The sequence below is a fragment of the Lactococcus allomyrinae genome (assembly GCF_003627095.1).
Lineage (GTDB): Bacteria > Bacillota > Bacilli > Lactobacillales > Streptococcaceae > Lactococcus > Lactococcus allomyrinae.
This window is the reverse complement of record NZ_CP032627.1, coordinates 2,305,753-2,536,438: the sequence shown is the minus strand read 5'-3', so window position 1 is coordinate 2,536,438 and position 230,686 is coordinate 2,305,753. Positions and strand designations below refer to the sequence as shown.

240 protein-coding genes, 4 tRNA genes, 6 pseudogenes and 1 riboswitch (2 of these 251 running past the window's edge) are annotated in these 230,686 nt (G+C 37.2%); of the genes and pseudogenes, 58 read left to right on the top strand and 192 right to left on the bottom strand.

Features of this window, described 5'->3' with window-relative positions; translation table 11 throughout:
• On the top strand, window positions 1-641 hold the 3' portion of the coding sequence (locus tag D7I46_RS12155; RefSeq protein WP_120773111.1) for an aldo/keto reductase. The gene continues 178 nt to the left of window position 1, outside the view; only the last 641 of its 819 coding nucleotides appear in the window; its start codon lies off the left edge, out of view; it ends in the stop codon at window positions 639-641.
• Window positions 642-653: 12 nt separating this feature from the next.
• On the top strand, window positions 654-1,835 hold the full coding sequence (locus D7I46_RS12150; RefSeq protein ID WP_120773110.1) for an MFS transporter: 1,182 nt from the start codon (window positions 654-656) through the stop codon (window positions 1,833-1,835).
• Between the two features lie 57 nt (window positions 1,836-1,892).
• On the opposite strand, the gene D7I46_RS12145 is transcribed toward D7I46_RS12150, so the two are convergent.
• The 13 genes from D7I46_RS12145 to D7I46_RS12085 all read right to left on the bottom strand — a co-directional run bounded on the left by D7I46_RS12145 (window position 1,893) and on the right by D7I46_RS12085 (window position 15,192).
• Entirely contained in the window at window positions 1,893-2,798 is a 906-nt protein-coding gene (locus D7I46_RS12145; protein WP_120773109.1) for a LysR family transcriptional regulator, read from the bottom strand.
• A 69-nt stretch (window positions 2,799-2,867) separates the two neighbouring features.
• Window positions 2,868-3,809, bottom strand: coding sequence for an iron-hydroxamate ABC transporter substrate-binding protein (locus D7I46_RS12140; protein ID WP_120773108.1), 942 nt, complete (start codon window positions 3,807-3,809; stop codon window positions 2,868-2,870).
• A 289-nt stretch (window positions 3,810-4,098) separates the two neighbouring features.
• Window positions 4,099-5,037: a FecCD family ABC transporter permease gene (locus D7I46_RS12135; RefSeq protein WP_120773107.1), complete on the bottom strand. Its 939-nt coding sequence runs from the start codon at window positions 5,035-5,037 to the stop codon at window positions 4,099-4,101.
• Window positions 5,034-5,984 (bottom strand): FecCD family ABC transporter permease, encoded by a 951-nt coding sequence (locus D7I46_RS12130; protein ID WP_120773106.1) that lies wholly within the window; start codon window positions 5,982-5,984, stop codon window positions 5,034-5,036. The genes D7I46_RS12135 and D7I46_RS12130 overlap by 4 nt, the downstream gene beginning before the upstream one ends.
• The gene (locus D7I46_RS12125; RefSeq protein ID WP_120773105.1) at window positions 5,977-6,756 is read right to left on the bottom strand and encodes an ABC transporter ATP-binding protein; all 780 of its coding nucleotides are present in this window, start codon (window positions 6,754-6,756) and stop codon (window positions 5,977-5,979) included. Before D7I46_RS12125 ends, D7I46_RS12130 begins: the two co-directional genes overlap by 8 nt.
• Window positions 6,680-6,973 carry a helix-turn-helix transcriptional regulator gene (locus D7I46_RS12120; protein ID WP_120773104.1) on the bottom strand — a complete coding sequence of 98 codons (294 nt, stop codon included), beginning with the start codon at window positions 6,971-6,973 and terminating at the stop codon, window positions 6,680-6,682. The genes D7I46_RS12125 and D7I46_RS12120 overlap by 77 nt, the downstream gene beginning before the upstream one ends.
• Before the next feature lie 581 nt (window positions 6,974-7,554).
• Window positions 7,555-8,376 (bottom strand): energy-coupling factor transporter transmembrane component T family protein, encoded by an 822-nt coding sequence (locus D7I46_RS12115; protein WP_120773103.1) that lies wholly within the window; start codon window positions 8,374-8,376, stop codon window positions 7,555-7,557.
• A gap of 380 nt (window positions 8,377-8,756) precedes the next feature.
• Window positions 8,757-10,457 (bottom strand): ABC transporter ATP-binding protein, encoded by a 1,701-nt coding sequence (locus tag D7I46_RS12110; RefSeq protein WP_120773102.1) that lies wholly within the window; start codon window positions 10,455-10,457, stop codon window positions 8,757-8,759.
• Window positions 10,458-10,588: 131 nt separating this feature from the next.
• Window positions 10,589-11,137 (bottom strand): ECF-type riboflavin transporter substrate-binding protein, encoded by a 549-nt coding sequence (locus tag D7I46_RS12105; RefSeq protein ID WP_120773101.1) that lies wholly within the window; start codon window positions 11,135-11,137, stop codon window positions 10,589-10,591.
• Window positions 11,138-11,213: 76 nt separating this feature from the next.
• Window positions 11,214-11,909: a methionine ABC transporter permease gene (locus D7I46_RS12100; RefSeq protein ID WP_120773100.1), complete on the bottom strand. Its 696-nt coding sequence runs from the start codon at window positions 11,907-11,909 to the stop codon at window positions 11,214-11,216.
• The gene (locus D7I46_RS12095; RefSeq protein WP_120773099.1) at window positions 11,909-13,015 is read right to left on the bottom strand and encodes a methionine ABC transporter ATP-binding protein; all 1,107 of its coding nucleotides are present in this window, start codon (window positions 13,013-13,015) and stop codon (window positions 11,909-11,911) included. The genes D7I46_RS12100 and D7I46_RS12095 overlap by 1 nt, the downstream gene beginning before the upstream one ends.
• A gap of 373 nt (window positions 13,016-13,388) precedes the next feature.
• The gene (locus tag D7I46_RS12090; protein WP_120773098.1) at window positions 13,389-14,258 is read right to left on the bottom strand and encodes a MetQ/NlpA family ABC transporter substrate-binding protein; all 870 of its coding nucleotides are present in this window, start codon (window positions 14,256-14,258) and stop codon (window positions 13,389-13,391) included.
• A 73-nt stretch (window positions 14,259-14,331) separates the two neighbouring features.
• Window positions 14,332-15,192, bottom strand: coding sequence for a MetQ/NlpA family ABC transporter substrate-binding protein (locus tag D7I46_RS12085; RefSeq protein WP_120773097.1), 861 nt, complete (start codon window positions 15,190-15,192; stop codon window positions 14,332-14,334).
• 545 nt (window positions 15,193-15,737) lie between these two features.
• Between D7I46_RS12085 and D7I46_RS12080 the strand changes: the two genes are divergently transcribed.
• The 7 genes from D7I46_RS12080 to D7I46_RS12050 all read left to right on the top strand — a co-directional run bounded on the left by D7I46_RS12080 (window position 15,738) and on the right by D7I46_RS12050 (window position 21,473).
• Complete coding sequence (locus tag D7I46_RS12080) at window positions 15,738-17,483, top strand: hypothetical protein (protein ID WP_120773096.1); 1,746 nt, start codon at window positions 15,738-15,740, stop codon at window positions 17,481-17,483.
• A complete protein-coding gene (locus D7I46_RS12075) occupies window positions 17,477-18,382 on the top strand; it encodes a hypothetical protein (RefSeq protein WP_120773095.1) in 906 nt (301 codons plus the stop codon). The genes D7I46_RS12080 and D7I46_RS12075 overlap by 7 nt, the downstream gene beginning before the upstream one ends.
• Window positions 18,370-19,029 (top strand): LPXTG cell wall anchor domain-containing protein, encoded by a 660-nt coding sequence (locus D7I46_RS12070; RefSeq protein WP_120773094.1) that lies wholly within the window; start codon window positions 18,370-18,372, stop codon window positions 19,027-19,029. Before D7I46_RS12075 ends, D7I46_RS12070 begins: the two co-directional genes overlap by 13 nt.
• A gap of 107 nt (window positions 19,030-19,136) precedes the next feature.
• Window positions 19,137-19,228, top strand: a riboswitch (TPP riboswitch).
• Between the two features lie 52 nt (window positions 19,229-19,280).
• Window positions 19,281-19,829, top strand: coding sequence for an energy-coupled thiamine transporter ThiT (gene thiT / locus D7I46_RS12065; protein WP_162930907.1), 549 nt, complete (start codon window positions 19,281-19,283; stop codon window positions 19,827-19,829).
• 115 nt (window positions 19,830-19,944) lie between these two features.
• Window positions 19,945-20,424 carry an aminoacyl-tRNA deacylase gene (locus tag D7I46_RS12060; RefSeq protein ID WP_120773093.1) on the top strand — a complete coding sequence of 160 codons (480 nt, stop codon included), beginning with the start codon at window positions 19,945-19,947 and terminating at the stop codon, window positions 20,422-20,424.
• A 120-nt stretch (window positions 20,425-20,544) separates the two neighbouring features.
• On the top strand, window positions 20,545-21,093 hold the full coding sequence (locus D7I46_RS12055) for a biotin transporter BioY (protein ID WP_120773092.1): 549 nt from the start codon (window positions 20,545-20,547) through the stop codon (window positions 21,091-21,093).
• A 23-nt stretch (window positions 21,094-21,116) separates the two neighbouring features.
• On the top strand, window positions 21,117-21,473 hold the full coding sequence (locus D7I46_RS12050; RefSeq protein ID WP_162930906.1) for a DUF3397 domain-containing protein: 357 nt from the start codon (window positions 21,117-21,119) through the stop codon (window positions 21,471-21,473).
• 38 nt (window positions 21,474-21,511) lie between these two features.
• Here the strand turns inward: D7I46_RS12050 and D7I46_RS12045 are convergent, their stop codons facing one another.
• From D7I46_RS12045 to D7I46_RS11830, 48 genes are all read right to left on the bottom strand, one after another.
• Window positions 21,512-21,730, bottom strand: a complete 219-nt coding sequence (locus D7I46_RS12045) for a YdbC family protein (RefSeq protein ID WP_120773091.1) — start codon at window positions 21,728-21,730, stop codon at window positions 21,512-21,514.
• Window positions 21,731-21,773: 43 nt separating this feature from the next.
• Entirely contained in the window at window positions 21,774-23,039 is a 1,266-nt protein-coding gene (locus D7I46_RS12040) for a UDP-N-acetylglucosamine 1-carboxyvinyltransferase (RefSeq protein ID WP_120773090.1), read from the bottom strand.
• 475 nt (window positions 23,040-23,514) lie between these two features.
• Window positions 23,515-24,591: a GH25 family lysozyme gene (locus tag D7I46_RS12035; protein ID WP_120773089.1), complete on the bottom strand. Its 1,077-nt coding sequence runs from the start codon at window positions 24,589-24,591 to the stop codon at window positions 23,515-23,517.
• Window positions 24,588-24,797, bottom strand: a complete 210-nt coding sequence (locus D7I46_RS12030; protein ID WP_120773088.1) for a phage holin — start codon at window positions 24,795-24,797, stop codon at window positions 24,588-24,590. Before D7I46_RS12030 ends, D7I46_RS12035 begins: the two co-directional genes overlap by 4 nt.
• Window positions 24,787-25,230 (bottom strand): hypothetical protein, encoded by a 444-nt coding sequence (locus D7I46_RS12025; protein WP_120773087.1) that lies wholly within the window; start codon window positions 25,228-25,230, stop codon window positions 24,787-24,789. Before D7I46_RS12025 ends, D7I46_RS12030 begins: the two co-directional genes overlap by 11 nt.
• A 10-nt stretch (window positions 25,231-25,240) precedes the next feature.
• Window positions 25,241-26,014 carry a hypothetical protein gene (locus D7I46_RS12020; protein ID WP_120773086.1) on the bottom strand — a complete coding sequence of 258 codons (774 nt, stop codon included), beginning with the start codon at window positions 26,012-26,014 and terminating at the stop codon, window positions 25,241-25,243.
• A gap of 14 nt (window positions 26,015-26,028) precedes the next feature.
• Window positions 26,029-26,433 carry a hypothetical protein gene (locus D7I46_RS12015; protein ID WP_120773085.1) on the bottom strand — a complete coding sequence of 135 codons (405 nt, stop codon included), beginning with the start codon at window positions 26,431-26,433 and terminating at the stop codon, window positions 26,029-26,031.
• Window positions 26,434-26,436: 3 nt separating this feature from the next.
• Window positions 26,437-26,583 (bottom strand): hypothetical protein, encoded by a 147-nt coding sequence (locus tag D7I46_RS13390; protein WP_162930905.1) that lies wholly within the window; start codon window positions 26,581-26,583, stop codon window positions 26,437-26,439.
• Complete coding sequence (locus tag D7I46_RS12010) at window positions 26,564-26,881, bottom strand: matrixin family metalloprotease (RefSeq protein WP_120773084.1); 318 nt, start codon at window positions 26,879-26,881, stop codon at window positions 26,564-26,566. The genes D7I46_RS13390 and D7I46_RS12010 overlap by 20 nt, the downstream gene beginning before the upstream one ends.
• Window positions 26,871-27,209, bottom strand: coding sequence for a hypothetical protein (locus D7I46_RS12005; RefSeq protein WP_120773083.1), 339 nt, complete (start codon window positions 27,207-27,209; stop codon window positions 26,871-26,873). The genes D7I46_RS12010 and D7I46_RS12005 overlap by 11 nt, the downstream gene beginning before the upstream one ends.
• A gap of 2 nt (window positions 27,210-27,211) precedes the next feature.
• A complete protein-coding gene (locus D7I46_RS12000) occupies window positions 27,212-28,270 on the bottom strand; it encodes a hypothetical protein (protein ID WP_120773082.1) in 1,059 nt (352 codons plus the stop codon).
• Window positions 28,270-29,775 (bottom strand): hypothetical protein, encoded by a 1,506-nt coding sequence (locus D7I46_RS11995; protein ID WP_120773081.1) that lies wholly within the window; start codon window positions 29,773-29,775, stop codon window positions 28,270-28,272. The genes D7I46_RS12000 and D7I46_RS11995 overlap by 1 nt, the downstream gene beginning before the upstream one ends.
• A 2-nt stretch (window positions 29,776-29,777) precedes the next feature.
• Entirely contained in the window at window positions 29,778-32,666 is a 2,889-nt protein-coding gene (locus D7I46_RS11990; protein WP_120773080.1) for a phage tail family protein, read from the bottom strand.
• Between the two features lie 17 nt (window positions 32,667-32,683).
• Complete coding sequence (locus D7I46_RS11985) at window positions 32,684-33,004, bottom strand: hypothetical protein (RefSeq protein WP_120773079.1); 321 nt, start codon at window positions 33,002-33,004, stop codon at window positions 32,684-32,686.
• Entirely contained in the window at window positions 33,004-33,327 is a 324-nt protein-coding gene (locus D7I46_RS11980; protein ID WP_120773078.1) for a hypothetical protein, read from the bottom strand. Before D7I46_RS11980 ends, D7I46_RS11985 begins: the two co-directional genes overlap by 1 nt.
• Before the next feature lie 32 nt (window positions 33,328-33,359).
• Window positions 33,360-34,331, bottom strand: a complete 972-nt coding sequence (locus tag D7I46_RS11975; protein ID WP_120773077.1) for a hypothetical protein — start codon at window positions 34,329-34,331, stop codon at window positions 33,360-33,362.
• 24 nt (window positions 34,332-34,355) lie between these two features.
• On the bottom strand, window positions 34,356-35,237 hold the full coding sequence (locus tag D7I46_RS11970) for a hypothetical protein (protein ID WP_120773076.1): 882 nt from the start codon (window positions 35,235-35,237) through the stop codon (window positions 34,356-34,358).
• A gap of 105 nt (window positions 35,238-35,342) precedes the next feature.
• Entirely contained in the window at window positions 35,343-36,035 is a 693-nt protein-coding gene (locus D7I46_RS11965; protein ID WP_120773075.1) for a hypothetical protein, read from the bottom strand.
• Between the two features lie 58 nt (window positions 36,036-36,093).
• Window positions 36,094-37,104 carry a hypothetical protein gene (locus tag D7I46_RS11960; RefSeq protein WP_120773074.1) on the bottom strand — a complete coding sequence of 337 codons (1,011 nt, stop codon included), beginning with the start codon at window positions 37,102-37,104 and terminating at the stop codon, window positions 36,094-36,096.
• A gap of 186 nt (window positions 37,105-37,290) precedes the next feature.
• Window positions 37,291-37,710 carry a hypothetical protein gene (locus D7I46_RS11955; RefSeq protein ID WP_120773073.1) on the bottom strand — a complete coding sequence of 140 codons (420 nt, stop codon included), beginning with the start codon at window positions 37,708-37,710 and terminating at the stop codon, window positions 37,291-37,293.
• 17 nt (window positions 37,711-37,727) lie between these two features.
• Entirely contained in the window at window positions 37,728-38,129 is a 402-nt protein-coding gene (locus tag D7I46_RS11950; protein ID WP_120773072.1) for a hypothetical protein, read from the bottom strand.
• A 13-nt stretch (window positions 38,130-38,142) separates the two neighbouring features.
• A complete protein-coding gene (locus D7I46_RS11945; protein ID WP_120773071.1) occupies window positions 38,143-38,553 on the bottom strand; it encodes a hypothetical protein in 411 nt (136 codons plus the stop codon).
• Entirely contained in the window at window positions 38,550-39,035 is a 486-nt protein-coding gene (locus D7I46_RS11940; protein WP_120773070.1) for a phage head-tail connector protein, read from the bottom strand. The genes D7I46_RS11945 and D7I46_RS11940 overlap by 4 nt, the downstream gene beginning before the upstream one ends.
• A gap of 3 nt (window positions 39,036-39,038) precedes the next feature.
• Window positions 39,039-39,644 carry a hypothetical protein gene (locus D7I46_RS11935; RefSeq protein ID WP_120773069.1) on the bottom strand — a complete coding sequence of 202 codons (606 nt, stop codon included), beginning with the start codon at window positions 39,642-39,644 and terminating at the stop codon, window positions 39,039-39,041.
• The gene (locus D7I46_RS11930; RefSeq protein WP_120773068.1) at window positions 39,550-40,713 is read right to left on the bottom strand and encodes a hypothetical protein; all 1,164 of its coding nucleotides are present in this window, start codon (window positions 40,711-40,713) and stop codon (window positions 39,550-39,552) included. The genes D7I46_RS11935 and D7I46_RS11930 overlap by 95 nt, the downstream gene beginning before the upstream one ends.
• Window positions 40,703-42,076 carry a phage portal protein gene (locus D7I46_RS11925; protein WP_120773067.1) on the bottom strand — a complete coding sequence of 458 codons (1,374 nt, stop codon included), beginning with the start codon at window positions 42,074-42,076 and terminating at the stop codon, window positions 40,703-40,705. The genes D7I46_RS11930 and D7I46_RS11925 overlap by 11 nt, the downstream gene beginning before the upstream one ends.
• Complete coding sequence (locus D7I46_RS11920; RefSeq protein WP_120773066.1) at window positions 42,073-42,258, bottom strand: hypothetical protein; 186 nt, start codon at window positions 42,256-42,258, stop codon at window positions 42,073-42,075. The genes D7I46_RS11925 and D7I46_RS11920 overlap by 4 nt, the downstream gene beginning before the upstream one ends.
• A complete protein-coding gene (locus tag D7I46_RS13695; RefSeq protein ID WP_276116963.1) occupies window positions 42,251-42,382 on the bottom strand; it encodes a hypothetical protein in 132 nt (43 codons plus the stop codon). The genes D7I46_RS11920 and D7I46_RS13695 overlap by 8 nt, the downstream gene beginning before the upstream one ends.
• Window positions 42,383-42,526: 144 nt before the next feature.
• The gene (locus D7I46_RS11915) at window positions 42,527-43,711 is read right to left on the bottom strand and encodes a PBSX family phage terminase large subunit (protein WP_120773065.1); all 1,185 of its coding nucleotides are present in this window, start codon (window positions 43,709-43,711) and stop codon (window positions 42,527-42,529) included.
• Window positions 43,701-44,132: a terminase small subunit gene (locus D7I46_RS11910; RefSeq protein WP_162930904.1), complete on the bottom strand. Its 432-nt coding sequence runs from the start codon at window positions 44,130-44,132 to the stop codon at window positions 43,701-43,703. Before D7I46_RS11910 ends, D7I46_RS11915 begins: the two co-directional genes overlap by 11 nt.
• Before the next feature lie 55 nt (window positions 44,133-44,187).
• A complete protein-coding gene (locus D7I46_RS11905; RefSeq protein WP_120773063.1) occupies window positions 44,188-44,799 on the bottom strand; it encodes a hypothetical protein in 612 nt (203 codons plus the stop codon).
• A gap of 149 nt (window positions 44,800-44,948) precedes the next feature.
• On the bottom strand, window positions 44,949-45,905 hold the full coding sequence (locus D7I46_RS11900; RefSeq protein WP_240424445.1) for a DnaD domain-containing protein: 957 nt from the start codon (window positions 45,903-45,905) through the stop codon (window positions 44,949-44,951).
• Between the two features lie 12 nt (window positions 45,906-45,917).
• Window positions 45,918-46,382, bottom strand: a complete 465-nt coding sequence (locus D7I46_RS11895; RefSeq protein WP_120773375.1) for a class I SAM-dependent methyltransferase — start codon at window positions 46,380-46,382, stop codon at window positions 45,918-45,920.
• Complete coding sequence (locus tag D7I46_RS11890; RefSeq protein ID WP_120773062.1) at window positions 46,382-47,110, bottom strand: hypothetical protein; 729 nt, start codon at window positions 47,108-47,110, stop codon at window positions 46,382-46,384. Before D7I46_RS11890 ends, D7I46_RS11895 begins: the two co-directional genes overlap by 1 nt.
• 10 nt (window positions 47,111-47,120) lie before the next feature.
• Window positions 47,121-47,537 carry a replication terminator protein gene (locus tag D7I46_RS11885; protein ID WP_120773061.1) on the bottom strand — a complete coding sequence of 139 codons (417 nt, stop codon included), beginning with the start codon at window positions 47,535-47,537 and terminating at the stop codon, window positions 47,121-47,123.
• Entirely contained in the window at window positions 47,521-47,763 is a 243-nt protein-coding gene (locus tag D7I46_RS11880; RefSeq protein WP_120773060.1) for a hypothetical protein, read from the bottom strand. Before D7I46_RS11880 ends, D7I46_RS11885 begins: the two co-directional genes overlap by 17 nt.
• Before the next feature lie 3 nt (window positions 47,764-47,766).
• On the bottom strand, window positions 47,767-47,910 hold the full coding sequence (locus tag D7I46_RS13385) for a hypothetical protein (protein WP_162930903.1): 144 nt from the start codon (window positions 47,908-47,910) through the stop codon (window positions 47,767-47,769).
• Window position 47,911: 1 nt separating this feature from the next.
• Entirely contained in the window at window positions 47,912-48,136 is a 225-nt protein-coding gene (locus tag D7I46_RS11875) for a helix-turn-helix domain-containing protein (protein ID WP_162930902.1), read from the bottom strand.
• 118 nt (window positions 48,137-48,254) lie between these two features.
• On the bottom strand, window positions 48,255-48,527 hold the full coding sequence (locus D7I46_RS11870) for a single-stranded DNA-binding protein (RefSeq protein ID WP_240424443.1): 273 nt from the start codon (window positions 48,525-48,527) through the stop codon (window positions 48,255-48,257).
• Between the two features lie 109 nt (window positions 48,528-48,636).
• The gene (locus tag D7I46_RS11865; protein WP_120773057.1) at window positions 48,637-49,152 is read right to left on the bottom strand and encodes a hypothetical protein; all 516 of its coding nucleotides are present in this window, start codon (window positions 49,150-49,152) and stop codon (window positions 48,637-48,639) included.
• A 156-nt stretch (window positions 49,153-49,308) separates the two neighbouring features.
• A complete protein-coding gene (locus tag D7I46_RS11860; RefSeq protein WP_120773056.1) occupies window positions 49,309-49,503 on the bottom strand; it encodes a hypothetical protein in 195 nt (64 codons plus the stop codon).
• Entirely contained in the window at window positions 49,500-49,718 is a 219-nt protein-coding gene (locus tag D7I46_RS11855) for a hypothetical protein (RefSeq protein WP_120773055.1), read from the bottom strand. Before D7I46_RS11855 ends, D7I46_RS11860 begins: the two co-directional genes overlap by 4 nt.
• Window positions 49,719-49,874, bottom strand: a complete 156-nt coding sequence (locus tag D7I46_RS13380; protein ID WP_162930901.1) for a hypothetical protein — start codon at window positions 49,872-49,874, stop codon at window positions 49,719-49,721.
• Window positions 49,875-49,885: 11 nt separating this feature from the next.
• Window positions 49,886-50,479, bottom strand: a complete 594-nt coding sequence (locus D7I46_RS11850; RefSeq protein ID WP_120773054.1) for a DUF1642 domain-containing protein — start codon at window positions 50,477-50,479, stop codon at window positions 49,886-49,888.
• Window positions 50,472-51,386 (bottom strand): DUF1351 domain-containing protein, encoded by a 915-nt coding sequence (locus D7I46_RS11845; RefSeq protein ID WP_162930900.1) that lies wholly within the window; start codon window positions 51,384-51,386, stop codon window positions 50,472-50,474. Before D7I46_RS11845 ends, D7I46_RS11850 begins: the two co-directional genes overlap by 8 nt.
• Window positions 51,379-52,437, bottom strand: a complete 1,059-nt coding sequence (locus D7I46_RS11840) for a RecT family recombinase (protein ID WP_120773052.1) — start codon at window positions 52,435-52,437, stop codon at window positions 51,379-51,381. The genes D7I46_RS11845 and D7I46_RS11840 overlap by 8 nt, the downstream gene beginning before the upstream one ends.
• A gap of 63 nt (window positions 52,438-52,500) precedes the next feature.
• A complete protein-coding gene (locus tag D7I46_RS11835) occupies window positions 52,501-52,782 on the bottom strand; it encodes a hypothetical protein (RefSeq protein ID WP_120773051.1) in 282 nt (93 codons plus the stop codon).
• Window positions 52,783-52,792: 10 nt separating this feature from the next.
• The gene (locus tag D7I46_RS11830) at window positions 52,793-53,026 is read right to left on the bottom strand and encodes a hypothetical protein (protein WP_120773050.1); all 234 of its coding nucleotides are present in this window, start codon (window positions 53,024-53,026) and stop codon (window positions 52,793-52,795) included.
• A gap of 181 nt (window positions 53,027-53,207) precedes the next feature.
• Between D7I46_RS11830 and D7I46_RS13375 the strand changes: the two genes are divergently transcribed.
• Window positions 53,208-53,369: a hypothetical protein gene (locus D7I46_RS13375; protein ID WP_162930899.1), complete on the top strand. Its 162-nt coding sequence runs from the start codon at window positions 53,208-53,210 to the stop codon at window positions 53,367-53,369.
• Here the strand turns inward: D7I46_RS13375 and D7I46_RS11825 are convergent.
• Both D7I46_RS11825 and D7I46_RS11820 read right to left on the bottom strand, forming a co-directional pair.
• Window positions 53,355-53,687, bottom strand: a complete 333-nt coding sequence (locus tag D7I46_RS11825; protein ID WP_120773049.1) for a hypothetical protein — start codon at window positions 53,685-53,687, stop codon at window positions 53,355-53,357. The genes D7I46_RS13375 and D7I46_RS11825 overlap by 15 nt on opposite strands.
• A 13-nt stretch (window positions 53,688-53,700) precedes the next feature.
• On the bottom strand, window positions 53,701-53,946 hold the full coding sequence (locus D7I46_RS11820) for a helix-turn-helix transcriptional regulator (protein WP_240424441.1): 246 nt from the start codon (window positions 53,944-53,946) through the stop codon (window positions 53,701-53,703).
• 129 nt (window positions 53,947-54,075) lie between these two features.
• Between D7I46_RS11820 and D7I46_RS11815 the strand changes: the two genes are divergently transcribed.
• The 5 genes from D7I46_RS11815 to D7I46_RS11795 all read left to right on the top strand — a co-directional run bounded on the left by D7I46_RS11815 (window position 54,076) and on the right by D7I46_RS11795 (window position 57,294).
• Entirely contained in the window at window positions 54,076-54,822 is a 747-nt protein-coding gene (locus D7I46_RS11815; protein ID WP_120773048.1) for an XRE family transcriptional regulator, read from the top strand.
• Window positions 54,823-54,836: 14 nt separating this feature from the next.
• Window positions 54,837-55,217, top strand: coding sequence for a hypothetical protein (locus tag D7I46_RS11810; RefSeq protein WP_120773047.1), 381 nt, complete (start codon window positions 54,837-54,839; stop codon window positions 55,215-55,217).
• A gap of 83 nt (window positions 55,218-55,300) precedes the next feature.
• Window positions 55,301-55,714 carry a hypothetical protein gene (locus D7I46_RS11805; RefSeq protein WP_120773046.1) on the top strand — a complete coding sequence of 138 codons (414 nt, stop codon included), beginning with the start codon at window positions 55,301-55,303 and terminating at the stop codon, window positions 55,712-55,714.
• Window positions 55,708-56,001: a hypothetical protein gene (locus D7I46_RS11800; protein ID WP_120773045.1), complete on the top strand. Its 294-nt coding sequence runs from the start codon at window positions 55,708-55,710 to the stop codon at window positions 55,999-56,001. The genes D7I46_RS11805 and D7I46_RS11800 overlap by 7 nt, the downstream gene beginning before the upstream one ends.
• 132 nt (window positions 56,002-56,133) lie before the next feature.
• Complete coding sequence (locus tag D7I46_RS11795; protein ID WP_120773044.1) at window positions 56,134-57,294, top strand: tyrosine-type recombinase/integrase; 1,161 nt, start codon at window positions 56,134-56,136, stop codon at window positions 57,292-57,294.
• A 95-nt stretch (window positions 57,295-57,389) separates the two neighbouring features.
• On the opposite strand, the gene D7I46_RS11790 is transcribed toward D7I46_RS11795, so the two are convergent.
• From D7I46_RS11790 to D7I46_RS11775, 4 genes are all read right to left on the bottom strand, one after another.
• Window positions 57,390-59,516 (bottom strand): ABC transporter ATP-binding protein, encoded by a 2,127-nt coding sequence (locus tag D7I46_RS11790; RefSeq protein ID WP_120773043.1) that lies wholly within the window; start codon window positions 59,514-59,516, stop codon window positions 57,390-57,392.
• A gap of 3 nt (window positions 59,517-59,519) precedes the next feature.
• The gene (locus D7I46_RS11785) at window positions 59,520-61,241 is read right to left on the bottom strand and encodes an ABC transporter ATP-binding protein (RefSeq protein ID WP_120773373.1); all 1,722 of its coding nucleotides are present in this window, start codon (window positions 61,239-61,241) and stop codon (window positions 59,520-59,522) included.
• Window positions 61,242-61,522: 281 nt separating this feature from the next.
• Window positions 61,523-62,704: a DUF4097 family beta strand repeat-containing protein gene (locus D7I46_RS11780; protein ID WP_120773042.1), complete on the bottom strand. Its 1,182-nt coding sequence runs from the start codon at window positions 62,702-62,704 to the stop codon at window positions 61,523-61,525.
• 98 nt (window positions 62,705-62,802) lie between these two features.
• Complete coding sequence (locus D7I46_RS11775; RefSeq protein ID WP_120773041.1) at window positions 62,803-63,138, bottom strand: PadR family transcriptional regulator; 336 nt, start codon at window positions 63,136-63,138, stop codon at window positions 62,803-62,805.
• A gap of 528 nt (window positions 63,139-63,666) precedes the next feature.
• Here D7I46_RS11775 and D7I46_RS11770 point away from each other — a divergent pair.
• Complete coding sequence (locus D7I46_RS11770; protein WP_120773040.1) at window positions 63,667-64,887, top strand: cation diffusion facilitator family transporter; 1,221 nt, start codon at window positions 63,667-63,669, stop codon at window positions 64,885-64,887.
• Between the two features lie 68 nt (window positions 64,888-64,955).
• Here D7I46_RS11770 and gdhA read toward each other — a convergent pair whose 3' ends face one another.
• From gdhA to D7I46_RS11720, 11 genes are all read right to left on the bottom strand, one after another.
• Window positions 64,956-66,287, bottom strand: coding sequence for an NADP-specific glutamate dehydrogenase (gdhA, locus tag D7I46_RS11765; protein ID WP_120773039.1), 1,332 nt, complete (start codon window positions 66,285-66,287; stop codon window positions 64,956-64,958).
• Between the two features lie 315 nt (window positions 66,288-66,602).
• Entirely contained in the window at window positions 66,603-69,143 is a 2,541-nt protein-coding gene (locus D7I46_RS11760; protein WP_120773038.1) for a M1 family metallopeptidase, read from the bottom strand.
• 254 nt (window positions 69,144-69,397) lie between these two features.
• The gene (locus D7I46_RS11755; protein WP_120773372.1) at window positions 69,398-70,951 is read right to left on the bottom strand and encodes a bifunctional metallophosphatase/5'-nucleotidase; all 1,554 of its coding nucleotides are present in this window, start codon (window positions 70,949-70,951) and stop codon (window positions 69,398-69,400) included.
• Window positions 70,952-71,383: 432 nt separating this feature from the next.
• The gene (locus D7I46_RS11750; RefSeq protein WP_120773037.1) at window positions 71,384-72,661 is read right to left on the bottom strand and encodes an extracellular solute-binding protein; all 1,278 of its coding nucleotides are present in this window, start codon (window positions 72,659-72,661) and stop codon (window positions 71,384-71,386) included.
• A 199-nt stretch (window positions 72,662-72,860) separates the two neighbouring features.
• A complete protein-coding gene (locus D7I46_RS11745; protein ID WP_120773036.1) occupies window positions 72,861-74,153 on the bottom strand; it encodes an MBL fold metallo-hydrolase in 1,293 nt (430 codons plus the stop codon).
• A complete protein-coding gene (locus D7I46_RS11740; RefSeq protein ID WP_120773035.1) occupies window positions 74,137-74,955 on the bottom strand; it encodes a carbohydrate ABC transporter permease in 819 nt (272 codons plus the stop codon). The genes D7I46_RS11745 and D7I46_RS11740 overlap by 17 nt, the downstream gene beginning before the upstream one ends.
• Complete coding sequence (locus D7I46_RS11735) at window positions 74,952-75,833, bottom strand: carbohydrate ABC transporter permease (protein ID WP_120773034.1); 882 nt, start codon at window positions 75,831-75,833, stop codon at window positions 74,952-74,954. The genes D7I46_RS11740 and D7I46_RS11735 overlap by 4 nt, the downstream gene beginning before the upstream one ends.
• Window positions 75,833-76,903 carry an ABC transporter ATP-binding protein gene (locus tag D7I46_RS11730; RefSeq protein ID WP_120773033.1) on the bottom strand — a complete coding sequence of 357 codons (1,071 nt, stop codon included), beginning with the start codon at window positions 76,901-76,903 and terminating at the stop codon, window positions 75,833-75,835. The genes D7I46_RS11735 and D7I46_RS11730 overlap by 1 nt, the downstream gene beginning before the upstream one ends.
• 281 nt (window positions 76,904-77,184) lie before the next feature.
• Window positions 77,185-77,667, bottom strand: coding sequence for a thiol peroxidase (locus tag D7I46_RS11725; protein ID WP_120773032.1), 483 nt, complete (start codon window positions 77,665-77,667; stop codon window positions 77,185-77,187).
• Between the two features lie 482 nt (window positions 77,668-78,149).
• A complete protein-coding gene (locus D7I46_RS13690; RefSeq protein WP_276116958.1) occupies window positions 78,150-78,278 on the bottom strand; it encodes a hypothetical protein in 129 nt (42 codons plus the stop codon).
• A 71-nt stretch (window positions 78,279-78,349) separates the two neighbouring features.
• Window positions 78,350-79,318, bottom strand: a complete 969-nt coding sequence (locus tag D7I46_RS11720) for a helix-turn-helix transcriptional regulator (RefSeq protein WP_205570818.1) — start codon at window positions 79,316-79,318, stop codon at window positions 78,350-78,352.
• A 137-nt stretch (window positions 79,319-79,455) separates the two neighbouring features.
• On the opposite strand from D7I46_RS11720, the gene D7I46_RS11715 reads away from it, so the two are divergent.
• The 3 genes from D7I46_RS11715 (at window position 79,456) to D7I46_RS11705 (ending at window position 81,334) form a co-directional block, all read left to right on the top strand.
• Window positions 79,456-79,908 (top strand): hypothetical protein, encoded by a 453-nt coding sequence (locus D7I46_RS11715; protein ID WP_205570817.1) that lies wholly within the window; start codon window positions 79,456-79,458, stop codon window positions 79,906-79,908.
• Window positions 79,909-80,004: 96 nt separating this feature from the next.
• A complete protein-coding gene (locus D7I46_RS11710) occupies window positions 80,005-80,808 on the top strand; it encodes a hypothetical protein (protein ID WP_120773031.1) in 804 nt (267 codons plus the stop codon).
• Between the two features lie 49 nt (window positions 80,809-80,857).
• Complete coding sequence (locus D7I46_RS11705) at window positions 80,858-81,334, top strand: GyrI-like domain-containing protein (RefSeq protein WP_120773030.1); 477 nt, start codon at window positions 80,858-80,860, stop codon at window positions 81,332-81,334.
• 106 nt (window positions 81,335-81,440) lie between these two features.
• Here D7I46_RS11705 and D7I46_RS11700 read toward each other — a convergent pair whose 3' ends face one another.
• The 5 genes from D7I46_RS11700 to tsaB form a co-directional block, all read right to left on the bottom strand.
• Window positions 81,441-81,644, bottom strand: coding sequence for a DUF4649 domain-containing protein (locus D7I46_RS11700; protein WP_120773029.1), 204 nt, complete (start codon window positions 81,642-81,644; stop codon window positions 81,441-81,443).
• A 176-nt stretch (window positions 81,645-81,820) separates the two neighbouring features.
• A complete protein-coding gene (gene tsaD, locus D7I46_RS11695; protein ID WP_120773028.1) occupies window positions 81,821-82,840 on the bottom strand; it encodes a tRNA (adenosine(37)-N6)-threonylcarbamoyltransferase complex transferase subunit TsaD in 1,020 nt (339 codons plus the stop codon).
• Window positions 82,841-82,975: 135 nt separating this feature from the next.
• Window positions 82,976-83,431 carry a ribosomal protein S18-alanine N-acetyltransferase gene (gene rimI / locus D7I46_RS11690; protein WP_120773027.1) on the bottom strand — a complete coding sequence of 152 codons (456 nt, stop codon included), beginning with the start codon at window positions 83,429-83,431 and terminating at the stop codon, window positions 82,976-82,978.
• Window positions 83,421-83,996: a ribosomal protein S18-alanine N-acetyltransferase gene (rimI, locus tag D7I46_RS11685; RefSeq protein ID WP_120773026.1), complete on the bottom strand. Its 576-nt coding sequence runs from the start codon at window positions 83,994-83,996 to the stop codon at window positions 83,421-83,423. The genes rimI (D7I46_RS11690) and rimI (D7I46_RS11685) overlap by 11 nt, the downstream gene beginning before the upstream one ends.
• A complete protein-coding gene (tsaB, locus tag D7I46_RS11680; RefSeq protein WP_120773025.1) occupies window positions 83,950-84,678 on the bottom strand; it encodes a tRNA (adenosine(37)-N6)-threonylcarbamoyltransferase complex dimerization subunit type 1 TsaB in 729 nt (242 codons plus the stop codon). The genes rimI (D7I46_RS11685) and tsaB overlap by 47 nt, the downstream gene beginning before the upstream one ends.
• Window positions 84,679-85,045: 367 nt before the next feature.
• Between tsaB and D7I46_RS11675 the strand changes: the two genes are divergently transcribed.
• The 4 genes from D7I46_RS11675 to D7I46_RS11655 all read left to right on the top strand — a co-directional run bounded on the left by D7I46_RS11675 (window position 85,046) and on the right by D7I46_RS11655 (window position 88,705).
• On the top strand, window positions 85,046-85,276 hold the full coding sequence (locus tag D7I46_RS11675; protein ID WP_120773024.1) for a DNA-directed RNA polymerase subunit epsilon: 231 nt from the start codon (window positions 85,046-85,048) through the stop codon (window positions 85,274-85,276).
• Between the two features lie 491 nt (window positions 85,277-85,767).
• Window positions 85,768-87,453: a ribonuclease J1 gene (rnjA, locus tag D7I46_RS11670; RefSeq protein WP_120773023.1), complete on the top strand. Its 1,686-nt coding sequence runs from the start codon at window positions 85,768-85,770 to the stop codon at window positions 87,451-87,453.
• A 453-nt stretch (window positions 87,454-87,906) separates the two neighbouring features.
• Window positions 87,907-88,302, top strand: a complete 396-nt coding sequence (locus D7I46_RS11660; RefSeq protein ID WP_120773021.1) for a MerR family transcriptional regulator — start codon at window positions 87,907-87,909, stop codon at window positions 88,300-88,302.
• Window positions 88,268-88,705, top strand: coding sequence for a nuclear transport factor 2 family protein (locus tag D7I46_RS11655; protein WP_120773020.1), 438 nt, complete (start codon window positions 88,268-88,270; stop codon window positions 88,703-88,705). The genes D7I46_RS11660 and D7I46_RS11655 overlap by 35 nt, the downstream gene beginning before the upstream one ends.
• 25 nt (window positions 88,706-88,730) lie before the next feature.
• Here D7I46_RS11655 and add read toward each other — a convergent pair whose 3' ends face one another.
• From add to D7I46_RS11630, 5 genes are all read right to left on the bottom strand, one after another.
• A complete protein-coding gene (gene add / locus D7I46_RS11650; RefSeq protein ID WP_120773019.1) occupies window positions 88,731-89,762 on the bottom strand; it encodes an adenosine deaminase in 1,032 nt (343 codons plus the stop codon).
• A gap of 382 nt (window positions 89,763-90,144) precedes the next feature.
• The gene (locus tag D7I46_RS11645) at window positions 90,145-90,588 is read right to left on the bottom strand and encodes a SprT family protein (RefSeq protein WP_120773018.1); all 444 of its coding nucleotides are present in this window, start codon (window positions 90,586-90,588) and stop codon (window positions 90,145-90,147) included.
• 250 nt (window positions 90,589-90,838) lie between these two features.
• Window positions 90,839-92,974 (bottom strand): Tex family protein, encoded by a 2,136-nt coding sequence (locus D7I46_RS11640; RefSeq protein ID WP_120773369.1) that lies wholly within the window; start codon window positions 92,972-92,974, stop codon window positions 90,839-90,841.
• A gap of 214 nt (window positions 92,975-93,188) precedes the next feature.
• A complete protein-coding gene (rpsD, locus tag D7I46_RS11635; protein WP_120773017.1) occupies window positions 93,189-93,800 on the bottom strand; it encodes a 30S ribosomal protein S4 in 612 nt (203 codons plus the stop codon).
• A 478-nt stretch (window positions 93,801-94,278) separates the two neighbouring features.
• Complete coding sequence (locus tag D7I46_RS11630; RefSeq protein ID WP_120773016.1) at window positions 94,279-95,133, bottom strand: SDR family oxidoreductase; 855 nt, start codon at window positions 95,131-95,133, stop codon at window positions 94,279-94,281.
• 129 nt (window positions 95,134-95,262) lie between these two features.
• On the opposite strand from D7I46_RS11630, the gene D7I46_RS11625 reads away from it, so the two are divergent.
• Window positions 95,263-95,829 (top strand): TetR/AcrR family transcriptional regulator, encoded by a 567-nt coding sequence (locus D7I46_RS11625; RefSeq protein ID WP_120773015.1) that lies wholly within the window; start codon window positions 95,263-95,265, stop codon window positions 95,827-95,829.
• 332 nt (window positions 95,830-96,161) lie between these two features.
• On the opposite strand, the gene D7I46_RS11620 is transcribed toward D7I46_RS11625, so the two are convergent.
• The 11 genes from D7I46_RS11620 to D7I46_RS11570 all read right to left on the bottom strand — a co-directional run bounded on the left by D7I46_RS11620 (window position 96,162) and on the right by D7I46_RS11570 (window position 102,966).
• A tRNA-Pro gene (locus D7I46_RS11620) sits at window positions 96,162-96,235 on the bottom strand.
• A 58-nt stretch (window positions 96,236-96,293) separates the two neighbouring features.
• Window positions 96,294-96,367, bottom strand: a tRNA-Arg gene (locus D7I46_RS11615).
• A 165-nt stretch (window positions 96,368-96,532) separates the two neighbouring features.
• On the bottom strand, window positions 96,533-96,928 hold the full coding sequence (locus D7I46_RS11610; RefSeq protein WP_120773014.1) for a hypothetical protein: 396 nt from the start codon (window positions 96,926-96,928) through the stop codon (window positions 96,533-96,535).
• Window positions 96,929-96,952: 24 nt separating this feature from the next.
• Complete coding sequence (locus D7I46_RS11605) at window positions 96,953-98,080, bottom strand: N-acetyldiaminopimelate deacetylase (RefSeq protein ID WP_120773013.1); 1,128 nt, start codon at window positions 98,078-98,080, stop codon at window positions 96,953-96,955.
• A gap of 16 nt (window positions 98,081-98,096) precedes the next feature.
• Complete coding sequence (locus D7I46_RS11600; RefSeq protein WP_120773012.1) at window positions 98,097-98,345, bottom strand: hypothetical protein; 249 nt, start codon at window positions 98,343-98,345, stop codon at window positions 98,097-98,099.
• Between the two features lie 35 nt (window positions 98,346-98,380).
• Window positions 98,381-98,614 (bottom strand): hypothetical protein, encoded by a 234-nt coding sequence (locus D7I46_RS11595; protein WP_120773011.1) that lies wholly within the window; start codon window positions 98,612-98,614, stop codon window positions 98,381-98,383.
• A gap of 9 nt (window positions 98,615-98,623) precedes the next feature.
• Window positions 98,624-99,322 (bottom strand): 2,3,4,5-tetrahydropyridine-2,6-dicarboxylate N-acetyltransferase, encoded by a 699-nt coding sequence (gene dapD, locus D7I46_RS11590; RefSeq protein ID WP_120773010.1) that lies wholly within the window; start codon window positions 99,320-99,322, stop codon window positions 98,624-98,626.
• A gap of 72 nt (window positions 99,323-99,394) precedes the next feature.
• Complete coding sequence (locus D7I46_RS11585; RefSeq protein ID WP_120773009.1) at window positions 99,395-100,006, bottom strand: VOC family protein; 612 nt, start codon at window positions 100,004-100,006, stop codon at window positions 99,395-99,397.
• 108 nt (window positions 100,007-100,114) lie between these two features.
• On the bottom strand, window positions 100,115-100,915 hold the full coding sequence (locus D7I46_RS11580; protein ID WP_120773368.1) for an energy-coupling factor transporter transmembrane component T family protein: 801 nt from the start codon (window positions 100,913-100,915) through the stop codon (window positions 100,115-100,117).
• Window positions 100,911-101,816: an energy-coupling factor ABC transporter ATP-binding protein gene (locus tag D7I46_RS11575; protein WP_120773008.1), complete on the bottom strand. Its 906-nt coding sequence runs from the start codon at window positions 101,814-101,816 to the stop codon at window positions 100,911-100,913. The genes D7I46_RS11580 and D7I46_RS11575 overlap by 5 nt, the downstream gene beginning before the upstream one ends.
• A 313-nt stretch (window positions 101,817-102,129) precedes the next feature.
• Window positions 102,130-102,966 carry an energy-coupling factor ABC transporter ATP-binding protein gene (locus tag D7I46_RS11570; protein WP_120773007.1) on the bottom strand — a complete coding sequence of 279 codons (837 nt, stop codon included), beginning with the start codon at window positions 102,964-102,966 and terminating at the stop codon, window positions 102,130-102,132.
• Between the two features lie 167 nt (window positions 102,967-103,133).
• Here D7I46_RS11570 and D7I46_RS11565 point away from each other — a divergent pair.
• Window positions 103,134-103,221, top strand: a tRNA-Ser gene (locus tag D7I46_RS11565).
• 49 nt (window positions 103,222-103,270) lie between these two features.
• Window positions 103,271-103,774 (top strand): DUF2325 domain-containing protein, encoded by a 504-nt coding sequence (locus D7I46_RS11560; RefSeq protein WP_120773006.1) that lies wholly within the window; start codon window positions 103,271-103,273, stop codon window positions 103,772-103,774.
• Between the two features lie 320 nt (window positions 103,775-104,094).
• Here the strand turns inward: D7I46_RS11560 and nrdG are convergent, their stop codons facing one another.
• The 5 genes from nrdG to D7I46_RS11535 all read right to left on the bottom strand — a co-directional run bounded on the left by nrdG (window position 104,095) and on the right by D7I46_RS11535 (window position 111,672).
• A complete protein-coding gene (gene nrdG, locus D7I46_RS11555) occupies window positions 104,095-104,694 on the bottom strand; it encodes an anaerobic ribonucleoside-triphosphate reductase activating protein (RefSeq protein ID WP_120773005.1) in 600 nt (199 codons plus the stop codon).
• 57 nt (window positions 104,695-104,751) lie between these two features.
• Window positions 104,752-105,729, bottom strand: coding sequence for a D-2-hydroxyacid dehydrogenase (locus tag D7I46_RS11550; RefSeq protein ID WP_120773004.1), 978 nt, complete (start codon window positions 105,727-105,729; stop codon window positions 104,752-104,754).
• Between the two features lie 101 nt (window positions 105,730-105,830).
• The gene (locus tag D7I46_RS11545) at window positions 105,831-106,388 is read right to left on the bottom strand and encodes a hypothetical protein (RefSeq protein WP_120773003.1); all 558 of its coding nucleotides are present in this window, start codon (window positions 106,386-106,388) and stop codon (window positions 105,831-105,833) included.
• 2 nt (window positions 106,389-106,390) lie between these two features.
• A complete protein-coding gene (gene nrdD / locus D7I46_RS11540; protein WP_120773002.1) occupies window positions 106,391-108,715 on the bottom strand; it encodes an anaerobic ribonucleoside-triphosphate reductase in 2,325 nt (774 codons plus the stop codon).
• 272 nt (window positions 108,716-108,987) lie between these two features.
• Window positions 108,988-111,672 carry a cation-translocating P-type ATPase gene (locus D7I46_RS11535; protein WP_420844020.1) on the bottom strand — a complete coding sequence of 895 codons (2,685 nt, stop codon included), beginning with the start codon at window positions 111,670-111,672 and terminating at the stop codon, window positions 108,988-108,990.
• A 730-nt stretch (window positions 111,673-112,402) separates the two neighbouring features.
• On the opposite strand from D7I46_RS11535, the gene D7I46_RS11530 reads away from it, so the two are divergent.
• Complete coding sequence (locus D7I46_RS11530; protein WP_120773000.1) at window positions 112,403-113,677, top strand: LysM peptidoglycan-binding domain-containing protein; 1,275 nt, start codon at window positions 112,403-112,405, stop codon at window positions 113,675-113,677.
• A gap of 50 nt (window positions 113,678-113,727) precedes the next feature.
• On the opposite strand, the gene D7I46_RS11525 is transcribed toward D7I46_RS11530, so the two are convergent.
• From D7I46_RS11525 to D7I46_RS11515, 3 genes and pseudogenes are all read right to left on the bottom strand, one after another.
• Window positions 113,728-114,240 carry a cysteine hydrolase family protein gene (locus D7I46_RS11525; RefSeq protein ID WP_120772999.1) on the bottom strand — a complete coding sequence of 171 codons (513 nt, stop codon included), beginning with the start codon at window positions 114,238-114,240 and terminating at the stop codon, window positions 113,728-113,730.
• Between the two features lie 603 nt (window positions 114,241-114,843).
• Window positions 114,844-115,689: an aldo/keto reductase gene (locus D7I46_RS11520; protein WP_120772998.1), complete on the bottom strand. Its 846-nt coding sequence runs from the start codon at window positions 115,687-115,689 to the stop codon at window positions 114,844-114,846.
• 1,077 nt (window positions 115,690-116,766) lie between these two features.
• A pseudogene (locus D7I46_RS11515) lies at window positions 116,767-116,955 on the bottom strand (hypothetical protein); the annotation flags it as partial.
• 105 nt (window positions 116,956-117,060) lie between these two features.
• On the opposite strand from D7I46_RS11515, the gene D7I46_RS11510 reads away from it, so the two are divergent.
• From D7I46_RS11510 to D7I46_RS11500, 3 genes and pseudogenes are all read left to right on the top strand, one after another.
• Entirely contained in the window at window positions 117,061-117,282 is a 222-nt protein-coding gene (locus D7I46_RS11510) for a helix-turn-helix domain-containing protein (protein ID WP_120772997.1), read from the top strand.
• Window positions 117,272-118,383 (top strand): annotated as a pseudogene (locus D7I46_RS11505) (DNA cytosine methyltransferase). The gene D7I46_RS11510 and the pseudogene D7I46_RS11505 overlap by 11 nt, the downstream one beginning before the upstream one ends.
• Window positions 118,380-119,606, top strand: coding sequence for a DNA cytosine methyltransferase (locus D7I46_RS11500; protein WP_120772996.1), 1,227 nt, complete (start codon window positions 118,380-118,382; stop codon window positions 119,604-119,606). The pseudogene D7I46_RS11505 and the gene D7I46_RS11500 overlap by 4 nt, the downstream one beginning before the upstream one ends.
• Window positions 119,607-119,633: 27 nt before the next feature.
• On the opposite strand, the gene D7I46_RS11495 is transcribed toward D7I46_RS11500, so the two are convergent.
• Together D7I46_RS11495 and D7I46_RS11490 are read right to left on the bottom strand one after the other, a co-directional pair.
• Window positions 119,634-120,689, bottom strand: a complete 1,056-nt coding sequence (locus tag D7I46_RS11495) for a restriction endonuclease PLD domain-containing protein (protein WP_120772995.1) — start codon at window positions 120,687-120,689, stop codon at window positions 119,634-119,636.
• 280 nt (window positions 120,690-120,969) lie between these two features.
• Window positions 120,970-121,284, bottom strand: a complete 315-nt coding sequence (locus D7I46_RS11490) for a helix-turn-helix domain-containing protein (RefSeq protein ID WP_120772994.1) — start codon at window positions 121,282-121,284, stop codon at window positions 120,970-120,972.
• Window positions 121,285-121,424: 140 nt separating this feature from the next.
• Between D7I46_RS11490 and D7I46_RS11485 the strand changes: the two genes are divergently transcribed.
• The gene (locus tag D7I46_RS11485; RefSeq protein ID WP_120772993.1) at window positions 121,425-122,423 is read left to right on the top strand and encodes a hypothetical protein; all 999 of its coding nucleotides are present in this window, start codon (window positions 121,425-121,427) and stop codon (window positions 122,421-122,423) included.
• Window positions 122,424-122,936: 513 nt separating this feature from the next.
• On the opposite strand, the gene D7I46_RS11480 is transcribed toward D7I46_RS11485, so the two are convergent.
• A complete protein-coding gene (locus D7I46_RS11480) occupies window positions 122,937-124,556 on the bottom strand; it encodes a hypothetical protein (protein ID WP_120772992.1) in 1,620 nt (539 codons plus the stop codon).
• A gap of 378 nt (window positions 124,557-124,934) precedes the next feature.
• On the opposite strand from D7I46_RS11480, the gene D7I46_RS11470 reads away from it, so the two are divergent.
• From D7I46_RS11470 to D7I46_RS11425, 11 genes are all read left to right on the top strand, one after another.
• Window positions 124,935-125,396 carry a hypothetical protein gene (locus tag D7I46_RS11470; RefSeq protein WP_120772990.1) on the top strand — a complete coding sequence of 154 codons (462 nt, stop codon included), beginning with the start codon at window positions 124,935-124,937 and terminating at the stop codon, window positions 125,394-125,396.
• Window positions 125,397-125,640: 244 nt separating this feature from the next.
• Window positions 125,641-125,958 (top strand): hypothetical protein, encoded by a 318-nt coding sequence (locus D7I46_RS11465; RefSeq protein ID WP_120772989.1) that lies wholly within the window; start codon window positions 125,641-125,643, stop codon window positions 125,956-125,958.
• A complete protein-coding gene (locus tag D7I46_RS11460; RefSeq protein ID WP_120772988.1) occupies window positions 125,958-127,034 on the top strand; it encodes an ATP-binding protein in 1,077 nt (358 codons plus the stop codon). Before D7I46_RS11465 ends, D7I46_RS11460 begins: the two co-directional genes overlap by 1 nt.
• A 104-nt stretch (window positions 127,035-127,138) precedes the next feature.
• Window positions 127,139-127,633: a hypothetical protein gene (locus tag D7I46_RS11455; protein ID WP_240424437.1), complete on the top strand. Its 495-nt coding sequence runs from the start codon at window positions 127,139-127,141 to the stop codon at window positions 127,631-127,633.
• A 194-nt stretch (window positions 127,634-127,827) separates the two neighbouring features.
• A complete protein-coding gene (locus tag D7I46_RS11450; protein ID WP_120773367.1) occupies window positions 127,828-128,421 on the top strand; it encodes a replication protein in 594 nt (197 codons plus the stop codon).
• Between the two features lie 10 nt (window positions 128,422-128,431).
• A complete protein-coding gene (locus D7I46_RS11445; RefSeq protein ID WP_120772986.1) occupies window positions 128,432-128,629 on the top strand; it encodes a DNA-binding protein in 198 nt (65 codons plus the stop codon).
• 72 nt (window positions 128,630-128,701) lie between these two features.
• Window positions 128,702-129,856: a tyrosine-type recombinase/integrase gene (locus D7I46_RS11440; RefSeq protein WP_120772985.1), complete on the top strand. Its 1,155-nt coding sequence runs from the start codon at window positions 128,702-128,704 to the stop codon at window positions 129,854-129,856.
• A 149-nt stretch (window positions 129,857-130,005) separates the two neighbouring features.
• The gene (locus D7I46_RS11435; RefSeq protein ID WP_120772984.1) at window positions 130,006-130,482 is read left to right on the top strand and encodes an S-ribosylhomocysteine lyase; all 477 of its coding nucleotides are present in this window, start codon (window positions 130,006-130,008) and stop codon (window positions 130,480-130,482) included.
• 375 nt (window positions 130,483-130,857) lie between these two features.
• Window positions 130,858-131,019: a hypothetical protein gene (locus D7I46_RS13370; RefSeq protein ID WP_162930897.1), complete on the top strand. Its 162-nt coding sequence runs from the start codon at window positions 130,858-130,860 to the stop codon at window positions 131,017-131,019.
• 277 nt (window positions 131,020-131,296) lie between these two features.
• The gene (locus tag D7I46_RS11430) at window positions 131,297-132,358 is read left to right on the top strand and encodes a Gfo/Idh/MocA family oxidoreductase (protein WP_120772983.1); all 1,062 of its coding nucleotides are present in this window, start codon (window positions 131,297-131,299) and stop codon (window positions 132,356-132,358) included.
• 125 nt (window positions 132,359-132,483) lie between these two features.
• Window positions 132,484-134,436 carry an NlpC/P60 family protein gene (locus D7I46_RS11425; RefSeq protein WP_120772982.1) on the top strand — a complete coding sequence of 651 codons (1,953 nt, stop codon included), beginning with the start codon at window positions 132,484-132,486 and terminating at the stop codon, window positions 134,434-134,436.
• Between the two features lie 72 nt (window positions 134,437-134,508).
• On the opposite strand, the gene D7I46_RS11420 is transcribed toward D7I46_RS11425, so the two are convergent.
• The 5 genes and pseudogenes from D7I46_RS11420 to D7I46_RS11400 all read right to left on the bottom strand — a co-directional run bounded on the left by D7I46_RS11420 (window position 134,509) and on the right by D7I46_RS11400 (window position 141,012).
• Complete coding sequence (locus D7I46_RS11420) at window positions 134,509-135,015, bottom strand: hypothetical protein (protein ID WP_120772981.1); 507 nt, start codon at window positions 135,013-135,015, stop codon at window positions 134,509-134,511.
• A gap of 229 nt (window positions 135,016-135,244) precedes the next feature.
• Entirely contained in the window at window positions 135,245-137,155 is a 1,911-nt protein-coding gene (locus D7I46_RS11415; protein ID WP_120772980.1) for an ABC transporter ATP-binding protein, read from the bottom strand.
• Window positions 137,152-138,956 (bottom strand): annotated as a pseudogene (locus D7I46_RS11410) (ABC transporter ATP-binding protein). The gene D7I46_RS11415 and the pseudogene D7I46_RS11410 overlap by 4 nt, the downstream one beginning before the upstream one ends.
• A 754-nt stretch (window positions 138,957-139,710) precedes the next feature.
• Window positions 139,711-140,124: a DUF1398 family protein gene (locus D7I46_RS11405; RefSeq protein WP_120772979.1), complete on the bottom strand. Its 414-nt coding sequence runs from the start codon at window positions 140,122-140,124 to the stop codon at window positions 139,711-139,713.
• Window positions 140,125-140,184: 60 nt separating this feature from the next.
• On the bottom strand, window positions 140,185-141,012 hold the full coding sequence (locus tag D7I46_RS11400) for an NAD(P)H-hydrate dehydratase (RefSeq protein WP_120772978.1): 828 nt from the start codon (window positions 141,010-141,012) through the stop codon (window positions 140,185-140,187).
• A 322-nt stretch (window positions 141,013-141,334) separates the two neighbouring features.
• Between D7I46_RS11400 and D7I46_RS11395 the strand changes: the two genes are divergently transcribed.
• Together D7I46_RS11395 and D7I46_RS11390 are read left to right on the top strand one after the other, a co-directional pair.
• Complete coding sequence (locus D7I46_RS11395; protein WP_120772977.1) at window positions 141,335-142,588, top strand: BaiN/RdsA family NAD(P)/FAD-dependent oxidoreductase; 1,254 nt, start codon at window positions 141,335-141,337, stop codon at window positions 142,586-142,588.
• 125 nt (window positions 142,589-142,713) lie between these two features.
• Window positions 142,714-142,799 (top strand) — tRNA-Leu (locus D7I46_RS11390).
• 285 nt (window positions 142,800-143,084) lie between these two features.
• Here D7I46_RS11390 and D7I46_RS11385 read toward each other — a convergent pair.
• The 30 genes from D7I46_RS11385 to guaB all read right to left on the bottom strand — a co-directional run bounded on the left by D7I46_RS11385 (window position 143,085) and on the right by guaB (window position 169,830).
• The gene (locus tag D7I46_RS11385) at window positions 143,085-143,396 is read right to left on the bottom strand and encodes a hypothetical protein (RefSeq protein ID WP_120772976.1); all 312 of its coding nucleotides are present in this window, start codon (window positions 143,394-143,396) and stop codon (window positions 143,085-143,087) included.
• 47 nt (window positions 143,397-143,443) lie between these two features.
• The gene (locus D7I46_RS11380; RefSeq protein ID WP_120772975.1) at window positions 143,444-143,818 is read right to left on the bottom strand and encodes a tail assembly chaperone; all 375 of its coding nucleotides are present in this window, start codon (window positions 143,816-143,818) and stop codon (window positions 143,444-143,446) included.
• A 78-nt stretch (window positions 143,819-143,896) separates the two neighbouring features.
• Window positions 143,897-144,415: a phage major tail protein, TP901-1 family gene (locus D7I46_RS11375; RefSeq protein WP_120772974.1), complete on the bottom strand. Its 519-nt coding sequence runs from the start codon at window positions 144,413-144,415 to the stop codon at window positions 143,897-143,899.
• Window positions 144,416-144,739: 324 nt separating this feature from the next.
• Entirely contained in the window at window positions 144,740-145,147 is a 408-nt protein-coding gene (locus D7I46_RS11370; protein WP_120772973.1) for an ImmA/IrrE family metallo-endopeptidase, read from the bottom strand.
• Window positions 145,148-145,159: 12 nt separating this feature from the next.
• Complete coding sequence (locus tag D7I46_RS11365; protein WP_120772972.1) at window positions 145,160-145,483, bottom strand: helix-turn-helix domain-containing protein; 324 nt, start codon at window positions 145,481-145,483, stop codon at window positions 145,160-145,162.
• Window positions 145,484-145,563: 80 nt separating this feature from the next.
• Window positions 145,564-147,486 (bottom strand): fructose-1,6-bisphosphatase, encoded by a 1,923-nt coding sequence (locus tag D7I46_RS11360; RefSeq protein WP_120772971.1) that lies wholly within the window; start codon window positions 147,484-147,486, stop codon window positions 145,564-145,566.
• 367 nt (window positions 147,487-147,853) lie between these two features.
• Window positions 147,854-149,038 (bottom strand): class I SAM-dependent rRNA methyltransferase, encoded by a 1,185-nt coding sequence (locus D7I46_RS11355; RefSeq protein WP_120772970.1) that lies wholly within the window; start codon window positions 149,036-149,038, stop codon window positions 147,854-147,856.
• Window positions 149,039-149,415: 377 nt separating this feature from the next.
• A complete protein-coding gene (locus tag D7I46_RS11350) occupies window positions 149,416-150,612 on the bottom strand; it encodes a phosphoglycerate kinase (RefSeq protein WP_120772969.1) in 1,197 nt (398 codons plus the stop codon).
• Window positions 150,613-150,917: 305 nt separating this feature from the next.
• Complete coding sequence (locus D7I46_RS11345) at window positions 150,918-151,712, bottom strand: HAD family hydrolase (RefSeq protein WP_120772968.1); 795 nt, start codon at window positions 151,710-151,712, stop codon at window positions 150,918-150,920.
• A 106-nt stretch (window positions 151,713-151,818) separates the two neighbouring features.
• Window positions 151,819-151,995, bottom strand: coding sequence for a 30S ribosomal protein S21 (gene rpsU / locus D7I46_RS11340; RefSeq protein WP_075525234.1), 177 nt, complete (start codon window positions 151,993-151,995; stop codon window positions 151,819-151,821).
• 253 nt (window positions 151,996-152,248) lie between these two features.
• A complete protein-coding gene (locus D7I46_RS11335; protein ID WP_120772967.1) occupies window positions 152,249-153,076 on the bottom strand; it encodes an alpha/beta fold hydrolase in 828 nt (275 codons plus the stop codon).
• 219 nt (window positions 153,077-153,295) lie between these two features.
• Window positions 153,296-153,955: a uracil-DNA glycosylase gene (locus D7I46_RS11330; protein WP_120772966.1), complete on the bottom strand. Its 660-nt coding sequence runs from the start codon at window positions 153,953-153,955 to the stop codon at window positions 153,296-153,298.
• Between the two features lie 281 nt (window positions 153,956-154,236).
• The gene (locus tag D7I46_RS11325; RefSeq protein WP_240424436.1) at window positions 154,237-154,788 is read right to left on the bottom strand and encodes a GyrI-like domain-containing protein; all 552 of its coding nucleotides are present in this window, start codon (window positions 154,786-154,788) and stop codon (window positions 154,237-154,239) included.
• A gap of 213 nt (window positions 154,789-155,001) precedes the next feature.
• Window positions 155,002-155,721 (bottom strand): YebC/PmpR family DNA-binding transcriptional regulator, encoded by a 720-nt coding sequence (locus D7I46_RS11320; protein WP_120772965.1) that lies wholly within the window; start codon window positions 155,719-155,721, stop codon window positions 155,002-155,004.
• Window positions 155,722-155,860: 139 nt separating this feature from the next.
• Complete coding sequence (locus tag D7I46_RS11315; RefSeq protein WP_120772964.1) at window positions 155,861-158,500, bottom strand: lectin like domain-containing protein; 2,640 nt, start codon at window positions 158,498-158,500, stop codon at window positions 155,861-155,863.
• Between the two features lie 130 nt (window positions 158,501-158,630).
• Window positions 158,631-159,719, bottom strand: a complete 1,089-nt coding sequence (locus D7I46_RS11310) for a nucleotidyltransferase (protein ID WP_120772963.1) — start codon at window positions 159,717-159,719, stop codon at window positions 158,631-158,633.
• Complete coding sequence (locus D7I46_RS11305) at window positions 159,716-160,450, bottom strand: class I SAM-dependent DNA methyltransferase (RefSeq protein ID WP_120772962.1); 735 nt, start codon at window positions 160,448-160,450, stop codon at window positions 159,716-159,718. The genes D7I46_RS11310 and D7I46_RS11305 overlap by 4 nt, the downstream gene beginning before the upstream one ends.
• A gap of 273 nt (window positions 160,451-160,723) precedes the next feature.
• Window positions 160,724-161,083, bottom strand: a complete 360-nt coding sequence (gene rsfS, locus D7I46_RS11300; RefSeq protein WP_120773366.1) for a ribosome silencing factor — start codon at window positions 161,081-161,083, stop codon at window positions 160,724-160,726.
• A 337-nt stretch (window positions 161,084-161,420) separates the two neighbouring features.
• Entirely contained in the window at window positions 161,421-161,846 is a 426-nt protein-coding gene (locus D7I46_RS11295; protein ID WP_120772961.1) for a GNAT family N-acetyltransferase, read from the bottom strand.
• Between the two features lie 46 nt (window positions 161,847-161,892).
• Window positions 161,893-162,483: a bis(5'-nucleosyl)-tetraphosphatase (symmetrical) YqeK gene (gene yqeK, locus D7I46_RS11290; RefSeq protein ID WP_120772960.1), complete on the bottom strand. Its 591-nt coding sequence runs from the start codon at window positions 162,481-162,483 to the stop codon at window positions 161,893-161,895.
• Window positions 162,476-163,075, bottom strand: a complete 600-nt coding sequence (locus tag D7I46_RS11285; RefSeq protein ID WP_120772959.1) for a nicotinate-nicotinamide nucleotide adenylyltransferase — start codon at window positions 163,073-163,075, stop codon at window positions 162,476-162,478. The genes yqeK and D7I46_RS11285 overlap by 8 nt, the downstream gene beginning before the upstream one ends.
• 150 nt (window positions 163,076-163,225) lie before the next feature.
• Entirely contained in the window at window positions 163,226-163,540 is a 315-nt protein-coding gene (locus D7I46_RS11280) for a YhbY family RNA-binding protein (RefSeq protein WP_120772958.1), read from the bottom strand.
• Between the two features lie 24 nt (window positions 163,541-163,564).
• Window positions 163,565-164,809 carry a GTPase HflX gene (hflX, locus tag D7I46_RS11275; protein WP_120772957.1) on the bottom strand — a complete coding sequence of 415 codons (1,245 nt, stop codon included), beginning with the start codon at window positions 164,807-164,809 and terminating at the stop codon, window positions 163,565-163,567.
• Between the two features lie 63 nt (window positions 164,810-164,872).
• A complete protein-coding gene (locus D7I46_RS11270; RefSeq protein ID WP_240424434.1) occupies window positions 164,873-165,514 on the bottom strand; it encodes an NUDIX hydrolase in 642 nt (213 codons plus the stop codon).
• The gene (locus D7I46_RS11265) at window positions 165,478-165,765 is read right to left on the bottom strand and encodes a YciI family protein (protein WP_162930896.1); all 288 of its coding nucleotides are present in this window, start codon (window positions 165,763-165,765) and stop codon (window positions 165,478-165,480) included. Before D7I46_RS11265 ends, D7I46_RS11270 begins: the two co-directional genes overlap by 37 nt.
• A gap of 52 nt (window positions 165,766-165,817) precedes the next feature.
• The gene (locus tag D7I46_RS11260; protein WP_120772954.1) at window positions 165,818-166,393 is read right to left on the bottom strand and encodes a DUF998 domain-containing protein; all 576 of its coding nucleotides are present in this window, start codon (window positions 166,391-166,393) and stop codon (window positions 165,818-165,820) included.
• Window positions 166,390-166,827 (bottom strand): RpiB/LacA/LacB family sugar-phosphate isomerase, encoded by a 438-nt coding sequence (locus D7I46_RS13585; protein ID WP_240424432.1) that lies wholly within the window; start codon window positions 166,825-166,827, stop codon window positions 166,390-166,392. The genes D7I46_RS11260 and D7I46_RS13585 overlap by 4 nt, the downstream gene beginning before the upstream one ends.
• Before the next feature lie 3 nt (window positions 166,828-166,830).
• Entirely contained in the window at window positions 166,831-167,079 is a 249-nt protein-coding gene (locus tag D7I46_RS13580) for an RpiB/LacA/LacB family sugar-phosphate isomerase (RefSeq protein ID WP_240424430.1), read from the bottom strand.
• 34 nt (window positions 167,080-167,113) lie between these two features.
• A complete protein-coding gene (yqeH, locus tag D7I46_RS11250; RefSeq protein ID WP_162930941.1) occupies window positions 167,114-168,211 on the bottom strand; it encodes a ribosome biogenesis GTPase YqeH in 1,098 nt (365 codons plus the stop codon).
• Window positions 168,212-168,348: 137 nt separating this feature from the next.
• Entirely contained in the window at window positions 168,349-169,830 is a 1,482-nt protein-coding gene (guaB, locus tag D7I46_RS11245; protein ID WP_120772953.1) for an IMP dehydrogenase, read from the bottom strand.
• 319 nt (window positions 169,831-170,149) lie between these two features.
• Between guaB and D7I46_RS11240 the strand changes: the two genes are divergently transcribed.
• Entirely contained in the window at window positions 170,150-171,925 is a 1,776-nt protein-coding gene (locus D7I46_RS11240) for a GH25 family lysozyme (RefSeq protein WP_240424428.1), read from the top strand.
• 69 nt (window positions 171,926-171,994) lie between these two features.
• Here the strand turns inward: D7I46_RS11240 and D7I46_RS11235 are convergent, their stop codons facing one another.
• From D7I46_RS11235 to D7I46_RS11105, 28 genes and pseudogenes are all read right to left on the bottom strand, one after another.
• Window positions 171,995-173,410, bottom strand: coding sequence for a hypothetical protein (locus tag D7I46_RS11235; protein ID WP_162930895.1), 1,416 nt, complete (start codon window positions 173,408-173,410; stop codon window positions 171,995-171,997).
• An 89-nt stretch (window positions 173,411-173,499) separates the two neighbouring features.
• Complete coding sequence (locus tag D7I46_RS13365) at window positions 173,500-173,673, bottom strand: hypothetical protein (protein ID WP_162930894.1); 174 nt, start codon at window positions 173,671-173,673, stop codon at window positions 173,500-173,502.
• 40 nt (window positions 173,674-173,713) lie between these two features.
• Window positions 173,714-174,843: pseudogene (gene glf / locus D7I46_RS11230) on the bottom strand (UDP-galactopyranose mutase).
• Between the two features lie 15 nt (window positions 174,844-174,858).
• Window positions 174,859-176,265, bottom strand: a complete 1,407-nt coding sequence (locus tag D7I46_RS11225; RefSeq protein WP_162930893.1) for a DUF2142 domain-containing protein — start codon at window positions 176,263-176,265, stop codon at window positions 174,859-174,861.
• Window positions 176,266-176,343: 78 nt separating this feature from the next.
• Window positions 176,344-176,763, bottom strand: a complete 420-nt coding sequence (tagD, locus tag D7I46_RS11220; protein WP_120772949.1) for a glycerol-3-phosphate cytidylyltransferase — start codon at window positions 176,761-176,763, stop codon at window positions 176,344-176,346.
• 6 nt (window positions 176,764-176,769) lie between these two features.
• A complete protein-coding gene (locus D7I46_RS11215; RefSeq protein WP_120772948.1) occupies window positions 176,770-178,206 on the bottom strand; it encodes a flippase in 1,437 nt (478 codons plus the stop codon).
• A gap of 51 nt (window positions 178,207-178,257) precedes the next feature.
• A complete protein-coding gene (locus D7I46_RS11210) occupies window positions 178,258-179,199 on the bottom strand; it encodes a glycosyltransferase (RefSeq protein WP_120772947.1) in 942 nt (313 codons plus the stop codon).
• A gap of 11 nt (window positions 179,200-179,210) precedes the next feature.
• Complete coding sequence (locus D7I46_RS11205) at window positions 179,211-180,092, bottom strand: LicD family protein (RefSeq protein WP_120772946.1); 882 nt, start codon at window positions 180,090-180,092, stop codon at window positions 179,211-179,213.
• A gap of 35 nt (window positions 180,093-180,127) precedes the next feature.
• Window positions 180,128-181,135 (bottom strand): glycosyl transferase, encoded by a 1,008-nt coding sequence (locus D7I46_RS11200; protein WP_120772945.1) that lies wholly within the window; start codon window positions 181,133-181,135, stop codon window positions 180,128-180,130.
• Window positions 181,122-182,096, bottom strand: coding sequence for a glycosyltransferase family 2 protein (locus D7I46_RS11195; protein ID WP_240424542.1), 975 nt, complete (start codon window positions 182,094-182,096; stop codon window positions 181,122-181,124). Before D7I46_RS11195 ends, D7I46_RS11200 begins: the two co-directional genes overlap by 14 nt.
• Window positions 182,097-182,122: 26 nt before the next feature.
• On the bottom strand, window positions 182,123-183,175 hold the full coding sequence (locus tag D7I46_RS11190) for a glycosyltransferase family 2 protein (RefSeq protein WP_240424427.1): 1,053 nt from the start codon (window positions 183,173-183,175) through the stop codon (window positions 182,123-182,125).
• Window positions 183,172-183,528, bottom strand: a complete 357-nt coding sequence (locus tag D7I46_RS11185; protein WP_120772943.1) for a DUF2304 domain-containing protein — start codon at window positions 183,526-183,528, stop codon at window positions 183,172-183,174. Before D7I46_RS11185 ends, D7I46_RS11190 begins: the two co-directional genes overlap by 4 nt.
• Window positions 183,528-184,256 (bottom strand): glycosyltransferase family 2 protein, encoded by a 729-nt coding sequence (locus tag D7I46_RS11180; protein WP_120772942.1) that lies wholly within the window; start codon window positions 184,254-184,256, stop codon window positions 183,528-183,530. The genes D7I46_RS11185 and D7I46_RS11180 overlap by 1 nt, the downstream gene beginning before the upstream one ends.
• 1 nt (window position 184,257) lies before the next feature.
• Window positions 184,258-185,076, bottom strand: a complete 819-nt coding sequence (locus D7I46_RS11175) for a glycosyltransferase (RefSeq protein ID WP_120772941.1) — start codon at window positions 185,074-185,076, stop codon at window positions 184,258-184,260.
• A complete protein-coding gene (locus tag D7I46_RS11170; RefSeq protein ID WP_240424426.1) occupies window positions 185,073-186,314 on the bottom strand; it encodes a glycosyltransferase family 4 protein in 1,242 nt (413 codons plus the stop codon). The genes D7I46_RS11175 and D7I46_RS11170 overlap by 4 nt, the downstream gene beginning before the upstream one ends.
• Entirely contained in the window at window positions 186,311-187,903 is a 1,593-nt protein-coding gene (locus D7I46_RS11165; protein WP_120772940.1) for a DUF2142 domain-containing protein, read from the bottom strand. Before D7I46_RS11165 ends, D7I46_RS11170 begins: the two co-directional genes overlap by 4 nt.
• Window positions 187,890-189,938 (bottom strand): rhamnan synthesis F family protein, encoded by a 2,049-nt coding sequence (locus D7I46_RS11160; RefSeq protein WP_240424425.1) that lies wholly within the window; start codon window positions 189,936-189,938, stop codon window positions 187,890-187,892. The genes D7I46_RS11165 and D7I46_RS11160 overlap by 14 nt, the downstream gene beginning before the upstream one ends.
• 28 nt (window positions 189,939-189,966) lie before the next feature.
• Window positions 189,967-191,148 (bottom strand): ABC transporter ATP-binding protein, encoded by a 1,182-nt coding sequence (locus D7I46_RS11155; RefSeq protein WP_120772938.1) that lies wholly within the window; start codon window positions 191,146-191,148, stop codon window positions 189,967-189,969.
• 13 nt (window positions 191,149-191,161) lie between these two features.
• Complete coding sequence (locus D7I46_RS11150; RefSeq protein WP_120772937.1) at window positions 191,162-191,971, bottom strand: ABC transporter permease; 810 nt, start codon at window positions 191,969-191,971, stop codon at window positions 191,162-191,164.
• Window positions 191,968-192,905 (bottom strand): annotated as a pseudogene (locus D7I46_RS11145) (glycosyltransferase family 2 protein). Before D7I46_RS11145 ends, D7I46_RS11150 begins: the two are co-directional and overlap by 4 nt.
• Window positions 192,895-194,039, bottom strand: a pseudogene (cps2T, locus tag D7I46_RS11140) (beta 1-4 rhamnosyltransferase Cps2T). Before cps2T ends, D7I46_RS11145 begins: the two co-directional pseudogenes overlap by 11 nt.
• A gap of 394 nt (window positions 194,040-194,433) precedes the next feature.
• Entirely contained in the window at window positions 194,434-195,333 is a 900-nt protein-coding gene (gene rfbD / locus D7I46_RS11135) for a dTDP-4-dehydrorhamnose reductase (protein WP_120772936.1), read from the bottom strand.
• A 104-nt stretch (window positions 195,334-195,437) separates the two neighbouring features.
• Window positions 195,438-196,481 carry a dTDP-glucose 4,6-dehydratase gene (rfbB, locus tag D7I46_RS11130; protein ID WP_120772935.1) on the bottom strand — a complete coding sequence of 348 codons (1,044 nt, stop codon included), beginning with the start codon at window positions 196,479-196,481 and terminating at the stop codon, window positions 195,438-195,440.
• Between the two features lie 67 nt (window positions 196,482-196,548).
• A complete protein-coding gene (locus D7I46_RS11125) occupies window positions 196,549-196,812 on the bottom strand; it encodes a hypothetical protein (RefSeq protein ID WP_120772934.1) in 264 nt (87 codons plus the stop codon).
• 4 nt (window positions 196,813-196,816) lie between these two features.
• Entirely contained in the window at window positions 196,817-197,410 is a 594-nt protein-coding gene (locus D7I46_RS11120; protein ID WP_120772933.1) for a dTDP-4-dehydrorhamnose 3,5-epimerase family protein, read from the bottom strand.
• Window position 197,411: 1 nt separating this feature from the next.
• Window positions 197,412-198,281 carry a glucose-1-phosphate thymidylyltransferase RfbA gene (rfbA, locus tag D7I46_RS11115; RefSeq protein ID WP_120772932.1) on the bottom strand — a complete coding sequence of 290 codons (870 nt, stop codon included), beginning with the start codon at window positions 198,279-198,281 and terminating at the stop codon, window positions 197,412-197,414.
• A 135-nt stretch (window positions 198,282-198,416) separates the two neighbouring features.
• On the bottom strand, window positions 198,417-199,370 hold the full coding sequence (locus D7I46_RS11110; protein WP_120772931.1) for a hypothetical protein: 954 nt from the start codon (window positions 199,368-199,370) through the stop codon (window positions 198,417-198,419).
• Between the two features lie 123 nt (window positions 199,371-199,493).
• Entirely contained in the window at window positions 199,494-200,153 is a 660-nt protein-coding gene (locus tag D7I46_RS11105) for a DUF1129 domain-containing protein (RefSeq protein WP_120772930.1), read from the bottom strand.
• A 136-nt stretch (window positions 200,154-200,289) separates the two neighbouring features.
• Between D7I46_RS11105 and rpmB the strand changes: the two genes are divergently transcribed.
• The 3 genes from rpmB (at window position 200,290) to D7I46_RS11090 (ending at window position 202,783) form a co-directional block, all read left to right on the top strand.
• Complete coding sequence (gene rpmB / locus D7I46_RS11100; protein WP_120772929.1) at window positions 200,290-200,484, top strand: 50S ribosomal protein L28; 195 nt, start codon at window positions 200,290-200,292, stop codon at window positions 200,482-200,484.
• Between the two features lie 272 nt (window positions 200,485-200,756).
• Window positions 200,757-201,119 (top strand): Asp23/Gls24 family envelope stress response protein, encoded by a 363-nt coding sequence (locus tag D7I46_RS11095; protein WP_162930940.1) that lies wholly within the window; start codon window positions 200,757-200,759, stop codon window positions 201,117-201,119.
• Window positions 201,119-202,783 (top strand): DAK2 domain-containing protein, encoded by a 1,665-nt coding sequence (locus tag D7I46_RS11090; RefSeq protein WP_120772928.1) that lies wholly within the window; start codon window positions 201,119-201,121, stop codon window positions 202,781-202,783. The genes D7I46_RS11095 and D7I46_RS11090 overlap by 1 nt, the downstream gene beginning before the upstream one ends.
• 96 nt (window positions 202,784-202,879) lie before the next feature.
• Here the strand turns inward: D7I46_RS11090 and D7I46_RS11085 are convergent, their stop codons facing one another.
• The 8 genes from D7I46_RS11085 to D7I46_RS11050 form a co-directional block, all read right to left on the bottom strand.
• On the bottom strand, window positions 202,880-203,674 hold the full coding sequence (locus D7I46_RS11085) for an HAD-IIB family hydrolase (protein ID WP_120772927.1): 795 nt from the start codon (window positions 203,672-203,674) through the stop codon (window positions 202,880-202,882).
• A gap of 232 nt (window positions 203,675-203,906) precedes the next feature.
• Window positions 203,907-205,127 (bottom strand): nitrate/nitrite transporter, encoded by a 1,221-nt coding sequence (locus D7I46_RS11080; protein WP_120772926.1) that lies wholly within the window; start codon window positions 205,125-205,127, stop codon window positions 203,907-203,909.
• A 295-nt stretch (window positions 205,128-205,422) separates the two neighbouring features.
• Complete coding sequence (moaA, locus tag D7I46_RS11075) at window positions 205,423-206,454, bottom strand: GTP 3',8-cyclase MoaA (RefSeq protein ID WP_240424424.1); 1,032 nt, start codon at window positions 206,452-206,454, stop codon at window positions 205,423-205,425.
• A gap of 201 nt (window positions 206,455-206,655) precedes the next feature.
• Complete coding sequence (locus D7I46_RS11070; protein ID WP_120772925.1) at window positions 206,656-206,904, bottom strand: MoaD/ThiS family protein; 249 nt, start codon at window positions 206,902-206,904, stop codon at window positions 206,656-206,658.
• A complete protein-coding gene (locus D7I46_RS11065; protein WP_120772924.1) occupies window positions 206,901-207,332 on the bottom strand; it encodes a molybdenum cofactor biosynthesis protein MoaE in 432 nt (143 codons plus the stop codon). The genes D7I46_RS11070 and D7I46_RS11065 overlap by 4 nt, the downstream gene beginning before the upstream one ends.
• Before the next feature lie 298 nt (window positions 207,333-207,630).
• Window positions 207,631-208,110 (bottom strand): cyclic pyranopterin monophosphate synthase MoaC, encoded by a 480-nt coding sequence (gene moaC / locus D7I46_RS11060; protein ID WP_120773360.1) that lies wholly within the window; start codon window positions 208,108-208,110, stop codon window positions 207,631-207,633.
• Window positions 208,095-208,583 (bottom strand): molybdopterin-guanine dinucleotide biosynthesis protein B, encoded by a 489-nt coding sequence (mobB, locus tag D7I46_RS11055; RefSeq protein ID WP_120772923.1) that lies wholly within the window; start codon window positions 208,581-208,583, stop codon window positions 208,095-208,097. The genes moaC and mobB overlap by 16 nt, the downstream gene beginning before the upstream one ends.
• On the bottom strand, window positions 208,562-209,776 hold the full coding sequence (locus D7I46_RS11050) for a molybdopterin molybdotransferase MoeA (RefSeq protein ID WP_120772922.1): 1,215 nt from the start codon (window positions 209,774-209,776) through the stop codon (window positions 208,562-208,564). The genes mobB and D7I46_RS11050 overlap by 22 nt, the downstream gene beginning before the upstream one ends.
• A 473-nt stretch (window positions 209,777-210,249) precedes the next feature.
• Between D7I46_RS11050 and D7I46_RS11045 the strand changes: the two genes are divergently transcribed.
• Window positions 210,250-210,777 (top strand): NTP transferase domain-containing protein, encoded by a 528-nt coding sequence (locus tag D7I46_RS11045; RefSeq protein ID WP_120772921.1) that lies wholly within the window; start codon window positions 210,250-210,252, stop codon window positions 210,775-210,777.
• Between the two features lie 115 nt (window positions 210,778-210,892).
• Here D7I46_RS11045 and narI read toward each other — a convergent pair whose 3' ends face one another.
• From narI to D7I46_RS11025, 4 genes are read right to left on the bottom strand one after another with little or no spacing between them, the layout of a single operon-like run.
• Window positions 210,893-211,582, bottom strand: coding sequence for a respiratory nitrate reductase subunit gamma (gene narI / locus D7I46_RS11040; RefSeq protein ID WP_120772920.1), 690 nt, complete (start codon window positions 211,580-211,582; stop codon window positions 210,893-210,895).
• Entirely contained in the window at window positions 211,583-212,191 is a 609-nt protein-coding gene (gene narJ, locus D7I46_RS11035; RefSeq protein WP_162930892.1) for a nitrate reductase molybdenum cofactor assembly chaperone, read from the bottom strand.
• Complete coding sequence (narH, locus tag D7I46_RS11030; protein WP_120772918.1) at window positions 212,184-213,746, bottom strand: nitrate reductase subunit beta; 1,563 nt, start codon at window positions 213,744-213,746, stop codon at window positions 212,184-212,186. Before narH ends, narJ begins: the two co-directional genes overlap by 8 nt.
• A complete protein-coding gene (locus D7I46_RS11025; protein WP_120773359.1) occupies window positions 213,743-217,426 on the bottom strand; it encodes a nitrate reductase subunit alpha in 3,684 nt (1,227 codons plus the stop codon). Before D7I46_RS11025 ends, narH begins: the two co-directional genes overlap by 4 nt.
• A 261-nt stretch (window positions 217,427-217,687) precedes the next feature.
• Here D7I46_RS11025 and D7I46_RS11020 point away from each other — a divergent pair, with 261 nt between their 5' ends.
• The 3 genes from D7I46_RS11020 to D7I46_RS11010 all read left to right on the top strand — a co-directional run bounded on the left by D7I46_RS11020 (window position 217,688) and on the right by D7I46_RS11010 (window position 220,543).
• Window positions 217,688-218,152 (top strand): ferrous iron transport protein A, encoded by a 465-nt coding sequence (locus tag D7I46_RS11020; RefSeq protein WP_120772917.1) that lies wholly within the window; start codon window positions 217,688-217,690, stop codon window positions 218,150-218,152.
• Between the two features lie 111 nt (window positions 218,153-218,263).
• Window positions 218,264-220,339, top strand: coding sequence for a ferrous iron transport protein B (gene feoB / locus D7I46_RS11015; protein WP_120773358.1), 2,076 nt, complete (start codon window positions 218,264-218,266; stop codon window positions 220,337-220,339).
• Window positions 220,340-220,354: 15 nt separating this feature from the next.
• Window positions 220,355-220,543, top strand: coding sequence for a hypothetical protein (locus D7I46_RS11010; RefSeq protein WP_120772916.1), 189 nt, complete (start codon window positions 220,355-220,357; stop codon window positions 220,541-220,543).
• A gap of 65 nt (window positions 220,544-220,608) precedes the next feature.
• Here D7I46_RS11010 and D7I46_RS11005 read toward each other — a convergent pair whose 3' ends face one another.
• From D7I46_RS11005 to D7I46_RS10990, 5 genes are all read right to left on the bottom strand, one after another.
• Window positions 220,609-220,797 (bottom strand): hypothetical protein, encoded by a 189-nt coding sequence (locus tag D7I46_RS11005; protein WP_120772915.1) that lies wholly within the window; start codon window positions 220,795-220,797, stop codon window positions 220,609-220,611.
• A gap of 301 nt (window positions 220,798-221,098) precedes the next feature.
• Window positions 221,099-221,272 carry a hypothetical protein gene (locus D7I46_RS13360; protein WP_162930891.1) on the bottom strand — a complete coding sequence of 58 codons (174 nt, stop codon included), beginning with the start codon at window positions 221,270-221,272 and terminating at the stop codon, window positions 221,099-221,101.
• On the bottom strand, window positions 221,263-222,051 hold the full coding sequence (locus D7I46_RS11000) for a hypothetical protein (protein ID WP_120772914.1): 789 nt from the start codon (window positions 222,049-222,051) through the stop codon (window positions 221,263-221,265). Before D7I46_RS11000 ends, D7I46_RS13360 begins: the two co-directional genes overlap by 10 nt.
• A gap of 221 nt (window positions 222,052-222,272) precedes the next feature.
• Window positions 222,273-223,103: an Rgg/GadR/MutR family transcriptional regulator gene (locus D7I46_RS10995; RefSeq protein WP_120772913.1), complete on the bottom strand. Its 831-nt coding sequence runs from the start codon at window positions 223,101-223,103 to the stop codon at window positions 222,273-222,275.
• 17 nt (window positions 223,104-223,120) lie between these two features.
• Window positions 223,121-224,023, bottom strand: a complete 903-nt coding sequence (locus D7I46_RS10990; RefSeq protein WP_120772912.1) for a prenyltransferase — start codon at window positions 224,021-224,023, stop codon at window positions 223,121-223,123.
• A 533-nt stretch (window positions 224,024-224,556) separates the two neighbouring features.
• Between D7I46_RS10990 and D7I46_RS10985 the strand changes: the two genes are divergently transcribed.
• From D7I46_RS10985 to D7I46_RS10960, 6 genes are all read left to right on the top strand, one after another.
• Window positions 224,557-225,558, top strand: a complete 1,002-nt coding sequence (locus D7I46_RS10985) for a HesA/MoeB/ThiF family protein (RefSeq protein WP_162930890.1) — start codon at window positions 224,557-224,559, stop codon at window positions 225,556-225,558.
• Entirely contained in the window at window positions 225,555-226,031 is a 477-nt protein-coding gene (locus tag D7I46_RS10980) for a MogA/MoaB family molybdenum cofactor biosynthesis protein (RefSeq protein WP_120772910.1), read from the top strand. Before D7I46_RS10985 ends, D7I46_RS10980 begins: the two co-directional genes overlap by 4 nt.
• Window positions 226,032-226,108: 77 nt before the next feature.
• Window positions 226,109-226,357, top strand: coding sequence for a hypothetical protein (locus D7I46_RS10975; protein ID WP_120772909.1), 249 nt, complete (start codon window positions 226,109-226,111; stop codon window positions 226,355-226,357).
• Window positions 226,358-226,471: 114 nt separating this feature from the next.
• Window positions 226,472-227,266, top strand: a complete 795-nt coding sequence (modA, locus tag D7I46_RS10970) for a molybdate ABC transporter substrate-binding protein (protein ID WP_162930889.1) — start codon at window positions 226,472-226,474, stop codon at window positions 227,264-227,266.
• A gap of 138 nt (window positions 227,267-227,404) precedes the next feature.
• A complete protein-coding gene (gene modB / locus D7I46_RS10965) occupies window positions 227,405-228,073 on the top strand; it encodes a molybdate ABC transporter permease subunit (RefSeq protein ID WP_120772907.1) in 669 nt (222 codons plus the stop codon).
• Window positions 228,074-228,256: 183 nt separating this feature from the next.
• The gene (locus D7I46_RS10960; RefSeq protein ID WP_120772906.1) at window positions 228,257-228,886 is read left to right on the top strand and encodes an ATP-binding cassette domain-containing protein; all 630 of its coding nucleotides are present in this window, start codon (window positions 228,257-228,259) and stop codon (window positions 228,884-228,886) included.
• A gap of 154 nt (window positions 228,887-229,040) precedes the next feature.
• Here the strand turns inward: D7I46_RS10960 and D7I46_RS10955 are convergent, their stop codons facing one another.
• On the bottom strand, window positions 229,041-230,021 hold the full coding sequence (locus tag D7I46_RS10955; RefSeq protein ID WP_120772905.1) for a polyprenyl synthetase family protein: 981 nt from the start codon (window positions 230,019-230,021) through the stop codon (window positions 229,041-229,043).
• A 178-nt stretch (window positions 230,022-230,199) separates the two neighbouring features.
• On the bottom strand, window positions 230,200-230,686 hold the 3' portion of the coding sequence (locus tag D7I46_RS10950; RefSeq protein WP_120772904.1) for a nitroreductase family protein. 125 nt of this gene lie beyond the right edge of the window; only the last 487 of its 612 coding nucleotides appear in the window; the start codon falls outside the window, past its right edge; it ends in the stop codon at window positions 230,200-230,202.

The window sequence follows — 230,686 nt, the reverse complement described above, 5'->3', positions numbered from 1 at the left end:
CTATGACAGGACTTTCTCGTGACGATCTTTTCATCACTTCAAAACTTTGGGGAGATGATCATTCTTATGCAGAAACAATTCAAAACTTTGAAGAAAGTTTGAAAAAATTAGATTTAGATTATCTTGATTTATATCTTATCCACTGGCCCGGCACACATTATGCTTACAAAGAAGCTTGGAAAGCAATGGAAGATTTATATAAAGCAGGCAAAATAAAAGCGATTGGCGTCAGTAATTTCCAAAAGTCTCATTTAGAAGAACTTCTTAGCTATGCTGAAATCACCCCTGTTTTAAATCAAATTGAACTCCATCCAAAATTATCACAAGAAGAACTTCGTAATTTCTTGGAACTTCATGATATCAAGGTTCAAGCTTGGTCACCTTTGATGCAAGGTCAATTATTAGACAATGAAGTGCTCAAAAAAATTGCTGATAAACACGGAAAATCTGTAGCTCAAATCATTCTTCGTTGGGATATTCAGCAAAATATTTTAGTAAATGTAAAATCTATTAAAAGTGAACGAATGATAGCTAATCGTCAAATTTTTGATTTTTCACTTGACCCTGAAGATATGAAAGCTATCAACTCACTCAACGAAGAACTTCGTGTCGGTCCAGATCCAGAACATTTTAATTTTTAAGAAAGAAGTATAATGAAAAAAATATCCCCCAGTCTCACTCTTCTAGCTTTAGCAATCAATGCTTTTGCTATTGGTTCAACCGAATTCATTAGCGTTGGATTAATGCCAATGATTGTCAACACCTTTAATATTAGTTTATCTCAAGCTGGTTTAACGGTTTCTCTCTATGCTTTAGGGGTAACGGTTGGTGCTCCCTTATTAACCATTCTTACAGGAACTTGGAATCGAAAAACTTTGATGGTTTCGATTATGGGTCTCTTCATTCTTGGTAATTTACTGTCAGCTTTCGCTCCAACTTTCCTTTTACTTTTAGTAGGACGGGTTCTTGCCTCACTTGCTCATGGTATTTTCATGTCAATTTCCACAGTCATTGCTGCTGATGTTGTCCGACCTGAAAAAAGGGCCTCAGCGATCGCTCTCATGTTCACAGGACTGACCGTTGCTACGGTCATTGGTGTTCCTTTAGGGACTTTCATTGGTCAGCACTCTAACTGGCATATGTCATTTATTTTCATTGTTGTTATTGGCTTAATTGGACTGATTGCTACTAGTATCCTTGTTCCAAAAGGGCTTCCAATCCCCGGAAAAATTAATTTAAGTGGGCTTGCTAGAATTTTTACTAATAAATCAATTTTGATGTCTCTCTTTATTACCGCTTTTGGTTATGGAGGAACTTTCGCGGCTTATACTTATCTTACGCCAATCCTTGAAGGAACTTTTAGATTTTCAGCAAGTACAGTCGTTATTATTCTGGTTGCTTATGGTGTGATGGTTGCCATTGGTAATTCACTAGGTGGACATCTAGCAAATAAAAATATCCTACCTGCCCTTCAAAAAATGTTTGCGGCTTTAGCATTGAGTTTACTTTTTCTTTTTATCAGTGCAAGTTTAGCTTCGCAACCTTTGGGATTAATTGCAACTTTACTTTTGGGCTTGTTTGCCTTTATGAATGTCCCTGGTCTACAACTATATGTTGTTCAACTAGCAGAGAAATTTACGCCAAAAGATATTACTTTAGTTTCAGCTTTTAACATTGCAGCTTTCAATGTCGGAATCACTTTAGGTTCATTTGTTGGAGGACAAATTTCTAAGGGCTCAAGTGTTGTCTTTACTCCACTTGGAGGAATCATTATCATGCTCCTTGCAATGTTTCTCATTCGTTTGGCTCAAAAAGCCCAAGCAAGTAAATTATAATAAGTTATAAAAATACTCTCTGATAATTATTCAGAGAGTATTTATTTTAGCTATTGTTTAAAATTCATAGTTTTCAAAGTAAACCTCAAGGCTACGTTTATAAGAAGTCGCTGCATTTGATAATAAATGTCCACGATGCTTGACCAAAATCAAACTATTTCCATTGTCTCCCTCCATAGGGACAACTGTTACATTATGGACGCTCTCTTTATCAATAAAACCAAGACCTGTTGCGTAGGCATCTGTCCGTTCTAAAATTCCATTTAAACTTGCACGGTCAGTGACGTTATAGATAAATGTATTCTCAAAAGTTTCAACTAAATCTTCTGAATAATAGAGAAATTGTTCATTTTCCTGAGTGAATCGTACTCTATCTAGTGGTTTTAAGTCATTTGCATTAATGGATGTTCGCCCCGCCAAAGGATGCCCCTTGCGAATATAAATATGTGTTTGAGATAAGAAAATTTCCTCGTACTCCAACTCTAATTTGTCCAACATCCGAACAATTCCTGAGCGATTGTGCTTGTTGAGATACACTACACCCAGCTCGCTGTGTCCTTGGGCGACTTCCTGCAAAATATTGTAAGTCGTGGATTCAAACACACGAAAGTTTTTGATTTCAGGATTTTTCTTTGCAAAATCCACTGCCACTGGTGCCAGAAAATCATAGTGCTGACTTGCCACAGAAAAAATCTTATCTGACTCTTTCGGCTTGGAATATTTTGACTCAAATGATTCAAAATTGCGCAAAACCGTCTGCGCTTGTTCGTAAAAGCGCTCACCCTCAATGGTCAGCGTCGCACCTGTATTTGTCCGGTCAAAAATCTGGAAGCCCAGTTCTTGCTCCAAATCCTTGACGGCAATTGACATTGACGGTTGGCTTACAAAAAGTTGTTCCGAAGCCTCTCGAAAAGTTCCAGTATTGGCGATAGCCACCACATATCTAAGTTGTTTAATGTTCATCTTAATAAGTCCTATAAATAATTATTACATATAAAAAAGCGTATAAAATGATTATACACTTTTCCAAACTTATTTTGTAGCCTTGATGATAGCATCCGTATAAAGTGGAAGCTCTTTTTTAGTCGCTGTTGGACCAGCAAAGAAATAAACTTTGTTATAATCCATTGTCACAACGTGACCTTCTTTAACCGCTTTAAGATTTTTCCAACTTGGATTATTTTCCAATGCTGTAAATTGTGCTTTATCTACCGCTGCGAAATCAACAAAGATATAATCTGCATCAAAGTCCTTCAAGCTTTCTGCATTGACCTCAGCATAGCCTATTCCCTTTGAAAGTTCTGCCATTTTGGCTGACTGCTTAAATCCTAAACCTGTCGTCAAGGTTTGCCCTCCACGTGCAAAGTTATCACCAAAAGCATAGATTTTATCCCCTTGAAGTTCAAGAAGGGAAATAGTATTTTTAGATGGCGTAACGCCTGCTTTTTCCAATTTTGATTTCTGTATATCCGCTGCTTTTTTGAAATTTTTGAGGAAAGTTTTTTCTTCATCTTTGCGGTTGAGCAATTTAGCAAAATAGTCCAAAGACTCATTCATACTTGAAAGTTTTTGATAATTCACAAGCACAGTGGGTGCAATCTTTTGATAATCCGCAACTTGGTCTTTATCCACAGTGATGATAAGGTCTGGTTTTTGCTCAATCAATTTTTCAAGATTGAACTTTGGAGCACCTAAATCAACCATATTTTTCTTTTGATTCTTTGTCAAATATGGATTTGGAAAAGCCCAAGAGTCTGTACCTACAACATTCCCTCCAAGAGATGCAACTTCATCTGGGTAATTTTGAACAGCAACACGTTTCGGATTTGCTGGGACTTTAATATCACCATTTAAGGCATGAAAAGTAACTGTCTTATCAGCCGATTTTGAGTTTTTAGCTGATGAATTGGTTGAGCAAGCAGCCAAAGTAAGCAAGGCTCCTGCAGCGACTATCGTTGTGAGTAATTTCTTCAAAATTACCTCCTAAATATAAGATGTGAGGGGTGCTCGCCCTGAAATTATGAAAATTAGAAAATTTCAGGTTTGTGCGGAAACACAGTTCTGGCATTTATCTATTTTCACTAATTTTAAGCGCACCGAACTCAGTTATAAGATATAAGTCCGACTGCTCTGAAAGGTTGAAAAATAGGAAAGCTAGAGGTTCTGTCGAAGACAGGTTCACAGCTTTATCTTTTTTCATACCTTTCAGGGAGGACGAACTCAGTTATTTTTTATAAGAAATTTGCGTTTACAAATTAATTTCTTAAACTTTTTGGATGAGATAAATATAGTAAGGCGCTCCGATGAAGGCAACAACGAAGCCCAAAGGAAGACTTGATGGCGCAATTACAAGTTGCGAAATAATATCAGCAAATACTAAGATAATCATTCCACTTAGAGCCGTTGCAGCAAGCCTGCGACGTGATTTGAAACCAACGATTTCACGTGCAATATGTGGTGCAATTAGACCAACAAATGCAAGTCCACCGACAAGTAAGACACCCACAGCAGCAAATAAAAGCGCAATAAAATAAAGTTGTGTCTTCGTCTTTTGAATATCTATTCCCAAAGTTGTCGCCATTTCTTCGCCAAGCGATATAATTTCGAGTTTATTCATTGAAAAAGGTAAAAAAACAAGTGCAATGACCAGTAAAACTAGACAAACTAAGAGATAGCTCGTATCTGTTTGCCAGACATCACCTGATAACCAGACCGCAACTTTTTGGAAATCAAAACTATTAACAGATAATTGCGCAAGCGTAATCATTGCTTGAAAAAATGCTGTAATCGCAATCCCTGTCAATAGTACACGAACCGAACTTACATTTTTCTTGAGTGCAAAAAAGTAAATTAGACCAAACGCAATGATTGCGCCCAACAATGCAAAAATAGGATAAGAAAAATTCCAAAAACCCGTGAGATTAAAATGGTCTGCAACGAGTAAAAATGCGACGCTACCCGCACTTGCACCTGATGTAATCCCTATCGTTCCACTGTCTGCAAGTGGATTTTCAGCAACAGTTTGGATAATAAATCCAGCGATTGAGAGTGCCATTCCTGCAGCTAAAACGATAATCAGGCGTGGCAGACGAAAATTGGGAATCAAAATCGAGAGCATTTGCATATTCGTGGAAAACTGTGTCAGGTCAACGATTGCAATGATAAAAAGGATTGAAAATAAAAGAATAAATTTCTTTTTCATTTTGCCTCCTTTGCGATAATCCAGAGGAAAAATGGTGCACCAAGCAACATCGTCAAGCTTCCCGCAGGAAATTCATAGGGCTTGAACAAATTTCTTGCTGCAAGGTCAGCTAAAACTAATAATATCATTCCTGTCAGCACTGACAGAATCACATTTTGCCAAAAATTCGTTCGTGCAAAAGGTTTGACAATATGCGGTGCAATCAATCCAACGAAGCTAATCACACCTACTGATGCAATCGTAGCACCAGCTGCTAGAGCAACCAAAATCATAATTGCAAAGCGGACTTGATTGACCGATACGCCCAAAGAGGTCGCCATCTCGTCTCCAAAAGAGAGGAGCTTGATCCGATTTGAAAAAAGAAAAAGAACAATAAGAAAAATACAACTGACAACTGTCATCAAAATCACTTTCGTGTCAGTAATGCCAGAAAAAGAACCTACAATCCATAAAAAATAGGCTTGCGTATTATGGCTTGCGAAGGTCATTGAACTTGCCAAACTCGTCGCAAATAATCCAACTGATGTCCCAACTAAAACGACTTTTAAAGGCTGAAAATGAGTTCTCGCTGTCAGCAGCATGACAACTGACAAAGCAAGAAAAGCACCAACAGATGAAATAATAACTGAAATCCCATCATTCGTTGACAATCCGAAGGTCAACAATAGCGACAAGGCAAAACTTGCACCTCCTGAAATCCCTAGGGTTGACATTTCAGCAAGCGGGTTTCGTGTCATGATTTGGACTAGAAAACCACTCGTGGAGAGTAGAAATCCGACGAGATAGAGGCTCAAAAGTCTTGGCAGACGGAGCTGTAAGACAATTTTATTTTGTAACACCGCTGACAAAGGATAATTTTTTGCACCTAACATTAGATAAAGTACAGATAAGATAAGCAAGAAAAAAACAAGGGTAAAAAAAAGCATTGCAAAGCGTCTCCTAGGCATTTTTCACCCCTGTAATCATCAAACTTTTAGTAAATGTATCACACCCTAATGTCACATCCAGACCAAAACAATCTTTAAGCGAACTTTCTGTGAAAAGTTCTTCAACAGACCCCTCGGCAACGACTTTTCCTTCTTTAACAAGCACTAGATTATCAGCAAAACGTGCGGCATGGTTCAAGTCATGAATCACATAGACCACCGTTTTTTTTCGCTTTGTCGCAAATTCTTTGAGCAAACGCAAAATATCAAGTTGATGAACCAAATCAAGATAAGTTGTTGGTTCATCGAGCAAAATAATTTCACTGTCTTGCACCAAAATCATCGTAATAAATACCCGCTGACGTTGCCCTCCTGATAGGCTTGACACCTTACTATTACGCATTTCCCATACATTTGTTTCTCGCATAATTTGCTCAACAAAAGCTTCATCATCTTTTGATAAGTGCTGTTGCATCAGTCTTTGATGGGGAAATCGTCCCAAACTGACCAGCTCATAAACGGTAATATCTGCTGGCGCCATTGCTGACTGAGGTAAAAGTGATAAAATTCGCGCAATTTCAAGATTTGTCAGTGCTGACAGAGGTCTGTCATTAAAAATAACTTCTCCGTCAGACTTAATTAAACGTCCTAAAGCTTTTAAAAGTGTTGATTTTCCAGAACCATTGATTCCGATAATCGCCGTTGTTTTCCCCTTTTCAATCGACAACGTGATGTTTTTCAACACCTGCTCTTTTCCATAGCACACATTGATATTTTTCGCACCAAAATACATCGTTTTCTTTCCTTTTTACTATAGCTGGTTTGTAATTGAAAAGCTCATCAACCGTTGTTCCCAACGTATCGGCAAGCTTAAAAGCCAGCATTAACTCAGGATCGTATTTATCATTCTCAATCGCATTAATCGTCTGACGCGAGACGTGTGCAATATGCGCAATATCTTCTTGTGAAAGATGGTGCAAACGACGTAATTCACGTATTTTATTTTCCATTACTATTTCCTTTCAAAATAAGATGTGAGGAGCGCTCGTCCTGAAATTATGAAAATTAGAAAATTTCAGGTTCGTGCGAAAGCACGGTTCTGGAAGTTGTCTATTTTCACTAATTTCAAGCGCTCCGAACTCAATTGTAAGAGGTAAGGAGTACTCGTCCAAAAGCACAGTGACTTAGGAAAATGTGGTTCTGTACGAAACACAAGCTCCATTTTATCTAATCGCCTAGCTTTTAGCGCCCCAAACTCAATTTAAGATGTGAGGAAGGTTTGCTCAGAAACTGTGAAAAATAGGGAAATTTTTGGTTCTGCGCCAGCGTAGGTTCAAAATTTCATCTTTTTCACAAGTTTCTAGCCTTCCGAACTCGGTTGATTAAGATGTGAGAGTCACTCGATCTAATTACAGCCAACACATGAAGTCACGGCTTCATTTCAAACTTCTTTATTTTTTGCAAATGATTTGTTTGTCAAAAGTATTTTACAAGTCTATTATGCCATAAAACTTGTTCGTTTACAAGATTTCTGTAAAAATCTTTATCCAAATTTACTGACAAACTAGTAAAAAACACTGACAGAAAATTGTCAGTGAAATGGATTAAAAAATCGACCTTGATTAACAAAAAATAGTGCAATAACAGTTATAACGCACAAAATTGCCAAGGCAATGACCGAAAAATCTTGTCCCCTCAACTTCTGATAAGTGTACCACGTTCTTTTTTTCTTCTTCCCAAAACGCCGCAACTCCATCGCAGTAGAAATCGTATCAATCTGCTCCAAACTCGAAAAAATTAGAGGCAAAAGAAGTTGGACATTAAGTTTGATTTTCCCAAAAAAGTTCCCTTTTTTCGATAATTCCATCCCGCGCGCCTCCTGAGCATTGCGAATCGTGATGAATTTTTCCTGCATATCAGGAATATAACGAAGCGCAAGCGACACCGAGTAAGACGAACGATAGGGAAGACCAATTTTATTCAAACTACTCGCAAATTGGCTAGGATTAGTCGTCAAAAGGAACAAAAGTGCCAGCGGAATCGTACAAAAATATTTCAACACTAGATTGAACAAATAAAATAATTCCTCCGCAGAAAACGGTCCAAAAATCATTGTCTGTGACCCATACAAACGTGCGCCATAGTTTGGATCAAAAATAAAAACAAAAATGATATTAAGCACAGCAAATAAAGCCGCAAACTGCGCCACCCGTTTCACTGAAGCAAATGGAATTTTCGAAAAACGAAAAAGTAAAGTTGAAAAAATAGCGACAAAAGCCAAATATCTCGTGTCATAAGTCACCATGCAACTTATAGATACGAGAATGAAAAAGAGCAGCTTACTCGTTGCATTAAGCCTGTAGACAAAGCCATCGCCTGCCGTAAAGCCAAGAATTTTAAGTTGATTATTCATGATAAGATATAAACCCAACTATTAAGAAGTGATGAAAATTGTCAATGGTTCTTTTACTACTTCTAGCTTCTCACAACTGTTGAGTGCAGAACACCAAAGTCAAATTAAAGTCAGAACATAGCACCAATTCATTGCTGATTTTTACTACATCAGATTATCCTTAGTAAAATGTACCTAGCTGATAGGATAAGTATTACCAGTTATCGTTTCGACTAGCAGTCCTTTCCCGCGTAGCGAGAGCCGTCTCGCCTTACACCTTTATAGGATGAAGCAGCAACGGATAGTAATTCCTTTGGAGCGAATGGACACCCGCGGTATAGACAATCGAACTATATTTTCACTGACTTCAAAGTGGGCAAACTCAGTTCCCTTCTATAATTTTAAACCTCTTTGTCAGCACTGACAGTTTTTTGTCTACTTATGAAAGCCTCGGTCAGCGCTACTGGGTCAAGTTCCACTCTGTCAGCAAGCTCATAAAGGCTCGTCTGTGTCAGATTTCCAAGCGAAAGCAATTCTTCTGATGCCAAAACCTCAGAAGGTGCTCGGTCAGCCACGATTTTTCCATCAGCAAATACCAGTGTTCTGTCAGTATATTCAGTGATAAGATACATATCATGCGTAATCATAATCATCGTCAAATTTAATCGCTGATTAAGCTCCTCAAGAAACTCCATAATCTCCCGATATGAACGTAAATCCTGCGCTGCCGTTGGCTCATCAAGCAATAAAATCTCTGGCTCAAGCACCAAAATACTTGCAATCGTCACTCGCTTTTTCTGCCCATAAGAAAGGGAACTAATCGGCCAATTCCTAAACGGAAACAAACCACAAACTTTCAAGATTTTTTCCACTCTATCAGTAATGACAGCCTCATCAACCTGACGTAAACGCAAACCAAAAGCAACCTCATCCACCACAATGTTTTGAGAAATCATCAGATTCGGATTCTGCATAATATAGCCAATCCGCCCAGCACGCTCAGCAATCGTGTCAGTACTGACAGACTTTCCACGATAAAAAACCTCACCAGAAGAACGCACAAATTGGCACAGGCTATTTGCAAATGTTGACTTTCCAACCCCATTTTTCCCAACAATCGAAATACGCTCTCCCTCGAAAACATCAAGGTTTATCCCACGCAAAACCTCATGCTCATCAAACGCAACAGACAAATCACGCACTGACAGGATTTTGTCAGTACTGACAAGTTTGTCAACACGCTTATTTTCACTGACAAAAGTTGTCAGAGCCTCTTTTGAAGGCTCCTTATCAAGATTTTCTAGCTTTGAAAAATCAGGAAGTAGTGATGAGACATGAGCAGACTTTAGAGCTGTTAGATAAAGCGGTTCACGCAAACCGTTTTTCTCAAAAACTGCCGTTCGCAACAGTTCATCTGGACGCCCAACTGCCACAATCTCACCATCATTTACCACAACCACCTTATCAATTCCTAGCGGCAACACTTCGTCAATCCGATGTTCAATCACGATTGTTGTCACCTGATTTTCCTCATGTATCCGTCTAATCAATGACATCGTATCCCGACAGGCTTGTGGGTCAAGGTTTGCAAGTGGCTCATCAAACAGCAAAATCGGTGATTCATCCACCAACACACCCGCAAGTGTTACTCGCTGTTTTTGACCACCCGATAAATCTTGCGGATGCTTCGTCAAAAGTGTTGACAATTCTGTCACCTCTGACCAATGCTCCACCGTCTCACGCATGACTGATAATTCACATTCATCATTTTCAAGCGCAAAAGCCACATCTTCAGCCACTGTCAATCCAATAAATTGACCATCCGTATCCTGCAAAATCGTTGAGACCTGACTAGATAACTCTGCAATAGATGCACCAAAAGGCAAGCCAGAAATAGCCAGCTCGCCTGTCGAAGTTCCTTTATAAAGATGAGGCAAAATTCCATTCAAACACTGCCCAATCGTTGATTTTCCAGAGCCAGAAGGCCCCACAATCAGCACCTTTTCACCAGGAAAAATCTCCAAATTAATATTTTTCAATGTTGGATTTTTTTGCAAATCATACTTAAATGTAAAATTCTTAAAAGAAATTAATGGTTTCATATTCTTCTTTTTATAACTAATAATTATTTCAATACGCTATGATTCATTCATCGCCATATCTACAACAAACACTATAAAAAAACAAAATCAAGCAGCAAAAATTTGCTGCTCCTTATTTTATCACAATTCGTTTATTCCTTGTCAAGCGACCCTGACTTCGTGCGCGTCGCAGCATAAAGCTTCAAAAGCAAAGTCCCTGCAACAGCAACCGTCACAGCATTTGCAAGACCAGCCACAACACCTTGTGTAAAGACCTTGTTCGCAGGCTCATTATAAACCAAAATATCACCAATCGGTGCAATCACGCCCCATACCACAACATTTGTCAGCAACTGCACAAGGTTAAAACGAACAATTTCCTTACCACCAAAAATCCCTTGTACCAATTGGTCACGTTTCACCGCAAAAGCAAAGAACAAACCTGACAAACCTGAGCCCAAGACCCAAGTCCACCAAGGAGAACCATACAAAAATGAATCTTTAAGCGCGTGTCCAATGAATCCAATCAAAAATCCAGCTAAAGGTCCAAACAAAGCAGAGAACAAAGCCAAAACCGCATATTGCAACTGAATACTCGTATTTGGTACAGGCGTAGGAATATTAATCAACCAACCAATAATAACAAAGAGGGCTGCACCAATACCAGTCGCCACAACAATTTTTACAGAATTATTTTTCATTTTACTACCCTTTTCTATCTTTCATCAAAGTAAGTTTAATCACACAAATAAAAGCCACCTCTCCTATGAAATCTTTCTAGCGGTGTGAAGCCTTCTTCGCCAAAAAATCACCAATCAGCTGCACCAATAACACAAAAATCAAAATCAAAATCGTTGCAAACCAAGTCACATCATTCGCAAAACGATTATAACCATAAGAAATTGCCGTATTACCCAGCCCACCAGCACCAATCGCACCAGCCATTGCAGTAAGACCAATTAAAGAAATCAGAGTAACAGTCGAAACCCGAATCAATCCAGATAACTCCTCACGCAGATAAACTGTAAAAACAATATCAAGAAAATCTGCACCAACCGTCTGTGCCGCCTCGACTTTACCTCTATCAACGGACTCCAAAGAAGCCTGCACCTGCCGTGCATAAAAAGGGGCAACACCAAGCGCCAAAGGAACCAAAGCCGCAGTCATACCGATTTGCGTTCCCACTAGAATTTTTGTAAAAGGAGCGATTGCGGCAAGTAAGATGATAAAAGGAAAAGCTCGACCAATTGACACAACCTTATCCAAAATCCAGAAAAGAGGACGATTCGGTGTAATCCCATCTTCTGCCGTCACAACAACCCCAATCCCAAAAATCAAACCAAGCAAACCACCAATAATTGCCGAAATAAAAGTCATATACAAAGTCTGAACAATTGATGTCCACCACCCAGTCTCTCCAGTCCATCCAAGGTAAACCACATTAGGAAAGGTGTGTGCAAACCATTCTGCCATTATTTTCCTCCTTCATTTGAAGCACTTAATACTTCGAACTCAATACTTGTTCCAGCCAAATATTTCTTAACCTTCTCACGTTCCTCATCAGCCCCTTTTAGCGTGATGATTAATGAACCAAGTGAACTTCCTTGAAGTAACTCAACATTACCATAGAAAATGCTTGTCGTCACATCAAAATTCTTATTAATCAAAGAAATAATTGGTTCTTCCACCGTTCCAGAACCAAAGTCCAAATGAATTAATTCTTCATCAGCAGAAATATTTTGCAAAATATCCGTCTTAGAAAGTCCGGCGATAAAGCGATTAACCGAACTTGTCGTTTCAATAAACTGCTTTGTTAGCGTCTGTTGTGGCTTCGCAAAAATATCAATCAAACTATTTTGCTCGATAATATCACCATTTTGCATGACAGCCACCTTATTTGCAATCTCCTTGACCACCGCCATCTCATGCGTAATCAATACAATAGTTAAACCGAGCCTGTCATGCAAATCTTTCAACAAATCCAAAATTTGATTCGTTGTTTTAGGGTCAAGTGCTGAAGTCCCCTCATCAGAAATCAAGATTTCTGGGTCATTCGCAAGCGCACGCGCAATCGCGACCCGTTGTTTTTGTCCGCCCGAAAGCTGCGCAGGATATTTATCAGAAAGCTCCGCCAAATCAACCAATTCAAGCAGATGATTAACCTTATCTGCTTTTTCATTTTTTGTCAAATAACGCTTCTTCCCTTTTTCATCTGTAATCTGCGTATGTTGTAGAGCAAAAGAAACATTTGCAAATACGGTCTTTTCAGAGAGAAGATTAAAATGCTGAAAAATCATTCCGACTTTTTGACGAAACTCACGTAATTTCAACCCAGTAAATTTTACTGGGTTTTCACTATCAAAAATCACCTCACCATTAACGACAATCTGCCCTGCTGTAGGTTTTTGCAACAAATTAATCGTACGGACAAGCGTTGATTTTCCCGCACCAGAATAGCCAATCACACCATAGATATCACCTTTTTCAATATGCAAATTTGCCTCATTTACCGCCGTAATCAAGCGCCCTTTTTGATGAAATTGCACAGAAACATTATTTAACTCAATAATCGCTGTCATAATTAAAATATAAGTTTGACCTATTGTTACCCTGACTTCAAATCAGTAGTCAAACTTAGTCCTTCCATTTTTTTATCAAAGCAAGTACGTGCTAACCCCTCTTTTCACCTCTTAGACGGAGGACAAAACAGTACTAAGCTTTGATTTTCGTCCGACTAAATTCAGCGCGCTGAATAAGCCTTGACTTCATTCCCTGCCAAATGACCGACAAAACTGTCAGATGAGTGCGACCAGTCTAAGCGCCCCCAATCAGCAGACTGAAATCATCCTTCATCCACCATCTGACAGTTTATTTATCCGTCAATCCAAGCCATCCTGTTCATCGCATTGAATTGACAAAGAACTTCTGCTTTTCAAAGCAAGAATCCTCTTTTTACAATTTTAAATTCCAAGCTGGTAGCTCGCCACCATCTGGATATTGTGTCTTAATTGCTTTCTTTGTTTCCTCTGAAGCATAGGCTTTCGCAACTTCTTTGTAAACTTTATTGTTCTTCTCTTTTTTTGTCGTAGCAATAAAGTTGATATATTGCGCAGAAGTTTTGTCCAAAGGTTCCATGTAGATAGACTCACTCTTTGGCAGACTTGCCGCAGTCGCATAGTTATAGTTTACCACAGAAATCGTAACTGAGCTAAGTGCACGTGGTGTTTGACTCGCATCTACTTCTTTGATTTGCAGATTTTTCGGATTACTTGTAATATCAGGCAAGCCCACAAGCTTCGTTGCATCAGTCGTATTCAACTTTATCAACCCAGCACTTTGTAAGACAAAGAGCGCACGACTTTCATTCGCCGCATCATTTGGAATCGCAACAGAATCTCTATCTTTCACATCTGAAATATCTTTAATTTTTTGAGAATAGATATGCATTGGAGTGATATAAGTATTTCCAACAGAAACAATATCAGTATGATGCGCCTTATTCCAGTTATCTACATAGTTATAAGACTGAAAAGCATTTACATCAATATCTCCCGAAAGCAAAGCTTCATTAGGTTGATTATAATCCGTAAAATACACAAACTTCAAGTTCAGATTATACTTATCTTTCGCTGTTTTAGCAACAGACTTCCAGACCGCTTGGTCTTGCTTATCTCCACTCATGATACCGACTTTGACCGTTTTAGTACCATTTTTACTTGCATTCGCCGTATTAGACTTATGACTTAAACCAATAAACGCAGCAACAGCGATTATCACAACAACGACAACAGCAATAATAATATTTCTATTTCTTGGATTCATCATTTACTCCCTAACTTTAAACTACCTTCTCCCTAAATACGCAACTCTTGCGCAAGTAGGCACCTCCGTATTTCTATTTCAACTTCAAGCCCCAAGCAGGAATTGTGCTCTTGTCTGGATAAGCTTTTTCAATAGCTTTCTTCGTTGCAGGAGATTCATAAGCTTTCACAACATCTTTATAAAGCGTGTTATTTTTATCTTTCTTGTTTGCAACAATAATATTAATCCATTGTTGACTATCTTTATTAACTGGCTCAGTATAGATCGCATCAGACTGTTTAAGACCAGCAGTTACCGCATAGTTATTATTAATCACAGCAGCATCTACAGAGTCCAAAGCACGAGCAGTTTGTGACGCATCAAGTTCTTTAACCACCAACTTCTTAGGATTTGATGTGATGTCTTTTACTGTAGCCAGAGAAGTTCCTGAAACGTCAAGCTTGATAAGCCCTGCAGACTTCAAAACATAAAGGGCACGACTTTCATTTGAAGCATCATTTGGTACTGCAATCGTTCCACCCTCTTTAATATCACTAAGATTTTTAAGCGTCTTAGAATACACACCAATCGGAGAAATCACTGTATCCCCAATCGCAACTAAAGTTCCATTATTCGCTTTATTCCAATCATTAAGAAAAGCATAGTGTTGGAAAGCATTCAAATCAATATCGCCATTTTTTAGCGCTGTATTTGGCTGTGTATAGTCCGTAAAGTGTGTAAATTTTAGTGTAATACCATATTTGTCTTTTGCTGTCTTAGAAACAGCCTTCCAGATTGAGTCATCTTGCTTTGTTCCCGTCATAATCCCAATATTTACAGTTTTATTCGCTGTTTTAGAAGCACCAGCTTTGTGATTCAAGCCGAAAAAGGCGGCTATTGCGATGATGACTACGACAACAACCGCAATCAAAATATTTCTGTTTCTTGGATTCATTATCAAATCTCCTATAATTTCTATCTATTTCAAACAAATTCTTATAATCAAAAAATAGCCCATTTCACAAAAGAAACGAGCTAAATCGTGGTACCATTCTTAATTCAAGCCTACTGATACCCTCACACTCAAACCGAGCCAAAGCTATCAAAAGCAACTTTCAAGTCCAATAACGAGAACCACACCGTTGTTAGCTCGAAAACTCACTAACACACGCTCATCAAGCCATTTTCACCACTTCCGCTACGCTTGTTCTCACCACCACAAGCTCTCTGTGCTAACTTTCATAGTTACTTACTCGACCGCTTTTTGCTATCCGAATTTGTCTATGAAATCATTCTAACAAACATTTGTCCATTCTGAACTTATCATTTTTTTATGTTGACTTAAAAATATTTTATGCAAGCCAAAAATCCCTCTCTATCCTTTCTTATTTTTTAACCAAATTAGAATTTTATTAGAAAATTTCAAATCACTTGATATATATATATATATATATATAATGGAATTAAGGCCTAAAAAATAAAAAAACAGGAGAATAATTCATGAATGAAAATAAAAATTACAAAAGAAATTCATTAAAAATTTTGACAATCGCAATGACGATGCTCATGGGCGGACAACCCGCACTTGCTGCTTACCGCTCCTATCGGCGCAAAGATGAGGAAGATGCCATTCATTTCCTGCAAAGCCTCGCCGAAGATGAGGCAGGTATGAACTCGTTTGCACATGAGATTTTGGAGGATATTGAGCTTTTTGATACAAACTTTGGTGTCTCTCTAGGGATTGATGGACCTTTTCAGCTGGGCACGGAAGACCTCGCACCACCTACACTTACTGGCGGACGCTGGCTCGTTTTGCTCAATCCTGACTTTGATCCAGAGGAAGATGAAAACGAAACTAATCTCAGGTTGATTTGGGCTTATGCCGCACGGGACGAGGAAAGTCAGAAGTTTCTCCTTTTGTCGCCAAGCTGGGAAGCCCCAGAAACACCACGGCAATTTGAAGAACTTTTTCAGATGGCAAACCCTGACTGGGATAGAGACGTACACGGCTGGAATCCAGTATTTGACGAGGACAACCCCACAGCAGGATTAGCAAATCCTCAGACGATTTATACTACAGTATCAAATGTGTCGTGGTCACCGCCTGTTTGGAATACTGTTTGGGATATTGAGCAATCTGATGACATTGACCTTGACAATCTCGGACTTGACGGTACGACGACAGATCCTGGCTATTTTGATGAGGAAGAAGATAGGAACTATGAAAATTCAAATGACGCTTGGAAGATGGTTTGGGATGCAAAGGCTTTGAGCCAAAACGGCAATTTCCGCGAGCTACTCGTTCATTTGTTTGGGACAATCGCTGCCGAAGCTAACTTGGACGTAACCTCCGGAGATAGAGAAGAAGCACTAAACAGTTGGGCTACAGACCCAAATAATGAACAAGCTATTGTTGACTTCGTGCTTTCTCACTTTATTATTAATGCAGAAATTGACGATGAAACTGGAGAGTCAAGACCTGTTATGAGAAGTATTCCTGCTACAGTAGAAGATAAAATCACCCACTATGTCGCAAATGAGCGATCCGATGATGGTACTCGTCAGCGACTTACTGTTGAAGAATTTAATGCTCTAAGTCCTACTGAACAATCTAATTTTACAGCGATGACACAAGTTCCCGTTATCATTTATTATGATGTCAATGACTCGCCTTTCGATGATGAGGGCATTTTTTCTCCAGAGGGCGAGCCTATAGATGGTGTTCCTAATAACTGGGATCCTGAAAATTGGCCAGGAGCGACTTGGTCTTTCCATCAGATTTATGATGAAGATGGAGCACCTACTTTACTAGGAGAACATCCGCTTTATCACACTGAGCAGAGATTAAACATTACCTTTAAAAATAATCCTGAAGCACGCAACGGCGCACTAACCCAAAGTCAAATTGATAACCTTGATGAACGGTTAGACTATATGGATGCCTATGAGGGCTTTCGTTTTGGAAACAAGGAGCGTATTGGTAATATTGATCGAGGAGATGTCTCTGTACATAGTTTTCGCACATCAGGTAGTTTAGAAAATCTACATAATACTGAGTATCAAGAAGAACACAACGCACTCTATGCACCATCACGCTCAACTTTATTGGAGGCAATTGAAAAAGCACATGGTGCGGATGTTGCTAATATCTTCGGAGATAATGCACGCCGTTACTACGCTCACTTAAGAAGTCCTGGGTATAGCCTAGGTCCAAGTCTTGATATTATGGGGGATTTGGAATGGTAGGAGAACGAGTAACCAATGTCGATGAAGCACACTACACGCGTTATATCAAGATGATGATTGACCCAGCAGCGATTAATGTTGACGAAGTGGGCAATGTTACAATAACTTATCTGACGAAAGCCGATGTAGGAGAGTTGTCCGATGAAGATATAGCAAACGGCTACTTCCTTGATGTGGATGGAAACCTGTGGTATACGATGGCAGACGGTGAGGAAATACAAGTCCCACGTCAAGTGCCCTTACAGTTAACAACAAGCCAAATTATAGGTGCTTATATTGCTGAACATGGAGGTGAACTCGGAGATGATGAAGTTGAAGCTCTGAGGGAGGAATTGCTTAGGCTTGCTACCGAAACTAATGGTTCTTCTTATTTACCCAATTTTAGATTTGGAGAGGCATCAATCGAATTTTTGAAATCTCAAGATATTCATTTTACCCCGCTTTGGGAGAAAATTATTTTGGGAGAAGGTGAGACCACTGGACTTGATACAGCTGGGATATACTTGAACGAGAAAACCGAGCGTAAGGTAAGTGGACCATATGGTCGAGGAATGTTTGGTTCGATGAGTGGGACATCAACTAATATAGCTGAGGGTCTGATTGGTCTTGGAGCATGGATTGCTACAGGTCAAGGTTCATCGGGTGCATGGCGTTTTGTAGATAAAAATGTTGATTATGAGGACCTTGTTGCGGTAACCTGGGATAGTTTGAGCAATCAAACAGCCACTTGGGGAGGAACAGGCACATACAATATGGAAGATAGACTTAATAAACTGGAAGCTAATGATACTTTAACTATCGCTTTACCTCGTACAAACTATAATAGCGGATTTGCAAGTAATAATCCTGCGAATGATTTTTATATTCCTTACGTCGGGGGAACAATTTGTTATTCCTGACTATTCGTAGAAATACTCCCGAAAATCGTACAGCAATGGTTAATGCAGGTTTATTAAACCGTAATTATCATAATACTTCTACTCATCAGCAACAAGATTTCATCTGGCAAAAATATACGGTTAGTGTCACTCAACAGGAAGAAGATTTGTTTACATTCGTGTCTTACTCTACAGCTGTTCTAGATGAGTGGGTTTATGATATTAGCTTTGCCACCATGACATTCATGGAAGGTGCAACTTTTGGCGAGGAAGGCGACTTTGAGTTGTTAGAGCAAGAGCCACCTCCGCCAGAGGAAGACAATGGCAACGGCGATAATGGAAATGGAACCCCACCAAATGGCGATAATGGGCAAAACAATAATGGCGACACTCCACCGAACAGAGATAATGAACAAAATGGTAGTGGAAAAGACAATGAAAATGAAAACATCAATGATGGTGCTGAAGACAATAACGATAGTAGTGCTAATGGTGGTAACGATACTAACGTCAATGATCTTATCACAGGCGCCGAAAATGTTGACCTCCCTCAGACAGGGACTGCTACCTCTGCTTTAGGTCTAGCAGGTCTTGCCACTCTAGGAATTGCTGCTACCACATTAGTAGGTAAAAAGCGAAATAAAGATAGAAAGAATACGAAAAAATAGCTTGTATGATTGTAAAAACGAAGTTTATAAGCTTCGTTTTCTTTTACTTTTAATCCCCCTAAAATGACTTTCTACCAAAATTATGCTAAACTTAAAGCTGTAAAATATTTTTGCACAATGGGTCTCGTAACAGCGAGTGAGAAATACCATCTGACCTGATCTGGATAATGCCAGCGTAGGAATGTGTTATAAGGCAAATAATGCCACCTCTCAAAACCCTCCTTTTGTGCTTATCAAAAAGGAGATTTTTTATGTCTAATTCTAAATTCAACATCCGTTTGTTGACTGAGATAGCCTTCATGGCTGCGCTCGCTTTCATCATCAGCCTTATTCCTAATACTGTCTATGGCTGGATTATTATTGAACTAGCCTGTATTCCAATCTTGCTACTAAGTTTACGTCGTGGATTTGTTGCAGGAGTTATTGGCGGGCTCATTTGGGGAATCCTTGCAATTATCACTGGGCACGCTTATATCCTCACACTCAGCCAAGCCTCTCTAGAATATATCTTAGCGCCACTCTCTCTGGGTCTTGCTGGTCTTTTCCGCCAAAAGACGCTCCAGCTCAAATTTTCCCCTGTTCTATTAGGGATTTTCATAGCTGTTCTTGTTAAATACTTCTTCCACTTTATTGCAGGTATCATCTTTTGGAGTCAGTACGCATGGAAAGGGTGGGGAGCCGTGGCCTACTCACTCGCCGTAAACGGCATTAGCGGAATCCTTACTGCCATAGCAGCAATGGTTATCCTCTCCATTTTCATCAAAAAATTCCCTCAGATATTTGTTCCCAAAACAAACTAATTTTCACCAAAACTAAGTTAAACTGTAGCTCATTTATTCTAAAGCAAAAACAGCTTTTACATACATACCATATAAAGGACTTGAAGTTTTATCTCCAAGTCCTTATAATGAAATCATGGCTAAAAAGCAAAAATTAAAGAAAACACTTGTTGAGCAAATTCTTGACAAAGCAAAGATAAAGCATATCGGTCTTGCTATCAACGCACTTGAAAGCGACACACTCCCTGACAACATCACGCGTAGCGACATCTATAAAACCCTTGCCCTCATCGGAGATAGGACAGGTCCAATCATCGGTATCCTTCCTTTGACCGAACACCTCTCAGAGAAAAAGCTCGCAAAAGTCAGTGGCAACAAAAAAGTCACTATGATTCCACAAAAAGAGCTGCAAAAAACAACAGGCTATATCCACGGTGCAAATAACCCTATCGGAATCTGGCAAAACAAGAAATTTCCGATTTTTATAGACACAATCGCCCAAGATAAAGACTTTATCATCTGTTCGGCAGGTGAACTTGGACGTAGTATTCAGATTGAACCAAAAACTTTAGCAAATTTTGTTCATGCTCAATTTGCTGAAATACGCGAAATTTAACCAATACTAAAAAATCAAAGCTTGCAAAAGTTTTGATTTTTTAGTATATTTTATTTTATCTATAAAACAACTATCTATCTTCTACTTTTACACAAAATTTAATGCTTAAAAGGATTTTATATGCAAAATACAAAGCTTTATTCACTCACATTGATTGCAATAGGTGCCGCAATCATTGCAGTGCTTTCACCATTAGCTATTCCAATAGGAATCGTCCCTATCACTTTACAAACACTTGCCGTAGGTCTTGTCGCGACCGTTCTCAAAGCTCGTGAAACTTTTTTTGCTATTTTAATTTATTTAATTCTTGGTTTTATTGGTATTCCTGTATTCACAGGAGGAACTTCTGGTATTGCCGTTCTTTTTGGAGCAACAGGTGGTTTTCTCGTTGCCTTTTTGTTTATAGGTACTTTGATTTCTTGGGCACTCCACAAAATAGAGTACCGACTATTCCCAGCACTCACAGTTAATATTATTGGTCATATCCTCATGCTCCTTGTAGGCACACTATGGATTAAATTATTTATGAACATTGAATTTGCAAATGCATTGCGAGCAGGTTTTACCCCATTTTTAGTCGTGGAGATTATTAAAGCAGTGCTTGTTACCATTTTTGGCTTGGCAGTTATCCGCGCACTTTCTCCTGTAAATAAATACTTTACAAACTAGCTCAAAACCGCTACAATTAACCTATGTTTACTAAAGTCCTTATCGCGCTTTATCCTTTAATTGTATTCATAGCGCTCGTGTTTATTTTCAAGTTTTTCAAATTACGTCATATTACCAATCGCAAACTCAAAATTCCAGATATCTTTACGATTTTTCTGATTTTAGGTATGCAGATTTTCTCAAAAAATGCGACAAGTATCAGCGTTCTTCCTTACTATCTGCTTATCATCTCAGGATTAGCACTTGTTTTGCTCTTACTTGATTTATTCTATTATAAGCACTTTAGTTATCGCCGCTTCTTAAAGCTTTGGTGGCGTATAACATTTTTCATTACTTTTATCATCTACATCGGTGTTGTTGTGATGGTCTTTGTCCATTAAAATAAATAGAAAAAACCAGCTGATACGCTGGATTTTTTTTATTTATTTCCTAGTTCTTTCAAAAGAACACCAAATTCTTCTTCGGACAAAGTAATTCCTTTGCCCATCTTCTCATGGTCAGGTGACCAAGTGCGAATATCATATTTTGGTTCTGCATCATTCCAAGAGACACGATTAAGCTCTTTGCGCCAACCTTTTGCATTTTCAGACAACACAATCAGCTCTTCAACAATCTCAAACTTCAATTTATCTGCCATTTATCTTTCCTCCTCTTATTTATACGAAAAATCTGGAAAATAGTCACGCTTCGACAAGTTTAATATCAACACCGACAGAAGTCAGTTTTTCAATAATATGGTCATAACCTCTCAAAATAAACTCAATATTTGAGATTTCTGTCTTTCCATTTGCAATAATCCCAGCAAGAACTAGAGCCGCACCAGCCCGAAGGTCTGTTGCTTTAACGCAACTCCCTACCAAGCTACTAGGAGATTCATAGATAATTCTGTCATCTAATATTGAAATGTTAGCTCCCATACGAGCAAGTTCTGGAACATGGTTAATCCGCTTTTCATAAATGGTATCCATAATCCAGCCACGTCCCTCTGCTTTAAGCAAAAGTGGGGTAATAGGTTGTTGCAAATCTGTCGCAAAACCTGGATAAGGAACAGTTTTAATATTAACTGCTTTAAGGTTTTCAGATTTATGAACCTCAATGCTATCCTCACGAATTGTCATATGAACACCCATTTCCTCAAGTTTCGCAATGAAAGATTCTAAGTGTTCATAAATTACGTTTTCAACGATAACACCATCCCCCATTGCCGCTGCAAGCGCCAAGTAAGTTCCAGCTTCAATACGGTCAGGGATTACTGTATGACGAGCTCCATGCATTTCTCCTGTACCGGTGATACGGATAACATCCGTTCCTGCACCTCGAACTTTTGCTCCCATATTATTGAGTAAGGTAGCCACATCAATAATCTCTGGTTCACGAGCAGCATTTTCGATAATTGTTATTCCTTCTGCTCTGCTTGCGGCAAGCATTGTATTTATCGTTGCTCCAACAGATATCATATCCATATAGATGGTCGTACCATGCAGATGATTCGACTTTTGCTCTAAGTGCATCGCATCTTCAAGATATGAAAATTCAGCGCCTAATGCTTCAAAAGCTTTAATATGCAGGTCAATCGGGCGTGGGCCTAGATCACACCCTCCAGGAAGTCCAACTGTCGCTTTACCAAAACGTCCCAACAACGCACCATTAAAGTAATAAGATGCACGCAATGAATTTATCTTACCATAAGGTAGCGGGCGTGAAACAACAGAACGTGTATCAATTACAAGTTTTCCTTCTGGTAAATTACGCTCTATTTTTGCACCCATAATTTCCATAATCTCAACTAGACTAGTAACATCAGAAATATCTGGTACTCCCTCAAGAGTAACAATATCATTCGCCAAGATTGTTGCTGGAATCAATGCAACCACTGAATTTTTAGCTCCAGAAATTGAAATTTTTCCAGAAATACGCTTTCCACCATTGATGACTATTTTTTTCATTTTTATTAAAAATCACTTTTCATTTATTCATGTTTGATTATTCAGTTCTTACTCAATCAAAACACCGCTCTCTATTTTATCATTTTCTGCAAATTTTTCATAGACTTGTTTATACAAAAAAACTTCACCTAAATTTAGGTAGAAGTTTTATTTATATTGACTTAGTTTTATTCAAACACAAACTGAAAGTAGTACATTATATCCGCATAACCACGGTATATCATCAAGGTTCTTTGCTTACTGCATTTTGACACTATTCATCATTATCTAAAGACATTTTATTTTTGATAACTCGTTGAAAACTCGCCCATTTTTCGCCCACTAAATCCACAAAATTTGACAAACTTTCCGAATGTGTTATAATGACTAAATGGATTGTGCATAACGCACAAATACCCAGATTGCTCGAACAATCTGGGTATTTTTTTCACTCTTAATATTATAACACATAGCTCAGTGATTTCATTGAGCTATTTTAATACTTAAGTTTTTGACCTGGATATATAGTATAAGCTGAACCAGCTATCCCATTCTTTGCTGCTAAAGTTTGCCAATTGGTACCAAGTTTTGAACCAATTCCACTAAGGCTATCACCAGAAACCACAGTATAAATCCTTGATGATTGTACAGAAGCTGCCCCATTAATAATTCCCTGAACAACGTTGTAATAGTTCCCAAGCAAATGTTGCCGATTCGCACCATTTCCATATCTACCTGCTTTAGTTTCATTAGCAAGTATATTATGTGATTGTGTAGCTGTTATGTCTTTTGATCGTTCATTCACTATAGCCATAACACCAGTATAATATGCTCCTAATAATTTTTGACGTTCTGCACCATTACCAGTTTTTCCAGCTTGTGTGTCACCTGCCATTTGTTCAAGGTTTTTCCCAGAAGTAGTATATTTAGGTGGTTGTGGAGTTGGTGCTTTAGGTGGTGCAACATTATTATTAGTGTTTCCAGCAATTTTATCCCATGCACCACGCTCAAGATAAAACAGTGATTTATCCAAAGGTGTTGAGCTAAATTGCCAACCAGTGAGAGTTTTCCATGCACCAGTAGAATAAGGAAATGCTATTGGTGACCACCCTACATCAGACATTGTTGGGTAGCCAGCAAACCACAAAGCTGCTTCATTTGATAAATATTGCGCTGTTTGAGCAACACCATCAGAACCTGTATAAATTCCAGCTTGAGAGCCTGTAAGTGCTTTTACTTTATCAATAAAGGATTTAGCCCAATTTCCATTACCCCATGCAGCGTTTTCTCCTGATTCCCAATCAAGCCAAAGAATAGGTTTATTTGTTTCATTTAGATAACCTTTAATATTGTTTACAAAATGTGTAGCTTCTGCACTTGCGTCACCACCACTAGCATAATGATAGATTCCCCAAGGCTTATTCTGTTTGATTGCTTGTTGAGCTACAAAATCACAATTTGGGTTCACATAGTTAGTTCCTTGAGTGGCTTTGATAATAATGCCATCTTCTCCATTTGAGCCTAAAGCATAGTTCCCTTGCCAAGATGATACATCAGTAATTTTTAATGTCATAGGTTTTTCTCCTCTTTATTAGAGTATTTTAGCGCACTAATTCCTGTGATAGCTCCTAAAAATACTGTCACAGCATTTAATGTAATTACTGCTAATTCTGTACCATTCCAACCATAAGCTTTACCAAGCACACCAACTAAGACACTTAGCGCTGGTAAAACTGTCAGTACAATCCATTTGATAATGTCGTAAGTTTTATTGTTCATTCTTTTTCTCCGTTTCTTTTGATAAAATTCCTAGTTTTTCAGCTTTATTTACAACTTCTTGTGGAAGTAATGATTTAGCTCCTCTATCTAAAATGTCTATAACTTCTGGATTAGTTAATTTGAGATAACCTTTGATTGATACAAATTCTTGAATCAAAAGTACAATAGTAAAAAGAAGCATACCCCAATGACTAACTGTCATATCTTGGGGTGTAAATGTTGAAACATAGTAGTCTAATGTTCTAATCATAAATTCCATGATGGCAGGAAAGAAAGCTAAAAATAGCTTAATCAAAAATCCTTGTGCCATCTTATTACTAGTAATCACTTTATATTTAGCTCTCATGCCAAGAGATACAAAATAATCTGTCGTTACTGCTAGAATCAAGATAACGGTCATACTTAAACCTGTGATTTCATTTATGATGTTCACGTGTTTCCTCTCATTTCATGGGTGGTAGTTGTTGCCAATTTCCATTTTTTCTAATTCTGTTGTGACCAGCATTAGTGTTCATTATTGTAGAACTGTTTTCTTTTGATTTATCAATCCATACACCAGAGTGCCTAATGTGGATAAATCCATTATTAAGATTCAAGCTTTTCCAAGCAGCAGTTTTTCTAATTGACATAGGTATATACGTTGGTGGATTTGGATTTGTAATCTTACCGCCTACATATAAATCACTGTCTGCTGCTTCTCCATTTGGATAATGAATATGAATATGAAGCTCCATAATTTCAGAGCTTGTACTAGGTGCAAGTGTTACTGTTTCCGAATGTGGTGAAAGATTGACATTCAAATTATCACCTGTTCCACCACTCCATGAAGCAACTTGATTTCCGTTAATATAAAATGTATATTGAACTTGTAAGCCTGCTACAAAATAATCTGTACGGACTGAATGAGTAACACCACCATTCATTGTTAATGTTGCACTAATTGAGCCATCAGCATTTTGAACTTCATTTGATATTGTATAATCAATGTCATACATACGAATAGAAGCCCAATAGCCATCAGGATTATTAGAGCCATATTGTGCGTATATCGTCCACTTATTCAATGCTATTTGATAAAGAGAGCCACCCCAACCTGTAGCAGTATCACTTGGTAATTTCCATGTTTTAGCACGTGAATAGTTACCAGCCCAAGGCGCAATTTTATTACCGAAATTATTAGTAATACTGTCTGATAATTGTAGTTTTAAATTAGCCATAAATAACCTATTTTCTAATTAATGCCTGCCGTAATATCATTTTCAGTTGAACCTTTATTTGTACGAATAAATGAATTACCATCTTGAGTTCCACCAAAGAGATTAATATTACCATAAGCAATATGTTTTCCTGCTGGGAATGTTCCATCTGGATTCATAGCTCCACCATCAATTAAATTATTGATGATATTATCAAGAATATCAATTTTTTCCTTCATTTGAATCAAAATATTATTATAGGATTTATTCATACAACATAATTTAGCCCAAGCTTCCTCAAGCTCAACTGGTAAATCACATGGTGCTGTCCCACCAATAATCACAGCTTCTTGACAAACAAGTTGTTCATTTACATCATTCAGTTCTTCGACGTCCGCCAAGTCAAGCGGCGTACAGTTACATGGATCTGTTGTTGCCATTTTTTAATCTTCCTTTCTGTAATTCCTGATATAAGTACCACCACAGGCATTTGCTACAATATAAAAATCATTTTCAATTTGTATGACCGTTCCTGTTGGAAGTTGTTCAACTCTCATTTTTTTAATTGCTTCAATTTTTGTTTGTATCATGTGGTTTCAACTCCTCAAGTGTCAAATTATAGAGTAATTCTGCTTTATCTTGCATAATTGGTTGTTGAGAACTCCAAGCAGCAATTCCCAATGCGTGACCAATTTCATGAGCAATTACAACTTCTAACCTCACCCCAAGTTTTATTGCTGTATTTTCCCAAACAGAAACTATTTTTCCATTTTGAAGCCCTAAAACTCTACGCCTATTCTTGGTATTTTTTAGCTGTACCATAATACCTGAAGTATCATAACCTTGTTTCTCCCAAAAATCACGTGCCTTGCGCTCTTCAATCCTCATTTAATAACTCCACAATTTCAGCATTTTTCTTACGAGAAAGTGATTTCACATCAAGCCCTTTTTTGTCAGCTTCTACCAGTAATTCTTTTTTACTCATACTTGAATAATTCAGAGGGCTATCTTCTATTTTTTCAACTTTAGTTTTCAAATATTCAAGGATTGAACGCCCATCATGATTTGTATAAAATTGAGCATAAATAACAACTTCCATCTCGTTTTCATCAAATCCTACACGAGCATTTGTGTCAACTACAACAACTGAACGTTTAGACTTAATTGTTTGAAGCTTTTTACCTGAAAAAGTCAAGATTTCTTTGTAATTATTCATAATTATTGCCTTTCTACTCGAATATCTGTAATCAAATGATGTAGATAATCGTATTTATATGATTTTGCAAGATAATAGGTATCTCCCTCAACAGCTACAATATTTTGATGGTGCATAATATCAATACAAATTTGATTCCTTATATTCTTAGCTTGGTAGCTTGAAAGTAAGTAACGTAGTATATACATTTCAAGTGTTGCTTTATTTTCGAAATCAAACTCACCAATAGAATAAGAAAACTCATCATTGATTCCTAAATTATTGATAATATTGACTTGCCCCTGTGTTTTAATAAAATTCTTTTTGCTAAACACAAGGTATTTTGAAAGAATTTGACTAGCTCCGTCAGCATCAGGAGAACCATTTTCACCCATAATATAATCGAAAACTGCTTGATAATCTGCCGAACTCATCACACTTTGATAAGTTTTCAGTTTAGAAATTGAATCAATATTTTTTATTCTCAATGTCAAATAGTAAGCTAAATCAAGTTGAGGGTTAAAGTCAGTTTCAACATCAAATTCATCAGAAGCAACCACAATATCAGCGCTCATTAAATTTTGGTCATCAAATTTAATAACCTTAGCTACAGGATAATAAGCACTATTTGTTGTTTTAGCATGAATATCTAAAACTGTTTCATATAAGATTACACCGTCCATATCATTTTCAATTTGCTCAATAATATCACTCGCTTTTGTTGTTTCAACGGTTGTAATTTGTGCGCTACTTACATTTGAAAAAGTAACCTCGGTATAACCATTGATTTGTTTCAGAACATTCTCAAGTGTCCATGTGCCAGCAGGCAAACTAATAGTATCAGCCCATTTAGAGATAAAATCTATTGCTGCAATACTAGTTGTATTATCTGAAAGTTTATAATCTGTAATAAAATATAACCTATCATCAACTGTAAGATACCGATATTCTGGAAAAACTCTCTGAATTTCTAAATCAATTGTTGTTGAGAATCCATCTTTGCTAAAAGATAAACTTTTACAAGATGTTTGGTCAAATGCTTCAAGAATTTGGTCATGATCACGTCGATTAGAAAAGTACATCAGACATACCTCACTTCTCTACAAATTATCCCAATATTGATGTCTTGAGTTGACATATCCAATTTTTCATTATCATTACCAGCACTATTTTTATAAGCATACCTCTCAAGTTCAAAAGTAATTCCCTTAGTAAATTGGTATCTGACACGATTTTTTGAACCAATATTTGGAGTGTGTGTTTTGCGATTAAGTAGGTCACAAGCTATGAAGTTCTGATTACTTTTATCGTCTTTGAAAATGAAAGGCTGTTGATATTTCAGCTCAGTATCAATCACAGTTGGTACCGTGCTATCACAAGATTTGTAAAATGACTTTACTGAACTTGTACCAAGAATTGTTAAGGATTTATCTTTTACAACTCGTTTATAGCCATCTTTGGTTATAAAATTCACTCTTGCAGCAAAACCATTTGGTAATCCTCGCTGAATCATTCCATCAATTTGATACGTTGCTGGGAAATGATACTCACCATCACATTCACAATCAGAGAGAGATAGCCTTGAGCCATAAGGTCTACATTTTGTATCTAACCAGGCAATTTGAGCTTCATTCTGATACCTCACGCCATTTGGTATTAAAATCTCAATTTCCACAAATTCATCATCTCGCATTGAGGAACTTGAAATGCTTTGAACTTCAAATGGCGCATACCAGAGTGTAGTTGTATCAGAAATTGGGTCAGTATCAAAATCATCAGGAATGCCATCTTTTTGATCGTATTGAGCCAAATCATATTCACCTTGGTCATAAATACCTTGATACTTTTCAAACAGTTCATCAATGGATTTATCTATTGGTTGCTCTACTTCTGTAAAGAATAATACACCAAGACTGTCTGAACTTCTAAACGAATCAGAGAACTCTGTGAAAATTTGTTCTGTACAATCGCCAAAATATCGGTTAAATGTATCTTTACTTTGAATTTCAAGAAATCGGTTAAGCATATCACGGACACGTTTTTGGATAATCATCAGATTGATATTTTTTACAGCATTTTGGCTTTTATTTTTTCCAAATTCCCAATCCTCATCATTATTAGTAATTCCATAAAGTTTCTCAGCAAGTATTTTATAATTTACTCGGTATGTATAGGTTAAAATTCGGTCATTTTCGCTAAAAAATCTTGTATCACTATATTTATTTTGAGTGCTATCAATACTACTATTTCTAGCCAATCGACTTTCTACACTAGCAAATTCCAAAACTTGATATTTAGGGTCATGTGGATTAGTTTCATTAAATTTGCTACTGACTTTAAATTTTGTATTATCATGTATGAATTGATTAAACTTATAAGCAAAAGTAGCTAACATAGCATTTTTATTTGGATAGCCAATCCATTTATTCTTGATGATACCTTTTTTATGATTGCTATAATCAAATGGTTGGGGGCTAAGCCCCTTACCATCTTTCACAAACAACATATCATTTTCAAGATAAGAAAAGCCTGAATATTGGTAGTCCTCTACTGACGCTAAATTTTCACGTTGTGTCAAGTTTGACATCTCTATCTCCTCTTTTCTTTAATCTTTTGAAGTCTTGTTGTTTCATCAACCGTTGCTTTAGCTATGGTTTTACCGTCAAGCTCAACAATGATAATACGTTCTCTTTCATCTTGTGGAGCATTAGAATTATCATTTGTATTTACTGTATCAAAATGAGGCGAGCTAACATTTTGAGAGCCAAAGTTAAATGTATCAGGTGTTTGGAATTCTCCATATCCTGCATAAGCAAGTTGACCACCGCCACCTCTAGGATAATCTTGAAAATCTCCACCAACTGTAAATTCTAATTTCCCAATATTTTTTACAAAATCTGTTGCTTTATTAACAGCTTTTGAAATACCATTGATTGTATCTGTAATTCCACCAATGATATTACTAATGACATCAGCAGCCCCTTGCACAATACTTGTTACTGTATCCATTACTTTTTGAACTACTCCACTCAGAGCATTCCAAGTAGTGTCCCATGCGTTTTTTATAGTGTCTAATACAGTTTGAATAACATCTTTTACCGCATTAATTGCAGTATCAATTACGTTCTTTATCGAATCCCAAATCGGACCAATAAAAGCTGAAATAGCTGACCAAATTGTATTCCAAATTCCTTGAATGACTGCCAAAACTGGTGAAATAACGTTCATTACTGCATTGATAGCAGTTGATACAACACTTTGAATTGTCGCCCAAATTGGAGCAAGAAACGCTGAAATAGCTGACCAAATTGTATTCCAAATTGCACTAATTGTTGTGAGAACAGTATTGATAACATTCATTACTGCATTGATTGCCACGGAAACCGCATTAGTGATTGCTGTCCATGTTGCAGAAAGAAATGTGGAAATTGCCGTCCATACAGTGTTCCATGTTGCTGAAATCACAGAAAGTATGGTTGTTATAATATTACTTATAAATGTAATAGCTATTGATATAGCTTGCATAAGTAAACGCCAAACCATCTGACCAACTGCCAAGATGAAATTAAATACCGCTACAATCAGGTTACCAATTGCTTGAAACAATGGAACAAAAGTACCACTTAACCATGCAATAACTGGACTAATTGCAGCCATAATCCCATTCCAAACTGTTGCAGCCACAGATAATACAGTATTCCAAACAGTCGACCAGATAGAACTAATCGTATTGATAACAGTTGAAATAATATTACCAATGAAATTGACTGCGGTTGAAATAGCATTAGTGATTGCACTCCAAATCGTTTGAGCGACATTCACAAGTGTATTCCAACCACTTTGTATTTCTTGCCAAGCAGATTGTAAGGCTGGTATAGCTGTTCCAGTAAACCAAGATACAACTGACTGAATAGCAGTTTGAATAGCTTTCCAAACAGTAGCTACAATTTGCCGTCCTGTTTTAGTTTGAGTAAAGAACCACACTAAAGCAGCTACCACAGCAGCAATTGCTGCAATAATCCAAGTTATTGGAGAGGTGAGTACAGCAATCGCAGCACTAAGAGCGCCAGTAGCTGCTGCTGCCACTGCTTCGCCTGTTGCAAATCCATAAACAGCAAGAGCTGCTGTTTTCAAACCACCTGCCATTTTAACAGCCACACCAGAAATACCATCAGTAATTTTTATTCCTTTGAGTGCTACAGAAGCCAGTTTGCTTTCTTTAGCCATAATTTGCAAGCCATATCCTGCCGCTTGACTTCCTTTTGCTATTCCAACTAGAGCTTGTCCTACATTGGCTGCTGCTTTCAAGCCTTTTATCGCAGTTCCTACACCTTTTGTTGTTGCAGAAAAAACTTTAAATATACCACTAGCTACTTGAATTCCCTTAGAAGCTGCTGCTATACCAATAATTCCTGTAGCAATTCCTTGCATAGTAGAGGGTGGAATGCTTGAAATTTTATCTGCAAGGTTTCCAATTGCTGTTGCTACTCCATCAATACCAGTTTTTCCATCTGAAAATGGTTTAAGCATTGCTAAAATAGCATTGCCAAAACCTTTTCCGATATGACCCGCTGCTTGTATTACTTTTTCAATAGAACTTGCTATAGCGTCAATATCTTTTGTAGATAAGTCTGGAATTTTTATATTTTGAAGACTATCAGCTAAATCAGAAAATACTTTAATCCCAATTTGACTAACAGAATTGAATAATGGAGTGAGTGCATTTGTTGCAGTTTCTTTCAAACCATCAAGAGCTTGAGAAGCTGATTTATACTGCGTGGCATTCTCCATCAAAGCCTTATTAGTTCCAGCAAGAGCCAAAGCTTTTTGAAATTCCTCTTTGGTAACTTTTACAGAACCACTTTCAAAATCTGACCATTTGGCATTAGTACCTTTTATAGCATTCAGTTGTTTTTCAATTTGTGCAGTGTTACCATTAAGTGCTGTACTTACTTGCCTAAAGTCAATTCTGTTAAGTGTAGTATTAAATCCATTGTAAAGGTCAATCAAGTTACCTAGAGCTTGTTTCGGATCATTAGCACTTGAAGCAATAGCACCAAAACCATGAACAACGTCCATAGCTGCACCACTTGATAAGTGAGCGCCCTGAACCATTGCAGAGAAAGCATTTGATATATCTAATGAACTATAAACAGTATCTTGGGCAAATTTCTGAATACTTGATTTAGCGGCATCAATCTCACTTTGCGGCCACCCTATCCCTTTCATATTAGAGTTGAAGTTATTCCAAGCTGCTGTGCTTGTATCAAGCTCTCCAATAAGACCCCTCAACCCACTTTGAACCATTGAGATACCAGAAGCAACAACTGAACCAATAAATGCTCCACCAAATGCAGCCTTTAAGCCACTACTTGCGCTTTTTCCTTGATTTTCAAGACCTGTCATATCTTTTTGTGCTTTTAATAAATCTTTGTCATTCACATCAATATTGAGCTGTAGTGTTCCACTTAAAGCCATAATTTACCCCTTTCTAGCTATATTTTGACACGATTGATAATGTCATTAACAATTTTTCCAGAACGTAAACCTAGCATTTCTCGCCCAGATTGATGACGTGTTCCGATTTCTTGGAAAGTTGCATGATTTGCAGAATTTGAAACAGTATAATGCTTTCCACCACCTGATAATTTCCACTTCGACTTTAGCTCACCATGTGGTCCGCCTGGTCGCGTTGCTTCTGTCGATACTGGCGATAATCTAACTGCTGTATCAACCTGTTTTTTTACAGATTGACCAATTTGATTAAGTAATAACTTCTCTGCTTCTTGACCAACTTGCGAAAAACTTAATGGCATTACACATCACCTACCTCAATAAAACGGGCGCTAAACCAATGCCGCCGTCTTTTATCTTCATAACTTGTGAAATTTGAAGTCCTTATTTTCCAACGTTTACTATTCCATTCAACAATATGATTAAGTGGAAAAGACTCTCTACTCCTTACAGATATGATTTGTTTTGAATTCACTACACCTTTTTCAGATTGGTTTGTATCTTCTCCTCGATAAACACGGACATCAAGATTTTCAATGTTGAATGATTCTCCAAGTTTAAAATTACCTGTTTTTTCATCATAAACTGATGATTTATAAAATTTTAGTGTTTCTCGATAAAGCATGGCATCCCCCTTTTATACCTGAATAAAACAACTCAAACATCTTTACTACAAATCAACGTAAAGTTATAATAAATTGCTACTTGGTCGCCAGCTGTTAAATTAAAGCCAATAGTATTGACACGTAAGCCATTTCCATCAAAATAAAGTTCCAAATCGTTATATTCTCCATTATGCAAGGCATAAAAGAACTGATGAAATTCTGAAATATTCAAAGGATAAATGCCTGGAATATCTCCATTTGTTGGGTTAAGATTAATAATTATATTTTCAGGTAATGTATCATTAAAAATTTCTGCATACCCTCTCAAACTTAAAATTTGATTGTTACTATCTAAAGTTGTAAGAGTATAAGAAGTATCGTAAAAATTACTTTGTCCGTCTTCTTGATAATGAATAGTTCCACCAATAGATGATGAAATACCTTCATTAATATCATTTAAATAAATTGAAATATTGGCATAAAGACCATCAGCTCTAATTACACTATTAATATAATCTACTGAATAGTTATCAAGTTTTTGAGGTAACGCTTTAGAAGAAAGCACTAACAAATCTAGTTCATCATAAAACAATGTCAAAAAATTACTAATGTCAATAGTATATAAATTAGGTGAAAATTTTACATTTAATGCCCCAGCTGGATTAGTAGCAGAATAAAAAGTAATTTTTACATCTTCTAAAGAATGCATGATTCCTTTTTCATCACTGTAATTCAAAACCTGATTATGCATACCTCCACTACCATCAACGGTAAATTCAAGTTTTGATTGTGAGTTTTGATGAATTTTATCTTGTGTCAATAAATTCCCTAGTTTATTATTGATATTTGCAACAAATGCACCCTCTATTGTTGTTTCATCAGGATTTTCTCCAAAGTTTAACCGATTAGCTTTGCTTTCTACAATGTCACGGTGGCGCTCTGCTGTGATTTCATTATCTGGTTGGATTGGGCTAGTTGTTCCATAAGTTCCATCAAGTAGCTCATTATCTTGTCTGATTGTCATATCTATAGTATCCTCTCAAAAAAATTAAATAAATTTGATTCTTATATCTCCGTAAGTAAATTGTGAAGCAGTTGCTGGATAGTTTGTACTTGCATAGAACGAAAAAGGTATAGTGATTACTCCGCTAGATATTGAAAAAACTCCTGTTCTAGCCTTATAATGTGCAAACGAACCAAAATAAATTGTTCCGCCTGAATCACAATTGGCAACAAATGTTCCGCGGTCAGTTGCTAGAGAATATCCCTCGGGAATTGTAATATTTAAAACAAAATGTGATTCATTTCCAAGAGCTGAAGAATTAAGAGTAAGTTTAAAATCGTGGATAAAAATTTCTCCAGAAATTATTTGAGTATCTGATTTTATTTTTAACTCTGCCTTGATTGAACCTGTTGCTATAACTACACCTGAATCATTGGGGATTATGACTACACCAGTAGCAATAATGCTTTTTTCTCCATCAAGTTGGAGAGTAACATCACCGTCTTCACTAGGTCTAATAGTATTTACAGATTTAACAACAGTATTATCCAAAATATCCAAGCGTTGGTCTTGCGTATCATCAATATTTTCTTGATTTTGCTGATAATCTGTAAATGTTTGATTAGTGACATAGTTGTTTTCAATATTAGTAACTTGTCCATCTAATCCATCAAGTCGGTTATTAATTTCAACATCAGAAGCTTCTAAACTATCCAAACGTTGGTCTTGCTCATCTTGATGTTGATTATTTGCTAAAATCAAAGTTCCCTCTGGCGTTGTTTCATCAGGATTTTGAATTGAATAGCGACTTACCTTTGAATCAATGATGTCACGGTGGCGTTCAGATGTAATAGTGTTTTTAGGTATGATTGGATTAGTCGTTCCGTAAGTTCCATCTAGCAACTGATTATCTGTTCTAACTGCCATAACTCATTTCCTTTCTAAAAATGGACTAAGGCTCAAAGCCCTAGCCCATTTATATTTTTTTAGTTGTACGTTGAATGATTGTACGTTGTTTTGTTATATACCCCCTTATTCACCAGGGGTGGTTGAGGGTGTGTCATAATGAACATTTTGACTTTCGTTTTCACTTGGAACAAATTCATCAGCATTCACATCACGTACTGTATTATCAGGAATATCAGTTGGTGTGTAAGCTTTGAGTGAAGCGTTAGGATAAAATGTTGCTGATTCTTCTTGAATATCAATAGGTTCAATCCAAGATTTATCAGGTCTATTATCACAAGTCAAAGTCCATTGTGAAGTCATGCTAGAATCACCAGCATTATTTGAGTGATCCATTTTATGAATACGTCCAACATAATAAGTATCACGAATCCAACCAGTAGGAACAACCTTCCCCTCAACATCTTTGATTGTTACACCATCTGCTGCAACATCTGAAAAGACTTCCCAAATTTCAACATACTCATCATTATTGAGAGCGTCCTCTAGGATTGCTTCTGCTTCTACAGAAAGAGCTTCAACATTAGTGAAATCAACGGAGAAACTATCATCTCCATTACGAACAGTTACATTTTTTGAACCACCAGCACCACGACTTGCGATTGTGTCCGTTCCATATTCTGCTGAGTAACTAAAATCAGTTACTCCACCAAATTTGTATGCTGGAATTTCTGCACGTAAACGATATGGACGAACATAAAAGAGTGATTTACTTGGACTAAGAGCAGTTTCATTGTAGTCTGTTGTTTTAGTAGCCATTTTTACTTTCCTTTCTCACATATATTTTGCATTATCATAGCGCCCAACATCATATTTATTAATCATCTGGGGTTTCACTGGGAATGACAATATTAGAGAATGCTGATTGATTATTGAGCGCTTCCCACTCATAACCAGCAAACGAAGTAATACGGAAAGCAGTTTTATTACGTTGATAAAGTGAAAGTTGTTGGGCTGCCGCTCCATTCAACTGTGCATTTTCCAATGTTGCGTGTTGAGAAACCATAATCTCTACATTTGGATTAAGAACCATAGAAGCTTGATTACGGTCATAAATAAGATATGGTGGTACTTTTGTAGGCACTGGAATACCTGACAATTGCAGCTGTTCTGTTAAATCATGGTAGTATTTCACAGTCACACCACCAAGGAGCGTACTCAACATTGTATAGTAACTTGGATTAGCACTTTGAAGACTTGCGAGAATTTGCGGAATTGCCATTTCATTTTCAACCACTACAACTGCTTTACCTTTAATTGCAAGGAGCTGTTCAATAAATTGTTCAGCAGTAAATGCAGTATTAGTAGTAATATTGTCTTGAATTGTTTTAGGAGCTGTTGTTACTCCCTGAATTTCTGTGAAATCAATCTTATTCTTTCCAAATAGGAACATATCATCAATTGATTGGACTACTCCACGCCGCAAACGTTCAGCATTTGATTGAACAAGTGCTGGCATAGCAAGTGAAGTTTCATAATTGATAACATCAATATCACCAATTTTATTGATGAGAAGTAATCCTTTTTTAGCAGGTGTAGCATTCACTGGATAAAGACCATCATGAGGTACACCAAGAGCGCCACGGCGATTTCCCATTTCAAGACGAGAAACCGTTTGACCTGAAATTTTGTTAGTCAATGCAAATTTAGAGCCATCCTGTGAACCAATAATAGAATCATTCATCTCTTGGTCTTGCAAAGTCGTATAGAAATAATCAGGGCGGTTTGGATCTTGCATAATATCAACGATTGCAGATGTTTCAGCACCCACTGTTTCAGTAAATGGTGCGGTAGTCTGTGGAGTAATAAATTGTCCTGGATAAGCCATTTGTTTATCTTCCTTTTCTTATATTTATATTTTTCTCCAACGAAAAACGGGCGCAAAACCACAATCTCGTTGAAAAGATTATTGATTTCACGCCCGCTTTTTATTCAGTTATAGGAGATAACTGCCCGAAAAGTATTCGTTTCATTTACTATTTTATCGGACTTAGCCTTTTCCGTCCAGCAAAATTTATTTTTTACGAATTTTTTGTAAAAACGTTGCTTTTTTAAATTCACGCTCCGCACGTTCAGCTTCTTTTTTGATTTTATCTCCAATTTCCATATCAGTTTGTTCATACTGATTATGAAAATCAGCAGTTTGTTTTAACGTACCTTGGTTTTTCCCTGTCAACTTTGACAAAATCTCAAATTTACTGAATAAACCTGTTTTATTTTTCCCTTTTTTCTTTTTGTCAATGATTGCTTGGATTGTAGCTCTATCAATTATTTCATCATACTTTTCAGCATATTTAAACGATAAATGTACGCTCAAACGTTCTACAAATTCTTTGTCAGCTTGTGATATTTGCTCAAAGGAATATCCAGTCATAAGGTGTAACCACTCAATTATTTCATGATTTTCTGTATAAACTGTGTCAATTAAGCCCATTGGAGAGATAGCGTTTACTATTGCAATGCAATAGGCGCTGTATTCATCTCTGATTGTGAAACTGACTTTTTTGATTTTTTTGGAAGCTCGTTATACACTTTTTGAACAATTTGGCTTAAAGTTTCCTCATCATCAATAGAATCTAAATAATCATCAATTTCATCTTGAGCAACTTCATTTTGCATAGAAAACAGCAAATATGAGAGCAAAGTTAAAATGACCTCTGTGCTTGCTTCTGGTTGAGCAATCACTGTGATAAATTGATTAACCGTACCAGCACCTGAACCAGCAAAGTGTTTTATTTCTTGGCCATCTTCACTAATTAAAGTCATTGTTGATAATTTATCCAACTTTTTATTCATTCGGACACCAGATTTGAAAATAACAGGCTTTTTGCCTAAAACTAATTGAAATGACATATTTTAATTCTCCTTATTTTTTAAAGTTAATAACAGCGTGTAAATCTCCGCTTTCATCATGAACAACTCGAAAGCTCAAGTCATGCGCGAATCCTTGTAAATCAGAATAGCCATTGTAAACAGCTCTATCAATGATAGAAATATTATTGATTAAATCGCCTTGTTTTTCTGGATTTTCAAAGATATGTAATGTTAGTGTACTATCAATATCATCAGCATTAAAAGTAAATCGTCTTGACTGAACTTTGCGTCCTTGCTGACCAATATCATAATATGACCAAGCGCCAGGGCTGTCATGATGTTCAGGAGCAAAAGCAAGAGGATACTTTATTTTTCCATTATTATCAGTAAGACCATTTACAGCACGAGTGACAAGATTGATTAGACGTTGAGCAGTTTGATTTCCGTCAATATATTCTGTCATCTTCCACCTCTCAAATTAGCATGGTTTTCTGACCAAACCCATGTTGCACCGTTGTAAAATAGCGGTGTAGAAGTATGTCCCTCATTCCATACTGTGTTTTCACGTTGAGAAAGTACAGTAACTGACCAACCATCACCAGCACTTACAATTACACTCTCCAAATCATCTTCAAATTGATTGAGATATTTAGTATCCCAAGTGACTGTTTCGCCGTCCTGCTCCCGAGAGGTCAAGCCCTCTTCTGAAATACGATTAAATCTATAAATTGTGTACTCTTTAATTACTCTACGAGCTACTGCAAGAAATGAATTTTCATCAACTTCTCGCCCTCTAATTCTCCCAGAAATCCAATCACTAGTAATATTATAGGCTTCATGCAACAAATCATCTTTATCTTTTGATACACCTGTTAAGGCACAAAGTGATTTTTTTAGTGTGTCATAAGAAATTTCTTTGATTTCGTTAATATTTGGTGTTGTCATAGTTTATACCCAAGGTACTTTCTTAGCATATTCTTGATTACTAGATGTGGTTTGATTTCCATTACCAGCTTTTGAAGCGATACCTGCACCAGCTTTTGACTGTTTAGAAGCAATAGCTTTTTCAAGATCATCATTGTACTTTTTAGCCATATTATCAATATTTTTAAAAATATCATCAATTTCAAGACTAGTATTAACAAAAAGATTTTCGTCAAGAGGTAATCCAGTTTCAGCAATCTTAGCTTTAATTTGCAAACGTTGATTATTTTCTATAAGCTCTGCAATTCGTGCAGCACTTGCTTCTTGAGCTTCTTTCTGTTGCTGTGCAGCTAATTCTTCTGCTGTCATATTTTGAGCTTCAAGCCCTTTGATACGCTTCTGAGCTTCCTCAAATTTACTTGTCAAATTCGCTGTAGCCGTTTGAATTCCCTTTGAAATAAGTTTATCAAGCTCTGCCTGTGTCAAAGTCATTGCACCAGGTGCTTGTGCAGATTCTTGCTGTTGTTGAGTTTGTTCAGTTTGTTGTCCTTGTTGAATTGTAGTAGTCTGCTCTTGTTGTGCTGTTGAAGTAACCTGATCTGTTAAAGCTGTTTGGTTCTGTGTACTCATAGTTTAATTCTCCTTTGATTAAAGTTTTTTGATGTGATTTGGGTGGTAAAGCATACTTGAATTTATACTTGTTTTCAACACTTTTTCCTATGTATTCTTTTGTTGGATAACGAGATGTGCCAGCTTTTCTATATATGTCAGCAGTTTTTGGTATCGTACCATCATCTAACATCATATTATTTTCCCACTTCTGGTCAGAATAAGTGTAAGGTCTTGGCTCAAGTGTGCATAAACAATTAGGGTGTACTGGAGTAATTTCCCAAAATTGCTCTCTTGTCATTACTATCCCCTGATGAGCTTTGCAATCTTCATCTGCCGCTGCTCTTGCTGCGTAGATTCCTTTTTCTCCTGGTTCAAACCTGTCAGCGGTTTGTCTATACATCAAATCAAATCTGTTAAATCTATTTGCTGCATTGACTGCTTGCTTAATTGCTTTTTGAGCTAAAGCAACATCTCTATCTGACATAAAATCATTGATTTTGATATTACCAATTTTTTCAGCATAGAGTTTTTTATAATAATCATAATCTGGAATAATTGATGGTTTTCGATTTGAAGCATATAACCTAGCTTTATAATCAAAATAACTAGACAAAGCTTGGTTATAATCAACTATTTTTCCATTCTCAATTCCGTCAAATTCCCAATCAAGATATTTTTTAGATTCTTTTGCTGAATTAAGTAATATTTCATCAATCGTTTTTGCAAATTTATCAGGTGGTTTCCCAGTAATAACATTGATAAAACTCTCTGACAGGTTATATCTCAATAAGTCATATTCAGCAAGCAATCGAAGTTGACCTTTTAAAGCTGTATCAACTTCAAGACCTCTCTTTATTAATTCTTTTTGAAGTTCAGCAACTTTTTTATGCAAATTTTCTTGAACAATATTTTTATTATTTACAATCGCTATCATAACAGCAATAAATGCTACTTGTTGATTATTCTTATTTTCTTGAATAATACTTTGAGCTTCTTTGATTAAATCAGCTCTATTTTCAGGAGTAATTACATAACCTAGAGTATTTTCAATAAAATCAATGATTTCATCAAGATTATTAGTTGCCATTGATTACACCTCTTAAAGCTCCAGCCATACCAAGTTCATCACGTTGAGTTAAAAGCACACGGTCTAGCTCCGCTTGTTTCTCTTTTTTAGAATATCCAGTCATAATCAAATCTGTCATCATCTCTTGAGAAATATTGGTTACACCATTTAACTCTTTGATAATGCCATAGATTGGAACTTGTGAGCGAATTTCAAAACCAATATCTGACAATCCTGTTATTGTCGTATAACTTTCTTTTAGTTGTTTACTGTACTCTGTAGCACGATTCAACATCTCCTGTGTCCTGATAACTACAGTATCAAGTGCTTGATTTCCTGCTAAATCTTCACTCCTGACAATCCCAAGCATTCTGTAAATATTTGATTTGATTTCTTCCAAAAATTGCATAGTAGCATTGACATCAATATTTGGTTGAACATAACTTAATTCAGGACTTGTTGGATAATTCCCCTCTGCTTGGCGGTTCATTTCATACGCTACAACATGAACGTTATCATAGAATTGTCTAAGCTCTGATTCTGTTTGTTTTTTAGTTGCATTCATTCCACGAATTAAATTTCTAATTTGCAGAATTGCATTTTGGTAGCGATTGATAGAACCGTCTGCTTGTTCTAAGTTTAAATCATATCGTAAGATTGAGCTATAAGCGTCAGCCCATATCGGCTCAAAGTTATTTGTATAAATAACGTGCAAGCGTTCAAACGTTGGAAACTCCTCAAGACCAACATCAGCAGCAGTCAAATCCTCTAAAAGTTTATTATCCTTATCAACTCCAAAAGTTCCATCAGATGTGACAATAACATTTACACAGTCATCAAAGTGTTCAGCTATTTTAAGACCTACTAAACTATAATATTCAACCTCATCAAGTGGATTGAAAAATGGAAAAGCATTTTTTAGAAGTCGCAAACTTGGATTTCCAGCAGTTCCCTCATCAGATACAACACAAAAGCCATAAGTAAGTGCTTGTTTTAATGATTCTTGTATTTGATTATCATAATTGCTTGTAATCAATGCTGAGAATCTGTCAATTGCTTCTTTTTCAAAAGCATAATGAAGTTGTGTAGAAAAAATATGGTCGAGTTCTGGAAAAGTAAATCCACGCTCTCTATAATCAATATTTTCATTTTCATCATACTTGATACTTTGTTTAAAAATAACTTGCCTTTTTAAACCATAAACGATTGATTGACCAGGCTTATTTACTCTGTCTTTGGTTGCATTATTTTGATTTGAATACCAAGCACCAGCTTGAAATGTTGTATTTCCCATATCAAGCATTCCACCACCAACAGCAGCACCAGTATCATTGATGATAGGGGCGTCACCACCTTGCCCTGATATAATTTCATCTCCAATCATAAAAGTTTCCTTTCTTTAGCGTCAAGAAACAGTCCTTGGAATATAGCTGTTGCACATTCCAAGGTAGCTAAACCAAGCTCAGAAGCTGCTCCCTCAAAATTTGTTCCGTCATCATTCCAACCAGCTATTGAATAAGGGTACTCTTTTTCTGGGTGATAAATAATATGTATTTCTTTAATCACTATTTTTCCCTTTCTTCAAAATATCCTTAACTACTTGATACACAGAAACAATGATAATTGCACCTAATGCAATAACAATTACAATTGCCAAAGCAATGAGTGCATTTATAAAAAAAGTCATCATAATTTCAATTTAACCTTTCCACACTTTTTACAGGTATAGTGAGTATATCCTGATCTATCATCTAATCTGTTAAATAAATCATCATAGACATAATCATGGAAACAAAATACCTCTCTCCAAAAATTTTTACTTTTAATCCACATACTACACGCTACCAATCCTTTCATGCCCAATCACAGCATAACGCATAGCGTCTAGTAAATGATCTGGTGTCTTATTTTGAGTTGTAATATTTCCATCTTTGTCATACAAATAATTATTTAATTCTGCAATCAAATCACGACTATTTCTCAAAACATTGAGATTTTTACCCTGCACGATTTGAACACCATCAACCACACGTCCTTTTGCTACTGCCTTTTTCATGGGTTGCATATCAAAACCAGCATTCATGAGAAAGTCAACAGCATGAGGAGCATTCAAATCACAGAAAATATTTATGTTTCTTGGTAAATACTGAGCCAATAGATTGAGTGTTAATTTATTACTGTAAGCAATTTGCTCAACAAAGATATTATCCCCAGAAAAAGAAACTTTGACCGCTGCTGTTGGGTCGCCACTTCCTTGTGAATTTCCCCAGTCAATAGCAAATACAAATGGTAAGGCTTGAGGGATTCTATCAACCTCTTGCCATTTATAAATCAATCCCTCTGAATAGACCCACTCTCCGAGCGCTTCACGTCTATAGCGTGGATAATCAATATCTTTTAACCTCAGAAAATGTTCTCTATCCTTTTGAGATAAGAATTTATTATCAAAAATGGTAAAGCTATAAATGCTTGCTTTATAAACATTCCTGTCAATAAAATAATCTTTAACCCAGTTTGCACTCCCTGCTGGGTTGGTTGTGATAAGTGTTTGATTGATAACTTTATACTCACCAGTACCTGAGAAGCTGCCTGTGATAGTTTCATAGGCTTCTTTTGAGATAGATGTTATTTCATCAAACCAAATCATATGAAGCCCACCTGTTGCAAAGTCAATCCCTTTAACTTTTTCTGGATCATCTGTACCACGGAAAACAATCATCTGTCCTGTTGGCTTATATTCAATTTCAAGTGGACTTTTACGAATGATAAACTTTGACAAAAGCCCCATTTGTTTGATAATACGTGTCAGAGTTGCATAAGTTGTATCTTTGTTCTGGTCTTTGTCTGCACGAATAACAACACAATTAACATTTTTATTTTCAATAATCGTTGTGATTATTTTCTGACCAACAATGATTGATTTACCTGAACGACGTGAACCACTTGCAAATATTGTGTCATTATCATCTAGCATGAGTGCCTGGTGTTTTTCACTTGCAAATTTAAGTCTAATCTCCACTTTCTTTTATCCCATCAAAGATGATTCTGACAGTATTGTCAGAATCTGTCACTACACTTGGATAGCGTTTCAAAAGCTCTGTAGCCGCTCTAATTCTTGTTGATTCATCAGGAGTTTTATCAATAGAAACAACTCTACCTGTCTTTTGAGCCATCATAACAACAGTTTCCGTGGTTTCTCCGCGCATAACAGAGCTAAGATAGTCCATAATCTCATCAGCTGTAGCTATGGACTTCTTCTCTGATTTGTTATTAAGGGTTTGAAGATACTTTTGCACCTCAACATTGCTCAACAATCTTTGGGCTGCTGATTCAGCAGAATGCCCCCTTGCTTTATAACCAGCGTCAATGTAAGACTGTGTAGCATTGCCTGTTTCACGGTATCGTTGTGCAAAATTTTTATGTTGCTGACGTAAGCCCAATATTATCACCTTTCCTTTCTTTAAATTTTATCGGGAAACCTTTTACCCGTCCAGCTCAATCAATTCCTAAGAGTTGGTAAACAATACTTTTTATCAAATTATGTGGCATTGCTGATTTTTCATTGTAATTATGAATCTTTTCAAAACGCTTTTTAGAATCATATATTGGTTTAGGACGTAACACTAAAGGAATACTTGCCCTAATTTTTGTTGGTTTTGTCAAAAAATCTGGATCATAAGCCAAATAATAAGTCATTGCGTCATAAAAATATGGAAGTTCTAATAACTCACTTGAATTTTGATAAAACTTTTTGAAACAAATTGACTGTGCAGGATTTTCGATAGCAAAGGGTACACCAAAATATCTAATAATCGTTTCAGTATTCATGTGTAATCTTTCATGACCATCTCTAATTTTCTTGATGTTCTCAAAATATAAGCCCTTATCTCTCTTCAAATTTCTAATATTTGTAGAGGTTGACGACTTCCAATCTTCAAAATCTGTGATTGGTGTTCCATCTTCGTAATAATATAAGTTTCCAGTATTTCCAGAATTGAAAGTACCTCTTGTTGCTACAGAGAACGTTTCACAAGGTGGATTAGCAAATATTAAATCTGGTTGAGGTAGATTTTTGACAGTAGCAAAGAAACTTGTCAAGTCTGACAAGTCGCAATTGATAACCGTTTCTTTTTCTTGAAGTCCAAACGAATAAACTTCAAAGCGATTATCATTTTCAAAAGTGTGGTATACCGATTGAACACCATCATCAAATAGAGCATAGATTATTATTTTTTTATCCTCGATAATCTCACCCCCTATTTATCATTCCAAGGTCCATCCATTGGTATATAAAAATCCGTTTTTACTGGTTCTTTAGCTTCAAATCGTTCAATCTCACGATTTTCAACTGCATGAACTGATGTTATTCCCTCTTGACGCCAATTTCTCAAAATCCCTTTGACATAATTGAAAGTACGCTTGTTATTCAAACTTGCTTCTCTTAATGCGAGTTTTATAATTTCAAAATCATATTTATCTTCAAATAGCATTGCTTGAAGTTCTTCAATTTGCATTGGTGAAATCGTTCCGAATTCTGCTTCAAAAAAACTGACAAGTTTTTTTATTTTATTATTTTTATTATTATCACTATTACTAAATATCTCTTCTCTACTTTTCTTTTCTTTACTCTTCTCTGTATAGGTGGAAGTGTCTTTGGAAGTAGTATTGGAAGCTTCATTGAAAGAGGTATTGGAAGTAGTATTGGAAGTGTCTTCGGAAATTACATTAGAAGTTTCATTTCCGCTTGTTTGCTCTAAAGCATTGCTATCACTAGTTATTTCATTGGAAGTTTCAATTTTTTCATCATATTTTTGATTTTTTTCACTAGAAAATTCATTAGAAGCTTCATATACAGCAACACCATTCAAACCATTAGTATTACTACTCATTTCATTGGAAGTATTAAACACATTTTCTAACAATGGGCTATGTTTAGGAATAATTGAATATCTTGGTGCTGTGATATTTCGCTTACCTTTCTCATACTCAATTAATCCTTTACTTTCTAAAGATTGCCGTGTATTTTGGAGCGTCCGAAGATTCGTTATCCCTGTAATGGCTAACAATGACGAATTGGGTATAGATAACCAGTTCACGCGCCCCTGTGCATTCCAGATTTGCATTAAAGCAAACCAGAAACTGCGCTCATTCGCTGTCATAGGGTTAAATCTTGCCCAATTATCAAAAGCGTTAAACAGCTTAAGAAAATTCATGTTTGCTCCTTTCTAATCACATATTTTCATAAATACAAGCCAATGAGTTTTTGCCCTTTTATTTCCAAAAAGTGGTGAATATGGAATTAATTTAACTATTTCACTAAGCTTTATTTGCTCTTCATTCCATTTAAAAATTAATGTTCCGTTAGGCTTTAATACTCTAAATGCTTCATCAAATCCCTTAGAAATATCATCTTTCCAAGTTTTTTGATTAAGCTTCCCATATTTTTTGGCCAACCAACTTTTTTCACCAGCTCTCAATAAGTGTGGTGGATCAAATACAACAAGATGATAACTTTCATCTTCAAATGGTAATTCTCTGAAATCTGCAACAATATCAGGATTAACATTTATAATATGGCCAGTAGGAAGCTTTTCAAAATGCTTGCGTTTATCTATAAAATCAACGTGTGGATTCTCTTTATCAAACCAAAACATTCGAGAACCACACGCCATATCTAATATTTTAGTCATCATGCTAAAATAACTACTTCTTGCTTAACGTCTGCAAGCTCCCATTCAAAATACTCTTTGATACTTTGAATAGCTTTAAGCTGCCAACTGTTATCATCAGTATCAAATAACGCTCCTTGCGCTCCCTCACGCATTCTGAATACAAATAATCTTTCAGGTTGCTCAACATCTTGGAACGTGCTAAATGGGGTCAGAGAAACAGGATTAGGAACTTTAACGGCTGCCACACTCGCAACTCCTTGTTTAATTGTCACTCTTTGAGAAATACCATCATCAGATGTGTTTTGAACTGCTTCATCTTTAATGTTCCCCACAACTTGTAGTAAAATATCACGATCTTCATTTTGTTTGAATTTTGATTGAAGTTCAATATTTAATTGTTCTGCAGATAAAAAGCGTTTAAAATTTTGATCTGGAACAATAGCTTGAGCATAAATTAATTGGTCGCGTGTATTATCATCTTGTAGTGTACTTTTCAAGACCACTTCACGCTCATTTTTAATTTGTAGATAAAGTTTATCTGCTTTATAATCTAATGCTTTAATATAAGCCACAATACTTGAAAGGGTATTTGTTGTAAAAGAGCTTGTTTCTCTACGACGAATTTCGTTTGCTTCTCCACTTGCTGAATCTACTTCAAATAGACGTCCTCTTTTTTCAACAAATCTTTTTTCTGGTTGGATTGCTATTTCTTGAATATGTTGTATTGCTTCTTTTGTCAGTGTCATAATATTTTACCTATGCTTTCTTTGATTGTTGTAAGTCAATGACCGTTGGTTTTGCTTGCTCGTCAGAAAGTTTTTCACCAATATCTGACATTAATTCCCCTGTTTCCATATCAATATAAGTTTGACCTGGAACACCAGATTGAAGCTCATTAGCTTCAAGTTCTCCATCATTATTACGTCCAGTTAGTACCACTGTAGCAACTCCCTTAGTTGGTGCAAGCCCTACCTTAACCTGACTGCCAAGCGTAATCATACTGCGTGTTTCATCTGGAATAAAATCAATAGTGATTGTCATTTTTCGTTTAAGTTTTGGCTCTGTGTTTAAATCTTGAATATTTTCAAGAATTTTTTTGACATTCATGTCAAATAGCTCTTGTACTCCGCCTTGTGCTAATTTATCAAGGTTTAAGTTAATCTTGTTTTTCATTTTCTCCAATCTCCTTAGTTGCGTTTGTTTTAACTAAATTTATAAAAATATTGTATGAATGAACTAATTTATTAAATTCTTTTCCCATATCATCAAAAGATTTAACCAGAGCGTCATTATTATCTAATGCTCGTTGAGCTTGAATTTTCCATTTTCTCGCATGATAAGCTTCATAACCAGAAAATATCCAAAAAATTAAAGCTGAAATCCAAAATACTGTTTGCATGATTTATTTCTCCATTTCTTCAATCAATGCGTCCTTATATCCATTAGCAAGACCAGAAGCATAAGCGTTTTTTACAACATCTACAAATTCCCTTTCAGTTTCATCATCCCTAACATAAACAGCAACTCTTTTAACCAATTCTTTCATGTTATTCTCCAAATAGGCTATATTGCATAACTCTCACAGTATCCCCATATCTATTTTTTACTTTTATCGGCTCTTTAATAAATGTGTAGCCCTCACGTTCAAGTTCTACAATTCTTGCAGACAACTCAAATGCACCAACTTCATTTGCCGCTTGTAGACGTGTAATTGAACCTTTCTCTTTAATAAACTGTAAAATTCTGTCAGATTGACTGATTTTACCCATCATCAATACCTCATTTCTAATCCAGATCATTGAATATTTCAGCCGCTGTATCATAATCACAGTCGTATTTTTTCATGATTCTATGGATTATATAGTCATAGTAAACCATGTAAAACTCCCCTTAAAATGGTAAGTCGCTATCTGCTATTTCCGTTGGAGAACTACCATAATATCCTATATTATCTGACGTATCTGGTAACGCTCCACCACCTGGCGTCCACATTCCAGTAGAAGATGTTTCTTGCTGTTCTGGTGTTTTAGGTTGATAAACTGTGTCAATAACTGGATATTGAATACTATAATTTGTGTACTCTCCCTTGACTTCTTTTTTCACCGTTCCAGATACAGTTACAGTCATACCCTCATGTACAAATGGCGGTAAAAATGTACTCACATACTCCTCAAAAGGGCTTGCCTTGAAACTTTGGGCTTGCCATTCTTTCCCTTGCGTAGTTGTTCCTGTTTTATAGCCTTTTCCCCAACAACAAATGTATGTGTGATAATCATTCCACCACCTCGACCAAATCCACGCCTAGGACTTTGCCTGCGAGGGCTTCCTGAATAATGTTATAAAGAGCCTCCTCTGGCTCACTAAGTCCATCGCATTCTCTATTCATATCTCGTAATAGCGCTTTTAATTCTGTCAGTGCCTTTTTCGCTGTGTTAAGCTGTTCCTTGACTTCTTTAAGCTCACGCAATGCTGCTAATTTTTCTGAATTTTCACGTTGAAATTCGATTGCGGTTACCAGTTGCATTTTTTCAGCTCTGATTTTTGAAATTTCTTCATCGCTGTAAACGGATAGATAGTCTTTCAAGTTGTCAGTGCTTTCTGAAAGCTCATAAAAATTGGCTTTAATTAAAGGGATAACAGGAAGTTCATTATCTTTACATAATTGAACAAAGATTCCTGACAAGATTGCTAAATGGTCAAGAATATCTCCACCATTGCCATGATAATCAAAGGCACCTGCCTCATTTTGAGTAATTTCCATTTTTACTTTATTTTCTGTTTCAGTCATTTACCCACCTCATTTAATGTTGCTTTTAAAGCGTAGATTAGAGTTTCTTTGATTTCATTTACACTGACTGTCTCTCCAACAACATCAACAGCCACAAAAATCTCTTGCCCTTCCTACGTCTCTTACCATTGTTTGTTGCTTCCACTAGAAGTTTTGTCATTCTCCGTCCTCTCCAATTATTATATTGCAGTCAAATACGTCAAGACTGCATTTTTCAGCAGCTTGGAAACAAGCGGATGTCAAAGTTTCTATATCTGAATCTGTTAATTTAGCCAGTATTCTCTTAAGTTCACTTTCGCTTGAGTAAGTGCTTGAACTCAAATTATTTGCAAGTATTTCATACTTTTTCATTCTCCGTCCTCGCTTTCATACTCAGCCAAAATATAAGCTGTTCCGCCCGATTGAACATTCCAATCAGAACTACTAGCAATTTGAAAGTGGGTTTTGACTATTTTGTGCGTCTCGGCAAATTTGGTAAGTTTTTCATCTGCTCCTGCATAATCATTTAACATATTACCTTGTTCATCAAGCCAAGTTCCATCATCAAAGATTTTATATTTAATCATTTATCCCTCACTTTCCACAGGAACAAGCTCAATTTTATAAATCGTTGCTATAAACCCTTCTTTTTCAAAGTTTCTTTTGTATTTTTCCGCTTTAGAAAGAGTTCCGCAGACACATGGCGGTCCAAATATAGTACCTTCGCTATTCTCTACCTTCACGTAATATCTCATTATTCAACCTCAACATATTCATTCTTATGTCCGCAAATCGAACAAAAGTTAGATTCAACGCCCTCATAGCCACAAATAGGACATGGACTGACTAGAGCTTTAGGTTCTTCGACGGTGTAGCCTAAAACATAAGCCAAACAGAATTCGTTTTCGTTTTCGTTCTCGCCAAGCCAATCTTCCATTTGTTCTGGTACATGCTTTTTATTCCATACCGAATCAGAACGTCGCCATACTCGGCTCATTGCATCATAGACACCCTCATCTTCTACATTCGCTTTGTGATATTCAATCCAATCCGCCGCGAACTGCGGAACTATTGGCAGAGCTTGCTGTTTGAATTGAGATCTGAGAACTTCGATTTCTTTCAACATTTTCAATCGGTCATCAATCAGTTGCTCATTTTTATCAAGCAATTCTTGATACACTTCTTCATGCGCCAAAGCAATAGCTTTCAGCTCGTCATTTTGCTCTTTTAAAGCCTGTGCGTATTCTCGCCATTGACGGTGATTTTTATATAATGCTTGATTTGCATTATTCGCAATTGTCACCGGCTCTGTTGCCGGCGCGTAAATTTCTTCAAACGCATTAGTCATTTTTTATTACCTCAACATTTTCTAAATCTTGTAATCGTTTTTCTAAGTCAGCAAGTGGATTTTGCCAAGATAAAGGATAATCAGATTCCTTATACTCAAATCTAACTGTGAAACTAGCCATTTTTAGAGCTTCTTTTTCAGCATAATCATCAGCTCTTTGATTAATTTCACGAATTTTATCAGCATTGATTACTTCACCATTTTCTTTTGCTTCTGTAATTTCAGCTTCTACCATAGCCTGACGCTCTAATTCTTTTTGACGAGCTAGAATTTCTTGACGTTCACGCTCTTGTCGTTCTGCTTCTGCTTTAGCAATAGCTTCACGTCTTGCTTGCTCTTCTTGTTGCTGTTTATCTCTGGCAATAGCAGTTGGAATATCAAGGCATTCTTTATAAATGGCTGCAACTTGTGGACTGATTGCTTGAGCAACCAATAAATCTGACTTAATCTTTGCAACTTTTACATCTAGTTCTTCTGCAATTTTCTTTTCCGTTAGACTTACATTTTCATAACGCGGATCATCAAGAACATAAAAGTCTATAAAATCATCAATATCATCTGTGATTCTTAATTTTATAGCTTCAAAAACCCAATTTTCACGTTCGTGTTTCCAAGTTAAATCATAATCTTCAACTTTTTCTTTAAGTAAATTTTGAGTTTCATCAAGAACTTTCACAACTTCCTTGACCTTTGTATCAAATTCACCGATAACTTTATCACGTACTGTTTTAGCTTGTGTTTTGAATTCCTTTAAGGTTTTATTGATTTCTGCACGATCGGATTTAGCCTTTTTCTTATCGTCCTCATTCTCCAAAATGAGAGTTTCAAACGCTTGCTTTTTATCTTTGGCAGTTTGCAACATCTTAGCTTGTTCAGGGAAATTGATTGTTTCCAAAAAATTAGGCATTTTTAGCTTCCCCCTGTTGTTCTTGTGATTGTTGAATATGTTGATTGAAAAGTTCATCTTTCTTAGCCTTGTAATCTTCAATGAGATTTTGCTTCTCATTATCAGGCAAAGTATGATTCCAAAACATATCTAATTCTTGAATTGTGCTAATTTCTGAAATTTCTCTAGCATAATCACGAGGAGGAGTAACATCTTTCAATGGCTCATCTTTTTCATGTTCCTTATACTCATTAGCAGTGGTTTCATTGTAGGCTTGAATAAGTTGAGTAGGTGCATTTGTCGAATTGACATAGAGCTTTGCAGCACGGTTGATAACTGTCCGCTTTGCCATTTCCCCGCCAAATTTACTTTGAACAGAATTTGGTTCATTTGTTTTATAGAAATTTTTTGTACCACGAGTAATGACATTATGACCTGCTTCTTTTGCTTTTTTTACTTCTTCCGGAGTATTTAGCCAGACTGTTTGACCATAATTCTGTGATTGACTCCAAGATTTATGAATTTCTTCAATATCCATGTTAGTAATTTCAAAGCCGCCATCTGATTTTTCGATAACTGCAAATGCTCCTGCAAGCTCTTGTGATTTATGTTGAGGTAGCCACTCTTTAATAGTCTGTGACATTGTTGTTGGGTCAAAGCCAAAAGTAGGTACATTGTCCTCATAATACTCAAAAGCTTTTACTCGCTTCACTTCTGGTAAACGTTCTAGCATGGTTACAGTTCCAAAATAAGAGCGTTGAAGTTGTACCTCATCACCATAAGCAATAAAATAGGCTTGTTTTTTGCCTGCGTCCAGTCCTTGAATCAGCATATTATTTACTGCATTGATGATACTGTTGTAAGTTTTGATATTGGTCATAGCCTTATCAACCATGCTTACACCATTTTTATCAACTACTTTTGATAATTCATATAATGCTGATTTTTGAGCATTGTCAGGGTCAAACCCTACAGGGTATTTGATACCTGCACGGTTGAGAGCCATGAGGTTTTTAGCTGAATCTTTTGCTACCTGTGTTTGAAGCACAGTAAGATTTTGATTTTCGTTCATGTTTTTGTTATCTCCTATTTGTGATATAATAAGAGTAGAATCCTGTCGAAAAATTCTACTCGCTCACTCTACAAAGTGAGTTTTTTTGTTTTTCCACCCTGGTAATCTTGTCCATGTTTCAGCCCAATGTGCTGTAATCTCAGCTTGTGTTTGAGCTTCTACATAGTTGTTAACCATTGCCATAAGTGCATTAGCATTACTTTCAGCAATTTCTTTTGCAAGGATTGCTTCTTTTTTTGCTGTTGCTTCATCAAGAAAATTACGTGCTAAATTCTCATAATCATCAAGTTTCATTTGCTCACGCCAAGAAAGACGCCTACCAAATATTTTGTCAATTAATTTCATCAGTTCCTTTCTAATAGTCAACCCAGAAGATGTTTTTTTCTGCTTCCGCACTACGCCATGCATTATATATTTCTCTGTTGATATAAACTTCACGATTATTGACTTTTGCGTATCCATTTTTAAACTCAGAATCGCCAGCAGTCATTTTTTTGATTCTTGATTGATAAGTAGATTCACCAAGACCAAATTCATTTTTAAACTCTGCTTTTCTGAGCCAATTCCCATCAGCTAGATTCAGAGCCATAATCAACTCCTTTCTAAAATAATGAGCTTGTCTGTTGCTACTGCAATAGCAACAGTTTTACTGTTCACTTTAAGATTCAGGATTTCCCCTGTTTCTTTCTCAATAAATTTGTACATTGACGTGATTTTCCTTTCTGTTGTTGATATAATTGAGCTATCCTAAATGAAAGGAGTAGCCAGATATGGATAATAAAATTGCTGATCATAAAGAGGTAGAAATCATGATCAAATCATTGAAATTTACTAAGCAATTCTTAAAAGAAAATGGAATTAAAGAGCATTCTGAACAAGGTCAATTAATGATCAAATTCAGAGATGAACTCATTAAATCAGTAATTCTTTAACAATTTTTCACCTGCTTCAATACGTTCATCTTGACTTGCGTTTGTTTCTCCACGCATAATTGAAGTAAGTTCCTGAGCTTTATCATGAGTGGATTCAAGAAGCTTCCTCTGATTAGCGATATACCTATCTAACTCAATCCCTGATAATACTCTGCTCTGTTGGACATGGTATTCAAGTGCTTTAGCTACGCTTTGTACGTCTAGCTTCACAGTGACTTCTTTTTCCTGTATATTACTTGCGATAATGTGCAGGTCTTTTTGTATCTCTGTCAGTACCTCAATCAGAGATTTTTGAAAATCAAATTCCTGTTCTTCCATATAGATTTCCTTTCTAAGAAACTTTACGTTGCGAAATATCAACTTTTTGAGCAAAAAAATATGAGATTTCAAAAAGTTTAGTTTCATCAAGACCTGTTGCATTAGAAATCTTAGCAATAATTTCACCATTTAGCTTTGATGGACGTTGGCGTAAACGGTACAAAGTATAATCTTCCATGTCTGCTTTTTCTGCTATAGCAGTGAATGTCATTCCTGTACTTTTCAGTAACTTATCAAGTGGCTTATATGTTTTTGCCAATTCTTTATATCTCCTTTCTGACTTGATAAAATTATTATATCACACAAGTTGCGAAATATCAACAAATAAAGTTACGAAATATCAACTTTTTTTGTTGATATTTTTCAACTTTATTTATATAATAGAGTTATGGATAAAATAACATTTGCTGAAAGGCTAAAAGAAGCTCGAAAAAATGCAAAGCTAACTCAGCAAGGGTTAGCTGATATTATTGGAAGAACAAAGTCAGCTGTATCTCGTTGGGAAAGTGGGGAAAATACCCCACAATTATTTGATTTAGTGAAAATTGAAAGTGCTCTTGGAGTTCCAGGACAAGTTCTAATGTACGGTACAGAAGTAATAGAACCGAATATTCTTTCAAAAATAACCTCTACATCATCTAAATTAGAAAGTCAACGTCAAAAGAAAGTTCTAAACTTTGCGACTGACCAACTAGAACAACAGAAAATTGAAGAAAATAATTATAATTCTGATAACATTATAGCCTTACAAGAAGTCCAAGAGGAAATTGAATACTATTCAGGTACTGCTAGAGGACTGTTCTCAGCTGGTAGTGGAGAGTGGCAAGATGATGACGCAGATATTGAAGTTACAATTCCAATGAGTGAAATTCCTGAAGATTTTGACGAGTTGGGAACAGTTATAGGTGATTCTATGCGACCTAAGCTACAAAATGGAGATATTCTTTTCATTAAAATGACACATCAAATTGAGATTGGAGAAATCGGAGTTTTTCGCACCAGTCGTGGTAACTTCGTAAAAAAATTAAGAGAGGGTTATCTTGAAAGTTTAAATCCTGATTATGATGATATTTGTTTTGACGAAGATGAAGAGTGTGAAGCTCTTGGCGTTGTTGTTGATTACTATAGAAAATAAGTTTAGAGGTTAATATGATTATTCCTGACAAAGATTTTGTAAAAAACTTTATATCTGACTATACCGTTAATGGTTACTTAAAATTTAATAATAGCACAGGAGAACTACTTGTAAAAAAAGGGATATTGCATAGATGGCGTCAAATTAATATCAATCAGTTTGAAGAATATGAAATAATCCATAAATATGATAATCAGCATAAAGTAAATACTCCTGGTGCTGTTTTAGGTGGAGTGATCGCTGGTGGTATAGGTGGAGCAATGCTAGGACAAAAAACAGTCACATATCTCAACAAGTTGATTGTTAGGGTTTATTTCAAAGGTGAACAGCCCTTTGATTTCAAAATTATCACATCAAAAACAAAAATTTATTCACTCACTATAACCAAGGCATGAAAGAGCTTGAACAAATTTCTAAATTCTTTGCTATAGCAAGCAGAGATTTGAAGAAAAATTAAAATTGCTAAGGGGAATTTTTTATGAAAAAATTATCAATAATTGGAATGCTTACTCTTATTTTAGTGGCTTTAACTTTTTCTTTTCAAGCAAGTGCAGCTACTAAGAAAAATTTAACCTTAGATCTACCTACTTCTGTTTATGCTAATAATAAAAGAGTAGCAACAATACATGGAAAAACTAAGCCAAATGCAAAAGTGAAGATTGGAACATTTGGAAAATCTGTAAAAGCAAATAAAAAAGGGGAATTTACTCTAAAATATAAAATTAGCAAGAAGAAAGCAGAAAAAGTTATTAAGATAACCTCAAAAATTGGTAAAAATAAAGTTTCGAAAAAGGTCACTATAAAGAAAAAATCTAGTAATAAGCCTAAAGCTTCAACTACTTCTGAAAAAGATTGGGATAATGCAGGGCAGATAAACTTGTCAATATGTTGAATAATACATTTAAAACTACCTCTGGTTTAGAACAATGCGTTGCAGTAAAATTTGGAGCAGACCTCATAGAAGTTCACGTACCACAGGAAGTTAAATATTATGATGAAAAGGAACTACAGATGGTAGCTGATAGTATGTTAGTTGTATTCAAAAAAAACTATAATACTATCTTATTGAGCAATACCTATGACGATAATGTCACAATGCCATCACTTTGGATAAAGTCAGAAGACGGAACAACTCTTGCTACTTATTCCGTATGGAGTGATAGCATGAAATTAAAATAAGAATAAAAAAAACCGCTCACTTCTTGCAGGAAGCCAACGGTAAACATTAAACTCAAAAATCACACGTCAATGCCAATTAGAGAGTGCTTTTAATGTACTCTCATTTTAACAAAATCGAGAGGAAAAATCAAAATGTGGATTGAACAAAAATCAACAATTGACAAGAAAAATAAGGATAAAATCATTATTAAATACTTATTTCGTGAAAAATTTGTTGACAACTTAACCGAAAAAGAGCGGACAGTATCCATCACGTTTGATAAAAATACTAGAGAAACTAGGACAAAAGCCCAAAAAATATTACTTTCCAAAATTTCAAAACTTCAGCAAGATGATACTAGAGCTTTAACCCCAATCACTTTTGGTGAATTAGTCACAGAGTGGCTAGATTTTTATAATAAACAAGTCAGAAGTTCAACAGCATATACCGTTAAAGGAAACGTGAAACTTATCCTTGAGATGGTAGATAAAGATACTGTTGCTACTAAAATTACTACTCAATTTTTGCGTAAAAAGTTTGAGAAAGTCATGCTAGGTGATCGCGATATTTCTATAAACTATGCACGCTCAATAAGAACACGTTTGAAATCAATTTTTGAATATGGTATTGATCACCATTATTTAAAAGAAAATCCTATTGACAGGCTGAAAATGCCAAAGAAGAAAAAAGAAATACAAGCAATTACTGAATTTTTCCTTGAAGAGAATGAGTTATCTGATTTAATGGAATACCTAGAGAACCATAATCAACGCTATTTTTTATTTTGTCAATGGTTATATCTTAATGGTTTACGTTTTGGAGAGGGGGCTGCTATGCTGAAATCAGATGTTATTATTAATGATGACAGAAGTTATTGCAAAGTCACAGGCACACTTGATTATGCTGGAAAGAAAAAAGAAACTCAAGCTAAAAGCAATCAAACAAAAACAGCGGCTGGCATGCGTGAAGTTGAGTTAAATTCACAAGCTATTAAAGTATTTCAAGAAGCTTGTAAACTATCCCCAAATTCTAATTTCATTTTTACAACCTCTAATAATACACCTTTTGATATTGCTGCGTTAAATACATATTTTAGAACTCATAAGGAAAGAATGGGAATAGATAAAAATAAGCGTATTTCTACTCATATTTTCCGCCATACGCACGTTTCTAAGCTTGCTGAGTTAGATATACCTCTACATATTATTCAGCGTCGTGTAGGGCATTCTAGCGAATCCGTGACACGTGAGATTTATCTTCATGTTACTGCAAAAGCAAAAGATAAAACAAGAAAACTGCTAGAATTGCTCTAGCAGTTTTTATAATTCGCCCACTTTCCGCCCACTGAGCGATATTTATAATCAAATAAATACTAACGAGCATTGATATTATTGGACTTTTTCATTTTTTATTCAAACACAAACTGATTATGATAAAGTTCAGCGTAGAAGCCACCTTGTGCCACGAGTTCGTGGTGGCTACCTTCTTCGATGACTTGACCATCTTTAAGGACAACGATTTTATCTGCGTTGAGGATTGTTTTCAAACGGTGGGCAATAACAAATGAGGTCCGTCCTGCAATCGCAGCTTCCATTGCCCATTGAATTTGTTGTTCTGTGACGGTATCAACGTTTGATGTTGCTTCGTCAAGAATGAGTAATTCTGGGTTTGTCAATATCGTCCGTGCGATAGAGATTTGTTGTTTTTGTCCAACAGAGAAGACTGACTCATCGTCGTTCACGTGTGTTTCATATTTGTCAGGTAAGCTTTCAATGAATTCATGAATGTGTGTTGTTTTTGCAACCGTCTCGATTTCTTCTTGCGTTGCGTTAGGCTTACCAAACTTGATGTTATCTGCAATCGTACCATCAAAGAGGACAGACTCTTGCAAGACAATACCGACTTTACTCCGTAAGCTGTCAAGGTCGAATTCACGGATATCTGTACCATCAAACTTGATAGAACCACCATTAACATCATAGAAACGATTCATCAAGTTCATAACTGTTGTCTTACCTGAACCGGTAGGACCAACAAGTGCAACCATTTGACCTTTTTTCACGTCAATGTTTACATTTTTCAGGATTGGTTTTCCTGGAAGATATTCAAAATCAAGTTTTTCGATTTGAACGCCTTCTTTAATGTTTTCAAACTTAACACCATTTTCTGGGCGAACTTCCTCTGGTTCATCAAACATGACATTCAGACGAGTTGCACCTGTAATGGCAAGTTGAAGTTGTCCAAAGTTTGATGAAATCTGCATGATCGGATTGTAGTAAGTTTGCACATATTGAACAAAGGCAACCATCAAACCAAGACCTGTGGCGATAGTCATGCTATTGTCGTTGAGGACATAAGCTGTACCTCCAAAGATGACAATTGCGATACTCAAAAGTTGGAAACCATTCATCAATGGGAAAATCATACCAGACCAAGCTTGGGCAGCAAAGGTACGTTTCTTAACATTTTCATTGTGTTCCAAGAAACCATTGATTGAGTCTTCTTGCAAGCCTTCAACGATAATTTCTTTTTGACCTGAAATCTTTTCGTCCATATAGGCATTAAGTTGTGAAACTTCTTCTTGTTGTTTGTCTGTTGCTTTTTTCGATTGACGAATAATGATAATAGCAGACAAAATAGCTACTGGAGATGCCGCAACAGTCAGCCAAGCAAAAGTTATATTTTTGTTGAAAATTTGGAGAATAACTCCGATGAATACTGCTGCATTACTTACAACAGAAACAAGCGCTTGATTAAGTGTATTTTGGATATTATCTAAATCAGATGTGAAACGTGCGAGGATATCACCATCTTGATGACGGTCAAAATATGAAATCGTCAAGCGTTCAAGTTTACCAAACAGCCCTTTACGCATACGATTTGTTGAATGAGCAACGATACGGCTAAAGAGCAGAGTGTAAATCAACATTGATACACCTGTTGCGATATAAACCGCAAGCAATTGCCACATCCCTTTCATGAAGGTCGTTGTGCTTGCTGCGTGTGAATGTGCTACAGAAATCAGCTGGCTCAGTGAGGTACCACTTGATTTCAGATTATCTGCAATCGCTGCTGGAACATTGCTGGTTGTCAGTTGGTTCCAATGAGATGGCATACTTGCCATTTGTTGCAAGCTATCAATCGTTGTACCACTAGGTAGGTGTGAAGTGACAGCTGCTGGAACATTTGCAGAAGTTAAACTGTGCCAATCCACCGCCTGACCTGTTGCAGCTGAGAGTTGTTGTGCAATTTGTTGGAGTGAGTCCTGAGCTTGAGTGGAGTAAGCTGCGATTTTCTTCAATCCTTCAATCGCATCTCCTGCGTGTTGATGTGTAAAGAAATCTGTAACATATTTTGTCAAGTTTGTGATTGCATCACCTAAAAGAGAGGGTGCAACAACTTGAAGCCAAGTTGCTAAAATGATAAAAATCATAATAACAAAGAATTGAAGTTTATATTTTTTGAGGTAAAGGTAGAAAAAGCGAATGGCACGAGTGGTGTCAGACATTTTCTTTGTTGTCTTGGTGTTTTCCATGTCTTAGTCCTCCTGTGCTTTCTGTGTTTCATAGATTTCTTGATAAATAGCATTGTTTGCTACTAACTCATGGTGAGTTCCCTGACCGACCAATTTTCCTTGGTCAAGAACGAGGATATTATCCGCATGGACAACTGAAGAAATCTTTTGGGCAATGATAATCGTTGTGGTATCTTGTAGTTCATTATTCAGCGCTTCTTGGACGAGCTTTTCTGATTTGGCATCAAGCGCAGAAGTTGAATCGTCCAAAATCAAGACATTCGGGTTTTTAACAACACCACGTGTGATAGACATCCGTTGTTTTTGTCCACCTGAGAAGTTATTCCCGCGTTCTTCAACGATAGATTCATACTGCCCATCTTTGGTTTCGATGAATTCTGCAGCTTGAGCGATGCGGGCTGCACGAGTCATTTCTTCATGAGTTGCATCGGCTTTACCTTGCTTGATATTACCTGCAATCGTTCCTGAGAAGAGAATAGCTTTTTGCAAAACAATAGAGATATTTCTTTTCAATGTACCACGACTGACTGTTTTAAGATCTTTACCACCAACAGAAACAGTCCCCTCTGTTGGGTCAAAAAGTCGAGGGATAAGTTGAGCAAGTGTTGATTTACCTGCACCTGTTGCACCGACAATCCCAACCATTTGACCTGATTTGACTTCAAAGCTAATATCTTTGAGTGTTGGTTCTTTATCATTAGGATAGCTAAATGAAACATGCTCAAACTTAACAGAACCTGTGAGTTCTTCATCTTTTGCATTTTCATCAAATTTCATCGCTGGCTCTGTATTCAGCACTTCATTGATACGACCAATAGAAACCATACCACGTGAGGCAAACATTGAAATCATACCACCCATGATAATCGCGAACATAATCATTCCCATGTAAGTCATGAAAGTAGCAATACCACCGATACTATTTTGAGCAACTTTTGTTGAGTCTGTAACAAATGTAGATACTACGTAAATGGCAAGCCAAATCGCACCTTGTGCAATGATAGTGAAAAGTGGAATCATTGCTGAAAAAAGTTTACCAACAGCCCAGTTATGATCGTAAAGTTCATCAGATGTTTTATCAAATTCTTCAATTTGATTTTGTTCTTGGACAAATGATTTCACAACACGTGAACCACGTAAATTTTGTTTAGCGATAGCATTGATACGGTCCATTAATTTTTGGAAAGCCATGAAGTGAGGACCCATGCGTCCCATCAAAACAGCAGTAACCAAAACAATAAGAACAATTAAAAGGACGGTAATCCACCAAAGTCTTGGAAGTGTTGTGATTGAAAGAATGACTGCACCGATTAAAAGCACAGGAATACGCATCAAAATCTGGAAAACCATCATCATCAAGTTTTGAACTTGTGTGACGTCATTTGTCATACGGACAACGAGATTTCCTGCGTTAAAATTTTCAACGTTTTCATAAGAGAAAGTATTGATTTTTTTGTACGTTGCTTCACGAACATCTGCACCAATTTCTTGGGCAATACGTGCAGCACTAAGGGTACTGGCAATCGCTCCTATAATCCCAATCCCTGCAACTACAAGAAGTTCAATCCCATAACCTGAGATTTTGTCAGCCATTTGATGACGAGTATAAGTCGTAGACGACATTACTGTCATGATGTGTTTCATGATTTGGGGTTGATAAAGCTGAACTCCTGCATAAACAAAGGTTGATAGGATAGAAAAAATTGCAACCCATTTATGTTTCATGATAGATTTGAATATCATAAAATTCCTTTCTAGAGGTAAAAATGTAAAAGTACATTCACTTAGTTTAAATTTTAATTTCATTTTAAAATCAAAATGATGTCAACGAAATTTTTTAAGCAAATTATTATAACATTATTTTTTTTAGTAAACAAGCAATAATTGCTAATACCATTAAACATTATTGTTAGTTTTTAATTTCAAAAACTAACAAACTTATTTTAGCTCATTTTGACTTTTATGTCAACGATTTATTACTTCCTAATTGAAAATACTGTTTCCTTTTAAAGTGCCTTAACGGTAGCATTTCCCGAATTTGTTTCAATATAAAGTAAGCGTTCTGATTCCGAATTGCTATACCCTGCTTTATGAGATTGAGTTTTGACTGTATAGTTGATATTAGGAAGATTGAGTCTTGTATTGCCATGTCCTGAGCGGAGATCAAAATTAAATATGGCTTCATCACTTACAACAACTTTAGCATTTCCACTAGCTGCGGCTACTTTAAGATGGGCAAAAAGTTCACTTTCAACTGTTACATTACCACTTTTAGCTGCAAGCTCTGCGGTATTGGTTTGCAAAGATTGAACTTTTAAATTTCCACTTTTTACATTGGCTCTAAGTGTGTAGATGTCGGCAATATTTAGACGCATATTTCCGCTTATCGCCATAACGTCAGCTTGGTAAGCGTCAATTTTATTCAGATTCAGATTACCACTTTTTGCTTCAATCATTATTTTTTCGCTTTCAATTTGCTCAAAGTTACCATTTCCACTATTAAGTATTGTTTTTAAAGTTCGTACTTTGAGATTTTCTGCTTTGAAATTTCCTGAACGACAATCAATGTTTAATATTTCAAGTTTGACTTGATTAATCATTAAATTGCCTGAAGCAAGTTGAAGATTGAGATTTTTTTGATAATCTGTTGGTATAAGAAAAACGATTTTTGAACGAAAAGGAAGAAGTTTCCCAAAAAGTTTTGGACGTTTTCCATATTGGATATGAAGCTGATCTTTTGTACTTTGGATTTGTGAGAAATAATCGCTTTTCCATGTATTCATAAACTCCAATAAATGCAGCTGACCATCTTCCGAAGGTAAAATATCAACATTATCTTGCTGATAAATCAGCGAAATCTGATCAAAATCTGCTGGTGAAAACACTTGTTCATTCACTAACGGCAGACTTGAGTAGCTGTCAGTATTGTAATTACTGACAGAATCTCGTGACAAATCTGTCAGTGAATGTTCTTCGCTGACAGCAATCTCATCGAGGACTTCTGTCAGGTCGCCCAGTTCTGTCAGTGCTTTTTCTATTGCTTCATCTTCTGTCAGCCCATCAGTGATATAGTCTGCAACATGGTCCGTAAGATTAGCAAGTACCTCATCGTAAAGGTCTTCTGTTTCAGGTATTCGTGGATAGTTAGCAAAAATCATATTTAAGCGAGTTTTCAATGCTTCACTCATTTTAATCCTCCTTATGATGTGGAAGTGTTTGTTTAGAGCAGACAATATCTACATAATCGGTATTTTATGTTTCTGCCTAGTTTTTTAACACTCCAGACTTAATTATTTTTAGCTTTGATATTCTCAATAATTTGGTCAACTTTCGCCCAAGATTCAAAGGCAAGTCGCATATTTTCACGCCCTATGTTAGTCAAACGATAGTATTTTCTACGTCCCCCTTGAGTTTCATCTCCCCAGTAGGATGTAATTATTCCATCTTTTTCAAGCCGTCTGAAAATTGTATAGAGGGTGGCTTCATTCAATTCAAACTCTCCATTTGATGCTTCTCTGACTTGCTTGATAATGCCGTAAACATAGTTGTCTCCTTGTTCGAGAACATTCAACAATATCACATTTGCTTGCGCACGTAACATTTCTCTTGGTATTTCAGCCATCTTTTTTCCTTTCTATATAAGGGTAAGTCATACTACTTAAAGTCATATGACGAGTTTGGAAATAAAATCTTGTTTTATACTCTGACTAGCTCTCGCGAAATATAAGAATAAATTAATCCATGCTACTAGCTAGACCATTATCATTTTGTCTTATGGTTTTGTCAATTTGCAACATTTTTGCTGTAAGAAATTGATAACAGAGCAAGGCAAAAATAGAAAGTATAGCCGTTTGTATCGTTTCTTTTTAGATTTTAAATCGAGACGAGTATAATTTCATTTAAAAATTTAGTTATTTTTAATTTCAACATAGTACATTTTACTTCATATTACTGTGTAAGTCAAGGTACTTTATTAAAAAAAGTATTTTTTGTTAATTTTACTGTAAACTTAACTATTTATTTAGCTGAGATAGCCGAGTTTTAAAACACGTCTTATCTAAAAATGTTATAATTGAGAGATAAAAAAATCATATTTTTGAGTGTTGTTTTTTATTGAATCATTCCATTCAAATATATCAGGAGAAATTAAATGTCAACTTCAAGCACACAAAATTTAAAATTGGCTGAGAAAGGAGTTTGGGTTTCAATATTCGCTTATATTATCTTGTCTATTGGACAGATTGCATTTGCGACAATTGTTCATTCCAGTGCTCTTCAAGCCAATGGTTTCAATAACTTGACCGACATCTTGGGAAACATTGCCATTCTCATTGGTCTCAGAATTGCTCGTATTCCTGCTGATAATGACCATGTCTATGGTCACTGGAAAGTTGAATCTATTGCTAGTCTAATCTCTAGTTTCATCATGTTTTTTGTTGGTTTTGAAGTCTTGCGTGATACAGTGATGACGATTATCTCTGGGAAAAGTCATGCTATTGACCCTTTAGGTGCAGTGATTGGTCTGATTTCCGCAGCCATTATGATTGGGGTTTTCTTTTATACTCGTGATTTGGCAAAAAAGACAAATTCTCAAGCACTTATGGCTGCAAGTAAGGATAATTTGTCAGATGCTGTAACTTCCGTAGGAACAGCGATTGCGATTGTAGCTGCTTCTATCGGTTGGGAGTGGCTTGATACCCTCATGGCAGTCATCATTTGTGGATTTATTTTAAAAACAGCTTATGATATTTTCCATGACTCTGTCTTTAGTCTTTCTGATGGATTTGACGAAAACTTAGTTGAAGAATACAAAGAAGCAATCAGCCTTGTTCCAAAAGTAAAAAGGGTAAAAATGGTGCGTGGACGAACTTATGGTAGTAATGTCTTTCTTGATGTTGTCGTTGAGATGTCTCGTGATTTGAGTGTATTTGAAAGCCACGAAGCCACCGAATTTATTGAAGCAATGCTTATTGATAGCTTTGGTGTTTATGATGTTGATGTCCATGTAGAACCAGCTGAACTACCAGAAGAAGAGCATTTTGCCAGCCGCTCTCTTGAACTTTTAGAGAAAGAAGAGCAAGTTTTAAACTTGGAAAATTTGGAACAACTTTTAGACAAAAATTTTAAAGAAATTGCTTCCGATGGAGCAACTGTAAGTGCTATTGACAAAAAAAATTTACTGACAGAATTGTCAGCACCACAACATTTTGCTATAAAACACTATAAGACCTCTCAAGTCAGTAAAAAAACTTTTATCCTGACCTATGATTATTGGGATAATAATAATGACTTTATCATCACAAGCATTTGGCGCCGTAATGATTACTGGTACTGCATTTATCGTCAAATCACACAAAAAACAAAGAATTAAATCTCAGCGTGAAAACAAAAAAGGATTCGACAAAATTAGAGTCAAATTCTTTTTCTTTATTTATGTGATTAAACGCCTTGAGATTGCATGGCAGCAATAACTCGTTCAAAACCGGCGATATTCGCACCTACGACATAATTTCCTGCAAAACCAAAACGTTTTGCCGCTTCGTCAGACTTTGCAAAAATGTCCTCCATAATTGTTTTCAACTTATCATCTACTTTATCAAACGTCCAAACTTGGCGTTCAGAGTTTTGAGACATTTCTAGAGCAGAAACGGCTACTCCTCCTGCGTTCGCTGCTTTTCCGGGCGCAAATAAAACTTTTTGTTCTTGTAAATATTCTGTCGCTTCACGACTTGTTGGCATATTTGCCCCTTCGGCTACTGCTTTACAGCCGTTGGCAACAAGTTTTTTAGCATCTTCTAAGTTTAATTCATTTTGTGTTGCACAAGGAAGTGCCACATCACAAGGTACACTCCATATCCCATCATCAGCACTATATTGTGCCTGAGGATGAATGTCTAGATATTCCACAATTCGTCCATAGCGTTTTTCTTTAATTTCTTTGACTGCTGCAAGATCAATCCCTGCTTCATCATAAATATAACCTGAAGAATCCGACAAAGCTACAACTGTCGCACCAAGTTGTCCTGCCTTTTCAGCAGCATAAATCGCCACATTCCCAGAACCAGAGATAACGACACGTTGATTTTTAAAGCTCAGTCCATTGGCTCTCAACATAGCGTCAGCAAAGTAAAGTAGACCATAACCTGTTGCTTCTGTCCTAGCTAACGATCCACCAAAGCTCAAGCTCTTTCCTGTCAATACCCCTTCATGTCTATGTGTGAGACGTTTATATTGACCATAAAGATAACCAATCTCACGCCCTCCAACACCAATATCACCTGCCGGAACATCAATATCAGGACCGATATACTTGTAAAGTTCACTCATAAATGCTTTACAAAATGCCATGATTTCACGATCAGATTTACCCTTTGGGTCAAAATCTGAACCGCCTTTTGCTCCACCAATAGGCAACCCAGTTAATGCATTTTTAAATATCTGCTCAAAACCAAGAAATTTAACAATACCACTATAAACGTTTTCTCTCAGTCGCAAGCCTCCTTTGTAGGGACCGATTGCATTGTTAAACTGCACTCGATATCCTGTATTGACTTGTACTTGACCAGCGTCATCCACCCAAGCAACACGAAATTGAATCAATCGGTCAGGTTCTACTAATCGCTCTAAAATAGCATCACGTCGATAGTGTGCTTCATTTTCTTCAATTACAGGTCGTAGGGTATCCAAAACTTCATGTACCGCCTGATGAAATTCGGGTTCAGAAGGATTTTTCTGAACAACAAGATTTTTTATTTCGTCAATATATGTCATAGTACTGTATTTCCTTTCTGCATTTTATTATTATAGCACAAAATATTCAGAATATACAGACTTTGTTGTGTAAAAAATGATTAATTTCGTCAATCTTTGTATATCATTTATTGTGCAGTCTTGCGCCTTTGTAAATAAGTACATTTTGGGAGACGTCGCTTGTTTTATAAAAAATAAAAATTCTGTTTGAGATAGCTACAAAGCTACGATATAGAATACTACGTATTGCTTTTGATTTAAAAATATATTTTCTCCATCTTAGTGAATAAAAAAACTTACTGATTAAAAATAATCAGTAAGTTTTTCATATTTGGATTAGATTTTTTCAGCACAATCTACAATCGCTGACTCTACTGATGATTTTTGATGTTCAATCAAAGCAACACGTGCTTCGATTTGTTTGATTGCCATTTCGATTGAGCGTTTCAATGCTGGATTTTCAAGTTTTGGTTCAAAGAATGCTTTGTATTCTGCCAGTTTTGCTGGTGTTTTGAAAACATTTCCTGGATAAATAACGAACTTGTCAAAACTCATATCACCGCCAAGTTTTGCTGTGATAAATTCCCAATTTTCTTTTGCCCATTTCCAAGCTGCATCTTGCGCAAAATCTTTATTTAAGAGATAGAGCCAAGAAAAAGCAATATCTTGTGGTTTCACAATTTCTGCATCTTTAAAGTTTTCAAGTAATTCAGCTACTGCAGCTTCATCTTTAATGTTTGAGACAGCATTTGCAAGTTCTCTTTTAAGCTCTTGAAGTGGTGTTTTTACGTAAAAATCCATAAATTCATGAACTCGAGTTGGTGCGTTTGAAGTTTTGATTTCATTGTTCAAAACAATTGGACGAACATCCGCTGGGATTGTTGCTAAATTATTTTCATGCTGCTTAAAGATTTCACTTGCTTTTGCAACAGCTTCTTTATTTTCAGCAAACAATGTCTTAGCGAGTACAATTCCACGGAGAGTTTCATCTCCCGCTGATTCGCCATCTACTTTTGTCCAACCAAGTCGTGCATAATTTTTTGCAAAAAGTTTGCCAACCAATGTTTTAAAAGATTTTTCTGTATCAGTTTCTTCATCAACAAAGAGCTCAAGTTCGCTAATCAATTGTGAAAGTCCAGTATTTACGATGTAGCTTTCTTCATTAACAAAAGCTGGAAGAATATTTACTACATCTGCGTATGAAATCACACCTGCTTTAGCTAAAAGTTTACGATCTTGGATAATTTGGAATTTTGTTACATTTTCAAGAGTTGAAAGTTCTGCAAGGAGTTCTTCCAAAAGCTCACCTTTGTAATCAATGATGTAGTGTGCCATATTTGCATCGTTAAGCACCAGAGCTTTACCTGAGTTTTTGGCTTTCAGAGCTGCAAATCCTGCGATTTCAACTTTTTCAGTTGAAAGCAAATCAGGAAGTCCTGTCCAGTTTGTGTTCAAAGGAACATTCCACAAACGTCCTTCATCTACTCCATCACCAACAAAGAATTGTTTTTGAGTTAAAACGAGCGTGTCATCAACTACTTCAGCTGTGACTACTGGATAGCCTGGTTGATTAATCCAGCTGTGCATGAATCCTGCAACGTCTTTACCTGATGTTTCAGATAAGGCATTCCACAGGTCATCTCCAACTGTATTCCCATATTTATGAGATTCAAAGTAAAGATGAAGTCCAGCAGCAAAGTCTTCGTCTCCAAGCCACTTACGGAGCATAACCATCAATCTTGAGCCTTTGGCATAAACAATCGCTGGGTCAAATAGGGTTCCGATTTCATCTGGGTGGTTGACATCAACGTGCACAGACTGAACACCATCTGTCGCATCACGGTTCAATGCCATGCTTGCTTCAGAAATTGAGAATGATTCCCAAACGTTCCATTCTGGTTGAAGTGCATCGATTGCAACGTATTCCATATTGTTAGCAAAAGACTCATTGAGCCAGAGGTCATCCCACCATTGCATTGTAACGAGGTCACCAAACCATTGGTGAGCTAATTCGTGAGCAATAACTGTGGCCACGTACTGTTTACTTTGAACTGTGGCATTTTCTGGGTCGACTAGCATACAAACTTCACGATAAGTGATACATCCCCAGTTCTCCATCGCACCTGCTGAGAAGTCAGGGAGAGCAATGTGCCAACTATGTGGCAATGGATATGGTGTTTTGTAGTAATCTTCGTAAAACTCAATTGAGCGAATCGCAATATCGAGTGGGAAATCCAGTGCTGCCGCGCTGTGTGCTTTAGTTGAAAATGCCCCAACTTCAACACCAGATTTTGTCTTACCTTTTTTGTATTGCATATCTCCAAAGACAAAGGCAAGTAGATAAGAGCTCATGCGTACTGTACGTTCAAAAACGTGAATCCCTTCAATATTAAGCAATTCTGGCATATTTGATACGATGATATCGCCTGGTTCTTCGTCAAATTTGACAGAAAGGTCAAACGTAGCTTTTGCTTCTGGCTCATCAATAGATGGAAAAGCTTGACGGGCAAAATGGCTTTCAAACTGTGTACCAATAAGCATTTTCTTTTCGCCATTTACTTCATAATATGAAGGATAAATCCCCATCATATTGTCTGTTAATTTTGCTTCATATTCAAATGATACTGTAACAGGTCCTTTTGCTCCAACAGGTACAACGATTTCTTCATTGTCATAATCATTGATAAAGTTTGTTTCTACGCTAAAAGCTTTGACAGATTTGATATTTAAATCTTTTGCATGGAAATAAATTACATCACTTAGCGCTTCACCTTTGATGGCAACTTGCCCTTTGAATGTTTTTGATATACGGTCAATGTCCAAGAAGATTTTATAATTTTCTGGGATAAATGTTTCAATTAAACGTTTTACTGCCATATTTTTTGTTTATAAATTCTGTCAGTATACTGACGGAATTTACTGCCCTCCTTTGAAAAAACAATTTTCTTTATTATAACAAAATTGTTTGAAAATTTCTAATACTGCTTGATTTTTAAAGGTTTGGTTAAACATCAGAGTTTGCATTAGATTAAACATTCATTTGCTACGAAATGTTCTTTTAATTACGGATTATATCTGTTACAAGCTTTATAAAGTTGTGGAAAGTTGCTGTTTTTTTACGGAACTTTTCTTTATTTCAAAACTTCAAAATTATGATTGGCTGTCGCCTCAACAACTGGGTGTGCTTTGAGATAATCAGCAATCAGCTCTGTCATATCTACTGTGATTTCACTGATAATCTTGTCAGCGGAAAACATCTCATAATTTCCCCCGCCCACTGCGCGATACTGATTGACGACAATCTCTAAAAGTTCGTCAGCACTGACAGATTTTCCATCAATTTCAAGTCGTGTAATTCTTGAACCAACAGGCTTTTTCAGGTCAATCGTGTAATCAATTCCTTCATACATATCATAATTATAATACTGGGGTTTAGGCTCAATAAAACGTGGGCTGAAAATAATATCTCCCGAAGCATCAAGCTCAAGGTGTTCTGCCGTATGTTCAAGTGCCGCCTTCAAATCCTGACCCGTCACGCGCAAGACAGCAAGTGTATTGGGATAAATGTAATTGGTCAAAATATCCCGCATCGTCACGATTTGACCGAAACCTTTCGCTTCATTATTGAAAAGCGAAGTCCCAGAAATCTTGCAACCTGTCGCTTCCATCTGTACTTTATTGACAAATTCGATGTAGGGATGCTCATGAATTCGCGCTTCTGATGGCTGGCTAATCGTCATATTTCCCGAAATTTTTCCCATTGGAGTGTCGAGCCAATCTTCTGCTGCTTCATGAGTTTCTGAAATTAATTTTTGGATTTTAGAGCTAATTTTTGAAGTTCCTGTTTCGTGCAACTGCGCTGTTGAAGTCGTCACTTTTCTTGTTTTTTCGTCAAATTCTAATGTGATTTCACCTACAGTTTCTCCACGATAGCCCGGCTGAACAACAGGTATGCCAAGCACGTTTTGAGCAATTTTTCGATGCTGATGGCCACTGACAAGTGCATCAATCCACTGACCACATTCTGTCAGTAACTGATAGCCTTCATTTTCTCCTGTCAGCGCCTCTGATGGCAAGCCTGTCTCTAAGTCACGCTCAAAACCGCCATGATAAGCAACGACCGTGATGTCAGCAAGTTCGCGGAGTTTAGGAAGTAACGTTTTTGCCACTTCAACAACCGATTTAAAAGTCAATCCTTTAATAATCTCAGGTTGTTCCCAATGCGGAATAAACTGCGTCAAAAGTCCTAACACAGCAATTTTTATACCATTTTTCTCAATAATTTTATAAGCAGGACCAAATGCTAAATTTCCAAATTCATCAAATACATTTGCGGTCAGAATAGGATAATCTGCTCGGTCAATGTAACTTTTCAAATAATCAATGCCATAGTTAAACTCATGATTACCCAATAAACCAACATCATATCCAAAAGAATTCGTCACGGCAGTCAACTCAGAAATCCCATTTTTACACTGTTTAGCGAGATAATAAGCTAAAGCAGAACCCTGCAAAATATCACCGTTCTCAATCTTAATCACAGGACCATCTGCTCCTTTTGAAAGTTCTTCCATCTTTGTTTGAGCTTTAGCCATCGAAAAAGGTAAATCCATATCACGCGCTGTATAATTTGTCGGCAAGATATAGCCGTGCATATCGCTTGTTTCTAAAATCGTAATTTTCATCATTTTATCTTTTCTTTCTCAAAAATTGTACTGACAGAACTCTGTCAGTATGCTGACAAAATAAAATAGCAGCAAATCGGCCGCTATTTTATCAAAGCAAGTGCGTGCTATCTTCGTCCTATCGGACTACGTTGTCGATGCTCGCTACGTCGCTAAAGCGTCTAGTCGCGATCGCAATCCACCTTTTAGGTCGGAGTAAAGCAGCACTATCTTCGCTTCGCTACGCTGTCCATCCTCGCTACGGTGCTAAAGCACCTAGTCGGAATGGCAAGCCTTGAATTTCGCCCGACTGCCCTAGGGCGTTAGTGCTTTAGCACTTAGGCTTCTGGGACAGGGTGACCTCATATCGAAGATGTGAGGTTGTACCCTAAATTCATTGGGAGTCAAAACTCCCAATGAATAAGTCTTGACTTCATCAAACTGAGATTAAAATTATTGATTCCAAGCATTTTTGAGTTGGGCTGCCCCTTGTTTAATCAAGTCATTTTCATTGCCTTTAGGATTAGACAAGATGGCTTGCATGGTTGCTGTCAATTGCGTGTAAGCAGCATCAGAGTTTGGTTCTAATGGTGTTGTGAAAAGATTCTTTGTAGCATCCGCGATAACTGCAGGCACTTTAGAATCCTTGTTATCTACATAAGCAGCATCTTTCATACCAGCTTCAGTTACAGGAATATAGCCTGTTTGATTGGCAAAATAAACTGTTGAGCTTGTCTTAGCCAAGAATTTTTCATAAAGATAAGCTGCTGTACGTTGGTCTTGACTTGCTTGGCTAAACATATAGATGTCTGTCCCTTGTGAAATCGCATATTTGCTAGGACGTGCGGCGACACCATAGTTAAATTTTGCATCTTGTGCGACAAAACTTTCACCAGCAGATGAGCCAATATAGAACGCTACTTTTTGATTGTCAAAAGGTCCATCCATGTATTGATCAGACCCAGCAATACGGAAATAGCCTGATTTTACACCTTGGAAATAATAATCAATCGCATCTTTAGAAGTTTGACCTGTAAAATCTGTTTTCGATGTAAAGTCTTCACCAGCATCTTTAAGCGCTGTTGAGTAGTAGTTATTCAAAGCGTCAAATCCTGCCCCTACAACTTCGTGATTTGATTTTTCATAGATTGTTTTAGACTCATCTTTGAGTTCTGTCATTGTTGTTGGAACTTTGAGGTCATATTTTTTGAGCAAATCAGCATTATAAAATAATACTTCTGTTGACTTGTTGAATGGAATGCCATATTGCACACCGCTAAATTGTGCACCCTTCAAAAGTTCTGGTTTAATCGCTTCGTTACCAGAAATTCCAATCTTGCTATTTGAAAGATAAGGTTTCAAATCAACAAGCATGTTATTTTTAGAAGCATCCAAGAGCCAGCCTGGATAAGCTTGCGTGATGGTAGGCAAATTCTTTGGTGATTGCATCGTTGAAGTCAATTTTGCTTGCAAATCTGGATAAGAAGATTGACTTTGTAATTTGACTGTGATTTTTGGGTTTGCTTTTTCAAAATCAGTAGTCAATTTTTGGAGTGCCTTTTCTTGTGCTCCAGTCATAGCGTGCCAGAAAGTAATGGTTGTCTTTTTGTCAACCGAAGTTTCAATTTTTTTTGAAGCATCTTTTGATGCAGAAGCACTATTTCCGCAAGCAGCAAGTGTCGTAACAGCAGCAAGTGTAAGGACACCAAGTCCAATGGTTTTGAGTTTCATCGAGTCTCCTAACTCCAATAAAAATATTTTTGTCATCAACTATAAAGAGCTGATAACACAACAAAATGAGTCATGTTTTAAAGCTGATATTTGAACAGACCTGCAAAATCAAATAAACTTTAAAACATCTTTACTAATACTGTTTAACACCTAACTTTTTACAATTTAGAGATAAACAAATACAACAAGTGAGCAAAGCTCACAAAGCGACAGTTTGCCCGCGAGTAGGCAAGATTCTTCGACCATAGGGATTTTCCAATTTTTCTGGATGATAACTATGGATTGGAAGCAAAAGTTGAGGCTCTATCATGCTGATGATTTTATCCAAATCATCTGGTATTGCATGACCAGAGCAAGCCAAGCGGACAAAAGTAACGTCCAACTCAGCAAGTAGCGCAAGGAATTTGGCATAAGCGGGGTCAAAATCTCCAAGTGGTGTTGCATCCGAATGGATATATAATCCGCCTTTTTGTAACTGCTCAAAATGAGCGGTGACTTGCCAAAAATAATGTTCATCATCATCAAGAAGCTCCTGATAAGGTACTTCAAGTTGAGGGTCAAGTTTGTCAGTACTGACCGTATTTTCGTCAGTATAATAATGTACTTTTTGCCCAAAAACCTCGAACAAAAGTGTTGCCATTTCGCTATTTAGCACCACTTCTCGTGGTGATTGTTTCACAATTTGGCTAAAACGTTTCAGATTAGCTGGATAACCATTAAAAGTCAATTGACGCTTTGGATTTTCATTGATTAATTTTACCATTTGCGTCATCAAATCTTGTTCAGATTGAATTTCTATTGCTTCATCATCATGTTCTCGCTCAGGAAAGCTGATGGATACTCCCTCCATAATCAATGCATCCGCACGAAAAGCGCGTTTACAAAATTCCACAGTATCTTGCGGGTCGTAGCCATGAAGTCTTAAATCTCCTGTATAGGCAATTTTTTTCCCAGCTACGCGAATAATCAAGCCTGCTGCACCGTAAGCATCATGGTCTACTGGGGCAATCTCAACTTCTATCTCACCAAGTTGAATCTTACTATAAGGTTTTAAACCAGTCATCTCTCTCGTAAAGTTTTGAGCTTCAAAAGGTGATGGAATTAAGAAATCACCGTTTTTATTAAGTGCTGGAACAACTGATGCCGTAGCTTCCAGAGCATACATTGGGATAGAGGGGTCAAGATAATTAATCATGCGCGTATGATCCAAATGCGCATGTGAGATAAAAACTGCCGTATGTTTAAACTGACGAACGCTTTCTCCTTGATAAACGTGATTCAAGCGTTCATCATAAAGTCCCTCCAAATCAGGAATCAACTGATGCAAAAGAAGTGTCTCTAACTTATCGTCAGGCAAATCCAGCTCTGGCCGAAACTCCGTTCCAAAGTCAAAAAAGAGATGCGCATCCTTGTAAGCCACTTCAACAACTGTCCCGCCAATGGTCAAAACTCCTGCATGAAAAGTAATTTCAACTTTATCCTTTTGTTCCATTATTTGACACTCCTTTAATAATTTCTTTTCGGAAAACAAAATAAATAATCAACACTGGCACGACAGTCATCGTTGCTGCCGCCATTTGTAACTGCGTTTGCGCTCCCGATTCTGTTTCAAAAGCAGCCAATCCATTATTCAAGAGCCGCATATTATCGTTGTTCGTGACAAGCAGAGGCCAGAGGAATGAATTCCAACTCATGATAAAAGTCAGAATACCCACAGTAACTAAAGCTGGTCGTACCATTGGCACCAACACTCGCCAAATATACTCCATATCACTTGCACCATCGACTTTTGCTGCCTTATAAATGCTATCAGGCATCGCTTTCATATAGTTATTGAGGAAGTAAATATAGAAAATACTCGTCAAAAACGGCACAATCAATGCTGCATAAGTATTAAGTAGTCCAAGATTGGCAATCGTATTATAATTCGTAAAAATAATAGACTCATAAGGAACCATCAAAAGTCCAACCATGATGGTAAAAATCAGTTTTTTGAACCTAAACTGTAAACTCGTCAGAGCAAAAGCAGCTAAAGTACAAGTAATCAACGTTGCAATCGTCGTTATGACTGACACAAAGAGTGTATTGACGAAATAACGTAAAAATGGAATTTCTTTGAAAACTTCTACATAGTTTGAGAACTGTAAATGATGTGGAATCAATGTAGGTGGCATTTGCACCGTTTCTTGATGTGTCATCAAGCCTGTCAAAATCATATAAACAAAGGGAAATAACGTGATGAGCGACATGACCAATAAGAAAGCGTAAGCAAGTCCTGTAGTTATTTTTCTCATATGTCTTTTCTCCTTGTCAACATTCTCTGAACAATCGTAATTACAATAATAATCAAGAAAAGTACAACTGATGCTGCCATAGCCACTCCTGGTCGCCCCATCAAATAGAATTTATTGTAGATATAGAAGACTGCTGTTACTGCCGAATTTGCAATCCCTGCTTGCCCACCAAATAGTGCGAAGACTTCGGTATAGACTTTGAAAGCACCGATAAAGTTCACTGTTAAAAGAAAACTAATCGTAGGCAAAAGTTGCGGAAACGTGATACGGCTGAATTTTTCCCAGCCTGTTGCCCCATACATTTCTGCAATGGTGTAATACTCAGGATTAATATTACGAAAGCCTGATAAAAGAATAATAATATTAAAAGCAAGTCCATTCCAAATCCCAAAGATGATAAGTGTGGGAATGCTCATATGAATATTATCTAGCCAGTTGACCGATGGAATGCCGACAAGACCGAGTAAAAAGTTGACCATCCCATAATCTTTATTGAAGAAATATTGAAAAATAATCCCAACAGCAATCATTGATGTGACATAAGGCATAAAGAAAATCGTTTCAAAAATAGCTTTATGTTTAACTTTTTCAAAGATAATCCATGCAATTAAAAGTGAAATAGCGAGTGCCAATGGGACAACCACTATCCCAAAAATTGCTGTATTTTCAAGTGCCTGAATAAAAACAGGGTCATGGAAAATCTGAATATAATTACTAAAACCAGCAAATTGTTGATTCAGCAAAAATCCAGACTGAAAGCTCATATAAAATGACCGAAATAACGGATAGATGCTGAACACTGCAATCACGAGCAAAGAAGGAAGTAAAAACCACCATGCTTTTTTCTGATTTTCAGGCCGATATTTTTTCTTTGCCATCAATAAACACGCGCCCCACTTTCATCAAAAATAAAAGCTTTATTAAAATTAAAATGGAGCATTTTTTCTTCATCACGAACTGTATTTTCAAGATTAACGATAGATTTGATGGTCGTTCCGTTTTTTTCAAAGCGAATGATTGAGTCGCGCCCAATCACCTCATTTTCAGCAGCGTGCATACTGACAAGACCGTGTTCTGCAACAGGTTGGACATCCTCGGGTCTGATTGCAAAAGTATAAACGCCATCAATCAGCTTTTTCTTCTGACGACTTTCTGTCAGTACTGACAGAGGGGCTGTAAATGCTCCAAAATCAATTTGATCATTGGAAATTTTAATTTCTAAAGTATTGATAATCGGTGAGCCGATAAATTTTGCAACAAACAAATTAGCTGGTTCAAGATAGAGATTTTGTGGGTCATCATACTGTTGAACAACACCTTCGTTCATGATGATAATCTTGTCAGAGATAGAAAGGGCTTCTTCTTGATCATGGGTAACAAAAATTGCTGTAATCCCAACTTCTTTAACGAGTTTGCGGATTTCTTCACGGATTCTTAGACGTAACCTAGCATCTAGGTTGGAGAGCGGTTCATCAAGTAAGAGCACTTCTGGTTTTTGAACCAGAGCGCGCGTGATGGCTACCCGCTGCTGTTGACCACCAGAAAGTGTTCCTGGTTTTTTGGCACTTAAATCTTCAATATTTGTCAGTGCCATATATTCTTCAGCAATTTTTTTTGCTTCATCTTTTTTGATTTTATTTTTACCAACAGTCAATGGAAACATGATATTTTCAAGGACAGTCATGTGCGGATAAAGCGCATAGTTTTGAAAGACGAAACCAATATTTCTGTCTTTGGGTGCAGTATGAACCACGGACTTTCCACTAAATTGAATATCGCCTGCTGATGGGGTCAAAAGACCAGCTACAAGATTCAATATCGTTGATTTACCACAACCTGACGGGCCTAGGAGACAAACCAAATCTCCCTTTTCAATGGAAAAACTGACTGATTCCAGTGCAGTGAAACCATTGTCAAATTGCTTTTTCAAATCGATTACGTCAATCATATTTTCTCCTAAATTGATTCTTAATTCACTATTCCCATTCTACTACTTTTTTCGCAGAATGCGTGTAAATATTTTGTAATTTTGATATGAGATTTTTCTAATTGTTCGGTTTACTTGCATATAAAAAACAGGCAAATTGCCTGTCTGATTTTCTACTTTTGTCAGTACTGACAGAACGCACTATCACACTGATTTGGTTTAATTCTTAACACAAATTCTTGTCAGCCTACGCAATAAGGCATTGCACATTTTGAAAGAATACCTGCTTTGGTAAAAATGAATTATTTTGTTGCTGCAAGAGCTGCTGCGTAGTTAGGTTCTTCGCTCAATTCTTCTAAGATTTCACTATAGATGACTTCTCCATCTTTTACGACAAAAACCGAACGAGCAAGTCGTCCTTCGAGCGGCCCACCATCAAGAATCAGTCCGTAAGCACGCCCAAATTCTCCATTGTCCGCCAAAATTGTCATATCTACGCCCTCTGCGGCACACCAATTTCTTTGTTCTTGCGCTGTGTTGTTAGAAATACTTAAAAAATCTATCTCTGTGTGTTTTGCCGCTTCAACGTTAAAATGTTTCGTCTGCAATGAACAAATTCTTGTATTAATATCAGGAAAAACACTGATTAATACAGGTTTTGTAAGTAGCGACAGCGTTATATCATTTCCATTCAAGTCTGTCAGCGTAAAATCAGGAGCTTTTCCTGTGGTTACAGGATTAATTTTTGCAACTTTTTCTCCATGAAGTGTGATTTCTTGTACCATTTTGTGTTTCCTCGCTTTCTCAACATTATTTTAGCATAAAAACACTTTTTCTCATTCTGGATTGATTAGCTTTTTACCAAAGTAAGTGTGTGCTTTAGCTCCACTGTCCACTCTCGCTACGATGCTAAAGCACCTAGTCGGAATGACAAACTTTGAATTTCGTCCGACTGCCCTAGACTTTGCGACTCGACTTGTGGCTTTAGCCACTTTAGCGAGAGTGGACAGCGAAGCAGAGATAGCCACTTAGGCTTCTGGGACAAGACCATTTCGCCTTGCGACTTTTAGTCGATTGCGATTTGAACTTCCGACTTTAGTCGGTTAGTGAAATCGACAACGTAGCAAAGCGGAGATAGAGCGAATGGATAACGTAGCGAAGCGGAGGTGTGACCTCATATCGAAAAAGTGAGGTTGTACCTTAAATTCATTGGCGAGTTGCCCTTTTATCAGTCGCGTAAGCAGACTAGAGAAAATGGACAAATATTTTACGAAACTCCCACTGAATAAATCTTGACTTCATAGTGATTATTTGATTCTTGAAATGGGTGAAGCATTGATTCTTCGGATTTCACAAATTCATAGCTAATATTTTTAATCATAATTGTTTTTTTCATAAGACTGTCCTGCTTTCTTTTCGTTTGAAGAAATTATATCAAGATAATCTTTACGAAAACTTAGCTCATACTCAAGGTAACCTTAAATTTCTCAGCCGTTGCTCCAAAACACTTCGCAGCTCCTCTGGAATACGTTCAAACTGAACGCCCTTTCCTAGAAATAAGAGCCAGTCTGCATAGTATTCAACAAGAGCTTTATCCTCAACATCAAGTTGTATATTAAAACTTCCGCTTGATTGGAACATTCCTGTAAAAGATAGGATGATTCCTGGTGGATGCATTCTTTTAAAACGCTGTATCGCCATTCCATCAAGTTTTACAGCTAAATTTGCTACTCTTGCTTCTTCTAATTTTCGCTCTAAAATTTCTTGCTCAGATAGCAAAAGTTCTTCATCAGAAATCGCCGAATGTCGCAACTTATCTACAGGCAAATACATAAAATGCTCACTTCCAAAATCGAACAATTCAACTAACCATTGTCCATTCGTATTAAAAATGTGCAAAAGCCAAATATCCATCAATTGTGGCCAACCAAAGTTTTCTTCATAAGTCACGCGCAAATGACGGTCACGTACCGCAAGGTTAATGAGTTGATTGAGCTCAAAAGGTGCATAGTCATCTAATTCAAAAATATAAGGATTGGCTGGATTAGTATTTTCAAACAATAAAATATCGCCCAGCATTAGCAGATCATCCTGCTGGGTAAGATTCGCAATCCCAATCAATTTCTCGGTAATTGAACGTCGATTTTGCAAATAAGGAAGTTGTGAATTTTTAGAAGCAAGAAAACTAATAAATATCGCTTTCAGCTCTTCAGGATTAAATCTTATAGCTGGCAAATACTGATTTTGCAGTACATAGTAGCCACCACCACGTCCTAACTCTGTTGTCAAAGGAAAACCCATTTCTTGAATTTCATTAATATCGCGGATAGCAGTTGCCCTTGAAACTTTAAATTCACGCTGAATTTCTGCAATCGTAAAATGCGCGCGGTTATTGATATAGCGCATGATAAGGTTAATTCGTTCTGTTTTTTTCATAAATTTCACCTTTTTAGTTCTGTCAGTATACCGACAAGATTTTGGGTACTGTCAGTGAATCATTCACTTAAAAGTATCTTTTTTTGATACATTTAATGATTATACTTATTTTATCAAAAAAAGAAAAGAGCACAATTATGACTTACACGATTAAACACATTGACAACGACTACAAAATGACTGCCTTTGGCGTAACTTTTGATGACTTTAACGATTGGACAGGAAATGCTGCAAAAACTGCCGAAAAGAAAGCAGAGATTACTGAAAATGGAAAACTTGCTGAATTACTTCAAGCCTCTGATGGTCAAGAATATCAAATCAATTATGTCATAGATGGTAAGGCATGGCGCGGTTTCGGTGTAATGGGGGACTTTGATATTGAAAGCTCAGAAGTGCTGGACTTTCTCGCGGGTGATTATATCGTTGTTTCAGGAGAGAATGAAACTGCTGATACACTGACAGGAAAAGTATTTGGCGGACTTTTGCAAGAGATTACAGATTACAAATATGTAGGTCCGGGAAACTATGCTTTTGTCAGTGCTGACGGGCACGGCGAACTCTGGTTGCGCGCTGAAAAAATCAGTAAATAAGCGGCTGACAACTCTGTCAGTACACTGACGGACTCAAAAGTTACTGACAGAAAATTTGTCAGTAACTTTTTGGCTCATCCGTGGTAAAATATGACTATGAAAAAAATAACATTCACCGTAACGCTGGACGGGCAGAAAATCAGGATTGACCTGCCTTCTGGCGGACATTTACGATTGTTTGATGGCAATCATGCTCGGTTCAAATTAGACAAAAATGAGATTTTCTTTTTGCTGAAAAAACGGCAAATCAAGCTGATTGCAAGCGACAAAGCGCTGATTCCAAAGCTAGAGTTTGACCAGATTGTGATTTTGAATCCTGCTGGTTACGACTTGGAAACGGCGCAGCTGACCCAATATCTCGTGGAAACCGCAGAAGAAAGCGGTCTGACATTAGTCGCAAAACCTGAAGCCCTCAAATTGCCCAAAAACATCTACAACGCCTGTGCCAAAGCGGCTGATGAATTTCTGTCAGCACTTTCAGCTTTTGACATCAAACTTGAAAAGAAGAAATTTGTCTCGCCAAAAGCACAGCACCGCTGGAAAAAAGCCATTGCGGACATTGTCTTTCATGTGGATTATCAAGGCGCAAAGGCTGATATTATCTGGGAAAAATCCACTGAAATGCGGATTAAAAAAGGTGCAAAAATGTTACCAGACAGTGAATGTCCAAAGCGCGCTGATGGTTCTCTTGGCCTAGCGTGGACTTTTACAAAAACATTGCGCGATGAGCATAAAACACGATTTGATAACAAAAACTGGGTAACGACTGAAGATATTATCCTGCGCTCAGTCAATGAAGTGAGCTATTTTCTCTACTTCGCTGGAACAAACAGTTGGCTGCTCTTTATTGACGACAAGGGTCGGTCTATTCACGAACTAACTGTTGTCAGCCCCAAATGATTGATGAGCAAAAATCTATCAGTCAATCCAAAATATAGAAAGCGTAAAAATGTCAGAATATACTTTAGAACACAAAACTGCCTTTAGTTTAGTCGGTTATGGCTTTACTATCCAAGCAGATTTTCAAGATCCTCAAGCGCTCATTGCTGAAAAGAATGAATTTTGGCAATCTCTCAAGTCCGATGGACGCTTTGAAAAACTTAAAAATGTAGCTAAAAATGAACTTGAATGGTCAGTCAATGAAGTTTATCAAGGCAAGCCCTGGAATTACTTTGCGGTCGAGACAAGCAAAACACTCGCTGATGCAACTCGGATTATTGAATTTCCAGAAAGCGAATATATCGTCGTTTCAGGCAATGGGGTGCCTGAAAGTTTATTTGACGAGCTGACCTATCGCGCATTTGGTGAAGTTCTCAGCCAGATTACTGACTATGCCTACATCGGTGGCCCCAATGCAACTTACCGTAAACTTAACGAAGACGGTACTGCCTATGGTGAATTCTGGGTACCTGTCGTAAAAAAATAAACAAAACATCATTGATAGCTGTTCTTGGTTTAGCCATTATTCAGTATTTCCTCAAATATAAAACGAATAAAAAATGCACCGATAGAAGCTTCTATCAGTGCATTTTTTATTGTTTACTCAGCTCATAATATAATTCGCCTGCGTTACCCATAAAATGATAAATTTCTTCATCAATCTCAACATTTAGAATCTCAACACTATCATCCATTGCTGGAAAATCCTCCAATTGAAGCTGAATAAACTCGGCAACACTTTCAAACTCATCGTCAAATATAAATCCTGACAACGTTTTTCCTTTAATTTTTAGCATTAACTTTCCTTTCAAAAAATGAAGAGATGTTTCCACTTTAAAATCCGACAGGAACTTCGTTCGTTCCCTCTTATCTTCGCTTCACTATGCTGCTGAAATCATAGTTCAAGCCACAAGGTAAAAAAGGTTAGCAGCAGATATCTAGCTCTCATTTCATGCTGTAATTAGCTATGATATCAAGCTAAATCTTCAAATACAAGACTTGGTTTAGCATTCAGCGCAAGACTACCACGACTTCCCTTTTCCCACTCAACATATGCTGCCGCTGCTATCATTCCAGCGTTGTCCCCACAAAGTCTAAGAGGAGGAACAATCAGCTTTTGCTCAATAATTTCATCATTCAATCTATCACGCAGACCCTGATTTGCTGAAACACCGCCACCAATAATCAAAGTTTTCACTGGATATTTCTCAATAGCCAGTTTAGTTTTTGCGACCAAAACGTCAATTACCGCCGCCTGAAATGATGCTGCGAGATTTTCTAAATCATCTTTTACCACATCATTTCCCTTTTGATTTTCACTATGCACGAGATTGATAAATGCTGATTTCAGACCAGAAAAGCTAAATTCAACTTCATTTGTCGTCATCATTGCACGTGGAAAATGGTAAGTATCTTGTCCTTTATGCGCAAGTTCATCAATCACTTTCCCACTTGGATAAGTCAACCCCATGACACGTCCTACTTTATCATAAGCTTCGCCAGCCGCATCATCACGTGTTTCTCCAACTTTCTTGTAATTTCCCTCACGCTCAACATAAACCAATTCACTGTGTCCGCCCGAAACCAAGAGCGCCATCGCTGGATATTCAATCTCATCAACCAAGCGCGCAGCCATCAAGTGACCTGCCATATGGTTCACAGGAATCAACGGCAAATGATTTGCCCAGGCAAAAGTCTTAGCAGCCATTATACCTACAAGCAATGCACCATTCAGCCCTGGTCCTTGTGTCACTGCAACAGCAGTCAGCTCAGAAGCGCTTATTTTTGCTTCTTCAAGTGCCGCTTCAATACAAACTGTAATCTGTTCCACATGATGCCGACTGGCAATTTCAGGCACAACACCGCCAAAACGTTTGTGACTGTTGATTTGACTTGCAATGATATTAGACAATAATTCTGTGCCATTTTTTAAAATAGCCACAGAAGTTTCATCACAAGATGTTTCAAAAGCTAATATGTAGTTATCTTTCATCAATCTTTTCTTCTTAATCTTTGTACTATAGCTAAACCATTGCAAAAAACACAATGGTTTATGGTGCTTCGCACCTGTTCTGGCACAAAAAGTGCACCAGAAGTCGCCAATGCAGAACGACTGCCAAGGCTGTCATCAAAACTGTTCTTTTCTCATAAGCAACGCATTTTCGCGCGGGTTGTCATAATAATTTTTTCTGATATGGTAAGTTTTGAATTCAAATTTCTCATATAACTTTTGTGCTACAAGATTTGACTCGCGAACTTCCAGAAATATCGTTCCCGTAAATACTGACAATTCTGTCAGTAACTGACTCGCCACGCCATGTCCTTGAAACTCAGGTAAAACAGCAATATTTGTAATTTCAATCTCATCCATAAACGAAGAAATTGCTAAAAAGCCAATCACTCTTTCGTTTAGTTCTGCCAAAAAATAATGTGAATGAACATTAGCCAAATCTGTTGCAATGTAATGAGCTGACCACGGTGTCTCGTCATAATTTTCCAACAAAATCCCTAAAATTATTTCTGTCAGTACTGACAGACTCTTGTCAGCACAACGTTCTTCGTGTGTCAATCTTCTAATTTTCATGTCTTAGCTTTTTGACCATCCAAATGGCATCGCCACCATCCTCGTAATACTGTGGAAGAATTTTAGTCGTTTCAAAACCTTGCCTTCGATAAAGCCCTTGAGCCTTGGTATTATCACGTCTTACCTCAAGTGTCATCTCACTTTTTCCAAGCAAACTCATCAGCTGAACTAATTGACCAATCAGCGTTGAAGCAATTTGTCGTCCTTGAAATGCCTTAAAAACTGCCAAATTTGTAATATGAGCATCAGCACCATGATGATTAATGCGTGTGCCAACAAACCCCACCACACTTCCAGATAGTTCAGCAACCACAAAAAAAGCATCATTATTTTTCACAATTTCATGCTCAAAGTGTGAAAATGTCCATGGAATATCACCATTATAAACATCACGCTCAATCGCAAGCAACGCTACAATATCCGAACGCTCAGCCAAACGATAATGCACCCCATCCTTGTCATGTTCCAATTCGACATCCACCATTTCAAGATAACGTCGTGGATTAAAACTTTTGCTCTTAAACCCTTTGAACGTAGTTGTCAGCAGCGTTTTCAGCTTCTTCATGAGTTTCCAACCATTTCTCTTCAGCTTCTACTTTTTTTAGGTAGTTTGGCACAAAACTGTGCACATTTTCAGGAGTGAGATGCTCCGCAACCTTCGCAATTTCATATGCTGACGGCAATTTTTGTAAGCTGTCAGTAACCACTTGACCTCTGTCAAAACCAGCTCGCTCAATATCTTCAAGGAACTGCTCTGTCTCACCCGTAAAAACAACTCTGTCAGCACTGACAGAACAATCAGATGATAATTGACTTAGAAATTCACTAAAAACACAATGTTGGTCAGCAATGACAGATTCCCCATCCTGATAAACCGCTGCATAAGCATTGCCACGTCTTGCATCCATTACAGGAACAACCAAATATTCTGCTTCTTTGACCCTACGGGCTATTGACAACAAACTTGACACACCAACAATTTCTTTATTCAGTGAATAAGCCAAAGTTTTCCCAACAGTTGCAGCTAAACGCAGTCCCGTATACGAACCTGGTCCATTTGCCACAGCGATTCTGTCAATATCCTTTGCCTCAAGATTCGCTTGTTCCATCAAAAAATCAATCGTCGTCATAAGTGTTGTACTATGATTCTTTTTTAAATTTAAATTAACTTCCCCAAGCAACTTTCCGGCTTCAACGAGAGCTACGGACAATGCAATTGAAGAACTATCTAATGCTAATATTTTCATTTTTATTATCAATCTAGTTTTAATATGCTTACCTACACTTGAATTAGCTAAAAAACGTTCCGTTTTTTATTTAATTACGCTTGCAGACTAACTAATAAAATGTACCATTTTAAAGTTAATCTAGTATACAATATAAAACCACATCCCTTACTTTTATATAATTCCAAGATGTACTTCTCTACATTTTACCACGCTTCACTCACAAGTTCCACCCCTATAAAATATGACAACGCTTTATAATACAAAATCAAGGATGGATGAGTATCAACTTTCCATTTTTACGCATTTATGCTAAAATAATAGTAATTGCAAAGAACAGCAAACACGAACCACCATGAAAGGAACGAGCCCCTGCTCGTAATATAGAATGATTTTTAAAGTTTTCTACCAAAAAGATAAAAGCCGCTCACCACGACGCGAAACAACCGAAACATTGTACCTTGATATTGATGTCAATAACATCCCTGATGGTATTATCATTGCCCGCGAACTCCTCGCCAAAAACACTGAATACCATATTGAATTCATTGATGGACTCACAGACGAAGCTGTAGAATATGAAAAAGAAACTGGCGTTTTTGAAATCACAAGCTTCTAATTTTCAATTAATCGAAAAACCAAACCACTTTAGATTATTGTCAAAAATGATAGTAGTTTAAAGTGATTTTGTCGTACAAAAAATAATATAAATAAATTTAATAGCTTACGGTACAAAATAATTCATTCAATTGATACAAAAAGTCGTTAGCATCATCAACTCAGTTTGAAGAAAAGATAGAGTTCTCACAAACTAAATCAACCAAATACAAATATGCAAGAATATATTTAATACTGTTTAATTTCTAAAGTTAATTTCTCATTTTCACAGTGTCATAATGTAAAACAACTACTATAGCTAAGACTCTATAAAAATCAACAAATGTTCATCATGAGCTTTGCTCATTTATATCTAATAGACCACATATCAAACAGGCAAAACTGATAAAAAGCGTGCTGAGTGTAGTCATAAATCGCACTGGTATAAATAGATAGCTAACATAATACAAACTTTAACTTTTAACCCTTAAACAGTCTTAGAACAGGAGAAATATGCCAAAACAATTAAAAATAAAATCTGATGAAGTTGCAGTCTACGCTATCGGTGGACTCGGCGAAATCGGTAAAAACACTTACGGTGTCGAATACAAAGACGAGATTGTCATCATTGATGCCGGTATCAAGTTCCCAGAAGATGAACTTCTTGGAGTTGACTACGTCATTCCCGATTATACCTATATCGTGGAAAACATTGACCGTATTAAAGGTCTCTTTATCACGCATGGACATGAGGACCATATCGGTGGGATTCCATTCCTTCTCAAACAAGCAAACATCCCCATCTACGCAGGACCGCTATCTCTTGCCTTGATTCGTGGAAAACTTGAAGAACATGGACTTTTACGCGATGCTAAACTCTATGAAATCCACCCTGATAGTGAAATAAAATTTAACCATTTAAGCTTGAGCTTCTTTAGTACTACTCACTCTATTCCAGAACCTATCGCTGTTGTTGTGGATACGCCTCAAGGAAAAATCGTTGCCACTGGTGACTTCAAATTTGACTTTACACCTGTTGGCGTTCCAGCTGACCTTCACCGTATGGCAGCACTTGGTACAGAAGGTGTCTTACTGTTGCTTTCGGACTCAACAAATGCTGAAATCCCTACTTTTTCTCACTCTGAGAAAGTGGTTGGTGCCAGCATCATGAAAATTTTTGAACGTATTGAGGGTCGTATCATCTTTGCTTCATTCGCATCAAATATTTTCCGTCTACAACAAGCTGTTGACGGCGCAGTAAAAACTGGTCGTAAGATTGTCGTTTTTGGGCGTTCAATGGAAAAAGCCATTGTCAATGGGCTAGAGCTTGGCTATATTAAGGCACCAAAAGGGACCTTTATTGAGCCAAATGAGGTCAATCAATATCCCTCACATGAACTCGTTATCATGTGTACTGGTTCACAAGGTGAACCGATGGCAGCGCTTAGCCGTATTGCAAACGGAATGCACCGCCACATCACTCTACAAATGGGTGACACAGTAGTTTTCTCATCTAATGCAATCCCTGGTAACACCCACGGAGTTAACCAACTCATTAACAAAATCGCTGAAGCTGGTGTAGAAGTGATTTACGGCAAAATGAATAATATTCACACCTCAGGTCATGGTGGGCAACAAGAGCAAAAACTTATGCTTCGCTTGATTAAACCAAAATACTTCATGCCTGTTCATGGTGAATACCGTATGCTCAAAATTCATGCAGGTCTTGCTCAAGACACTGGTGTTCCAAAAGAAAATTGCTTTATTTTTGAAAACGGAGATGTGTTAGCTCTGACTTCAGATAGTGCGCGCTATGCTGACCATTTCCCAGCTAGTGACACTTATGTTGATGGCTCTGGTATTGGTGATGTCGGAAATGCTGTACTTCACGATCGGCATGAGCTTTCAGAAGACGGAATTGTTCTTGCAGTTGCAACCGTTGACTTCGAAAATAAAACTGTCCTTGCTGGGCCAGATATGCTTTCACGTGGTTTCATCTATATGCGCGAGTCTGGTGACTTGATTCGTAGTGGTCAACGTGTTTTATTCAACGCCATTCGAGAAGCAATGAACGAAGAAAATGCAAATGAAGCTTCTGTTGCCAGAGCAATGCGTGAAGCACTTAGCCCCTTTCTTTACAAACAAACAGAACGTGAACCATTGGTTGTACCAATGATTATGACACCTGATGAAAAATGAAATCAAGACTTATTCAGTGGGAGTTTCGATCCACCATTGAACTTAGTCGGACGAAATTCAAGGCTTGCCATTCCGACTAGGCACTTTAGCACCGTGGCGAGCATCGACAGTGTATCCCAAAGGATGGAGATAGCACGCACTTGCTTTGATAAAAGTTCATACCTAATGAAGTCCTCGAATAAGAGGACTTTTTTGATGAAGTTGTTTATTTCGCGAGACATTTTCCCTCTTTTAGCCGCCATCTTCGCCATGCTTTACTTTAGTGCGTTACAACCAAGGGTCATACTAACAGGTTAAACCTGCAATAGCAGTAGACAACAGCATTACTGAATTAAATTTCTACTCATCCTCATCTACCCCATAGGGTGGGGACATATTTACTTTAAATAAATCACTTGACTTAAACAAGGTTTAAGGTGCTATACTTATCTCTGAAGAGCAAAAGGAGAACAAATGCCCACTATTCAAGAAGTTTCGAAACAGTTTAATGTCCCTGCTTCAAGCATCCGTTTTTATGAACGAAAAGGATTTCTTAAAGTTCCCCGAGACAATAATGGAAATCGAGTTTTTGATGAAGAAAGTCTAACAAGGCTTGAACTTGTTTTACATTATCGTACCGCTGGTGTATCTTTACAAGATATTCATAAAATCTTTGACAACTATGAGAACCATCAACTTTCTGTCAAATTACTATATAAAACAGCATTGGAATTAGACAGAAAATTTTTTGAACTCCAGAAAACACGGGAATTTTTGGCCAACAAAATAACTCTCCATGAAAAATTAGCTCAACAAGAAAGTGAGAAATTCAAAAATGAACAACAAAGAACAAATTCAACAACTGATTAATGACTATGCAACCTTTGCAGATTCTAGGAAAACTCAGGCACAATTTGAACTTTTTGACACAAACGGAGGAATGAGTGTTTACTACCCTTGGAATAATGGAGCTCCTGAGGAAATAACAACTTCTGAACAACTTCTTGATGCTTTTTCAACACTCAAACAGTATGAAACAACCTTTCACTTCATTGGTCAGGTATCAATTGACTTGGAAGATGAACAAGCAACAACGGCAAATGCCTATGTTTATACCATTGCACATCACGTTACCATCACCGAAGATGGTTCAAAATCGTTAATGATTGCTTACCTCCGATACAAAGATACCTTGATTAAAACTGCTAATACTTGGAAATTCAAACACCGTGCTCTCTATGCAGATGTCATTGAAAACCGAGTATTAAAATAACAAGATATCACAAAAAATCCCTGATTTAATCAGAGATTTTTTTATATTCATCAGTAAATTTAAAATGTAATGCTTCTTTCTCCACTATATCAATAAAAGCACCGTCAATAGCGTAATGATTAATCTGCTCAAAGTCCTCTATCCCAAAATCAGGATACCAAGTTGAAATTTTTTCATATTCTTTTTGCAGCGTGGTATTACTCACTGTTCGATTATCAGTATTTAGAGTGACGTGTACGCCCATATCATAGAGCTGTTTGAAAGGATAGTCCTCAATGCGTGTGACCGATTTTGTCTGAAAGTTGCTACTTGGTGCCATCTCTAACACAATCTTTTCGGAAATCAATGTTTCTTGATATTCGGGTAGATTTTTACTCATGATTCCATGGCCGATACGCGTTGCTCCCATATTGACAGAATCGACAATATTTTGTTCACAATGTGGGCATTCACCAGCGTGGAGTGTGATATGAACATTTCTAGCATTCACTTGAGCTAATAAACCAGAAAATTTCTGCTGTGGATAATTTAACTCATCACCTGCTAAATCAAAACCAACAAGGTGAGAGTCATTGATATGATCAAAAATAGGAGGCAATTTTTCTAATTTCTCCAATGTACTCTGACGAAGGCCACAAACGAGTGCGTTAGCAATAATATCAAAATTTTCTTCTGCACGTGACAAACCTGCAACCACAGCTTCCACCGCTTCTTCAAGGGTTAGATTTTGCAGAAGATGCTGCTCAGGGGCGAATCGAATTTCAATATATCGTATATTATCCAAAGCTGCTTGGCGCGCCACATCATAAGCTGCTAACTCAAGGTTGGTGTAGCTTTGCAAAAGTGGGAGAACAAAATCAAAACGTGCAAGATATTCCAGTAAATTACGTGTATTTTCTGGTGCTTGTGCCTTTTCCAAAATTTCTTCGTCTGTTAGATTTAGATTAATTTTTGCATTTTTTGCAAGTGTTTTGATGCAAGAAAGGCTGAGCGAGCCATCAAGATGACAATGAAGTTCAACTTTGGGCATTTGAGCGATGGTTTCTGGTCTGAGCACGATTTTCTCCTTTTTTGTATCAAGATAGCAAATATATTTTTACTATTTTACGACTTTTTGGACTAAAAAGCAAAAAATGAACCATATTGCTTTGCATTTGCTATAGAACCTGTCGCTTAGTGAATGAACAGTATAGTGATTCTTAGATGAAAGCTCTGAAAATCAAATGAGATTAAAGTGATTACTTCATTGGTGGGGGAATTAGCACGCACTTGCTAAGTTAAAAAATCAATCATAGTTATTCTTGTGGATAAATGAAAGTTTGCATTTACATCCTTTTGGGGTCAATTTATACACATTTTTTATCAAGTTATTAACAGATTGAGGACAAATTCAGGATAAATTGTGAATAAGTTATCCATTCATCTAATAAAAAATATCCTTAAGGGATATTTTTTATGATTTTTAGTTTTCCGTAACAATTTCCACAACGGTATTTTTGCACATTAATTTTTCGCTGTCTTATGTATGTTTGACCACACTTAGAGCAAGTGTACTGATACTTATATTTTTTATGTTCCACAGTTGGAGCGTATCTTAAACCGTTAACTTCAGCAAGCAGTCGCTTAAAATCTGTATCTTTGTGCTTATAACCTCGTTTCGCACGATAGAGATGATAATGTGTTAGTTCGTGTAGAATGATGCGCTCAAACTCGGGATGTTCAGCCATCTTAGGGTTAAAATCCAAATGCAAATCTTTTGGGAAAAATCTTCCCCCAGTTGTACGTAGTCTATTATTCCAATAAGCTTGATGCTCAAAAGAAAGGGAGAATTTTGAGAGAGAAATTTTGCAGATTTTATCTGTCAATTCTTGGTTAGTTAACATTTTCTCTCCTCTCATTTTGTCAGTATGCTGACAGAAGTTCTAGGACCACTGTCAGCAATGAGCAGACTTCTATAACGCTACAAGCTATCCTGCGGGGTACTTACTTACGACTTCAACTCCGTACTTGCTGCCCCGAAGAAATTGCTTAGTTGTAACTCCTAGAGGTTGCACACTGACAGAATTCTGTCAGTGATTGATACTTCTGTCAGAGCTATCTGTTGCTTTCATATAAGTAAATGACAAGATACATTTACTTATCTTTTTCTCGCGGATTAACAAGTGTCAGATTGATTTTTCCACGTTGTAAATCAATTGATTTGACCCAGACTGTAACGATTTGTCCAACTGCTACAACATCACTTGGATTTTTTACAAAATTTTTGCTGAGGTCTGACACGTGTGCCAATCCATCATTTTTGATTCCGATATCAATAAAAGCACCGAAATCCACAACGTTACGTACTACGCCCTCAAGTTGCTGTCCTACCTGTAAGTCACTGGCGGAAAGGACATCCTGACGAAGTATTGGAGCATCGAAGGTCTCTCGCAAATCACGACCTGGCTTTTGTAAATCTGCGATGATGTCTATTAAAGTTTCACGACCAATACCAAATTTCTCTGACAGCTCAATAATTTTTACTGACGAAATTTCTGTCAGTACTGACGGATTCTTGTCAGCGCTTGTTTCACGTAATATTTGCTCAGCAACAGAATAAGACTCTGGATGAACACCCGTATTATCCAGTAAATTCTTTCCTTCAGGAATTCGCAAAAATCCTGCGGCTTGTTCAAAGGCTTTTGCCCCCAATCGTGGCACTTTTTTTAGCTCAGAACGTGTACCCAGTGCGCCATTTTCTTCTCGGTAAGCTACGATATTTTGTGCAAGTGTTTTATTAAGACCCGCAACGTGTGACAAAAGTGCTGGACTGGCCGTATTCACATTTACACCAACTTGGTTGACCACTGTTTCAACCACAAAATCTAAGTTTTCCGTGAGTTTTTTCTCAGAAACATCGTGCTGATATTGTCCCACACCAATGGCTTTTGGTTCAATCTTGACCAGCTCAGCAAGAGGGTCTTGAAGACGTCTAGCAATAGAAATCGCAGAGCGCTTTTCGACAGTCAATTCTGGGAATTCTTCTCTTGCAAGTTCACTTGCAGAATAGACTGATGCGCCTGATTCACTAACAATCACATAGTAAACATTAGAAAATTCATTTTCTTTTAATACTTCAGCGACAAAAGATTCTGATTCCCGGCTTGCTGTACCATTTCCAATCGCAATCATGTCTACGCCAAATTCACGAATCAACTGTGCCAAATCCTTCTTCGCTTGTGCAATTTGACTAGCTGATGCTGGCTTAACTGGATAAATCACTGTTGTCATGAGCAACTTACCCGTAGCATCAACAATTGCAAGCTTTGCCCCAGTCCGATAAGCAGGGTCAAAGCCCATGACTACACGTCCCTTAAGAGGCGCAACAAGTAACAAATTTTTCAGATTTTCGCCAAATACTTCAATCGCAGCAATTTCTGCCTTTTCTGTTAGTTCAGTTCTAACACTACGTTCCATCGCTGGAATCAACTTTTTCTTGACCGCCTCTTTAATCGCAACTAGCATATATTTATTGCTCTGAGCAGTAAAACGAGCAGCGAAATAACGCAAAATCTTATCTTCATTATTATCAAACTTGACCGATAAAATCCCCAATTTTTCTCCCCGATTAAGCGCTAATACACGATAATTGGGTAAATCAGAAACTTTTTCTGAGAAATCATAATACATCTGGAAAACTTGTTTGTCATCGCTACTATCATTTTTAAGACTACTTGTCAGTAAGCTATTGGACTTAATTTCTCGAAGCAACCAGCTACGCAAAGTTGCGTCCTCAGAAATCGCTTCTGACAGAATATCAATTGCCCCTTGCAAAGTCTTGTCAGCGCTGACAAAAAGTTCATTGACAAAGTTTTTCGCTTGTTCCTCCACATCAGCCGCATTTCTGACAATCAATTGCGCTAATGGAAAAAGACCATTTTCTTTAGCAATCGTTGCCTTTGTTCGACGTTTTTCTTTATAAGGAAGATACAAATCCTCAACCTCTGACAACTTTTCAGCAGTTTCAATTTGCTGTTTCAACTTATCCGTCAGTTTGCCCTGCTCCTCAATCTTTGTCAGCACTGACAACTTACGCTCTGTCAGTTTTGTCAGCAGGTCATTTTCATCAATAATTCGCTTAATTTCAACCTCATCAAGTGAACCTGTCGCTTCTTTACGATAACGTGCAATGAAAGGAACTGTATTCCCCTCAGCAGTCAGCTCCAACACTTTTTCAACTTGAGAAACTTTAATATTAAGCTGTTCAGCGATTTTTTTACTATTTTCCATTTGAACCATTTCTAATTACTCTTAAACTTCAAAAATATAGACTTGGACATTGTCATTTTACATAGGACTTCAACTCTCTCAAACTCTTTTCTGTCCAAGCACAAGATAATAATTACAAATTCAGAGATAAACTTTACTACAAAATTGGTGGATGTATGAACATTATTAAAAAAAGAAGCCTCGAAGGGCTTCTCCATTTTCGAGTGATACTCGATTACATCATTTTGTTGTAGAATTCGACGATAAGTGCTTCGTTGATTTCTGGGTTGATTTCGTCGCGTTCTGGAAGACGAATAAGTGTTCCTTCAAGCTTATCAGCATCAAATGATACGAAGTTAGCGCGACCTTTGGTTGCTTCAACAGCTTCAAGGATTGCAGGAACTTTCATAGATTTTTCACGAACTGAAATCACTTGACCAGGTTGTACGCGATATGAAGGAATATCTACACGTTTTCCGTCAACAAGGATATGCCCGTGGTTAACGAATTGACGTGCTTGACGGCGAGTAGTAGCCAAACCAAGACGATAAACAACGTTATCAAGGCGTTGTTCAAGCAAAGTCATAAAGTTGAAACCAACAGTTCCTTCTTTGATTTTAGTTGCTGCAACGTACAAATTACGGAATTGACGTTCAGAAACTCCATAAGAGAAACGAAGTTTTTGTTTTTCAGCCAATTGAAGACCGTATTCAGAAAGTTTTGAACGATTGTTTGGACCGTGTTGCCCAGGTACATAGTTACGACGTGCAAGTTCTTTACCAGAACCTGTAAGTGAGATACCGTAACGGCGTGATTGTTTCCATGATGGACCAGTGTAACGTGACATTTTATAATGTCCTCCTCTATTTTTCTGAGGAATACAGAGATAATCAGCCTCGAATTCGTGCATTTCGACTTCGCCTGATAGCTTCGGTTACTTACTTGGAACCGCCGAAATGTTGACGACTTTCTAGCTGACTGCTATATTCAACCTTTTCATTATACCAAAATTTGAAAGATTGTCAAGAAACTTTAGTGTAGTGGTGTGTTAAATTAACCTTATAAACCCTTTTTCTAATTAACTATATTTGATTATAATCACTTGTTGTAAAATCATTAGCGATTCACTAGAAACCATTATGATATTACAATACTCATCTTATTAATAATCTATCCCCACATATATTCTAACAATGATTTAGTATTTTCTATATTTTTTTGAAATCCAAAACTTATTGAAGACTAAAAATTTGTCCCACCTACTTCGTCCAATATTATCTTTGATTTTATCAGCTGATTTCCCTAACGCTCTAGAGATAAATTTACTACTCATCATCTGCATCTGTGGATTTTGAGAGTTCTTTTTGAGCTTCTAATTTTTGTAATCTTTCAGTTAAACCGTTATGTATCTTTGTGTAAGCATCGCTCCCTAATGCAATACGTAGTGGACTTTTCACTTGATCAACACTATCAATAATTTGTAGTGACATTTTATCAGGGTCACCGATAATCATTTTTTTTAGTTGCTCATTAGTTAAACCAGGATTTTTCATAAAATTGGTGACATTTCTTGCTGGAGTATCCTTGTAGTCGTCTATTTCTTTTCCAAAAACAGCTTTATCTCCAGCAAATTCAGTACGAATCCCACCAGGTTCAATTATTGTAGTTCTAATACCAAATGGAGCTATTTCCTGTGATAATGCTTCAAAAACAGCTTCAACAGCCCATTTTGAAGCGCTGTATAGACCCATAGCTGGTGAAGAGTAATGACCAGCCATACTTGATATTTGAACAATTTGTCCCTGATTTTGTTTGCGTAGAAATGGTAGTGCCGCTCTAGCAACTCTTATTGAGCCAAACAGATTTGTTTGAAATAGTCGCTCCGTCTGTTCATCGTTAATTTCTTCTACAGCACCATAAAGTCCATAGGCTGCATTATTAACTATGATATCTATTGTACCTAATTCGTCAAATGCTTTTGTTACTATATCTTCTATTTGTTGGGGATTTGTTAAATCTAAATGATACTCCCATAATTGAGAATCATATTGTTTTTTTAATTTATCAAGATTCCCTTGTTTACGGGTTGTGGCAACGACACGATCCCCTCTTTCTAAAAGATGTTTAGTAAGTTGACTAGCTAATCCACCGGTTGCACCAGTAATAAACCATGTTTTCATTTTATTTTCTCCTTTGGATATCTACATCATTAGAAGTTACATTTGCAACTCCTAACAAATTATAGTATTATGAAATGATTATTACAAGTGATTTTTCACTAGGTGTTACAAATAAGGAGAAATTGCCTCATGACTAATAAATATAATCAAGAACAAAACCAATTAGTAAAAGAGTGTCTATTTGAAGCTTTAATTCAAATAATGAAAAGAAAAAATTTCTATTCAATATCAATAACAGAACTTACACAAAAGGCAGGTGTATCGCGAATGGCTTTCTATCGGAATTATTCAATTATTGAGGATATTCTTATAGAAAGTATTGATAACATATACAATGATTACGGTAATCTTTTAAGGCATAATAGTATTGAGATAAATAAAATGATGCAATTATATTTCCAACATTTTAGAAAACATCAGACTTTAATCAATACACTATTAAGTGCAAATTTAGGACATCTATTTTTTAGTCAGTTGATAAAATTTATGGAAATATTTAGTACAGAGATAATGTGTTCAATTGAATGTTCAGCAGAATATAAACTATACAGTTCTGAGTTTTTAGCAGGTGGTATTTATCAAGTTTTGATGACTTGGTGCAAAAACGGTATGATTGAAAATGACGAAGAGATGGCAATATTAATCTCCAACTCTATTTCTTTACACATACAGACTTTAAAGGATTTGAGAATGTGAAAAATGAGTACAAAGGGGTATCTTTTGCATAAAAACACCAGTTTTTTAATAATTCTTCGGTCAATCTGTGAAATACTGTTCTCATAAATTTTCGTTACCTTAGTCGTAACAGTTTATATTTTTTTATCAGTAGTTTTTGATTCTAAGTCTTCCTTCTGATAAACTCATGATGATGATGATTTGCACATTTATCTCATGTCATATAAGGTTGCTTAGGACAGCTTTGCGAGCTTTCATATTCGATGTTCATTATTTTTAAAGTTGACTGGTTTATATAGTTTTTGATATCAAAAAAACTCATCCACGAAAGATGAGTTAGGGTTAGTCGGTAATCGGGAAGACAGGATTCGAACCTGCGACACCTTGGTCCCAAACCAAGTACTCTACCAAGCTGAGCTACTTCCCGTAGCAAATATTGAATTAGCTATTTCAACAAAAAAGTGACTTTCGTCACATCTTGTTTATGCAAGCGGTAGGATTCGAACCTACAACCGCCTGATTCGTAGTCAGGTACTCTATCCAGTTGAGCCACGCCTGCGTTTCTCTCAAACGACTATATCAGTATATCAATTTTACTCTTGACTGTCAAGAATAAACTCATTTATCCGAAAAAATTTTAGATAATATTCTTTAGCTCTCCAGTAAGTGACTAGCCAGTTCAGCTATATTCTACACTCTAAACTGGCTTACACTTCTATATTTTCTATTTTTTACGTTTAGCTTTATTTTGATTTTCCTTCACAAATTCTGTCACTTGCTCTGACTTCTTCACAAGAACAAGATTTGCAATTTCTTCATTTGCCTCAAACAGTTCTTGAAAGAGTCTTGCTGAATTATTCTCATCACCATCAAAGTTAGCAAAATCAATAATAACATTGGGTGATTTTACTATCTCCTTGCTTAATATAGTTTCTTCTTCTCCATCTGTAAAGTTGAAAATCGCCCAACGTAATCGATTCATTGTAATATCTGGAAAGTCCTCACCTTGTCGTTGCAAAAAGGTGACCTCTTTGCCAAAATGGCGAAAAATACGATTTGCTGTACGAATATCATCTTGCGTTGGTACTGCATCAGGTTGTAAATATATTCTTGAATTCATTGTTCTTCTATCTAAAATAAGTATTTAACGTTTTGTTTTCATTTTCAAAAACTTTGCGATATTTTCCACTGCAAAATCAAGCACCGCCTCATTTGGTGTCATCTTGTTTGAATGAAGAGGTGCAGGACTATCAACACCAAGCCAAAACATCACACCAGGGATTTTTGAGAGGAGGTATCCAAAATCCTCGCCTGTCATGGCAGGTTCAATGTCAATCAAATTGACCGCTGCTTCATCTTCAAAGAAAGTCATGAGCTCTGAAGCAAGTTTGGGATTATTTTCGACAGGAAGATAGCCGCCTTGTTTGAGTTTAAGGTCAAGTTCCATATCAAACGATTGCGCAACACCTTGTGCAATTTTAGTCAAACGTTTTTGTGTCAGCGTATTCATTTCTTGAGTCAATGTTCTGATTGTTCCGTGGAGAAATGCTGTTTCTGCGATGATATTATTTGTTGTTCCTGCTTCCATTTTTCCAAAAGTAACAACAGCTGAGCCAAGTGGGTCAACGTTACGACTGACAATGGTCTGCACTTGTGTGACAAAATAACTGGCAGCAACAAGCGCATCATTGGCTTCATGAGGAAAAGCGGCGTGTCCGCCTTTACCTTTAAAGGTCAGCTCAACCTCGCAAGTACCTGCAAAGAGCGTATGCGTATTTGTCGCAATGTCTCCAACCGCAAGCTCTGGACGAACATGAAGCCCATAAAATTCATCAGGTTTCCAATCACCAAAAGCATTTTCGTCATACATGAGTTTACCACCTGCTTCATTTTCCTCAGCAGGTTGAAAGAGAAAGAGCAGATTTTCGTGTGGTTGTGTTTCAGAAAGTTGTTCAAGCAAACCTAGCGCTGTCGTCATGTGAATATCGTGTCCGCAAGCGTGCATCCTACCATTTTTGCTGGCGAAAGGCAAACCTGTCTGCTCTTCGACTGGCAAGCCATCAATATCCGTCCGCCAACCAATCGTTTTCGTAGCATGGCTACCATGAAGCATGACTAAAATCCCTGTTTGCCAAGTTTTTAATTCGGCAAACGGTTTATTTTCTATGATTTTGTAGATAACTTCTAAAAGGTATTTTTGTGTTCCGTGTTCTTGTAAGCCGATTTCTGGGATACTGTGGAGATGTCGGCGGATTTTTATGAGGTTTAGCATATTATTTTTACCTTTTTTAAAATTTATGAGAGTAATAATCTAGAATCGGAACGCCTTTAGCAACAAGATAATTCCCAATTCCACATTCAATATCTCCACGCTTTAATTCACTTGGAATATTTTTTAGTGGAAATATCAATACAAATGAATCATCCCATTTTTTATTCAATTTACTGATAATAATTCCTGAGGTAGTGCCTAAATTAAAATTTATATCGTCACTTACAGCAATAACTCCTAGAAAACCACCTTTAGTGAACTTCATCCAAACAATATCTTTTTTATTTTTTAAGTTATAATCTATTTTAATTTTTCATAGTCGATTGGAATTTTAAATTTGGGGTTCTTAATCAAATTTATTCCAGTAAGTTTCAAAAATTCATTTGTATAATCAATTATTCTTTTAAGTGGCACTTTTTCAAGTGTCGCCTGTTCCTTTGCGCGGTCGAGCCGAAAAGTATTTTTACCGCGTACAGAACTTTTTGAACCTATCAAATTTTGATTGTATATGTATGGATAAGCTTGTTCATTCATTTTTATATTTTACAAGTTTCTCAGCACATCTTCAAGCGCTGTTTTTTGTTGTGTTTTTTCATCAATCTGCTTGATGATACGAGCTGGAACTCCTGCTACAACAACATTTTCTGGGACATCTTGAGTGACAATAGCACCTGCTGCAACTACTGAGCCTGCGCCTACTTGCACGCCCTCGATGACGACCGCGTTGGCACCGACAAGGACATTATCGCCAATCCGAACGGGCTCAGCGCTTGCTGGCTCAATCACACCAGCAAGTACCGCACCTGCGCCAATATGAGCGTGTTTGCCGACTGTCGCGCGACCACCGAGTACCGCACCCATGTCAATCATCGTCCCATCACCGATTTCGGCACCGATGTTAATAATGGCTCCCATCATAACCACCGCACCATCTCCGATGGTCACTTGGTCACGAATAATGGCACCTGGCTCAATCCGTGCATTGAGATAGCGTGTGTCAAGCATTGGTACAGCAGAGTTTCTACCATCAAATTCGACAATGTAATCTTTATTTTCCGTCAGCGCTGACAAGAGTGGTTCAACGTCTTTCCAGTCACCAAACAGATGATTGCCAATATGAAGAACATTTTCTGGCAAAGCTCCTGTAAGCATCCCCTCAAACGTTACTTTGACATTCGTTTTCTTTTCGGCATTGCCAATAAATTGGATGATTTCTTGAGCTGATAATTTTTGTGCTTGCATTTGTAATTTTCCCCTTTTTTCTGATAATTCGTTTTAAAATTTTACTGACAGCCTTTCTGTCAGTAAAAAATCTTATTTTATGAAGTCTGTAAGTGATATTTTTGTGCTGTCAAATTTAACAAATGTTCCATCAGCATTTATCTTGATAAAGGTTGGTACTGTTGGCGCTTCGTAAGTTTGACGAACTTTTTGTAAGTCTGGGTTTATGTCTGTATTTTCTGTATCAATATAATAAATCTTCGTGTCAGAAAAGTCTGGAAGCTGTTTGACAAATCTGCGTGTCCAGGGACAAGTTACGCGCCCAAAGAGTACAAATGCAGGTTCTGTCAATGCTGACAGCTTTTCAATTGGTAAAATTTCAACATTTTCCATATTGTTAAAAAATTCTGTGCGTAATTCGCTTGTATAAGGGGCTTCAACCCATTCACCAATCAGGATAAATGTATTCCCTTCTGGCGCTACAAAACTGAACATATGCTTACCATTGATGCTTTCTGTAATTGGACTTACCTGCAATCCAAGCGCTACAACTTTATCATGAATTTCATCAATATACTCAACCGAAATCGCTAGTGTTTGAGGGACACAGTTAAAGTCCTCATTCAGTGCAATTTCATCTTCTAAGCCGAGTTCTTTCCAAAAAATTTCTGCATTTTCAAGACTATTTACATTTAGGGTAATCATTTTTTCTCCTATTAAGATATGAATTCATTTCATTCATTATGAAAAACAACAATATATTGACGTTGTGATATAAAATCTTATTGGTTTTAACGATGAGCTAGCATCATTTTACGAAAATTTAGACCATAAAATCAGAAGTGCCGCCATGATAATAATGCTTATGACAAGGGTGTTATCACGCATCGACCATTTGAGCTGGCGGTATTTCGTTCTCCCATCGCCTCCCTGATAGCCACGGCTTTCCATTGCAATCGCCAAGTCGTCAGCACGACGAAAACTGCTGACAAAAAGTGGAATTAGGATTGGAATGACGGATTTAATCTTTTGAAGCAAATTCCCTTCACCAAAATCCATTCCACGTGCCTTTTGAGCGTTCATAATCATCGTTGTATCATCCATCAAAGTTGGGATAAAGCGAAGTGAAATAGATAACATCAAGCCTAATTCATGTACTGGGACTTTGATTTTTTTCAACGGAGCAAGCCCTTTTTCTATCCCATCTGCTAAGGTCAATGGAGGTGTTGTCAAAGTTAAAATAGTTGACATGAAAATAATTAAAACAAATCTAAAAAAGATATATACTGCATTAATCAATGATTCCGTTGATATTTTGATAAACCAAAGATGGAAAAGAACCGTCTCTCCAGGAGTAAAGAGCATCTGGAAAATCACTGTAAATAGAATTAAGCCAAGCATCGGCCGCAAGCCTTTTAGAAAATAACTTACAGAAATCTTTGACAAGCTAACTCCTACAAAAGTATAAATCAAAAGGAGAAGATAGCCCAGCCAGTCATGTGCAAGGAAAATGACAACCACGAAAGCAATCATTACCAACAGTTTTGAGCGAGGATCCATTTTATGAATAATAGAGTTCCCTGGGATATAGCGTCCCATAAGCATATTATTAATGATGTTCACCTCCTTTTTTATCTGTCAGTCCTGACAAATTTCTGTCAGCACCAAATTTTGCTTCTGTCAGCATACTGACAAGATTATCACGTGTAATGGGAAACTTCTCAAAACTAACAGCTCCAGTTTTCTGCAACTGACTCGCAAATTCTGTTGCCTTGGGTACACCCAGCTCATGTGACTTCAAAAAATCAACTTCTTGAAAAACATCTTCTGGCGTTCCGCAACTAATAATACGTCCCTTCTCAAGAAGATAGACATAATCCGCATAATTTGCGACATCGTCCATCAAATGTGTCACTAAAACGACCGTTTGACCTGATTCATGAATGCTCTCAAAAAGTTCCATCATCTCAATACGGGCTTTAGGATCAAGTCCAGCCGTTGGTTCATCAAGCACCAATACCTCTGGCTCCATAGCGAGAATACCCGCTATCGCAACGCGACGCATTTGTCCCCCAGAAAGTTCAAAGGGTGATTTCTCCCAAAAATTTTCAGCAAGTCCTACAAGTTGAAGTTTATCAGCCGCGATTTTTTCGGCTGCTTCTTTTGATACACCAAAGTTTTGAGGACCAAAAGCTACATCTTTTAGCACTGTTTCCTCAAAAAGCTGCGCTTCTGGAAATTGGAAAACAACCCCTACTTTTTTGCGGACAGGTTTGATTTCTTTTTGCTTGCTCGTTGATTTAACGACAATATCTCCGACAGTAACAGTCCCTTCTGTCGGCTGCAAAAGTCCATTCAAATGCTGCAAAAGTGTGGATTTACCAGAACCTGTGTGCCCAATAATTGCTGTGTAACTTCCCTTTTGAACCTCCAAGTCAATATCGAAAAGCGCTCGACTTGCAAAAGGGGTATTAGGTTGGTAAGTGTAATTTACTTTTTCAAATTTAATACTCATATTTCATCTCAAAATTCTTTGTGGAAATTATTGCTAGTTCAGTGTTTATCAACTCTATAATGTAAAATCAGCACAGAGCTCACTAATCTCCTGTGCTGATGCTCGTTTGTCTAATATTTTTCTAAAAAGAATTATTAGATAAACTACAGCCTTGCGAAGATTAAGTTTTCCCATTTAACAGACTTAAAAAGGAGCTCAAGAATAAAACATAAACTTTAATATTTAAGTAGAAAGTGAAGATAAAGCCATAGGATAGTACAAAAGTCGAATTCATTTAAAACTGCCTAATCTTCTTCAACAGCTTCACGAATTATCATTTTTGAATATCCTTAGCTAAAAATTCAACCAACTCATCTTCTGATAAGTACTTCTCTGGTAACTCAAAACCCTTCGTACGCAAATCCTTCATCAAGTTTGATGAAAATGGAACATCGAGACCTATCTCCACCATATCCTCACTTGTCGCAAAAAGCTCCGATGGTGCCGCTTCCTTGATAATTTCGCCCGCTCTCATCACTAAAATCCGATCAGAACTTGCTGCTTCATCAAGGTCATGCGTGATAGACAAAACTGTCAAGTGATATTTATCTTTGATTTCACGAATCACACGCATAATCTCTGCCCGTCCTGTTGGGTCAAGCATTGAGGTACTCTCATCAAGAATGATAATCTCTGGACGTAAGGCAATAATTCCAGCTACAGCCACGCGCTGCTTTTGACCTCCAGAAAGGCGTGCAGGCTCGCGCGTTTTGAAGTCTAACATATTAACCGCAGCCAAAGCCTCATCTACACGACGCAACATCTCACTACGGATAATCCCTTGATTTTCCATACCAAAAGCCACATCGTCCTCAACGGTTGCTCCTACAAATTGGTTATCTGGATTTTGGAAAACCATCCCAATTTTTCTGCGCAGAGACCAGACATTTTCCTTCGTCAAAAGCTCGCCATCAATCTTAACTGTTCCTTCAAACTCTTCAAAAAGGCCATCAATTAAGCGTGCAGTTGTCGATTTACCAGAGCCATTTTGTCCAATAATGGACAACCATTCTCCTCGCTCCACTGAAAATGATACACCATTAAGCTGATTCACATCGCTTTCTTTTTCATATTTAAAAACTAAATTTTCTACTTCGAGAATTTTATTCATAGCCCCTATTATATCAAATTTTGCTTTCTTTGCGTGACTTACTTTTATATTTCGTACTATTTTTTGTCAAAAAGTTCACTGACAAACCGTTGTAAGCACTGACAAATTTCTGTCAGCGCTTTTCATTGACAACTTTTCACGTAAATTTGGTATAATAGAAAGGTCGCGGAGAGATGTCCGAGTGGTCGAAGGAGCACGCCTGGAAAGTGTGTAAACGTCAAAAGCGTTTCGGGGGTTCGAATCCCCTTCTCTCCTTATCCGTACGAACCTATTTGGGTTCGTTTTTTGTTAGAAATGAGTGTTAATGAAAACATTATTAGTCATTGAGGAGGCAAAATACTGGGGAGATTTACAGATGCTTCTTTCAAAAGTAGGTGTTACTTTTTTAGGCTTTGACAAAAAAACACCAAACCGCTCGGAAATCAATCAACTTGTTGCAAAGGCTGACTTTGTCATCATGCGCAATCGCAACGTTGCACATCATTCTATCCGATTTGCCAAAGAGGCTTGCAAAATGACTGGTACACCTTTTTGGATTGGCAGTAACTTTGGCATTGAAACCATCATCAATAAACTCAACGAAACATTTCCATCAGAAAATTTTGTGTTACCAAAATCCCCAAATAAGTCACTTAAAAAAAATCCAAAAACTCAGAATGAACCTCAAAAAGTTCTTCAAGAAACTGTTAAACGTCAGGAACTACACCCCTATCTAAAAACAAAAAAGAAAAACTTACCGCTAAAAAAAGTATTAGCACAAGTCAAAATTGATGATGATGACATTGATTTTGGTAAATTATTCAAATAAAATTTCTGTCAGTCTGCTGACAGTTCATTCGAACAAAATAAGCATAAAATCAACGACTAAAAACTCTGTCAGCGCACTGACAGAGTTTATTTTTTCTATTTGTACTAGCTAACCTAGCTACACTGTCTTGCACCAATTGGAAAAAACAATGCTTTTCTCATTTCACAGCTTTGAAAGGTTACACGTGGGATCAGATCTCGTACAATAGCGACTTTAGCATCACTTCGCCTTATCGCGATATAAAGCGAATAAACGCTTAGTGTGTCGACAACGTAGTGCAATGGGAGGACTTCTAAAAGTATTTTAGAAATTAAACAGTACTAGATTAATTTTTCTTTGTGTATTTGTTCAAATGACTGATTACCATCGTTGAGTTTATCCCAAATCACGACTTTGTCAGCACTGACGGATCTTTTCACATCAATAATTCGTTGATTAGATGACCCTCGAAATTGTAACATCAAGTTTTTCTTTGACAACTCAAAACGCCCATCAACTAAAATATCTAACAACTCTAGCATTTCAAGTTTATCTTGGGTTTCCACCATCAGTTCTTCCCAAGTATATCCTGTCCAAGACCAAATATCTTTTTCAGGTAACTCCTGCCGAATTCGCCTAAGTAAAGGAATCAAAAAAGTAGTATTGAGAAATGGCTCACCACCAAGCAAGGTCAATCCTTGCACATAAGGTTGCGCCAAGTCTGCCATGATACGTTCTTCAAGTGCTTTTGTATAAGGCGTCCCGTAACGAAACGCCCAAGTCGCTTGATTATAACAGCCTTCACAGTGAAACATACAACCACTCACATAAAGCGAGCAACGTACACCCTCTCCGTCCACAAAATTGAACGGTTTATAGTCAGCAACATAATTTTGAGATAAATCTGCTGCCGTCCACTCCTTTGGTTTAGGATTATTCATGAGATGTTCTCTCCATTTTATTCTATACAAAAGGCAGATTTCATCTGCCAATTCATTTTATTTTTTCTTATATCCTGTCTGCATATCAACCAGATTGCGCAGCGGTTTACCCTCTATATAATTCTGCAAATTCGTCCGCAAAATCTCAATAAAACGATGTCTGCTCTCAGGAATGGTGTAGCCGCCAGATGCGTGTGGCGTAATCAGCAGATTTGGCGTATGCCAAGCGCGATGACCCTTTGGCAATGGCTCTGGGTCAGTCACATCAAGACCTGCAGCGCCTAATTTCCCATTGTCCAACGCATCACAAAGCGCCTCCAAATCCACATTTGTCCCACGCCCGACATTGAGGAAAATTGCGTTCGGCTTCATCAGAGCAAATTTCGCCGCGTCAAACAGCTTGTAAGTTTCTTTTGTTCCAGGGACGCTCGTCGCAATCAAATCTACCTTGGGCAAGATTTTGTCCAGCTCACTTTCTGGATAGACTTCGTCGGCAAATTGGTCATCGCCATAAACTGTGCGTTTGACCGCAATCACGTGCGCACCGAGCGCTTGCACTTTCTGTGCAAAATGCCCACCAATATCGCCCAAACCATGCACCAAAATCGTTGAACCATAAATTGACTGCAAATCGCCAGCATTTTGCCAGATCTCTTGCTCCTGCTGGCTCGCATAAACATTGAACCGCCGCATCAAAACGAGCGCCATCGTCAATAAATGCTCCGAAATCGTCACGCCATAAGTACCAGAAGCATTGGTCAACGCCACACCCGCAGGAAAAGCCGCCCCCTCAGTATAGCCATTAGTGCCTGCTGAGAAAAGCTGAAGCCATTTTAATTTCTTGAACTTCGGCAAAAGCTGTGGCGACGGGATCGCAATCAAAACTTCTGTTTCTGCAAAATCATCCGCCGTCAGGTCTGCCTCAGATTTGAATTGAACTTCATAATCTGTCTGATGAGCAAACAGATTTTCAAGCTTTGCTTTGAATGACTGCGTCAACCATGTGTTCGTTAGGATTAGAGTTTTTATGGGCATATTGGTAATCTCCCTTCTTTGTTTGTAAAATCATCTCGTCATAAAGTAATTGGTCAATCACTAAATCTACTTTGAAAATTTAGCCTAATCTATTTAGATTCCTATTTGCCTTTTTTCGCCTTATCCCACTCAATTTTAAGATAAATACTAATATATCCCATAAGTTCATCAAGTTCTACATAATATTGACTAAAATTCCCTGTTGCTGCTAAAATATCTTTCTCGTTTAGTTTACTTTTCACTTCCTGTAATTTATCAATCACATGAATGAGATATTTATTTTTCCCTTTGTTATCTTTACTATTTTTTAAAATTATTGCCGTATCCGATTCGCCAGGAAAGTTGTCGTCATTATCTGCAAAATATAATTTCAACAGTCTTAAATCAGTTTGATATTTTGTATAAGCAATCGCTCTCCCCTCTTTTTGTAAATATGCAGAACGTAACTCCCTATATGATTTATAAACTGTTGCAGTCTGCCTCCTAACTTCTTGAATCCACTCAATTCTGGCCTTAGCTCTAAGATTTGCATCTATATTCCGCTTGATTCCCCAGACACTCAGACAAGCAGAGAGCAAACTGATTATTGCTGCGATACTCCCCCATTGAAAATTTCCATTGTTATCCCAAAATATGTTTACTGCATGTAAATAGATCATTGCTATTTCTCCACAAAATACTTACTCTTTGCTTCATCAACCGCTTCAGAATCAATCAGGTTTCCATCATTCAACACCCCAACAGAACCGTTCATATGCTTCACGCGCGCAGAGATTTCCTTGTGGCGGCCATGTACCATTGGGCGTGCTTGGGGATTGCCGAGATAGCCACAAGTCCGCTTGACAACGTCACAGGTTTTGGGATCGTCATTGCCGCATTGTGGACATTTGAACCCACGTTCAGTTGGCGCAAAGTCGCCTTCAAAGCCGCAGGCGTAGCAGTGGTCGATAGGCGCATTGGTACCCAGATAGCCGATACGGTCGTAGGCGAAGTCCCAGACGGCTTCAAGCGCTTTTGGATTTTGTTGAATCATCGGATATTCGCAATAGTGGATAAAACCACCATTGGCATAGACGGGATAGTCTTTTTCAAATTCTAATTTTTCAAATGGGGTCGGATTTTTTCGGATGTCGTAGTGGAAAGAGTTGGTATAGTAGTCTTTGTCCGTGATGTCAGGAACACTGCCAAATTTTTCCTTGTCCATACGGCAAAAACGGTCGGTCAGGCTTTCTGACGGTGTGCTATAAACTGAGTAATGGTAACCAGATGCCTTAGACCAAGCTTCGCAGTCTTCATGCATTCGTTTGACAATCTCAATCGTGAAGGCTTTCGCTTCTGGATTAGACTCCCAGGTCGATCCGTAAAAAGTGGTCGCCACTTCATAAAGTCCAATATAGCCAAGGCTGACGGTGGCACGTTCATTTTTGTAGAGTTCATCTACCGCGCCTTCCGCATCAAGTCTGCCCAGCGCACCGTTCATGAAGAGGATTGGTGCATTTTTGGGCTGAGCTTCTTTGGCACGTTCCACACGAAAAGCAAGGGCATCATGCGCGATTTCGATGCGTTCGTTGAAGATTTCCCAGAATTTTGCTTGATCACCTGCAGCTTCAAGTGCAATACGAGGTAGATTGACAGTAACCACACCGAGATTATTACGTCCTGCCGTGACATCATTACCTTCGGCATCTTTCCAACCTTGAAGAAATGAACGGCAACCCATGCTGGCTTTGAATGAGCCTGTCAACTCAACAATCTTGTCATAACTCAAAATATCTGGATACATCCGCTTGGTTGAGCATTCGAGGGCGAGCTGTTTGATATCATAATTGGGTGTACCAACTTCCAGATTTAGCCCACGTTTGAGTGTAAAAATCAGCTTAGGGAAAATTGCCGTGCGGTGTTCTGAGCCAAGACCGCCAATTCGGACTTTGAGAATGGCTTTTTGGATTTCGCGCGCGTACCAATCCGTACCAAGTCCAAAACCAACTGTGACAAATGGCGTTTGACCGTTGCTGGTAAAGAGCGTGTTAATTTCATATTCTAAAGATTGCATGGCATCATAGATGTCTTTTGCCGTTTTTTCTTTGGCATAGGCTTCTCGTTTTTCAGGATTTTCAATCCATTTTTCAGCATCTTTCAGGTGTTTTTCGTAATTTAATTTGGCATAAGGTGCAAGGACTTCATCTGCACGGTCAAAGGAGCAACCACCGTACTGGGAGCTTGCGACATTGGCAATGATTTGACTGGCCTGAGCTGTTGCCGTTTGGATTGATTTTGGTGAATCAACTTGAGCATTACCAAGCTTAAAGCCATTTTCAAACATATTTTTGAAGTCAATTAAGCAGCAATTTGACATGGTAGTAAAAGGTGAATAATCAAGGTCATGATAGTGAATATCGCCTTTTTGATGCGCATTGGCGACGTGTGGTGGCAATAATTTCAGACCAATCGCTTTTGAAACGGCACCTGCGGTCAAGTCACGTTGTGTGTTAAAAACGTTGCTGTCTTTATTGGCATTTTCATTGACAACCGTCTGGTCGCGATTAATGAGTTTTTCGATAGTGAAGTTGATGTCAGTTGCTTTGGTCCGTGCCAAATCACGATTAGCACGATAACTAATGTATTCTTCAGCAAGCTCGGTATTACCTGATTCAATTAATTCTTGCTCAACAATGCTTTGAATCTCATAAATTTTTACATCTTCATGAAAACGACTAAAAATCTCACTGACCACTCTGTCAGTGATTGCTGTCAGTTCTGCGATTTGACTTGACGCTTCAGCGTCATAGCGAAAATCGACAGCGTGGGTGCTGCCGCCAAAGTTGGCAGTACTGCGAGATGACAGGTCAATCGTTCCAACCTTTTCAGCTGCTTTTGTTAGCGCATCAAAAATCTTTTGGCTGTCAAATTTGACAGAACGTCCGTCACGTTTAACAACATTGATTACATTAATTTCGGCATTAGGGCTTACTACTCCAACTTTCATCTACCTATCCTCTTCAAATCTAATTTTCTTTACTCCTTATTCTATCAAATTATCTCACGCGACACAATATCTAGTAGTATATTATGTAAAGCTATACTATATCTTGTGTCATCGTGTTTTTAGGCAATTATTAAAATTTTCTGTGTAAATGTATCTGTTTTGTTCAAAAAATGTTATATTTTAAATTCAAAAAATCTTGTCAGTTCAATGCTTCATTTAGGCGCATTGAACTGACAAGATTTTATTTTTTCATCACTGATTAATACTGGTATTTACGCTTTTTTCATCATTAATCTTTGAACAAATTTGACAATTTCAACAATGATAATGACAGCAAAACTCATGCCAAGTACCATTCCCCATTGGTATAAATCCAAGTGACTGACATGGAAAATGCCATTTAGCCCTGGAATAAGAATAACACAAGCAAGCAGAGCAAAGCTGACAAGGATCGACCAGTTAAAGGTTTTCGACTTGAATGCGCCGACTTTGAAAATCGACTGATGAATGGATTTGACATTAAACGCATGGAAAAGTTGAATCAAGCCAAGTGTCGCAAAGGCCATCGTCAATGCGTCTTGGTGCATCATGGTATGATTGCCTGCGTGTTCGGGAAATGCAAGCGCAAGCCCATAAACTCCGAGTGTCAATGCCGCTTGCAGAAGCCCTTGATAAATTGTGGCAGATAGCACACCACCACTGAAGAATGACGCTTTTTTACCACGTGGTTTTTGCTGCATACTTCCTGGTTCATTTGGCTCGACACCGAGCGCAATCGCCGGGAATGTGTCTGTTACAAGATTTATCCAGAGCAAATGAACAGGAAGCAGCACGTCCCAACCAAACATCGTTGCAAGGAAAATCGTCAGCACTTCCGCTGTGTTGGCAGAAAGCAGATATTGAATCGTCTTTTGGATATTGGCGAAAACTTTTCGTCCTTCTTCGACGGCAACGATAATCGTGGCAAAATTATCATCGGCAAGTACCATGTCTGACGCGCCCTTACTGACTTCTGTCCCCGTGATGCCCATGCCAATGCCGATGTCCGCCGTTTTGAGCGCTGGCGCATCATTGACACCATCGCCCGTCATCGCGACGACTTTACCTTCATTTTGCCAAGCCTTGACGATGCGGACTTTGTGCTCTGGACTGACGCGCGCGTAAACGCTGTACTGGCTGACAGACTTTTGGAAAGTCTTATCGTCCATGTCATTCAGCTCTGCGCCTGTCAGCACATGATCTTCATTGTCATTTTCACTGATGATACCGAGGCGCTTCGCAATGGCTTCGGCGGTGTCCTGATGGTCTCCTGTAATCATGATGGGGCGGATGCCCGCAGCCTTTGCCACACGGACAGCCTCTGCGGCTTCGGCGCGCTCTGGGTCAATCATCCCGACCAGACCAGCGAAAATCAAATCATTTTCCAAGTCCTCGCTTGTCAGCGTTTCTGGCACTTTGTCAATGTATTTAAAGGCCATCATCAGCACGCGCAAGGCTTCATGCGCCATTTCATGATTGACCGTCAATATTTCTTTTCTGTCAGTTGCTGACAAAGAACTGACTTCATCTCTGACCAGTTTTTTATTTGCACGTTTGAGGAGTTGGTCAGGAGCGCCTTTGACAGCAACGAGATATTTTCCGTCATCAAGCTGATGAATCGTGGACATCAACTTTCTGTCACTATCAAAAGGCAATTCTGCCACGCGCGGCGTTTCTGTCAGTTCTGAGCGAATATCAAAATCTTTCGTCCGCCCAAACTTGACTAATGCCGTTTCCGTAGGGTCACCAATCAAACTTCCATCAGCCGAAATCTTCGTGTCATTGGCAAAATTCATCACGCGCAAAGTCATATCATCTACTGACAGCTTTTCGTCAGCGCTGACCAGCTTTCCGTCAGTAAAAATTTTCTCCACGGTCATCTGATTCATCGTCAGCGTCCCCGTCTTATCCGAGGCAATGATTTCCGTTGACCCCAGCGTTTCCACAGCAGGCAACTTTCTGACAATTGCATTTTTCTTTGCCAGCACTTGCGTGCCGAGCGCCAAAACAATCGTAACAATCGCAGGCAAACCCTCTGGAATCGCAGCCACAGCAAGCGCCACTGAGGTCATCAAGCCTTGCACAATTTCGCCACCACGCAGCAAATGAACTGCAAAAGTCACTGCTGCAATTGCTAAAATTGCCCATGTCAGCACTTTTGAAAGCTTGTTTAAGTTGCGCTTCAATGGTGTTTCAGTTTCATCAGCAGATTCAATCATACTTGCGATTTTACCAACCTCAGTAAACATCGCTGTATTAGTCACAAGTCCGCTCCCTCGACCATAAGTCACATTGGCATTTTGATAAGCCATATTCAGCCGGTCACCAATACCACTGTCAGCGCTGACAGAATGTCTGGCATCTTTCTCAACAGGAACAGACTCCCCTGTCAGTGCCGCTTCTTCAATTTTCAGACTTGCTGACTCCAAAAGCCGCATATCCGCGGGCACAACATCGCCAGCTTCGAGCAGCACAATGTCCCCCGGCACGAGTTCCTTGCTGTCAACCTCGACAATATGTCCGTCTCGCTTAACCCTTGCCATGGGCGAACTCATGTCCTTGAGCGCCTCAATCGCGGCCTCAGCTTTGCCCTCCTGATAAACGCCGAAAATCGCATTGATAATGACGACAGCCATAATGATAATCGCATCAGACAGGTCATGCCCACCACTCGTGATGACCGACAAAATCGCCGCAATAATCAAGATGATAATCATCAAATCCTTAAACTGTTCAGCAAATTTAACCAGTAAAGATTTCTTTTTACTCGCATTTAACTCATTTTCACCATATTGGTTGAGACGTTTTTTCGCCTCTTGTTCTGTGAGGCCTTTGTCAGTTGCTGACAGTTCATTAAAGACCTCTGTCAGTGGCAAATGATGAAAAGCTGCTTGTGATTGTACTTTTTTCTCTTGAATTTCAGCCAAGATTCTTCCTCCAAAAAATTAATAAACAGGTGCAAGATAACAAAATAGACCTGTAGCAATCTGCCACAAGTCTTGCAAATTTACCCAGTCAGAATCAAAAAGCAATATAAGCATTTTTGATGACAAGACATGAGCGATTGATAAGACCGGAAATTTCTTTCGGTTCTGTCGATCTTACCAGAGCGTTGAATATAAATACTTGCTCCTGCTACTCCCTTGAGTTCCTCTTAATTATAACAAGATGTTAGCACGATTTGCAAGAAATGATGAAAAATAGGAAAACTCGGAGAGAAACGAAGTTTCTTGGAAAGATTTATCTTTTTTCACTCATTTCTAATCGTACGAACTCAATTATAACAAGATGTGAGCAATACTGTCAAGAAGCGTGGAGAATATAGAAAATAGGGTTCTGCTCACAGAGCAGGTTCCTTTTTGTCTTTTCTCATAGCTCCTGATATTGCGCACTCGATTATAACAAACTCTTAGATAAAATCAAATGATACTTTCAGAAAAAAGCTTTCATAAAAGGCCACACAAATGACATATTTTATTCTAATGTTTTTATAATATTGTTATTGTTTTACACCTTAATCATGTTAGAATAGTATCAGAAATGCTTTCGCATAAAATTCATTAAAATAAAAAATACTTGCATGGGTTGGATACTATCAACTCATGACTTGACTATGTAAAATCAACTCTTAATTGAAAGGACTCATCTATGCCTGCTTCACGTATAAAAGTTAAAAATCCTCATCTTAAAAAGAAACCCAAAAAACCAATTATTCTCTATAAACCTGCTTCAAAAATAGCAGGAGCTGTAATTATCGCTGGTACTTTGACGACGACTCAGGACATCTTAATCCAACATTCTGAGTCTATCGTCCAAGCCGCAACAACTTCAAAAGAAGCGTTCATTGAAAACATAGCAGCATCCGCTAAACCAATTGCAGATGCAAACGGACTTTATCCCTCTGTCATGATTGCTCAAGCCATCTTAGAGAGTAACTGGGGAACAAGTCAACTCGCCAATGCCCCTTATTACAATCTCTTTGGTATCCAAGGAAGTTATCAAGGCAAAAGTGTTGTCTTTAAAACACAAGAATATCTTAATGGAAAATGGGTAACCAAAGATATGCCTTTCCGAGTTTACCCTTCATTCAACGAAAGTTTCCAAGATAATGCCTATGTGCTAAAAACAACAAACTTTGGTAACGGTCCTTATTACATCAAGGCATGGAGAGCTAATGCTTCAACTTACCAACAAGCCACTGCTGCTTTAACAGGAAAATATGCCACTGACCCTAGCTATGGTGCTTCCCTAAATAACATCATCACTCAATATAACCTCACTCGCTTTGATGGTGGAGGAACTTCTAATGGTTCTAACACTACTGGAAATACCACTACACCTACCACAAATACACCAACACAAACCTACACCGTAAAAGCTGGAGATACACTTTGGGGAATTTCACAAAGATATGGCATCAGTGTCACACAAATCCAAAGTCTAAACAAGCTAAAGAGTGATGTTATCTACATTGGACAAAAACTTGTCCTAAGTAGCACCAGTCCAAATAATAACACTAGCTCAAAACCAAGTACCACTACACCCACAACACCAGTAACTCCAGCTAAACCAAGCGGCACGAACACAACAATCAAAGTTAAATCTGGAGATACGCTTTGGGCATTGGCAAATCGCTACAAAACAAGTGTAGCGCAACTTAAAACTTGGAATCGTCTGTCATCTGACACCATCTATATTGGTCAAAACTTAATTGTTGGTAGCAGCTCTACAAGCGCAACGCCTGTCAACAATAAACCTGCGCAAAATACTCCCACAAATCAATCTTCTATTCACAAAGTAGTTAAAGGAGATACACTTTGGGGACTATCTCAAAAATCAGGAAGTCCAATCGCTTCAATCAAGGCTTGGAATCATTTATCTTCTGACACTATACTGATTGGTCAATATTTACGAATCAAATAAAACTGCGATATATCGCAGTTTTTTTCGTCAGTATACTGACAGATTTTCTATCAGTAATTAATCACCTCAATCTGGCAGGACTGCATCGTTTTCAATGCTGCCAAATGACTTTCTCTTGACACTCCTGCACAGCAATCTGCATCCACAATAAGCTTAGTTTCTGGTGCATAAGCCTTAATCAAAAGCGCGTTAGACACCACACAAATATCTGTGCAAACTCCGATTAATTCAACCTCAGTAAAATTTCTATCTCGCACATATTCCGCAAGTGAGGTTGACCCAAAAGTTGATTTCTCAAAAATTTCTTCAAATCCTATTTGTGCTTCTCTGCGAATTTGCCAGCCTTCTGTTTCTTTTAGACAATGAATCACTGGCAGATTTTTTCCTTCTTGTGTCGTTAAATAATCTTCAAAGTGTGTATCCATCGTTGCCACACGGGCTTCTTTTGGATATTGTTTTATCTTATTAATTACTGCTGGCACAATATTCTGCGCCTCTGGTGTCCCCAAACTTCCGTCAATAAAATCATTTTGAAAATCAACAACAACAAGTAATTTCTTCATAACTTACTCCTTTATTCGTATTTATACAATAAACTTGTTACCACCACCCGTTCAGCTTTTTCATCCGTCCTTGCGATAAGCATCTAATACTATTTCACTTCTACAAATTCTTTTTAGAAACAAAAGTTTGCGCAAGCGCAAGGCAGTATATTTGCAGTTCAACTACTAAATGTTAGGTGAACTAGTATAAGCAAAAAAATGAGCTTCAGAACAGATTCAATATTTAACAAAAATCTGTCAGTAAAATTTTACTGACAGATTTTCAATAGATGACCAACACTTTTGTCAGCATACTGACAGACTTTTCTCCGTCAATTTCACACGCGTTGTACTATTTTATACCATATTTCCTTGCGACGATTGGAAAAGCATTACTTTTCTTATCCGTCCCCTTAACGCATTGCGTGAAACGCAAAAGTTGCGATTGCGACTAAGTGCTCTTGCTGCTTTACCAGCTAAGCAAACGGACAGCGGAGCAACGAAGTTGCATAGACCGTTCGTTCGTAGAACGGCGTGCGAAGCACGTAGCACTATAGTGAGCAACGACAGCGTAGTAACTTCTATATTTTTTAGAAGTTAAACAGCATTAGAAATGAAATAGTCTTAAAAGTCAACTTCGTCAGGGCTCTTAGCAAGTCCTGCTTTACCATGAAGTCCATCAATAAAGGCAATATCTTCGATGCTCAAATGGAAATCAAATAGGTCAGCATTTTCGCGAATTCTTGATTCTGTCACTGATTTTGGCAATGGCAAATATCCTTTATGAAGTGACCAACGAAGTACAATTTGAGCAACTGTTTTACCATATTTTGTTGCTAAACTATTTAACTCAGCAACTTCAAAAATCTTCCCTGTTCCCAATGGGCTGTAAGCTTCAGTCAAGATATTATGATCCACATTGAAATTGACAATTTCTTCTTGTTGGTCACTTGGATTAACCATGATTTGGTTAACCGCTGGTTTAATTTCAGCGACTTTAAGCAATGGTTTCAAATGACGAGGGTGGAAGTTTGAAACACCGATAGCACGCGCTTTTCCAGCTTTCACTCCTGCCTCCATTGCCTTCCAAACATTAGCGTTGCGTGTCTCAAAATCTGGACGAAACGCTTTTGGATTTGGCCAATGGATAAGATACAAGTCCACATAATCCAAACCTAATTTTTTCAATGATTCATCTAACGCAGCTGCTGCATCAGCAGTTGTACCAACTCCCCAAAGTTTAGTTGTAATAAACAATTCTTCTCGTGGAATCTCTGAATCAGCAATTGCTTTACCAACAGATTCTTCATTTCCATAAACAGCTGCGGTATCAATATGGCGGTAACCTGCATCGAGTGCAATTTTCACCGCATTATAAGCTTCTTCACCATCTTTTGATTGCCATGTTCCAAAGCCAACCACAGGAATTTTAACACCGTTATTCAGTGTATAAGTGTCTGTTAAAGTCATAGTATTCTCCTTGATTAAATGTGAGGAAAATGTTTTAGATTACAAAAAATAGAATAATCTTTAGTTTCTAAACTAAATACAGCTTCTAAATTTTATCTTTTTCGTAATCCTCTCATCTTCCGAACCCAGTTTTGAGATGCGAGCTTAACCCTTCTAAAATGAGAGATAATTTACCATCTTCACTCATTTTTAGGAAAGCAAACTCAGTTACATTAAGAGATGAGTTAATCAATTTATACTAGTTTACCTCTAAAACTACATTGCAGATTTAGTAGTTGAACTGCATGTATACTGCCCTTTGCTCTTGCAAGTTTTACTTGTTAAGCAAACGAACAGCGTAACAAGTGCAACGAGCGGAGACCGTTCGCAGAACGGCACACGAAGTGCGTATCTTGCGATGATTGGGAAAAAACATTGTCTCAAGCGCAAGAGATGGTCTACATAAATGCAAACTTTAATTTCCAAAAAAACTTTTAGAAATTGAAGTAATGACTTCATTGATGGGAGATTCTTTCTCCCCCACCAATGTTAGTAGAACAAAAGCAGAGCTTAGTGTCGCTTATCCCCCAACCTTATAGAGGTGGAGGAGTGAGCACGCACTTGCTAAGTTAAACAGTATTAAAGCAGCCAAATCAGAGATGTCAACTTTGAAAAGTTCTCTGATTTTCTTTGTATAAAAAGATGAACTCAGTGAAGTGAAAACGTTCTACTGTTATTTTAGCACTTTTTAATTAGAATAAAAAAAGATTTCGACCAAAAAATGTTAAAATAATATAAAACATATAAAAATTGGGTTCGCCCTCCTTGAAATTAAAATAACCAGAGCGAACTCATATCACACATTAAAGGAGGATGATACTGAATTCCGAGACAGGGCCTTTTTGTTTTTAGACTCAAAATCTTCAATCGACCTCAGTATCTAAAATATTATGGCTGAAGTAGAATCTTAATGACTTCAAAGCCTAGATATTACTGCTTCTAAATTTGCAGTTAATAAAAGCACAACAAAAAGCACAACTCAAGAGCGAAATAGGTAAAAAAATCAGTCCAAACTACAGATGGACTGATTTTCTGGACTTAATGACAAATAATTAGACACAAAAATAGAACTTTATTTTTAAAATATTCTAATTCTTTTTGATTAGGGGCTAGATGAGGGTTATAGTTATTATAACATTGTTCGATATACTCAAAACAAGATAATCTTACTTCTTAAATGAATTGAAAAGTTTTCCTGTTGATTTCGCGTTGTTTTAGATAATAGTATAGTTCCAGTAGGACGATATGCTATTTATTATACAACAAGGTTAAAATTATGATACAATTCTATTTATGAAGAATTTTTATTTATAAATAGAGAAAGAGGTAGTTATGTCTATTTGTTATGATAAGCTTTGGAAGTTGGCAATTGATAAGAATTTAAACAAAACCCAACTCAGAGATTGTGCAGGAATAACCTCAGCTACTTTAGCAAGACTTAGCAAGAATCAGGGCGTTTCTCTAGAAGCACTTGAAAGAATTTGTATTGCCCTTGAGTGCAATATTGGAGAAATAATTGAATTTAAAAAAAGAGGTGAAATAAATGAAAAATAAATATACAGCGATTGATTTATTTTCTGGTGCTGGTGGATTAAGTCAAGGATTTGTGCAAGCAGGTTTTAAGTTATTGGCGGGAATCGACTTTGATGACTCCGCTTTGAAAACCTACGCTCATAATATCCAAGGAGCCAAGGCTCTAAAAGAAGATTTATTTGATGAAGAAAGAGCAATTGCAGATATAGAAAAAGAAATAAATAATCAAAACCTAGATGTAATTATTGCAGGCCCCCCTGTCAAGGATTTAGTTTAACAGGATCAAGAGATATAAATGATTCTAGAAACAAACTTTACGTAGCAGTGGTGCATGCTGTAAAACACTTTAAGCCTAAAGCTTTTCTGATAGAAAACGTCCCTGGCATGGCAACTTTATACAATGGAAAGGTAAAGGAGCAGATTATAAATACTTTTGAAGATTTGGGATATTCTGTTAGTGTCACGGACAAGCCACTACTTGCTGCAGATTATGGTGTTCCTCAATTCAGAAAGCGTATGTTTTTTGTTGGTTTTAGAAAAGACTTAGGGCTTGAAAAGTTTAAATTTCCTAATCCAAAGCTTGATTCAGAACATTATATTGGTACAGCTGCTGCAATCTCTGATCTCCCTTCGTTAGAAGGAGATGAACTTGGGGAAAATATAGCAAAGTATACATCTGAGCCTCTAAGTGATTATCAAAAACTAATGAGAACAAAATCTAATATACTTTATAATCATGTCGGAACGAAGCACACTGATGAAGTCAAGTGGGTTATCAGTCAAGTCCCAGAAGGAGGTAACCATAAAGATTTGCCACCAGGAGTTGGAGAATCAAGAAAATTTAATGAAGCATGGACTCGTTATCACAGTCAAAAGCCATCTAAAACTATAGATACTGGCCATAGGAATCATTTTCACTATAAATGGAATCGTGTACCTACTGTTCGAGAAAATGCACGTCTTCAATCTTTTCCTGATCATTTTGAATTTTTAGGAACAAAAACTCAACAAAACAAACAAGTAGGTAACGCAGTTCCTCCTTTACTAGCTCAAGCTATAGGGGAGCAAATGAAATATTATTTAGATAATTATAAAAAAAATCCCTCTAAGGAGATAAAATGAACAAATTAAATAATATTGAACTTTTTGCAGGAGCAGGTGGTTTATTAGATGGTTTTGAACAAACTGGGAAATACAATTTATTAGGTGCAGTTGAGTGGTTAAAACCTCAAGTCAGAACTCTTGTTAATAGGTTGGAGACAAAATATAATTTTTCTAATGCGGATGATAGAGTTTTAAACTTTGATATCCAGAGGACTTCTGAGTTAATAAATGGTTGGAGTGAAGATGTTGAATTTGGAACTTCCAAGGGATTAGACAATTTAGTAAAGGATCAGGAAGTTCATGTAATTTCTGGTGGTCCTCCTTGTCAAGCGTATTCACTTGCAGGAAGGATACGGGATAATAATGGTATGAAAGATGATTATCGTAATTTTTTATTTGAAGCTTATATCCGAATAGTAAAACATTATCGTCCCAAAGTTGTTGTATTTGAGAATGTTGAAGGTATATTGTCTGCAATACCAACCGGAGAAAAAATAACTGATTTGATACGAAAAGCTTTCGATGAAGTGGGTTATGAAATAGTTGATGATTTACGTAAATATGCTCTTATTGATTTATCTGAATTTGGTGTACCTCAAAAAAGAAAACGTGTCATTATTATCGGAATAAGAAGAGACATAACAAGTATCGACTATCAACATATACTACATAATTTTTATATCGATATTCTTGGTAAAGAAAAAGTAAAAACTAAGAAAACAGTACGAGATGCAATTTCTAGTCTACCGCCTATTTATCCATTAGTTAAGCAAGACAAACGGAATGCATATACAAACGATAATAAAATTAATGGTCATGTTGCAAGATACCATAACTTACGTGATCAAGAAATTTTTCATATACTAGCAAAAGATATTGAAGATGGCACCAATATGTATAGTTCTACAAACTCGCTGATTGATTTGTACTATCAAAAAACTGGAAAACGAACAAATATTCATAAGTATCATGTATTAAAATGGGATGAACCAAGTAATACCATACCTGCTCATTTAAAAAAAGATGGTTTAAGGCATATTCATCCTGATCCTAAACAGAGAAGATCTATCACAGTGAGAGAAGCAGCAAAGTTACAAACTTTTGATGATGATTTTGAATTTACTGAATCACAATTATCAAACTTTGAAATGATTGGTAACGCTGTCCCACCTCTATTTGGGAAAAAATTAGGATCGGCAGTTAATATTTTATTCAATAATTTATCTGACTTAGAAAAATAGATGTGATTTCACATCTATTTTTATTACTTATACAGAAAAATCAGCGTAATAGACACCTTCTTCAATTAAAGAAAGAGTGATGGTATCTCTACCATAAAGTTCAAGGGTTTTCATGGTGATTTCATCATCTATATTTACCCCTAATCTCTTACGAATATATCGTCCTAAAATACTTTTTTTAGATATTGGTTTACCATTTTGAAATGGTCGTTTACTCGTATATGAAGCGAGTTGCTTAGGATAGGTCCTACCATTAAACTTCTGAACACCTTCTAATGAAGCTTCCATAGTTGTACCGTCATCCCAAATAAGTTCAATTGGATCTGAATTTCGTTTTCTTTCTCCTTCTGGAGTAGTAAAACCTGAATCAAATGGTTTTATTAATTGTTGTTCTTGCTTTAGTATGCTTTTAGGAAGACGAATATATGCATCCCCCTTAGCAACATGTGCGTTACTTGTTAAACGTGCTCTTCCCCAATTTAGTCCACTAGCTAGAGGAACAAACTTTCCTTTTTCTTTAGTAGATGAATACAGGGGGATCTCAAAACTAAATTTTTTGTTTAACATTGTCGCTGCCACATCTGTAACTTTATGGTTATCTTGAGTAAACTCAATTATTTCCTGTTTTTTATTTATAATAGGTTCTTCTTCAGAATGTTCGTTTATAAAATTAAAATAAATATTTAGTGGATTGAACGTATCTCTCGTTGCATCTGCTAGTGATTCACGATAATCTGTACGAAGTCCCTTTGAAGAAAAATTAGCTGAACCGATTAATGCAGAAAGAATTTTACCATTTTTTTTCCAAATATAAATTTTGGAATGAATTTCTTGTCGTGCATACTTAATAGTTAAGCTTGAATTATTATTTTTACTATTATTCAACGAGTTTAATAGTCTTGCGTCTATCCCTGAAGAGTACATTCCACCTATAACTGTAATTTTTATATTTGGTAACTCAGATAATCGCTCAACTGGAGCGGGCCCTAAATATCCACTTATAATTATGAGTTCATCAGGGGGGGCAGATAACAGTTCATGTTTAGAGAATATAATATCCTCTAGTCCTGTGTAATAAAGCATAAAATCTCCTAGAAAAAAATCCTTACAGCTATCCTGTTCTTGATTAGCTTTTTAGTATAAAATAGTAATTTATAATGATAATTCTAGCATGGCTTATACATGCTAGTCAATATATGTATAAATCAATATTTTTTAATTAGTATTTATTTATAAATAATTCCCTAGTCTAAGGATAACATCATTTTTCAGATTTACTTACAATTGTAACTTCATTTGCTTTCAACCAAATAATCTTAAAAATATATTTCATCCTTTTTTTATAAAACAATCAGAGACAATATTATTTTTTCGATTCATTATGATTATTGAATTGCTCCACGATAGAGATGAGTTGAAAAAACAACTGCATTTGTTCATCTGTCAATCCCCCCATCTCTAATGGCATCTTATCAGATATCCCTAAAAGATAATCTGCAGATATATTCAGTGTATCACATAACTTTCCAAAGATTTCTAGAGATGGATAGGCACTCCCCTGTTCATATGATGCAACTGTTCTTGTCTTCACTCCCACCCTTTCGGCAAGACTCTTTTGAGTTAAATTTTTGCTTTTCCTAGCTGCTTTTAACTTATCACCTAAATACTCAATATTCATTTTTTTCATCCTTTTTTAAAGAATAACAAACAAAGGTATTTTTAAAATGTCTCAAAAAACATTTTTAATGTCATTTTTTGTGTTTTATGGTATAATAAATGTCATAACAATCATTTTTAATGTTATTTTAGGAGGAAAATTTGAAAAAACTAAGTCTTGCTCTAACCCTTGGTATGAGTTTAATATTGCTAATTGGATGTACTTCCGAAAAAAACTCCACTTCTAAGAATCATGAAGCCATACAAACGTCTTCTTCCATCCCATCAAGTCCAACTTTTGATGAGTTAGAAGAGGGGAAAGAAAACAGCTATGATTTTGTGGACTTTTGGGATATTGACTACAAAGCACCTCAGAATATAAATGATATCGTTGGATATTACGAGTTACCTGGGTCTCCTGACACTCCCATCAAGATATATGCTGATGGCCGGTATACTCGTATTTTACGTGCATCTCAAGCACCGATGGAGGAAGCCGCTCATTCCTCAAAAATAGAATTTTATTTTGATGAAAATAATGAGGTGCAAACAAACCCCTTCTATGCTAATTATGGAGAATATAACACACTTTCTCAAGGCCGAGTTGTGGAAAAAAACGGAATCTATTTTCTAGTTCCATTATCATACTCAAGTGATTTATACCTTGATGATAAAGCTGAAGCAACTTATGTCTTTAGTGATACACTACAAGATAAAGATGAAATAAGTAGCCTTCTGAAAGATACCTCTAAACTTAATGAATACAGCTTCATTAAAAATGGATCATTCTTCAATTCTGTCAATGAAGAAACAGATGAAGCTGGTATAAAAAAATCAGGTAATTCTGATTTAGAAAATCTTCTTGACAGCAAACCTTTATTACTTCATGACAAGCCATTTCCTATAACGACTATAAACCAACTTTATTCAAGAAGGAATAACATCAATGTGAGTAAACTAGTTGCTCTAACACCAATAGAACTTGACTCTATAGACTTTGATAAGATATCTAGAGATTCAAAAGAAAAATTAAAATTCGGATTTAAATACTCTACTTCTGTTATTGATAAAATTTTTGCAACAGATGGCGATTATATTTATGATGTTTCAGAAGACCAGCTCGGAATGCATGCAGAACGTCAATCTGTTATTCCAAAATAAATATTACTTAAAGAAAAAAACAGATATAATTTACAATCTATCTGTTTTTTTTACTATTTTTATCACCCTTAGAGATGACTTTTACTCAACAATATAACGATTGCTAATACAGATATCTTTTGAGAGAAATTTACATATTTCTCCTCATTATATCTTATAAGCTCTTTAAAACATTCTGTAAGTATGGAAGTCGGAAAATTTCATTAACCTAACTCTTTGAAACTCCTTTTACCGACTTTGCAAATTTACTATTAAATTGCGAACTCGTTTTATATTGTTAACTCTCCAAATGCAATTTATGTTTTATCATTAATAATTTGCAAGTTTTTTTATTCATTGTTAGCGATATGACGAACTTCATCTAAACTATATCAAATAAAAATTTATCACTATCTGATCAAGAATTATAGATTTTTTATATTATATCTTGATGCGATACTAGATACCTTATCAGGGCTTCTCTAATTTATCAAAACATTCTATATTTCCGAAAAAGAAAAATAGCATAAAATCCTACTTTTTACCAAATATTTTTTGCACTACTGACGGCACTGTTAAATCTTCAAAGAAAACTAATAAATCGTAATAGGGCAACTCAGTGTCACTTCTAAGCTTTTTAATCGCATACCTTTTTACCTTTTCTTTTAACTCTTGGTTATTATTCAGAAGAGCCAAATTGGCAAAGCCCATAACCTCACTTTGCTCTTTATCTGATAAATTTTCAAAAGAATAGTCTGAATGAAACCACTTGAATATACTTGGAATTGTTAAAAATAACGCCAACCCTTGTGTTATTTCTTCAACATCATCTACACTATGATTATCTGGGAAATACAAGAATCTAAATTTGAAATAAGGAAAATTTACGCCTTTCCTATTTTCAAGAAGAGAAACAAGCTCATCTAGCTGTTCTTTCTGCTCTTCAACGAAGCATCTATTTTCACTTACTTCTTTTAGTAAGTTCACATGCTCTTTCTTAAAGACTTGTCTTAACAATGATTCATCTTTTCTAAGTATGTAATCAACCTGTTGATCACTCATATCAAAATAAGAAGCTAAATTTGGCAAATTTTTATAAGTCTCCTCATTTGGAATAATTTCACGTACTACTTTCAGATTATGGAATTCTCTAAAAAATTCAGTTACTACATTTTCCTGCACTTCCTCGGTCAAGCTATTTTCCATATCATCTTTTAATTGCTTGATAAGCAAAGTCTCACCACAGTAGAAAAACAGAACCTGAATAAAAAATTCTAGAGTTTCGTAATAGAGAAAATCTTCATCTTTTTTTCTTAATTTTTCATCTATGTCTGGTAAAAACATACTTTCAAGTTGCCATTTTGGAAATTCATAGCCTAAAAACGCCATCTTACCATTCAAATGTAATAGCTTCTTCAATTTAGATAGGTTTTCTTCTGTTGGAAAGTCTTTTCCAATTTTCCAGTTTCTAATTTGAGTTTTGCTTACTTTTAATTTCTGTGCAAGCCAAAATTCCGCAATAGATGGGATGAAAGAAACATTCTCAAGCTCTTCATAGTCTTCTTCATGCGGAAGATTATTATAAAATTGCTCAGCTCGTTCTCTCGTCCAGTTTTTACAAAGTAAAGCTTTAACATCTTTATCTGAGTTATTATCAATAAAATCAATCAATAAATTAAAGTTTAAAATAAACATGGATTGATACTGTTTTTCAATTTTCCGCTCAATCTGTCCTTTATGCTCAAGATTAAAGCCACTCCTGCTATTAAAGTTTATGTATGAATCAAACAGTCCAAAATCCAATGCTGGTTTTAAAAATTGCAGTGCTTCTTGATTATCTACATGGTCTGACAGAATAGTTGCTTCCTTATGGTTCTTTTTTGGCATTTCTTGTAAAACTTCTTCCGCATATCTATAAAATTTTTCAAGTGGTTCCCTATATTCCTTTTTTAGGGGAAAATTAAATCCATTTTCGGTGAGGAGTTCCAAAGCAAAATCCCGTAATTTTAACAAGTTGTCTTGATTGGGCTTACTCTCTCCATTTCTCCACTTTGACAGATTAAGTTTTGCTATTCCTGTTCTTTCATGAATCTTATTGTAGGTAAATCCCATTTTACTCAAGTTATTCAAAAGTTCATTTATAAAATTCCCCATCTACTTTTTGCTCCTTTTTTCACAAAGATATTGTTTCTTGCATTTTGCCTTTTTGTTGATTTTATATTTTGAGATGATAAGTATATCAAGAAATAGTAAGTCTTGATAAATTCTAAAAGTCCAAAAATGGTGGCGCCATCAAAACGGACGGATTGAAACACAGAAGAAGTGAATAAATATTTGCCAATTCTGATTTTCTCCAAAGTTTTGACACCTTTTATCAAAATTAGAGATTGTTTCTTTCCTTCCTTTTGGCGGGAAGAAGCCCAATGACTAAAATTGAAGAACGTCATGATAAAGAACTCATCGAAGCGATCAATCGCGGAAATTTGAAAGCTTTAGAAAATAAATATCATGATTTATTAAAAAACGCAACTCTTGGATGCTAAAGCTTTAGAGAAGCTTTACAAAGAAATTGTTGAAACCGCACAAAATGTTAATACAAAAGCTTCTGAAGCATTAGCTAAAAAAATTGAAGCAAATCATCAGCGTAAGCTTCGCTATCATCATGTACATAGTACAAACTACAAAGTCGGAATAACCAAATCGAACGAGCTAGAAGATTTTCTAACCAGTAGCGACTTAAATCCAGAGGAGGCTTTGATGGCTAAGGAAAAGCAGAATGAGCATAAGGATAGGTTAGAAGCAGCTTTAGAGACTCTGAAACCTATTGATTTCATTATCTTTACAACGTATCAAGAATCTGGATTTTATCCCAATCATCAAAATTGGAAAGAATTATCCGAGACTCTCCTTACCAAAGGGATTCAAATGAGTGATAAAACAGTTAAGAAACACTTTGTGAAGATATTTACACATCTTCAATCACTTGTAAAATAAAACTAAAGCCAATTAGGACTCACCTCTTAATTGGCTTTTTTACGTATGGAGCGTTTCTGCCTTTTATTTGATCATTTTAACATAAAATAGTTTAGAAAAATATGTCAAAGGAAGTTCTTTTATAAAAATCTCCGAAATTTCGATTTATTTCTCCTGATAGATAAGAAAGTAAAATAAATCCAGCTCAGGATATAAATCGAGCAGTCACACACTACTATTTAGATTCTAGAAAGGAATCCTACACATGAAATTTAATACACGTCGTCAAGATGGTTACTCATCATCACTCGCTCATTCCATCTTAGATAAGAGCAAGCCTGTTCATTCTATTTCTGATTCACTTACTCCCCAACAAAAATTTGAGGATAAGAAGCCAACAGGGGAAATTATCGCTTATAAAGCGTGGTTTACACAGGTTGGTTTGCCTCCTTTTGAAGTCAAATTTTCTAATGAAGTTCAACTTCCACCCTATTTGTCAGTGGTGGAGTTTATTAACCTTCAAGCTGTGGAAGTATCTTATAATGTCTATTTCAAGGCAGATGGAATAAAAGAGTTCAAATAATGACAGACTCACAACTCAATCTCTACATTCTCCAAAGTTTAAACATGGCGCTCGGATCACAAATGCAAGGAGAAACAAGCTATACGAATTCTTTCGATGTTAAGATAAAGACAGAGGGATTTTATTTTATCCCTCGCTTGCCAGCAGGCTACGTCATTGATGACGAATTGTATCAGAAGATTTTCCTAATCGCCAGTGCATCTCTTTATCCACGCTACACTTTGTTAAAGCAAACCTCCGCTTATTTTGTCCCACTTAATACCGATGATATTCACGTTCAACGTGCCTTGTTCTTTCCGTGGAAAATAGGAATTTCAAAACGGCTCATTATTTCAAATTTAGAACAATTCGCCTCTTCACAAAGTGGAACAAGAATCCCCCTCATGGAAAATCTCTCCATTGATTACGATAAGGTAACTAGCATTGCAATTGCGGGGAATTCTGGAAGTGGAAAATCTTATGCTTTGACGTACTTTCTAACAGTGCTCAAACCCATCTCAGATTTGATTGTAATTGACCCAAAGTTTGACACTCCCTCGCGTTGGGCAAAAGTCAATGATGTGAAAGTAATACACCCAGAAATGAATCGCAGTAAATCCGACTTTGTTTCTGAACTCAATGAAGCACTTTCCAAAAGTTTGAATCTCATCAATCAACGCCAAGCGATTCTATACGAGAATCCTGAACATCATTTCACTCATTTAACAATAGTTATTGATGAAGTTCTCTCTATTTCTGAGGGTGTGAATAAAGCAATTAAAGAGTCCTTCTTCTCACTTCTTTCTCAAATTGCCCTTCTAGGTAGAGCTACAAAAGTTCATATGTTACTTGTCAGCCAACGATTTGATTATCACTCAATACCTGTCAGTGTACGTGAGCAGTTAAACGTACTTATGCAAATCGGAAACATCAATAGTAAGACCGTTCAATTCTTATTTCCTGATTTAAATACCGAAGGTATCGTTATCCCCAATGGCAAAGGTACAGGCCTCATTCAAATCATTGATAATGAGCATCCCTACCAGGTGTTACCTCTTTTGATTCCCACCTATTATACTAGAAAAGGTATCTTATGAAAAAAACGTACTTCATCAAAACATTCAATTTTAACTTAAATCTGTTTATGTGCTCAATTTTGGGTTTATTCCTTGTTTTATTATCTGGAGTATTCGCTTCAAAAATGGGAACTTTAAGAAATTTTTCTCCATTGAGCAAGATTCCTGATTATTTTGAAAAACTTCATGATTCAATTGTCATGGCAACCGTTCCCTTGATTCTTTTACTTATGTTTTCCATAGTATTTGAAATCATCTCACGTTTAAAAAAAGATGCATTATCAAATTATTTTAAATCTATCATCGAAACTTTCAGCTTAAGACGATTTGCCTCACAAAGTGAACGCATTGATAAAACATTTCGTGAACCACAGTCAAAAATAACTGTCAATCCAATTTATCATGATTTTAACCGAGCAGTAAAAAAATCAGTGGTAGATATTACAGAAGATCGAGTACTTGTGTTTTTCAAAATTCCACACTCGCAGCAAGCTCAAAAAATCCTAAAAGAAATGGAAGAATTACTGAGAGAAGAAATTTCAAGTCGTAATCCTGATTACATCTTCTCAACCCCTGAACGTGCTAAAAATCAGCTTTGGTTTACTGGTACTAAAAGATAATATAAAAGTGGTGCTCGCCTTGCAACGCAAGAGGCGAAGCACCACTTTTATATTATTTTACATTATTGAACTAATGGGGTGACTACGACCCCCATTAGTTCAATAATCAATAATCACATCAATGAAATAAAAACTCCGAAAATCTCAATAAATCCTCCTGATAGATAGAAAGGTAATAAAATATGACAAAAAAAATCAAAAAAGAACAGCGTACTAATAAATGGGCGTTTCTCATCTACCAAGAATCTGCGCCTAAAGATTATCTTGATATACTTGAAGAATTACATGTTCCTTTTGTCCTCAGCCCATGGCATGACAAAGACGTGAATCGCTCCACTGGCGAGTTCAAAAAGTCTCATAAGCACGGGGCACTATTCTTTGAAACTTTGAAAAGTTATAGTCAAGTCTCGGAACTTTTACAAGATAAATTAAATAGCCCATCACACATCGAGGTGGTCATGAGCCCAAAAGGCATGTTTGATTACTTCACACATGCAGAGAACCCAGATAAAACACCCTATAACATTGAAGACATGGAATCTGGAGCAGGATTTGAATTAGATAAATTTCTTTGCGAGCAAGCTTCAGATGAATTTCTGAACGAAGTCATTGATCTTATTGAAAAGAATGACATTACAGAATTTGAAGAGTTGATTTATTTTGCAAGAGCAAACAACTACTTGCTACTAAACTTGGTAATAGATAAAACCTATTTTTTTGCAAAATTTCTTGACTCCCGCCGTTATAATCCAAGACGAAAAGCTTCAAAAAATATCACAGATAAATAGGGGATAATAATTGATAAAAAAATTTATGACTAAAGATGAGATTTCTGAGTACTTTTCCGTAAATAAAGGAACACTTGGAAATGATTTAACAGCTATGCGACGTTTGTCCAAGTTTTCTAACTATATTATCAACCCAACGGTAAAACGTGTTCTGATTGACCCGATAGGTTATGAGAAATATCTTCGTTGGAAACAAGAACAACGTTAAAAGCAGCTAAGGCGGAATATGGTATAATAAAACTACCTGTTTTGCCTTTTACTATATGAAGGATTAAACAAAATGTATAATAAAAAATTACCAAATGGAAAGGTTAAATTTTTCGATACTTATAAAACTTTAAGTGGAAAACGCAAGCAAGTAACTGTAACATTAGAAACTGCTAGCGCACAAAGTCAAAGACAAGCTAAAAATTTAATCACTCAGAGGATTGAGAAAAAACTTGCTGCTGAACGTGAAGCACTTGACATTTTTCACAATGCAACTGTATCTCAAGTTTTTGAAATTTATTGGAATACAAGAAAGCAAGAAATTGCTGATAGCTATGCTTTACGTGAAAAACAAAAGTTTGACACATTTTTAAATGATTTTGATTTTGGAGGAAAAAGAATAAAATCAGTGACTAGCATTGAACTTCAAAAGTTTGTGAATTTCTTTGATAAGCCACATACTCGAAGAGAGTTCAAACGTCACTTGATACAATTCTTTGACTTTGCTTTTGCTATGCGATATATTGATGTAAATGAAGCGCAACGTATTAGAATACCAAAAATTAAACAAACTATTGAACAGAAAGAAAAACATGATTTAAAATTCTTTACAGTTGATGAATTTAATGAATTTGTAGATTCAGCAAAATGTTATATACAGAATTTACGTTCTTCTTATCATCGGGAAATGGGACTCAGACGTTTACTCTTATTACAATTTATCTTTTTGACTGGTTGTAGATATGGAGAAGCGGCAGCACTTGAATGGAAAAACGTAGACATTCTAATGCGTGACGTTTATATTCGTCAAAGTTGGCAAATAAATCTTGGAAAAGTCGGTCCAACCAAAAATATTCAATCTGTTCGTCATATTGCAATAGATGAACGTACTGCAGAAATTTTGGAAGAGATGAAAACCAAATCAGATTGTAATTTCGTATTTCCAACTATCCATAAGCAACCTTTTCCAAATAGTGCACTAAATAAGTTCATGAAAAAAGTTGGAGATTATGGTGGAATGGCAAAGAATCCAAAATACTTCTCAACCCATATGTTGCGACATTCTCACATCACACTTCTTGTTCTTGCAGGTGTTCCCCAAAAAGTAATCATGGATAGAGTTGGACATTCTAGTCCACGAACTACAAGTGAGATTTATACCCACTTAATTTCATCTCAAAAACAACAAGCTGTAAAGGTTTTAAATAATTTACCCCGAATTGCTTAAAAGTATATTCTAGGCACAATAAAAAGCACAATTTTTCAGTTAAAAATGATGATTTTTGATGAAATATAAAACTAACAAAAACACTTATAAAGCTTGATATTATAAGCTTTATGAAGTATAATGTAAAATAAAGAAATGGAGAATTTTAAATGGCAGAAGTAGAATCTTTTCAACTCGACCACACAAAAGTACTCGCACCTTATGTGCGCCTCATCGGCAGCGAGACAGGACCTAAGGGTGATATCATTACTAACTTTGACGTCCGTTTCGTTCAACCCAATGCCAACGTCATTGGTATGGCAGCTCTGCATACAATCGAACACAGCATGGCAAGTTTAATTCGCGACCGCATTGATGGTATGATTGACTTTTCACCTTTTGGTTGTCAAACTGGTTTTCACATGATTATGTGGGGAGAACATTCAACAGAAGAAATCGCTGTTGTCATCAAGTCCTCTCTTGAAGAACTTGCAAGTCCTGAATTTGGTTGGGATAATGTCCCAGGCGTAGCTGAGAAAGAATGTGGAAATTACAAAAATCATTCACTTTTCGGTGCACAAGAATGGGCAAAAAAAATACTCGCTGAAGGAATTTCAACAAATCCATTTGAGCGTAAAGTGATCTAACCACTCAAGAAGTATATGAACAGTTTAAGACTACGCTCCACAGTTAAAATAGTCGGTACATTGACCGCACAGCTTTACTGAGCATAAGCTGAGGATGTCTACATTAGTCTGAGCCCTTCCGAAATTGATTTTTTAACTGAAAATCCATAGTCACAGTTTGGAAAAATTCAATTTTGAGAAACAGTTTCAAAGTCGCCACTCCAACGTTTTCATTTTGTAGGGAAAAAACTTGCAGGCACGCAATCAATGGGAAACCTTCCGCAAGTTTTGATGTGGCATACGACTCTAAACGTCCAATTTATAATGAAAATTATTCAGCAAAATTGGTCACAAAATTATTCATTAAGTTTTTGGAAGTGAGAGGACTTTTATTAAATGGGAAAATATCAACTTGACTATAAAGGTCAAAAAGCTGTCGGAAAGTTTCATGAAAAATACTCGACAGAGGGTGGAAAAGGGATTAATACTCAAAACGCCACTCAAGCAAAAATCGAAGCATTACGTAAAAAAATAGAGTCCAAGAAAGAAAGGAATTGAGTTTGAGGGTTAGAAATCATAAAAATAGATAAAATGGAATCTGAGTTCTGCTCAGAACTACATTTTCCTAATTTTAATGACTTCTAATACTGTTAAAGTTTGCGTAAGACGCAAACCATCTCTTGCGCTTACCATTTCGCCTTGACAGCTCTGCTGGTTTGGAGCGAATGGATAACGGAAGATGAGGCATTGCATCAAGGCTGCGAATAAGAAAGGCTACGCTTTTCTCTTTCGTCGCAAGGCAGTATTGCACTTCACCTTCATTCTACTAAGTAGAATGAAGGTGAACTCGTATGGGCACCCACATCTCACATCTTATTATGAAAAAAAGCTTAATATTGCCTATGTCGGCTTTGGAAAGTCAACAAATCGCTATCATATCCCTTATGTAAAAACGCGTGATAACATGACTATCGCTCGTGTCGTCAATCGAACACTCGGAAAACGTCCTGAACAAGCTGAACTAGAAGCCACAGGAACTATCTTTAGCACAGATATCAATGATATTATCAATGATGAGTCTATTGACCTCGCTGTTGTTGTAACGCCTGCTTTTGCACATTATGACACAGCAAAACAACTTTTGCTTGGTGGAAAAAATGTATTGTGTGATAAACCTTTGGTGGAAACAGTTGAAGAAGCTAAGGAACTGATTAATATTGCTAATGAGAAAAATCTTTTCTTCATGCCTTTTCAAAACCGTCGTTTCGATAGTGATTTTTTGACAGTTAAAAAAGTGATTGAAACAGGTTACTTAGGTGATTTAGTAGATATCACGGTCAATATGGACCATTACCGCCCTAATGATTTTAGTGAAGGTGAAAATTTTGATGGTGCTTGGTATGGTCATGGCGTTCATATGGTTGACCAAATGATTTCACTTTTTGGCACTCCTGAATCTGTGCAATACGACATTAGAGCAACCAGAGATTATGACAGTGTAGATGACTATTTTTCTGTCAATCTTATGTATCCTAAACTTCGTGCAACCGTTGCTGCAACTGAAGTTGCAGCTCTCTCACATCCAAAATGGATTGTTTACGGCACACGCGGAACTTTTGTTAAAAATGATGTTGACCAACAAGAAAATGACCTTAAGGTTGGTATAATGCCAGGAGTTGACGGTTTTGGTTGTGATACTCCAGCTGATTTTGGATTACTGACTTATTATAATACTAATGGTGACCGTATCGTAAAACATATTCCAACTGTTACTGGTGATTATGGACGTGTTTACGACACTGCTTATGAGAGCATTATCAATGGTGCTGACAAATTAGTCAGCGATGAACAAATCTTGTCAGTTATCGCCACGCTGGAAAATGGGTTTAAAAAATAAATAAAAATATTAATACAAAAAGAAGGGATTTCAAGTTAATCGCTTCTTTTTATATGTGCTATTAAAGAAAGTATGATAAAATCGTATATATAAACTTAATCAAAACTTAATAGAGAGGAATTTCAATGAGTCAAAGAAAAATATTTTTATTTTTTATGTTAATAGTGCTTTTAATAATTCCATTCCAAACGTTTGCAGGCACTATAACAACAGATTCTATATCAAACAATAGTGCGGATACAGTTACTTCAGTAACAAACATAGGTACAAACGCCACTCCTGACTCAACAAACCATTCTAGTAGTCTAGCATCCACACAAAACGCTCCAACCGAAGAAAGTTCAAGTGCTACAGATAGTGGAGCTACAACACCTTCATTAGCTGGTAGTTCATCATCGGATGAAAGTACAACGACTCCTCAATCACAAGACGAAACAAGCCTAGTAGTCCAAGACGTTAGCTGCAATGCAGGAAGTTCTTTTTTACCTGAGCAAGTATTCGTATCAGCTACAGATGCTTCAGGAAATACTCTTTCAGCTGATCAAGTACAGTATTCAGAAAACGTTGATACTTCTAATCCAGGAACTTATACTTTAACAGTAACCAATGGTAATCTAAGCAAAACAGCTACAATTACAGTGACTGCTCTAGCTCCAAATATCAATTATCAAGCTCAAATACAAAGTATCGGCTGGCAATCTCCCGTATCAAATGGCACTCTTGCCGGAACTACTGGTCGCTCCCTTCGTGCCGAAGCTTTGAAAGCTACACTGAGTACAACTAATACAGGACTTCAAGGAGGAATCTCATACAACGTCTATGTCCAAAACTCCGGTTGGCAAAATGAAGTAAGTAACGGACAGCAATCTGGAACTACTGGGAAAAGTCTACGAATGGAAGCGATAAAAATGCATCTGACTGGACCTATCGCTGAGCAGTATGATGTCTACTATCGTGTTCATGTTCAAAACATTGGCTGGATGGCATGGGCTAAAAACGGTGCCGTCTCTGGTAGTACTGGTATGTCTTTAAGAATTGAGGCTATTGAGATAGTACTTGTGAAAAATACTGCTCCTGCACCTTCCAACTTAAAGGCAGTTAATTTTCCTTATTTATACCAACCTTCGGTAAACTATCAAGCACATATACAGAATATTGGTTGGCAAAATTCTGTAACTAATGGAACTATCTCTGGAACTGTGGGAAAAGCGTTGCGTATGGAAGGAATTAGGGTTTCTCTTTCTAACGTTCCTCAAGGATTATCTGGAAGCATTCAATATAAAGCACACGTACAAAGGATCGGTTGGCAAAGCATGGTTTCAAACGGTGCTACTGCTGGAACAACTGGGAAAGCGTTACGGATTGAGGCTATTTCCATTTCTTTAACTGGGGATATATCCAAATATTTTGATGTTTATTATCAAACACAAGTTCAATCTTTTGGTTGGCTGGACTGGACGCATAATGGTGAAAATGCTGGAACTTCAGCAATTTCTGCACGTATGGAATCTATTAAGATTCAACTCGTTCGAAAAGGAAGCACTGCTCCTGGAAAAACCACAAAAGCATACCTTACCAATGCTGATGCTTCAACTGCCTATTTTGATTATATGAATAATTATTCTCCAAAATTAAAAGGAACAAATCGAATCATTGAATCTACAATTTCACATGGAATTTCTTTGATAGGAAAAAGCTCTTATTGCTGGGGTGGCGGAAGAACCGCATCCTCTATTGCTGGAAATCATTTTGACTGCTCTAGTTTTACTTCCTGGATGTATCATCTTGGAGGAAAAACAATTGATAATCAAGCCTGGACAAACACTTGGTCTCTTGCTACTAAAGGATACTCAAGTACTTGGGCAAAAATCAAACGTGGCGATTTAATTATTCTTTTCCGCCCAGATGATAGTCATGTCGTGATTTATTTAGGTGATGGATTCTTTCTGCATGATTCTCCCTCATCTCCCACTGGTGGGGTTGGTATTAATCGCTTAAGTGATTACCATCCCAGTTTCAAAATGACTTGGAAACAAGTATTTAATTATCCTGGTACCGTAATTCGTACCGTTTCATAAATGAAAAATTATTAACCTTTGTCAGCAAATAAAAACTCTGTCAGTATACTGACAGAGTTTTTATGACATTTTTTAAGCTACAAATAGTACAACTTGTAGTGCTGCGGCTAAAGCATAGAAACCATAGGTAAAGAGTAATACTCGACTGTGCTTCATCATTGCTCTACGACTCAAAAGTAACATTCCATAAACGGTTAAGGCAACGATGAGTCCAGTGGCATGAACGACCGCCGTAGGAAGGGCTTCAATTGCAAAATATTCTGCGAGCGAGACAAGTGCAGCGACAGGTAAAAGACTGGCTAACGTCCAATGATAAGCTACACCATAACTATAGCTCGTTTTATTATGAGTTGAGCGCCATTTTGCAATCACAAAGTAAATACCTGACAAAAGCAATGGAACCAACACTGGCGCCGTCCAGAGCATAAATTGGCTAAAAGCTGAAAATTGACTTTCTGCCTGTAGTAAAGGCCATTGAATCATCAAGCTCAACATCATGAAACTAACGATTGAACCAAAAATACCAAGTCTTGTCAGCTGAGTTTTTCCGTCAATAATTTTGTAAGAACCTGCAAACATTCGTTTCTCCTTTCATTCAAGAGTTGAACTCATATAATGATGAGTCCTTAATTTTATTTTAATATAAATCTCATAATTATATTATACTATGTTTCACTTTTGGAAAGAAATCATATGAAAAAAAGTCTGTCAGTATACTGACAGACTTTTCAGCTACGCTGACAAGTCTTTCGTTCGCCGATTCAATGCTTCGCTTAGGTGCATTGAGTTGACAGGCTTTCATTTTTCATTATTGAGCAAATTGTGAGTTATATAAGTCAGCATACATGCCTCCGCGGTTAAGAAGTTGCTCGTGATTGCCCTTTTCTACGATATTTCCATGATTCATGACTAAGATCTGGTCGCTATCTCGAATGGTCGATAAACGGTGAGCAACAACAAAGCTTGTACGCCCTTTGAGCAGGCGATTCATGGCGTTTTGAATCAAACGTTCTGTCCGCGTATCAACTGAACTCGTCGCCTCATCAAGAATCAATATTTCAGGATTAGCCAGAAATGCACGTGCAATCGTCAAGAGCTGCCGTTGACCTTGCGAAATATTTGTCGCTTCTTCGTTTAAAACGGTCTGATAACCTTGAGGAAGAGTAGTAATAAATTCATCTGCATAAGCCATCTTGGAAGCAGCAATCACTTCTTTATCAGTCGCATCAAGCCTACCATAACGCAGATTATCCATGATTGTCCCATTGAATAACCAAGTTTCCTGAAGTACCATTGCCATTCGATTTCTTAGATTTTCTCGCTTCATCTCACGGATATTTCTGCCTTCAAGTAAAATTTCTCCAGATGTCGTATCGTAAAAACGCTCAAGTAAATTAATCATTGTGGTTTTACCCGCACCCGTAGGTCCAACGATAGCCACCATTTCACCATTTTTTACTTCAATATTGACATTAGTCATCAAAGGTTGATTTTCATTATAAGAAAATGCTACTTTGTCAAAACTGATAAAACTGTCAGCATTTTTTGACTCTGTCAGCGTACTGCGACTACGACTTATCGATTCAGCGGTATAGCGAGTATCGACATTCGAAGCGTCAGTGGAGATGACAAGAGAATCTACGTTTTCTGTCAGTTCTTCTTCGTCCAAGACTTCAAAAATACGCTCGGCAGAAGCTACTGTTGCCTGAATTGTATTAAGCATATTTGAAATATTTGTGATAGGTTGTGAAAATTGATTGGTATATTGAAGCATGGCTTGGACATCTCCCAAATTTACCGTACCTGAAACCACCTTAACCCCACCAATGACAGCCATCGCCAAATAATCCAAGTTATTAATAAACCTCATCGTTGGATAAATCAAAGTCGAAACAAATTGTGCGCGCCAAGCCGTTTGATAAAAATCATCATTTTGTTTAGCAAAACGCGCCAAAGTTTCTTCTTCATGATTAAAAGTTTTGACGACGGTATGTCCAGCATAATTTTCTTCGATTTGGTCATTCAAAAGTCCAAGATTTTTTTGTTGTTCAGCAAAATATTTTTGTGACATTGGAGCGACGATTCTTACAGTAATCATTGCCAGTGGAACCGTGATGAAAGCAACCAAAGCCAACTGCCAAGAAATGGTCAACATAAAATAAATCGTTCCGACAAATTGTAAAACTGAAGTCACAAGCTGAATCAGTGTCTGATTTAAAGTTCCTGAGATATTGTCCATATCATTAATCATCCGACTCATGATATCACCATTATTATGCGTATCATAATAACTCACTGGCAATTTTCTCATTTTTTCCTTAAACTCACGTCTGAGCGCATAAACCGTCCGTTGAGAAATCCTTGTCATAATGCTCTGTTGCAAAACACCCGAAATAAAACTAATCACATAAATCACAGCAACATAAAGCAAGATAGACTCAACCTTTGCCATATCAATATGGATAGATTGATCGAGCTTTAAACTCGTTGTCACTCCGTTAAAGATGACGGTTGTCGCATTCCCAAGAATTTTTGGCGCCTGAACAGACAAAATCACCGAGACGGCAGCAATCACCATAGAGAAAATCACGCCCCACATATCACGACGCATATATTTGAATAAACGAACGATTGTCGGCCAGAAATTTTCAGCTCGTCTTACTTTTTTGAACCGCTCTGCTCCACCTCCACCACGATTCATATAATTTCCACGCATCATAGGCTATCCCCTCCTTTCGCTGATTCAATAGACATCTCTTGTTGCCCCCAGCCTTGCAATTGGATACCCATTTTTTCGAGGTCTTGGTCAGATAATTGGGAACGCATAATTTCCTGATATTGTGAACAACTTTTTGACAAACTTTCATGTGTACCCAATCCTACAGCACGCCCGTTTTCCAAAACTAAAATTTGCTCTGCATTCATTACCGTCGCAATCCGCTGTGCAACGATGATTTTAATTTTATTTTTATGTCGTTCCGATTGATTAATGGCTTGTCGTAACTTGCTATCCGTCGCAAAATCCAGCGCTGAAAAAGAATCATCAAATAGATAAACTTCTGCATTTTTGATTAAACTTCTAGCGATAGACAAGCGTTGACGCTGACCTCCACTAAAGTTTGCACCATTTTGCTCAACGGTCATATCAAGACCGCCTTGTTCGCGCACAAAATCAGCAGCCTGTGCAATTTCAAGTGCTTGCCACATTTCTGACTCTGTTGCATCTGACTTTCCAAAATACAGGTTTGAACGCACAGTTCCTGAAAATAGCACTGCTTTTTGTTGTGTCATTGCGACTTTGCTATGAAGTTCGTGTTGAGGCATTTCTCGAATATCAATGTCATCAAGGCGAATCGCTCCTTTCGTCACATCAATCAATCTTGCAATCAAATTTAACAAGGTTGATTTACCAGACCCGTACCACCAATGATTGCAAGCGTCTGACCTTCTGTCACATTTACAGATAGGTCTGTCAATGCATTTCGTTCTGCCTCATCAAATTTAAAACTTACTTTTTCCAGTTTTAGACTTCTATCAGTACTGCTAACATTTTTGTCAGTACTGACAGGGTCATTAATACGATCAAAAAGTTCCAAAACTTCCCGAACACGCGTAGCAGAAACCTGAGCACGCGGTACCATGACAGCTACCGCTGAGAGTTGCATAAAGCTCATCAAAATTTGGGTGGCATAGGTCAAAAATGCAACTAAGGACCCCATCTCCATCCTATTTTGGCCAAGCAATTGTGCGCCAAACCAGACAATCCCAATGTTTGTGAAACTCAGAATGACCGTCATAATGGGTGATAACATCGCAATCGTCGTCAAAACAACACGACTGGTATGTGTCAAATCACGATTGGCAGTATCAAATTTTTCAACTTCATAATCATCTCGATTAAAAGCACGAATAACACGTACCCCAGTCAGTCCTTGTTGGAAAATTAAATTGATTTTATCAATTTTCTTTTGCATTGTCCTGAAACGTGGCACAGCAATTGCCATATTTACTACCACGGCTAAAGTCAAGATTGGCAATGAAATCAAGAAAACAAGCATCAAATCATGTGATAATTTCCAAGCCATAAAAATAGAGCCAATCAGCATCATAGGTGCCATCAACATCATACGCAGCATGGTCTGAAAGACATTTTGTAGCTGAGTGACGTCATTTGTTGTTCGCGTAATCAATGTGGCATCACCCAATTCTTGAAAATTTCGCTCATCCATAAAGAGAACTTTTTTAAACAAATCTTGACGTAATTTTTTACCTGCGCCTTGCGATTCCTTTGAAGCAAAATAAACATTGCCCACCGCAGTTACCCAGCTCAAGAGCGCGACCACAAGCATCACGCCTCCCATTGACCAAATATAGTGCATATCTGATTTTGCAATACCCAAATTAATGATATCCGCCGTAATTGTTGGCAGCCAAAGGTTAGTTACCACTTGAATAACCAACAAAAAAAGCGCCAAAAATACCGGCCAAAAATTTAAATACCGTCGTCCAATATTAAGCATAATTAAGATGTGAGTTCGTCCAAGTATTTTTATTCCCCATACAACAGTCCTACCCTATCATTGTAGAAAGTTATCAACTAATTCGGAAAAACAGCGCCAAAACACGTATTTCATGCGCCATTTTGAAAACTTTCTCCATTCATTCCACTCGCTATGTTATCCATCATTACCAAATGGTAAAATCATAAAAGATAAAGTCATATTAGTTCACCTCTAAATCTGCGTTAACAGATGCAGTAATTGAACCGCAGGTAATACTGCCTTTTGCTCTTACCATTTCGTCTTGCCAGCTTTGCTGGCTTGCGATTTGAACTTCCGACTTTAGTCGGTTAGTGAAATCGACAGCGGAGCGAAGCGAAGATGCAAGCTCGCTTACTAAACAAGCGCACAGTGTTAGTGAATGAAACGAATGTAAACCATTCGCAGAACAGCGCACAAAGTGCGTGCCTTGCAACGGGAAAAAATGAAGCCTTTTCTTATCCACAGCCTTGATGCAATGTATCAAGCCCTTACGCAAAACTTGCGACTGGCCCAGAGTCTTTTTAGACCTCATATCTCGAAATATATGATGAAATGTTATAAATAGGCTGCAAACACTACTAATGATCGCAGAACGAACTCGATTCTCCTTCCAAAACTACGTTCAGTAGTATTTTTTCTAGTATTATTAGTTCATAAAAAATATTATAGCATTTTTCGAGCAAAATAGTGCTAAAAAAGTTGCTGACAAAACTCCATCAACAACTTTTTTGTGTTATTCAATGTTTACTTCTGGATAAGCTTCAGTATAGCTCTCACCAAAAGCACCGTGGTAGGTTACTGTACGTTGTGTAAAATCAACAACGTAATAAGTCACTCCTGCTTCCCATGCTGCTCGCAAAAATTCCCCAAGCGTTGTCTCCCCTGCTTGGTCAATTCTCAAAGCTTTAATCAATGCCGTTTCATCAAAAGGAGGAACTTCGTAAGCCCCTGTAATCAAAGGCACATCTGTTACCGCAATCGCACCCTTTACTGTCCAAAAACTACTCTGCGCGCAAGGCAAAGTCCAAACATTTTTTAGTACACCTGCTTGCCTCAAACACTCCGCTAAATAGGGAAAACCACCTACTTTAGGACGAATCGCTTCTGCTTTCTGCATCGCTTGTTGTACCAATTCTACTGCATTCATATTTTTCTCCTTTGATATGTGAAGTTTGTCGCTCATATACTGTTAAATTTTTACAGTCACTCAGCACTCAAAACGTTTCATCATTTTAGGCAATTGCTCAATAATTTGACTTGGTAGTACGACATATTGTGAAGCCGCTAAGTCCTGGGCAATGAAGCTGTGCAAATAAGTTGCTGCTGCTACAGTTTCACGGACTTCTCCATGAAATTGCGCCAAAAAACCACTAATCATTCCCGCTAAAGTATCGCCCATTCCTCCTGTCGCTTGAGCTGGCGTTCCAATGGTCAGAAAATATATTTCTTGACTTGGCGAGAAAATTTTTGTTTCTGATGATTTTGCGACCACCGTTGCCCCGAGCTGATTAACAAACTTTTGCACTCTGTCAGCATACTGACAGCCAATTTTTAGTCCTGATAGCCGTTGTAACTCCATCTCATGCGGTGTAAAAATTGTATTCTGGGGAAATCTAAGTTTTAGATTATTTTCAGAAAAAAGTGTGATTGCTGACCCGTCAATGACTAGCTTTTGAGTGCCTGTCAGTGCTGACAAAACTTCTGTCAGTAAATCCAGACGTTCCAAGCCCAATCCACAGCCAATGACAACCACATCAGCAGTACTCAGAGCCTCTGTCAGCGTTGGTAAATCATCAAAATCAACGACCATCGCCTCCGGAAGTCGTGCGTGCAACGCCGTATGATTGGACAAGTGGCAAGCTACTGTAACCAAACCGCTACCTGCATAGACAGCTGCTGTCGTTGCTAATATCGCAGCACCACCATACTCAGCATTTCCACCGACAATCACCACGCGCCCAAAACTACCTTTATGCGAATTTCGTGGTCTTTTGACAATCACATTTCTCAAGCTTTTTTCTGTCAGTTCAATCATATCTTCATTATATCATGAAATCCAAACAAAAGTTTGACATCACTGACAAAAAATATTTTCAACAAAAACTATAGCTTGTTCGTTATAAAAACCACCACCAGATTGACATTACAGTCTAACTTCGTAATGCAAAGTAGCACCTAATACACTATCAAACTGGAGATAGAGCAAGCCATTTCTCCCTGTTGCTTTAGCAACTTAGAACAAATGGGCACCTGACGTATGAAATCTTACTGGATTTTAAAATGGAATTAATATATTATAAAAACTTATATCGTTAATCTCTAAGCAAATTTATCAGTTTTCATGATATAATTTTAACATGAAAAAATTTGATGTAATCGTTGTTGGCGCTGGCCCATCAGGTATGATGGCAGCAATCTCTGCAGCACAAAAAGGTTGTAAAGTTGCGCTCATTGACAAAAATAAAAAAGTCGGAAAAAAACTGCTGATGACGGGCGGTGGACGTTGTAATGTCACTAACTCACGCTCAGTTGAAGAAATTTTGTCCAATGTTCCAGGGAACGGGCGTTTTCTCTATTCCGCCTTTTCTCAATTTTCTAATCAAAACATCATTGAATTCTTCGAAAATACTGGCGTAAAATTAAAAGAAGAAGACCATGGGCGAATGTTCCCTACAACCGACAAATCAAAAACCATTGTAGATGCCCTGTTTAACAAAATTCTTAGTTTGCATATCAGTTATTTCCCCAACCAAACGGTGACCCAGCTTTTGCTCGACAATGCTGCTGTTACTGGTGTTTCTACTATCTCTGATGATTTTTTTGCACCAAATATTATCTTATCAACAGGTGGGCGGGCTTATCCTTCCACGGGTTCAACTGGAGATGGCTATCGTTTAGCCAAATCTGCTAGACATAGCATTTCTCATCTTTATGCCACAGAATCTGCATTAATTTCTAATGAAACATTTATTTTAGATAAGGCACTTCAAGGGATTTCTTTACGAGAAGTTTCACTTTCAGTCCTCAACGCCAAAGGAAAGACTGTTGTAAGCCATCAACATGACTTGCTTTTCACTCATTTTGGTTTAAGTGGTCCCGCAGCTTTACGTTGTTCAAGCTTTATTAATCAACTTTTAGCTAAAGAGGAGCCTTTTGTTACTGTAAAATTGGATCAATTTCCAAATAAAAGTACCAGCCAGCTAAAGCACGAGCTATCGCTACTTACAACATCTGATAAATCTATAAAAAATGCGTTATCAGCATTGACACAAGAACGTATGCTAATTTTCATTCTCCAAAAAGCCGAAATATCCTCCGAACTACCTGTCAGAATACTGACAGAAAAGCAAATCGAAAAACTTGTTGACCTTTTCAAAAATTTATCGATTAAGATTGCTCAAACTTTTCCCATCGAAAAATCCTTTGTCACTGGTGGTGGTGTTCGTCTTAAAGAAATCAATCCGAAAACGATGGAAAGTAAACTCACAGCAGGCTTATTCCTAACAGGAGAACTCCTTGATATCAATGGTTATACTGGTGGCTATAACATCACCTGCGCCTTCGTCACTGGCTGGGTTGCGGGCTTTCATAGTGCAGAAAATATAGATTAGCGAAAATTGCATTCGTGCAAACTCTTTTGTGAACGAGGTATACTTTTATAAAATGTATGAATCCCACATACAGCTGGCACTTGCACAATATGCGAGGAAATGGTACTATATTAAGGTACTGTTTTGCGGTGGTGGCGGAATTGGCAGACGCGCAGGATTAAGGATCCTGTCGAGAAAATTCTTGGTGCGGGTTCAAGTCCCGCCCACCGCACTAAGATAAAAAAGCACTTGGAATTATCCAAGTGCTTTTTAGTAGCTAATCACCTGTCCAATATGTTGTCCCTTTAAGATTTTTCTCATTTTTTAATGAAATTGCTACTATATTGTTTATTAAATCCTTCTAATACATTTGTTGCTTCTTTGATTGCACTATTCTCATCATTCTTATTGTTATTTCATTCATCATTGAACACTTTACGCTCATTTTATTTTCTAATTTTTTGATAATAACTTTTACATAAAAGTTATCTATAAGTGATAAAAGAACTAAACTTTTTTATTCTGTCTTTTTCTTTTTTATATACTCTCTGAAACGCTCTTTAATCGTCTGCATTTGTGAGTTATCCTCACTTTGAAACTCTCCTCCCACTTTAGCGATTTGTGCTTTATAATCGTAAAATTTTTCAAACTTATCATAGACAGCTTTAGTTTTATATTTGCCAACTTGACGCTCAGCTTTTACGACAAATCCAAGATAAGCCTCACGATGTGCTGCAAATTCTTCATCAATTTGTCTAAGTTTTAGCGCCTCTGTCATGATTCGATATTGCTTTAATGTCAAACGATTGATCTGTGACCAATCCGTCATCCCAAAAAATCGAAAGCAGTTTTTCGCGACTGCTTCGTAAAAATCTTCTAGTTTGTCGATTTGTTTTGAGCCTTGGCTACCACTTGCTGTACTTGATTCATTACCTTCTTGGTAGCATTCGCTGTCCCTAAACCCCCTAATACCTGTTCAAAAAGTTGCTCTGTATCTGCTTCATTATCAATAAATTTGTCTAAATCCTTTACTGATAATCTTGGACTACAAGCACGATTGGCAACCTCTAAGACATCTACTAATGCTGTCAAGTCACCATCAAGGAGTAAGCTAAGATAATATTTCAGACCGATTTGCTGCTTGATAGCAGAACCTGCTTCAATTGGTGCTTCGATTTTTTTGTTGATATCACGTAAAAATGCCATACCAAAATTAAATTCATACATTTTATTATTGATTTCGAGTTCCATTTTTTTCTCCTTTGTGAGTGATAAAAAATAATTCTTCCTCTGTATTTTCCTGTTCTAGATACAGAGGAAGTTTTTATATTAAGCTGGATTTGTTACTGTGGTATCTTGGAAGATATAGTCTACAATAGCTTGGTTTTCAGCTGATAGGGTTGCCTCCCCTGATTTTCCAGCACCATTGACTGCAAATTTTGTATCAACTTCAGCAATATCTTCAGCATTTGTCTTGAGCGTGAATTCTGTCATGATTGCTTGGAAATACTCTGCTTCATATTTTTCACCGTCTGCTGTTGGTTCATCAAGATTAATCTCCCAAATTTCAACAGTTTCTCCTGAACGGACAGCATCTTTAAATTTTTGAATCAAGGGACTGTGAGTCGCAAGAAGAGAAGTGGCTGTAATTTCTTCTGAAACTGGTTTTGTTTTAACAAGATTTCCATCTTTCGTAGCAGTAATGTCACTATCGGCTGAGATAGTGTGTTCATTTTCTGTTTGAAAAGCTAATGCAGAAGCGCCTACTGTCAACCGATCTGAATAAAGACGATAAAGATAAACGACGCGCTTTCCCTCAATTTGTACCGGTGTTGTTGTATCTGCCATGTGTTATTTCTCCTATTTGTATTTTTTATAGTATTCATCGTCTGAGTCGTGCGCACTGTCACTCTGACTATTTAATAAGTTAAAATTATTCTTTTGCAACGTTTTTTATTAATAAATTATTCTAATTAGTAGATAGCAGGTAGACTTCACCCTTGATTTGTTAAATATCGTTGTTTTCTAAATTATTTTAACTTATGAATTCATATTACTCTTTTTAATAGTTATTGTCAAGAGAAAAATACTCTTTTTGATAAAAATAATTATATTTTTTATCTTAAATCATAGAAAAAACGCTGTAATATCGAAGTATCAGCGTTATTTTTATTAATTAGAATAATTTAGGAGTTGTCGAAAAACTGAGTCTGCCATATCATAAAGGCTTGGTTTGATATGAAAAAGAGTGAGAAAACCATGAATGTCAACATAATCAGGTTTGTCGTCAAAACTTTCAAGATATTGCTCTGCTCTAGATTTTACCATATATCGGTCAGCCTGATTTTCTTCTCCGACATGAATCATGTCAGGCTGGCAGTCATAACGGTAATGCCCGCTTATCAAGTGTCCCAACTCATGTAAAATAATATTTTCACGTTCAATTTCCGCTAACATTCCATTGACAAAAATAATCTTATCATCTGGAAAATATATCCCATCGGTTTGGCTTTCGGGGTTGGTTGGATAAAAGAGGATGACTTCTACGCCTAACTCTTTAATAAGTGCGTTATACTCCATCGCGTTCCCCACTTATTTCTGAGGTTTATTATTAAGATAGGTGTGTAAAAGTTCTTTAAACATCTTTCTGTCACTATCATCAAGGGGCTTGCCACCAAACATAACTGCATGATCAATTTTTGTTTCTAAATCCTCATCAGTGACTGACTCTCTTCCTAAAAGATAATCTGTCGTTGTATTAAAGTAATCTGCAATCTTTTCAAGATTATCTGCATTTGGCTTTTTGTTTTTTAATGAATAGAGATAGTTTTCTCCTAAACCAAGCTCAATCGCAACTGTACGTAAACTGATTCTTTTTTGCTCTGCTAGGAGTTTTATTCTTTCAAATAGGGTCATGATTTCTCCTTATCATCTTTTTATCTAATCCTATCACAAAGAATAACATTAGTCAATATTCTTAGTTGTTTGCTTTTTATTTAATATTTTTCATAGTGTTCAAATAGATATTCTAAATCTTCAATATTTTTCAAGAGCTGTTGACCGATATTGGTGTCTTTTACTCTTTTTCGTTTGGCAACTTGTTCAACTAATCGCTTTACGCTCATGATGTCACTCCCTTGCTCTACAGCGGCCTTTATTGTTGAAAAGGGTTGATGGGCGACAAGCTGGATACCATAACTGTTATAAAGCAAAGTGTAGCCAGCAATTCCTGTTTCTTTTTGATAGGGTTTTGAAAATCCACCATCAATGACAATTAGTTTTCCTCCTGCTTTAATCGGATTCTCACCATTTTTTTCTTTAATCGGAGTATGCCCATTGATAAGGTGTCCTTCTTGATGGAGGTCAAAATTTTCTAAGATTCTTGAGATAATCTCTGGATTTTCACGAAGTTGATAATAGGGATTTTTCTTCTCAATGTGTGTTGTTTTATCTGCGATATAATAGCGTTCAAAGGTTGTCATTGCTACTTTTCCAAAAAGAGATGAGCATTCTCCTATCCATAAATACCACATCAAGTCTGTGGATAAGTCTTCTGATTCTTCTGGGTGGGCAAGACAATTTCTTACGTGTTTATCAAAGAAATCCAACAAAGATTGTCCTGAGTAGGATTGTTGTTCAACTCGAAAAGATTTAAAATCCCCATTTTCATGGAGAGGCAAACAGCCATGAATGAGTAAGTTGCCATTATAACGTAGGTACATTGAACCTTTTTCTTGAAGAAAATCAACATGACGTTTGAGCTTGTCTGAGGATTGAAAATTTTTCAACAAGTGATTTAAAATTGATTTTTCTTCTTCTGTCAGTACTGACGGATTTTCTAGGTTGATTGTCGGGGCTTGAAAATCTATCAAATTGTATTTTTTACCATTTATTTGAATACTTTTTTGTTCAAAATTGATGAAATGAAGCACATTACGATGGTCAAGATTGAAGTCAGGTCTGCGGGCAATCAGTTGACTTTCGAGTTTGAACTGTAAGATTGCTGTGGCTTGTTGTAGTTTATTAAGTAAATCATTTTCTTCATGAGAGAGTCGCACACCGTCTGTGAGTCGTGGATGGAAGGCCTCACTTGGTTGGTAATAATAATCAGCATACTCTAGCAAACTTCTCAAACTTATGCCATAGCGCTCTTCAAGAATGTCCAGATTGCCATAGCGCGCGCAAATCCGAATCACATTCATCATCGCAAGAGGAGAGCCTGCAAAAGCTGCCATCCAGACAATATCATGATTTCCCCATTGAACATCTACTGATGGCATTTTCATCAGTCTGTCAATGATTTTATCAGGGTAAGGGCCTCTGTCATAAATATCTCCTACGACGTGAAGATGGTCAACTGTTAATCTGCGAATTGTATCTGCTAAAGCAACAATCAAGTTTGGCAACTCACCTAAATCCTGTAGCTTTTGAACAATAGAATCAAAATATTCTTGTTTATCTGTCGTTGAGTCGACTTCGCTCACAAGTTCTTCTAAAATATACCGAAATTTTTCTGGTAATGCTTTACGAACTTTAGAACGCGTATATTTCCTTCCTACAAATTTTGCTGTTTTTAGTAAGTAGAGAAGATTTTGCTGACAATATTCTGCAAAGGATGCCTTTGAATGCTTTGCTTGTTCACAGTCAAGTTTTTCTTGTGGATAATAAATCAGGGTTGCAAGTTCAGAGATTTGTTTGGAAGTGAATGTTGGGAAACTTTCTCTTAATTTTTCCTTGATACTTCCTGAACCATTACGCAAAACATGATTAAATGCATCGTATTCGCCATGTAAATCACTAACAAAATGCTCTGTTGCTTTTGGTAATTCGCAAATTGCATTCAAATTAATGATTTCTGTCAGCACCGCTTCTTTTGAGGAAAATTGTTGTTTCAATAGTTTATAATATTTTTCATCCATAACAAAGCAAGATATTGCTCATTTCTCCTATTCTTATACTTGTTTATCTTTAATTTTATAGAAAAATTAGAGATAGACTATTTCAGACTCATTTTTAAGACTATCTTTGCATTTTATCACATCTAAAACATATAGTAAAGCGGTTACAATGTTGATTTTACAATAAAAATTGGTACATACAATATTTATTTGTGGACAAATTTTTTAAAGATTAAGCTCAATTCCTGTCAAAATGAGTTTTCTACTCATTTTTTGGGAGAAATTAAAATAGATATCCTCTAAATTCAAGAGAAACTATTCTATCAGTAAATAAAAACCTGTCAGTATGCTGACAAGTTTTCTTTATCGTGATATAAATCGTAAAAGATTATTTTTTTATATTAATAAACAGAACTTTCAAATAATTTCCCTCTGGAAACTCCTTTGCAACATGGAAATCAGAAGGAAGTTTTTCTTCCTGAAAAATCGTGAAACTCACGCCCTTATTTTTTAGCGCCTGCTCTACCATTTGACGAAATTTCTTGTCTGTTACATTAGCAGCGTTGGTTGAGGCAATGAGTAGCCCATTTGTCGCCAAAATCTCCACAGATGATGCCACCAATTCGCCATAGTTTTTGGCAACCGAAAAAGTTTTCTTCCCATTCCTTGCAAAGCTAGGTGGGTCGAGGACGATAACATCATAAGAAAGCTGTTTTTTCTTCGCGTAGTTGAAATAGCCAAACACGTCCATCACATAGATTTTCTGCGTTTCCGGCTCAATTCCATTGACTAAAAATTGCTCACGGGTCTTTTCAAGCGAACGCTTCGCCAAATCCACAGAAGTCGTCTGGGCACTCCCTCCAAAAGCCGCCGCTACGGAAAACGCACCAGTATAACTAAACATATTGAGTAGAGTTTTACCTGCGGCCAAACCATTTACAAGTTCGGCCCGAACATTTTTCTGGTCAAGGAAAATCCCTGTCATCAGCCCTTCATTGAGATAAGTCGCATACATTACCCCATTTTCTTTGACAAGCAGAGGCTCTGACGCTTCTTTCCCACTAACAAAGCTACTTTCTTTACTGACAGAATTTTTGTCAGTACTGACAAATCTTATTTTTTCATAAATTCCTATTATCTCAGGGAAAACAACTTTAAAAGCAGATAAAATTGCTTTTTTTTGGGCAAAAATGAAGGCATTGTACCAAGAAAAAACAGCGTAACCCGCATAAAAATCAACAGTCACACCACCAATGCCATCTCCCTCACCATTGAACAAACGAAAAGCAGTCGTCAACTCGTCTTGAAAAAATGTTGCTCTTAAACTACGTGCTGCTACAAATTTTTCTACATAGAAATGATGATCAATCTTGATATTATCGGCGGTTAAAAGCCACCCTACACCCTTATTTTGCTTTGATAAATATCCTGTTCCAAGAAAATGTTGTTGCCCATCAAAAAATTGCACAAAACGATCTTCTTCTATATCAAGCGTCAAATCCTCTTTTACAAGCAATGGATAACCCGCTCGTAACTTCTTTACCGCTTGCTTTGTTACTGTAATTTTTTCCATGATTTCATTATATCAAGATATGAGCAACACCGTCAAGAAGCGGAGAGAAATAGAAAAATGTGGTTCTGCTCGTAGAGCAGGTTCCATTTTATCTTTTCTCAGAGTTTCTGGTGTTGCGAACTCAATTATATCAAGATATGAGTACGATTAGCACGAAATGATAAAAAATGACTTGACTCTTTGCACTAAAAACATAAGCCAACAGACAGCGGAGCACCATAGGCATGGAAAAAGAAAAATAAATACACTTTTCCCACGTTCTAAGCAAGCAGGCTCAACTACAAAATGTGCCTTCCACTCAAAAACAGGTTCTAACCTATATGCAACAAGGATAACCAAACAAAAAAACTCTGTCAGTACTGACAGAGTCTCAAATCTTATTTATCAGTCAATGCTGCAAGCCCTGGGAGTGTTTTACCTTCAAGAAGCTCCATTGAAGCACCGCCGCCTGTTGAAATCCATGAGAATTTATCTGCACGACCGAGGTTGATAGCGGCTGCTGCTGAGTCACCACCACCAATGATTGATTTTACACCTGGTTGAGCAATGATAGCATCCATTACGCCGATTGTACCTGCTTGGAAGTCAGGATTTTCAAAGACACCCATAGGACCATTCCAAACGACTGTTTTAGCACCTTCAAGTTCTTTAGCAAATTTTGCTACTGATTTAGGTCCAGCGTCAAGTCCAAGGAAACCTGCATCAACAGCTTCACCCTCTGTATCTTTAACAACTGTGTAACCTGCAAATGCATCAGCTTCTTTTGAGTCAACTGGCAAAATCAATTTACCTTGCGCTTTTTCAAGCAATTCTTTTGCAAGATCAAGCTTGTCTTCTTCAACAAGTGAATTACCGATTTCGATACCTTGTGCTTTGAAGAATGTGTAAGCCATACCACCACCAATGATGACTTTGTCAGCTTTACCAAGCAAGTTTTCAATAACACCAATCTTATCAGAAACTTTTGAACCACCAAGGATGGCTACGAATGGACGAACTGGATTTTCAACTGCTTCTTGGATATAAGCAATTTCGTTTTCAAGAAGGAATCCTGCAACAGCTTTTTCGACATTTGCTGAGATACCAACGTTTGAAGCGTGCGCACGGTGAGCTGTACCAAATGCGTCATTGACGAAGATACCATCACCGAGTGAAGCCCAGTATTTACCAAGTTCAGGATCATTTTTAGATTCTTTTTTACCGTCAACATCTTCAAAACGAGTGTTTTCAACGAGCAGGATTTCACCGTCTTTAAGTTCAGCGATTGCTGCTTCAAGTTCGGCGCCACGTGTTACACCTGGGAATACAACTTCTTGTCCCAATTTTTCAGAAAGAGCTTTTGCTACTGGAGCAAGTGATTTACCAGCTTTATCAGCTTCTTCTTTTACACGTCCGAGGTGAGAGAAGAGGATTGCACGTCCACCTGCCTCAAGGATATACTTGATTGTTGGAAGGGCAGCTGTAATACGGTTATCATTAGTAATTACGCCATCTTTAAGTGGAACATTGAAGTCCACACGTACAAGAACTTTTTTACCTTTAAGTTCAACGTCTTTAACAGTCAATTTTGCCATTTTGGAAAACTCTCCTTCAAGATGTGAGTCCAACCGCCCAGAAGTCATAAAAACACCATTAGGCTTACAACTTCAGCGAATGTCGAACTCGATTCTTTTGATTATTTTTAATAAGCTAATTATATCACAAAATTTTTGATTTTGTTTTTGAAAATTTTATGGTAACGTTTTAATTTTATTTTTGTCAGTATACTGACAGAATGGTCAATCTGACCATTCTTTTATCCACCGATTTGTCACTCATTATTCAATCGTGACAAACTGACAGAATGGTCAATCTGACCATTCTTTTATCCGCTGATTTGTCAGAGAATATAACGCTCAATACCAACTGCAACTCCATCTTCCTCATTGCTTTTTGTAATAAATTTGCCAACTTTCTTAATTTCCTCTGATGCATTTCCCATGACAATAGGCATACCCACCTCTTTTAGCATTGCTAAGTCATTATAATTATCACCAAAGGCTGCTAATTCATGATTTCTCAAGTGTTCATCATCTGCAATTTTCTTGATGGCGAAAGATTTTTGAGCAAAAATTGAGGTAATCTCAAGATAAGATTCCCATGTTTTTTGGACAATAACATCCTGTTTTTCTAAATACTTCATACTTTTTTGAATCTCCATCAAACGTTGAGTGTCAGGAATAATCAGAAGAATTTTAAAAATTTTAAGAGGTTCTACTAGTAATACCTCAAAATCTATCAATACTGGTTTTTGAGGTGTATACTGCATTTCCTGCTCAATATCTTTATCGCGGCGCTCAATATACCAGTTCTCCAAAGTGTAAATGCTAAGATTGATTTCAGGATATTGTATTTTGAGCTTTTGAATCAACTGTTTAGCGGTGGAAAATTCTAATGGATATTGCGCCAAAATCTGCTCACGATTAAAAATCAAACCGCCATTAAAAGCAATTTGTGGTGTATATAAGCTCAACTCTTCAATCATAGCCGCCATCGCTTGTGGCGTACGCGCAGAAACTAATGTAAACGGAATACCACAACTTTTCACAACGGCTTGAGTCCGCACAGAAATTTTCCCACTATCATCCAGCAATGTACCATCTAAATCAGAAAATATATGTTTAATCTTAGACATAGCCTCTTCCATTCTATAGCCCTATTATAGCAAGATACTGGTAAAATATACTGACAGAAACAAAAAGTTACTGACAGACATTGTCAGTAACTTTTATTTACCAAAATTAGTATTTTTTACGTTTACGAGCTGCTTCTGATTTGCGTTTGCGTTTTACAGAAGGTTTTTCGTAGTGTTCACGTTTGCGGAGTTCTTGAAGAGTTCCAGCTTTTGTTACAGAACGTTTGAAACGACGGAGTGCATCGTCAAGCGATTCGTTTTTACGTACAACAGTTTTTGACATTTAATTTCACCCCATTTCTAAGCAGAAGATTTCGTGGTCTTTCACACGACACTTCCATTCTATCAAAAAGAGGGAGAGTTTGTCAAATACTTTAAGGTTCATAATTTAAACTGAGTTTAGAATGCTTGAAATCAGTGAAAATAGAGAAATTCCAGAACCATGCTGTTGCGCGAAACTGCAATTTCCTAATTTTCATGATTTCAAATCGAGCTCTTCTCACATCTTAGCTAATCTGCGGTGATGATGCTTATTTTTAAAATATTCCATCTAAAAATCCAACCAGTAGATGTCGTGTTTGATCATAGCCTAAGTCATAATGTAGACAATGGTAGCCCCCTGCTACCTCATGATACTTCATATTCTTATCTGCACGTTCTGCAAATGTCCGAATCGCTCTGATGCTAACAATTTTATCCTGCTCTGCTCCTAAGAGCAAGGTCGGAATTTTTATTTTATTCGCATTCTCTAAAGCATACTCACCATGCTCACGAACTTCACTAAAAAGTCTCATGGAGATTGTATCGTGATAAATGCCATCCGTCAAAATTTCACTCAAACGAGCTTTATCTCTCATAATCGCCTGAACATTTAAACCTGATTTGATACGCAAGTTTTTATTTAAATTTCCTAAGAATTTTGCTAAAGCAATCGTAGCTTTTTTTGGATTTTTATCAAGACTGAGCCAAGGGCTCTCTAAAACTAATGCTTGGTAGGACTTGCTTCCACGTTTTAAAATATAATTGCTTGAGATATTTCCACCCATTGAAAAACCAAAGAGCACGACAGGAACTTGCGGAAATTTCTGACCAATCCACTCGCGCACAATTTCAATATCATTCAAAAAATTTTCATAGGAACCATGAACTCCTCTGCGGTGGGCTTCTTTCCCAAAACCGCGTTGGTCATGCACCACAAATGCATAGCCTTTTGCAATTAGAAATCCTGCTAAATCAGCAAAGTGTTCTAAGCCTTCCCCAAAACCATGCACAAACTGAATCACTCCTTTTGGTTTTGTATCTGGCGCAAAGCAAGTCATTCTAATCTTATGTCTATCCGCAGTATCGAGGTACAAAATTTCCATATTCTATCACCAATTCCTTGTAAAAAATAACAACACAAGTGCCATCGCCGCGCAACTTCATGGCACTGAAACAACACCATAATATGTATTCAAACGATTATCACTCACTGTGCATCCGTTTTATCTAGCTAGACAATTGCGCAACCTATCAGATTTTGAAGTGAATCTAGTATAACTTGCCAATGCTTCAAAAACTTGCTTTACGTTCTTTTATAAGTTCTATTTGCTCCAGTCAATAGGCACCTGACCTGTTTGTATCAAAAATTCATTAGCTTTACTAAACGGTTTTGAACCGAAAAAGCCACGACTAGCTGACAAAGGAGAGGGATGCGGTGCCTCTAAAATCAAATGTTTATCCGCATCAATCAATTGTGCTTTTTTACGCGCAAAGCCACCCCAAAGAATAAATACTTTTGGTCTGTCATCATCTGATGCAATTTTTATCAGCTCATCAGTCAATGGTTCCCAGATTTTTCCTGCATGAGCATTAGAAGAAAACGCTGGTACTGTTAACACTGCATTTAACAAAAGCACCCCTTGCTCTGCCCAAGCAGTCAAGTCGCTGTCAGTTTTGGCAAAACCTTCGTCAGCAAGTTCTTTCTGAATATTAACAATGGAATCTGGACGGTTCACCTTAAAAGTTGCAGGATAGGAAAAAGCAAGTCCTTGTGCTTTGCCAGGCTGCGGATAAGGATCTTGCCCAACGATAATCACTTTTGTATCACGCAACTCTGTCAACTCAATCGCTCTAAAAATCTGAGACTCTTCCGGATAAATCTTACCATTTGAGTAAACTTCGTTAATGAAATGAATCATATTAGGGAAATATTCTTGCGGCAGTCTGCTGCGTAGGGGTTGTGACCAGTCTGTTTTCTTCATACAAAATATGAGCTTCACACAAGTTTTAATGCTTGCAAATTATGGCTCAAGTCCTTTCTATACATAACACTTCTGTGTAAATTGTCTTATCTTTAAAGTTTGCGCAAGCGCAAGGTACGCACTTCGTACATCGTTCTGTGAGTACTCTACGTTCGTTTCACACCACAACAGCAAGGCGAAATGGTTCACTACACTAACAAGAGCAACAGGCAGTATATCTACGATTCAACTACTAAATCCGCTAGCCTAGATTCAGAGGTGAGCTAGTGTAAGTTATTAACTTAGTCTGTTTTTTCCAAATATAAGCGTAATACCGTTTTTAATTTTTCAGCTGCTGTTTTTCGAAAATCACTGAGGTAGATTTCGCGATGATGAAAATTTTTATGAACAGGTCGATATCCTGCATGAGCAGCGAAGTTTACCATTTCTTCAAAAGTTTCTGTTTCAGTGTCAAATGATCCAATATGTATCGCCTGAACACACTTTCCATCAGTTATTTCTTCAAATCTGACTTCCGAAAAGTTCATTTTCTTTTTGTCAGTACTGACAGACTTCGCCCATTCAACTGTATCTCTTGTAACAAAATCGGGCATTCGAAGCATGATTTTCCAAATAAAATTTGATTTATCAAGCACACCATTTTCTGGTGCTTCTTTACTTGTCCACAATCCTTCAAGAGGAGGAACCACAAAAGGCTGAAAGTCAGCAATTTCCACATCTTGCCGCTTATAACTCATCGAAATCGCATAAGCCACAGGATAAAGCTTCTGAATTGCTTCCTGAAATTCCACATCTGCTGGTGCTCCTGCACCCGAAATCGTAATGAAGCTCATCTGTGGAACATCAATGATTTCAATATGTTTAGGGTAATAATATTTTTATCCAATTTTTTAAAATCAATTTTCGAAAGTGTTCTCATACTTTTCATTATAACATAGATTTTCTTTCAAAATTTTGATGACAGCGCTTCGTCAGTTTCATTTGCTTACAAATCACTTTGTCAGTAATAAAAAAACTGTCAGTATACTGACAGCAAGAATAATTTTTTAATCCATATTAGCAACATTATGATAGACGCGTTGAACATCATCATCATCTTCAAGGGCATCAATAAGACCCGCAAAAATTTCAAGGTCCGCTGGTGAAAGTTCAACTTCTGACTGAGCAATCAATTCAAGTTCAGTTGTTGAAAATTCAGTGATACCAGCTTCTTTTAAGGCTTCAATCCCTTTGTGAAGGTCCGTTGGTTCAGTATAAACCACGATTGTTCCTTCTTCTTCAGTCACATCGCGCACATCCACCTCAGCATCAAGCAAGATTTCAAAGATGCTGTCTGCATCATTTCCAGCGAATACGATAACCCCCGTGTTATCAAACATATAGCTAACAGAACCTGCAGCACCAATGTTCCCACCATTTTTATGGAAAGTGGTACGAACATTAGCAATCGTACGATTGACATTTGAAGTTAGCGTTTCAGCGATAACCATTGAGCCGTTTGGTCCAAATCCTTCATAACGTCCTTGAACGAAAGTTTCATCGCCCCCACCTTTTGCTTTATCAATCGCTTTATCAATGACGTGTTTTGGAACTTGCGCCTGTTTTGCCCGTTCAATAACGAATTTTAATGATGAATTTGATTCTGGATCTGGTTCACCTTGTTTTGCAGCGGCATAGATTTCAACACCGAATTTTGCATATACTTTAGAAGTTGCACCGTCTTTAGCGGTTTTTTTAGCAACAATATTTGCCCATTTACGTCCCATTGGAAATTTCTCCTTAGAATTTTTTATAATTAATGGCAAGCCATACTTGCTTGTCTTGATTTTTTCTCTAATATTATATCATAAAAGCAATATTATTGTATAGCTCTCCAGCACCTCCCACTTAATAGAATCTCACTAATTAAGGTGCAGGATTAGCTTTAGGAATAATCTTTATCTCCAAAGCCTCCATCCGAAGTCCTTTTCCTACTGTTCCAGCGGTTGCCCCATTAGATACCCACGCTTGCCAACCGATACTTTGAACATGAGCACGGTAATAAACATTGAAATAGTTTGAGAGTCCACCTGTAAGTTTTATCTCTATGGCTTCATCTCTCAGTCCCTGTCCTGTCGTTCCAGAAATACTATTGTCAGATACCCATGCTTGCCAACCAATTTTTTGAGATTGACTCCGATAGGTTATTCCACCTGTTACTCCTGAAGCAATATTTTGAAGTTCTACCTTCAAGGCTTCCATCCTAAGTGACTTCCCTGTTGTTCCTGATAAAGCACCATTCACAACGGGGGCTTGCCAGCCGATATTTTGAACATGAGTACTATAACTTACTGTTGGAAGAGTCAAATAAGGGAAAGTGACAGAACCGTTAGACGGTGCGGCGCTTCCTTTGGCAACGAGTTGGACTTGCACCGCTTCTATGCGGTAAGCCATTCCAGAAGTCCCTGCAGTCTGCCAATTCTTGGTCCAACCGAGCCAGCCGATATTTTGGACGTAGGCGCGGTAATAAACGTCGTATTGACTAGCGATAGATCCAGTGAGCTGCATTCTAAATGCTTCCATGCGCTTGGCTTGTCCTACTGTTCCAGCGATTGCTCCATCTGTGGCGGTCGTGCTTTGCCAGCCTATTCCTTGAACATAGGCTTGATATTGAATATTACCTGAGAGGTTGGAGGGAAGATTAAGAAGAGAGGCTTTAAGCGCTTCAACCCTAAGCGCAAGACCAGTTGTTCCATTGGTTTGACCATTGTAAGTGGGAGAGACCCAGCCATAATTTTGCACTTGAGTTTGATATGAGATGCTTGGGGATTGTAATGGCATCACCTCCGTATTCGCTCCCAAATACAAATTCGCACTCTCTGTGCTACTCAAGTTCGTCCAACTTCCGCTATATTTAGACCACGAATTTCCTGTTGTCATGACAGGATATATCCCCGTTGAACCATCGCTTTTACGCTGTACTGGCACATTAAGCGCTTTACAAGCTGAAGGTAAACTAAGAATCTGGATAGCAACTGTATAGGAGCTGTTGCTTGGGAGTACGATGGCATTGCTTAATGGAATCGTCTGATAGCCTGCATCTGTAAAGGTATAAGTTCCTAATTGTGTATAAGTACCAGAATTAGCCGTGCCTGTTTTGTAGAGTAGTTCAACACTCACACCAGCTTGATCTATATAAGCTGAGATAGAATTCAGTTGTTCTACTTGATTGGTACTAACAGTTTGACTCGTATAAGTGTTTGCAAAAATAGTGTTAACAATATTTGAACTTCCTGAGAGTGGATAATAATAACCCGATGCTTCGGGCGAAATATTGGTTGCACTGTATGTTTTTTCTCCAGATTGCGTTGTCACAACTTCGTCCGCATAGATTTCAGAACCTGCAACATAGACATCGGCATAAGACAGATAAAAATATCCTCCAATCCCAAAACTAGTTCCCCATGTGTTTTTCACTACAAAAGCACCATTCATTCCTGGATTTTGAGTAAAATTGTTAGCAGAATAATTGTCATCATAACCAACAATCTGTAGTTCATGGTCTTGATTGAGGTATTCTTGATTATCATAAGTTGTGACCAATGCACCTCCTGCTGTAGCCGCTGAATAAGGGACATAAGAAGCATTCGTCTGTGAATTGTAATAAGGAGCAACAAGTGAAATGCCTGCTTCAAGACCAAACTGTACTGCGCCATATTGATAAACCAGTTGTTTGATTTGATTGACGCGATTCATTATTGCACTCGAACTTGCCGGCAATTGATTTGGCGCAAAGCCTGTCAGTTTGTAGCTATCACTGACATGGACGTTTGCTTTGGTTAGGTTGTTAAAAGCCGTTTGATTCATTGGTGTGTCAAGTGCAGTGGTTACAGGCTGAGGTTGAGGCAAACTTGTAGCAGTTACTGGGTCGTAGCCTTGTACGCTCATCACTGGAACATAGTCTAAGGTATTTCCATCCGTTGAAAGCTGCCGTGGCACAAGCTGACCTGTTGTATTGTAGAGCATGATGGATAAAGGATTTATCGTATTATTCGTAAAAGCATTATAAGCAGATAAATAATCATAATAAACAGGAGATAAGCTAGGTGCTGTTCCCAGTTGTGAAAGACTGCTTGTGGCAATGGTGTCTGTTCCTGTGAAGCTCCAGCAGATATTCTGGATTCCTTGATTCAAAACAGGAGTTACTTTTTGATAATTTGTGGATGATGGATTCAGAGGATTCCACAGTGCTGGCAAAGCGCCACTACTCACAATGGGGCTTGAGCTGGATGTTGTTGTTTCTGGAAGATTATCTGTCGTTCCAGAAGACCCTAAAGAATCTTGAGTTGCCGTGGATTGCAGTTGATTGGAAGGAAGCGCGTGGGGCAGCAAGGTTTGAAGCAAACCTCCTGTTTGACCGTCTTTTCCAACTTTTCGTATGGATGGTTTGATTTGTGCAGCTTTTTGGGGTGCTCCGTTCATCTGCGACAATACAGGTTCGGAGTAAACAAGAGAACCCAACAAGCAACAAATGATTAATGAAATAATCCACTTTTTATTTTTCATCACTCTCCCTTAGCTTTATTATTGATTTTTTGTTACTTCCAAAATATACTATTTTTGATAAAATAGCAATTGTTATGCAAACGTTTGCGCCATTTATAATAAAAACTTCAAAGCGTTTGCTCTGAAGTTTTCAGGGAAGGATTATCGGTTTACGTCCATAATTTTGCTCTTGAAGTTCTGAATTTCCTAAGCGGTAAATTTCATCCGACTTTTGTGTAACGGTGTCCCACGGTTGCTGACCAATCTTTGTCAGCACTCTATCTTTTGCTTGCGCCAATATTTTCTGACCTTGCTTTGTAAATCCTAAGACATGGATTCGTTCAGGTCCAGCAAAATCTCTTGGAATATCCAGTAAAATATAAGTGAATAAACGCCTAATTCTAGCTTTTGTATAACGTTTTGTAGAGGTAAGTTCGACTAATTCCTCAAAGCTTTGAGCTTGTTTTGCAGCTAACTTGATTCGGATTTCTAACTCCTGATTCATCTGATGAATATCTGTCAGTACTGACGAAATAATTTTGTATTTCAAAAGCGGAAAGTAAACTGACCAACTTGTTTTAGGGTGCTCATACAAGCCGGTCAGTACTGATGGAAATCCGTTGTCTACTGACAGACCTGTCAGCAAGCCCTTTCTGATGGCTGTCGCACTTACAAAAGATGCTGAAAGTGACAACGAATGAAATTCTCCTAAACGACGAACTGGCTGAAGTACAATCTGACACCTAGCACAAGCTTTAGCATAAGCAAGCGCTAAAACATGATTAGGTGTATTGCCATCAAACTTTACATTAGAAAATTTTTCCCACATCATCTGCGTTTTTTCTGGATAAGAGAGGTGCTGGGGTAAATTTTCCAAAAATTTTTGCATTTCTACTGATTTTTCAGCATAAATTTTGGAAATTAGGTTATAATCCGTATCTGATTCGCTACCAAATAAAAGTGTGTCAATTCCTAAATTTGCCAAAATTTTGACACTCCCTGCAGCAAAAAAATCAGCTGCTTGAACAGATACCGTTGTCGGCAACTCCACTACCAAATCTGCACCGCAGCGCAGCGCCATTTCTGCACGTGTCCATTTATCAAAAATCGCAGGCTCTCCACGCTGAACCCAATTTCCAGACATAGCAACGATTTTTATTCCGGAAGCTTGTTCTAGTAGATATTGATGTCCATTATGAAAAGGATTAAACTCTGCAATGATACCTGTTATTTTAGTCATTTTTTACACACAAAAAACCAGCGTCTACTATCCTCTACTGGTGCCTTATCTTCAAAATCTGCACAAACCATTACTTCAGAAAATCCAGCTGTAGCAAGACGTGATAGATAATCTTCTATGGGATATGTTCGTTCTTCATGCACCTCATCACGCCTGATAAACTTCCCAGCTTTATCCTGAATGAAAAAACTAAGTTCATGCACAATTGAATGTGGCACCTCTCCTTCAAAAGAGTCCCAAAGAAATGCAAAGTCTTCTGCATTTTCATGATAAGAATAACCTGGAAAAACTTCATCAACTTGATAAGTTGAATGCACATCAAAGATGAATGTCCCACCGTCACAAAGAAGGTCATAAACACCGTCAAAAGTCTGTTGTATCTCATCTAAATCCACCAAATAACAGAGCGAATCTGAATAACATGTCACCGCATCAAATTTTGCTGAACTTGAAAGTTTTCGCATATCTCCCGCCGTAAAACTAATTTTTACACCCGCATCATGTGCCTTATTACTCGCAAGAGTCAGCATTTCCTTTGAAATGTCAAGGCCCGTAACAGCATAGCCTTGCTTTGCCAAACGGACGGACAAAGCTCCTGAACCGCAGGCTAATTCAAAAATGGACTGTGTTTGTTTCGGAAGATGGCGCAATGTAAAAGCCAACCATTGGTCGTACAACTCTTGGTCCATCACTTGGTCGTAGACTTTAGAAAAATCTTCATAAAAACTCATTTTTATCTCACCATTCCTTCTGTCAGTACTGACAAATACAAAAAATATTACTGACAAAGCGGTCAGTAAGACTTTTTCACAGATTGAATCTATTCTATCGCTAACCCATTGTAAAAAGATACAATGATTTACGGTGCTTCGCACCATAACCCACCAATTTCAGAATGACTAATAAAATGAGCAAGCTGATTTTAAGCTCATTCTAATATTAAATCCAGCTTTTTTTGCCTAGTCCTACCGAATTTGTGAATGCAAGGCTGTCTCGGAACACGTCTATTCTGAAATATAAGCAGATACATCTACTAATGGTGCATCAGACCAGAGTTTTTCAAGATTAAAATGACTACGTTCATCATGTCCAAAAACGCTAACAACAATATCTCCAAGGTCAATCAATACCCAACCTGTGCGTGCATCGCCTTCGATATGCCCTGCTGCTTGTACGCCAGCAAGTTCTGCTTGGTCTGCGATATTATCAGCAATTGCATCTAATTGACGGGCATTCATCGCTTCCATAATCACAAAATAATCAGCAATCCCCGACACTTCTGCAACATCCAATGCAATAATATCCAATGCCTTTTTGTCATCGGCAGCTTTCACTACAACTTCAAGTAATTTTTTTGAATCCAAATTTAATTTCTCTCTCATTTTCTATTTCTAATATTATTTTACTTAAAAAAATAAATTATAAAACAATATAACCACAACTCCCCCTCATTATCAATAATTTGGGACGAACTCGTATAGGCTTTGAAAAGCGGAGCTCATCTCTACTTTTCAAAACCTAGACCACTTATTTTAACATAAAACTTGCTAGATAAACAAACCCGTTCATCTACACAATAAATATCTACTGACAGCTCGTAAGTTTCACTCTGTCAGTATACTGACGGACTTCTCAGCTAAGCTGATAAGTCCCTCCATTCGCTGATTCAATGCTCACGGTAATCGCATTGAACTGACAGAATTACAAAAACTTCAAAAAGCGCTTTTGCGAATGATTTGAGTGATAACCTTGTTTCTCATAAAAACGGTGTGCTTCATAACGTTGCTCGCCAGAATTTAAGCGAATGACAGAAATTCCACGCGCCTTCGCACGTCGCTCTAACTCTGTCAGCAATTGACCACCGATAGATTTTCCTTGACAAGCGGTATCCACAACCAGCCCCAAAACATTTAACATAATATCCGCAGAGTAAACCGCCTCATAAGTTTCCGCCTCAATGAAACCGATAACAGTGTCATCCAGCTCATAAACCCAAAATTCGTGCCTTTCATCCAGCAAGAGCCGTGAAAGATTTTGCTTAATCACTGATTGACTGACAGGATAACCAAGGACTGCTGACAACCGTGTAATATCCACTACATCCTTCATTTCAGCTTTCCGAATCATTTTATGACCTCCAAATTTTTCGTCAGCATACTGACAGACTCATTTTTCATCTTAAATAACTAATAAAAGCATTGTAAGCCTCAAAAGTCTCAGGATAAATCGTCAATCTCCGCTCTGCCAGATAGCTAACGAGTCGCATCGTTTCAAAGGCTACCGCCTTGTTCAGATCATCCCAAGCCACACACCTGGCCTCGACCACACCTGGAAAATCACGTCCCTCTTCAATATAATCCGCCACATAAAGCACTTTGGCAAGCTCAGACATCTCTTGACTCCCCACCGTGTGAATCTCAATCGCCCGCAAAATTTCATCATCCTGCAAGCCAAAGTCTTCACGCATTTTCCAAATACCGACTTTGCCGTGCCAGATATTATTGTCCCAGTTTTTGAGTTCTTCATCAAGATGATATTTGTCAATCAAAGCAAGAAAAGTTGCGTCATATTCTTCTTTACAATAATCATGCAAAAGAGCTGCTAAACTTGCTTTATGAGGATTTACACCATATTTCTCTGCCAATTTTATTGCTGCTTTCTCCACACCTAAAATATGCTTAAAACGCGATGCTTTCACATTTTCAGAAATCCGTTCCAAGAGCGCAGACCTTGAAAGCCCTACTTCCTCATAAAAATCAAACATACAAGCCTTCTTTCAAAATATAATTCAACACTTTTGGTGCCAACAAAAAATGAGGAATAATCCCACGGTGAAGTTGCTCACGAATCAAATTTCCAGAAACATCCATCGCAGGCACATCCACCCACAAAATCGGATAGGAAGTTCCCGCTCGGTATCTCGGACGTCTAACCCCAACAAATTGCACCATGTCAATCAATTCATCAATGTGCGGCCAAGCAGAAAGTCCAGAAATCATATCACCGCCAACAATGAAGTAGAAATCACATTCAGGATTTTCTTCACGCAAATCGAGTACCGTACGGTAAATATCGTCTCCATTTTTAGCACGCAAACGGCAAGCATCTACCTCAAGTCCCTCTCTTCCATCAATCGCAGCAGTGAGCATACTAGCAACGTGACCGTCAGTATTATGCTCAGGCAAGAAAACGACTTTTTCCAGATGAAGTTGCTGACGCACCTGATCAGCAATTACCATATGCGCAATATGCACAGGATTAAAATTACCCCAAAAAAGCCCGATTGCTCGCCGTTTCTCACCTTCTTCAGTTTTTAATTTTACCTTTGTGAAAGGTGTTAGGAGTTCTATTGCCATTTTGTTTCCTTATTACGTTGCTCATGTCGTGCTGACAGGCTGCCAAATGGACAGCATAGCGAAGCGCAGTAGGCTTCTCGTAAGTGAGCGTTGCTAGCTTGCTGACTTACAGCGAACTTAGTTGTCCCATGTCAGTACACTTTTTGCGTGTCATTTCACAATATTTTTTACATCTGTTGAAATTTTGCGGTTTTCTTTACGATCTGAGACCTTGAAAACGACAATGTTTCGCCCAATAATCTGCACAACATCAAGTCCCATGTCTTCAATACTGCTTGCCACATCTGCTGCCACTTCATCCGAGTTCTGCAAAATATTGACCTTAATCAACTCACGCGCGTCGCAAGCGTTGCGAATGCTGGTCAAAATCTCATTGGTCAGCCCAGCTTTGCCGATTTGTACAATCGGGCGAATATTGACCGCAAGACTGCGGAGATAGCGTTTCTGTTTTCCGTTTAATTCCATTTTTTTCTTTCTTTTCTAACTTAATTAATACTGCTCTAATTTCCAAAGCAAGTTGGGTGAAATCAATCCTTTGACAAGGTAACCTGTCTCTCCTTCTTCAAGTTCTTGCACCAGCGCAACCTTGCGCAGTTCGGGGAGTTGATAGGCTTTTTCATAAGGTAAATTTAACTCAAAATGATGGAAAAGCTCGTGCAATTTTTCTAAAATCGCCGTTTTCAGCCATTGGCTGCCGTCTAGAGACTTGATGGAGAGCTGAATTGCGGGACTCAGTGTTGGCAGAAAATCGCTCGGTGCAATATCCATTTTGTTATAAACATTAAGTACGGGAATCCCCATCAGTTTCAATTCTTTCATGATTTTCAAGACCGTCTGCTCATGAATTTCATGGTGAGGATTACTCGCATCAATCACATGAATGAGCAAATCAACGTTGGCGCTCTCCTCCAGTGTTGATTTGAACGCTTTAATCAGCTCTGTCGGTAAATTTTGAATAAATCCAACAGTATCAGTCAAGCTGACAGTAAAATCTTCGTGAAGCTTGACCATTTTCGTTGTAGCATCAAGCGTAGCAAAGAGTTCATCTTGCTCATATTGAGTTTTTTGCGCTCCGACTAGGGCATTCATGATACTTGATTTTCCTGCATTGGTGTAGCCAATCAAGCCAATCCTGAAAATTCCGCTCTGATTGCGTTTTTTACGAATATTTTCTCGCGTTTGTTCGACTTTTTTAAGTTGTTTGTCAATGTCCTCAATCCGCGTGCGAATGTGCCTGCGATCCATCTCCAGCTTAGATTCACCTGGTCCTTTTGAGCCAATTCCGCCGCCTTGACGCGACAGCATAATCCCTTGCCCCACAAGTCTTGGGAGCAAATAACTCAACTGCGCCTGCTCAACTTGCAGCATCCCCTCATGACTGCGCGCGCGCATGGCAAAAATGTCCAAAATCAGCTGCATTCGGTCAATCACCTTGACACCAAGCGCAGCCTCCAGATTGACATTTTGTCGTGGTGTCAGTCGCTCATTGAAAATTACCGTGTCAATCGCGCCAACCTCAATCGCCCAGCGCATCTGCTCCAGCTTGCCAGAGCCAATCATCGTGCGCCCGTCAGGCTTCTCACGTTTCTGCGTAAATTGGTCAATCACCAAACCGCCTGCAGTTTTTGTCAAATCTGACAGCTCTGCCATCGAGCTTTCAAAACTGTCCGTGTTGCTTTGCAGCTCAACTCCTGCCAGTAAGATGCGTTCTTGTTTTTCTTCGTTTTCTATCAAATTCTAAGTTGTTCTTTCATTATTTATATCTGTTCAAATACATCGTGATAAATTTGGACACTTTTACTCGTGAGTCACAATTCTTTTCACTTCTGTCAGCACTGACAGCTTCGCACTTTTTCCGCTCGCTTGTCCACTCTCGCTAAGCGACTGAAGTCGCAAGTCGAGTCGCAGCTTTGGTAATTCATCAGCGAAAAATAAAGGATAGGCCTTGTGCCCTCTATAAGTGCTGATAGAAATCCATGTGAGGTGTTCCGGAAATCCATCATTTGTTATATCGGGTTTAAAATCACCATGCTCTTGTGGTTTCATCAGAAAATAAAAAGCCAATTCGTGCGCATTTTTCTCCGTTCGTTGTTCAGTCTCAGAAAATGTAACGAAATTTTCATGAATGAACATCAATCTGTCAATCTCAAAATACACACCCGTTTCCTCGAAAACTTCTCTGACACAAGCCTCTTCAGCAGTTTCACCAATTTTCACCGCACCACCGATACTGTAAAAGTAATCATCGCGATCATTGCTTACCATCAGCACCGTGTCATTTTCAATAATAATGCCACAAGCACGATAGCGAAAATATTCGTTTCCACTTGTCAGCGCAATATCTTTGCCCATTTTATCTCTTTCTATCCTGGCAAAACTTCCGTCAGCGTACTGACAGCCTGTCAGCGCACGATTGATGTGAAAAACTGTCCCGCCCATTCTTTCAGCTTGACTTTTGTGACAATCCCTTCCTTGACAAATGGGTCTCTGGCGACAAACTCTTCAGCCAGCTCCATGTTGGGAAATAGTCCCATAGCGCCATCTTTAAGCGGATCAGCAAAAGTGCCGATGCCCATAATTTTTTGCTCATCGACGAACTGATCTACCCAAGCCTTGTGGCGCGGAAACACGGACATAATTTGCTCACGTGTTACATTTTCGCCGATTGTGTAAAGTAAAATTGTAATCATTGTTTTCCTTTCAAAAATACTGTCAGGCGCTGACAGCCCTGACCAGTCCTGTTCAAAGCAAAAGCGCAGCATGGACAATCAGCCAGAGTGCATAAGTCAACATCATCAGTCGGTTGGCAGGTCCAACTTTAGCTTTTGGACCAAAAGTTTTTGTTTTTGACAGATAGAAAATCACACTGCCAATAAAATACAGAAAGCCCAACCAAACCAGCATAGTCAGTGGTAAAACATTACCTTTGACAAAGCAAATCGTGAGCGGAAAGCCTACAATGACAATTCCACCACAGAAATCGTGAATTTTTCCTGTAAGCGTTTTATCATCATCAGCCACGGTTATAGGATTTGACACAAAATATCCTGCTGCAATCAGCACAAGCCCAATAACACTAAGCGCGATAAGGCTAAACTGTCCACCGCCAGATTCCACTCTCGCCATAACAAAGCTGAGCACACCCAATGCCAAGCCCCAAAAAGCAAGCCGCATGAGTAAGCCGTATCTACCAATCGCGTACTCGCTAATCAAGCGCCACCACGGAGAAATCTCAGGCTTCAAGAAATGCAGAAGCGTCAACAAAATCAGAAAAGCACTGCTGCCAAAAATGGATAAAAGTGCAAACATCGCCATCATCGTTTTCCTTTCAAAAATGCTGTCAGCTCACTATCTACCCCATTTTCTAAGATAAAGTCTACCAACTCTCGTTTCCTGAAAATCGAACTGACAAACGTCTCTGACAAGCCTGTCAAAACAGAAACCATATCAGTCTGTGCCAATTTTTTAATTGCCTTAAACTGCACAGCATCCCGTTTTTTCCGTTCAGCAGATGCTACGGGGTAGCCCGTATCCATGGGTGTTTCAAACAATTTTTCAAGTGTAAATCGTAAGTTTACCTCACCACTCCAGCCAAAATTCAGGCCTAATGGCAACGAAGCACAATTTCCTTGATTAATCCGTCCAAACAAAAACGCGTCAGACGGTGTCGGCAAATAACCGCAAATCACGTTTGGCAAAGCATTTGCTGCAATCTCTACGAATGAGAAAAGCTCCGCTTTTCCTATCCGCAACCTTTAACAGTCCACTGGACTGTTAAAGCCATTGCCACTTGGGCAGCCCGTCACAACAAAATCCACACTCCCAGAATTCAACAAAAGTCCAACACAAAGCGAAATCTGGAGATAAGAAAAATTTTCTTCATTTTCAACTGCACCAAAGTTGAACACCTCAGCGCCCAAATGCTCTGTCGCTCGCTTCGTTTCTTCAAAAAGCAAGTGATTGCGCGCGATTTGCGTGCTGGCTTGAATGACCGCAATTTTCATCTGCACCTCCACCATTTCTGTCAGCTCTGACAGCCTAAATCAGCGCTTTACGCATCACAATATCCACACCCTCAGGCACCCAAGCTGCGACCACTGCACGCTCAGGCACGCGCACCCAGCCTAAGCCGTTAAAGACAATATCAGATTTCTCCTTGACTGAAAATTCTTTGCGCACCAATTTTGCATTGACGAGCGCAGGAGCAAGCAGCTCCCCCTTGTGCTTCTCATAAAATTCCGTCGCACCCTCAAGCTTCGTCCGATGAATATTCAGCTCATTGTCAAAATAAGCCGTCATCCCCTGCCGTTCACCAGAAATAAAGTCAAAGCGTCCCAAACCACCGAAAAATAAGGTCTGCTCTGGATTGAGCTGATACGTTTTTGGCTTGATTTCCTTTCTTGGCGACACATATTTCAAATCCTCAGGCGCTAAATAATGCGCCATTTGCCCACGATGAATAATCCCCGGCGTGTCAATCAAAGCCGTATCTCTATCCAGCGGAATCTCAATCTTATCCAAAGTCGTCCCAGGAAAACGACTCGTCGTAATGACCTCATCATCAGCGCCTGAAGCATTCTTGATAATCGCATTAATCAGCGTTGATTTACCGACATTCGTCACACCGACCACATAGACATCGCGCCCACGACGGTAATGCTCAATCGCCTCCATCAGCTGCTCTACATCGTCCTGATTTTTAGCAGAAGTCACCAAAATATCCTTCGGTTTCAAGCCATAATTTGCTGCCTGCTCTCTTAGCCAAGCCGTCAACTTACCAACTTTCAAAGATTTTGGCAACACATCACGCTTATTTGCTACCATCAACACATCATTATTCCCCGTCAAACGGTGCAACGATGAAATCAGCGAACCATTAAAATCAAAAATATCCACCACATTGACAATCAATGCATCATGCTGCCCAATCTCACGCAAAAGTGCCAAAAAGTCCTCATCAGTCAAGCTTGTTGGAGCAATTTCATTGTAATGACGCAAGCGGAAACAACGCTGACAATACAATTCATCCCCATTTTCCAGCTTTTTCTTCAACGCACCCGCAGGCAAATAGCCCAGTCCATCTTTATCTTCAGTTTGAATCACAGCTCCGCAACCAATACAGTGCAGTTCTTCCATCATATTTTCATTTTCAATCATAAGCCTAATTATACCACAATTTGCAGGCATTTCTAGACAATTTTTTGCCAAAAACTACTGATAACTTTCTGTCAGTAAACAAAAAAACCTGTCAGTACTGACAGGCATTTTCATTATTATTGAACAGAGTAATTTGGTGCTTCTTTCGTAATCTGCACATCATGCGGATGAGATTCCTTCAAGCCTGCACCTGACATTTCGATAAATTGAGCTGACTCGTGCAAAGCAATAATATCAGCTGCTCCAGTATATCCCATACCAGCTTTCAAACCACCAAGCATTTGGAAAACAATATCCGTCGCAGTTCCCTTATAAGCTACACGTCCCTCAATTCCTTCTGGGACAAGTTTATTCGCTTCATTAACAGCACCTTGGAAATAACGGTCTTTCGATCCTTGCTTCATCGCGGCAAGAGAACCCATCCCACGGTAAGTCTTAAATTTACGTCCTTGGAAAATCTCGAACTCACCAGGAGATTCATCCGTACCAGCAAGCATTGAGCCAAGCATGACAGCATCTCCTCCAGCAGCCAAAGCTTTCACAATGTCACCTGAATATTTAATTCCACCATCAGCGATTATCGTCTTACCAAACTCACGCGCGACATTCGCTGCATCATAGATTGCTGTAATCTGAGGCACACCCACACCAGCAACCACACGTGTCGTACAGATAGAGCCAGGACCAATCCCAACTTTCACGACATCCACACCAGCTTCAAACAAAGCTCGTGCGCCTTCGCCCGTTGCGATATTTCCAGCAATCAATGTCCGATCAGGAAAATGGTCACGAATCTCGCGAATCTTGCGCAAAACACCAGCTGAGTGCCCGTGTGCTGTATCAATAACAATTGCATCCGCACCAGCAGCAAACAAAGCTTCCGCACGTTCAAAAGTATCTGATGACACTCCTACAGCACCAGCAACCAACAAACGTCCTTGCTCATCTTTTGCCGCATTAGGAAACTCAATCACACGCTCAATATCTTTGATTGTAATCAAACCAGCCAATTTACCATCTTCATCAACCAAAGGTAATTTTTCAATTTTGTTTTCTTGTAAAATACGTGAAGCATCATCCAAAGTTGTTCCAACAGGTGCTGTAACCAAGTTTTCAGAGGTCATCATATTTTTAATCTGTTGATTATAATCCGTAATGAAACGCAAATCACGATTGGTAATAATCCCCACCAATTTCCGATTTTCAAGCGTATCCACAATCGGTACACCAGAAATACGATAAGTCGCCATCAAATTTTCAGCTTCTTCAATTTTATGATTAGGAGTTAAGAAAAATGGATCAGTAATAACGCCAGATTCAGAACGTTTCACTTTGTGGATTTCCTCAGCTTGTTGTTCAATTGACATATTTTTATGAACAACGCCCAAACCACCTTGACGCGCCATCGCAATCGCCATTTTACTATCTGTCACAGTATCCATTGCAGCAGAGATAATCGGAATATTCAACGTCAAATTCTTCGCTAATTTCGTTTTCATACTCACCTCATTAGGCAAGACGTGAGATTCCGCCGGAATCAGCAACACATCATCAAAAGTAAATCCTTTTTTCAAAAACTTAGTTTCCCAGTTTGACATCGAAAATATTCCTCCAATATTATTTCTATGGCAGTCGCCAATTTTTTATTTTTACCATTCTACCACGATTTCATAAGCTTTTCAACCTATTAAATATGTGTAAGCACTGACAAAACAACATTTCTTAAGAAATATAAAAACTACAATGATAGCCCATTAATTAAAGACATTCCAATCAGCTTTTATCTAATTTTTGTCTCTTATTATTTTGTGTTACAATATAACCATGAAATGCAGAATAAAAATTAAAACCTTCGTCACAGCTCTTTTGCTCCTCGGAATAATTAATATAGTCTCATATGCAAAAGCGGATACTGCAATGGGAACCTATGCAGCAGGCGGGACTGAACCTACCTCCTCAGTCACTTCCACATCAGAATCCCCTTTGCTCCGTTCCTTCGCTGCAGCTACTCCAGCCATGGCACAAACGACTGTTAACCTTACACCCTCAACCACTGGAATACCTGCGCCTGATGTTGTAGATATTTCAAGTTATCAAAGTTGGCTAACCCAAGCAGATTTTAATAGTCTCAAATCCTCAGGAGTGAAAACTGTAGTGATTAAGTTGACCGAAGGGACAACTTACACCAATCCTTACGCAAAATCTCATATACAAATGGCAAAAGCTGCTGGTCTAAATATTGCTGTCTATCACTATGCAACCTTGACTGGTGCAAATTCTCAAAGTGCAGGAAATAGCCAAGCTATAAAAGAAGCTCAATATTTTGCAACCACTGCCAAAAATCTTGGACTTCCTGCCAACACAGTAATGGTTATGGATTGTGAACAACCCTATAAAAACAGTAGCGGGACAATCATCGGTCCCAACCCAAACAATATGGACTGGGCCACGGCCGCAGCTCAATTCGCAAATGAACTAAAATCATTAGGCTATGCCAATACCAAATTTTATTCCTCACTATCTTGGGTAGGCACAAATACCGCAACCGTCCAAATGAACTACAACACACTAGGCGGTGCGAAAAACATGTGGATAGCCCAATACCTTTATGACACCCCTGCAAACAACTCCGGCTGGGCAACCGCCCAAACCAACAACTCCAAATTCGGCGCTTGGCAATACACCAGCCAAATGCGCTTTCAAGGTACAACCAATCTAAAAAATAATAGCCTTGATACTTCTATTGATTACAGTAATACTTTTACGCCAAGTTCTCCGACTCCTAGCGTTTCCCCAAGTATTTCTTATCAAACTCAAGTGCAAAATTATGGCTGGGTCTCTCCCACTTACAATGGTCAAACCAATGGAACAACTGGTCTTGCGCTTAGGGTTGAAGCGCTTAAAGCCTCTCTTCTTAATCTTCCCTCCAACCTCTCAGGTAATATTCAATATCAAGCCTATGTTCAAGGAATAGGCTGGCAAAGCACGACCGCCACAGATGGAGCAATCGCTGGAACAGTAGGACAAGCCAAGCGCATGGAAGCATTTAGAATGCAGCTCACTGGATCTATCGCTAGTCAATACGACGTTTATTACCGCGCCTACGTCCAAAATATCGGCTGGCTCGGTTGGACCAAGAATTGGCAGACTGCAGGGACTTCTGGAATGGCTTACCGCATAGAAGCGGTGCAAGTCCAACTCGTTGCCAAAGGAAGCGCCGCACCGTCTAACGGTTCTGTCACTTTCCCTTATTTGACTCTTCCAACAGTAAGTTATAGTACTCATGTTCAAAATATCGGCTGGCAAGCCCCCGTTGTGAATGGTGCTTTATCAGGAACAACAGGGAAGTCACTTAGGATGGAAGCCTTGAAGGTAGAACTTCAAAATATTGCTTCAGGAGTAACAGGTGGAATAACCTATCGGAGTCAATCTCAAAAAATTGGTTGGCAAGCATGGGTATCTGACAATAGTATTTCTGGAACGACAGGACAGGGACTGAGAGATGAAGCCATAGAGATAAAACTTACAGGTGGACTCTCAAACTATTTCAATGTTTATTACCGTGCTCATGTTCAAAGTATCGGTTGGCAAGCGTGGGTATCTAATGGGGCAACCGCTGGAACAGTAGGAAAAGGACTTCGGATGGAGGCTTTGGAGATAAAGATTATTCCTAAAGCTAATCCTGCACCTTAATTATAAGAATAAACCATTATAAGCAAAAAATAGTAACCACCCATAATTATGGGTGGTTTGTTCTTAACACTATAAAATTATTGCCGCAATGATACCAATGACAACAATCAACAAGGTCAATAATACTATCGGTAAGATGATTTTTATCTGAGCATTAAACTCGTTAGACTTTTTTTGCCCTATTGATAAGACGTTATACTCATTAACCCCACTTTGAAAATCTGGAATGCTCGTGTTAAAAGAAAAGTTCTGGTTTCTTGCTTCTCCAATTGAATTTTTAGTAATTAATACACCATCTCTAGTGATGCTAAATCTGGCAAAGACAGAGAAATTAATCGGTTTTAGTAATAATTCTTTATCTGTTGAATTTTCCACAGGATACATGAAATAGTTACTTCCTTCAGCAAGTCCTATAATCTGAATTAACGACTGGTTAATCTTACCGTTTTCTTTAGCATTAAAGTTAAATCGACTTGTAGCTTTAGGAATTGGAAGGATTTCCGAATTACCAATCATATATTGTAATCCACCTCTCAAAACCGTCACTTTTTCCAAATTGACTTCTTTCAAACTTTCCTCTTTGACCCAACCTTGAGTCGCAGAATATATCTCATACCCATTTTTCACATATCTCCCCAAAAGATATTGCCTGTTCGTTACTAATTTATTTCCTTGCTCATTTGCCATTGCAAAATTAATGCCAGTAAGGACAACGGCTGGAGATTTTGCACTTGCTGCCAAAGCATTATCATCTGTTCCCGAAATAGAAATAGTTGATCCACCTGGCGAAATGCTTCCAACAGGAGTCGAAATAACATGCGCTTTCACCGTAAGCACCAAATTATTGGACAAAGCTGGAACAATGAGTTGTTGGCTCAAACTTTCTGATGGGTTTGTTCCTGATCCTGTAATAGCCGAAACATCAAAACCTTCAATATTAGAATCTGGAGTTACAGAGTCAATAACCAAATTAGGAGAGGGTGTCAAAACAAACGCACCTCCTAATCGATTGAAATTTTTAGAAATAATAACTTTGAAACTCAAAAAATTTCTCTGTCCCGACTCTACTACATATCTTCCAAAATCCGTTAAACTGTCACCTTTACTAGCCTCAAAAGAAATCTTTAACCGATTATCCAAATTAGCAATATCTAAATCTATCTTCTGTTTTTCCTTTGATATTGTAACTAATTTTTGAAAAGTTCCACTTCTTGTTGTTATTGCTACTGGTCCTAATGGTAGTTCAGCAATAGCCTCCCCTGAGAAATTGGTAAAAGTAAGAGCAGCTCTCCCTCTATCAGGTTGGTGGAATACAATACTTTCCGTCTCCTTCCCATTAAGATCTGTTAATAATGGAAGACCCTTCATCTGAAGCATATAACCCATTATAGAAAATGCTTCTTCTGCACTATGCCTAATTCCAGGACCTATAGAAAAACCATTAGAAAACTCAATTATATCTGGATTGACCTTTGTAGGATCCACTTGGACTTCAGACTGCAAAGTCTTCCAATTTGAACTTTGAGTAATCTTACTTGTTATATCTCCCGAAATAATTTTTTGATAAGCATTGTCTAAATTATAAGCGGTATATGCCCCCCCACAATTGGTACTCCATTATTAGTAACGTGTAAATCAACTGCTACTTTTTCTGCTATCGTAGAGGCACTAATTATCCTAAAATTGACAATTGTCACAAGCAAGCCACAAAGAAGAGCAACTTTTTTTAACAAATCTATTTTTTTCATTCTACTTAATTACCACTCTCACTCTCAGTTTCAACAAGATTTATTTGTCAAACTCTTTATCTACTGCTTTTAAAGCAGCACCAAAAACCTGATCCATATCGTAGTATTGATAGTTTCCCAGACGTCCCCAAATAATACTTTATCTATTTTTTCAGCTTCCTTTTTATACCTACGAAATAGAGAAGAATTTTTTTCATCATTCACGGGATAATAAGCTTCTTTAGTTCGCTCCCAATCCTGCGGATATTCTTTTGTTAAAATGGACTTCCCGTCACTGGCTTTTTTATCAAAATGTCTCCATTCCATCACGCGTGTGAAAGGCGTTTCTGCATCAGTATAGTTAATCACCGCATTCCCCTGCACATTATTTGAATCAAAAGTTTCAGATTCAAAACGAACAGAACGATATTCTAATTCACCAAATTGATAATCAAAAAACTGATCAATCATACCAGTGTAAATAATCCGTGGAAACTCTTCAAGATAAGCTTCCTTATCACTAAAGAAATTCGTATTTACCTTGACGTCTATCAATTCAGAATCAAGCATTTTTTCAAAGATAATCGTATAACCATCGACAGGTACCCCTTGATAACGATGATTGAAGTAATTGTTATCAAAAGTATAACGTACAGGTAGACGACGAATGATAAATGCAGGAAGATCTGTAGCCTTCCGTCCCCATTGTTTTTCGGTATAACCTTTAATTAACTTAGCATAAATATCTGTTCCAATCAAGCTAATAGCCTGTTCTTCAAGATTTCTAGGTGGAGACATGATGCCAGCACTTTTCTTTTGTTCAGCAATCTTAGCTGCTGCTGCTTCAGGTGTTTTTACTCCCCATATCTGGTAAAAAGTATTCATGTTAAAAGGGAGATTATACAACTCACCTTTGTAGTTAGCAATAACCTGATTAATATAACCATTGAATTCTGTAAATTGATTGATATAATCCCAAACCTTCTTATTATCCGTATGAAAAATATGTGCCCCATAGTCATGAATATTAATTCCTTCTTCTTTATGTGTATACATATTACCACCGACATGCTCTCGCCTCTCAATGACTAAGACGCGTTTGCCTCGTTTGGCGGCCTCATAAGCAAAAACTGCTCCATAAGGTCCCGAACCAACTATCAAGTAATCATAATTTTTCGTGTTATACTTCATTTTTTCTCCCTGCTACTAGTAATGCACATTATACATCATTCCAAACAATGTTCCAAAAAGCAGAAGTGCATTTGAAATTACAATAATCACTACCGAAAAAATCCATATAGAGTTTTCCGAAGCAATTTTAGTTTTAAATCTTGTATTTCCCCCAAATAATGGAAGAAGCAATAATGTTGGGGTAAAATAACGTCCCTGAAGTCCTCCAATTCTCCCCAAGGAATCCAAAGATGACAAAGATGATGGAATATAGTATGGCATATAAGAATAATATACCCCCGCCACACCAATAAAGAAGAGGATTAAACTTCCCCAACTAAAAAGACGAGAATCTGTTATTTTTTCCTCCGAGAGTATTACCAGAACCAGTAAAATATACCAAATACCTGAAATCCAAAGCGGCATATTATTATAACGACCATTTGGGACAACAAGTAACCCTGTAAAAATTTGCTGTGTATTTGGTAGTGGATTCATATTTATAGAAAAATTAAGAACAAACCGATAAAGTGAAAATAGCTGATTGGGATACTTAATATAAACTAAAAAAATCATTCCTGTAACCACTAATAATGTTAAAAAAATGGAAATTACTAGCACCCATTTTCTTTTAAAAAGATCATGACACCAAACAGTTACTTTTTCTATTTGTTTATTAAAAAAAACGACAAAGAGAACCATAGGGAATAATACAATCAATAATTTAACATTGGTTTTTGCTCCAAAGTATAGAAATACCGAACCAATCAACATCTGAATAACTGTATTGATTCTTATTTTATTCGATATCAGCGTGTTAACAACTATCAAAAATGTGGCAGCCGCAAGAACATAAGTTAGCGCATCATAGGATAGACTAGCTATACTATTAGTAATAACAGGGGATAAAGATAAAATTAAAAGAAATAACTTTCCCCGTTTTATAAAACGAATAATAAAGAACAAGGATAAACTAAAAACAAAGGTGGACAATAATCTCGCAGTTACAATCATTACACCAATAGAGGGATAAATATGATATCCTATCCATACACCAAGCGCAGGAACAATATGACCCCAAAAATTATAGCTTTCTTTAGATGGCAGCTGTTGAACTTGAGTTCGAGGTAAATTTTTCATTGGCATTTTAACTATTTTATTTTTAAAATATTTTTCAAAATAATTTCCAGATTGATACTCAATGATCTGAGGTGTCATCCCAGTACTTATTGATTCTTCACCATAAGCAGATATGTCATTGGACAAACCAACCATATTTGTAGCAACTGTATAATGATATTGACCATCTGGTTCATTAAAAAGGGGCATAAAAATAGAAAGAGATACCCCTATTAAAATAGCTAAAACTAAATAAATTTTATGGATTTTTCTGTCAATTTTATTGAAAAATGATGCTTTTTGCATCGTTCTACTAAACGTCATGCTTTTCCTCATACTGCAAGTAGTATGGTCATATGATACCTTATATTACTACATTTGCGATAAATTCACTTACTATTATTACTTATTTAAATTTAAGCTACCTAGTTCCTCTTTTATTTTAGAAGATGATGTCTTTCCGCGAGGAAAATACATAATTTTTAGCTCTGGAAATTGGTCTTTGAGAAAATCAAATTTTCCTTTCCAATCATCTCCCATGGCGAAAATATCAACATCGAACATATCAACATATAAAGCTTTATCATCCCACGATTGTTCTGGAATGACTAAATCAACATATCTTACCGCTTCCAATACATATTTTCGTGTATCATAATCCTGGTAAGACTTTTTCCCTTTTTCTGCATTGAATTCATCTGTTGAAAGCATTACAATTAGTCTTTCCCCAAGATTCCGCGCATTTCGAAGCATATTTATGTGACTTTCGTGTAAAATATCAAATGTTCCTGCCACAAGAACCACTTTTTCTGAACTAGACATACCTACTCACTTTCTCTTAAAAATATTTTTAAAAACAGGTTGCACAACACTGAGTACTGGAGCATTTGTAAAAAAAATAGTAACTCCATAAATCATACAGGCAACAATCACCTGAAGTACGTAACTAATTATTGAAGGAGAATTATAAAAATTTATGATATACAAAACTATAAATACTCCGCCGCCACCAAGTAGATACTTCCAGAATCCCCTTAATATCTGAGACAATGGAAAGACTCCTCGAACAACATAAATACGATAGAAAGCCACCGTAAATTCTGATAACAATGTTGCAATTACAGCTCCCATAACTCCCAATAATGGAATCAATGCTAAATTAGCTATTATATTCACAACCAAGGCAGCTATTGAAGATATCGTAAAATCCTTGTTCCTTTTTGCTGCTAATAAATATTGTGACCCAAAAACTGTAGCCCAAGAGAAAAAAATAATTACCAAGGCTTCAACTAATATTAAGTTCCCAACTTTATAAAAATTTTTACCGAAAAAGAAAACTGCAAAAGTCTGAGAGGTTCCCATTAAGCCAGCAATAGCAAAAATTGATATTGCATTCATTAAATCAACCGACTTTAAGGTTAAATTTTTTACTTCATCCTCTCTATTCTCAGAAAATAAATTCGAAAGCCTAGGAAGAAAAGCAGCTCCAAAACTAGAGACCGCTGTAAAGGCTACACGAACAATTGAATCCGCTTGACTGAAATAGCCTGAGCTTTCATAACCATCTAAAAATCCAAGCATACTTTTATTAAGCGACAAATAAATACTTACAGAAACTTGTGGTATAAATAATACCAATGTTGGTTTCAAATGATGGATTACATTTAAATCCTTTAATGGTATTTTCAAAATTTCGTGACGTAAAAAGGGCCAAACGGTTATATTTGCAAGAACAGGTGCTGCAGAGGTTAATAAAATATAAATCCACAAATCTTCTTTATGTTGGACTAATAGAAACGTAAGCACCACCACTACGATATTAATAATAGAGTTTCTTACAACAATAATTCTAAAATTTTCTATTCCCATGAAAAACCAAGAAATATTAAATAATGTTGAAAATAGAACAACTCCTTGAAGGAGAAGATAAAACTGCACTTGAGGATTATGATAAAAAGATACAAAAAGTAAAAATGAGCCTATTGTAACAAAAACAGCTGTGAACTGCAAAATAATTAATTCAAAAAAAACTTTACTACGTTGATATAAATCTTTCTGATAATATGCTATTTCTCGATTTCCATATGTCTGTATTCCTAATGCTCCTATTAAAGTAAAATAGCTCACTAAAGAAAGTGTAAATGAATTAATACCTATTCCCGATGTTCCTAACACTCGCGAAATATACGGCATTGTTATAAGTGGAATAGCCACAGCAATCATCTGATAAGCTGTGCTATAGAACATATTTTTTATTATTTTCATTTATTATTCCTGAATCTAATACTCGTAGACTTGCGAGACTCGTATTTGAATTTATTTTTTAAAAGCAAAAATAACATCTCGAAGTTTACTTTTTATTCCTGAGTACATTCTACCTTCCTGCAATATTTGCAGAAATACTGGAAAAACTTTATTCTCCCTAGCTAACTCATATCTCTTTTTACAAAATTTTAATTTTTTCTGAACTTCAACTGAATAACGATTTTCATCTTTGCTTAAAATCTGATTAAGCAGTTCATAAAACTGAACTTCTTTCAATAAATGTCTAACGTGCTGTGCTTTATTACTGGATATTGTGATTGATGGCTTTACACTAGCATTCTCTCCATGTACAACATGGTAACCCACGCTCCGATTAAGATTATAACCTACGCCAAGCAAACTTGACAGACAAGAAAAAATGACATCATGAGCTATAAAATAATCTGCCTTCCAAAATTCAATAGTTTTTTCTGCCAGTTGACGTTTTATGGCAAAGGTCCACCCCAGTCTATAGGTAAAATATTCAATACTGGCTGGGAATTTTGAGGCAATCTTATTACCGTCCACAAATTGGAAAGGGAGCTTATGGTAATCTCCTTCTCCGATATTTTTAATTTCAATGTCTCCAGATAATAGTTGACATTTACTATGATTTTCCATAAAGTCTAGCTGATTTTTAATTTTATCTAAAGCCCACTCATCATCCTGATCTGAGAAAAAAATGTAGTCAGCTTCTAATGATAAAGCATCTATCAAAAGTTGTCTAAAATTTTTCTGCCAGCCAATATTGGCTTCATTTTGAGCTATCGTCCAATTCAATAACTGATATTTCTCAATATAATTTTTTATCAGTTCAACTGTTAGATCAGTCGAACCATCATCTCTCAACAAAACATAATCAGGTTGAATTTCTTGCTGACGAATTGAATCAAGTTGATTCGTCAAATATTTCTGACCATTATATGTCGCTATAAGCACTATTGTTTTTTTCATTTTTATTTCTGTCAGTTTTCTCCTAAAATTTTTCCATCTTTAATATATACTTTCCCATCTATTTCTAAGCTAATAAATCCATGATGTTGATTCGCCATAATGTCTTCTGGCGGAGTCATATAGTCTGAACCATACTGGATCACCAACGCTTTGTCAAATTCAGAAAAAATCGGGAACTTACTTTTTTCAAAGTTCTGGTCAACTAGGTTCTTAGCAAATTCCACGGGATATGTTTCTCGCACGAGACCGTAACGTGAAACATAATTTCCTACTTTTTCTGTAGCAACCTTTGGAACAGCATTGTAAACTCCGTTTATTACTTTTTTTCTTCCGAGAGTTTTTTGGACCAAATATATAGCAAATTTCTCTATCAAAAGTATTCCATTTTTTACTTTTGAGGTTCCTTTAGGATTTTTTACGTTAGCAAATTTAGAATGCCACTGCAACACATTCCAAAATCTTATCTTTTGAAGTCTTTTCTTTCTATCCTTCTCGTTATCATCAACAAAATCAAAAGGAAAAATATCTACATATATCCCTAAATGGTACTTATCAGACTTATCTGTTATCCATTCTTCAATCCTTGAATTCCTATCCGATACTTTCGCCAGAGGATATGGATAATCATTATGGTCATTTGCTACTAAAAGATCGAATTTCTCATTTTTATTATTCCAAAGCTCTATAAACTTTAAATAATCTTTTCGTAACATTCCTACGTCTATGTCATCATCCCATGGTATGAAGCCTTTGTGTCTAACAGCTCCAAGTAAGCTTCCTCCGATTAGGAAATACCTGATATCGTTATTTTTACAAAAAGCATCTATCGCTATTAAAATTTCCAAACTTCTCTTTTGAAGTAACCTTTGGTACTCCAACTGTTGATAAACCATTAGCCTCTTTCTCGCTTAAACTATACGTTTAAATTTTACACTTCAAATTCTGACTTTTGAGGAAATTTATTTCCCAGTGCCGTCTGAATTTTCACTGTCATTTCATTGAGTTCATCATCATCAAGCGCTTCATTGTCATTTAAGCAAACAAGTTTCAATTTTGAATTTACAATTTTATTGATATTTGACTGCTTGTTCAACTTAAAAAAGCGTCCAAATCTGTACATATTCTTAGGAACAAAGTTTCCACTACACAATGAATACAATCTAATAAACCAATCATCTATGCCATTTATATTTCTAAATTTAAAAGCAGAAGCTTTATCAAACTCTCCATGATACTCATTCCATAATTTTTCATAAATTGATTTATTTAAAGGAGTAGCTAAATGAAAATGCATAATATATGAAATATTAGGATATGGGAGCTGCAATAACGTTGTCCCTAAATATGGTATACTTGTTCTTAAATTAATCATCTTCCGCAAATTCTTTTTTACTATATCTCGCTTCGAAAATTTTTGATGGATAAGATTCATGTTATTAATGTGCAGATGATCCAGTTCCTCATATGTCGCACATGGTATTAAAGTCAACATATCACAAGGTATACCATTTTTAAAGAAATCCGTTTGTTTTGTTGGATTAATTAAGAACATATCATCATTGAAATATACAAAATTTTCACTCAAATCTTTGATACGGTGAAGATTCATTGCAATAGTCACTGAGGAAAAAGTAGGCAAATATTTATGAGGAATAAAATCCTCATGCTTTACTATCACTAGCTTGGGATGGTTCAAATTTAGCCATTTAGGATAATGACCATAGGTAACTAAGAAAATTTTACGAACCCAAAATGCATTTTTTTCTATTGCCCTAAACCAATAGCGAAAGGTGTCATAATCTCTAAACCTTGATGCATTGTTAGCTGAAGTCTTCTTCATAGAAAGGTGTTCTTTTTCTTTATAAACTTCAAACTCATTTCTCCATTTTGGATCTCCATCGTCTAACCATGAAACTACAATATCAATTTTTCCCATTTTCTCTACCTGTACAGTATATTTTTGATAACAAAGGCATCAGATTTAGTTTATAAATAACTAAAAAAAGAAATACGACTACTCTTAATTCAAGCTCGTCTCCCCGTCCTCCACTTATAACACTCAATTTCAAAGAATTAGGAACAGCCTCTTTTAATAGGCGAATACCTTTTCCATAATGTTTCATAAATTTTTGAGATGTTTGATTTCTGCCTTGCTTAAACTGATGGATTAAGGCTTTAAGCATAAAATATGAAAATTCTGGAGTTCTTTTCAAACTCTCCCCCATTTTAATGTAAAGAGCTAGCTGCTCAAGAGCCAGTTTTTGATTATCCTTATCTTGTAGACGCATCTTTGTACCCGAAAATGAGTCATTGTGCGCCACCCAGTAATATCCTGAATAATTTATAAATGCAAATTTTGCTCCTTGAGCTATTTCTAACACAGAAAACGGCGCATCTTCCACATAAGTATCCAAAAAGAATTTAATTTTTTTTTCTGTTAGAAATGACACTCGGTGAATTCTATTGCAAGAGGATAAGGTTATATATTTAGTATAATCAGTAATTTTTTCAGGTATAAACTGACGTAATATTTGTCCTTCTGGAGTAATCCTCGTATAACCACTACTTACAATATCAGCTCCTGTTTCTTCAGCTTTAGTGACGTGTTTTTTTAAAAAATCAATATCATAATAGTCATCTGAATCAATAAAGGCAATATATTTTGAAGTTGTCCGTTCTATCCCTAAATTTCTAGTCGGACCAATTCCCTCATTGGATTTGCTGATTACTTCCATATTGTCAGGGAATTTTTGCAAGTACTTCCTAAGTATACTCAGACTATTATCAATACTTCCATCATCAATAGCAATTAATTTAAACATGTCCACTCCAATGGATTGATTAAAAATACTCTCTAATGTTCTTGGGAGATACCTTGCAGTATTGTACACAGGCATGATCACGGTTATTATTGGTTCTACCACTATTTTTTCATCCTCTTTACTACATTCAATACTTGACGTTCAACATTACGCCAAGTATTATTGTTTTGAACAAGACTACGAAACTTTACTGCTGGAAATATAATTTTTCCACTCGTTTTTACAAGAATCTTACTTATCATCAACATATTAACATTTTTATCAATTCTTTCAGCTTTCAAAAAATCGGTAAATTCTTTTATTTCTCTCTCACGTTGTTTTTTATTTGGTATAGACAAATCGATTACATATTGAGCTAAAACAAGTTCTGAAAAACGTTGATACAAGACTTTTTTGACTGAAAACGCGGTAGTAGAAGGTAAGATTTTTATAAACTCCAACTCATGTTTCAGCATAGCCAAATGCATCGCCCGATTTTTTACCATATTTCCTATGGTCATACTTTGAGTGCCAGAATTCACTCGATAAACATAGACTGGAAAATCGAGATATACTTGAGTTTTTACAAAAGGAAGTGGAAAAGTGATATATTCCACATCCACATAAAACATTTTTTCGTCAATTCTAATATTATTATCCTTTAGAATCTTCGTTCTATATGTCACTGTATGCATTGGAGGGATTTTTATATTTTCAATTATACTTCCGTAATCATTGATAAAATTGCTTTTTATATTCAGTTTCATCATCAAAGTTTCTTCATTTGTCACTTCATCGTGTTCAAAATATGGATTATTGATAAGATCTACATCATTATTTTTTAAAAAATCAACAAGTTTAACTAGATTATCCGTCTTGACCCAGTCGTCACCATCAATAACTTTAAAATATTTTCCAGTAGCTTCAAGGATTCCACGATTAATGGTTGAACCATGGCCTCCATTTTCCTTTTCAATTACTCGGATACTTTGTGGATATCTTGTTTGCCACTTATTTGCCAATTCAACTGTTCTGTCTCTTGAGCCATCACTTACGATAATAATCTCAATATCCTCAACAATTCGATTATCTATCAAGAAGGGCATACATTCATCAATATATTTTTCTGTGTTGTAACTTGGCACTGTAATTGTTAATACTTTACTCATTGTCATTTTTTCTTTTCCTCTTTGTCATTTACTTTTTTTTTCAACAATGAGACTTCTTGAATCAAGTTCTTGATTTGTTTTTCTGCTGCGATTAATGACATTTGATATTTTAGAGAGATAATTAATAAAAGAGTAACTAATATAAATAAAGCTAAAGAGGTTAGAGTAGCAATACCTAAAACATGGGCAACTCTACTGCCCAAATCTGGAAATATTGAACCGACTAAAATAACCAATGCTAAAACTATCCATTTTAACATATGTCGAATTTCTGCTCTGTCTTTTCTGACTAACCGCGTAATATAGAGAAAGAACAATACGGCAAACAAAATAGCCAAAATGCGAAGTTGTATTGGCATTATTTGTCCCTCCTTCCAAACAGTGAACTTGCTAGGATTGATAGAGAAACACTAATCATATAGTTTATCCCTTTTACCATATTTATACTTGAAGCTCCTGTTGTACGTTCAAACATTCGAACGCCTACCTCTTTTACTCTAATATCGCCTGCAAATAAATGCATATAACTCTCTGGTTCTGGATATTGTCTGGGATAACGATTGACAAATTGATTAACCACTTTTTTATTACCTGCTCGATATCCGCTTGTTACATCTTTAATTCTAATTTTTGAAGACATATAAATTAGCGAAGAAAGAAATTTTATACCAAATTGTCTTGATTTTGAAGATTTGAACTCGGAATTACTTTCATCCAGAAATCTAGAACCTACCGTAAAGTCCGCTTCATCATTTATCACAGGCTCTAAGAGATGTGGAAGTGATTCAATATCGTGTTGCCCATCTCCATCAAATTGAACAGCAATATCATAACCGCTTTCTTTGGCATATAGATAGCCCGTTTGAACGGCTCCACCTATGCCTAAATTATTAATTAGTTCCACATGATTGATGTTATGCTCTTTCAGCACTTCCTCTTCGTTATCTGTCGAACCATCATTAATTACCACATAATCAATAGAGTACTTTGAATTTTTACAATATTGTTCTACTTTTTGAACGACTTGTATGATTCCCTCAGATTCATTATAAGCTGGTATAATTAATAATATTTTTGGATTTATCATTTTATTTCTTCCCCAGTAATATTTTAAGGAATGTTTTCGCAAGGAAAATATTCCCTTTCAACCAACCTTTAACCATCATTTTACCATATTTTTTTCTGATTGAGTAGAGTTGATCTGGCTGATAGTGCTGATAATAGTGATATTCTGCTGTGAAAATCTTGACAAAGCGTTCTTTTGATAACTCTGTCAAATGCTGGACCGAAAGCTGATGTTGAATTGTTTCGTCAACAACTTTTATCATTTTATTTCGATGTCTTAGTTGCCAGAAAATCCAGTGATCTAAATAGTCAAGAGGAAATTCTTTTGTAAATCCATCAATTTCTGTCATAAACTTTTTGGACAACACAAATCCACTTGATATTCCTGTGATATTTTCTGTGTAAATTCCTGGCTTCTTTGGGAAATACAGGTTTTCGATCGTTTCACTGTCTGTTGGAGAAATTTGTATTTTTTCATCAAAAATTTGTGGACAAAACGCATCAACAACAGCCGTTGACAACTCTGCCAGTAAATTTTTAACATAATTTTCTGTCAGCAAAGTGTCATCGTCAAGCAGCATGAGCCATGAGTCTTGCATATTTGTTAATGCATACTGATAGGCAATCCTTGTACCACGCTCATTTTTATCAGTGTTAAATTGATAACTTACTGACGCAAAATCATTGGGTAATTTTTCATCAGTAAAATTTTCAATGCCGTTGTCAAAAATAATGAGATTCAGCTGTTTTTTGACAGAACTATCAAAATTTTTAAGCTGGTTAAAACTGGTAGTATCTGTAAATTTTTTGCTGTAAGCAACTAGACATATTGTCAAATTCATCGTAAAATCCTCGTTTTGATGAGTATGGTTTTGATAATGCGTTTGATTCTAGCTGTCAGTTTATCTGGATTGTGATCATTAAGCATCAGTAATTTTGATAAATGCCTGATAGAGTTTGATTTTTTGTCAAAATCTCTTTCGATAAAATCCATGATTTCTTGATAAGCTTTTCCCACAGAATAAGCTTTGCGAAGTTCTGTCAGTACTGACAGACTCTCTTTTTTCTGTGTATCGAAATTTTTAAGACTGTCGGCAAGTAAATTTACCAACTGATCAGTATTTCCTATTTCATAAAATTTTCCAAAATCAAAAATATCGTTTGCTGACAGATGTCCTGGATTATTTGACACAATACTCGGCACACCATGCAATAATGCCTCAACATAGACCAAACCAAAAGTTTCCATTTTTGAAGAACTGACAAAAATATCTTTGTCAGTAATTAATGACCACGGATTATCTTGTGGACCAACCAAAGTCACGTTTTTAAAGGCTTTTTCATCAATGAATTTTACAACTTTTTGCTTGTATTCCTTATCAAAGTTTCCAATTAAAATCAACTCAATTTCGGGGCGGTTTAATTTGCTATAAGCCTCAAGCAATTCCAATTGATTTTTTCTTTCTGTGAGTCGACCAACAGACACTATGCGCGTTTTCTCACCAACTGATAAAGGAGTATCAGAAATTTTTGTAAACGGGTAAAAACTGTGAATTTTGCGATTATGAATAATTTCTTGTAACTTTTCTTGTAAGCGACCCTGCACTGCAAAAATTTCTGTCGAAAATTCATTTACGAAATCTAGCTTGTCCACATAGTATGAAAACTCGTCCTCAGGAAATTCATGGATAAGCCAAAAATGGGGAATGCCTTCTATCGCAGCAACCACTGCTCCTTGAAACATATTCACAGAATTAGTGATAATTAAATCAATTTTCTCATCTTCTACTATATGTTGAATACTTGCAATATGTTCACGATAATAATGATAGAGTTCACGCTGAGTTCCTTGAACAGGACCTGGTGCATCTTCCCACCACCATTTGACTGCATCTAACATAAAGTTTTTGATACCTGCGGACTCAAACGCTGTTATATATGGTATATCTCCAGAAGCTTGCGTTACATTTATCACATGATAGCCTTGTTTTACCAGTACCTTTTGAAGATTAAAAATTGAAATTTCGGCTCCATTATCAAGCGTTCCAGTTGGGGAAATAAATAATATATTTTTCATCATAAATACCCAAACAATCCAATACAAGTATTAACAAATGTCATCACTAAAACGGCACTAACAACAAATTTTTGAATGTTAAAGTCGTTTGTTCTTTCAGAACCCACCATTTTTCGATCAAAAATTTTTTTGACTGGTTTTTCTAAAAATATTGGCAAGAACGCCAAGATGTAAAAATGATAACGGCCTTGTACTCCTGCCACTGTTAAATCTCCAATATGAAAAACACGTGAATCTCCCGAAATCGCATAAATAATCCCTGCTGTAATGGCACCAAACAGAACAATAGTCACAATTTTGATGCGTTTAGAAACTTGAAAGTCCAGCTGTAAGCTCACCAAAACGAAAAGTAATGCCACTAGCAAAATATTAAATAATTCGACTGCACCTGACGAGTAGATTTTATTTAAAAAGGGCTGTGGGCTTGCAATAGAATCTTTTATAGTGGACGGAATATCGAAAACTGTTCGTAACCCTGTTGTTACCGTATATAACGGATGTGTTAGAAAATAATCTACTCTTCCAACATTTCCACCTGCACCCCCAGCAGTATCTGGTAGAGTTCTCCCAAAGATAAGGCGTAATTTCTCAAGGATCATCCCCTGTTTAACCCACGCAAATATCAAAGCTGAAGAAAAAGCGAGCATTCCTAGTGCTTGTAGTCTCACCTTATTTGAAGCAAAAACCTTTTTAGGCAAGAAAAATGGGAGGATTATCAGAAGCGCCATTGGAGCTTTACAAAAAACAAGTAACAATCCAGTCAATGATATTCGCACCATTTGTTTTAAACTAATACCTTTTTCCTCTGTAAAAAGATTGGTCAGCTGAGATAGAAAAAGCAAGATTACACCATAGTAAAGCGCATCATAATTATAGCCTGCCGTAATCCACAAGGTATATGGTAAAAATGCGACAACAAAAAGAGGAAGTTGGTATCTTTTGCTTTTTTTGACTGCAAAAAATGCCAACAATGCATACATCAACAAGTTAAATACTCGGCCCAAATAGTAACTTACAAAAAGATATGGACTAATAAAACGTCCTAATGCAATTCCTAAAGCCGAAGGATAATAAACTGGATTAGCAATTCCTGTAATTGGCCCTGCATGTGAATAGTCATTTTTCTGGTTCTTAAGACGCAAAAATTCTCGAGAATAAAGATTCGTATTGGTCTTACTTCCATATTCTGGTTTACTAGGAAGCTGTGTTATTTCCAAAAAATTGGGGGACATTTGAAGAAACTTCATTTGGTTAAAATCTCTTTTAAAAAACTGTCCATCAGCGATTTGTACAGCGTAGAAAAAGTGAGTATTTTCGTCCAATTCTTGTCGCACTGGTAATACCAAAGTATTTACAGTGCCCAAAATCATAATTATTAGAAACGTATTAAGAGGTAATTTTTTAATCTCTCGAAGTCTCGTCAAAGAAAAGAGCAGTAGCATAGCTACAATCACAATGAATAAATACTTCTTTGGGATAATCAAAGGACGATACTGTATAGCAAATTGTGATAGTATTAAAATCAAAAAGAAAGCTAACATCCACCAGCGATTCTTTAATAATTCTTTTCCTGTGTTTTTAAGAAAATTCATTAAGTTTCTCCGTTAATTCATCATGGTGTCCTTTAACTCGAAAATCAGTTCGCACCTTTCGATAAGTTGATTCGGCAATTGTTTGGCGTAAGTCTTTTTGGATAATGAGTTGTCTTAACTTTTCTTGCCACTCAATGTCCTCAGCAAGAATACCTGTTTTCCCATTGTCTATACTTTCAGTAAAAGCACCAATATTACTTGCTATTGTCGGTACTCCTACTAATGCTGCTTCCATCCATTTAATTTCAGATTTAGCTCGATTAAAAATCGTGTCAACAAGTGGTGCTATATTAACATCCACCTCTGCTACTAATGCTGGCAATTCTAACCAATCTACATAGTTATGTATAACCAATTGCTTTTTATAATCCTGCAATTCATTAGGAATTAATAAATGTCCTACAAGATGCAACTCTACCTGTGGAAAATCTTTCAAAATTCTTACAATCACAGGCATGACTAACTTGAAATTTTCATTGTGCGTGATAGAACCAGAAAAATATCCAATTTTTACTTTTGCAGTGTCTTTCTGAACCTCTGCACGTGCTCTTTCACTTATAGAAATCAATTCCTCACTCGCAAGATTTCGATTGAGATACACTGGTTTTCCTAATTTTAATAGCTCTTTTTTCAAATCTGTTGTTGAAGTGATGAACGCATCACATAATTTCATCAGTTTACCATAGTTTTTTACGCCTAAATCATATTTTCTCTTCTCGTCTACACTCAAGGTACGTATATAATCTAACTGATTTGTATAAAGAGTATCATAGACGAGATCATCAATATCATAAAAAACAGGCTTATGATACTTATGAGCCAAGTCAATTAACTTTTTGAATCGTTCACTATATGGAGCACGATAAATAATAATTTGACTAGCATATTCCGCATACCCCATTTGAAATTCACTAGCATTCACTGTCCAAACAGTATAACCTAGGCTCCGAAGCTGTTCAGCCTTATTTGTCACTCTATATCTTGTGCACTGTGGTATCTGATTCTCAACTCCGTCAATTATGAGTATATGCTCAGAGTGAGGAGTATGTCTAATCGTTTCCAAAACCTCGGAAAGTATCTCATTCGGAAAATTAGTTTCTGTTTTAATATAATCAATCAATTCAGGTACTTCTGTCCGTCTCTCTAAGCCTTGCCATGCAAACTTATCATCAGTATCATTGACAAATGCTGTATATTTTACCAAAGGGACATCAAAATCTTTCAACATCGTCAATGGATGAATATACATTGCAGAATCTGCATTATTACCAGAAACTGCACCGTGTAAAAACCCTAAATCTGAGAAATACTTTGTAAAAACTGTTTCATGTCTTCCAATCGCTTTATTTCTTGAATCAGTATCAGAAAGCTCCTGCCAATATTGAATAAATTCGGGAGATTGAAACATATTCTTTTCAATCACAAGAAAATATGACTGTAGATGCTCAGGAATTGTGCCATAAGGATTAAATCCTGTAAAATCTACTTGCTTTTCTCCATATGAAATCCCCCAAAAATCTAATCGTTTTGCTGACATTTTTTGAAAAACTAATGATAAATCGGTCATTGGTCCCACATTTGTATCGTTAACTAAAAGTAACTCATCAAAACTTGTTAATTCAGATACAAGTTGCAAAATTCCATATCTAAAAGCAGCTGTATCGTAACCCGAATTTTCACGCTTCTCAACATCTCCATATTTAGACAGCTTTTCTATATCTTCATCAGGTAAATCACCGTTCACAATAATTAGAGTCTTGTCAGACAAATCTGATAATGCAGATAGAAATGTTAATTTATATGTTTGTAAATTTGACTGATTTTCATATATTACGTAAACGAGAGCACGTTTTGGGTTTTTATAATTATTCATTTCACGCGTTTTTGCGCGCTTATTTCTATTAATTTTCAACTGGAGGTCAGCGAAAGGATGAAAATATTGACGAACTCTCTGCAAGAATTTTTGGGGAATTTTTGCAAGTAATTTTGGATTTTGAGTTAAAATATATTTTGCACGCTCAAAATTTGTTGGCATTATCTTCTCCTTTCTTTTATCATATTTTTTAAAGTGTTTTGAGCAGGCTTGCAGCTTCCTTGTCTTCTGGATTACGATAAATAAAGCGAACATCATCTCCTGGCTGTGTCACTGTAACAACTTCTGTTTGTGATAGAGGATTATCATTTTCCCAATCTGATGGGTCTTTACGAAGTGTTGCACCAAGCTGAAATTCTGTATTATGGAAATTTGTCATCGGAATTTCTGCTCTCAAACTCTCTCCGATATTGACTTCCTGTGCTGGCGATTCATAAGCCGCTCCTCCTCGAGTAGCATCATAGAGAAAATAAGACAAATACAGTTTTTTTTCAGCCTTTGTTTCAGCAGTATTAGCTTCAAAGTGGATAGTAAAAGAAAGTTTATCCGTTTCCTTTGTCAGTATTTTGTTAGAATCTGTTGTCAGCCAAACACGGTCTGCTGAGGCATCTTGTTCAAGATGTTGCGTAACTTTCAGATTATCAGCTGAATAAAGATTAGTTACATGTTGGACGTCAGTATCTTCAGCAGCGTAGCCTTCTGAAATATATACTGCTTTATTACAATAACGCTGAACGGCGCTCATGTCATGTGTTACGAGAATAACAGTTTTTGATTTATCTTTCTTGGTATCAACAAAGAATTCATTACACTTACGCTGGAAAGCCTCATCCCCAACAGCTAAAACTTCATCAAGAACAAGAATATCTCCTTTTGCCTTTATAGCGACAGAAAATGCCAAACGAACTTGCATTCCGCTGGAATAATTTTTTAATTTCTGATTCATAAACTCGCTAAGCTCTGCAAATTCGACAATTTCGTCATATATAGCATCAATCTCTTCTGTAGCAAATCCAAGCATAGCACCGTTGAGATAAACATTCTCGCGCCCTGTAAGTTCTGGATTAAAGCCAACGCCTAACTCAATAAAACTAACTAATTTTCCATTAACTGTAACTTCCCCTTTTTCAGGAGTATAAATTTGAGAAATAATTTTTAGAAGTGTTGATTTACCAGAACCATTTCGTCCAACAATTCCAAAAAAATCTCCTTTTTCTACTTCAAAGTTGATATCTTTCAAAACGTGTTGTTCACGATACCCCTTGATGCCTCTAAGTCTATTAATCAATGTTGTGCGAAGACTTGCTGAACTTTCGGTTGGGAGACGAAAAGATTTACTGACATGATCAATTTTTACTGCAATTTCAGACATTTTTCAGCTCCTTTTAGATAATTTCTGCAAATTTATGTGCATGATTTGTGAACACCCAATATCCCAAAATAAAAATAAGAATTGGTAATAGATATGGAATAATAATCACCCATGGATTATCCCAAAGTTGCCAAAGAGTAGGATTGGTATTATTACTAAAAGTCAAAATATAGCGCAAATCTTGTATGATTTGTGCCATTGGATTGAGCATGAGAAGCTTTGCAATAAAAAGATGATTAGTAGAAATCTGTGTAATCGGATAAATAATCGGTGTACCGTAAAATCCTGCTTGCATTACCACTTCCCAGATTGGGCCGAGGTCACGGAAATAAACAAACAGAGTTGATAGTATAAAAGTCAGACCTGTTGTAAAAAGTATCAATTCAATGAGGAGAGGAATAACAAAAATGATATTCCAACTGAATGGAACACCGTTGATAATTGCAAACCCAAAGACAACAACAAGTGAAATAACAAGATTAATCAGAGCATTTAGAATGACGGAAAATATCACAACAGGTTTTGAGAAATTTACTTTACGTAATAAATCTACTCTACTAACAATGGATAACATTCCCACTCCTGTCGCTTCACCAAAGAAATTCCAAATTGTAATCCCTAAAAGTAACGCAACAGCAAAATGAGGTACGCTTGCACCAAATCGCATAAATCTTACAAAGACAAGATACATGATGACAAAGAGTAAAATCGGTTTCAGAACTGACCAAAGATATCCAATAACGGAACCTTGATATCTAAGCTTAAAATCTGTTTTGACGAGTTCTTTGAGCAGAATTTGATTTCTGCGACTGAAGAAATTCATTTATTTTTTCCTTTGTATGCAAATTTTGTGATGAGAAGCGCACGGAAAATGTATGTATGATACTTTTTATTCTTCCGTAAGTTGTATTGGTTTAAAATATGTCTGCGCTCTTTTCGTGGGTAATCTAATACTTTAACAAAAGCTTCAATAAGTTGTTTATTTTGCTCTGTCAGCAGTGATATATTTTCCGTCAGTATTTTTTTTGCTTGTTTTTGGCTAGCATTAATCAACCACCAATATTTTTCAAACCATGATTTTGGATGAACCCATTTCTTCATCCGTTTGGTTAACGTCCTAGCGCCTAAAACATTAGAATCATGCTGACGATAAAGATGCGTCGGAATATCAATAAAGACCAACTGGCCTACCGCTGTTGCTAAAAGCGCCAAGTACCAATCATGCATGATGATATCATTCGTTGTAAGCCAATGCTCAGCTAGTGCATGGTTAATCATACTAGCCCGCCCGTTACTGTATTTTCTGTCAGTTCTTGAACAAGTTGAGTATTCGGATGACTGGATTGAGTTTTAATCATAGATTCTCTTGTTACTGACAGATTTCTGTCAGTAACCTTTAAATCAGTATAATACATAACAGGTTTGCTGTTATCATGTTTTTGTGTTTCGTTTAGCATGATTTCCAGTTTTTCTGGAAGCCAGTAATCATCTTGGTCTGCAAAGAAATAAAAATCTACAGTTTCTACTTTTACTAATTCATAAAATGATTGGATAACTCCAACATTCTCTGCTCTTATTAAACGAATACGCTTATCGCCAGTGATAAAAGTTTCCACAATTTTACAGGTTGTATCTTTAGAGCCATCATCACGAATGATGAGCTGCCAATCTTTAAAGGTCTGTTTTTGTATACTTTCAATTTGTTCAGCGATGTACTTTTCGCCATTGTAGGTTGACATTAGTATATTAACTTTCAACAAAAAGTTCCTCGTATTGGGTGCAGATATGTTCCCAAGTATATTTTTCTTCAATAATTTTGTGGGCCTTCTCATGAAGAAGCTTTCTAGTTTCATCAGTCATATTTTCAATTTCTGTCAGTACTGACAGAAGATTTTTTTTGTCAAAATATATGACAGATTCGCCAGCAGTTGTCTGATTGAAATTAACACCCAACACCACATTGACAGGTGTTGACCACATCGCTTCCAGCAGACCTGGATTGGTTCCTCCGACTTCATGACCATGCAAATAAGCAAACGCGTGTTCACGAATGAATCGCAGCTCATTTTGATTATAAACGGTACCAACAAATTTGATGCGTGAATCTTTATCAAATCCTGTCTTCTCTCGAAGTTCTTCGTAATAACTATTCCCCGCGTAATTCGTGATAATGACTAAATCCCGCGTTATCTTACTTGCCATAAATGTACGAATCAATAATTCATAATTATTTTCTGGTACAAAACGCCCTACAATCAAATAGTAATCTCTAACCTTATATTTTACCAAAGTTTTTGATTCTGTCAAATTTGAACTAAATTTTTCAGTGCCATAAGCGATAATTTCGGTATCAATTTTGCCATATTCTGAGGTTAAGTATTCTTTAATCCCAGCATTATCTGAGATGATAAGATTTGCATTTTTCACCATCTTTTTCTCGGCAATTTTAAGATACTTACGCACAGAGGGCGCCCATTTCGTCCGTTTCCATTCAAGACCATCTGGATTGACAAATAGTCTACCGCCGATCCTATGGATTTTTCTTGAATAGTGCCCAATAACGCCACCAATCGTATTACCTAAAATATAAAAAATAGGTCGCTCTATATTTTCAACCTTACACTGTCTAAGTCCAGCGTTAATAGCTAAAATATCATATGCAATGACACGCGCCGGACCAATTTTGGGAACTTTGACCACAAAACAATCTGCTCCAAGATAGTCAAAATGCTCCCCGCAGCAGCTCTATCTGAATTCTCGCTTTGACAAGCTACATGATATTGAATATTTTTATTATGTTGATGCTTGACAAGTTCTTCAACAAATGTCTCAAAACCGCCATATTTCGCTGGCAGACCACGACTGCCAATGATAAAAATGTGTTTTTTCATGTTCTTCCTTTGGCTACTTTAAGCGCTATTTGTCTTTTGACTCTAGCGATTTTTTCTAGCTTCTCAAAACGAGAATTCTGTCAGCACCGTAACTCTTATACTAGTTCATCTACTTTGCAACAATTGGGAAAAGCAATACTTTTCTCATCCGTAGCCTTGAAAAGTAGCATCAAGCGCAAGAGAGTTTTTCGTGAAACGCAAAGGTTGCGACTGCGACTAGCATAGCGAGATCGACAACGGAGCGAAGTAACCTCTAAAAGCGTCTTTTAAAAGTTAAACAGTATTAGAAGTTGCACCATGACAGAATTCTTTACTTCTATTATCTTACTGACAGAATTTCTGTTAGTAAAACAATAAGTATTTCACTGACAGAAATTCTGTCAGTAAATTTTCATTATTTTTTGCTGATTTCGCCTTTAAGCCCATCTTTATTTTCTCGCAAATCGCCTTTTTCAAGCATTGACCAAAGTGCATCTTGCCAAGTAGGGATAACAAAGCCCGTTGCCTTCGCTTTCTCAAGACTCATTGTCGAATTAAACGGACGTTTTGCTTTTGCTGGAAATTGGCTTGAATCAACAGGCAAAACTTTTGTATCTGTCTTTTTCAAGATTTCCGTTGCAAAGTCAAACCAAGTCACATCTTCACCAGACTTCGCATCATTCGTCAAATGATAAAATCCTGTCGCTTCGTCATTATCCACCAGATAAACCATAAATTCAGCGAGTGTCCGCGTCCATGTTGGACGTCCATGCTGGTCATTGACTACTGTGAGTGCGTCGTGCGTTTTTGCCAAATTTTGCATCGTAAAGACAAAGTTTGGACCGAAAGAGCCGAAAACCCAAGCCGTACGAATGATATAATGCTTCACACCACTTGCAACAACCGCTTCTTCACCCAAATGTTTCGTCCGTCCATATTCTGATTCAGGAGCTTTTGGTGCATCAACTGGCCATTCTTGACCAACAGGCAAAGTACCGCCAAATACATAATCTGTCGAGATATAGACTAACGTTGCACCTACGCGAGCTGCTGCTTCAGCAACATTTTTCGTACCATCAACATTGATTTTTTCATCAAGCGCCTTTCCCTCATCCTCGGCTTTATCAACCGCTGTATAAGCCGCGCAATGATAAACTAACTCAGGTTTATTTTCATCAAAAAAGCTATCCACTGCGGCCTTGTCAGTAATATCAAGTTCTTTTGCATCCGTTGCCGTATAAACTACACCACGCTCATCAAGCAAATGGCGCAATTCTGTACCGAGTTGTCCATTTCCACCTGTGATTAAAATCATATTTTCTCTACTTTCAGATTCATTAATTTACTGACAGATGTAGAAACCCATTTATCAGTATATAATTACTGACAGAGTCACTTTTAACTCTGTCAGTAAATTTTTTATAGCACTTTTTGAGTTTCAGCGTATTTCGCTTCAACAGCCGCTTTTTCAGCCTTCCACCAGTCCTCATTTTCCCGATACCAGTTGATTGTTGCTTTCAAACCAGATTCAAAATCAGTGTGCTTTGGTTCCCAGCCTAATTCATTACGAAGTTTGCTATTGTCAATTGCATAGCGCAAATCATGACCCGCACGGTCAGTCACACGCTCATAAGCATCCGCTGGTTGGCCCATCTCAGTCAAAATTTGCTCCAAAACTTCTTTGTTGTTCTTTTCTCCATCAGCACCAATCAAGTAAGTTTCGCCAATCCGACCTTTTGCTAAAATAGTCCAAACTCCTGACGAATGGTCTTCCGTATGAATCCAGTCTCGTACATTTTTACCATCACCATAAAGTTTTGGTTTAATTCCTGATAAAATATTTGTAATCTGACGAGGAATAAATTTTTCGATGTGTTGGTAAGGACCATAGTTGTTTGAACAATTTGAAATCGTTGCTTTTAAGCCAAAAGAGCGTACCCACGCACGTACAATCAAGTCAGACGCAGCCTTAGTCGAGCTATAAGGAGAGCTAGGATTATAAGGCGTATGGTCAGTAAATTTTTCACCAGGTCCTTCACCATGCCCAGGTAGATCTTCACGATAAGGTAAATCTCCATAAACCTCATCCGTTGATACATGGTGGAAACGCAAATTATACTTGCGTGCTGCCTGAATCAATGTGTAAGTTCCGATAAAGTTGGTTTGAATAAACTCATCTTGAGATTTCAAACTATTATCATTATGACTTTCTGCTGCATAATGCACAATTGCATCAGCTTTACTTGCCACCTCATCAACAATGGCAGGGTCAGCGATGTCGCCAACAACAAGCTCTACACGTTCGCCCAATATTTCTTCAATATTCGCGCGATTTCCTGCATAAGTCAATTTGTCCAAAACAGTAATATGTACTTCTGGATGATTGTTATAAACATAGTGCACAAAGTTCGAGCCAATAAAGCCTGCACCACCTGTGACAACGATATTTCTATATTCAGTCATGTTTTTCTCCGAAATTTTTATGTTCATCTTGATAAAGATAGTTTGTACTATAGAGCTCCACTATTGATTAATTTAATACACGATAATCCGTCTGGAATTTTTGGGCAGTTACAATTTTCATGTATTTTCCATTAAAAACAAGAAAATCTCCGGCATTCGCATTAATTTTAATTAGTCCACCAGTATTAACAATCCTTAGGCTAGAAGGGCTTACCCACTGAAAACCTTTCGCTGTGAACGCATCTTGCACCCAAACAGGAGCATCTTCATTTCCGTTCTTTATCAACCAAAATTCTAATTTTTTCTTACTACATAGATGTATTGCCTTCATTACACTACAACAAATCCTCTGTCAAAGGTTTTACATCTTTTAGCATAGGATGCTTCTTATCCGCCTCAGAAACCTCAACCTCATCCAAATTTTCCCAAGAAATCCCCAAAGCTGGGTCAGCATAGTTAACAAAAGCATATTTTGGTTTCAAATCCAACGCCCAATAATCATTAACCAGATAAGAGTAAGAAACGGTATCAGATAGAACTTGAAACCCATTTGCCACACCACGTGGCACAAAAATCCCTTTGCTAGCATCAATCACAGTCTGATAAACTTGACCAAAACTCGCACCTTCGCGCAAATCTACCCAAGAGCCTAGCACACGACCGCTATCCGCCACCGAAATATATTTATCCCAAGGTTCAGCATGCAAGCCTCTTAAAACATTCTTACGAGAAAAGCTCACATTATTTTGCAATTTTCCCTCAGTAAAAAAACTTTCTGGAAACCCTAAAGGTAGCATTTTTTCCTTTTGAAAATTTTCTTTAAACCAGCCCCGATTATCTCCGTGAACTGGAATATCAAACTCTAACATCCCCGGAATTGCTTCAATTTCCCGAGAAGCTAACGTTTTTCCGAAAAATTCTTCAGTCATACTAATCCTTCCCAATCAAACGCAATAAATATTGTCCGTACTCATTTTTCTTCAGCGGTTGCGCCAATTCATAAACGTCATCTGCGCTGATATATCCCATTCTCCAAGCAATTTCTTCCAAATTTGCCACTTGAACATTTTGCATACGTTGTACTGTTTCAATATATTGAGCTGCTTCCAAAAGTGACTCATGCGTTCCTGTATCAAGCCACGCAAAGCCACGTCCCATCAGTTCAACAGACAAGTCACCACGTTCAAGATAGACCTTGTTGACATCGGTAATTTCCAGCTCCCCACGAGGAGAAGGTTTTATACTTTTAGCAATTTCCACTACATCATTATCATAGAAGTAAAGACCTGTTACAGCATAATTTGATTTTGGTTGTTCTGGTTTTTCTTCAATAGAAACAGCATTCATCTTGTCATCAAATTCCACAACGCCAAAGCGCTCTGGGTCAGAAACATGATAACCAAAGACGGTTGCCCCTTTTTCTTTAGCAGCTGCATTTTGAAGCATTTTGGACATACCTGGTCCGTGATAAATATTATCGCCCAAAATCAGCGCAACTGAGTCATCACCTATGAATTCCTCTCCAATGATAAAAGCTTGCGCCAATCCATCCGGAGAAGGTTGCACTGCATATTCCAGATTAATACCAAATTCTGAGCCATCTTGCAACAACTCTTTAAAACGTGGTGTATCTGTAGGAGTTGAGATAATCAAAATATCTTTAATCCCTGCTAACATCAATGTTGACAGTGGATAGTAAATCATTGGTTTATCATAAATAGGCATCAATTGCTTACTTGCAGCACGAGTTAAAGGGTAAAGACGAGTTCCAGACCCTCCGGCCAAAATAATCCCTTTCATGAAAGGACCTCCATAACATAATTAATCGTAGTAATTATATCATAAATCCTTTTTCATTTCACAAGCCTCTTTATCAGTTGAATGACTTTTAATACCGAAACATCAAAAAAGAGACTAAAAAGTCTCTTGATTTCATTAATAATTCACATAATTCATCACACCATTTGCATCCATCTGATAAACGTAACTTACGTTACCACAAAAGAAGTCCGCTGCAGTGCTAACAAAATTTTTATCCGGATCATAAATCACACTCACTGAAAATTTCGTTGCTTTGTGAGTCGGAACTTGATTGGCAATTTCAGCATAATGTGAAACGACACCACCACCACTACTCGTTTCAAACCCTGTACCATTCATCCCTTTTTCGCTATAGGTCACACCATTCACTGTTACTTGTGCGCCTCCATTTACGATTTGCTCTGGTGTATATCCCGCAGCTATCAAGTCATAATAACCCGTCTTCTCTGCATAATAACCGTTAAAAAGTTTCTGTGCAAGTGCCTTTGCTCCTGCATCTGTCAAGTCAGCGTCGTAGTGGCCTCCTGCAATATTTTGACCGCCAGGGGCTGGGATATAATTATGAACAACTTGTTCTTGACTGTTATTCCATTCACATTCTATTTTTGCCAATGTGACATCTTTTGAGTCAGTACTAATAGAGAAATTAGCTGTCCCATTATTCGCAATCGCATTTTCATTCAAAATAAGTTGTGCCAGATAATTTGACGCTTGAGTGTTGAACCAGTCCAATGTCGTTTCTTGATTTCCAGTAGATTCTTGGAATTTTTGAGTTGATTCTTGCGTACTCTGTGTTGAGCCAGATAAATTACCCTGAGTTACTTGTGTCGTTGGAGGAATGGATTTCCGAGTGGAGACCGAGCTTTTATCGAAAGGTTTTTCCATATCTTTTGACGATAGGGAAGTCGTTTGTGTACTCAAACTTTGCTTACTTGTTATCTTTGTAGTAGAAGCAAGATTTGACTTTTGAGAATCCAAAATCTGCATTTTATCTCTAGCTATAACTACTCCAAACACAGCAACTATGGCTATCAGACCAGTTAGTACTATTTTTTGAGCAAGTTTCAATGCTTCACTCTCCTATCTTCACTTAAAATTCAGTTTGTTCGTACTTTTAGTATACCGTTCTTCTCCATTTTTTCCCAAAGATACGCAAATCTGTAAAACAAAAAACCTCAGTCGAGGTTTTTGTCATTTTCTAGGTTGTGAAACAAGTGCAGATTGAATGTTGAGTTGACGTTTAAGTAACCACCGTACACCAAACGCAACGATACCAATAATAATCAAAGCAATTGCTGGAAGTTGGATGTTAACAGAAGTTGGGAGCAATCCTGAGAATACCGTAACCGCAATCCACAATAAGACTGAAACTGTGGTTGCCGCAAAGCCTTTCCAGTTCCACTTTTGACGTGTTCCATCAGCTTTAGGACGATAGAAGAAGCGATACATCATATACATCACAAGACCTGCAATAACAGATGATAAAACAACAGTGACAAATCCATATACTGGTGAAGTCGAGCTAACAAATGCCATGATACCATTTAAAACAGAGATAAACCCTAAGAAAAGTAATGTGCTATCCAACCACATCAAACCAGGATTTTCATTCTTTTCTGTGACAGGCTTGTCAGCAACTTTTGGTTGGTACTTTTGAGCAAACTCTGTCGGTGCTCCCAGAAGCTTCCTAGCAATTGTACCATTTTTTTGAGCCTCAATAATTTGTGGGAGAATATCATTTAAAATTGTCTTAATTTCTTCATCAGACTTGCCAAGTAGCATGAGCTGCTTGGTCACTGAATGGATATATTCTTTGTTCTTTGCAGTGAGTTCTTCTATTAAATTTTCCATAGCTTCATTTTAGCAGAATCTCTAAAAAAAATCATTAAAAAATAGTGTAAAAGCTTGATTTTTTATTTAAGAAAATGTTATACTTAACAGGTATGTTATTTTATAGAACATAAAAATCTAATGGGAGGTATGCACCATGTCTAAAGAATGTTATTTCACTGGTCGTAAGACTGTGACATCTAATAACCGCTCACACGCAATGAACCAAACTAAACGTGTAGTTAAACCTAATCTTCAAAAAGTGACTATCCTTGAAAACGGTGAACTTAAAACTGTTTGGGCTTCAGCTAAAGCTTTGAAAAAATTGCCAGCAGGCGTAGAACGCGTGTAATTTTTTTGTTTTTTGCAAAACACAAAAATATCCTGTCAGATTGATAGGGTTTTTTTCTTTTTTATTTTTGAACATATCATCATTTTTATCAACTATTAGGGGATGGTTTTGATGAGATAGCGATTCCATCAGTCAATACAACTGTTTTATTTTGCAAAAATATGATAGAATAAGTAATGATATTTAAATAATATGGAGGAAAGTGCCGTTTGTCAGAAAAATTTTTTCTGAACCCGAGAAATCGTGTCATTGATGACGGTACAGGTATAAAAATGAGTGTTACTATTAACAACCAACATGGTAACGTTGACATTGCTACCGAAGTCATTGCGACTGTTGTAGGTGCCTCTACAACTGAGATTTTCGGTGTGGTTGGTATGACAAGTAAGTCAGCTGTTAAAGACAATGTCCGCAATATCTTACGCCAAGAAAACTACTCAAAAGGCGTTGTTGTCACAACTAGTGATAACGAAATTTCCATTGATGTTTATGTTGTAATCAGTTATGGTGTAAAAATCAGCGAAGTCGCTAAAAATATCCAAGAACGTGTGCGTTTCAATCTCGAAAATCAACTCGGCATTACTGCTGCCCGTGTGAACGTGTACGTACAAAATGTGAAGGTGGTTGAGGACTAGTGTCAAATATCAATTCAAGTAAATTTCAAGAAATGATTCAAGCTGCGGCAAGCCGTTTGAATGAACAAGCTGAATATGTCAACTCGCTCAATGTATTTCCTGTACCAGATGGTGACACAGGAACCAACATGGGAATGACCATTACTAATGGTGCAAAAGAAGTGGCTGAAAAATCAGCGAATACAGTTGGTGAAGTTGCTCAAATTCTCTCAAAAGGGTTACTTATGGGAGCCCGTGGAAACTCTGGTGTTATTTTAAGCCAACTTTTCCGTGGTTTTGGACAATATGCAAAAGATTATGAAGAACTTGATGGGATTCATCTCGCTGCTGCACTCCAAAATGGTGTAGAAGTGGCCTACAAAGCCGTAATGAAACCTGTTGAGGGAACAATTCTTACTGTTTCCCGTGGTGCTGCTGAAATGGCAAAACATAAGACTGACGAAACTGATGATGCTACACAGGTCATGACAGCTGCTCTTGAAGGTGCAAAACGTGCGCTTGCCAAGACGCCTGATTTGTTGCCTGTCCTTAAAGAAGTCGGTGTAGTTGACTCTGGTGGACAAGGTTTGGTTTACATTTACGAAGGCTTTTTGATGGCGCTCAATGGTGAATTTGTTCCTGAAACACCTACTGCTGAACTTGGGGCAATGGATCGTATGGTTAATATTGAACATGAGAGTGTCGCAAATGCTTCAACTTCGGATATTAAATATGGTTATTGCACAGAAATTATGGTCGAACTCGGTCAAGGTCCAACTGCTCGTGAAGGTTATAATCACGATAATTTCCAAGCTTATCTAGCAGGTATCGGAAATTCTCTTCTTGTTGTTGATGATGATGAAATTGTAAAAGTCCATGTCCATACAGAAGACCCTGGGCTTGTGATGCAGGAAGGTTTAAAATACGGGCGTCTAGTAAAAGTCAAAGTCGATAATATGCGTCTTCAAAATGAAGGAGTGGCTGAAAAAGAAGCTAAATCTTCAAAGGTATTCACTTCTACTTCTAAGAAGGATTGGGGACTTATCGCCATCGCAGCTGGTGAAGGTTTAGCTGATATTTTCCGCGAAATGGGAGTTAACCATGTTGTTTCAGGCGGACAAACAATGAACCCTTCAACTGAAGATATCCTAAACGCTGTTGAAGTGGTCAACGCAGAAAAGGTCATTATTTTACCAAACAATAAAAATATTTTTATGGCTGCAAAATCGGCCGCTGAAGTTGCCGAAATTCCCGTGGAAGTCATCGAAACAGCCACAGTTCCACAAGGATTCACTGCATTATTGAGTTTTGACCCAACACGCACGATAGAAGAAAATAAAGATGCAATGACAAATGCTTTAGCTGATGTTCAATCTGGTTCTGTGACAACTGCAATCCGAGATACAAATGTTGACGGTATTGAAATTCATAAAAAAGATACTCTTGGTATGTTGAATAACAAAATCGTCGCTTCAACGAAGAAAATGAACGATGCTATCTTCTCCGTATTTGACAAAATGATTGATGAAGACAGTGAAATTGCCGCGATTTATGTAGGTAGTGAAGGTAAAAAGTCCAACGCTGACCGTATTGCTAAGGAACTTGAAAAGAAACATCCAAATCTTGAAGTTGAGATTCATGATGGTAAACAACCTGTTTACCCGTATATCTTCTCTGTTGAATAAGCTTAAAATATATTGTTTCAACTACTTATCAATATTGTAATTGTAATTAAAAGCTGTCAGCACGCTGACAGCTTTTTTCTTTATCTTCGAACCATTCTATTTGATAAGCTCTTGCTCGATTACTTGCAAGACACCAGATTCATCATTCGTTGGTGCGATAAAGCTAGCTTGAGCCTGTACTTCTGGAAAAGCATTGGCCATCGCATAACTAAATTTAGCTTGAGCCAGCAGTTCAAAATCATTATAGCCATCTCCAAAAGCCATTGTCTCACTGACAGAAACACAAAGCAATTCCTGCAATTTTTGTACGGTTGTACCTTTGTGGATCCCTTTTGATGTGATATCAATCCAAGCTGCTTCACTTGCCACAATGTAAAATTGCTCTTGTTCAGCCTTTAGCCGCTCAAAGCTTTCGTAGCAACGCTTTTGCCTATCAAATACTGTCACTTTGACAAAATCCTCGGTGATTTCGCTGAAATCTTTGACCACCTTCATCACTGCATAAGACCCTCTAACCACCTCTCCATCAAGCTCTGCCTGACTTTCTTTGATAATCGCTGCGCTTTCTGTGCAGGCAATGATGGTCTGGTCAGCATGAATTTCTTCTAATTTTTGAATCAACTGCTTGCCTTGAGCATTTGGAATGAGTTGCTGAAATTCAAATTTTCCATTGAATTTTATCCGACTCGCAGAATCTCCCAAAATCCATATTTTCTTGGACAAGTCACCAAAAAGTTCTTCTACACGCTCTGTCTGCTTTCCTGTCACTACTCCAAAGGAAATTCCTTTTTCTGTCAGTGCTGACAGAATTTTTTGGAACCTGTCAGCATCAAACCCCCCGCTGGAATTGAGAAATGTACCGTCTAAATCTGTTAAAATTAGTTTAATCATCATTCTTCTTTCTGAATTGAGTTCTATTTGTATCTGCTTACAGTTTATCATAAAAAATCAGTACTTAAGTTCTATTTTTAAGGAACATTTACCAAAATTAAAATCCTAAAATAAAACCTTTGAATGTTAACATCCAAAGGTTTTATTTTAGGGATTAATTATTTAACAGTTGCACTCTTGATTTTCTTTTAACTTATGAGCGAAAGAAACTTTCAAAGAAGTTGACTACACTTTAATTTCTTGGATTTTTGACAATTGTGTCACCACCTCGGAAGAATACAGCCCAGAGAACGATGGCACAAATTATTGTGAATCCTGTCAGCACAAGAAAACTAATATGAAGATTTCCGATACCCGCAACGACAAATGGATAAACGAATCCACCTAAACCACCGATTGCGCCAACAAATCCTGTGACCGCTCCTGTATTCTTCTTTGAAACATAAGGCACCATCTTGAATACAACACCATTACCAATACCTGCAAAAACAGCAAGTAGGAAAACTCCTGTCATGAGAATGGCAAAATTTTTCGTTCCCTCAGCAAGAACTAAAGTTGATATAAATACACCTGCAAATACAAACATCAACATTTTTTTAGGCAAAATCTTATCAGCAATGGCACCACCGAGCGGACGCATAATCGTTGCAACAGCAGAGAAACCAGCTGCCCAAAAACCTGCAATGACAAGAACTCGTGCAGGATTGTCAGCAATGACGAAACCGTTGACATTTCCTTTACCGATCAAAGTTGGAATTAGATTACCGAAAGCCATGAAAGAACCAAAGGTCAACATATAAAAGAGCGACAGATACCAAGTGTCCTTTTCCTTAGCCACTGACAGCGCACTACTCAAAGTTTTGTTTTTGTCAGTAGGCATTTCTTTTGTTGTCAGCGCAAAGATAACAGTAAAGACAGCAATAAGTACAATAAGGAAATTATAAGCATGGTCAATATGCTTTGCAGGACCGATAATAGATGGCAGAATCAATGCAGAGACTGCGTTACCAATATTTCCCATCCCAGCGATTCCAAGTGCAAGTCCTTGTTTTTCAGCAGGGAACCAAACGCTGACATAACTAATTGCCACAGCAAATGACGTTCCAGCCATTCCCAAAAGCAATAAAACCCAGAGCATCGCAGTATAACTCGTGATATGCGGAATGATAACCAGCGGAATTAATGTGAAAATCATTAATGCAATAAAAACTTTTTTACCGCCTAAACGGTCAGATAAAATCCCCATCGGGATACGCATAATTGAGCCGAGCAATACTGGTACTGCAACAAGTACCTTTTGTGCTCCTGTGCCTGCTACAAATCCGAGCTTCGGTGCAAATGCAGTTGCTAATGGTGCAACAGAAGACCATGCCATAAATGAAACTAACATCGCCAAAGTTCCCATGACAAGCGCCATTGTAGCAGCTTTTTTATCGTTGGAAATATTTTCCATGATAATAAATCTCCTTAGTTATTTTATACTAGTCTCATTTTTAATAAAAGACCGTGATTAGCATATTTTGACGCTATTCTCACATCATTTTGATATGAAGCGACATATTACGTTGTATTTATTTAACAATGTAACAGCTATTAACAAGCTATATTCTATTACAATTTGTATGAAAAAGCTACACTGAGTTGTGTAAAATACACTTGACATCGTTTTCTTTTAAATACGCTCTGAACGACAAAAAAGCTGTCAATGACAGCTTTATAAGCATACTGACAGAATTTTTATTGCTCTGTCAGCCCCCTATTTGACTCATATGTCGCCAAGTTGGTTTTTGAAATTGACTTTTTTCATTTTCCGCAAGTGCCATTTCATGATTTTCTGGTTTCATATCAAGTGAATGCAAAATTTTTGCTTTAAAAGCCTCAAAGTCATTGAGATAAGGACGAATGCTTTCTTCGTCATCCCAATAAAGACAAGACTTGATATAACCATCTGCCGTCACCCGTAAACGATTACAACTCTCACAAAAGCGGCAGGATACTGGATGAATCAATCCAAATGATCCTTTTGCTCCAGAAATTTGATAATTTTCTGACGGTCCATTCCCAGCAAAATCAATCGGTTTATAGTCCCAACCATTTGTCTCACAAATATCAAAAACTGTTTCAACGCCCTTATATTTGTGTTTCCACATCTCATTATCTCGCTCGATATTGGTATGACCAATCGGCATAAACTCAATGAAACGAACATTTACTGGATGTTCAATCGAATATTTCAAAAAATCAATAATTTCATTGTCATTTTGACCCCCAATAACGACGACGTTCATCTTTATTTTGAAAGGAAATTGACTGGCCTTTTCCAAACCTTTTAAAACCTGCTTAATATTTCCACCACGTGTGATTTCACGATACTTATCTGCTTCAAAAGTATCCAAACTGATGTTTATCCGCTTTAAACCTGCATTCCACAATTTTTCAGATAAACGTGCTAATGCCAAACCATTCGTTGTAAGAGCAATGTCTTCAATCCCTGAAATACTTGCAATTCCTTCAACCAGTTCAAGAATATCATGACGCATCAACGGTTCTCCACCAGTCAAACGAACTTTTTTGATTCCAAGTGCTGCAAAATTTTTCACCAGTTGTATAATCTCATCTTTCGAAAGCACTTTATCATCCGGAAAAAACTCTAATCCTTCTTCTGGCATACAGTAAACGCAGCGTAAACTACATTTATCTGTAATACTGATACGAATATAATCATGAACTCGGCCAAAACGGTCTGTCAGTACAAATGGTTCTGTCATTTTTGTTGTCATTATTTCTCCTTTTGATGAGACAATCTTGCATTTCAGCACAAGATTACGGTAAATCTACCGCACTCACAATTACTCAGAGTTTTTCATATTTAAGTTATGAGGCCCTCAATTCAGTGTCTTATTTTACAAATAGTAGGCTGCTCGCTTTATGAAAAATTACGATGTTCTATATTTTCATTTCTGTCAGCATACTGACAGCTTTCATCCACCACTGACAGGTGGAATAATTGCAATTTCTTCAATATTTCTACTGTCAACTTCTTCGTCAAAGATGTAAACTTGGTTTACAGCGACATTACACTGCAAAAACTCTGTTCGATGCATCGGATATTGCTCTGTCAGTACTGACAGAATGATATTTTTATTAATTTTATCTGGTAAATCAAGTTTAATCTCTGGTGCGATAAATGCGCCAAGAAAGCCAAATAGTTTTACCTTTTTCACTTTCATTTACCCCACCTCTCCGTATCACCATCAACTTCTTTTTTCCAAATTGGCACGGTTTTCTTGAGTTGGTCAATGATCTGATGACAACCCTCAAGTGCTTGTTTACGATGCACACTTGCAACGCCAATAAAAACTGCTTCATCCTCAACTTCTAGATGTCCGATACGGTGCACAATAATCACACGATTACCCATCATCTCGATTGGCGCAGCCAACTTTTTCAACTCTTTTATCGCCATCGCCTCATAAGCTGTATACTCAATGAAATCCGTATACTCCGTGCGAGCCCCCCCTTTGCTTTCCTCATCAAAATCCGTCAGATTGCGAATCGTCCCAACAAAAACTCCAATACCACCATACTCTGGCGATTTGAGTTGTGCATACAGCCCCGCAACATCAATTGGCTCATTTTGTAATTTGATATATGCCATGTTTTTTCCTTATTTTAAGAATTTTCGATACTGACAGATATTTAACTTCACTGTCAAATTTTTGACGAGGAAATAAAAAATTTTATCTGTACTGAAATTTTTACTTCTCACTGTCTATATCATTTCCATAATTTAAAAAGCAAAAAATAAATCATAAGTTCAGAGTAATCAACTTGGCGCATCCAAATGTCCAAGCACCAGAGAAATAATGCACCGATAATAATCACCCTTACGATAACTTTTGCTGATTTACCTCTTTCTCTCTGTCAATACTGACAAGTTTTTGACAGCCGTATAATCACTCACCATAGACAAAATGCCCTGATTTTCCACCCATTTTCTCAACCAAATGACATTCCGTAATCCGCATTCCTCTGTCCATCGCTTTACACATATCATAAACGGTAAGTGCTGCAATTTGTACCGCTGTCAACGCCTCCATCTCAACACCTGTTTGATTAACTGTTTTTACAGTTGCAGTAAGTGTCAACCTGTCAACTTCATTGTCAACGAAACTTATATCTACACCTGAAAGTGGAAGAAGGTGACACATTGGAATCAACTCTGATGTACGTTTCGCTGCCATGATACCAGCAGTTTGAGCCACAGCAAGCACATCTCCTTTTTTCACTTTTCCTTCTTTAATTCTCTTAAGTGTTTCTGCTTGCATGATAATGGTTGTCGTGGCTAGCGCCACACGTTTACTGACAGCTTTCTCAGTTACATCCACCATCTTAGCTCGTCCCTGTCCGTTAAAATGGGTTAATTCGTCAGCCATGACTTTAACCATTCCTTTCGTTTCTCTTCCGTCGTCAAATCAATCATATTTTCTGTCAGTACCAACGGAAAAATCGTTCCAACAAATTCAATATTATCAAATTCTGCAAAGTCTGTAACTCGGTCATTTTCTCGCAAGAGCAATAATTTCGGAAATTTTTCCTTCTTAAATCCTTCAATTAGAAGCAAATCTGTTTCTGGTCGAACAAAATCAGCAATTTCTTCTTCTAATGCTTTTGCTGGACGTGTTTCATGCCAAAAAAATCCCTTGTCATTTTGCATTCCAACTTGCTGCGCTCCCGCTTGAGCAAATCGTGCTGTATCCGTTCCTTCCATATCCATTGAAACCGTATGATGAGTATGTTTAAAGCTTGCAACAACAAGATTCAGTTCACGAGCCGACTTAATAAAATCAATTGTTGTCGTTGTCTTTCCAGACTTTTTTTTACCGATTATTTGTAAGGCAGTAACCATACTTCAACCTCCTCACCTTTGTGAATACTACTGTCATGCGGAACTTTAAAGAATGCTGTTGTACTATGTAAATTTCCAAGTGCTGATGATTTATCAGAACCAATTTGACTAACGGTAAGTCTAGAGTCATGGTCAAAATTGACCGTTGCCCGTAGATATTTATCGAAATTATTTGGTTTATCGTAATCATGAACCAAAGGTAACTTCACTTGTTTTAAGCGACTTTTCCCTCCAACAAACCGTTGCAACGTAGGCTCAACAAAAAGATAAAATCCTGTGAAACAAGCCCCTGGATTTCCTGAAAGCGCAATAACAGGTGTCCCTTTATGAACAAAAGCAGTCGTTGGACTCCCTGGTCGCATACTCAATTTATTAAATAAAAATTGGTCTGCTGCTTTAGCTGCCTCAGCCATAAAATCAAAATCTCCGACAGACACCCCACCAGTCGTTAATACAAGATCACACTGCGAAGTTAGGTCATTTAAAATCGCCAATGTATCCTGAAGTTCATCTTTGACATTATCCAAAGTGACAACAAGACCGCCATTTTCTCGGACTAAAGCTTCAAGAAGTGGGCCATTAGAATTATATATTTTCCCTTCAACATAAGGCTCACCAGCTTTTAGAAGCTCTGAGCCTGTCGCTAAAATCCCAACTTTCGGCTTTTGATAGACCAATATCTCAGCAATACCAAAAGCATTAAGCAAACTGATTGCACCAGCATTTAGGCGTGTTCCTGAACTTAACAGCAAATCGCCTTTAAGAAATTCCTCACCGATAGAAGAAATATTACTGTTCTTCATACTTTCCTTGATTAATACTTTATCATCTGATAACTTTTCTGTAACTTCGAGCATGATGACTTTACCAACTTCATCTGGAACTTTGGCTCCCGTCATAATCCTTACTGCTTGACCAGAAGACATCTTTTTCTCCAAAACTGAACCTGCACCAATGTTATCTATAATTTCAAATTCACGTGGAAAACTATGATCATCTTCATTTAAAATCCCATAACCATCATATCCACTCCTTCTGAAAGCCGGAATCGGAAAAGTAGCGTAAACATCCTCTGCAAGCACATAAAAAAGTGCTTCAGCAGTAGAAATTTTCTTTGTTTTAGTTTGTAAATTTACACCTTGAAGTAATCCTTGAGCTTCTTCAAGCGTGATAATATCACGATTTAGATACATGACAATCTCTCAATTCTATTTTTACTTATTTATATATTTTCTAAAACTATAGAATCCCACTTTTTTAGAGAAAAAGTTACACCCTTAGTATATCAAAAATTTAGATGCTTGTGTCAACGAAAAGCAACGCAATGTAGTTTATTTTTCTTTTGTAAAAGTCCAAAGTTAAGAGCTATTCTCAAGGAAATCTGACTCTAGCCCCGACTTCATACTAGTTATCTTTCAAGCTCAAACAAACTTTTATAGCACAGTCCTTATGGCACACAAATAAATTCGTAAACCAAAATCATTTATCGTGCTTTTTATCAACTTCTTCAGCAACAATGATAGCAGCATTTTTGACATCATGCAGTTACGAAACACCTCAATTCATTATTCCTATTCATAACGAATTAACCACAGAATAACATCTATATTCTTCTTCTCAAAAGCAAAACAAGTCAAGCTCACAAGCTTTATGATAGAATAAAGCTATGACTATCGGAATCATTCTAGCGGGTGGAAAGTCCAGTCGCTTTAAAAATGGGGATAAAGCTCTATTTTTAGATAAAAACTCCAATCAAACTTGGACAGAAATCGCTTATATGAAACTGTCAGCACTGACAGAAAAAACTTATATCGTTGCAAGCCATTCTAATCTTCCTCAAATCAAAAAACAACTTCCGTCAGCACACATTATTACTGACCATCCACTTTTCACAGGAGAAGGACCTCTGGCAGGCTTATACACCGTTTCATCAATAGTTACAGACACACATGATTATTTAATTTTAGCCGTAGATTATCCAGAGATTTCGGTACAATCACTGACAGAACTTCTGTCAGTAAAAAATACTTATATCAAAAATAATTTCACCATTGCTCACCTTACTTTCAGCCACACCCAAATACAAGATTTTCTGGAAAATAAAAACCGTCGAATGCAAGATTTTTTAACCTCTATCCAAGCAACCTCAATAACCCTACCTGAGATTGAGCTTACCAACCACAACTATCAGTAAAAATTACCCAAGTCTTTTTCAAAAACATGAACTAATCTATGATAAATCAGACTCATCAGTACTGACAGAAAGCTGTTAGTGACTAAAAAAACCCAGCTTAGCTGGATTTTTTCTTTTAACGACGTGAATACCGACGATAAACCACGAAACGACGGAAAATATAATGCAAAGGAACATAAAGTGCATGAACTAACCGCGTATAAGGGAAAAATCCAAACATAGCCAAGCCACAAATAATGTGCAACTTATAAAACAATGGAATATTATTCATCAGATGCCAAGCTGGACTGAAAGCAAATAAACCACGTCCCCAAACCCCAATTGTTGTACGATAATCAAAACCAGGTGTCATAGGACCTGCCCAAAATGAACTCATCATCCCAAGTACAATAGTTACCAACAGTGCCACAATCACAACATTATCATTTAGCGTAGAAGTTGCAGCAACACGCTTACTCGTAAAACGACGATAAGTCAGTACAATAATTCCCGCAAGAGTCATTGCACCAAACACACCACCAATTCCCATCGCAAGCACCTTATGATAGAACTCATTAGTAATCCCGATTGAATCCGTAAACGTTTCTGGAATAAAAATACCAATCACGTGTCCACCAAATACCCCAAGAATCCCAATGTGGAAAAGAATTGACCCCCAAATCAAACGCTTCTTCTCCATGAGTTCACTTGATTTCGCAGTAACAGAGCCAGGTTTTCTCATTCGAACAATCGTTCCGATGAAAAACGAACCAAGCATCAAATATGGGTAAACCACCCAAAGCATAAAGTTCCAAAACTGAGTCATCTAAGCTTTTTCTCCTTTCCTCATCTCTGCGTTATCTCCTCCAGCAGTAACGCAATACCGTAAGCTACTTCGAATTAAGCGAACCAGGTCTAAATATGGCTCATCTACAAGCTCTTTTGCCTGCTTTAGAATCTCATAAGTTCCATCTTCTAACACAGAAAATAACAAATTCAAATCTTCAATTCGAGTATCTTCTACGGGTCCATCTGTCCACACACCAAGTCCCAAAAATTCCAACATCGTAGGCAAATAGTCTGTCATTTCAGCCATATCAAGCTCTACACCAAACATTTCATAGAGCATTTTCAATTTCGCCAAAATTCCCCCACGTTCACGTGAATCCTCAAAACGATAATAGGTACAGTACATTGTAATTCGCTTGTTTAGTTCAAATAGTCCTGTATAATTTTCTTGTAGTTCTTGTAAAGACTTCGCTTGAAACCCCTTCAAAACACTTAAAAATTGATTTCTTTCGGGAATCTGAGGAAAATTTCTTTCAACTTCTATTACAAAATCCTGACTTCTTACTTCATCATCTGGAAAATCAATTGCTTGAGAAAGAAGCAAAAAACTCTTTCTCAAACGCTCTAGTTCTTGAACATTAATCACGCCAAATTCCTCCATAGAAGCTTTCAGCGTAAATATCTGAACCAGATTTTCCATTTTGTGCTTTTTGGATCATTGACGAATGCAAATCAGCCAATGAACAACCATTACATTCATCGTAGCCTAAAGCACCTTGCGCTTTATTGACATCTTCAAATTGTTCTTCCCTATGCGCCTTAGGGATAACAAATCGGTCTTCATATTTAGCAATCGCAAGTAAACGATAGAGTGAAGTAGCTGATTCCTTCGTCAAACCAACCATTTTCAACTTTGCTTCGTCAAAGTCTTTCCCTGAAGTTGCCGCACGCATATACAAACGAATCATCGCCAACTTGTAAAGTGCAGCCTTAACTGGTTCTACATTGCCAGCTGTCAAGATTGATGCCAAATAGTCCACAGGAATACGCATCTCATCAATACCTGGGAAAATCATCTCAGGATTTTTCAGCGAATTTTTCCCCTCAAAATAACTCATGATTGGACTAAGTGGTGGGCAATACCAAACCATTGGCATGGTACGATATTCAGGATGCAGAGGGAAAGCAATTTTTTCCTCCATTACCATCCGATAGACAGGAGAATTTTGCGCCCCCTCAATCATTTCCTCAGAAATTCCCTCAGCACGCGCTGCTTCAATCACTGCTGGGTCATACGGATCAAGGAAAACTTCCAGCTGACGTTGATAGAGTAATTTTTCATCTGGCTCACTAGCTGCTTCAGCCACACGGTCAGCATCATAAAGCATCACACCAATATAACGAATCCGACCCACACAAGTTTCAGAGCATACCGTTGGTAAACCTTCTTCAATCCGTGGATAACAGAAAGTACATTTTTCAGCTTTGTGTGTTGACCAGTTAAAGTAAACTTTTTTGTAAGGACAAGAACTTACACAGAAACGCCAACCTTTACAATGATCTTGATTAACCAAAACAATCCCATCTTCATCACGTTTATACATAGCTCCTGATGGGCAAGAACTCACACAGGCAGGATTTAAACAATGTTCACAAAGACGTGGCAAATACATCATGAATGTTGTCTCAAAGTTAGCCTTAATATCTGATTCAATTTTAGCAATATTAGGGTCATTAGCGATAGAATGTTCCCCTCCTGCCAGATCATCATCCCAGTTTGGACCCCATTTAAGATCAATATTTTCACCCGTAATTTGTGATTTTGCCCGCGCTACAGGTTGATGTTTTTGAGCTTTTCCAAAAAGATTTCGATAGTCGTAAGTCCAAGGCTCGTAATAATCATCAAGCTCTGGCATATCAGCATTGTAAAAAATACTAAAGGTTGCTACTTTTTCAGCTTTCCCCCCAGCTTTTAAAGTTAGTTTACCATTCTTATTAACTTTCCAACCACCAGCATATTTTTCTTGATCTTCCCAACGCTTTGGATAACCCACCCCAGGCTTTGTTTCGACATTGTTAAACCACATATATTCAGTTCCTGGACGATTAGTCCAAGTATTTTTACAAGTCACAGAGCAAGTATGACAACCGATACATTTATCAAGGTTGAGCACCATGCCGATTTGTGCTTTTACTTTCATGAGTTGCCTCCTTCTGTATTAGACCAATCTACCTTGTCCAATTTTCTAACATTGACATATAAATCACGCTGATTTCCGATTGGGCCATAATAGTTCCATCCATAAGAAAGTTGCGCATATCCACCAACCATTTGTGTTGGCTTGATATGGATTTGTGTAGGAGCATTATGCGAGCCACCACGATTTCCAGTAATATTTGAAAGTGGCACTTGGACAGTAGCATCCTGAGCATGATACATATACATTGTTCCTTCTGGCATCCGATGTGAAACAACTGCTCTTGCTGTTACCACACCATTTCGGTTATAAAGCTCTAGCCAATCATTATCTTTAATTTCCAATTTCTTCGCATCCTCAATCGAAAGCCAAACATTTGGCCCTCCGCGGAAAAGAGTCAGCATATGGATATTATCTTGATACATGGTGTGTATGTTCCATTTACCATGTGGTGTCATATAGCGCAAAGTAATTTCTTTACCCTCTGCCGCTTTGATGTCTGCATCTTTTGGTCCCATCACTTGTGGAGGTAAGGTTGGTTTATATGTTGAGAGATTTTCTCCATATTCTTGGAAAATTTCATGGTCAATATAGAATTGTTGACGTCCTGTCAATGTACGGAAAGGCACCAAACGTTCGATATGTAGAGAGAATGCCGAATAGCGTTCACCATCTTTTTTAGCAGAAGTACCGATTGGTGTTGGATAAGATTCACGAGGTTGAGCTGTGATATCTTTGAAGGTCATCTTTTGTTGCTCATAGCCTCCACCAATATCAAGTAAATCTACCCCGTGTTCTTCTTCCGCAGCTTTCCAGGCTTCCATATTAACTTTACCGTTTGAAGTAGATGAAAGTGTCAAGATTGCATCGGCGACTTGTTTCGCTTCATAAATTTTAGGAAGTCCAGCATTACTTCCTGTCTTATAGGTTTGAAGGGTATGTTTCAGTTCCTCATACTGCGTTGCTACTGGATAAGATAAACCAATCGCTCCAACTTTTCCTTTAGCAAGGTTAGGGCCAAGTGCAATATATTGGTCATACAGCTTCGTATAATCACGTTTTATAAGCTTAATGTTCGGCATTGTTTGACCAGGAATAGCCTCAATCTCACCTTTTTTCCAATCTTTAACTTGACCAAATGGTTGAGAAATTTCAGCTTTTGAATCATGTGCCAACGGACTAGTATGAACATCATAGACTGGTCCGTCAAATTCTTTTTTCGCCATTTCTTGGAAAGTTTTAGCAAGTTCACGGAAAATATTCCAGTCTGTTTTCGACTCCCAAAGTGGACTTACCGCAGCATTAAACGGATGTATAAATGGATGCATATCTGTTGAAGATAAATCTTCTTTTTCATACCATGTTGCTGCTGGCAAAACAATATCAGAGTACATTGGTGTTGTTACCATCCGAAAATCAAGTGTTGTTACAAGATCAAGTTTACCTGTGACCTCTTCTTCATTCCATTCCATTTCTTCAGGTTTGAAGTTGTCGTTCGTCTTTGCGAGCAAGCCATTTTCAGCGCCGAGCAGGTGTTTCATGAAATATTCTGCGCCTTTGCCTGATGAGGCAAAAAGATTTGAACGCCAGATGAACATCCCTTTAGGCTGATTTTCTTTACGGTCTGGTGCTTCTACAGCAAATTGTAAGCTGCCTGATTTGAGTTCCTCAACAATACGTGGTTTGATTTCTTCAATATCGGTCGTACCATACTGCTTCACAAAATCAAGTGAATTACGGTTAAATTGTGGATAACTTGGTAACCAACCTAATCGAACTGCCATTTGGTTATAGTCTGCTGGATGTTTATAGCTATTGGACGTTTTATTTGCTAATGGAGATTTAAGTGCTTCATTATCCATCTCATCGTACTTCCATTGGTCTGAAGCAAAGTAGAAGAAAGAAGTTCCGTTTTGTTGACGTGCAGCACCTGGATTCCAATCGTTAGCAAATGTAACCGCTGCCCAACCCTCTGCTGGACGGAGTTTTTCTTGACCAACATAGTGAGCCCAGCCACCACCAGAAACACCAATACAACCTGTCAAAGCCAGCATATTGATAACACCACGATAAATCATATCAGAGTTGAACCAGTGATTGACACCCGCACCAATAATGACCATTGTTTTACCTTTGGTATCTTCGGCATTTTGTGCAAATTCTTGACCGATTTGAATCGCAAGTGAGGCTTTGACCCCTGTGATTTTTTCTTGCCAAGCAGGTGTGTATGGTGAGTTTAGGTCATCATATCCCTTAGCAGCAAGGTCATCAGTGGCTACGCGTTTTACACCATACTGTGACATTTGTAAATCAAACACAGTAGTGACAAGATGTTCCGTGCCATCCTCAAAAATCACAGTTTTCACAGGAACATTCCGAGTCAAAATACTTGAGCCTGCTTCATCAAAATAAGGAAAATCAATTTTAACATGTGCTGTATTTTCTTCTAAAATTGATAATTTAGGATTAATGCCACCAAGTTTTAGATTCCATTTTTCTGAATGGTCCCAACGTTGACCGATTGTTCCATTTGGAACTTTAATTTGTTGGTCATTCTCATCAATTAAAACAGGCTTCCATTCTGAATTTTCTTCCGAGCCTTTACCACGGAGATCAGAAATACGAAGAAAACGCCCTGATTTATAATTTCCATTATCATCTTTATCTAAAAGAATCAAGAATGGAAGGTCAGTGTATTGCTTTGTATACTCAATGAAATAAGGAACCTGACGATCAACATAATATTCTTTTAAGATAACATATGTCATCGCTTGAGCTAAGGCTGCATCTGTTCCTGGGTGTGGTGCCAGCCAGTTATCTGCGAACTTAACATTTTCGGCATAGTCTGGGCTTACTGCAACCACTTTAGTCCCTTTATAACGTGCTTCTGTCATAAAGTGAGCATCGGGTGTCCGAGTTAATGGGACATTTGAACCCCACATCATAATATATTGAGAGTTATACCAATCCGCTGATTCTGGAACGTCAGTTTGTTCTCCCCAAATTTGCGGAGAAGCGGGTGGCAAATCAGCATACCAGTCATAAAATGACAACATTTCACCACCCACAAGTGATAAGAAACGTGCGCCTGAGGCAAAAGAAATCATTGACATCGCTGGAATAGGTGAGAAACCGACAAGACGGTCTGGACCGTATGTTTTGATCGTATAAGTCAGCATCGCTGAGATAAGCTCAAGTGCATCAGTCCATTTAACTCGTACAAGTCCACCATGTCCACGCGCTGCTTTATATTCGCGTGATTTTTCTGGATTCTCTACGATAGATTTCCATGCTGCAACTGGATCCCCTGCAAATAGATTTTTAGCTTCGAGCCACATTGTCCAAAGTACACCACGAATATAAGGATATTTAATGCGTAATGGGCTGTATTCATACCAGCTAAAGCTTGCACCACGAGGACAACCACGTGGTTCGTACTCAGGCATATCTGGACCACACGAAGGGTAGTCTGTTGCTTGATGTTCCCAAGTAATGATGCCCTGCTTGACAAAGACATTCCAAGAGCATGAGCCAGTACAGTTGACACCGTGAGTCGTACGAACTACTTTATCATGCGCCCAGCGTCTGCGATATATATCTTCCCAGCGACGATTATTTTCTTCAAGCTGAGTGAACGACCCATTGAATTTCTCAACGACGTTGAAAAAACGTGGTTTTCTCATAATTCCGGTCCCTTTCATAATGGATAAATTATTTTCTAGAGTTTTATACCTCTCAAGTATAGTACAAAGTCCCGCCAATCCGCAATATATATGAGTGTAAAGGGTTTTTGACATTTTGTTGCAAAGCCTTTCACATCAACGTTTAACGACAGCGTGTTGTTTTCTTCGATAAATCTTTGTATTCTTTTTCACACTTTGCTATAATAGGTAATGTAAAAACTGTTTTACATTTTTGTCACGATTGACAGAATTGGAGGAACTATGAAGACACTTGATACCACCCACGTGGGACAAATTTACTATATAGATAAAATATTTGGTGCTAATCAGTCGAAACTGCGCGAAATGGGATTTATTACCGACAAAAAGATAACACTCGTTTCGAGTGATGGAGAGAACGCTATTGTCAAAATAGATCATTCGCGTATTGCACTAAGTGCTCAATTTTTGAAACAGATTTTTGTTAAAAATGAGCGCTCTGCTGAACAGGTCGTTGGCTTATCTACTTTACAAGTTGGTCAAACTGGAATTGTTCGTTTGGTAGATGCTGCGGGCGAAATTAAACGGCGATTAATGGATATGGGAATTACGCGCGGAACGAGTATTTATGTTCAAAAGCTTGCACCACTCGGCGACCCAATTGAGCTTCATCTCCGCGGATATGCCCTTTCACTTCGAAAAATGGATGCTGAAAAAATTAAAGTCGTTCTAGAAAAACCTTACTGATTGGTTAACTCATTCTACTTTTATCTAAGTCCCTTTCTTCAAAAGGTGATTCTGCTAAAAGGTAAAATTGACTTCACAGGACGATTGTCAAAAATGAAAAATTAGATGAATATGAAAATAATTGCATTGCTTGGTAATCCCAATAGCGGAAAAACGAGTATCTTTAATATATTGACTGGCTCAAATCAACAAGTTGGGAACTGGCCTGGTGTTACTGTTGAACGCAAATCTGGTTTTTATAAAAAAGATAAATCAATTTGTATCCAAGATTTACCAGGTCTATACTCGCTCTCTCCTTACTCACCAGATGAGCAAGTCGCACGTGACTTTCTATCTAAAACCCCTCCTGATGTGCTGATTAATATTGTGGATTCAACAAATCTTGAGCGCTCACTATATCTCACTCTACAACTCATGGAATTTGGTATTCCAATGGTTCTTGCTTTGAATATGAGTGACTTGGTTGAATCTCTTGGCAAAAAGATTGACACAGAAAAATTATCTTACAGTTTGGGGCTTCCTGTTGTTACTACTTCTGCCATCAAAAACAAAGGTTTAGATGAAGCCGTCAATCTTGCGCTAAAGACCCACGAGATTAAGCCATTAGATTATGATCACAGGCTTGAAGGGGCTTTATCTGAAATCGCTAAGGTGACTGGCTTTACAAGCCGTTTTGACCAAATCAAAGCTTTTGAAGCTGACAAAATTGCACTGTCAGTACTGACAGAAAACCAAAAGTCCGAGCTTGAAGAAATTGTCAATATCACCGAAAAAATTATGGCTGATGACCGTGAATCTATTATTGTCAACGAGCGCTATGACCTTATCGGTCATATTGTCAATCTTTGTGTAAGTGATACATCAACCGGAAAAGCAAACATGACTGATAAAATTGACCGTATCATCACTCATAAGTGGTTAGGATTGCCAATTTTTGTCTTTATCATGTGGTTGGTTTATTTCCTTTCTATCCAAACCGTTGGTACTGCTGCAACGGACTGGGTCAATGATGTTTTCTTTGGTCAGCTCATACCTAGCTGGATTTCTACTGGAATGCATAGTCTTGCGATTGTTCCTTGGCTTCAAGACTTGGTCTTAAATGGTGTCGTAGCTGGTATTGGTGCAATTTTAGGTTTTGTACCACAGATTTTTGTACTTTTTCTATTACTTGGAATTCTTGAAGATTCTGGATATATGGCTCGGGTTGCCTTTGTCATGGATCGTATCTTCCGTCGTTTTGGTTTATCTGGTAAATCATTTATTCCAATGCTTATCGCTTCTGGTTGCGGTGTTCCTGGGATTATGGCAACACGTACAATCGAACAAGAACGTGACCGAAAAATTACAATTATGGTCACAACTTTTATGCCTTGTTCGGCTAAGTTGCCAATTATTGCACTTGTTTCTGGTGCTTTCTTTAGACACGCGAGCTGGGTGGCACCTAGTGCTTATTTCTTAGGAATGGGAATGATTATTTTATCTGGAATCATTCTTAAGAAAACACGAATGTTTTCTGGTGATACCTCCGCTTTCATCATGGAATTACCGATGTATCATCTCCCACACGCTCTCACTGTCTTCAAGTACGCTTTTGACCGTGCATTTAGCTTTATCAAGCGTGCAGGAACAATTATTTTTGCGATGAATGTTCTAATTTGGTTTACTTCAAACTACGCTTGGGATTTCCAACAAGTTGATTCTAGTCATTCTATTTTAGCAGACTTCGGTAAAGTCGTTGCCATCTTCTTTGCTCCACTTGGTTTTGGTGAATGGCGCGCTACTGTGGCTACGCTTACCGGTTTGATTGCAAAAGAAACAATCGTCGGAACGATGGGTGTCCTCTATGCACACAACTCAAGCTCAACGCATGTCTTATGGGAAAACGTCCGTCAAGCCTACACCCCACTTTCTGCTTATTCTCTCCTTGTCTTCAATTTGCTTTGCGCCCCTTGCGTAGCTGCCATTTCTACGATTTATAAGGAAATGGGAGAGTTAAAATGGACGATTCGTGCAGTAGGATTTCAAACTTTGGTCGCTTACAGTATGAGTTTCATCATTTATCAGTTGGGACGAGCAATTAGCGGATATGGTATTCAAACCATGACAATATTAGCAATTATTGTATTGCTGATTGGGCTATATTTCATTTTCAGGAAAAGTTCTCAACCAGCGCTCAATGAACTTTAGGAGGTAGCAATATTTATGAACTTAGCAAGTTTTATTATCTTAGCGATTATTCTCATCATCACAGCTTTTGCGATTTTCAAGACAATCCGAAGCAAAGGGGCTTGTGAAGATTGTAATGTTAACAGTTGCCCTGTGAAAGGCGTGTCCGTACTCCCTACTGATTTGCATGAAGCAAAAGAGCACACGCATGACTGCTGCAAATAAAAAAAATCACTGACAAAAAACTGTCAGTGATTTTTTTATTGCACTTTAATTAGGCACATATCTCTTCATTCTCTGTTCCTGCGTTTATCAAGATAATTTTTATCAAAAAACATTGTAAAAACATTAAAACCAATCATGACTACTCCAATTAGATATGAGTTTTTTGAAATAACATTATTAAACATAAGGTATCCTGCTAAACCGAGAAACAAAGCTCGCCCTGCAACATCAATAATAATTAGTGTTTTTTTCATTATTGCCACCCTGTTTAACTTTTATTATGGAAGTTTATAGGAAACCAAATTAGACTAAAAATGAATAATCCAATAATATAACCAAATATTTTATATTATGGAAAAGCAGTAGATATTATAAAAATTAGCAAAACAAATAAAGTTAATAAAATTTTTTTAATCATTTTCACCTCATTCCGTTTTCCATTGTGTTGCTCCCGTTGAAGGATTACTTCTGTATATGACCTAACTTAATGACATTGCCAATTAAGGGGTTTTGTTTTTCATCTTGTTATTAGTTGTTTATTTAAAAAGAATGTTTTTATCTCTTTCGTTCAATTTGCCATAATATTCCAACAATAATCATAGTTCCTGCTAATATTCCTTTAATGAGTAGAAATTTATGTATTGAGGTTAAAAATACTAATAAAGCAAAAACAAGTGATACCGCCATAGAAATATTTCTAATTATTTTTTGTTTTTGTATCATTGCCATTCTAACCCCCAAACACCGTTAGCAGGTGCTCCAGCAGTGAAATTAAAAACAAATCCTCCAGGAACTTTTGTCAAACCCACTCCAAAGAACCACGTTACGCCACCTATTTCTCCCAAAATAGCTGCAACATCTGGTCGACTTTTTCCTAAAGCACTAGCAAGCGCTCCAATTGCAGCACTAGAATTAATTCCATCTTGTCCAATCGTGTGTATCATAGTTTTAGAAATTCCAATTCTCATTCCCCACCAATAATAATGCACGTAGGTTGAGCCTTCATGATAAGTTGAAGTCATCACAATTTGAGAATCTTGAGCAATTTCTTGTGACGTTTGAGGATTATCACTGATTACAACAGAATTATCACTTTGAACCATATCGACTTTAGGAACAATTTTAATTGCTTGTGCTAGTGCAACATTACTTGCGTCAACCATTTTATTTAACGCTGCAAGCTCTTCATCAGACGCATTATCGGGCAAAGCTGTCTTGTCAATTTCAAATTGTCCTGTTGTAGAATTTAAACTTACTGCATTATCAAAGCGGTCAACAAAATCAGTATTAACTTGACCATTTTCAATTGGCTCAGTGGGTTGACTGGTATCTACATCACTATCTGTAAAAGTAAAATCTGCTTTAGCTAATTTAATAGTATTACTTTTTACTTCTGTTTTAGCTTCTGAAATATTCTTATGGATGGACTGATTCAATCCAAATGTTCCACCTGCGACAAGTAACACTGTTGCACTAGAAAGTGCGAGGGTTGTTTTCCAATTTTTCATAACCAATTCTCCGAAATTTCTAGTTAGCTCAGCTAACGAAGATCTAATGAATTTCAGAGTTAAGAATTCATTAGACTTTGCAAACGTGCAACATCATCATTACTGTTTGCTCCTCCTTATTTTTAATTTTTCTATGTTTTTATTTTAGCACATAATTTTGACAAAAATTAAACCGTTGCAGAAATGCAACGATTTTTAAAATGCTATGATAACCATGCGGTTTATTGGACTTCTTTTTTAAAACGCTCAAAACGCTTTTGGTAATAAAGTTCCAAATCTTGATGGTCCATTTCTGCAAAAAGTTGAATAGCACCTTGAATTTGGGCTTGACCTTGCTCGCGATTCTCAAAACAGTAATCATAAAATCCTAAAGCCATCTTGCGCACGTTTTGAATATATAAGTCATACACTTGGTCTCTCGGATGACTTTTTTGCAATATTTTAAATGCCGATTGTTTATACCCTTTAGCCGACAACAAAGTGGCAGCTCGATAAGCAGATTGCAAAATTCTTCTTCGATATTTAAAAATATTATACAGCGCTCGATTCTTTGTCCAGAACCCTTGCATTAAGTGCATGATTTCCCGCTCGCTCAAATTATCTAAGGCAAAATAAAATATCGACAATTCAAAATAGCCCCATTGCTCAACACCATAAAGAAAATCGGTCACTTTTTCTGCTTCCTCGATTGTCAAACTCATATAGCGACTTTTAGCCGCATAAGCAAGATATATATACCCTGCCGAAAAAGCTTCCTCGTAAATTTTGGACAAAGTGTGACTATCGCTGGCAATATCCGCATTGGTAATTTCAAGTAGAATTTCTTCCTGGTAGTCTAAAGCATAATCATTAATGAAATATTCGTATTCTCCAAGAGACACATTCATCTCTTGAAGTGCTGCATCCACTCGCTCAAAACTCATCATGGTTCGTCCAAGCTCAAATCTATCTAATGCTGCTTTTGAAATTCCTAAATCTGTAAAATAGGATAAAGAAAGATGTTTTTGAGTTCTGATTTTCTTAAATGTTTTTCCGTATCTTCCGTAAGGCATGATTCAATCCTCTTCATTTACTCTATTAGACTCAGAAACAATAACAAAACTTGAAAAAGTTGAAAAACCATCAATATCTTAACAGAACAAATAAAGGTTTCTCGTTTGACTTGTTTTTTTAGATAAGGTCGTGCAAATTTTATCATTAGTGGAATAATAATGATAATGGCTAAACTGACTGGAGAAAGCAACCCTAAAATTACTGCCAAAACCACCGATAAAAAGGCGATGACAAGAGCTGCTTTCCACCATAGCAACGCCCCTTGACGTCCAATATAATGCACAATTGTAAAACGATGGTTCGCCTCATCTTCTTCTAAATCACAAGTATTATTTGCCAACATCAGATTAGCAATTAACAAAGTATTTGGAAGAGAAATTAGAAAGGTGCTTCCAATCGTTGCCCATGACCATACAAACATACCATGTGCATTGATATAAACACAAATAAGGAAAATAATATATCCCATCGTTATCCCTGAGAGAAACTCTCCTACAGGTAAAGATGACAAAGGTTTAGGGCCTCCTGCATAAAAAATTCCAACCGCATAACAGATTAAGCCGAGGAAAAAGACTGCCCAACCTGTCATACTCGCTACAATTAATCCTAAAACTAAGGAAACAATGAAGAAAAAGGCAAGCAGTCCTTTAATCAATTTCATTGGAATTTCTTCTCGACCAATAATATTAGTGTTTTTTTGATAATCAGCGGTATCTACCGCATTATGATAATCATTGTAATTGTCCCAAATGTCAACAAAACAATTAAACAAAAACATCGCAATGAAGTAAATAACAAGTGGTAGAACATTTGCGGTCTTGTAATGATAGAGCGAATAGCCAAGCCCCAATAAAAAGGGGAAAACCGAAGCTGTCTTGGCTTTGAGTTCAATGAGTTCAGCGAAAATTTTAAAATTCATTTTTTATTCTATTAATCTGATTTACCTTTTTTGAGCAAAAGTAGCAAAGTTATGACATCAATTTCATTTTGATGGTTCAGCTAGAGAAATTTTTTATAAGCTCTTTTGCAATGAATACAAGGCTTCAGACCATTTTATTTATCCTTTATTTTATTTAATATTTATTTTCTTTGTGAAAATTTGTATAAAGTGTGTTACAATATCTCTGAAACAACATCGCGTTGTTTATTTAGATTACTTAATCTTATTTTAGCATATTTGCGGTGAGTTCGCTTTGCTTGAATTTGGTAAAGCTTTCTGTTCTTTGAAATGAGTAAAAAGCGATGCTTTTCTCATACAACAGACTTAATACTGTTTAATTTCTAAAAGTTCCTTTTAGAAATTAAAGTTTGCGTAAACGTAAGGCAGTATATTTGCAGTTTAACTACTAAATCCGCTAACTCAGATTTAGAGATAAGCTAGTATAAAAAGCAGCATCAAGTATAAAATGTCAAATAGTATTACAATGAATGTGCTCTATGAAAGTTTTTAGAATGAAAACAGATAAAAACCGCTACGACAGACAAATTCGAGTACCACAAATCGGACTTGCTGGTCAAGAAAAACTAACAAATTCTCGTGTACTCATCGTGGGTTGCGGTGCGCTTGGCACTTATGCCGCCGAACAACTGACTCGCGCTGGAGTTGGACATCTTTTTTTGATTGACCCAGATATTGTTGAGAAATCAAATCTTCAACGACAGGCACTTTTTACAACGGCCGATGTTAAATTTTCTCATTTCAAAGTTTTTGCAGCACGAGAGGCACTACTTGCAATTAATCCCGAAGTCACAATCACGGCTCGTAATGAATCTTTTGAACACACGCTTTTTGATGATTTTGGAAAGCTTGATTTGGTACTTGATTGTACCGACAACTTTTTAGCACGAGAGTTGATTAACGAGTTTTGCTTACATCATGATTTACCTTTCGTATTTGCCTCTGCCGCAGGAACCAGCGGACAAGTAATGGCGCTCAAACCTAGATTTGGACCTTGTCTATCTTGTATCTTTCCTGATTTAATTGAACTTGAGCGAAATTGTGAAACAATCGGTGTAGTGACTTCTTTGATTCCTTTAATTTCAGGAATAGAAGTGAGCCTTGCCTTACAAATTTTAGTGGCTCCTTCTGCAGTTGATTGGGAAACCATGCATATTGTTGAAAATTGGCCTTTAAATTTTGCTCAATTTACAATCAAAAAGCAAAAATCTTGCCCTTGTTGCAGTCATGATTTTTCTGTCAGTACTGACAGAAATCTGCGGGTAGAACGGAGCTGTGGCGGAGTTTATCAGTCTACACTTACTCATTTTAACCTTGAGAAATTCGAACAATTTTGTCAAATGAAACAATGGGACTTAAAATCAAATTCACTTGTTCTTTTAGTCAAATTTGAACATTATGAAATTACAATTTTTAGAAAGGGACGCATTTTGTTCTATCATTTTGAAGAAGAAAAGGTCGCTCAAAAGATTTTCGAGCAGATTATAAATTTATGAAAGAAGAATTAACTTTATCTATCGGAATTTTAACAATTAGTGACACAAGAAATTTACTGACAGATTTATCAGGACAAACCATTGAGCAGATTATTACTGACCATCAGTTAACTGTTACTGACAGAATTGTTGTCAGTGACGATGTAGAGGCAATCCATAGTGGATTTGAACAACTTTGGGGTGCAGACGTTCTAATTACAAGTGGTGGCACTGGGCTTGCAAAGCGCGATGTTACTTTTGAAGCGGTGCAGCCCCTCATTGCTCAAGAGATTCCTGGGTTTGGCGAATTTTTTCGTTTGCTTAGTTTTAAGGAAATTGGAACGCACGCAATGGCTTCACGTTCTCTTGCTTTTTTTACGGAGGATGACAAGTTAGTCTTTGTCCTGCCTGGCTCAACTCATGCGGTCACTTTGGCAATGAAGCAACTGATTTTGCCAGAAATTTATCATTTGATTAAAGAAAGACGAAAATAGAAAGGAACTGAGTTCATTTTTTCAGATCAGACTTTGCATTATTGTAGTCACGATGTAGATGAACTCACATTTTAAACATGAAAACAGAAATTACAGAAACAGATTTTCAAAAATTGCTCCAAATTGCACTGCAAAGCTTAACGATTCAACGGACTTTACTTGAAAATGAAGCTGCTGAATTAAATAATGAATTGCGTACCCTAGAGCGAGATGACGATTTGGAAAAACTTGACCGCGCATTGATTGCTTTAAATCGAGATTATGAACACTATCTCGCAATGGTTGATAATAAGCACCCTTTCAAGTTGGATGCTTATTACGAGTAAATCGCTTTTCGCCTTTGCTCTGAAAATTCCTGACCCCTTGCACAGAAACTTTCAGAGCAAAAGCGCTCAATAAAAATAAACTTAATGAGTGTTTGCTCATTATTTGGAGGAACTATGTCTAAAAAATTACTTCTTGCAGGTGTTGTTGCACTTTCTGCCGGTCTTATCCTGACAGGCTGTACTTCACAAAGCTCTGCAAAAAAAACGACTACTGACAAACCTGTAAGCATCAATTATTCTGCTGCTGCAAGTTTACAAGGTGCACTGACAGAAATTGATAAAACTTATGAAAAATCTCATCAAAATGTTAAAATCAATTTTGATTTTGCAGGTTCTGGCGCTATTCGCGAAAAAGTAGTCGCTGGTGCTCCAATTGATGGTGTCTTTCTTGCCAGCAAGTCTGATGCTGACAAATTGACTCAGGCAGGAAAAGGCGCAGATGCTAAAGCGGTTTTAGGAAATACTCTCGTACTTGTTGCAAATAAAAATACTTCTGTCAACTCAAGTAAAAATCTTACAGACACATTAAACGCTGCTAAGAAAATTGCTATTGGTGAACCAAGCACAGTACCTGCTGGAATGTATGCTGAACAAACTCTGGCAAAACTTGGTTTAGCAACATCTCTCAAACCTAAACTCGTCATGGGTTCAGATGTCACTCAAGTGCTTTCTTACGCTGCTGCTGGAAATGTTGACCTCGGTTTTGTTTATAAAACAGATGCCATGTCTAACAAAAATGTAAAAGTCGTGGATAATATTCCAGATAATTTGCACGATGCAATTACTTATTACACAGAAACAGTGAAAGATACTAAACACAGTAAAGAAGTTAAAGCTTTCAACAAATATCTTGATTCTTCCGCTGCTCAAAAAGTTTTTGCAAAATACGGTTTCAAATCCGCTAAGTAATGCAACTTATCACTCCCACTACTCTAATTGTACTTGACCGCTCGTTTCATAGCTTTAGCATGATTACAGTATCAACAGTGTATTTCAAATAGTCGTTTTGATAAAACAACTCATTCATCATTTTATAAGGAAATTCTTATGCTTACTCCCATTATTCACTCTATTATCGTGAGTATTTTGGCGACAATTATCGCCTTTTTAGTCATGCTCCCTTTGAGTTATATGGGAGTTTTTAAATCTTATCGTGGAAAATGGTTGATTGAGAGCCTGCTTCTCATGCCTCTGGTTTTACCTCCCACTGTTGTTGGTTTATATCTCCTTATGGCATTTGGACGCTATGGATGGCTTGGTAAATTCTTAGCTTTATTTAATTTTTCTATCATTTTCAATCTTAGTGGTGCTGTTATTGCAAGTGTTGTTGTTATTTTACCCATCATTTATCAAGGACTTAAAGGTGCACTTGCCTCTGTTCCTAAATCCATTATTGAAGTTGCTGCGACATTGTCTGCCAATCCGCGTGAGATTTTATTTCGCGTGATTTTGCCGAATTGCTGGCCGTCACTTATCGCTACATTGCTACTTGCATTTTGTCGAGCTTTGGGCGAATTTGGCGCCAGCCTCATGGTCGCAGGCTACATCCAAGGCAAGACCGATACTATTGCCAATTCTATTTATTTCGCCGTGCAACAAGGAGACACCCATCGGGCTTTAATGTTGAGTTTGATTAATGTCGCATTTGGCTTCATTATCTTAGCAATCATCTATCTCCTCACACGTGGTCGAATAGAAATGGACAATCATTACTAATACTGTTTCTTGTGTTTGACGCTACTTTTCAAGGCTTTAGATAATTTCTCAATTATTTCAAGATACTATATATGCAGTTCAACTACTAAATATACTCATGCCGCTTTAGAGGCGAGCTAGTATAATTCTATCGTAAAAATACATCTGGACCTCACCTTTCTCTCTATCGTATTGGAGTTTGACATGACCCTTTCCGTAAAAATCCATCAACAACTTTTCTTGCAAAGACTCGATTTTGAAGCAGAATTTACCTCACTCATCACTGGTCTTTCTGGGCCTTCTGGCATTGGAAAATCAACTATCTTAAAAAATATCGCTGGTTTATCTCTCAGTAGTCAAGCAGAGATTACTTTTGATAATGAAGTTTGGGCATCAAGCTCAAAGCATATTTTTCAGCCAACTTACAAAAGAAATCTTGCTTTCGTAATGCAAGAAGTTTCTCTTTTTCCACACCTTGATGTCGAAAAAAACATCAGATTTCCACTGACAACTCATCAAAAACGCTCTGTCAGCAAAGCAGAAGATCTGTCAGTACTGACAGAAAAGTTAGGGATAGAAAAACTAATCCATCAGCCCACACACAAACTCTCTGGTGGACAAAAGCAACGTGTCGCACTTGCTAGGGCACTATACAGTCAGCCTCGTTTGCTCCTTCTTGATGAACCTTTTAATGGACTTGATGAGGAGAATGCAATGCTTGCCAGTCAACTCTTAAAATCAATCATTGAAGAAAAACAAATTCCAACCATCATTGTTTCTCATCGAAAAAATGAACTTGATGCACTGACAAATCATATCATTAAAATAAAATAGTCTGTCAGTACTGACAGGCTATTTTGGGAGGTTACAGTGCTACCGCAAAGGAGCTAAACCTGTGAAAGTGAAACAGTGTAAAAACTCTGAAGCAAGCACTTCAGAGTTTTAATATCATCAAATTAACAAGATTTCTAGTCCAGTGAATGACTACTCAATAATTTCTTTGTAATAGAATCTGAGTTGCTTCTTCTAAAATCTCACGATTACGTGATTGTGGAAGTTTACGAATCTCTGCAAGTGCGAGTTCAGTCAATGTTGCAGCAATCATCAAACTTCCTGTAATTCCGCCCAAATCTGTAACCAATGCCGCAAACTGCAAACATTCATCGCGTGAAAGCTGTTCAGGTGCTTCTAGATAAGGCATAATCGCCGCTTCATCTGCTTCCTTAGCCAAAAGTAATGGTAAAGTATAAATCCCTTGACGAAAATCTGTTAGGATAGGTTTATCGGCTTCATCAAGTCCAACCGTAAAGTTTAAAATATCATCATAAACTTGAAAGGCAAGGCCAATACTTCTTCCAATCTTACGAGCAGAGTGTTGTAAATGTCTATCTCCACCTGCAAAATAAGCACCTTCTAAGCAACTTAAACTCAACAACTCTGCGGTTTTTCCACTGATTGCTTTCATATAGCGTCGTGCTGTATTTTCCTTGTTGAATGCTGATTGCATTTGAGTCAGCTCACCTTGTAAGATTTTTTTCATTGATTTTGCATTTCTTGAAAGAAACTTAGTACCATTCATCGTTTCAATCAACAACTCAAAATAAATAGTATAAACAAAATCTCCTGTATAAACCGCGACATCTTTTCCAAACTGTGATTCAATTGATGGGAGACCACGTCTCAGTGGCGAATCATCAATAATATCATCATGAATCAATGTTGCAGAATGCAACATCTCCAGAGAAGCTGCAATCTTTGTCAGTTTTTCCTCGTCAACTTCTTCATTTTCCACAAGACCAGCAAATAGGAAAAAGAGCGCTGGGCGAACCATTTTCCCACCGCGTGATGTGAATCTCTGAAGTGCATTTTGAATGTCTTCATTGTTTATTTTTAAGCGTGCAGCCATCAAAGCCTGCACCTTTTCTAATTTTTCTTGAATTTCGGGGTAATCCTGCCAAAAAGTGAGCAATGTTTCTTTATTTCCTCTCGGTATGTGATACGCGCTTACCTTATATTTTAACAAAAACAACAGAATGTTGCAGGTTTAAAACTTGCTTTAAAATGATGACTCTTTCAATCTGTATTTTTGTCAAATCTCATTTTTATAAAAAGCTATAGAACTACTATTCTACAGCTTTTTACTGACTTTATCTAATCTCCATGATTCTATCTTGTGGCAAGCGATAACTTGGTTTTCCTTTTGTATCAGAGTTGCCGAGTGGAACAATCAGCTCTGGACGATAGCGACGTTCTACTTCAAGAATATCATTAATCTTCTCTGTCCGCTCAAATCCAAGAATCAAATTGCTTTCATAGCCATAATTCTTTATCGCAAGTACCAAATTCATCGCAATAAGTCCGATATTAATGGACAGATAGTTACTTTCATAAAGTTCTTCAAAATTCTCAAACATTTGTGGATAACGACTGTTGAAATTCAGTAATTGCTCATCTGTAAGTTCATTCCCACCAAGACGTGCGATTTCACGCGAACGTTCCGCCAAATCTGTATCACTAAACAAGACAATAACTGCACCAGCTTGTTCAACTTGTTCACGATTTTTAGGTCTAACTTCTTCAAGAAGTTTTGCACGTTTTTCTGCAGACTCCACAATCACAAAATGCCAACTTTGA

What these genes read in the sequence shown, in the direction of transcription:
- D7I46_RS12150 (WP_120773110.1), top strand. Translation starts at nt 654, where the DNA reads ATGAAAAAAATATCCCCCAGTCTCACTCTTCTAGCTTTAGCAATCAAT.
- D7I46_RS12145 (WP_120773109.1), bottom strand. Translation starts at nt 2,798, where the DNA reads ATGAACATTAAACAACTTAGATATGTGGTGGCTATCGCCAATACTGGA.
- D7I46_RS12135 (WP_120773107.1), bottom strand. Translation starts at nt 5,037, where the DNA reads ATGAAAAAGAAATTTATTCTTTTATTTTCAATCCTTTTTATCATTGCA.
- D7I46_RS12130 (WP_120773106.1), bottom strand. Translation starts at nt 5,984, where the DNA reads ATGCCTAGGAGACGCTTTGCAATGCTTTTTTTTACCCTTGTTTTTTTC.
- D7I46_RS12125 (WP_120773105.1), bottom strand. Translation starts at nt 6,756, where the DNA reads ATGTATTTTGGTGCGAAAAATATCAATGTGTGCTATGGAAAAGAGCAG.
- D7I46_RS12120 (WP_120773104.1), bottom strand. Translation starts at nt 6,973, where the DNA reads ATGGAAAATAAAATACGTGAATTACGTCGTTTGCACCATCTTTCACAA.
- D7I46_RS12115 (WP_120773103.1), bottom strand. Translation starts at nt 8,376, where the DNA reads ATGAATAATCAACTTAAAATTCTTGGCTTTACGGCAGGCGATGGCTTT.
- D7I46_RS12110 (WP_120773102.1), bottom strand. Translation starts at nt 10,457, where the DNA reads ATGAAACCATTAATTTCTTTTAAGAATTTTACATTTAAGTATGATTTG.
- D7I46_RS12105 (WP_120773101.1), bottom strand. Translation starts at nt 11,137, where the DNA reads ATGAAAAATAATTCTGTAAAAATTGTTGTGGCGACTGGTATTGGTGCA.
- D7I46_RS12100 (WP_120773100.1), bottom strand. Translation starts at nt 11,909, where the DNA reads ATGGCAGAATGGTTTGCACACACCTTTCCTAATGTGGTTTACCTTGGA.
- D7I46_RS12095 (WP_120773099.1), bottom strand. Translation starts at nt 13,015, where the DNA reads ATGACAGCGATTATTGAGTTAAATAATGTTTCTGTGCAATTTCATCAA.
- D7I46_RS12090 (WP_120773098.1), bottom strand. Translation starts at nt 14,258, where the DNA reads ATGAATCCAAGAAATAGAAATATTATTATTGCTGTTGTCGTTGTTGTG.
- D7I46_RS12085 (WP_120773097.1), bottom strand. Translation starts at nt 15,192, where the DNA reads ATGAATCCAAGAAACAGAAATATTTTGATTGCGGTTGTTGTCGTAGTC.
- D7I46_RS12080 (WP_120773096.1), top strand. Translation starts at nt 15,738, where the DNA reads ATGAATGAAAATAAAAATTACAAAAGAAATTCATTAAAAATTTTGACA.
- D7I46_RS12075 (WP_120773095.1), top strand. Translation starts at nt 17,477, where the DNA reads ATGGTAGGAGAACGAGTAACCAATGTCGATGAAGCACACTACACGCGT.
- thiT (WP_162930907.1), top strand. Translation starts at nt 19,281, where the DNA reads ATGTCTAATTCTAAATTCAACATCCGTTTGTTGACTGAGATAGCCTTC.
- D7I46_RS12060 (WP_120773093.1), top strand. Translation starts at nt 19,945, where the DNA reads ATGGCTAAAAAGCAAAAATTAAAGAAAACACTTGTTGAGCAAATTCTT.
- D7I46_RS12055 (WP_120773092.1), top strand. Translation starts at nt 20,545, where the DNA reads ATGCAAAATACAAAGCTTTATTCACTCACATTGATTGCAATAGGTGCC.
- D7I46_RS12050 (WP_162930906.1), top strand. Translation starts at nt 21,117, where the DNA reads ATGTTTACTAAAGTCCTTATCGCGCTTTATCCTTTAATTGTATTCATA.
- D7I46_RS12045 (WP_120773091.1), bottom strand. Translation starts at nt 21,730, where the DNA reads ATGGCAGATAAATTGAAGTTTGAGATTGTTGAAGAGCTGATTGTGTTG.
- D7I46_RS12040 (WP_120773090.1), bottom strand. Translation starts at nt 23,039, where the DNA reads ATGAAAAAAATAGTCATCAATGGTGGAAAGCGTATTTCTGGAAAAATT.
- D7I46_RS12035 (WP_120773089.1), bottom strand. Translation starts at nt 24,591, where the DNA reads ATGACATTAAAAATTACTGATGTATCATCTTGGCAAGGGAACTATGCT.
- D7I46_RS12030 (WP_120773088.1), bottom strand. Translation starts at nt 24,797, where the DNA reads ATGAACAATAAAACTTACGACATTATCAAATGGATTGTACTGACAGTT.
- D7I46_RS12020 (WP_120773086.1), bottom strand. Translation starts at nt 26,014, where the DNA reads ATGGCTAATTTAAAACTACAATTATCAGACAGTATTACTAATAATTTC.
- D7I46_RS12015 (WP_120773085.1), bottom strand. Translation starts at nt 26,433, where the DNA reads ATGGCAACAACAGATCCATGTAACTGTACGCCGCTTGACTTGGCGGAC.
- D7I46_RS13390 (WP_162930905.1), bottom strand. Translation starts at nt 26,583, where the DNA reads ATGATACAAACAAAAATTGAAGCAATTAAAAAAATGAGAGTTGAACAA.
- D7I46_RS12010 (WP_120773084.1), bottom strand. Translation starts at nt 26,881, where the DNA reads ATGAGGATTGAAGAGCGCAAGGCACGTGATTTTTGGGAGAAACAAGGT.
- D7I46_RS12005 (WP_120773083.1), bottom strand. Translation starts at nt 27,209, where the DNA reads ATGAATAATTACAAAGAAATCTTGACTTTTTCAGGTAAAAAGCTTCAA.
- D7I46_RS12000 (WP_120773082.1), bottom strand. Translation starts at nt 28,270, where the DNA reads ATGTACTTTTCTAATCGACGTGATCATGACCAAATTCTTGAAGCATTT.
- D7I46_RS11995 (WP_120773081.1), bottom strand. Translation starts at nt 29,775, where the DNA reads ATGTCAAACTTGACACAACGTGAAAATTTAGCGTCAGTAGAGGACTAC.
- D7I46_RS11990 (WP_120773080.1), bottom strand. Translation starts at nt 32,666, where the DNA reads ATGGCTTTAAGTGGAACACTACAGCTCAATATTGATGTGAATGACAAA.
- D7I46_RS11985 (WP_120773079.1), bottom strand. Translation starts at nt 33,004, where the DNA reads ATGCCATTAAGTTTTTCGCAAGTTGGTCAAGAAGCAGAGAAGTTATTA.
- D7I46_RS11980 (WP_120773078.1), bottom strand. Translation starts at nt 33,327, where the DNA reads ATGCTTTATCGAGAAACACTAAAATTTTATAAATCATCAGTTTATGAT.
- D7I46_RS11975 (WP_120773077.1), bottom strand. Translation starts at nt 34,331, where the DNA reads ATGACAATCAGACAAGATAATGAGCTACTTGATGGAACTTATGGAACA.
- D7I46_RS11970 (WP_120773076.1), bottom strand. Translation starts at nt 35,237, where the DNA reads ATGGCAGTTAGAACAGATAATCAGTTGCTAGATGGAACTTACGGAACG.
- D7I46_RS11965 (WP_120773075.1), bottom strand. Translation starts at nt 36,035, where the DNA reads ATGGCTACTAAAACAACAGACTACAATGAAACTGCTCTTAGTCCAAGT.
- D7I46_RS11960 (WP_120773074.1), bottom strand. Translation starts at nt 37,104, where the DNA reads ATGGCTTATCCAGGACAATTTATTACTCCACAGACTACCGCACCATTT.
- D7I46_RS11955 (WP_120773073.1), bottom strand. Translation starts at nt 37,710, where the DNA reads ATGGGCTTAATTGACACAGTTTATACAGAAAATCATGAAATAATTGAG.
- D7I46_RS11950 (WP_120773072.1), bottom strand. Translation starts at nt 38,129, where the DNA reads ATGTCATTTCAATTAGTTTTAGGCAAAAAGCCTGTTATTTTCAAATCT.
- D7I46_RS11945 (WP_120773071.1), bottom strand. Translation starts at nt 38,553, where the DNA reads ATGACAGAATATATTGACGGAAATCAAACTGCTCAACGTCTAATCAAT.
- D7I46_RS11940 (WP_120773070.1), bottom strand. Translation starts at nt 39,035, where the DNA reads ATGACAACACCAAATATTAACGAAATCAAAGAAATTTCTTATGACACA.
- D7I46_RS11935 (WP_120773069.1), bottom strand. Translation starts at nt 39,644, where the DNA reads ATGAGTACACAGAACCAAACAGCTTTAACAGATCAGGTTACTTCAACA.
- D7I46_RS11930 (WP_120773068.1), bottom strand. Translation starts at nt 40,713, where the DNA reads ATGGCAACTAATAATCTTGATGAAATCATTGATTTTATTGAAAATACT.
- D7I46_RS11925 (WP_120773067.1), bottom strand. Translation starts at nt 42,076, where the DNA reads ATGATTGGAGATGAAATTATATCAGGGCAAGGTGGTGACGCCCCTATC.
- D7I46_RS13695 (WP_276116963.1), bottom strand. Translation starts at nt 42,382, where the DNA reads ATGATGACTTTTTTTATAAATGCACTCATTGCTTTGGCAATTGTAATT.
- D7I46_RS11900 (WP_240424445.1), bottom strand. Translation starts at nt 45,905, where the DNA reads ATGAATTTTCTTAAGCTGTTTAACGCTTTTGATAATTGGGCAAGATTT.
- D7I46_RS11895 (WP_120773375.1), bottom strand. Translation starts at nt 46,382, where the DNA reads ATGACTAAAATATTAGATATGGCGTGTGGTTCTCGAATGTTTTGGTTT.
- D7I46_RS11890 (WP_120773062.1), bottom strand. Translation starts at nt 47,110, where the DNA reads ATGACACTGACAAAAGAAGCAATACAACATATTCAAGAAATAGCAATC.
- D7I46_RS11885 (WP_120773061.1), bottom strand. Translation starts at nt 47,537, where the DNA reads ATGAAAAACAAGATTAACTTAAACCTTGATAAATTAGCACAAGGCGGA.
- D7I46_RS11880 (WP_120773060.1), bottom strand. Translation starts at nt 47,763, where the DNA reads ATGCAAACAGTATTTTGGATTTCAGCTTTAATTTTTTGGATATTTTCT.
- D7I46_RS13385 (WP_162930903.1), bottom strand. Translation starts at nt 47,910, where the DNA reads ATGAAAGAATTGGTTAAAAGAGTTGCTGTTTATGTTAGGGATGATGAA.
- D7I46_RS11875 (WP_162930902.1), bottom strand. Translation starts at nt 48,136, where the DNA reads ATGATGGGTAAAATCAGTCAATCTGACAGAATTTTACAGTTTATTAAA.
- D7I46_RS11865 (WP_120773057.1), bottom strand. Translation starts at nt 49,152, where the DNA reads ATGACTGAAACAGAAAATAAAGTAAAAATGGAAATTACTCAAAATGAG.
- D7I46_RS11860 (WP_120773056.1), bottom strand. Translation starts at nt 49,503, where the DNA reads ATGAAAAAGTATGAAATACTTGCAAATAATTTGAGTTCAAGCACTTAC.
- D7I46_RS11855 (WP_120773055.1), bottom strand. Translation starts at nt 49,718, where the DNA reads ATGATTAAATATAAAATCTTTGATGATGGAACTTGGCTTGATGAACAA.
- D7I46_RS11850 (WP_120773054.1), bottom strand. Translation starts at nt 50,479, where the DNA reads ATGACTAATGCGTTTGAAGAAATTTACGCGCCGGCAACAGAGCCGGTG.
- D7I46_RS11845 (WP_162930900.1), bottom strand. Translation starts at nt 51,386, where the DNA reads ATGCCTAATTTTTTGGAAACAATCAATTTCCCTGAACAAGCTAAGATG.
- D7I46_RS11840 (WP_120773052.1), bottom strand. Translation starts at nt 52,437, where the DNA reads ATGAACGAAAATCAAAATCTTACTGTGCTTCAAACACAGGTAGCAAAA.
- D7I46_RS11835 (WP_120773051.1), bottom strand. Translation starts at nt 52,782, where the DNA reads ATGAAATTAATTGACAAAATATTTGGTAGGCGTCTTTCTTGGCGTGAG.
- D7I46_RS11830 (WP_120773050.1), bottom strand. Translation starts at nt 53,026, where the DNA reads ATGGCTCTGAATCTAGCTGATGGGAATTGGCTCAGAAAAGCAGAGTTT.
- D7I46_RS13375 (WP_162930899.1), top strand. Translation starts at nt 53,208, where the DNA reads ATGGATAATAAAATTGCTGATCATAAAGAGGTAGAAATCATGATCAAA.
- D7I46_RS11825 (WP_120773049.1), bottom strand. Translation starts at nt 53,687, where the DNA reads ATGGAAGAACAGGAATTTGATTTTCAAAAATCTCTGATTGAGGTACTG.
- D7I46_RS11815 (WP_120773048.1), top strand. Translation starts at nt 54,076, where the DNA reads ATGGATAAAATAACATTTGCTGAAAGGCTAAAAGAAGCTCGAAAAAAT.
- D7I46_RS11810 (WP_120773047.1), top strand. Translation starts at nt 54,837, where the DNA reads ATGATTATTCCTGACAAAGATTTTGTAAAAAACTTTATATCTGACTAT.
- D7I46_RS11805 (WP_120773046.1), top strand. Translation starts at nt 55,301, where the DNA reads ATGAAAAAATTATCAATAATTGGAATGCTTACTCTTATTTTAGTGGCT.
- D7I46_RS11800 (WP_120773045.1), top strand. Translation starts at nt 55,708, where the DNA reads ATGTTGAATAATACATTTAAAACTACCTCTGGTTTAGAACAATGCGTT.
- D7I46_RS11795 (WP_120773044.1), top strand. Translation starts at nt 56,134, where the DNA reads ATGTGGATTGAACAAAAATCAACAATTGACAAGAAAAATAAGGATAAA.
- D7I46_RS11790 (WP_120773043.1), bottom strand. Translation starts at nt 59,516, where the DNA reads ATGGAAAACACCAAGACAACAAAGAAAATGTCTGACACCACTCGTGCC.
- D7I46_RS11785 (WP_120773373.1), bottom strand. Translation starts at nt 61,241, where the DNA reads ATGAAACATAAATGGGTTGCAATTTTTTCTATCCTATCAACCTTTGTT.
- D7I46_RS11780 (WP_120773042.1), bottom strand. Translation starts at nt 62,704, where the DNA reads ATGAGTGAAGCATTGAAAACTCGCTTAAATATGATTTTTGCTAACTAT.
- D7I46_RS11775 (WP_120773041.1), bottom strand. Translation starts at nt 63,138, where the DNA reads ATGGCTGAAATACCAAGAGAAATGTTACGTGCGCAAGCAAATGTGATA.
- D7I46_RS11770 (WP_120773040.1), top strand. Translation starts at nt 63,667, where the DNA reads ATGTCAACTTCAAGCACACAAAATTTAAAATTGGCTGAGAAAGGAGTT.
- gdhA (WP_120773039.1), bottom strand. Translation starts at nt 66,287, where the DNA reads ATGACATATATTGACGAAATAAAAAATCTTGTTGTTCAGAAAAATCCT.
- D7I46_RS11760 (WP_120773038.1), bottom strand. Translation starts at nt 69,143, where the DNA reads ATGGCAGTAAAACGTTTAATTGAAACATTTATCCCAGAAAATTATAAA.
- D7I46_RS11755 (WP_120773372.1), bottom strand. Translation starts at nt 70,951, where the DNA reads ATGAAAATTACGATTTTAGAAACAAGCGATATGCACGGCTATATCTTG.
- D7I46_RS11750 (WP_120773037.1), bottom strand. Translation starts at nt 72,661, where the DNA reads ATGAAACTCAAAACCATTGGACTTGGTGTCCTTACACTTGCTGCTGTT.
- D7I46_RS11745 (WP_120773036.1), bottom strand. Translation starts at nt 74,153, where the DNA reads ATGGAACAAAAGGATAAAGTTGAAATTACTTTTCATGCAGGAGTTTTG.
- D7I46_RS11740 (WP_120773035.1), bottom strand. Translation starts at nt 74,955, where the DNA reads ATGAGAAAAATAACTACAGGACTTGCTTACGCTTTCTTATTGGTCATG.
- D7I46_RS11735 (WP_120773034.1), bottom strand. Translation starts at nt 75,833, where the DNA reads ATGGCAAAGAAAAAATATCGGCCTGAAAATCAGAAAAAAGCATGGTGG.
- D7I46_RS11730 (WP_120773033.1), bottom strand. Translation starts at nt 76,903, where the DNA reads ATGATTGACGTAATCGATTTGAAAAAGCAATTTGACAATGGTTTCACT.
- D7I46_RS11725 (WP_120773032.1), bottom strand. Translation starts at nt 77,667, where the DNA reads ATGGTACAAGAAATCACACTTCATGGAGAAAAAGTTGCAAAAATTAAT.
- D7I46_RS13690 (WP_276116958.1), bottom strand. Translation starts at nt 78,278, where the DNA reads ATGAAAAAAACAATTATGATTAAAAATATTAGCTATGAATTTGTGAAA.
- D7I46_RS11720 (WP_205570818.1), bottom strand. Translation starts at nt 79,318, where the DNA reads ATGAAAAAAACAGAACGAATTAACCTTATCATGCGCTATATCAATAAC.
- D7I46_RS11715 (WP_205570817.1), top strand. Translation starts at nt 79,456, where the DNA reads ATGACTTACACGATTAAACACATTGACAACGACTACAAAATGACTGCC.
- D7I46_RS11710 (WP_120773031.1), top strand. Translation starts at nt 80,005, where the DNA reads ATGAAAAAAATAACATTCACCGTAACGCTGGACGGGCAGAAAATCAGG.
- D7I46_RS11705 (WP_120773030.1), top strand. Translation starts at nt 80,858, where the DNA reads ATGTCAGAATATACTTTAGAACACAAAACTGCCTTTAGTTTAGTCGGT.
- D7I46_RS11700 (WP_120773029.1), bottom strand. Translation starts at nt 81,644, where the DNA reads ATGCTAAAAATTAAAGGAAAAACGTTGTCAGGATTTATATTTGACGAT.
- tsaD (WP_120773028.1), bottom strand. Translation starts at nt 82,840, where the DNA reads ATGAAAGATAACTACATATTAGCTTTTGAAACATCTTGTGATGAAACT.
- rimI (WP_120773027.1), bottom strand. Translation starts at nt 83,431, where the DNA reads ATGAAAATTAGAAGATTGACACACGAAGAACGTTGTGCTGACAAGAGT.
- rimI (WP_120773026.1), bottom strand. Translation starts at nt 83,996, where the DNA reads ATGAAGAAGCTGAAAACGCTGCTGACAACTACGTTCAAAGGGTTTAAG.
- tsaB (WP_120773025.1), bottom strand. Translation starts at nt 84,678, where the DNA reads ATGAAAATATTAGCATTAGATAGTTCTTCAATTGCATTGTCCGTAGCT.
- D7I46_RS11675 (WP_120773024.1), top strand. Translation starts at nt 85,046, where the DNA reads ATGATTTTTAAAGTTTTCTACCAAAAAGATAAAAGCCGCTCACCACGA.
- rnjA (WP_120773023.1), top strand. Translation starts at nt 85,768, where the DNA reads ATGCCAAAACAATTAAAAATAAAATCTGATGAAGTTGCAGTCTACGCT.
- D7I46_RS11660 (WP_120773021.1), top strand. Translation starts at nt 87,907, where the DNA reads ATGCCCACTATTCAAGAAGTTTCGAAACAGTTTAATGTCCCTGCTTCA.
- D7I46_RS11655 (WP_120773020.1), top strand. Translation starts at nt 88,268, where the DNA reads ATGAACAACAAAGAACAAATTCAACAACTGATTAATGACTATGCAACC.
- D7I46_RS11645 (WP_120773018.1), bottom strand. Translation starts at nt 90,588, where the DNA reads ATGTTAACTAACCAAGAATTGACAGATAAAATCTGCAAAATTTCTCTC.
- D7I46_RS11640 (WP_120773369.1), bottom strand. Translation starts at nt 92,974, where the DNA reads ATGGAAAATAGTAAAAAAATCGCTGAACAGCTTAATATTAAAGTTTCT.
- rpsD (WP_120773017.1), bottom strand. Translation starts at nt 93,800, where the DNA reads ATGTCACGTTACACTGGTCCATCATGGAAACAATCACGCCGTTACGGT.
- D7I46_RS11630 (WP_120773016.1), bottom strand. Translation starts at nt 95,133, where the DNA reads ATGAAAACATGGTTTATTACTGGTGCAACCGGTGGATTAGCTAGTCAA.
- D7I46_RS11625 (WP_120773015.1), top strand. Translation starts at nt 95,263, where the DNA reads ATGACTAATAAATATAATCAAGAACAAAACCAATTAGTAAAAGAGTGT.
- D7I46_RS11610 (WP_120773014.1), bottom strand. Translation starts at nt 96,928, where the DNA reads ATGAATTCAAGAATATATTTACAACCTGATGCAGTACCAACGCAAGAT.
- D7I46_RS11605 (WP_120773013.1), bottom strand. Translation starts at nt 98,080, where the DNA reads ATGCTAAACCTCATAAAAATCCGCCGACATCTCCACAGTATCCCAGAA.
- D7I46_RS11600 (WP_120773012.1), bottom strand. Translation starts at nt 98,345, where the DNA reads ATGAAGTTCACTAAAGGTGGTTTTCTAGGAGTTATTGCTGTAAGTGAC.
- D7I46_RS11595 (WP_120773011.1), bottom strand. Translation starts at nt 98,614, where the DNA reads ATGAATGAACAAGCTTATCCATACATATACAATCAAAATTTGATAGGT.
- dapD (WP_120773010.1), bottom strand. Translation starts at nt 99,322, where the DNA reads ATGCAAGCACAAAAATTATCAGCTCAAGAAATCATCCAATTTATTGGC.
- D7I46_RS11585 (WP_120773009.1), bottom strand. Translation starts at nt 100,006, where the DNA reads ATGATTACCCTAAATGTAAATAGTCTTGAAAATGCAGAAATTTTTTGG.
- D7I46_RS11575 (WP_120773008.1), bottom strand. Translation starts at nt 101,816, where the DNA reads ATGAGTATTAAATTTGAAAAAGTAAATTACACTTACCAACCTAATACC.
- D7I46_RS11570 (WP_120773007.1), bottom strand. Translation starts at nt 102,966, where the DNA reads ATGAATAAAATTCTCGAAGTAGAAAATTTAGTTTTTAAATATGAAAAA.
- D7I46_RS11560 (WP_120773006.1), top strand. Translation starts at nt 103,271, where the DNA reads ATGAAAACATTATTAGTCATTGAGGAGGCAAAATACTGGGGAGATTTA.
- nrdG (WP_120773005.1), bottom strand. Translation starts at nt 104,694, where the DNA reads ATGAATAATCCTAAACCAAAGGAGTGGACGGCAGCAGATTTATCTCAA.
- D7I46_RS11550 (WP_120773004.1), bottom strand. Translation starts at nt 105,729, where the DNA reads ATGCCCATAAAAACTCTAATCCTAACGAACACATGGTTGACGCAGTCA.
- D7I46_RS11545 (WP_120773003.1), bottom strand. Translation starts at nt 106,388, where the DNA reads ATGATCTATTTACATGCAGTAAACATATTTTGGGATAACAATGGAAAT.
- nrdD (WP_120773002.1), bottom strand. Translation starts at nt 108,715, where the DNA reads ATGAAAGTTGGAGTAGTAAGCCCTAATGCCGAAATTAATGTAATCAAT.
- D7I46_RS11530 (WP_120773000.1), top strand. Translation starts at nt 112,403, where the DNA reads ATGCCTGCTTCACGTATAAAAGTTAAAAATCCTCATCTTAAAAAGAAA.
- D7I46_RS11525 (WP_120772999.1), bottom strand. Translation starts at nt 114,240, where the DNA reads ATGAAGAAATTACTTGTTGTTGTTGATTTTCAAAATGATTTTATTGAC.
- D7I46_RS11520 (WP_120772998.1), bottom strand. Translation starts at nt 115,689, where the DNA reads ATGACTTTAACAGACACTTATACACTGAATAACGGTGTTAAAATTCCT.
- D7I46_RS11510 (WP_120772997.1), top strand. Translation starts at nt 117,061, where the DNA reads ATGTCTATTTGTTATGATAAGCTTTGGAAGTTGGCAATTGATAAGAAT.
- D7I46_RS11500 (WP_120772996.1), top strand. Translation starts at nt 118,380, where the DNA reads ATGAACAAATTAAATAATATTGAACTTTTTGCAGGAGCAGGTGGTTTA.
- D7I46_RS11495 (WP_120772995.1), bottom strand. Translation starts at nt 120,689, where the DNA reads ATGCTTTATTACACAGGACTAGAGGATATTATATTCTCTAAACATGAA.
- D7I46_RS11490 (WP_120772994.1), bottom strand. Translation starts at nt 121,284, where the DNA reads ATGAATATTGAGTATTTAGGTGATAAGTTAAAAGCAGCTAGGAAAAGC.
- D7I46_RS11480 (WP_120772992.1), bottom strand. Translation starts at nt 124,556, where the DNA reads ATGGGGAATTTTATAAATGAACTTTTGAATAACTTGAGTAAAATGGGA.
- D7I46_RS11465 (WP_120772989.1), top strand. Translation starts at nt 125,641, where the DNA reads ATGAAATTTAATACACGTCGTCAAGATGGTTACTCATCATCACTCGCT.
- D7I46_RS11460 (WP_120772988.1), top strand. Translation starts at nt 125,958, where the DNA reads ATGACAGACTCACAACTCAATCTCTACATTCTCCAAAGTTTAAACATG.
- D7I46_RS11455 (WP_240424437.1), top strand. Translation starts at nt 127,139, where the DNA reads ATGGGAACTTTAAGAAATTTTTCTCCATTGAGCAAGATTCCTGATTAT.
- D7I46_RS11440 (WP_120772985.1), top strand. Translation starts at nt 128,702, where the DNA reads ATGTATAATAAAAAATTACCAAATGGAAAGGTTAAATTTTTCGATACT.
- D7I46_RS11435 (WP_120772984.1), top strand. Translation starts at nt 130,006, where the DNA reads ATGGCAGAAGTAGAATCTTTTCAACTCGACCACACAAAAGTACTCGCA.
- D7I46_RS13370 (WP_162930897.1), top strand. Translation starts at nt 130,858, where the DNA reads ATGGGAAAATATCAACTTGACTATAAAGGTCAAAAAGCTGTCGGAAAG.
- D7I46_RS11430 (WP_120772983.1), top strand. Translation starts at nt 131,297, where the DNA reads ATGAAGGTGAACTCGTATGGGCACCCACATCTCACATCTTATTATGAA.
- D7I46_RS11425 (WP_120772982.1), top strand. Translation starts at nt 132,484, where the DNA reads ATGAGTCAAAGAAAAATATTTTTATTTTTTATGTTAATAGTGCTTTTA.
- D7I46_RS11420 (WP_120772981.1), bottom strand. Translation starts at nt 135,015, where the DNA reads ATGTTTGCAGGTTCTTACAAAATTATTGACGGAAAAACTCAGCTGACA.
- D7I46_RS11415 (WP_120772980.1), bottom strand. Translation starts at nt 137,155, where the DNA reads ATGATGCGTGGAAATTATATGAATCGTGGTGGAGGTGGAGCAGAGCGG.
- D7I46_RS11405 (WP_120772979.1), bottom strand. Translation starts at nt 140,124, where the DNA reads ATGAATGCAGTAGAATTGGTACAACAAGCGATGCAGAAAGCAGAAGCG.
- D7I46_RS11400 (WP_120772978.1), bottom strand. Translation starts at nt 141,012, where the DNA reads ATGATTGAACTGACAGAAAAAAGCTTGAGAAATGTGATTGTCAAAAGA.
- D7I46_RS11395 (WP_120772977.1), top strand. Translation starts at nt 141,335, where the DNA reads ATGAAAAAATTTGATGTAATCGTTGTTGGCGCTGGCCCATCAGGTATG.
- D7I46_RS11385 (WP_120772976.1), bottom strand. Translation starts at nt 143,396, where the DNA reads ATGACGGATTGGTCACAGATCAATCGTTTGACATTAAAGCAATATCGA.
- D7I46_RS11380 (WP_120772975.1), bottom strand. Translation starts at nt 143,818, where the DNA reads ATGGAACTCGAAATCAATAATAAAATGTATGAATTTAATTTTGGTATG.
- D7I46_RS11375 (WP_120772974.1), bottom strand. Translation starts at nt 144,415, where the DNA reads ATGGCAGATACAACAACACCGGTACAAATTGAGGGAAAGCGCGTCGTT.
- D7I46_RS11370 (WP_120772973.1), bottom strand. Translation starts at nt 145,147, where the DNA reads ATGGAGTATAACGCACTTATTAAAGAGTTAGGCGTAGAAGTCATCCTC.
- D7I46_RS11365 (WP_120772972.1), bottom strand. Translation starts at nt 145,483, where the DNA reads ATGACCCTATTTGAAAGAATAAAACTCCTAGCAGAGCAAAAAAGAATC.
- D7I46_RS11360 (WP_120772971.1), bottom strand. Translation starts at nt 147,486, where the DNA reads ATGGATGAAAAATATTATAAACTATTGAAACAACAATTTTCCTCAAAA.
- D7I46_RS11355 (WP_120772970.1), bottom strand. Translation starts at nt 149,038, where the DNA reads ATGGAAAAAATTACAGTAACAAAGCAAGCGGTAAAGAAGTTACGAGCG.
- D7I46_RS11350 (WP_120772969.1), bottom strand. Translation starts at nt 150,612, where the DNA reads ATGGCAAAATTGACTGTTAAAGACGTTGAACTTAAAGGTAAAAAAGTT.
- D7I46_RS11345 (WP_120772968.1), bottom strand. Translation starts at nt 151,712, where the DNA reads ATGTCTAAGATTAAACATATATTTTCTGATTTAGATGGTACATTGCTG.
- rpsU (WP_075525234.1), bottom strand. Translation starts at nt 151,995, where the DNA reads ATGTCAAAAACTGTTGTACGTAAAAACGAATCGCTTGACGATGCACTC.
- D7I46_RS11335 (WP_120772967.1), bottom strand. Translation starts at nt 153,076, where the DNA reads ATGGAAATTTTGTACCTCGATACTGCGGATAGACATAAGATTAGAATG.
- D7I46_RS11330 (WP_120772966.1), bottom strand. Translation starts at nt 153,955, where the DNA reads ATGAAGAAAACAGACTGGTCACAACCCCTACGCAGCAGACTGCCGCAA.
- D7I46_RS11325 (WP_240424436.1), bottom strand. Translation starts at nt 154,788, where the DNA reads ATGAGCTTCATTACGATTTCGGGTGCAGGAGCACCAGCAGATGTGGAA.
- D7I46_RS11320 (WP_120772965.1), bottom strand. Translation starts at nt 155,721, where the DNA reads ATGGGACGTAAATGGGCAAATATTGTTGCTAAAAAAACCGCTAAAGAC.
- D7I46_RS11315 (WP_120772964.1), bottom strand. Translation starts at nt 158,500, where the DNA reads ATGAAAAATAAAAAGTGGATTATTTCATTAATCATTTGTTGCTTGTTG.
- D7I46_RS11310 (WP_120772963.1), bottom strand. Translation starts at nt 159,719, where the DNA reads ATGACTAAAATAACAGGTATCATTGCAGAGTTTAATCCTTTTCATAAT.
- D7I46_RS11305 (WP_120772962.1), bottom strand. Translation starts at nt 160,450, where the DNA reads ATGAGTTTTTATGAAGATTTTTCTAAAGTCTACGACCAAGTGATGGAC.
- D7I46_RS11295 (WP_120772961.1), bottom strand. Translation starts at nt 161,846, where the DNA reads ATGATTCGGAAAGCTGAAATGAAGGATGTAGTGGATATTACACGGTTG.
- yqeK (WP_120772960.1), bottom strand. Translation starts at nt 162,483, where the DNA reads ATGTTTGATTTTTATGAGGAAGTAGGGCTTTCAAGGTCTGCGCTCTTG.
- D7I46_RS11285 (WP_120772959.1), bottom strand. Translation starts at nt 163,075, where the DNA reads ATGGCAATAGAACTCCTAACACCTTTCACAAAGGTAAAATTAAAAACT.
- D7I46_RS11280 (WP_120772958.1), bottom strand. Translation starts at nt 163,540, where the DNA reads ATGGAATTAAACGGAAAACAGAAACGCTATCTCCGCAGTCTTGCGGTC.
- D7I46_RS11270 (WP_240424434.1), bottom strand. Translation starts at nt 165,514, where the DNA reads ATGGGCGGGACAGTTTTTCACATCAATCGTGCGCTGACAGGCTGTCAG.
- D7I46_RS11265 (WP_162930896.1), bottom strand. Translation starts at nt 165,765, where the DNA reads ATGATTACAATTTTACTTTACACAATCGGCGAAAATGTAACACGTGAG.
- D7I46_RS11260 (WP_120772954.1), bottom strand. Translation starts at nt 166,393, where the DNA reads ATGATGGCGATGTTTGCACTTTTATCCATTTTTGGCAGCAGTGCTTTT.
- D7I46_RS13580 (WP_240424430.1), bottom strand. Translation starts at nt 167,079, where the DNA reads ATGAAAATTGCGGTCATTCAAGCCAGCACGCAAATCGCGCGCAATCAC.
- yqeH (WP_162930941.1), bottom strand. Translation starts at nt 168,211, where the DNA reads ATGGAAGAACTGCACTGTATTGGTTGCGGAGCTGTGATTCAAACTGAA.
- guaB (WP_120772953.1), bottom strand. Translation starts at nt 169,830, where the DNA reads ATGTCAAACTGGGAAACTAAGTTTTTGAAAAAAGGATTTACTTTTGAT.
- D7I46_RS11240 (WP_240424428.1), top strand. Translation starts at nt 170,150, where the DNA reads ATGGGAACCTATGCAGCAGGCGGGACTGAACCTACCTCCTCAGTCACT.
- D7I46_RS13365 (WP_162930894.1), bottom strand. Translation starts at nt 173,673, where the DNA reads ATGAAAAAAATAGATTTGTTAAAAAAAGTTGCTCTTCTTTGTGGCTTG.
- D7I46_RS11225 (WP_162930893.1), bottom strand. Translation starts at nt 176,265, where the DNA reads ATGACGTTTAGTAGAACGATGCAAAAAGCATCATTTTTCAATAAAATT.
- tagD (WP_120772949.1), bottom strand. Translation starts at nt 176,763, where the DNA reads ATGTCTAGTTCAGAAAAAGTGGTTCTTGTGGCAGGAACATTTGATATT.
- D7I46_RS11215 (WP_120772948.1), bottom strand. Translation starts at nt 178,206, where the DNA reads ATGAAAATAATAAAAAATATGTTCTATAGCACAGCTTATCAGATGATT.
- D7I46_RS11210 (WP_120772947.1), bottom strand. Translation starts at nt 179,199, where the DNA reads ATGAAAAAAACAATAGTGCTTATAGCGACATATAATGGTCAGAAATAT.
- D7I46_RS11205 (WP_120772946.1), bottom strand. Translation starts at nt 180,092, where the DNA reads ATGGTTTATCAACAGTTGGAGTACCAAAGGTTACTTCAAAAGAGAAGT.
- D7I46_RS11200 (WP_120772945.1), bottom strand. Translation starts at nt 181,135, where the DNA reads ATGGGAAAAATTGATATTGTAGTTTCATGGTTAGACGATGGAGATCCA.
- D7I46_RS11195 (WP_240424542.1), bottom strand. Translation starts at nt 182,096, where the DNA reads ATGCCTGTGTACAATACTGCAAGGTATCTCCCAAGAACATTAGAGAGT.
- D7I46_RS11190 (WP_240424427.1), bottom strand. Translation starts at nt 183,175, where the DNA reads ATGACAATGAGTAAAGTATTAACAATTACAGTGCCAAGTTACAACACA.
- D7I46_RS11185 (WP_120772943.1), bottom strand. Translation starts at nt 183,528, where the DNA reads ATGCCAATACAACTTCGCATTTTGGCTATTTTGTTTGCCGTATTGTTC.
- D7I46_RS11180 (WP_120772942.1), bottom strand. Translation starts at nt 184,256, where the DNA reads ATGATAAATCCAAAAATATTATTAATTATACCAGCTTATAATGAATCT.
- D7I46_RS11175 (WP_120772941.1), bottom strand. Translation starts at nt 185,076, where the DNA reads ATGAATTTGACAATATGTCTAGTTGCTTACAGCAAAAAATTTACAGAT.
- D7I46_RS11170 (WP_240424426.1), bottom strand. Translation starts at nt 186,314, where the DNA reads ATGATGAAAAATATATTATTTATTTCCCCAACTGGAACGCTTGATAAT.
- D7I46_RS11165 (WP_120772940.1), bottom strand. Translation starts at nt 187,903, where the DNA reads ATGAATTTTCTTAAAAACACAGGAAAAGAATTATTAAAGAATCGCTGG.
- D7I46_RS11160 (WP_240424425.1), bottom strand. Translation starts at nt 189,938, where the DNA reads ATGCCAACAAATTTTGAGCGTGCAAAATATATTTTAACTCAAAATCCA.
- D7I46_RS11155 (WP_120772938.1), bottom strand. Translation starts at nt 191,148, where the DNA reads ATGTCTGAAATTGCAGTAAAAATTGATCATGTCAGTAAATCTTTTCGT.
- D7I46_RS11150 (WP_120772937.1), bottom strand. Translation starts at nt 191,971, where the DNA reads ATGAATTTCTTCAGTCGCAGAAATCAAATTCTGCTCAAAGAACTCGTC.
- rfbD (WP_120772936.1), bottom strand. Translation starts at nt 195,333, where the DNA reads ATGATTTTAATCACAGGTGGAAATGGACAACTCGGTACAGAATTGCGC.
- rfbB (WP_120772935.1), bottom strand. Translation starts at nt 196,481, where the DNA reads ATGACTGAATATAGAAATATCGTTGTCACAGGTGGTGCAGGCTTTATT.
- D7I46_RS11125 (WP_120772934.1), bottom strand. Translation starts at nt 196,812, where the DNA reads ATGAAGGCAATACATCTATGTAGTAAGAAAAAATTAGAATTTTGGTTG.
- D7I46_RS11120 (WP_120772933.1), bottom strand. Translation starts at nt 197,410, where the DNA reads ATGACTGAAGAATTTTTCGGAAAAACGTTAGCTTCTCGGGAAATTGAA.
- rfbA (WP_120772932.1), bottom strand. Translation starts at nt 198,281, where the DNA reads ATGAAAGGGATTATTTTGGCCGGAGGGTCTGGAACTCGTCTTTACCCT.
- D7I46_RS11105 (WP_120772930.1), bottom strand. Translation starts at nt 200,153, where the DNA reads ATGGAAAATTTAATAGAAGAACTCACTGCAAAGAACAAAGAATATATC.
- rpmB (WP_120772929.1), top strand. Translation starts at nt 200,290, where the DNA reads ATGTCTAAAGAATGTTATTTCACTGGTCGTAAGACTGTGACATCTAAT.
- D7I46_RS11095 (WP_162930940.1), top strand. Translation starts at nt 200,757, where the DNA reads ATGAGTGTTACTATTAACAACCAACATGGTAACGTTGACATTGCTACC.
- D7I46_RS11085 (WP_120772927.1), bottom strand. Translation starts at nt 203,674, where the DNA reads ATGATTAAACTAATTTTAACAGATTTAGACGGTACATTTCTCAATTCC.
- D7I46_RS11080 (WP_120772926.1), bottom strand. Translation starts at nt 205,127, where the DNA reads ATGGAAAATATTTCCAACGATAAAAAAGCTGCTACAATGGCGCTTGTC.
- moaA (WP_240424424.1), bottom strand. Translation starts at nt 206,454, where the DNA reads ATGACAACAAAAATGACAGAACCATTTGTACTGACAGACCGTTTTGGC.
- D7I46_RS11070 (WP_120772925.1), bottom strand. Translation starts at nt 206,904, where the DNA reads ATGAAAGTGAAAAAGGTAAAACTATTTGGCTTTCTTGGCGCATTTATC.
- D7I46_RS11065 (WP_120772924.1), bottom strand. Translation starts at nt 207,332, where the DNA reads ATGGCATATATCAAATTACAAAATGAGCCAATTGATGTTGCGGGGCTG.
- moaC (WP_120773360.1), bottom strand. Translation starts at nt 208,110, where the DNA reads ATGGCTGACGAATTAACCCATTTTAACGGACAGGGACGAGCTAAGATG.
- mobB (WP_120772923.1), bottom strand. Translation starts at nt 208,583, where the DNA reads ATGGTTACTGCCTTACAAATAATCGGTAAAAAAAAGTCTGGAAAGACA.
- D7I46_RS11050 (WP_120772922.1), bottom strand. Translation starts at nt 209,776, where the DNA reads ATGTATCTAAATCGTGATATTATCACGCTTGAAGAAGCTCAAGGATTA.
- D7I46_RS11045 (WP_120772921.1), top strand. Translation starts at nt 210,250, where the DNA reads ATGACTATCGGAATCATTCTAGCGGGTGGAAAGTCCAGTCGCTTTAAA.
- narI (WP_120772920.1), bottom strand. Translation starts at nt 211,582, where the DNA reads ATGACTCAGTTTTGGAACTTTATGCTTTGGGTGGTTTACCCATATTTG.
- narH (WP_120772918.1), bottom strand. Translation starts at nt 213,746, where the DNA reads ATGAAAGTAAAAGCACAAATCGGCATGGTGCTCAACCTTGATAAATGT.
- D7I46_RS11025 (WP_120773359.1), bottom strand. Translation starts at nt 217,426, where the DNA reads ATGAGAAAACCACGTTTTTTCAACGTCGTTGAGAAATTCAATGGGTCG.
- D7I46_RS11020 (WP_120772917.1), top strand. Translation starts at nt 217,688, where the DNA reads ATGAAGACACTTGATACCACCCACGTGGGACAAATTTACTATATAGAT.
- feoB (WP_120773358.1), top strand. Translation starts at nt 218,264, where the DNA reads ATGAAAATAATTGCATTGCTTGGTAATCCCAATAGCGGAAAAACGAGT.
- D7I46_RS11010 (WP_120772916.1), top strand. Translation starts at nt 220,355, where the DNA reads ATGAACTTAGCAAGTTTTATTATCTTAGCGATTATTCTCATCATCACA.
- D7I46_RS11005 (WP_120772915.1), bottom strand. Translation starts at nt 220,797, where the DNA reads ATGAAAAAAACACTAATTATTATTGATGTTGCAGGGCGAGCTTTGTTT.
- D7I46_RS13360 (WP_162930891.1), bottom strand. Translation starts at nt 221,272, where the DNA reads ATGGCAATGATACAAAAACAAAAAATAATTAGAAATATTTCTATGGCG.
- D7I46_RS11000 (WP_120772914.1), bottom strand. Translation starts at nt 222,051, where the DNA reads ATGAAAAATTGGAAAACAACCCTCGCACTTTCTAGTGCAACAGTGTTA.
- D7I46_RS10995 (WP_120772913.1), bottom strand. Translation starts at nt 223,103, where the DNA reads ATGCCTTACGGAAGATACGGAAAAACATTTAAGAAAATCAGAACTCAA.
- D7I46_RS10990 (WP_120772912.1), bottom strand. Translation starts at nt 224,023, where the DNA reads ATGAATTTTAAAATTTTCGCTGAACTCATTGAACTCAAAGCCAAGACA.
- D7I46_RS10985 (WP_162930890.1), top strand. Translation starts at nt 224,557, where the DNA reads ATGAAAACAGATAAAAACCGCTACGACAGACAAATTCGAGTACCACAA.
- D7I46_RS10980 (WP_120772910.1), top strand. Translation starts at nt 225,555, where the DNA reads ATGAAAGAAGAATTAACTTTATCTATCGGAATTTTAACAATTAGTGAC.
- D7I46_RS10975 (WP_120772909.1), top strand. Translation starts at nt 226,109, where the DNA reads ATGAAAACAGAAATTACAGAAACAGATTTTCAAAAATTGCTCCAAATT.
- modA (WP_162930889.1), top strand. Translation starts at nt 226,472, where the DNA reads ATGTCTAAAAAATTACTTCTTGCAGGTGTTGTTGCACTTTCTGCCGGT.
- modB (WP_120772907.1), top strand. Translation starts at nt 227,405, where the DNA reads ATGCTTACTCCCATTATTCACTCTATTATCGTGAGTATTTTGGCGACA.
- D7I46_RS10960 (WP_120772906.1), top strand. Translation starts at nt 228,257, where the DNA reads ATGACCCTTTCCGTAAAAATCCATCAACAACTTTTCTTGCAAAGACTC.